The 225,909-nt window shown below is 66.9% G+C and carries 209 protein-coding genes, 3 tRNA genes, 1 pseudogene and 2 riboswitches (2 of these 215 cut by a window edge); of the genes and pseudogenes, 92 read left to right on the top strand and 121 right to left on the bottom strand.

Annotated elements, in window-relative coordinates; all coding sequences use genetic code 11:
- Both AC5P7S_RS02350 and AC5P7S_RS02345 read right to left on the bottom strand, forming a co-directional pair.
- Positions 1-299, bottom strand: partial view of a YbaN family protein gene (locus AC5P7S_RS02350; RefSeq protein WP_095378274.1) — the 5' portion only. 127 nt of this gene lie to the left of the window's left edge; 299 of the gene's 426 nt are visible here — the first part of the coding sequence; it begins with the start codon at positions 297-299; its stop codon lies beyond the left edge, outside the window.
- 54 nt (positions 300-353) lie between these two features.
- Positions 354-2,465, bottom strand: a complete 2,112-nt coding sequence (locus tag AC5P7S_RS02345; RefSeq protein ID WP_095378299.1) for a S9 family peptidase — start codon at positions 2,463-2,465, stop codon at positions 354-356.
- Between the two features lie 143 nt (positions 2,466-2,608).
- Here AC5P7S_RS02345 and AC5P7S_RS02340 point away from each other — a divergent pair, with 143 nt between their 5' ends.
- The gene (locus tag AC5P7S_RS02340; RefSeq protein ID WP_005419455.1) at positions 2,609-3,802 is read left to right on the top strand and encodes a pyridoxal phosphate-dependent aminotransferase; all 1,194 of its coding nucleotides are present in this window, start codon (positions 2,609-2,611) and stop codon (positions 3,800-3,802) included.
- Positions 3,803-3,872: 70 nt separating this feature from the next.
- Here AC5P7S_RS02340 and AC5P7S_RS02335 read toward each other — a convergent pair whose 3' ends face one another.
- Together AC5P7S_RS02335 and AC5P7S_RS02330 are read right to left on the bottom strand one after the other, a co-directional pair.
- Positions 3,873-5,969: a prolyl oligopeptidase family serine peptidase gene (locus tag AC5P7S_RS02335; protein WP_095378273.1), complete on the bottom strand. Its 2,097-nt coding sequence runs from the start codon at positions 5,967-5,969 to the stop codon at positions 3,873-3,875.
- A 69-nt stretch (positions 5,970-6,038) separates the two neighbouring features.
- Positions 6,039-6,338: a hypothetical protein gene (locus tag AC5P7S_RS02330; protein WP_095378272.1), complete on the bottom strand. Its 300-nt coding sequence runs from the start codon at positions 6,336-6,338 to the stop codon at positions 6,039-6,041.
- Between the two features lie 128 nt (positions 6,339-6,466).
- Between AC5P7S_RS02330 and AC5P7S_RS02325 the strand changes: the two genes are divergently transcribed.
- Positions 6,467-7,066, top strand: coding sequence for a lipocalin family protein (locus tag AC5P7S_RS02325; protein WP_005419460.1), 600 nt, complete (start codon positions 6,467-6,469; stop codon positions 7,064-7,066).
- A gap of 93 nt (positions 7,067-7,159) precedes the next feature.
- Here the strand turns inward: AC5P7S_RS02325 and AC5P7S_RS02320 are convergent, their stop codons facing one another.
- The 3 genes from AC5P7S_RS02320 to AC5P7S_RS02310 all read right to left on the bottom strand — a co-directional run bounded on the left by AC5P7S_RS02320 (position 7,160) and on the right by AC5P7S_RS02310 (position 9,929).
- Positions 7,160-7,849 (bottom strand): methionine ABC transporter permease, encoded by a 690-nt coding sequence (locus AC5P7S_RS02320; protein WP_005419463.1) that lies wholly within the window; start codon positions 7,847-7,849, stop codon positions 7,160-7,162.
- Complete coding sequence (locus AC5P7S_RS02315; protein ID WP_033834529.1) at positions 7,846-8,853, bottom strand: methionine ABC transporter ATP-binding protein; 1,008 nt, start codon at positions 8,851-8,853, stop codon at positions 7,846-7,848. The genes AC5P7S_RS02320 and AC5P7S_RS02315 overlap by 4 nt, the downstream gene beginning before the upstream one ends.
- Positions 8,854-9,032: 179 nt before the next feature.
- Entirely contained in the window at positions 9,033-9,929 is an 897-nt protein-coding gene (locus tag AC5P7S_RS02310) for a DMT family transporter (protein WP_005419466.1), read from the bottom strand.
- 143 nt (positions 9,930-10,072) lie between these two features.
- Here AC5P7S_RS02310 and AC5P7S_RS02305 point away from each other — a divergent pair, with 143 nt between their 5' ends.
- The 3 genes from AC5P7S_RS02305 (at position 10,073) to AC5P7S_RS02295 (ending at position 12,022) form a co-directional block, all read left to right on the top strand.
- Positions 10,073-10,555 carry a YajQ family cyclic di-GMP-binding protein gene (locus tag AC5P7S_RS02305; RefSeq protein ID WP_005419468.1) on the top strand — a complete coding sequence of 161 codons (483 nt, stop codon included), beginning with the start codon at positions 10,073-10,075 and terminating at the stop codon, positions 10,553-10,555.
- A 100-nt stretch (positions 10,556-10,655) separates the two neighbouring features.
- Entirely contained in the window at positions 10,656-11,222 is a 567-nt protein-coding gene (locus AC5P7S_RS02300) for a DUF1415 domain-containing protein (RefSeq protein ID WP_061479870.1), read from the top strand.
- Positions 11,219-12,022, top strand: a complete 804-nt coding sequence (locus AC5P7S_RS02295) for an SDR family oxidoreductase (RefSeq protein ID WP_005419471.1) — start codon at positions 11,219-11,221, stop codon at positions 12,020-12,022. The genes AC5P7S_RS02300 and AC5P7S_RS02295 overlap by 4 nt, the downstream gene beginning before the upstream one ends.
- A gap of 103 nt (positions 12,023-12,125) precedes the next feature.
- On the opposite strand, the gene AC5P7S_RS02290 is transcribed toward AC5P7S_RS02295, so the two are convergent.
- Positions 12,126-14,156: a M3 family metallopeptidase gene (locus AC5P7S_RS02290; protein ID WP_033835682.1), complete on the bottom strand. Its 2,031-nt coding sequence runs from the start codon at positions 14,154-14,156 to the stop codon at positions 12,126-12,128.
- Between the two features lie 165 nt (positions 14,157-14,321).
- On the opposite strand from AC5P7S_RS02290, the gene AC5P7S_RS02285 reads away from it, so the two are divergent.
- Positions 14,322-14,726 (top strand): hypothetical protein, encoded by a 405-nt coding sequence (locus AC5P7S_RS02285; protein ID WP_005419475.1) that lies wholly within the window; start codon positions 14,322-14,324, stop codon positions 14,724-14,726.
- 161 nt (positions 14,727-14,887) lie between these two features.
- Here the strand turns inward: AC5P7S_RS02285 and AC5P7S_RS02280 are convergent, their stop codons facing one another.
- Positions 14,888-16,000 carry a PLP-dependent cysteine synthase family protein gene (locus tag AC5P7S_RS02280; RefSeq protein ID WP_095378271.1) on the bottom strand — a complete coding sequence of 371 codons (1,113 nt, stop codon included), beginning with the start codon at positions 15,998-16,000 and terminating at the stop codon, positions 14,888-14,890.
- Positions 16,001-16,125: 125 nt separating this feature from the next.
- Between AC5P7S_RS02280 and gloA the strand changes: the two genes are divergently transcribed.
- Positions 16,126-16,644, top strand: a complete 519-nt coding sequence (gene gloA, locus AC5P7S_RS02275; RefSeq protein ID WP_053497569.1) for a lactoylglutathione lyase — start codon at positions 16,126-16,128, stop codon at positions 16,642-16,644.
- Between the two features lie 95 nt (positions 16,645-16,739).
- Complete coding sequence (locus tag AC5P7S_RS02270) at positions 16,740-17,168, top strand: VOC family protein (protein WP_095378270.1); 429 nt, start codon at positions 16,740-16,742, stop codon at positions 17,166-17,168.
- A gap of 67 nt (positions 17,169-17,235) precedes the next feature.
- Here the strand turns inward: AC5P7S_RS02270 and AC5P7S_RS02265 are convergent, their stop codons facing one another.
- Positions 17,236-17,667 carry a CBS domain-containing protein gene (locus AC5P7S_RS02265; RefSeq protein WP_033834978.1) on the bottom strand — a complete coding sequence of 144 codons (432 nt, stop codon included), beginning with the start codon at positions 17,665-17,667 and terminating at the stop codon, positions 17,236-17,238.
- Between the two features lie 447 nt (positions 17,668-18,114).
- Positions 18,115-19,953: a glutamine--fructose-6-phosphate transaminase (isomerizing) gene (gene glmS / locus AC5P7S_RS02260; protein WP_069139708.1), complete on the bottom strand. Its 1,839-nt coding sequence runs from the start codon at positions 19,951-19,953 to the stop codon at positions 18,115-18,117.
- A gap of 203 nt (positions 19,954-20,156) precedes the next feature.
- On the opposite strand from glmS, the gene AC5P7S_RS02255 reads away from it, so the two are divergent.
- From AC5P7S_RS02255 to AC5P7S_RS02225, 7 genes are all read left to right on the top strand, one after another.
- Entirely contained in the window at positions 20,157-21,434 is a 1,278-nt protein-coding gene (locus AC5P7S_RS02255; RefSeq protein ID WP_005419485.1) for an efflux RND transporter periplasmic adaptor subunit, read from the top strand.
- A 28-nt stretch (positions 21,435-21,462) separates the two neighbouring features.
- The gene (locus AC5P7S_RS02250; protein ID WP_005419487.1) at positions 21,463-22,185 is read left to right on the top strand and encodes an ABC transporter ATP-binding protein; all 723 of its coding nucleotides are present in this window, start codon (positions 21,463-21,465) and stop codon (positions 22,183-22,185) included.
- A gap of 10 nt (positions 22,186-22,195) precedes the next feature.
- Entirely contained in the window at positions 22,196-23,494 is a 1,299-nt protein-coding gene (locus AC5P7S_RS02245) for an ABC transporter permease (protein WP_005419489.1), read from the top strand.
- Between the two features lie 20 nt (positions 23,495-23,514).
- On the top strand, positions 23,515-24,732 hold the full coding sequence (locus AC5P7S_RS02240) for an ABC transporter permease (RefSeq protein WP_005419491.1): 1,218 nt from the start codon (positions 23,515-23,517) through the stop codon (positions 24,730-24,732).
- Between the two features lie 16 nt (positions 24,733-24,748).
- Positions 24,749-25,120, top strand: a complete 372-nt coding sequence (locus AC5P7S_RS02235) for a PDZ domain-containing protein (protein WP_095378269.1) — start codon at positions 24,749-24,751, stop codon at positions 25,118-25,120.
- Positions 25,121-25,243: 123 nt separating this feature from the next.
- Entirely contained in the window at positions 25,244-26,590 is a 1,347-nt protein-coding gene (locus tag AC5P7S_RS02230) for a sigma-54-dependent transcriptional regulator (RefSeq protein WP_065178012.1), read from the top strand.
- Positions 26,587-27,939 (top strand): sensor histidine kinase, encoded by a 1,353-nt coding sequence (locus AC5P7S_RS02225; RefSeq protein WP_095378268.1) that lies wholly within the window; start codon positions 26,587-26,589, stop codon positions 27,937-27,939. Before AC5P7S_RS02230 ends, AC5P7S_RS02225 begins: the two co-directional genes overlap by 4 nt.
- A 56-nt stretch (positions 27,940-27,995) precedes the next feature.
- Here the strand turns inward: AC5P7S_RS02225 and AC5P7S_RS02220 are convergent, their stop codons facing one another.
- Complete coding sequence (locus AC5P7S_RS02220; protein ID WP_095378267.1) at positions 27,996-28,529, bottom strand: GNAT family N-acetyltransferase; 534 nt, start codon at positions 28,527-28,529, stop codon at positions 27,996-27,998.
- Positions 28,498-29,865, bottom strand: coding sequence for a bifunctional UDP-N-acetylglucosamine diphosphorylase/glucosamine-1-phosphate N-acetyltransferase GlmU (gene glmU, locus AC5P7S_RS02215; RefSeq protein ID WP_065186211.1), 1,368 nt, complete (start codon positions 29,863-29,865; stop codon positions 28,498-28,500). The genes AC5P7S_RS02220 and glmU overlap by 32 nt, the downstream gene beginning before the upstream one ends.
- 86 nt (positions 29,866-29,951) lie before the next feature.
- On the opposite strand from glmU, the gene AC5P7S_RS02210 reads away from it, so the two are divergent.
- Positions 29,952-30,335 carry a GtrA family protein gene (locus tag AC5P7S_RS02210; RefSeq protein ID WP_057496520.1) on the top strand — a complete coding sequence of 128 codons (384 nt, stop codon included), beginning with the start codon at positions 29,952-29,954 and terminating at the stop codon, positions 30,333-30,335.
- 101 nt (positions 30,336-30,436) lie between these two features.
- Here the strand turns inward: AC5P7S_RS02210 and AC5P7S_RS02205 are convergent, their stop codons facing one another.
- The 9 genes from AC5P7S_RS02205 to AC5P7S_RS02165 form a co-directional block, all read right to left on the bottom strand.
- On the bottom strand, positions 30,437-30,859 hold the full coding sequence (locus AC5P7S_RS02205; protein ID WP_005419509.1) for a F0F1 ATP synthase subunit epsilon: 423 nt from the start codon (positions 30,857-30,859) through the stop codon (positions 30,437-30,439).
- A gap of 113 nt (positions 30,860-30,972) precedes the next feature.
- Entirely contained in the window at positions 30,973-32,379 is a 1,407-nt protein-coding gene (gene atpD, locus AC5P7S_RS02200; RefSeq protein WP_005419510.1) for a F0F1 ATP synthase subunit beta, read from the bottom strand.
- 37 nt (positions 32,380-32,416) lie between these two features.
- Positions 32,417-33,280, bottom strand: a complete 864-nt coding sequence (atpG, locus tag AC5P7S_RS02195) for a F0F1 ATP synthase subunit gamma (protein WP_005411129.1) — start codon at positions 33,278-33,280, stop codon at positions 32,417-32,419.
- 97 nt (positions 33,281-33,377) lie between these two features.
- Positions 33,378-34,925 carry a F0F1 ATP synthase subunit alpha gene (gene atpA, locus AC5P7S_RS02190; protein WP_005419511.1) on the bottom strand — a complete coding sequence of 516 codons (1,548 nt, stop codon included), beginning with the start codon at positions 34,923-34,925 and terminating at the stop codon, positions 33,378-33,380.
- A gap of 44 nt (positions 34,926-34,969) precedes the next feature.
- Positions 34,970-35,497, bottom strand: coding sequence for a F0F1 ATP synthase subunit delta (locus tag AC5P7S_RS02185; protein ID WP_005411131.1), 528 nt, complete (start codon positions 35,495-35,497; stop codon positions 34,970-34,972).
- Positions 35,498-35,499: 2 nt separating this feature from the next.
- Complete coding sequence (locus AC5P7S_RS02180) at positions 35,500-35,970, bottom strand: F0F1 ATP synthase subunit B (RefSeq protein WP_005419512.1); 471 nt, start codon at positions 35,968-35,970, stop codon at positions 35,500-35,502.
- Between the two features lie 106 nt (positions 35,971-36,076).
- Positions 36,077-36,382 (bottom strand): F0F1 ATP synthase subunit C, encoded by a 306-nt coding sequence (gene atpE, locus AC5P7S_RS02175; RefSeq protein WP_005411133.1) that lies wholly within the window; start codon positions 36,380-36,382, stop codon positions 36,077-36,079.
- A gap of 73 nt (positions 36,383-36,455) precedes the next feature.
- On the bottom strand, positions 36,456-37,256 hold the full coding sequence (atpB, locus tag AC5P7S_RS02170) for a F0F1 ATP synthase subunit A (RefSeq protein ID WP_095378266.1): 801 nt from the start codon (positions 37,254-37,256) through the stop codon (positions 36,456-36,458).
- A 31-nt stretch (positions 37,257-37,287) separates the two neighbouring features.
- On the bottom strand, positions 37,288-37,653 hold the full coding sequence (locus AC5P7S_RS02165; protein ID WP_014648497.1) for a hypothetical protein: 366 nt from the start codon (positions 37,651-37,653) through the stop codon (positions 37,288-37,290).
- Between the two features lie 456 nt (positions 37,654-38,109).
- On the opposite strand from AC5P7S_RS02165, the gene AC5P7S_RS02160 reads away from it, so the two are divergent.
- The gene (locus AC5P7S_RS02160) at positions 38,110-38,928 is read left to right on the top strand and encodes a hypothetical protein (RefSeq protein ID WP_005419516.1); all 819 of its coding nucleotides are present in this window, start codon (positions 38,110-38,112) and stop codon (positions 38,926-38,928) included.
- 644 nt (positions 38,929-39,572) lie between these two features.
- Here AC5P7S_RS02160 and lpdA read toward each other — a convergent pair.
- From lpdA to AC5P7S_RS02145, 3 genes are all read right to left on the bottom strand, one after another.
- Entirely contained in the window at positions 39,573-41,381 is a 1,809-nt protein-coding gene (gene lpdA / locus AC5P7S_RS02155) for a dihydrolipoyl dehydrogenase (RefSeq protein ID WP_111127537.1), read from the bottom strand.
- 106 nt (positions 41,382-41,487) lie between these two features.
- Positions 41,488-43,209 (bottom strand): dihydrolipoyllysine-residue acetyltransferase, encoded by a 1,722-nt coding sequence (aceF, locus tag AC5P7S_RS02150; RefSeq protein WP_095378263.1) that lies wholly within the window; start codon positions 43,207-43,209, stop codon positions 41,488-41,490.
- A gap of 167 nt (positions 43,210-43,376) precedes the next feature.
- On the bottom strand, positions 43,377-43,892 hold the full coding sequence (locus AC5P7S_RS02145; RefSeq protein ID WP_095378262.1) for a DNA-deoxyinosine glycosylase: 516 nt from the start codon (positions 43,890-43,892) through the stop codon (positions 43,377-43,379).
- 186 nt (positions 43,893-44,078) lie between these two features.
- Here AC5P7S_RS02145 and AC5P7S_RS02140 point away from each other — a divergent pair, with 186 nt between their 5' ends.
- The 3 genes from AC5P7S_RS02140 (at position 44,079) to glpK (ending at position 48,043) form a co-directional block, all read left to right on the top strand.
- Positions 44,079-44,714: an OmpW/AlkL family protein gene (locus AC5P7S_RS02140; protein WP_005419535.1), complete on the top strand. Its 636-nt coding sequence runs from the start codon at positions 44,079-44,081 to the stop codon at positions 44,712-44,714.
- Between the two features lie 242 nt (positions 44,715-44,956).
- The gene (gene glpD / locus AC5P7S_RS02135; protein ID WP_095378261.1) at positions 44,957-46,441 is read left to right on the top strand and encodes a glycerol-3-phosphate dehydrogenase; all 1,485 of its coding nucleotides are present in this window, start codon (positions 44,957-44,959) and stop codon (positions 46,439-46,441) included.
- 102 nt (positions 46,442-46,543) lie between these two features.
- Entirely contained in the window at positions 46,544-48,043 is a 1,500-nt protein-coding gene (gene glpK / locus AC5P7S_RS02130; protein WP_005419537.1) for a glycerol kinase GlpK, read from the top strand.
- A gap of 177 nt (positions 48,044-48,220) precedes the next feature.
- Here the strand turns inward: glpK and AC5P7S_RS02125 are convergent, their stop codons facing one another.
- Positions 48,221-49,015 (bottom strand): MetQ/NlpA family ABC transporter substrate-binding protein, encoded by a 795-nt coding sequence (locus AC5P7S_RS02125; RefSeq protein ID WP_095378260.1) that lies wholly within the window; start codon positions 49,013-49,015, stop codon positions 48,221-48,223.
- 27 nt (positions 49,016-49,042) lie between these two features.
- The gene (locus AC5P7S_RS02120; RefSeq protein ID WP_005419539.1) at positions 49,043-50,014 is read right to left on the bottom strand and encodes a helix-turn-helix transcriptional regulator; all 972 of its coding nucleotides are present in this window, start codon (positions 50,012-50,014) and stop codon (positions 49,043-49,045) included.
- Positions 50,015-50,094: 80 nt separating this feature from the next.
- On the opposite strand from AC5P7S_RS02120, the gene AC5P7S_RS02115 reads away from it, so the two are divergent.
- Positions 50,095-50,697, top strand: coding sequence for a LolA-like protein (locus tag AC5P7S_RS02115; protein WP_005419540.1), 603 nt, complete (start codon positions 50,095-50,097; stop codon positions 50,695-50,697).
- A 106-nt stretch (positions 50,698-50,803) separates the two neighbouring features.
- Complete coding sequence (locus tag AC5P7S_RS02110; protein WP_005419541.1) at positions 50,804-51,580, top strand: DUF481 domain-containing protein; 777 nt, start codon at positions 50,804-50,806, stop codon at positions 51,578-51,580.
- Between the two features lie 42 nt (positions 51,581-51,622).
- Here AC5P7S_RS02110 and hemC read toward each other — a convergent pair whose 3' ends face one another.
- The 5 genes from hemC to mdoH all read right to left on the bottom strand — a co-directional run bounded on the left by hemC (position 51,623) and on the right by mdoH (position 57,529).
- Positions 51,623-52,534, bottom strand: a complete 912-nt coding sequence (gene hemC / locus AC5P7S_RS02105) for a hydroxymethylbilane synthase (protein WP_095378259.1) — start codon at positions 52,532-52,534, stop codon at positions 51,623-51,625.
- A 570-nt stretch (positions 52,535-53,104) separates the two neighbouring features.
- Positions 53,105-53,836: a LytR/AlgR family response regulator transcription factor gene (locus AC5P7S_RS02100; protein ID WP_053497027.1), complete on the bottom strand. Its 732-nt coding sequence runs from the start codon at positions 53,834-53,836 to the stop codon at positions 53,105-53,107.
- Between the two features lie 10 nt (positions 53,837-53,846).
- Positions 53,847-54,890 carry a sensor histidine kinase gene (locus AC5P7S_RS02095; protein WP_170944936.1) on the bottom strand — a complete coding sequence of 348 codons (1,044 nt, stop codon included), beginning with the start codon at positions 54,888-54,890 and terminating at the stop codon, positions 53,847-53,849.
- A 3-nt stretch (positions 54,891-54,893) separates the two neighbouring features.
- On the bottom strand, positions 54,894-55,553 hold the full coding sequence (locus tag AC5P7S_RS02090) for an alpha/beta hydrolase (RefSeq protein ID WP_005419549.1): 660 nt from the start codon (positions 55,551-55,553) through the stop codon (positions 54,894-54,896).
- A 50-nt stretch (positions 55,554-55,603) separates the two neighbouring features.
- Positions 55,604-57,529, bottom strand: coding sequence for a glucans biosynthesis glucosyltransferase MdoH (gene mdoH, locus AC5P7S_RS02085; RefSeq protein WP_095378145.1), 1,926 nt, complete (start codon positions 57,527-57,529; stop codon positions 55,604-55,606).
- A gap of 496 nt (positions 57,530-58,025) precedes the next feature.
- Between mdoH and AC5P7S_RS02080 the strand changes: the two genes are divergently transcribed.
- Positions 58,026-60,059 carry a TonB-dependent receptor domain-containing protein gene (locus AC5P7S_RS02080; protein ID WP_095378146.1) on the top strand — a complete coding sequence of 678 codons (2,034 nt, stop codon included), beginning with the start codon at positions 58,026-58,028 and terminating at the stop codon, positions 60,057-60,059.
- Between the two features lie 60 nt (positions 60,060-60,119).
- Here AC5P7S_RS02080 and AC5P7S_RS02075 read toward each other — a convergent pair whose 3' ends face one another.
- Positions 60,120-60,290 (bottom strand): hypothetical protein, encoded by a 171-nt coding sequence (locus tag AC5P7S_RS02075; RefSeq protein WP_170944937.1) that lies wholly within the window; start codon positions 60,288-60,290, stop codon positions 60,120-60,122.
- Positions 60,291-60,504: 214 nt separating this feature from the next.
- Here AC5P7S_RS02075 and AC5P7S_RS02070 point away from each other — a divergent pair, with 214 nt between their 5' ends.
- Entirely contained in the window at positions 60,505-60,891 is a 387-nt protein-coding gene (locus AC5P7S_RS02070) for a DUF2628 domain-containing protein (protein ID WP_005419554.1), read from the top strand.
- A gap of 77 nt (positions 60,892-60,968) precedes the next feature.
- Here the strand turns inward: AC5P7S_RS02070 and AC5P7S_RS02065 are convergent, their stop codons facing one another.
- The 3 genes from AC5P7S_RS02065 to AC5P7S_RS02055 form a co-directional block, all read right to left on the bottom strand.
- Positions 60,969-63,500: a methyl-accepting chemotaxis protein gene (locus tag AC5P7S_RS02065; protein WP_095378147.1), complete on the bottom strand. Its 2,532-nt coding sequence runs from the start codon at positions 63,498-63,500 to the stop codon at positions 60,969-60,971.
- A 208-nt stretch (positions 63,501-63,708) separates the two neighbouring features.
- Complete coding sequence (locus tag AC5P7S_RS02060) at positions 63,709-64,602, bottom strand: NAD-dependent epimerase/dehydratase family protein (protein ID WP_005419556.1); 894 nt, start codon at positions 64,600-64,602, stop codon at positions 63,709-63,711.
- Positions 64,603-64,700: 98 nt separating this feature from the next.
- Positions 64,701-65,612: a S41 family peptidase gene (locus tag AC5P7S_RS02055; RefSeq protein ID WP_262233465.1), complete on the bottom strand. Its 912-nt coding sequence runs from the start codon at positions 65,610-65,612 to the stop codon at positions 64,701-64,703.
- 50 nt (positions 65,613-65,662) lie between these two features.
- On the opposite strand from AC5P7S_RS02055, the gene AC5P7S_RS02050 reads away from it, so the two are divergent.
- Both AC5P7S_RS02050 and AC5P7S_RS02045 read left to right on the top strand, forming a co-directional pair.
- A complete protein-coding gene (locus AC5P7S_RS02050) occupies positions 65,663-66,127 on the top strand; it encodes a MarR family winged helix-turn-helix transcriptional regulator (protein WP_095378149.1) in 465 nt (154 codons plus the stop codon).
- A 273-nt stretch (positions 66,128-66,400) separates the two neighbouring features.
- The gene (locus tag AC5P7S_RS02045) at positions 66,401-66,703 is read left to right on the top strand and encodes a KGG domain-containing protein (protein ID WP_095378150.1); all 303 of its coding nucleotides are present in this window, start codon (positions 66,401-66,403) and stop codon (positions 66,701-66,703) included.
- Between the two features lie 126 nt (positions 66,704-66,829).
- Here the strand turns inward: AC5P7S_RS02045 and AC5P7S_RS02040 are convergent, their stop codons facing one another.
- The 3 genes from AC5P7S_RS02040 to AC5P7S_RS02030 form a co-directional block, all read right to left on the bottom strand.
- On the bottom strand, positions 66,830-67,180 hold the full coding sequence (locus tag AC5P7S_RS02040; RefSeq protein WP_005419560.1) for a VOC family protein: 351 nt from the start codon (positions 67,178-67,180) through the stop codon (positions 66,830-66,832).
- Positions 67,181-67,284: 104 nt separating this feature from the next.
- Positions 67,285-67,485, bottom strand: coding sequence for a hypothetical protein (locus AC5P7S_RS02035; protein ID WP_005419561.1), 201 nt, complete (start codon positions 67,483-67,485; stop codon positions 67,285-67,287).
- 91 nt (positions 67,486-67,576) lie between these two features.
- On the bottom strand, positions 67,577-68,095 hold the full coding sequence (locus AC5P7S_RS02030) for an SLOG cluster 4 domain-containing protein (RefSeq protein WP_032954557.1): 519 nt from the start codon (positions 68,093-68,095) through the stop codon (positions 67,577-67,579).
- Between the two features lie 174 nt (positions 68,096-68,269).
- Here AC5P7S_RS02030 and AC5P7S_RS02025 point away from each other — a divergent pair, with 174 nt between their 5' ends.
- Positions 68,270-71,620 carry an autotransporter domain-containing protein gene (locus AC5P7S_RS02025; protein WP_095378151.1) on the top strand — a complete coding sequence of 1,117 codons (3,351 nt, stop codon included), beginning with the start codon at positions 68,270-68,272 and terminating at the stop codon, positions 71,618-71,620.
- 70 nt (positions 71,621-71,690) lie between these two features.
- Here the strand turns inward: AC5P7S_RS02025 and cml are convergent, their stop codons facing one another.
- On the bottom strand, positions 71,691-72,878 hold the full coding sequence (gene cml, locus AC5P7S_RS02020) for a CmlA/FloR family chloramphenicol efflux MFS transporter (RefSeq protein WP_005419566.1): 1,188 nt from the start codon (positions 72,876-72,878) through the stop codon (positions 71,691-71,693).
- 253 nt (positions 72,879-73,131) lie between these two features.
- Positions 73,132-73,584 (bottom strand): PA2169 family four-helix-bundle protein, encoded by a 453-nt coding sequence (locus AC5P7S_RS02015; protein WP_005419568.1) that lies wholly within the window; start codon positions 73,582-73,584, stop codon positions 73,132-73,134.
- A gap of 464 nt (positions 73,585-74,048) precedes the next feature.
- On the opposite strand from AC5P7S_RS02015, the gene AC5P7S_RS02010 reads away from it, so the two are divergent.
- Positions 74,049-74,690 (top strand): glutathione S-transferase family protein, encoded by a 642-nt coding sequence (locus tag AC5P7S_RS02010; RefSeq protein WP_095378152.1) that lies wholly within the window; start codon positions 74,049-74,051, stop codon positions 74,688-74,690.
- A gap of 22 nt (positions 74,691-74,712) precedes the next feature.
- Here the strand turns inward: AC5P7S_RS02010 and AC5P7S_RS02005 are convergent, their stop codons facing one another.
- Together AC5P7S_RS02005 and AC5P7S_RS02000 are read right to left on the bottom strand one after the other, a co-directional pair.
- Positions 74,713-75,120, bottom strand: coding sequence for a hypothetical protein (locus tag AC5P7S_RS02005; protein WP_005419572.1), 408 nt, complete (start codon positions 75,118-75,120; stop codon positions 74,713-74,715).
- A gap of 49 nt (positions 75,121-75,169) precedes the next feature.
- Positions 75,170-75,589, bottom strand: a complete 420-nt coding sequence (locus tag AC5P7S_RS02000; protein ID WP_069139687.1) for an H-NS histone family protein — start codon at positions 75,587-75,589, stop codon at positions 75,170-75,172.
- A gap of 118 nt (positions 75,590-75,707) precedes the next feature.
- Between AC5P7S_RS02000 and AC5P7S_RS01995 the strand changes: the two genes are divergently transcribed.
- Positions 75,708-76,100 carry a DoxX family protein gene (locus tag AC5P7S_RS01995; RefSeq protein ID WP_019660763.1) on the top strand — a complete coding sequence of 131 codons (393 nt, stop codon included), beginning with the start codon at positions 75,708-75,710 and terminating at the stop codon, positions 76,098-76,100.
- Positions 76,101-76,118: 18 nt separating this feature from the next.
- On the opposite strand, the gene AC5P7S_RS01990 is transcribed toward AC5P7S_RS01995, so the two are convergent.
- Together AC5P7S_RS01990 and AC5P7S_RS01985 are read right to left on the bottom strand one after the other, a co-directional pair.
- Entirely contained in the window at positions 76,119-77,837 is a 1,719-nt protein-coding gene (locus AC5P7S_RS01990) for a serine hydrolase domain-containing protein (RefSeq protein WP_095378153.1), read from the bottom strand.
- Between the two features lie 117 nt (positions 77,838-77,954).
- The gene (locus AC5P7S_RS01985; protein WP_111128059.1) at positions 77,955-78,596 is read right to left on the bottom strand and encodes a hypothetical protein; all 642 of its coding nucleotides are present in this window, start codon (positions 78,594-78,596) and stop codon (positions 77,955-77,957) included.
- Positions 78,597-79,494: 898 nt separating this feature from the next.
- Here AC5P7S_RS01985 and AC5P7S_RS01980 point away from each other — a divergent pair.
- The 3 genes from AC5P7S_RS01980 to AC5P7S_RS01970 all read left to right on the top strand — a co-directional run bounded on the left by AC5P7S_RS01980 (position 79,495) and on the right by AC5P7S_RS01970 (position 82,297).
- The gene (locus AC5P7S_RS01980; protein WP_139727723.1) at positions 79,495-80,277 is read left to right on the top strand and encodes a hypothetical protein; all 783 of its coding nucleotides are present in this window, start codon (positions 79,495-79,497) and stop codon (positions 80,275-80,277) included.
- Between the two features lie 451 nt (positions 80,278-80,728).
- Positions 80,729-81,133, top strand: coding sequence for a hypothetical protein (locus AC5P7S_RS01975; RefSeq protein ID WP_005419578.1), 405 nt, complete (start codon positions 80,729-80,731; stop codon positions 81,131-81,133).
- A gap of 27 nt (positions 81,134-81,160) precedes the next feature.
- Positions 81,161-82,297, top strand: a complete 1,137-nt coding sequence (locus AC5P7S_RS01970; protein ID WP_095378155.1) for an XVIPCD domain-containing protein — start codon at positions 81,161-81,163, stop codon at positions 82,295-82,297.
- An 88-nt stretch (positions 82,298-82,385) separates the two neighbouring features.
- Here AC5P7S_RS01970 and AC5P7S_RS01965 read toward each other — a convergent pair.
- From AC5P7S_RS01965 to dtd, 6 genes and pseudogenes are all read right to left on the bottom strand, one after another.
- Positions 82,386-83,396 (bottom strand): annotated as a pseudogene (locus AC5P7S_RS01965) (phage portal protein).
- Positions 83,396-84,193: a phage terminase large subunit family protein gene (locus tag AC5P7S_RS01960; protein ID WP_235646748.1), complete on the bottom strand. Its 798-nt coding sequence runs from the start codon at positions 84,191-84,193 to the stop codon at positions 83,396-83,398. The pseudogene AC5P7S_RS01965 and the gene AC5P7S_RS01960 overlap by 1 nt, the downstream one beginning before the upstream one ends.
- Before the next feature lie 187 nt (positions 84,194-84,380).
- A tRNA-Ile gene (locus AC5P7S_RS01955) sits at positions 84,381-84,456 on the bottom strand.
- 40 nt (positions 84,457-84,496) lie between these two features.
- Positions 84,497-84,808: a hypothetical protein gene (locus AC5P7S_RS01950; RefSeq protein WP_065196861.1), complete on the bottom strand. Its 312-nt coding sequence runs from the start codon at positions 84,806-84,808 to the stop codon at positions 84,497-84,499.
- A 264-nt stretch (positions 84,809-85,072) separates the two neighbouring features.
- Positions 85,073-86,926: an RNA polymerase sigma factor RpoD gene (rpoD, locus tag AC5P7S_RS01945; RefSeq protein ID WP_005419586.1), complete on the bottom strand. Its 1,854-nt coding sequence runs from the start codon at positions 86,924-86,926 to the stop codon at positions 85,073-85,075.
- Positions 86,927-87,016: 90 nt separating this feature from the next.
- Positions 87,017-87,457 (bottom strand): D-aminoacyl-tRNA deacylase, encoded by a 441-nt coding sequence (gene dtd / locus AC5P7S_RS01940; protein ID WP_005419588.1) that lies wholly within the window; start codon positions 87,455-87,457, stop codon positions 87,017-87,019.
- A gap of 61 nt (positions 87,458-87,518) precedes the next feature.
- Between dtd and AC5P7S_RS01935 the strand changes: the two genes are divergently transcribed.
- The 4 genes from AC5P7S_RS01935 (at position 87,519) to AC5P7S_RS01920 (ending at position 91,771) form a co-directional block, all read left to right on the top strand.
- On the top strand, positions 87,519-88,439 hold the full coding sequence (locus AC5P7S_RS01935) for a lauroyl acyltransferase (protein WP_095378158.1): 921 nt from the start codon (positions 87,519-87,521) through the stop codon (positions 88,437-88,439).
- 87 nt (positions 88,440-88,526) lie between these two features.
- The gene (gene ribA, locus AC5P7S_RS01930; protein ID WP_095378159.1) at positions 88,527-89,663 is read left to right on the top strand and encodes a GTP cyclohydrolase II RibA; all 1,137 of its coding nucleotides are present in this window, start codon (positions 88,527-88,529) and stop codon (positions 89,661-89,663) included.
- Positions 89,664-89,735: 72 nt separating this feature from the next.
- Positions 89,736-90,236 carry a PH domain-containing protein gene (locus tag AC5P7S_RS01925; RefSeq protein ID WP_095378160.1) on the top strand — a complete coding sequence of 167 codons (501 nt, stop codon included), beginning with the start codon at positions 89,736-89,738 and terminating at the stop codon, positions 90,234-90,236.
- A complete protein-coding gene (locus AC5P7S_RS01920; RefSeq protein ID WP_095378161.1) occupies positions 90,233-91,771 on the top strand; it encodes a PH domain-containing protein in 1,539 nt (512 codons plus the stop codon). The genes AC5P7S_RS01925 and AC5P7S_RS01920 overlap by 4 nt, the downstream gene beginning before the upstream one ends.
- A 92-nt stretch (positions 91,772-91,863) precedes the next feature.
- On the opposite strand, the gene AC5P7S_RS01915 is transcribed toward AC5P7S_RS01920, so the two are convergent.
- Positions 91,864-92,922, bottom strand: a complete 1,059-nt coding sequence (locus AC5P7S_RS01915; RefSeq protein WP_095378162.1) for a CDP-glycerol glycerophosphotransferase family protein — start codon at positions 92,920-92,922, stop codon at positions 91,864-91,866.
- Between AC5P7S_RS01915 and AC5P7S_RS01910 the strand changes: the two genes are divergently transcribed.
- The gene (locus tag AC5P7S_RS01910; RefSeq protein ID WP_065178794.1) at positions 92,921-93,727 is read left to right on the top strand and encodes a glycosyltransferase family 2 protein; all 807 of its coding nucleotides are present in this window, start codon (positions 92,921-92,923) and stop codon (positions 93,725-93,727) included. The two genes, AC5P7S_RS01915 and AC5P7S_RS01910, sit on opposite strands and share 2 nt — an antisense overlap.
- A 30-nt stretch (positions 93,728-93,757) precedes the next feature.
- Here the strand turns inward: AC5P7S_RS01910 and AC5P7S_RS01905 are convergent, their stop codons facing one another.
- The 5 genes from AC5P7S_RS01905 to def all read right to left on the bottom strand — a co-directional run bounded on the left by AC5P7S_RS01905 (position 93,758) and on the right by def (position 99,790).
- Entirely contained in the window at positions 93,758-95,014 is a 1,257-nt protein-coding gene (locus AC5P7S_RS01905; protein WP_095378163.1) for an O-antigen ligase family protein, read from the bottom strand.
- Positions 95,015-95,166: 152 nt separating this feature from the next.
- Positions 95,167-96,876, bottom strand: a complete 1,710-nt coding sequence (locus AC5P7S_RS01900) for an ArnT family glycosyltransferase (protein ID WP_095378164.1) — start codon at positions 96,874-96,876, stop codon at positions 95,167-95,169.
- Between the two features lie 22 nt (positions 96,877-96,898).
- Positions 96,899-98,230 carry a 16S rRNA (cytosine(967)-C(5))-methyltransferase RsmB gene (rsmB, locus tag AC5P7S_RS01895; protein ID WP_053496983.1) on the bottom strand — a complete coding sequence of 444 codons (1,332 nt, stop codon included), beginning with the start codon at positions 98,228-98,230 and terminating at the stop codon, positions 96,899-96,901.
- 3 nt (positions 98,231-98,233) lie between these two features.
- Entirely contained in the window at positions 98,234-99,157 is a 924-nt protein-coding gene (gene fmt, locus AC5P7S_RS01890) for a methionyl-tRNA formyltransferase (protein ID WP_005419618.1), read from the bottom strand.
- A 120-nt stretch (positions 99,158-99,277) separates the two neighbouring features.
- The gene (def, locus tag AC5P7S_RS01885; RefSeq protein ID WP_005419619.1) at positions 99,278-99,790 is read right to left on the bottom strand and encodes a peptide deformylase; all 513 of its coding nucleotides are present in this window, start codon (positions 99,788-99,790) and stop codon (positions 99,278-99,280) included.
- Between the two features lie 126 nt (positions 99,791-99,916).
- Between def and AC5P7S_RS01880 the strand changes: the two genes are divergently transcribed.
- The 9 genes from AC5P7S_RS01880 (at position 99,917) to AC5P7S_RS01840 (ending at position 109,456) form a co-directional block, all read left to right on the top strand.
- Positions 99,917-101,047 carry a LysM peptidoglycan-binding domain-containing protein gene (locus AC5P7S_RS01880; RefSeq protein WP_095378165.1) on the top strand — a complete coding sequence of 377 codons (1,131 nt, stop codon included), beginning with the start codon at positions 99,917-99,919 and terminating at the stop codon, positions 101,045-101,047.
- A gap of 110 nt (positions 101,048-101,157) precedes the next feature.
- The gene (gene dprA, locus AC5P7S_RS01875) at positions 101,158-102,285 is read left to right on the top strand and encodes a DNA-processing protein DprA (protein ID WP_095378166.1); all 1,128 of its coding nucleotides are present in this window, start codon (positions 101,158-101,160) and stop codon (positions 102,283-102,285) included.
- Positions 102,286-102,328: 43 nt separating this feature from the next.
- Positions 102,329-102,802 (top strand): DUF494 family protein, encoded by a 474-nt coding sequence (locus AC5P7S_RS01870; protein ID WP_005419622.1) that lies wholly within the window; start codon positions 102,329-102,331, stop codon positions 102,800-102,802.
- Positions 102,803-102,841: 39 nt separating this feature from the next.
- The gene (locus AC5P7S_RS01865) at positions 102,842-103,600 is read left to right on the top strand and encodes a pilin (protein WP_095378167.1); all 759 of its coding nucleotides are present in this window, start codon (positions 102,842-102,844) and stop codon (positions 103,598-103,600) included.
- A 49-nt stretch (positions 103,601-103,649) separates the two neighbouring features.
- Positions 103,650-104,579 carry an RDD family protein gene (locus AC5P7S_RS01860; protein ID WP_095378168.1) on the top strand — a complete coding sequence of 310 codons (930 nt, stop codon included), beginning with the start codon at positions 103,650-103,652 and terminating at the stop codon, positions 104,577-104,579.
- Positions 104,580-104,772: 193 nt separating this feature from the next.
- A complete protein-coding gene (locus AC5P7S_RS01855) occupies positions 104,773-107,256 on the top strand; it encodes a DNA topoisomerase I (RefSeq protein WP_005419627.1) in 2,484 nt (827 codons plus the stop codon).
- A 131-nt stretch (positions 107,257-107,387) separates the two neighbouring features.
- Complete coding sequence (gene tsaC, locus AC5P7S_RS01850) at positions 107,388-107,978, top strand: L-threonylcarbamoyladenylate synthase type 1 TsaC (protein WP_081275815.1); 591 nt, start codon at positions 107,388-107,390, stop codon at positions 107,976-107,978.
- Positions 107,979-108,021: 43 nt separating this feature from the next.
- Positions 108,022-108,711 (top strand): hypothetical protein, encoded by a 690-nt coding sequence (locus AC5P7S_RS01845; protein WP_095378169.1) that lies wholly within the window; start codon positions 108,022-108,024, stop codon positions 108,709-108,711.
- Between the two features lie 34 nt (positions 108,712-108,745).
- Positions 108,746-109,456: a hypothetical protein gene (locus tag AC5P7S_RS01840; RefSeq protein ID WP_095378209.1), complete on the top strand. Its 711-nt coding sequence runs from the start codon at positions 108,746-108,748 to the stop codon at positions 109,454-109,456.
- A gap of 94 nt (positions 109,457-109,550) precedes the next feature.
- Here AC5P7S_RS01840 and AC5P7S_RS01835 read toward each other — a convergent pair whose 3' ends face one another.
- Positions 109,551-110,327 carry an SDR family oxidoreductase gene (locus AC5P7S_RS01835; RefSeq protein WP_005419635.1) on the bottom strand — a complete coding sequence of 259 codons (777 nt, stop codon included), beginning with the start codon at positions 110,325-110,327 and terminating at the stop codon, positions 109,551-109,553.
- Between the two features lie 111 nt (positions 110,328-110,438).
- Between AC5P7S_RS01835 and AC5P7S_RS01830 the strand changes: the two genes are divergently transcribed.
- Positions 110,439-110,651, top strand: coding sequence for a hypothetical protein (locus tag AC5P7S_RS01830; RefSeq protein ID WP_005419638.1), 213 nt, complete (start codon positions 110,439-110,441; stop codon positions 110,649-110,651).
- Positions 110,652-110,776: 125 nt separating this feature from the next.
- Here the strand turns inward: AC5P7S_RS01830 and sppA are convergent, their stop codons facing one another.
- From sppA to AC5P7S_RS01810, 4 genes are all read right to left on the bottom strand, one after another.
- Complete coding sequence (gene sppA / locus AC5P7S_RS01825) at positions 110,777-112,699, bottom strand: signal peptide peptidase SppA (protein WP_061478137.1); 1,923 nt, start codon at positions 112,697-112,699, stop codon at positions 110,777-110,779.
- 115 nt (positions 112,700-112,814) lie between these two features.
- Positions 112,815-114,179: an MATE family efflux transporter gene (locus AC5P7S_RS01820; RefSeq protein ID WP_005419642.1), complete on the bottom strand. Its 1,365-nt coding sequence runs from the start codon at positions 114,177-114,179 to the stop codon at positions 112,815-112,817.
- A 206-nt stretch (positions 114,180-114,385) separates the two neighbouring features.
- Positions 114,386-114,967 carry a DUF3106 domain-containing protein gene (locus AC5P7S_RS01815; protein ID WP_095378170.1) on the bottom strand — a complete coding sequence of 194 codons (582 nt, stop codon included), beginning with the start codon at positions 114,965-114,967 and terminating at the stop codon, positions 114,386-114,388.
- Positions 114,960-115,964 (bottom strand): hypothetical protein, encoded by a 1,005-nt coding sequence (locus AC5P7S_RS01810; protein WP_095378171.1) that lies wholly within the window; start codon positions 115,962-115,964, stop codon positions 114,960-114,962. The genes AC5P7S_RS01815 and AC5P7S_RS01810 overlap by 8 nt, the downstream gene beginning before the upstream one ends.
- Before the next feature lie 412 nt (positions 115,965-116,376).
- On the opposite strand from AC5P7S_RS01810, the gene AC5P7S_RS01805 reads away from it, so the two are divergent.
- Complete coding sequence (locus AC5P7S_RS01805) at positions 116,377-118,554, top strand: primosomal protein N' (protein ID WP_069139712.1); 2,178 nt, start codon at positions 116,377-116,379, stop codon at positions 118,552-118,554.
- Between the two features lie 97 nt (positions 118,555-118,651).
- Here the strand turns inward: AC5P7S_RS01805 and AC5P7S_RS01800 are convergent, their stop codons facing one another.
- Complete coding sequence (locus tag AC5P7S_RS01800; protein ID WP_095378172.1) at positions 118,652-119,272, bottom strand: glutathione S-transferase family protein; 621 nt, start codon at positions 119,270-119,272, stop codon at positions 118,652-118,654.
- Positions 119,273-119,383: 111 nt separating this feature from the next.
- A complete protein-coding gene (locus AC5P7S_RS01795; RefSeq protein WP_005419652.1) occupies positions 119,384-120,163 on the bottom strand; it encodes an NYN domain-containing protein in 780 nt (259 codons plus the stop codon).
- Positions 120,164-120,286: 123 nt separating this feature from the next.
- Between AC5P7S_RS01795 and AC5P7S_RS01790 the strand changes: the two genes are divergently transcribed.
- Positions 120,287-121,567 carry an NAD(P)/FAD-dependent oxidoreductase gene (locus AC5P7S_RS01790; protein ID WP_095378173.1) on the top strand — a complete coding sequence of 427 codons (1,281 nt, stop codon included), beginning with the start codon at positions 120,287-120,289 and terminating at the stop codon, positions 121,565-121,567.
- 180 nt (positions 121,568-121,747) lie between these two features.
- Here the strand turns inward: AC5P7S_RS01790 and imm9 are convergent, their stop codons facing one another.
- From imm9 to AC5P7S_RS01770, 4 genes are all read right to left on the bottom strand, one after another.
- Positions 121,748-122,224: an Imm9 family immunity protein gene (gene imm9 / locus AC5P7S_RS01785; RefSeq protein WP_095378174.1), complete on the bottom strand. Its 477-nt coding sequence runs from the start codon at positions 122,222-122,224 to the stop codon at positions 121,748-121,750.
- A gap of 251 nt (positions 122,225-122,475) precedes the next feature.
- Positions 122,476-122,931 carry a hypothetical protein gene (locus AC5P7S_RS01780; protein WP_095378175.1) on the bottom strand — a complete coding sequence of 152 codons (456 nt, stop codon included), beginning with the start codon at positions 122,929-122,931 and terminating at the stop codon, positions 122,476-122,478.
- Between the two features lie 3 nt (positions 122,932-122,934).
- Entirely contained in the window at positions 122,935-123,366 is a 432-nt protein-coding gene (locus AC5P7S_RS01775; protein ID WP_032954574.1) for a nuclear transport factor 2 family protein, read from the bottom strand.
- A gap of 71 nt (positions 123,367-123,437) precedes the next feature.
- Positions 123,438-123,704 carry a GIY-YIG nuclease family protein gene (locus AC5P7S_RS01770; protein ID WP_005419660.1) on the bottom strand — a complete coding sequence of 89 codons (267 nt, stop codon included), beginning with the start codon at positions 123,702-123,704 and terminating at the stop codon, positions 123,438-123,440.
- Positions 123,705-123,744: 40 nt separating this feature from the next.
- A riboswitch (glycine riboswitch) is annotated at positions 123,745-123,834 on the top strand.
- 13 nt (positions 123,835-123,847) lie between these two features.
- Positions 123,848-123,951: riboswitch (glycine riboswitch) on the top strand.
- Between the two features lie 84 nt (positions 123,952-124,035).
- Here AC5P7S_RS01770 and AC5P7S_RS01765 point away from each other — a divergent pair.
- Complete coding sequence (locus tag AC5P7S_RS01765; protein ID WP_005419661.1) at positions 124,036-124,653, top strand: trimeric intracellular cation channel family protein; 618 nt, start codon at positions 124,036-124,038, stop codon at positions 124,651-124,653.
- A gap of 248 nt (positions 124,654-124,901) precedes the next feature.
- On the opposite strand, the gene AC5P7S_RS01760 is transcribed toward AC5P7S_RS01765, so the two are convergent.
- The 7 genes from AC5P7S_RS01760 to AC5P7S_RS01730 all read right to left on the bottom strand — a co-directional run bounded on the left by AC5P7S_RS01760 (position 124,902) and on the right by AC5P7S_RS01730 (position 130,352).
- Complete coding sequence (locus tag AC5P7S_RS01760) at positions 124,902-125,975, bottom strand: 3-deoxy-7-phosphoheptulonate synthase (RefSeq protein WP_095378176.1); 1,074 nt, start codon at positions 125,973-125,975, stop codon at positions 124,902-124,904.
- 295 nt (positions 125,976-126,270) lie between these two features.
- The gene (locus AC5P7S_RS01755) at positions 126,271-126,528 is read right to left on the bottom strand and encodes a hypothetical protein (protein WP_005419663.1); all 258 of its coding nucleotides are present in this window, start codon (positions 126,526-126,528) and stop codon (positions 126,271-126,273) included.
- Positions 126,529-126,618: 90 nt separating this feature from the next.
- Positions 126,619-126,957, bottom strand: coding sequence for a DUF6616 family protein (locus tag AC5P7S_RS01750; protein ID WP_095378177.1), 339 nt, complete (start codon positions 126,955-126,957; stop codon positions 126,619-126,621).
- 47 nt (positions 126,958-127,004) lie between these two features.
- Positions 127,005-127,745 carry a DNA alkylation repair protein gene (locus tag AC5P7S_RS01745; protein ID WP_095378178.1) on the bottom strand — a complete coding sequence of 247 codons (741 nt, stop codon included), beginning with the start codon at positions 127,743-127,745 and terminating at the stop codon, positions 127,005-127,007.
- Entirely contained in the window at positions 127,742-128,242 is a 501-nt protein-coding gene (locus AC5P7S_RS01740; RefSeq protein ID WP_005419666.1) for a MarR family winged helix-turn-helix transcriptional regulator, read from the bottom strand. The genes AC5P7S_RS01745 and AC5P7S_RS01740 overlap by 4 nt, the downstream gene beginning before the upstream one ends.
- Positions 128,243-128,313: 71 nt before the next feature.
- Positions 128,314-129,612: a sensor histidine kinase gene (locus AC5P7S_RS01735; protein WP_095378210.1), complete on the bottom strand. Its 1,299-nt coding sequence runs from the start codon at positions 129,610-129,612 to the stop codon at positions 128,314-128,316.
- 32 nt (positions 129,613-129,644) lie between these two features.
- On the bottom strand, positions 129,645-130,352 hold the full coding sequence (locus AC5P7S_RS01730) for a response regulator (protein WP_095378179.1): 708 nt from the start codon (positions 130,350-130,352) through the stop codon (positions 129,645-129,647).
- Between the two features lie 106 nt (positions 130,353-130,458).
- Between AC5P7S_RS01730 and AC5P7S_RS01725 the strand changes: the two genes are divergently transcribed.
- The gene (locus AC5P7S_RS01725) at positions 130,459-131,382 is read left to right on the top strand and encodes an aspartyl protease family protein (protein ID WP_095378180.1); all 924 of its coding nucleotides are present in this window, start codon (positions 130,459-130,461) and stop codon (positions 131,380-131,382) included.
- A gap of 68 nt (positions 131,383-131,450) precedes the next feature.
- The gene (locus AC5P7S_RS01720) at positions 131,451-132,611 is read left to right on the top strand and encodes a serine hydrolase domain-containing protein (RefSeq protein ID WP_095378181.1); all 1,161 of its coding nucleotides are present in this window, start codon (positions 131,451-131,453) and stop codon (positions 132,609-132,611) included.
- A gap of 71 nt (positions 132,612-132,682) precedes the next feature.
- Here the strand turns inward: AC5P7S_RS01720 and AC5P7S_RS01715 are convergent, their stop codons facing one another.
- From AC5P7S_RS01715 to AC5P7S_RS01705, 3 genes are all read right to left on the bottom strand, one after another.
- Entirely contained in the window at positions 132,683-133,294 is a 612-nt protein-coding gene (locus tag AC5P7S_RS01715; RefSeq protein WP_005419673.1) for a DUF6445 family protein, read from the bottom strand.
- A 137-nt stretch (positions 133,295-133,431) separates the two neighbouring features.
- A complete protein-coding gene (groL, locus tag AC5P7S_RS01710; RefSeq protein ID WP_005411226.1) occupies positions 133,432-135,081 on the bottom strand; it encodes a chaperonin GroEL in 1,650 nt (549 codons plus the stop codon).
- A gap of 81 nt (positions 135,082-135,162) precedes the next feature.
- Complete coding sequence (locus tag AC5P7S_RS01705) at positions 135,163-135,450, bottom strand: co-chaperone GroES (protein WP_005411227.1); 288 nt, start codon at positions 135,448-135,450, stop codon at positions 135,163-135,165.
- A 312-nt stretch (positions 135,451-135,762) separates the two neighbouring features.
- Between AC5P7S_RS01705 and AC5P7S_RS01700 the strand changes: the two genes are divergently transcribed.
- The 5 genes from AC5P7S_RS01700 (at position 135,763) to AC5P7S_RS01680 (ending at position 144,083) form a co-directional block, all read left to right on the top strand.
- Complete coding sequence (locus AC5P7S_RS01700) at positions 135,763-137,553, top strand: endonuclease (protein ID WP_053496937.1); 1,791 nt, start codon at positions 135,763-135,765, stop codon at positions 137,551-137,553.
- A 68-nt stretch (positions 137,554-137,621) separates the two neighbouring features.
- Complete coding sequence (cutA, locus tag AC5P7S_RS01695; protein ID WP_095378182.1) at positions 137,622-137,960, top strand: divalent-cation tolerance protein CutA; 339 nt, start codon at positions 137,622-137,624, stop codon at positions 137,958-137,960.
- Positions 137,957-140,338 (top strand): protein-disulfide reductase DsbD family protein, encoded by a 2,382-nt coding sequence (locus tag AC5P7S_RS01690; protein ID WP_095378183.1) that lies wholly within the window; start codon positions 137,957-137,959, stop codon positions 140,336-140,338. The genes cutA and AC5P7S_RS01690 overlap by 4 nt, the downstream gene beginning before the upstream one ends.
- Positions 140,335-140,898, top strand: coding sequence for a TlpA family protein disulfide reductase (locus AC5P7S_RS01685; RefSeq protein ID WP_095378184.1), 564 nt, complete (start codon positions 140,335-140,337; stop codon positions 140,896-140,898). Before AC5P7S_RS01690 ends, AC5P7S_RS01685 begins: the two co-directional genes overlap by 4 nt.
- Positions 140,899-141,560: 662 nt before the next feature.
- A complete protein-coding gene (locus AC5P7S_RS01680) occupies positions 141,561-144,083 on the top strand; it encodes a PepSY domain-containing protein (protein ID WP_095378186.1) in 2,523 nt (840 codons plus the stop codon).
- Between the two features lie 92 nt (positions 144,084-144,175).
- On the opposite strand, the gene AC5P7S_RS01675 is transcribed toward AC5P7S_RS01680, so the two are convergent.
- On the bottom strand, positions 144,176-146,716 hold the full coding sequence (locus AC5P7S_RS01675; RefSeq protein ID WP_095378187.1) for a methyl-accepting chemotaxis protein: 2,541 nt from the start codon (positions 146,714-146,716) through the stop codon (positions 144,176-144,178).
- 202 nt (positions 146,717-146,918) lie between these two features.
- Here AC5P7S_RS01675 and AC5P7S_RS01670 point away from each other — a divergent pair, with 202 nt between their 5' ends.
- Complete coding sequence (locus AC5P7S_RS01670; RefSeq protein ID WP_095378188.1) at positions 146,919-147,758, top strand: arylamine N-acetyltransferase family protein; 840 nt, start codon at positions 146,919-146,921, stop codon at positions 147,756-147,758.
- Between the two features lie 270 nt (positions 147,759-148,028).
- Positions 148,029-148,745: an ABC transporter substrate-binding protein gene (locus AC5P7S_RS01665; protein ID WP_065178847.1), complete on the top strand. Its 717-nt coding sequence runs from the start codon at positions 148,029-148,031 to the stop codon at positions 148,743-148,745.
- Here AC5P7S_RS01665 and AC5P7S_RS01660 read toward each other — a convergent pair.
- Entirely contained in the window at positions 148,729-149,640 is a 912-nt protein-coding gene (locus AC5P7S_RS01660; RefSeq protein WP_095378189.1) for a LysR substrate-binding domain-containing protein, read from the bottom strand. The two genes, AC5P7S_RS01665 and AC5P7S_RS01660, sit on opposite strands and share 17 nt — an antisense overlap.
- 98 nt (positions 149,641-149,738) lie before the next feature.
- Between AC5P7S_RS01660 and AC5P7S_RS01655 the strand changes: the two genes are divergently transcribed.
- Entirely contained in the window at positions 149,739-149,882 is a 144-nt protein-coding gene (locus AC5P7S_RS01655; protein WP_162911598.1) for a hypothetical protein, read from the top strand.
- Between the two features lie 7 nt (positions 149,883-149,889).
- Here the strand turns inward: AC5P7S_RS01655 and AC5P7S_RS01650 are convergent, their stop codons facing one another.
- Positions 149,890-150,456, bottom strand: a complete 567-nt coding sequence (locus tag AC5P7S_RS01650; RefSeq protein ID WP_095378190.1) for a GIY-YIG nuclease family protein — start codon at positions 150,454-150,456, stop codon at positions 149,890-149,892.
- A gap of 133 nt (positions 150,457-150,589) precedes the next feature.
- On the opposite strand from AC5P7S_RS01650, the gene AC5P7S_RS01645 reads away from it, so the two are divergent.
- A complete protein-coding gene (locus tag AC5P7S_RS01645) occupies positions 150,590-151,372 on the top strand; it encodes a D-alanyl-D-alanine carboxypeptidase family protein (protein ID WP_065196838.1) in 783 nt (260 codons plus the stop codon).
- Positions 151,373-151,385: 13 nt separating this feature from the next.
- Here AC5P7S_RS01645 and AC5P7S_RS01640 read toward each other — a convergent pair whose 3' ends face one another.
- Positions 151,386-151,979, bottom strand: coding sequence for a TetR/AcrR family transcriptional regulator (locus AC5P7S_RS01640; RefSeq protein ID WP_095378191.1), 594 nt, complete (start codon positions 151,977-151,979; stop codon positions 151,386-151,388).
- Between the two features lie 16 nt (positions 151,980-151,995).
- Positions 151,996-152,592, bottom strand: a complete 597-nt coding sequence (locus AC5P7S_RS01635) for an NAD(P)H-dependent oxidoreductase (protein ID WP_095378192.1) — start codon at positions 152,590-152,592, stop codon at positions 151,996-151,998.
- Between the two features lie 125 nt (positions 152,593-152,717).
- Here AC5P7S_RS01635 and AC5P7S_RS01630 point away from each other — a divergent pair, with 125 nt between their 5' ends.
- Complete coding sequence (locus tag AC5P7S_RS01630) at positions 152,718-153,251, top strand: hypothetical protein (RefSeq protein ID WP_095378193.1); 534 nt, start codon at positions 152,718-152,720, stop codon at positions 153,249-153,251.
- A gap of 33 nt (positions 153,252-153,284) precedes the next feature.
- Here the strand turns inward: AC5P7S_RS01630 and AC5P7S_RS01625 are convergent, their stop codons facing one another.
- The gene (locus AC5P7S_RS01625; protein WP_053498264.1) at positions 153,285-154,112 is read right to left on the bottom strand and encodes an isocitrate lyase/PEP mutase family protein; all 828 of its coding nucleotides are present in this window, start codon (positions 154,110-154,112) and stop codon (positions 153,285-153,287) included.
- Positions 154,113-154,277: 165 nt separating this feature from the next.
- On the opposite strand from AC5P7S_RS01625, the gene AC5P7S_RS01620 reads away from it, so the two are divergent.
- The 4 genes from AC5P7S_RS01620 (at position 154,278) to accC (ending at position 157,718) form a co-directional block, all read left to right on the top strand.
- A complete protein-coding gene (locus tag AC5P7S_RS01620; protein ID WP_053498265.1) occupies positions 154,278-155,006 on the top strand; it encodes a DOPA 4,5-dioxygenase family protein in 729 nt (242 codons plus the stop codon).
- A 351-nt stretch (positions 155,007-155,357) separates the two neighbouring features.
- Entirely contained in the window at positions 155,358-155,801 is a 444-nt protein-coding gene (aroQ, locus tag AC5P7S_RS01615; protein ID WP_005419695.1) for a type II 3-dehydroquinate dehydratase, read from the top strand.
- Positions 155,802-155,860: 59 nt separating this feature from the next.
- On the top strand, positions 155,861-156,340 hold the full coding sequence (gene accB / locus AC5P7S_RS01610; RefSeq protein ID WP_019660824.1) for an acetyl-CoA carboxylase biotin carboxyl carrier protein: 480 nt from the start codon (positions 155,861-155,863) through the stop codon (positions 156,338-156,340).
- 10 nt (positions 156,341-156,350) lie between these two features.
- Complete coding sequence (gene accC, locus AC5P7S_RS01605; RefSeq protein ID WP_005419697.1) at positions 156,351-157,718, top strand: acetyl-CoA carboxylase biotin carboxylase subunit; 1,368 nt, start codon at positions 156,351-156,353, stop codon at positions 157,716-157,718.
- 133 nt (positions 157,719-157,851) lie between these two features.
- Here the strand turns inward: accC and AC5P7S_RS01600 are convergent, their stop codons facing one another.
- The gene (locus AC5P7S_RS01600; protein ID WP_072167288.1) at positions 157,852-158,226 is read right to left on the bottom strand and encodes a hypothetical protein; all 375 of its coding nucleotides are present in this window, start codon (positions 158,224-158,226) and stop codon (positions 157,852-157,854) included.
- Positions 158,223-159,188: a hypothetical protein gene (locus AC5P7S_RS01595; protein ID WP_072167289.1), complete on the bottom strand. Its 966-nt coding sequence runs from the start codon at positions 159,186-159,188 to the stop codon at positions 158,223-158,225. The genes AC5P7S_RS01600 and AC5P7S_RS01595 overlap by 4 nt, the downstream gene beginning before the upstream one ends.
- Before the next feature lie 164 nt (positions 159,189-159,352).
- Here AC5P7S_RS01595 and prmA point away from each other — a divergent pair, with 164 nt between their 5' ends.
- The 3 genes from prmA (at position 159,353) to fis (ending at position 161,474) form a co-directional block, all read left to right on the top strand.
- Positions 159,353-160,273, top strand: coding sequence for a 50S ribosomal protein L11 methyltransferase (gene prmA, locus AC5P7S_RS01590; RefSeq protein ID WP_061478211.1), 921 nt, complete (start codon positions 159,353-159,355; stop codon positions 160,271-160,273).
- Between the two features lie 42 nt (positions 160,274-160,315).
- Entirely contained in the window at positions 160,316-161,083 is a 768-nt protein-coding gene (locus AC5P7S_RS01585) for a DUF3426 domain-containing protein (RefSeq protein ID WP_095378194.1), read from the top strand.
- A 115-nt stretch (positions 161,084-161,198) separates the two neighbouring features.
- Complete coding sequence (gene fis, locus AC5P7S_RS01580; RefSeq protein WP_005419706.1) at positions 161,199-161,474, top strand: DNA-binding transcriptional regulator Fis; 276 nt, start codon at positions 161,199-161,201, stop codon at positions 161,472-161,474.
- 95 nt (positions 161,475-161,569) lie between these two features.
- Here the strand turns inward: fis and AC5P7S_RS01575 are convergent, their stop codons facing one another.
- Genes AC5P7S_RS01575 through AC5P7S_RS01550 form a run of 6 tightly spaced genes read right to left on the bottom strand, consistent with a single transcriptional unit; the run spans position 161,570 to position 167,379 of the window.
- Positions 161,570-162,565, bottom strand: coding sequence for a phosphatidate cytidylyltransferase (locus tag AC5P7S_RS01575; protein ID WP_088497430.1), 996 nt, complete (start codon positions 162,563-162,565; stop codon positions 161,570-161,572).
- Positions 162,562-163,191, bottom strand: coding sequence for a lysophospholipid acyltransferase family protein (locus AC5P7S_RS01570; protein ID WP_005419712.1), 630 nt, complete (start codon positions 163,189-163,191; stop codon positions 162,562-162,564). The genes AC5P7S_RS01575 and AC5P7S_RS01570 overlap by 4 nt, the downstream gene beginning before the upstream one ends.
- Positions 163,192-163,204: 13 nt before the next feature.
- Positions 163,205-163,642: a hypothetical protein gene (locus AC5P7S_RS01565; protein ID WP_095378195.1), complete on the bottom strand. Its 438-nt coding sequence runs from the start codon at positions 163,640-163,642 to the stop codon at positions 163,205-163,207.
- Complete coding sequence (locus AC5P7S_RS01560; protein WP_095378196.1) at positions 163,639-164,967, bottom strand: phosphatase PAP2/dual specificity phosphatase family protein; 1,329 nt, start codon at positions 164,965-164,967, stop codon at positions 163,639-163,641. Before AC5P7S_RS01560 ends, AC5P7S_RS01565 begins: the two co-directional genes overlap by 4 nt.
- Entirely contained in the window at positions 164,967-166,727 is a 1,761-nt protein-coding gene (locus AC5P7S_RS01555) for a bifunctional alpha/beta hydrolase/class I SAM-dependent methyltransferase (protein WP_095378197.1), read from the bottom strand. The genes AC5P7S_RS01560 and AC5P7S_RS01555 overlap by 1 nt, the downstream gene beginning before the upstream one ends.
- A 34-nt stretch (positions 166,728-166,761) precedes the next feature.
- Complete coding sequence (locus AC5P7S_RS01550; protein ID WP_088497434.1) at positions 166,762-167,379, bottom strand: CDP-alcohol phosphatidyltransferase family protein; 618 nt, start codon at positions 167,377-167,379, stop codon at positions 166,762-166,764.
- Between the two features lie 207 nt (positions 167,380-167,586).
- Here AC5P7S_RS01550 and purH point away from each other — a divergent pair, with 207 nt between their 5' ends.
- On the top strand, positions 167,587-169,170 hold the full coding sequence (gene purH, locus AC5P7S_RS01545) for a bifunctional phosphoribosylaminoimidazolecarboxamide formyltransferase/IMP cyclohydrolase (protein WP_095378198.1): 1,584 nt from the start codon (positions 167,587-167,589) through the stop codon (positions 169,168-169,170).
- A gap of 61 nt (positions 169,171-169,231) precedes the next feature.
- Positions 169,232-170,515, top strand: coding sequence for a phosphoribosylamine--glycine ligase (gene purD / locus AC5P7S_RS01540; protein ID WP_095378199.1), 1,284 nt, complete (start codon positions 169,232-169,234; stop codon positions 170,513-170,515).
- Between the two features lie 134 nt (positions 170,516-170,649).
- Here the strand turns inward: purD and rpoH are convergent, their stop codons facing one another.
- From rpoH to rhlB, 6 genes are all read right to left on the bottom strand, one after another.
- The gene (gene rpoH / locus AC5P7S_RS01535) at positions 170,650-171,525 is read right to left on the bottom strand and encodes an RNA polymerase sigma factor RpoH (protein WP_005411269.1); all 876 of its coding nucleotides are present in this window, start codon (positions 171,523-171,525) and stop codon (positions 170,650-170,652) included.
- A 278-nt stretch (positions 171,526-171,803) separates the two neighbouring features.
- The gene (gene ung, locus AC5P7S_RS01530; protein ID WP_095378200.1) at positions 171,804-172,517 is read right to left on the bottom strand and encodes a uracil-DNA glycosylase; all 714 of its coding nucleotides are present in this window, start codon (positions 172,515-172,517) and stop codon (positions 171,804-171,806) included.
- Complete coding sequence (locus AC5P7S_RS01525; RefSeq protein WP_049424094.1) at positions 172,514-173,356, bottom strand: response regulator; 843 nt, start codon at positions 173,354-173,356, stop codon at positions 172,514-172,516. The genes ung and AC5P7S_RS01525 overlap by 4 nt, the downstream gene beginning before the upstream one ends.
- Before the next feature lie 7 nt (positions 173,357-173,363).
- Positions 173,364-174,311, bottom strand: a complete 948-nt coding sequence (gene ftsX, locus AC5P7S_RS01520; protein WP_032961674.1) for a permease-like cell division protein FtsX — start codon at positions 174,309-174,311, stop codon at positions 173,364-173,366.
- 3 nt (positions 174,312-174,314) lie between these two features.
- A complete protein-coding gene (gene ftsE, locus AC5P7S_RS01515; RefSeq protein WP_014648630.1) occupies positions 174,315-175,001 on the bottom strand; it encodes a cell division ATP-binding protein FtsE in 687 nt (228 codons plus the stop codon).
- Positions 175,002-175,165: 164 nt separating this feature from the next.
- Positions 175,166-176,881: an ATP-dependent RNA helicase RhlB gene (rhlB, locus tag AC5P7S_RS01510; protein ID WP_095378201.1), complete on the bottom strand. Its 1,716-nt coding sequence runs from the start codon at positions 176,879-176,881 to the stop codon at positions 175,166-175,168.
- 509 nt (positions 176,882-177,390) lie between these two features.
- Here rhlB and trxA point away from each other — a divergent pair.
- From trxA to AC5P7S_RS01495, 3 genes are all read left to right on the top strand, one after another.
- A complete protein-coding gene (gene trxA, locus AC5P7S_RS01505) occupies positions 177,391-177,720 on the top strand; it encodes a thioredoxin (RefSeq protein WP_005411275.1) in 330 nt (109 codons plus the stop codon).
- Positions 177,721-177,948: 228 nt separating this feature from the next.
- Positions 177,949-179,697, top strand: a complete 1,749-nt coding sequence (gene rho, locus AC5P7S_RS01500) for a transcription termination factor Rho (protein WP_053498291.1) — start codon at positions 177,949-177,951, stop codon at positions 179,695-179,697.
- Positions 179,698-179,906: 209 nt separating this feature from the next.
- Positions 179,907-181,481 (top strand): sensor domain-containing diguanylate cyclase, encoded by a 1,575-nt coding sequence (locus tag AC5P7S_RS01495; protein WP_095378202.1) that lies wholly within the window; start codon positions 179,907-179,909, stop codon positions 181,479-181,481.
- 39 nt (positions 181,482-181,520) lie between these two features.
- On the opposite strand, the gene AC5P7S_RS01490 is transcribed toward AC5P7S_RS01495, so the two are convergent.
- The 11 genes from AC5P7S_RS01490 to AC5P7S_RS01440 form a co-directional block, all read right to left on the bottom strand.
- Positions 181,521-182,423 carry an energy transducer TonB gene (locus tag AC5P7S_RS01490; protein WP_065196831.1) on the bottom strand — a complete coding sequence of 301 codons (903 nt, stop codon included), beginning with the start codon at positions 182,421-182,423 and terminating at the stop codon, positions 181,521-181,523.
- A gap of 80 nt (positions 182,424-182,503) precedes the next feature.
- Positions 182,504-184,234, bottom strand: coding sequence for a bifunctional isocitrate dehydrogenase kinase/phosphatase (gene aceK, locus AC5P7S_RS01485; protein ID WP_095378203.1), 1,731 nt, complete (start codon positions 184,232-184,234; stop codon positions 182,504-182,506).
- A gap of 146 nt (positions 184,235-184,380) precedes the next feature.
- Positions 184,381-184,740, bottom strand: coding sequence for a hypothetical protein (locus tag AC5P7S_RS01480; RefSeq protein ID WP_005419760.1), 360 nt, complete (start codon positions 184,738-184,740; stop codon positions 184,381-184,383).
- 53 nt (positions 184,741-184,793) lie between these two features.
- A complete protein-coding gene (locus AC5P7S_RS01475) occupies positions 184,794-185,210 on the bottom strand; it encodes a roadblock/LC7 domain-containing protein (RefSeq protein ID WP_005419762.1) in 417 nt (138 codons plus the stop codon).
- Complete coding sequence (locus AC5P7S_RS01470; protein WP_005419763.1) at positions 185,203-185,751, bottom strand: GTP-binding protein; 549 nt, start codon at positions 185,749-185,751, stop codon at positions 185,203-185,205. Before AC5P7S_RS01470 ends, AC5P7S_RS01475 begins: the two co-directional genes overlap by 8 nt.
- The gene (locus AC5P7S_RS01465) at positions 185,744-186,709 is read right to left on the bottom strand and encodes a hypothetical protein (protein ID WP_095378205.1); all 966 of its coding nucleotides are present in this window, start codon (positions 186,707-186,709) and stop codon (positions 185,744-185,746) included. The genes AC5P7S_RS01470 and AC5P7S_RS01465 overlap by 8 nt, the downstream gene beginning before the upstream one ends.
- Before the next feature lie 308 nt (positions 186,710-187,017).
- Complete coding sequence (locus tag AC5P7S_RS01460) at positions 187,018-189,240, bottom strand: NADP-dependent isocitrate dehydrogenase (RefSeq protein ID WP_111128666.1); 2,223 nt, start codon at positions 189,238-189,240, stop codon at positions 187,018-187,020.
- Between the two features lie 357 nt (positions 189,241-189,597).
- Positions 189,598-190,110, bottom strand: coding sequence for a hypothetical protein (locus tag AC5P7S_RS01455; RefSeq protein ID WP_072169182.1), 513 nt, complete (start codon positions 190,108-190,110; stop codon positions 189,598-189,600).
- A gap of 43 nt (positions 190,111-190,153) precedes the next feature.
- Complete coding sequence (locus AC5P7S_RS01450) at positions 190,154-190,447, bottom strand: LysM peptidoglycan-binding domain-containing protein (RefSeq protein WP_049410686.1); 294 nt, start codon at positions 190,445-190,447, stop codon at positions 190,154-190,156.
- Between the two features lie 203 nt (positions 190,448-190,650).
- Positions 190,651-191,469, bottom strand: coding sequence for an NADPH-dependent 7-cyano-7-deazaguanine reductase QueF (queF, locus tag AC5P7S_RS01445; protein WP_095378207.1), 819 nt, complete (start codon positions 191,467-191,469; stop codon positions 190,651-190,653).
- A 491-nt stretch (positions 191,470-191,960) separates the two neighbouring features.
- The gene (locus tag AC5P7S_RS01440) at positions 191,961-193,280 is read right to left on the bottom strand and encodes a M20 family metallopeptidase (protein ID WP_053500212.1); all 1,320 of its coding nucleotides are present in this window, start codon (positions 193,278-193,280) and stop codon (positions 191,961-191,963) included.
- Positions 193,281-193,466: 186 nt separating this feature from the next.
- Between AC5P7S_RS01440 and AC5P7S_RS01435 the strand changes: the two genes are divergently transcribed.
- The 10 genes from AC5P7S_RS01435 (at position 193,467) to AC5P7S_RS01390 (ending at position 210,022) form a co-directional block, all read left to right on the top strand.
- Entirely contained in the window at positions 193,467-194,711 is a 1,245-nt protein-coding gene (locus AC5P7S_RS01435) for an efflux RND transporter periplasmic adaptor subunit (RefSeq protein ID WP_069140039.1), read from the top strand.
- Positions 194,712-194,785: 74 nt separating this feature from the next.
- Positions 194,786-198,019: an efflux RND transporter permease subunit gene (locus tag AC5P7S_RS01430; RefSeq protein ID WP_095378405.1), complete on the top strand. Its 3,234-nt coding sequence runs from the start codon at positions 194,786-194,788 to the stop codon at positions 198,017-198,019.
- 31 nt (positions 198,020-198,050) lie between these two features.
- Complete coding sequence (locus AC5P7S_RS01425) at positions 198,051-201,173, top strand: efflux RND transporter permease subunit (protein ID WP_495213592.1); 3,123 nt, start codon at positions 198,051-198,053, stop codon at positions 201,171-201,173.
- 286 nt (positions 201,174-201,459) lie between these two features.
- Positions 201,460-203,529 carry a TonB-dependent siderophore receptor gene (locus AC5P7S_RS01420; protein ID WP_095378404.1) on the top strand — a complete coding sequence of 690 codons (2,070 nt, stop codon included), beginning with the start codon at positions 201,460-201,462 and terminating at the stop codon, positions 203,527-203,529.
- Between the two features lie 95 nt (positions 203,530-203,624).
- On the top strand, positions 203,625-205,802 hold the full coding sequence (gene yccS, locus AC5P7S_RS01415; RefSeq protein ID WP_095378403.1) for a YccS family putative transporter: 2,178 nt from the start codon (positions 203,625-203,627) through the stop codon (positions 205,800-205,802).
- 138 nt (positions 205,803-205,940) lie between these two features.
- Entirely contained in the window at positions 205,941-206,735 is a 795-nt protein-coding gene (locus AC5P7S_RS01410; protein ID WP_005419782.1) for an SDR family NAD(P)-dependent oxidoreductase, read from the top strand.
- Between the two features lie 98 nt (positions 206,736-206,833).
- Positions 206,834-208,723: an MFS transporter gene (locus AC5P7S_RS01405; protein ID WP_095378402.1), complete on the top strand. Its 1,890-nt coding sequence runs from the start codon at positions 206,834-206,836 to the stop codon at positions 208,721-208,723.
- A gap of 229 nt (positions 208,724-208,952) precedes the next feature.
- On the top strand, positions 208,953-209,240 hold the full coding sequence (locus tag AC5P7S_RS01400; RefSeq protein ID WP_005419784.1) for a CD225/dispanin family protein: 288 nt from the start codon (positions 208,953-208,955) through the stop codon (positions 209,238-209,240).
- Positions 209,241-209,274: 34 nt separating this feature from the next.
- The gene (locus tag AC5P7S_RS01395) at positions 209,275-209,553 is read left to right on the top strand and encodes a CD225/dispanin family protein (RefSeq protein WP_005419785.1); all 279 of its coding nucleotides are present in this window, start codon (positions 209,275-209,277) and stop codon (positions 209,551-209,553) included.
- A 43-nt stretch (positions 209,554-209,596) separates the two neighbouring features.
- On the top strand, positions 209,597-210,022 hold the full coding sequence (locus AC5P7S_RS01390) for a DUF2752 domain-containing protein (protein WP_095378401.1): 426 nt from the start codon (positions 209,597-209,599) through the stop codon (positions 210,020-210,022).
- Between the two features lie 583 nt (positions 210,023-210,605).
- Here AC5P7S_RS01390 and ampE read toward each other — a convergent pair.
- The 5 genes from ampE to AC5P7S_RS01365 all read right to left on the bottom strand — a co-directional run bounded on the left by ampE (position 210,606) and on the right by AC5P7S_RS01365 (position 214,301).
- Positions 210,606-211,493 (bottom strand): regulatory signaling modulator protein AmpE, encoded by an 888-nt coding sequence (gene ampE / locus AC5P7S_RS01385; RefSeq protein WP_072168916.1) that lies wholly within the window; start codon positions 211,491-211,493, stop codon positions 210,606-210,608.
- 146 nt (positions 211,494-211,639) lie between these two features.
- Positions 211,640-212,545 (bottom strand): NAD(+) diphosphatase, encoded by a 906-nt coding sequence (gene nudC / locus AC5P7S_RS01380; protein WP_095378400.1) that lies wholly within the window; start codon positions 212,543-212,545, stop codon positions 211,640-211,642.
- A 119-nt stretch (positions 212,546-212,664) separates the two neighbouring features.
- Entirely contained in the window at positions 212,665-213,057 is a 393-nt protein-coding gene (gene erpA / locus AC5P7S_RS01375) for an iron-sulfur cluster insertion protein ErpA (protein ID WP_005419789.1), read from the bottom strand.
- A 31-nt stretch (positions 213,058-213,088) separates the two neighbouring features.
- Positions 213,089-213,553, bottom strand: coding sequence for a bactofilin family protein (locus tag AC5P7S_RS01370; RefSeq protein WP_053497672.1), 465 nt, complete (start codon positions 213,551-213,553; stop codon positions 213,089-213,091).
- 4 nt (positions 213,554-213,557) lie between these two features.
- The gene (locus AC5P7S_RS01365) at positions 213,558-214,301 is read right to left on the bottom strand and encodes a DUF6776 family protein (protein ID WP_005419791.1); all 744 of its coding nucleotides are present in this window, start codon (positions 214,299-214,301) and stop codon (positions 213,558-213,560) included.
- Positions 214,302-214,480: 179 nt separating this feature from the next.
- On the opposite strand from AC5P7S_RS01365, the gene AC5P7S_RS01360 reads away from it, so the two are divergent.
- From AC5P7S_RS01360 to AC5P7S_RS01350, 3 genes are read left to right on the top strand one after another with little or no spacing between them, the layout of a single operon-like run.
- Positions 214,481-215,098 carry a DUF4126 domain-containing protein gene (locus tag AC5P7S_RS01360; protein WP_005419792.1) on the top strand — a complete coding sequence of 206 codons (618 nt, stop codon included), beginning with the start codon at positions 214,481-214,483 and terminating at the stop codon, positions 215,096-215,098.
- Positions 215,099-215,142: 44 nt separating this feature from the next.
- A complete protein-coding gene (locus tag AC5P7S_RS01355; protein ID WP_032954585.1) occupies positions 215,143-217,032 on the top strand; it encodes an EAL domain-containing protein in 1,890 nt (629 codons plus the stop codon).
- A 1-nt stretch (position 217,033) separates the two neighbouring features.
- Entirely contained in the window at positions 217,034-219,268 is a 2,235-nt protein-coding gene (locus AC5P7S_RS01350; RefSeq protein WP_095378399.1) for an ATP-binding protein, read from the top strand.
- A 1-nt stretch (position 219,269) separates the two neighbouring features.
- Here AC5P7S_RS01350 and bfr read toward each other — a convergent pair whose 3' ends face one another.
- The 3 genes from bfr to AC5P7S_RS01335 all read right to left on the bottom strand — a co-directional run bounded on the left by bfr (position 219,270) and on the right by AC5P7S_RS01335 (position 220,919).
- Entirely contained in the window at positions 219,270-219,740 is a 471-nt protein-coding gene (gene bfr / locus AC5P7S_RS01345) for a bacterioferritin (protein WP_005419804.1), read from the bottom strand.
- Positions 219,741-219,882: 142 nt separating this feature from the next.
- Entirely contained in the window at positions 219,883-220,092 is a 210-nt protein-coding gene (locus AC5P7S_RS01340) for a (2Fe-2S)-binding protein (RefSeq protein WP_005419807.1), read from the bottom strand.
- Positions 220,093-220,295: 203 nt separating this feature from the next.
- Positions 220,296-220,919, bottom strand: a complete 624-nt coding sequence (locus AC5P7S_RS01335) for an RNA pyrophosphohydrolase (RefSeq protein ID WP_005419809.1) — start codon at positions 220,917-220,919, stop codon at positions 220,296-220,298.
- Positions 220,920-221,040: 121 nt separating this feature from the next.
- On the opposite strand from AC5P7S_RS01335, the gene AC5P7S_RS01330 reads away from it, so the two are divergent.
- Both AC5P7S_RS01330 and AC5P7S_RS01325 read left to right on the top strand, forming a co-directional pair.
- Positions 221,041-221,117: transfer RNA gene (locus AC5P7S_RS01330), tRNA-Met, on the top strand.
- Between the two features lie 55 nt (positions 221,118-221,172).
- A tRNA-Gln gene (locus tag AC5P7S_RS01325) sits at positions 221,173-221,247 on the top strand.
- 304 nt (positions 221,248-221,551) lie between these two features.
- Here the strand turns inward: AC5P7S_RS01325 and rpsI are convergent.
- Both rpsI and rplM read right to left on the bottom strand, forming a co-directional pair.
- Entirely contained in the window at positions 221,552-221,944 is a 393-nt protein-coding gene (rpsI, locus tag AC5P7S_RS01320; RefSeq protein WP_005411311.1) for a 30S ribosomal protein S9, read from the bottom strand.
- A 2-nt stretch (positions 221,945-221,946) separates the two neighbouring features.
- Positions 221,947-222,375: a 50S ribosomal protein L13 gene (gene rplM / locus AC5P7S_RS01315; protein ID WP_005414692.1), complete on the bottom strand. Its 429-nt coding sequence runs from the start codon at positions 222,373-222,375 to the stop codon at positions 221,947-221,949.
- Between the two features lie 196 nt (positions 222,376-222,571).
- Between rplM and coq7 the strand changes: the two genes are divergently transcribed.
- Complete coding sequence (coq7, locus tag AC5P7S_RS01310; protein WP_005419813.1) at positions 222,572-223,216, top strand: 2-polyprenyl-3-methyl-6-methoxy-1,4-benzoquinone monooxygenase; 645 nt, start codon at positions 222,572-222,574, stop codon at positions 223,214-223,216.
- Between the two features lie 83 nt (positions 223,217-223,299).
- On the opposite strand, the gene AC5P7S_RS01305 is transcribed toward coq7, so the two are convergent.
- Together AC5P7S_RS01305 and speD are read right to left on the bottom strand one after the other, a co-directional pair.
- The gene (locus tag AC5P7S_RS01305; protein ID WP_005419816.1) at positions 223,300-223,620 is read right to left on the bottom strand and encodes a DMT family transporter; all 321 of its coding nucleotides are present in this window, start codon (positions 223,618-223,620) and stop codon (positions 223,300-223,302) included.
- 168 nt (positions 223,621-223,788) lie between these two features.
- The gene (speD, locus tag AC5P7S_RS01300) at positions 223,789-224,583 is read right to left on the bottom strand and encodes an adenosylmethionine decarboxylase (RefSeq protein ID WP_005411315.1); all 795 of its coding nucleotides are present in this window, start codon (positions 224,581-224,583) and stop codon (positions 223,789-223,791) included.
- A gap of 149 nt (positions 224,584-224,732) precedes the next feature.
- Between speD and crp the strand changes: the two genes are divergently transcribed.
- Both crp and AC5P7S_RS01290 read left to right on the top strand, forming a co-directional pair.
- A complete protein-coding gene (gene crp / locus AC5P7S_RS01295; RefSeq protein ID WP_010482649.1) occupies positions 224,733-225,422 on the top strand; it encodes a cAMP-activated global transcriptional regulator CRP in 690 nt (229 codons plus the stop codon).
- Positions 225,423-225,556: 134 nt separating this feature from the next.
- Positions 225,557-225,909, top strand: partial view of a sulfite exporter TauE/SafE family protein gene (locus tag AC5P7S_RS01290; RefSeq protein WP_095378398.1) — the 5' end (the start) only. The gene runs 409 nt beyond the window's last position; 353 of the gene's 762 nt are visible here — the first part of the coding sequence; its start codon is at positions 225,557-225,559; its stop codon lies beyond the right edge, outside the window.

The following is a 225,909-nucleotide window of genomic DNA, read 5'->3' as shown; positions in this document are numbered from 1 at the left end:
ATGGTGATCGTGGCCATCCACTTGCCGTAGCGGCTGACTGCACCATGCGCCTGCCAGTTGGCGATGGCCGGGCCAAAGCGTGGATGCTGCAGCAGCCAGGTGTGCAGGCGTTCGGACCCACGTGATGCCGCCCACGCCGAGATCAGGATGAATACGGTGGTCGGAAGGCCCGGCACGAAGATGCCGACGATGCCGGTGCCCAGGCTGACATAGGCCAGCAGCCACCACGCCCAGCGGAAACGCACCACGCGCGGTGGCGTGGCGGTATCGCGGGACGCGGAGGGCTCGGGCAGGCTCATGGCCGCAAGGATAACGGTTCGGGGTGCCCGGCGACGCCCGGCACCCCTTCGCCGTTACGGCTGGGCGATGCCCAGCTGCTGCAGCACGAACGCGTACGACTCGGACAGCTCGCGGTAGCGCTGGAAGCGCCCCGACTTGCCGCCGTGGCCGGCTTCCATGTTGGTGCGGAACAGGATCGGGTAGGGGCCGGTGTTGTGATCACGCAGCTTGGCCACCCACTTGGCCGGCTCCCAGTACTGCACCTGCGAATCCCACAGGCCGGTACCCACGAACAGCGCCGGGTACGCCTGCTGCTTCACATTGTCGTAGGGCGAGTAGGACAGCATGTAGTCGTAATACGGCTTCTGCTCCGGGTTGCCCCACTCATCGTATTCGTTGGTGGTCAGCGGAATGGTCGGGTCGAGCATGGTGGTGACCACGTCGACGAACGGGACCTGCGCCACCATCACCCGGTAATCCTGCGGGGCCTGGTTGGCCACCGCGCCCATCAGCAGGCCACCGGCGCTGCCGCCGGACGCAGCGACGCGATCCTTCGCCGCCCAGCCCTGTGCGACCAGGCCGCGGGTGACGTCGATGAAGTCGTTGAAGGTGTTCTGCTTGTGCAGCAGCTTGCCGTTCTCGTACCAGTCGCGGCCCATTTCCTGGCCACCGCGGATATGGGCAATGGCATACACCACGCCGCGGTCGAGCAGGCTCACCGCGGTCTGGTTGAAGTACGGGTCCATCGACATCCCGTAGCTGCCGTAGGCGTACTGGAACAGCGCGCCCTTGCCGTCCTTCTGGTAGCCCTTGCGGTAGACCAGCGACACCGGCACCTTCACGCCATCGCGCGCGGTGATCCAGACGCGGTCGGTTTCGTACTTCGACGCGTCATAGCCGATCACCGGCTGTACCTTCAGCTGGCGACGCTCGCCGGTGGCGGTGTTCAGTTCGAACACGGTGGTCGGGGTGGTCATCGAGGTGTAGACGTAGCGCAGCCACGGCGTATCGGCTTCGGTGTTGTCGCCCAGGCCCATCGAGTACGCCGGCTCGTCGGCCTTCACGTAGTCGCTGCGGCCGTCCTTGTACAGCAGGCGGATGCGCTCCAGACCCTCGGAACGTTCGGCGATGGCGGTGTAGCTGTCGAACAGCTCGAAGCCTTCGATGAACACCGCATCGTCATGCGCAATCCAGTCCTTCCACTGCGCACGCGAGGTGGCATCGGTCGGTGCGGTGACCAGCTTGAAATTCTTCGCACCGTCGTTGGTGCGGATCACCCAGCGGCCGTCGTAGTGGTCGGCGTCGTACTCGACGTCACGCTGGCGCGGGGCCAGCACGGTGAAGGTGGTCGGATCGCTGGCCGGTGCGTAGCGCTCTTCCGAGGACACGGTGCTGTGCACGCCGATGGTGATGAAGCGATCGTCGCGGGTGCGGCCGATGCCCATGTAGAAGCTGTCGTCCTTCTCTTCGTAGACGACGGTGTCGGCGCTGGCTGGAGTGCCCAGCACGTGCTTCTTCACGCGCACGGTGAGCAGCGTTTCCGGATCGTTCTCGACATACAGCACGGTGCGGTTGTCGTCGGCCCAGACCAGGTCGCCGGAGCTGCCGGTGATCACATCGGGCAGCACCTTGCCGGTGGTCAGATCCTTGAAGCGGATCGTGTACTGGCGGCGGCCGACATCATCATCGGCCCAGGCCAGCAACTGGTTGTCCTGGCTGACCTCCATCGAGCCGACGCTGAAGTAGCCCTTGCCGGCAGCCATCGTATTGACGTCCAGCAGGATTTCCTCGGCGGCCTCCATGCCGCCCTTGCGGCGTGCGTGGATTGGGTAGTCCTGGCCGGTCTCGAAACGGCTGTAGTACCAGTAGCCACGCTCGCGCGCAGGCACGCTGGAATCGTCCTGCTTGATGCGGCCGACGATCTCCTTGTACAGGGTGTCTTCCAGTGGCTTCAGCGGTGCCAGCAGCTGGTCGGCGTAGGCATTCTCGGCCTGCAGGTAGGCCAGCATGTCCTTGTTCTCGCGCTTGTCGTCGCGCAGCCAGTAATAGTCATCGTTGCGGGTCGCGCCGAACGGCGCCTCGACCACGTGCGGATGCCTGGCGGCGTCCGGCGGAACGGGCGGAGTGGCGGCGGTAGCAGTCGTGGTCATCAGGCTGGCGAGCAACAGGCAGAGGGTGGACTTCATGAAGTAGGGTTCCTGGCGCATCAATGCAATGGTCTTCGGCGGGGTCAGATCCCTTTTCCCGAAAAGCGATCTGACCCCAATCCCCGCAATGCGGCAACCCTGCGGATCGTCATGGGTCGTGCCGGCCGGCGTACCATGGGCACATGAGTACCCTGCCCCACACGCCGGGCTACAGCCGGCGCAGCCATGAAATCGCCCCGTTCCATGTGATGTCCCTGCTGGCCCGCGCGCAGGCGCTGGAACAGGCCGGCCACGATGTGATCCACCTGGAAATCGGCGAACCGGACTTCACTACGGCCGAACCGGTCGTGCGGGCCGGCCAGGCCGCACTGGCCGCCGGCCATACCCGCTACACCGCCGCACGTGGCCTGCCGGCCCTGCGCCAGGCGATCAGCGGTTTCTATCGCAGCCACTACGGTCTGGACATCGATCCTGAGCGCATCCTGGTCACCCCGGGTGGGTCCGGTGCGCTGCTGCTGGCCAGCAGCCTGCTGGTCGATCCCGGCCGCCACTGGCTGCTGGCCGACCCCGGCTACCCCTGCAACCGCCACTTCCTGCGCCTGGTGGAAGGCGGTGCGCAACTGGTACCGGTCGGGCCGGAGACCACCTATCAGCTGACCCCGTCGCTGGTGGAACAGCACTGGAATGCCGACAGCGTCGGCGCGCTGGTCGCCTCGCCGGCCAACCCGACCGGCACCGTGCTTTCCGCCGCCGAGCTGGCGGCATTGTCGAAGACCCTGCACGCGCGCGGTGGTCACCTGGTGGTGGACGAGATCTACCACGGTCTGACTTATGGCCTGGATGCGCCCAGCGTGCTGCAGGTGGATGACAGCGCGTTCGTGCTGAACAGCTTCTCCAAGTATTTCGGCATGACCGGCTGGCGGCTGGGCTGGCTTGTGGCGCCGCCGTCAGCAGTACCGGATCTGGAGAAGCTGGCGCAGAACCTGTACATCAGCGCCTCGAGCATCGCCCAGCATGCCGCCCTCGCCTGTTTCAGCGAGGAATCGATGGCGATCTTCGAACAGCGCCGCGACGCGTTCCGCCAGCGTCGCGACTTCCTGCTGCCCGCACTGCGTGAGCTGGGCTTCCGTATCGAAGTCGAGCCACAGGGCGCGTTCTACCTGTACGCCGACGTCAGCGCGTTCACCGACGACGCGCAGGCATTCTGCGCGCATTTCCTGGAAACCGAGCACGTGGCGTTCACCCCGGGCCTGGATTTCGGCTTCCATCGTGCCAACCAGCACGTGCGCCTGGCCTATACCCAGGAGGTACCGCGATTGCAGGAGGCGGTGGCGCGGATTGCGCGCGGATTGAAGCGTTGGCAGGGACCACGTTGACGGTAGTGCCGGCCGTTGGCCCTACCGGATAAGGAAAAACGCCGCCCTGGGGCGGCGTTTTCCGTTCTGCTTACTTGCCGCCCAACCGCTCCCACAGGAAGCTGTAGGCCAGTGCCGACATGTGCGCGGCCTGCGCGTTGTTGGCGGCGCCGCCGTGACCCCCTTCGATGTTCTCGTAGTAGGTCACGTCCTTGCCGGCGTCGATCATCTTCGCCGCCATCTTGCGGGCATGGCCCGGGTGCACGCGGTCGTCGCGGGTCGAGGTGGTGAACAGCACCGGCGGGTAGTTCTTCTTCGCGTTGAACAGGTGGTACGGCGAGAAGGTCTTGATGAACTCCCAGTCACTGGTATCCGGGTTGCCGTACTCGGCCATCCACGAGGCACCCGCCAACAGGTGGCTGTAGCGCTTCATGTCCAGCAACGGCACCTGCACCACCACCGCACCGAACAGCTCCGGGTACTGGGTCAGCATGTTGCCGGTCAGCAGGCCACCGTTGCTGCCGCCCTGCACGCCCAGGTGCTTGGCGCTGGTGATCTTGCGCTTGACCAGGTCCCGCGCCACCGCGGCCATGTCTTCGTAGGCCTTGTGGCGGTTCTGCTTCAGCGCCGCCTGGTGCCAGCGCGGGCCGTACTCGCCGCCACCACGGATGTTGGCCACCACGTACACGCCGCCCTTCTCCAGCCAGGCGCGGCCCATGCCACCGGAATAGCTCGGGGTCAGCGAGATCTCGAAGCCACCGTAGCCGTACAGCAGCGTCGGATTGGAGCCATCGAGCTTCATCGCCCTGTCGTGCACCACGAAGTACGGCACGCGGGTGCCGTCCTTGCTGGTGGCGAAGTGCTGCTCGATCACCTTGCCCTTGGCGTCGAAGAAGGCCGGCATGGTCTTCAGTGTTTCCGGGGCCTGGCCGATCTCGGCCAGCGCCAGCGTGGTCGGGGTCAGGTAGTCGGTGGCGGTCAGCCACACCGCGTCGCTGTCATTGCTGTCCACTGCAGCCACGCCCAGTGTGCCGAAGGCCGGGGCGCCGACGAAGCGGCTCGTCTGCCAGCCGTTGGCGCCCGGGGTCAGCACCGACAGGCGGTTCTTGACGTCGTCCAGCACGTTCAGCACCAGGTGGCTTTTGGTCCAGGTGGCGCTGGCCAGCGAGGTGGTCGCGGTCGGGGTGAACAGCACCTCGAAGTCGCGCTTGCCGGCCAGGAAGTCGTCCAGCTTCGTCGCCAGCAGCGAACCGGACGCATAGGTCTTGCCGCCCACGGTCCACGGATCGCGCAGTTCCAGGGTCAGCCACTGCTTGTGCAGGCCCTTCTCGGCCGAGTTCGGCGCGTCGATCTTGGTCAGCGTGCCGTCGTCGCCACGCAGGTAGAGCTCGTTGTTGTAGAACGCCAGCGTGCGGCTGACCAGGTTGCGCTCGAAGCCCGGGGTGTCATCGTGCATCGCCGCGATGTACATGTCTTCCGGCTTGCCTTCGTACACCGTCGTGGCCGAGGCCATCGGCGTGCCGCGCTTCCACAGCTTGGCCACGCGCGGATAGCCGGACGTGGTCATCGTGCCGGCACCGAAATCGGTGTAGACGAACACGGTGTCGCGATCGACCCAGTTGAGGCCCCCCTTCGACTCCGGGCGGAAGAAGCCGTCCTTGATCCAGGTCTTGTTGGCCAGGTCGAACTCGCGGGTGACGTCGGCGTCGGCGCCGCCGCGCGACAGCGCGATCAGGCAACGGCTGTAGTCCGGGCGCAGGCAATCGGCGCCGTGCCAGACCCAGTTCTCACCCTCGGCCTTGTTCAGTGCATCCAGGTCGAGCACGGTCTCCCACTGCGGCGACGCCTTGCGGTACTCGGCCAGCGTGGTGCGCCGCCACAGGCCGCGCTCGTGCTGCTGGTCCTTCCAGAAGTTGTAGTAGTAGTCGCCGATCTTCTGCACGCCCGGAATCTTGGCATCGGAGTCGAGCACCTCGCGGATGCGGGTCTCCATCTGCTTGAAGGCCGGGGTCTGCGCCAGGCGCGCCTCGGACTTGGCATTCTGTTCCTTGACCCAGGACAGCGGCTTGTCGCCGGTGACGTCCTCCAGCCAGGCGTAGCGGTCGGTATCCTCAGCGGCCACGGCGGTCCCCACCGAGGCAGCGGTCATCATGCCGGCCAACAGGCAGGCGGAAGCGAGTCGTGACATTGCAGCTCCAGGCAGTCATAAGCCGTGGAACGCTAGCACGGAATGCCGCGGCCTCCCCCGTGTCGAAGGTCAGGCCGTGGCCGCCGGGCCGCGCCGGCGACGCGCCTGTCCACCGGTACGCCGCACCTTTGCCGGCCCCGACAGGCGCGGCAGCGGGAAGCGCAGCAGCGCCCACCAGGCCGCGAGCGGCATGCCGATCAGCCACATCGGCAGCCAGCCCAACCACGCGCTGCTGCCACGTGCCGCTGGCCAGACCAGTACCAGCGCCAGTCCGGCCAGCGCCAGTTGCCGCACGCCACGCAGCAGGCGCGGGTCGGCGCGTTCGATGATGCGTTCAGTTGCAGGGTGACGGACGGAACGTGTGTTCATGGGCCTTCTCCGGTAGACAATGCAACACAGCTTGGGCAAGCCCCTTCTCACAGATTGCGACACCATTGACGGATCGCGCACGCTCAGTCGACCATGCTCAGGCAAAGCCCTCCTGAGCCCGCTCCCGCATGACTTCGATCCGCCCGCTCTGCGCCGTGTTGCTGGCCCTGTCCCTGGCGGGCCCCGCCATGGCGGTCGGTGAGCCGCCATCACCCCGTGCCAGCGTCCCGCGCGCCGATCCGGATGCCCCGATCGACCTCAAGCGCTTCATGGGCACCTGGTACGTGATCGGCCGCGTGCCGAACTTCATCGAACGCGGGCACGTCGCCAGCGTCAACGAGTACGAGTTGCGCGACGAGCACAAGGTCGGCATCACCTACCGCTACCGCGACGGCTTCGGCGAACCCCTGCAGGAGATCCGTGCACGCGCCAGCGTCGACCCGGACAGCGGCAACCACGGCTGGCGCACCTGGTTCTACCGCGTGGTGCCGACCCACTCCCGGGTGCTGGACGTCGCCCCGGATTATTCGTGGGCACTGATCGGCTACCCGGGCCGCGAGATGGCCTGGATCTTCTCGCGCACGCCGGACATGGACAAAGCGCTGTACAAGGAGCTGGCCGAGCGCCTGCGCGACGAGTACGGCGTGAACACCGACAAGCTCAAGCGCGTGCCGCAGCATCCGGAACAGGTCGGCAAGCTGGGCTACGAAGTACCGAACGCGCGTTGACCGCACGTGGAATTGCCGGCCAGCGGCCGGCACTACCGTTTCCAGGCATTGGGGTAGAGCCGGCCGCTGGCCGGCTACCAGCAGGCGTAGCGGTTACTTGCGGCTGTAATGCGCGACCAGGCGGTCGCCGAGCATCTGCAGCAGCTGCACCAGGACCAGCAACACCACCACGGTGACCAGGGCCACGTCGGTGCGGTTGCGCTGGTAGCCTTCGCGCAGCGCCAGGTCGCCCAGGCCGCCGGAACCGATCGCGCCGCCCATGGCGGTGAAGCCGACCAGGGCAACGGTGGTGACCGTGGCGGCGGCAATCAGGCCCGGCCGCGCTTCGGGCAGCAGCACCCGGGTGACCAGCTGCCAGGTCGTCGCGCCCATCGACTGCGCGGCCTCGACCACGCCGCGGTCCACTTCGCGCAGCGCGGTCTCGACCAGGCGCGCATAGAACGGCGCGGCACCGATCACCAGCGCCGGCAGCGTGCCAAGCACGCCGATCGACTGGCCCATCAGCCACAGCGAGACCGGAATCAGCACCACCATCAGGATGATGAAGGGCACCGAACGCAGCAGGTTCACCACGATCGCCAGTACGCCATAGGCAAACGGCCGGCGCTTCATCTGCGGCGCACCGAACACGTACAGCAGCACGCCCATCGGCAGGCCGATGGCCAGGGTCAGCGGCAGCGAGCCGGCCATCATCAGCAGCGTCTCGATGGTGGCCTTGCCGATATCCACCCACTTATCCGCATCCAGGTGGCGGAAGAAGCCTTCAGCAGTAGCGACGATCATCGACGAAGTTCCTCAACGTGCACGCCGGCGGCCACGAACGCGGCCTGCGCGGCGGACTGGTCGCCGCCCACCAGGGCGACCACCAGCTGGCCATACGGGGTGTCCTTGATCCGGTCGATGCGGCCGGACAGGATGTTGTAGTCGACCCCGGTCTGCCGCGCGACACTGCCGAGCAGGGGTTCGTAGGTGTCGCCACCGAGGAAGGTCAGGCGCACGATACGGCCGCCAACGGCATCGAAATCACGGTGCAGCGCCCCCTCGTCCACATGCTCCGACTCACTGACGAAACGGCGGGTGGTCGGATGCTGCGGGTGCAGGAACACCCGGGTGACCGGACCGGTTTCGACCATCTGGCCGGCATCGAGCACCGCAACGCGGTCGCAGACACGGCGGATCACGTCCATCTCGTGGGTGATCAGCACAATGGTCAGGCCGAGCTCGCGATTGATCTTTGACAGCAGCGACAGCACCGAAGCGGTGGTCTGCGGATCGAGCGCACTGGTGGCCTCGTCGCACAGCAGGATCTGTGGACGGGTCGCCAGGGCGCGGGCGATACCGACGCGCTGCTTCTGGCCACCGGACAGCTGCGCCGGATACTTCTGCGCATGCGCTTCCAGGCCCACGGTCTGCAGCAGCTCGGCCACGCGCGCGTCGATTTCCGTCTTCGGCGTGCCGGCCAGTTCCAGCGGAAAGGCGACATTGCCCGCCACCGTGCGCGACGACAGCAGATTGAAATGCTGGAAGATCATGCCGATGCGCCGGCGCAGCGCGCGCAGGCCGTCCGCGTCCAGCGCGGTGACATCCTCACCACCAATCAGCAGCCGGCCACCGCTGGGTTCTTCCAGGCGGTTGATCATGCGGATCAGGGTCGACTTGCCGGCGCCGGAATGGCCGATGATGCCGAAAACCTCACCGGCCTCGATGGTCAGGTCCAACGGTTGCAGCGCGCTGATCTCGCGGCCGGCAACGGCATAGGATTTGTGCAGGCGCTGGAACTCGATCACGGGCGTGGCTCACCGGCTGGGTGACGGAAGGGGGCGTGCAGCCTACCAGCGCAGGCGGTCGCGCGCCCGCGCCATGGGCCAGAATGTTATTCCTTTTGGTTCTAACGTACCTGCTCCGGCGCGGGTTCCGGGGTCGGATCCCCGCAGGGGCTCTGACCCCGCTTCCCGGCCAAACCGGTTCAGGGATGATCCAGCGGCTTCGGTGGTTCCTGCCGGTTGACCCGCTCGCGGTGCAGCAGGTAAAGCCCCGAAGCCACGATGATCGCCGCGCCCACCCAGGTATAGCCATCGGGCAGCTGGCCCCAGAAGGCCAGGTCCCAACCGATCACCCAGACCAGCCCGCTGTACTCCAACGGCGCGATCATCGAGGCCTCGCCCAGCTGGAAGGCCCTGGTCAGGGCGATCTGGCCCAGCGCCCCGGCCAGGCCCATGCCACCGATCAGCGGCGCATGTGCCAGCTGCAGCGGCACCCAGCCGGGTAGGGCCAGCAGGCCGGCACCGATGGCCATGATCACCAGGAACCAGACCACCATCGACTGCGAGGTATCGGTGCGGGTCAGCAGGCTGACCGTGATCGCCGCAATGGCATAGGCGGTGGCCGCGGCCAGCACCATCAGCCCCGGCACCGAGATGAAGCCATCGACGCCCGGCCGCAGCACCACCAGCACGCCGACCAGGCCAATCCCGATGGCGACCCAGCGCCGTGGCCCGACCCGCTCGCCCAGCAGCGGCACCGACAATGCGGCGATCAGCAGCGGGGCCACGAAATAGATGGTGTAGGCAGTGGACAACGGCAGGTCGCGCAGGGCGAACACGAAGCAGCCGATCATCGCCATGCCCAGCGCACCACGCAGCAGGTGCAGCCCCCAGCGGCGCGGCACCAGCGAACGCGGCCCGGCGCTGGCCAGCACCCAGACCAGCACGAACGGCAACGAGGCCGCGCCGCGCAGGAAGGTTACTTCCAGGGTGGGGTAGCTGGCCGACAGCTGCTTCATGCCAGCATCCATCAGCGAGAAGCAGGCGACCGCAGCGACCATCCAGGCCACCGCGCGAGAGGGGGAGCGTTGCACGTTCATGGCCCATTATCGCCCGGTCGTCGCATTCTGTAGAGCTCGGCCGCTCTTCAAAAAGCAGCCGAGCGTGGGCTCGGTTCTACAAACGGCGGGCATGGGGCCCTCGCGATAGAATGGCTGCCACTGAATCCTGCGGAGCATCGCCCATGCCTTCCTTCGACGTCGTGTCCGAAGTCGACACCCACGAACTGACCAACGCCATCGACCAGGCCAACCGCGAACTGGCCACCCGCTTCGATTTCAAGGGCGTGGATGCCAAGTTCGAACGCGATGGCGATGTGATCAACCAGTTCGCGCCGACCGAATTCCAGCTCAAGCAGATGAACGACATCCTGCGTGCACGCCTGGCCGCGCGCGGCATCGACGTGCTCAGCCTGGAGTTCGGCGACATCGAGACCAACCTGGCCCAGGCCCGGCAGAAGATCACCGTCAAGCAGGGCATCGAGCAGAAGATCGCCAAGAAGATCGCCGCTGCGCTGAAGGAAGCCAAGCTGAAGGTTGAAAGCCAGATCAATGGCGACAAGCTGCGCGTGCAGGGCAAGAAGCGCGACGACCTGCAGGACGCCATCGCCGTGCTCAAGGCCGGCAAGTTCGAGTTGCCGCTGCAGTTCAACAATTTCCGCGATTGATCTGGCCGCCGGGCATGGCCCGGCGCCGGCACCTGCTGTACGACGGCGCGTTGCCAGCGACGCGCCTACAATGTCCGCCCCGCCAGCCGACGTGTCCGCCATGACCGACGCCCAACTGCCCACCGAGGACCCGATCGCCGCCACCCGCCTGTGGCTGGAACGCATCGTCATCGGCCTGAACCTGTGCCCGTTCGCCAAGGCGGTCTACGTGAAGGACCAGGTCCGCATCGTGCTCAGCGATGCGACCACGACGGAAGCCCTGGTTGAGCAGCTGGCCGAGGAACTGGTCCTGCTGCGTGATACGCCGGCCGAGCAGATCGATACCACGCTGATCGTGCATCCGCAGGTGCTGACCGATTTCCTCGACTACAACGACTTCCTCGACAACGCCGACGCGGCGATCGAGGCGCTGGACCTGCAGGGCATCCTGCAGGTGGCCAGCTTCCACCCCGACTACCAGTTCGACGGCGTGGCCGCAGACGACGCCAGCAACTACACCAATCGCGCGCCCTTCCCCACCCTGCACCTGCTGCGCGAAGACAGCGTGGCGCGCGCGGTGGACGTCTATCCGGATCCGGACGTGATCGTCGAGCGCAACATCCAGACCCTGGACCGCATCGGCGTGGACGGCTGGCATCGCCGCCTGCGTGGCGAAGACCTGTCGTGAGCACGGTACCGCCGATTGCCGCTTGGCCGGCCGCGCCGCTGTCGGGCAAGGTGGTGCTGGTCACCGGCGGTGCCAACGGCATCGGCCGTGGCATCGCGCAGGCCGTGCTCGGCGCCGGTGGCCGCGTGCTGATCGGCGACCTCGACATGGAGGCCGGCGAGGCGTGCCTGGCGGAATGGCAGCGTGGTGAGGATGCCGTGTTCCAGCGCCTGGATATCACCGACGAAGCCAGCGTGCGCGCCTTCATCGCCGTGGCCCTGCAGCGTTTCGGCCGCATCGACGGGCTGGTCAACAACGCGGGGATTGCCAGCCCGCACGGCACGCTGCTGCAGGACATGGACTGGGACGAGTGGCAGCGCCGGCTGTCTTCGCTGCACGGCGCGTTCCTGTGCAGCAAGCATGCGTTGCCGGCACTGACCGCCAGCGCCGCCGGTGCGATCATCAACATCGCCTCGACCCGCGCCTGGCAATCCGAAGCACACAGCGAAGCCTATGCCGCAGCCAAGGGCGGGCTGGTGGGCTTCACCCATGCGCTGGCGATCAGCAGCGGCCCGGCGGTGCGGGTGAACAGCATCAGTCCCGGCTGGATCGGCACCTGCGAGTGGCAGGCACCCTCACGGCGACACGCACCGGAGTATTCGGCCACCGACCATGCGCAACACCCGGTCGGCCGCGTCGGCCAGCCGGAGGACATCGGTGCGTTGGCCGTTTACCTGCTGTCATCACTGTCCGGTTTCAGCACCGGCCAGGATTTCATCGTCGACGGCGGCATGACCCGGAAGATGATCTACGCCGAATGACCCGCCACCGGTAGTGCCGGCCGCTGGCCGGCATTCCGGTAGATCCACGCCATGCGTGGATGGCAGTGAAGTGCCAACCAAGGTTGGCACCCACCACCATGGATTACGCCATGCCCGAGTGGCGAAGCAGCGCATCGATCTGCGGAGCACGGCCGCGGAAGGCCTTGAAGTTGTCCGCCGCCGGGCGGCTGCCACCGCGCGACAGGATCTCATCACGGAAGCGTGCACCGGTTTCAGCCAGTGCCTGCGGCGCTTCCTCGAAAGCGGCATAGGCGTCGGCGCTGAGTACCTCGGCCCACTTGTAGCTGTAGTAACCCGCGGCGTAACCGCCCGCAAAGATGTGGCTGAACTGGTGCGGGAAGCGGTTCCAGGCCGGCGGGTGGTTCACCGCCACTTCCGCGCGCACGCGGTCCAACAGTGCCAGCACGCTGTCCTGCGCTGGTTCGAACTGGCTGTGCAGCAGCATGTCGAACAGGCCGAACTCCAGCTGGCGGACGGTGGCCATGCCGCTGTGGAAGTTGCGCGCGGCCAGCATGCGCTCGTACAGCGCGCGCGGCAGCGGCTCGCCGCTGTCCACGTGCGCGGTCATCGCCTGCAAGTGATCCCATTCCCAGCAGAAGTTCTCCATGAACTGGCTGGGCAGCTCCACCGCATCCCATTCCACGCCGTTGATGCCGGCGACGCCCAGTTCGCCGATGCGGGTCAGCAGCTGGTGCAGGCCGTGGCCCATCTCATGGAACAGCGTGGTCACTTCGTTGTGGCTGAAGGTGGCCGGCTTGCCGTTGGCACCGCGGCCGAAGTTGCACACCAGGTAGACCAGCGGCGTCTGCACGCTGCCGTCGGTGCGCACGCGACGGTTGCGGCAATCATCCATCCACGCCCCGCCGCGCTTGCCCTCGCGGGCGTACAGGTCCAGGTAGAACTGGCCAACCAGCGCACCCTGCGCATCGACCAACCGGAAGAAGCGCACATCCTCGTGCCACACCGGCGCGCTGTCCTCCTGCACGCGCAGGCCGTACAGCTGCTCGATCACCGAGAACAGGCCGCCCAGTACCTTCGGCTCGGTGAAATACTGCTTCACCTCCTGCTCGGAATAGCTGTAACGCGCCTGCTTCAGGCGGTCGGCGGCGAAGGCCAGGTCCCAGGCCTGCAGGCTGTCGATGCCGAGCTGTTCGCGCGCGAACTGCTCCAGCTCGGCGCGGTCCCTGGCGGCGAACGGCTTGGCGCGCGCGGCCAGGTCACGCAGGAAACCGAGCACTTCGGCCGGGTCCTGCGCCATCTTGGTCGCCACCGAGTAATGGCCGTACGAATCGAAGCCGAGCAACGCAGCCAGTTCGGCGCGCAGGGCAAGGATGCGGTCGATGTTGCCGCTGTTGTCCAGTGCGTCATCGCCGAATTCGGACGCACGCTGGGCGCTGGCGCGGTACAGGATCTCGCGCAGGTCGCGGTCCTCGCCCCAGGTCTGCACCGGCAGGTAGCACGGCATCTGCAGGGTCAGTTTCCAGCCGGCCTTGCCGTCCTTCTGTGCTGCGGCATGCGCGGCGGCCTTCACGTCTTCCGGCAGGCCCTTCAGCCGCGCTTCGTCTTCGATGATCAGCGACCAGGCATCGGTAGCGTCGAGCACGTTCTGCGAGAACTTCGCCGACAGCGCCGACAGTTCTTCCTTGATCGCAGCAAAACGCTGCTGCGCCTCGGGCGCCAGCTCGGCGCCGCCCAGGCGGAAGTCGCGCAGGGTGTTGTCCAGCACCTTGCGCTGGGCTTCATCGAAATGCGCCGCCTCCGGGCTGGCGGCCAGCGCCTGGTACTGGCGGTAAAGCGCCAGGTTCTGCCCCAGCACACTGGCGAAGCGGGTCACCCGCGGCAGGTTGCTGTTGTAGGCCTCGCGCAGCTCCGGGGTGTTGACCACGCCCTGCAGGTGGCCGACCAGGCCCCAGGCGCGCCACAGGCGCTCGGTGGCATCGTCCAGCGGGGTCACGAAGGTCTGCCAGGTGACCGGCTGCACCTGCTCGGCTGCGCTGACGGCGGCTTCGGCCTCGGCCAGCAGCACATCCAGCGCCGGCGCCACGTGCTCGGGGCGGATCGCCTCGAAGCGCGGCAGGCCGGAAAAATCGAGCAGGGGGTTGGCAACGGTCACGGCAGGTCTCCAGGGTACGGGCCCGGCAGGCGGGCAGCCCGGTAGATATGGCGCTGCCAGGCATCGCTGACAAGGGGGCACGGCATTCACATCGGCCTTACGCGCGCCCCCCGAAGCTCTGGGTGCGGGGGAGTCCGCAGCGGCACGTACCGAACGAGGCCCCACATGGAAGGTCTGGCTGCAGTTGCATCCGCCTCACCGGCGCGGTCGCTGGCACTGTCTGCCAGCGCGGCCGAACTGGCCTGGATCGCCGCGCTGTGCGATGCCGGCGACGACGCCCCGCGCCACCTGCAGCAATTGCAGGCGGTGCTGCAGCAGGGCGGCACGTTCAATGAAAGCCAGGAGTGGTACCCGTTCGAAGTAGTCGAGCGCGGCGCCAGCCAGCTGCAGCTGGGCCATGAGCGCGAGTTCGTGATCTGCGTGTTGCTGTGGTTGCAGGCATTGGCCCAGGGCCGCGCCAGCATCCTGGATCCCACCCTGCACCTGGATGACCGTGCGATGGACATCGAGGCGTTGCCTGATGCGCTTCGCGACGCGGTGCTCGATGCCTTCACCGCGGCGGGATATTGAGACGCCCCGGCGACCGGGTGGAGTCGACTTTCGCGCGCAGCGCGGGATTTTCGCGACCTGAACGTAGAGCAGTCGACTAACAGTCGACTCTACCAATCGACGCACGCCTCTGCGGTGCCCCCTGGCATCGCCGGCATGGCCCGGCGAGAGCGTCGTCCATGCTACAGCGCTTCCAGGCTGCACCACGGCAGCTCGGGCAACCCCTGCCCGGCCACCGCCGCGGCCAGCTGTGCATCGGCGCCGTCGACATCGATGCCCTGGCGCAGGTACCACGCCGGGTCGTAATAGCTCTGCGCGTAGCGTTCGCCGCTGTCGCACAGGATGCTGACGATGCTGCCCTGGTGGCCCGCCTCGCGCATCCATTGCGCGGCCTGCAGCACGCCGATGAAGTTGGTGCCGGTGGAGCCACCGACGCGGCGGCCGAGCTGGCGGCTGACATGGCGCATCGCGGCCAGGCTCAGCGCGTCGGGTACCTTGACCATCGCATCGACGCTGGTCGGGATGAAGCTCGGCTCCACCCGTGGCCGGCCGATGCCCTCCACGCGCGAACCACCACTGCAGGTCAGGTCGCGCCAGTCCTGTCCACCGGCCACAGCGGCCCGGTAGCCGTCGAAGAACACCGACACTTCCGGGTCCGCGCACAGGATGCGGGTATCGTGGCGGCGGTAGCTGACATAGCGGCCCAGGGTGGCGGCGGTACCGCCGGTGCCGGGGCTGCACACGATCCATTCCGGAACCGGGCTGGGCTCTTCGGCCATCTGCTTGAAGATGGACTCGGCGATGTTGTTGTTGGCACGCCAGTCGGTCGCGCGCTCAGCGTAGGTGAATTGGTCCATGAAGTGGCCACCGGTTTCACGGGCCAGCTTTTCCGAATCACAGTTGAGGTCGCAGGCACGTTCGACCAGGTGGCAGCGGCCACCGTGGAACTCGATCGCGGCGATCTTCTCCGGCGAGGTGGTGGCCGGGATCACCGCAATGAACGGCAGGCCGAGCAGGCGCGCGAAATAGGCTTCGGACACCGCCGTCGAGCCGCTGGACGCTTCGATCACCGGCCGCCCTTCGCGCAGCCAGCCATTGGCCAGCGCATACAGGAACAGCGAGCGCGCCAGCCGGTGCTTGAGGCTGCCGGTGGGATGGCTCGACTCATCCTTCAGGTACACATCGATGCCCTCGAACCCGGGCAGCGCCAGCGGGATCAGGTGGGTATCGGCGGAGCGGTTGAAATCGGCTTCAATCTTGCGGATGGCGGCGGCCACCCATTCACGCTGCGACATGGCGGGCAATCGTTGTCAGGACGGAACGGTGCGATCCGGCCATTGTACGTCGCGGTACCGTCAGGTGCTGGCCGGTAGAATGCCCCCATCCGGCCGGCAACGGCCCTGTCTGAAGGACCTCCCCCATGACCATTCCCGCCCTGCGCGATGTCCCCGGCGTCGCCGCCCAGGCCCCGGCCGAAACCACCGGCTTCGTGTTCAACCACACCATGCTGCGGGTGAAGGACATCACCGCCTCGCTGGACTTCTACACCCGCGTGCTCGGCTACCAGCTGATCGACAAGCGCGACTTCCCGGAGGCCCAGTTCAGCCTGTACTTCCTGGCCTACGTCCCTGCCGGCGTGGTGGTACCGGAAGACGACAGCCAGCGCCGCGTGTGGATGGCCGGCCTGCCGGGCGTGCTGGAACTGACCCATAACCACGGCACCGAAACCCAGGACGGTGCGGTCTATCACGACGGCAACAGCGACCCGCGCGGCTTCGGCCACATCTGCGTGTCGGTGCCGGACATCGAGGCGGCCTGCCGGCGCTTCGAGGACCTCGGGGTCACCTTCCAGAAGCGACTTACCGACGGCCGCATGAAGAACCTGGCCTTCATCAAGGACCCGGACGGCTACTGGGTCGAGATCATCGCCAACGTCTGACCCCGAAAAGGGGACGGAGGGGATTAAGCCGTTTCTGGCACTATTGTGCTGGAAGCGACTTAATCCCCTCCGTCCCCTTTTTCTGTGAGGTTCGTATGGAAACGATGGAACTGCACCGTGGCCGCCTGATCGACCACATCCAGCTGGTGGTGCGTGACCTGCCCGCCAGCCGCCGCTTCTACCAGGCAGTGTTCGACACGATCGGCATCCCACTGGGCGGCGAAGGGCCAGACTTCTTCTGGGCCGACGAGCTGTTCATTTCCAGTGCCAGCAGCCGTGCCGCCGCCGGCCAGCTGACCGGCCGCCACCATCTCGCCTTCCAGGCCCGCGACAGCGCCACCGTTGATGCCTTCCACACTGCCGCGATCGCCGCCGGCGGTACCGACAATGGCGCGCCAGGCGAACGCCCCTACCACCCGGGCTACTACGGCGCCTTCGTGCTCGACCCCGATGGCAACAACATCGAAGTGGTCTATCACGGGCCGGCGAACTACAGCGCCGATTCGGTGAAGGTCACGTTCTGATATCACCGGCGCCGTGAACGAAGAAGCCGGGCAATGCCCGGCTTCTCTGCTTCCAGCGCTGCGGCCCTCAGTGGGCGGCCATGTAGATGTCCTGCAGCACCGCCTTTTCCAGTTCCAGCTCGCCCAGCAGGTTCTTCACGATATCGCCCAGGCTGAGGATGCCGACCAGGCGAGTGCCTTCGGTGACCATCAGATGACGGCGCCGCGAGTACGTCATCAATGACATGGCCTGTTTCAGCGTGGCGTCCGGCGCAATGCCCTCCAGACCGGTGGACGGCAGGCTGGAAATCACCCGGCGGCCGGCCTGCGGGCCGTCGTCGGCCAGGGTGCGCACGATGTCCTTCTCGGAAATGATGCCGACCGGGGCATCGTCCTTCATCACCACCAGCGCAGCGATCCTGTTCGCGCTCATCTTGTGGGCGGCGGCACCGATCGTGTCTTCGGCATCGATGGTGATGACAGCTTCTTTCTTGGATTGCAGGAGTTCGCGGACGTTCATTCTTGTTTCCTGGTGCAGGTCACTGAAGTCAAAAAAGTGTGCTCTTCCGATACGCCCCCTCCCCGGGAACAGACCTTTCAGCGCACGTCTGGCGCACCCGTCTGCCGCTTGGAATCACTCGACAGACGATGTGCTGCAACGCGAACGAGGCGGGTTCAATCGCTCAACCCTAACCTCGGCCAGATCGATTCTACGACTGCGACCCTCGGTCACTACCGGCATCGATAGGACAGTTCGTCGTGGGAACCAACTGACGATCCAGAGAATGGCACCGTGGCTGAAACCGCCGCTGAATACAGGCGGCTTCGCGCATTAAAGAATGATTGCCTGCTGCCGACGACGGACAGAACGCCCGGAGGCTGTCCCACTTCGTACTGCGTCCGGCACAAACGAAAGGGGCCTCGCAGGCCCCTTTCGCATGCAGCATCCCACAGCTCCGGGAATGCCTTACTCCACCGTCACGCTCTTGGCCAGGTTGCGCGGCTTGTCCACGTCGGTGCCGCGTGCCAGCGCGGTGTGGTAGGCCAGCAGCTGCACCGGGATGGTGTGCACGATCGGGCTGAGCACGCCCGCATGGCGCGGCGTGCGGATCACATGTACGCCTTCGGACTCATTGAAGTTGCTGTCCTGGTCGGCGAACACGAACAGCTCGCCACCACGCGCACGCACTTCCTGCATGTTCGACTTCACCTTCTCCAGCAGGCTGTCGTTCGGCGCGATCACCACCACCGGCATGTCCTCGTCCACCAGCGCCAGCGGACCATGCTTCAGCTCACCGGCCGGGTAGGCCTCGGCGTGGATGTAGGAGATTTCCTTGAGCTTGAGCGCGCCTTCCAGCGCGATCGGGTAATGCAGGCCGCGGCCCAGGAACAATGCGCTGCTCTTGCGCGCGAAACGCTCGGCCCAGGCGGCGATCTGTGGCTCCATGTTCAACGCGTGCTGCACGCTGCCCGGCAGGAAGCGCAGCTGCTCCAGGTAGTCCGCTTCCTGCGCCGCGTCGATGCGGCCATGCAGCTTGCCCAGCACCATGGTCAACTGGAACAGTGCGGCCAGCTGGGTGGTGAAGGCCTTGGTCGAGGCCACGCCGATCTCGGCGCCGGCGCGGGTGTAGCAGACCAGTTCGCTGGCGCGCGGAATCGCACTTTCCGGCACGTTGCAGATCGACAGCGTGTGCTTGTGGCCCAGCGATTTGGCGTACTTCAGCGCTTCCATCGTATCCAGCGTTTCGCCGGACTGCGAGATGGTCACGATCAGATGCTTGGGGTTCGCGTAGGCCGCGCGATAGCGGTACTCGCTGGCGATTTCCACGCTGCACGGCAGGCCGGCGATGGCCTCGATCCAGTAGCGCGCGGTCAGGCCCGAGTAGTAGCTGGTGCCGCAGGCGATGATCTGCACGCCTTCGATGCCCGACAGCACCGCTTCGGCGTTCTTGCCGAACAGCCCGGCCGGGAAACCACCGGCATCGATCGCCGCCTCGATGGTGTCGCCCAGCGCGCGCGGCTGCTCGTGGATTTCCTTCTGCATGAAGTGGCGGTACGGGCCCAGCTCCAGCGATGCCAGCGACACGTCGGACAGGTGCACATCGCGCTCGACCGGCTGGTCGTGCTCGTCGAAGATGCGCACGCCATCACGCCGGATCTCGGCGGTGTCGCCCTCTTCCAGGAAGATCACCTTGCGCGTGGCCGAGATCACGGCCGAGACGTCGGAGGCGACGAAGTTCTCTCCCTCGCCCAGGCCGACCAGCAGCGGGCAGCCCATGCGCGCGCAGACGAAGCGCTCCGGCTCGGCGCGGCTGACCACGGCCAGCGCGTAGGCACCGGTCAGCTCCTTCACCGTGTGCTGCAGCGCCACCAGCAGGTCGTCGCCGCCCTTCAGATGATGGTGGATCAGGTGCGCGATGACCTCGGTGTCGGTCTGCGATTCAAACGTGTAGCCCAGCGCGCGCAGCTTCTCGCGCTGCTCTTCGTGGTTCTCGATGATGCCGTTGTGCACCAGCGCCACACCGTGGCTGATGTGCGGATGTGCATTGGCCTCGGTGACACCGCCGTGGGTGGCCCAGCGGGTGTGGCCGATGCCCAGCACCGCATTGAAGCCCTCGGCCTCGGCCGCCGTGGCCATTTCCGACACTCGACCGGTACGACGGACGCGACGGACTTCGGGGCGCTCGGCGTGGTCGATCACTGCGATGCCCGAGGAGTCGTAACCACGGTACTCGAGCCGCTTCAGGCCTTCGATCAGTACCGGCACCACATCGCGATCAGCGATTGCACCCACGATTCCACACATGTCACGCGATTCCTTGGAGACGATCGGCGCATTCTAGCCCGCCTGCCTGGCTTCCCCCTCCTGTCCGCTTAATGAAAGTGTCCGGAAAGGTGTCCGCGGACACCCGGACACTCCCCCGAAATCCCCAACCCCTTGACCTGAAAGGAAATAAGGTTGGCACGCTACGTGCTTGGTATTGGCTACCACCGTCAGGCACGCACCCGATGATCCGCGACACTTCCGCACAGGACCAGATCGTTTCCTCCGCCCCGGCCGGCACCACCCGCGCCAGCTGGCATCGCTACCGCTGGCCGGCGCTGGGCGCCATTGCGCTGCTCGCCGGCATCGGCTGGGCGGTCCATGCCTGGTCCAATGCCAGCCGCTCCTTCGACAGCAGCCGCGTGCGCATCGCCGAGGTGAAGCGGGGCGACCTGGTCCGTGACATCGCCGCCGACGGCCGCGTGATCGCCGCCAACAGCCCGATCCTGTACGCGATCTCGGCCGGTACCGTGGACCTGAAGGTCGTCGCCGGTGACGTGGTCAAGAAGGGCCAGGAGCTGGCGATCATCGACAGCCCGGAACTGCGCAGCAAGCTGGCCCAGGAACAGGCAACGCTGGCCGGCCTGGAAGCCGAGGCCAGCCGCGCCGCGCTGGACGCGACCCTGGCCCGTGCCAAGTCACGCAAGGAAACCGACCAGGCCACCATCGAACGCCAGGCCGCCGACCGCGACCTGCAGCGCTACCAGCGCGGCTACGACGGCGGTGCGGTGCCGCAGATCGACCTGGCCAAGGCGAAGGACTCACTGAAGAAGGCCGACATCACCCTGGCCAACGCCACCACCGACGCGCGCCTGCAGAGCCAGGGCGCCGACCTGGATGCCCGCAACAAGCGCCTGCTGGCCGACCGCCAGAAGGCCGTGGTGGCCGAAGTGCAACGCCAGGTCGATGCACTGACCCTGCGGGCCCCGTTCGATGGCCAGGTCGGCCAGGTCCAGGCGGTGCAGTCCACCAACCTGGCCGCCAACGCGCCGGTGCTGGGCGTGGTCGACCTGTCCAAGTTCGAGGTCGAGATCAAGGTGCCGGAGAGCTTCGCCCGCGACCTGGCGATCGGCATGCCGGCCCAGCTGACCGGCGGCAACGGCCAGCCGTTCCCGGGCGAGATCAGCGCGGTATCACCGGAAGTCGTCAACGGCGAGGTCAACGCCCGCGTGCGCTTCGCCAGCGCGCAGCCGGAAGGCCTGCGCCAGAGCCAGCGGATGTCGGTGCGCGTGCTGCTCGATACCCGCAAGAACGTGCTGAAGGTCGAGCGCGGCCCGTTCGTCGAACAGGGCAACGGCATGGCCTACGTGATGGATGGCCGCACCGCCGTGCGCCGCCCGGTGGAACTGGGCGTCAGCAGCCTGGGCGAAGTGGAAATCAAGTCGGGTGTGCAGCCGGGCGACCGCATCGTGGTCTCCGGCAGCGACCTGTTCAAGGACGCCGAACGCGTCTCCGTCAACTGATACCTGAATCCTGGAGAGAGGACACCCCATGTACATGCTCGAAATGCGTTCGGTCGCCAAGGTCTTCCGCACCGAACAGGTGGAAACCCACGCGTTGCGCTCCCTGGAACTGCAGGTCAAGGAAGGCGAGTTCGTCGCCGTCACCGGCCCGTCCGGTTCCGGCAAGACCACCTTCCTCAACATCGCCGGCCTGCTGGAAACCTTCACCAGCGGCACCTACATGCTCGACGGCCAGGACGTGAGCACGCTGGGCGATGATGCGCGCAGCCGCCTGCGCAACCAGAAGATCGGCTTCATCTTCCAGGGCTTCAACCTGATCCCCGACCTCAACCTGTTCGACAACGTCGACGTGCCGCTGCGCTATCGGAAGATGAGCGCCAACGAACGCCGCGAACGCATCGAGAAGGCGCTGACCCAGGTCGGCCTGGGCTCGCGCATGAAGCACTACCCGAATGAGCTGTCCGGCGGTCAGCAGCAGCGTGCGGCGATCGCGCGTGCACTGGCCGGCAGCCCGCGCCTGCTGCTGGCCGACGAACCGACCGGCAACCTGGATACGCAGATGGCGCGCGGCGTGATGGAACTGCTGGAGGAGATCAACGCTGCCGGCACCACCATCGTGATGGTCACCCACGATCCGGAACTGGCCGCGCGCGCGCAGCGCAACGTGCACATCGTCGACGGCCAGGTCACCGACCTGGTGCGCGAGCCGGTGCTGGCCACGCCGCGCCACATCGTCGCCGTCAACGAGTGAGGGCATTCCCATGTTCGCCTACTACGCCCGATTGGCGGTACGCAGTTTCCGCCGCAACAAGGTCCTGACTGCGCTGATGGTGGTGGCCATCGCCCTCGGCATCGGTGCCTCGATGACCACCCTGACCGTGTTCCACGTGCTGTCCGGCGACCCGATCCCCGGCAAGAGTGACCGGCTGTTCTATGTGCAGCTCGATGCCGCGACCGGCGCCTATGTCGCGGGCGAGGAGCCGGAAACACAGTTGACCCGCTTCGACGGTGAAGCCCTGCTGCGCGAAGCCAAGGGCGAGCGCCAGGCGCTGATGAGCGGCGGCGGCGGCACCATCGAACCGGACAACAGCACCCTCAAGCCCTTCAGCATCGACACCCGCTGGACCTCGGCCGATTTCTTCCCGATGTTCGAGGTGCCCATGCAGTACGGCCGCCCGTGGACGCGCGAGGACGACGAAGGCCGCGCACGCGTGGTGGTCATCTCCAAGGCGCTCAACGACAAGCTTTACCAGGGCGCCAACAGCGTAGGCCGCGACCTGCGCATGGAAGGCCAGAGCTACCGCATCGTCGGCGTGATGAAGGAGTGGAGCCCGGAGCCGCACTTCTACGACCTGACCACCGGCAGCTACGGCAAGAACGAGGACCTGCTGCTGCCGATTTCCACGTCCTTCGACCTGAAACTGGGCAGCAACGGCAACATGAACTGCTTCGGCGAAAATCCCGACGGCAACAGCTACTCGCTCAATGCGCCGTGCGCGTGGCTGCAGTACTGGGTGGAGATGGACCCGGCCAAGGCCGCCGACTACCGCCGCTACCTGGAGAACTATTCGAGCCAGCAGCGCCAGGCCGGCCGCTTCAAGCACCCGCCGAACGTGCGCCTACGCACCGTGATGGAATGGCTGGACTTCAACGGCGCGGTGCCCAGCGATGTGCGCCTGCAGCTGTGGCTGGCACTGGGTTTCCTGGGGGTCTGCCTGGTCAACACGGTGGGCCTGCTGCTGGCCAAGTTCCTGCGCCGCAGTGGTGAGATCGGCGTGCGCCGCGCACTCGGTGCCAGCCGTGGCCAGATCTTCCTGCAGTGCCTGGTGGAAGCCGGCGCGGTCGGCGTCGTCGGGGGCGTGCTGGGCATCGGCCTGGCCCTGCTGGGCCTGTTCGCGGTGCGCCAGCAACCGGTGGAGTACGCAAAGCTGGCCCACCTGGACGGCAACATGCTGCTGCTTGCGCTGGGCTTGACCCTGTTCGCCAGCCTTGCCGCCGGTTTCCTGCCTGCCTGGCGCGCCATGCAGGTCACTCCGGCCATCCAGCTCAAGTCGCAGTAAGCACCCGAACGAGGACTCCCATGGACATCCGCCCCATCCTCAGCACGCTGCGCCGGCACAAGACTGCCGCTGCCCTGATCGTGCTGGAAGTCGCACTGACCTGCGCCATCGTCTGCAACGCGCTGTTCCTGGTCAGCCAGCGCGTGGAGAAGATCAGCATGCCCAGCGGCATCGCCGAGAACGAACTGGTGATGCTCCGCGTCAGCGGCATCGGCAAGCAGACCGATGCCATGGCCCGCACCCGTGAGGACCTGGCGTCATTGCGTGCGCTTCCCGGCGTCAGCAACGTCACCATCATCAACCAGGTGCCTTTCCGCAACGGCTCGTCCAGCAGCAGCATCTCGCGGGAGATCGACCAGGAACGGCCGACCACCAACGCCTCGATGTACACCCTGTCCGAGAACGGGCTGGCCACGATGGGCATCAACCTGATCGCCGGCCGCGATTTCCTGCCCGGTGAGTACCAGAACTTCGAAGACGCCAGCAAGGGGGGCGCCAAGGAAAACGCCATCCCGGTCATCCTCACCCAGGCCACCGCCGCCAAGATGGAACCCAACGGCAGCGCGCTGGGCAAGACCTACTACATGGGCAAGCAGCCGCTGCATGTGGTCGGCATCGTCGACACGCTGAGCACGCCCAACGGCTGGAATGACAACTGGACGAACTCCATGCTGCTGCCCATGCGGCGCACCTTCGACGAGGGTGGCACCTATGTGCTGCGCACTTCGCCGGAACGCCGCCAGGAGGTGCTTGATGCGGGGGCTGCTGTACTGGAGCGCAATGACCCCAACCGGCTGATGCGCGACAAGCTGACCTATGAAGACCAGCGCAAGGACTTCTTCAAGAACGACCGCGCGATGGTTGGCCTGCTGATCACCGTCAGCGTCTCGCTGCTGGTGGTGACCGCACTGGGCATCATCGGCCTGGCCAGCTTCTGGGTGCAGCAGCGCAGCAAGCAGATCGGCATCCGCCGCGCACTCGGTGCCACCCGCGGCCAGATCCTGCGCTACTTCCAGACCGAGAACTTCCTGCTGGCCTCGCTGGGCATCGTGCTGGGCATGCTGGCGGCCTACGCGATCAACCTGGCACTGATGAACCTCTACGAGCTGCCACGCATGCCCCTGTACTACCTGCCGCTGGGCGCGCTTCTGCTGTGGGTGCTGGGCCAGATCGCGGTGTTCGGGCCGGCCCGGCGCGCGGCAGCGGTCCCGCCCGCAGTCGCCACGCGGGGCGCGTGAGGTGCGTGCCTGCCGAATGCTGTTGATGGCACTGCTGCCACTGCCGGCGCTGGCCGGCGGTGGCAGCTCGCAGACGCTGGAATGGCGCCAGGATGATGCCCGCCTGGCGCTCCGTTCGACCGAGGGCCAGGTACGGGTGGAAGCCGTGCGTCCGGAAGCCCGCTTCGGCGTGCGCAGCGGCGACCGCATCCTGCGCTTGGACGATACGGCCGTGCGGCGGATCGAGCATCTTGCCGATGCACTGCGGCATTCCAGTGCCCCGACTGCGTACCTGTTGCTGCGCCGCGACAAACGCGAGCTCACCGTCCCGGTGGACGCCACTTCGTGGCGGCTGGCGCTGGCCGCTCCGCCACCGCCGGCACCACCGCCTCCACCAGCGCGGCGCTGAAACCAGCCCGCCCTCGTCGCCACGGCTTTGGCTATGCTTGATGGGTGGCGCCGGGCTCTCCCGGCGTATGGATACGAACACGGCTCCATCGGCGCCGCCCATCCCTTTCTGCAGAACTGCTTGATGCCTTCGATCCTGATCATCGACGACAACGCCAGCGTGGGCACCGCGCTGGACGTGCTGTTCTCCCTGCATGACATCGACACCCTGCAGGCGCAGACCCCGGCTGAAGGGCTGGCCCTGCTCGAGTCGCAGCCGGTCGACCTGGTGATCCAGGACATGAATTTCAGCGAGGACACCACCTCCGGCGAAGAAGGCGAAGACCTGTTCGCACAGATCCGCGCACGCCACCCGGACCTGCCGGTGATCCTGCTCACCGCCTGGACCCACCTGAGCAGTGCGGTGGACCTGGTCAAGGCCGGTGCCGCCGACTACCTGGCCAAGCCCTGGGACGACCGCAAGCTGCTGACCACGGTCAACAACCTGCTCGAGCTGTCCGAGGCGCGGCGCGAGCTGGACCGCCGCCGCAGCCGTGAGCTGCGCCAGCGCAATGCGCTGGAAGAAAAGTACGAGCTGTGTGGTGCGGTCTTCGCCGATCCGGCCAGCGAGCGCGTCATTGCCCTGGCCTGCCAGGTCGCGCGCTCCGACCTGCCGGTGCTGATCACCGGTCCCAATGGTGCCGGCAAGGAGAAGATCGCGCAGATCATCCAGGCCAACTCGCTGGTGGCCAAGGGCCCGTTCATCACGGTCAACTGCGGCGCCCTGCCCTCGGAACTGATCGAGGCCGAACTGTTCGGTGCCGAAGCCGGCGCATATACCGGCGCCAACAAGGCACGCGAGGGCAAGTTCGAAGCCGCCGACGGCGGCACGCTGTTCCTGGATGAGATCGGCAACCTGTCGCTGGGCGGCCAGATGAAGCTCCTGCGTGTGCTGGAAACAGGGCGCTTCGAGCGTCTTGGCTCCAATCGCGAGCGCCAGGTCAAAGTCCGCGTGGTCAGCGCGACCAATGCCGACCTGCCGGCGATGATCCGCGACGGCACCTTCCGCGAAGACCTGTACTACCGCCTCAATACGGTGGAACTGGTACTGCCACCATTGGCCGAGCGCCCGGGCGACATCGTGCCCCTGGCCGAGCGCTTCCTGACCGCCGGCAAGCCACTTTCCAGCGCCGCCACCGCGGCCTTGCAACGGCATCCCTGGCCCGGCAACGTGCGCGAACTGCGCAACGTGATCCAGCGGGCCGAGCTGCTGGCGACCGGCAACCGCATCGAAGTGGCCGACCTGAACCTGCCGCGTGCCGCACCTGCACCGCGACCGGCAGCCAGTGCCGGCAATGATCCTGACCGTGCGCGCATCGAGGATGTGCTGGCGCGCAACCACGGCGTCATCGCCCAGGCCGCCGCCGAACTCGGCCTGAGCCGCCAGGCACTGTACCGGCGCATGGACCGGCACGGCATCCCACGCGAATGAAACGGCGCTCGTTCACCTTCCGCCTGTTCCTGCGCCTGCTGCCGGTGCTGGCGCTGGCCGCCGCGTTGCCGTGGCTGCTGGCCTACTGGATGGACCATGGCTGGGTGGTGACCACGGTGTCGGCGCTGATCCTGCTGTCGCTGATGTGGTGGACCCTGCGCCGTGCAACCGCGCCGGTACGTTCATTGATGCGCGCCTTGGCCGGCACCACCAGCAGCTACCGCGACGGTGAGTACAACTTCGGTGTGTACTGGCCAGGCAACGACGAACTGGGTGACCTGGTGCAGGCGCACCGCGAACTGGGCGACGTGCTGCGCGAGCAGCGGCAAGGCCTGGTGCAGCGCGAACTGCTGCTGGACACCATGGTACAGAACACCCCGGTGGCGATGCTGCTGATTGCTTCCGGCGGCGATGGCATCGCCCGCGTGGTGTTCTCCAACCTGGCCGCGCGCAAGCTGCTGCATGGCGGCTGGAAGCTGGAAGGCCAGCGCCTGGAAGAGGTGCTGGAACAGGTGCCGGTGGAGCTGCGCGATGCCATCGCCCGTGGCGGCGACAGCCTGTTCGCGGTGCGTGCGGAAGGCGAAGACGGCGATGAGGACGACGAACAGGTCTATCACCTCTCACGCCGATCTTTCCAGCTCAACGGCCGCCCGCACGACCTGCTGCTGGTACGCCTGCTCACCGCCGAACTGCGCCGCCAGGAAGTGCAGACGTGGAAGAAGGTGATCCGGGTGATCAGCCACGAGCTCAACAACTCGCTGGCGCCGATCGCCTCGCTGGCCCATTCCGGCGGCGTGCTGGTACAGCGCGAGCGCTTCGATCGGCTGCCGGAGATCTTCACCACCATCGAAGACCGCGCGCGCCACCTGGAAGGCTTCATCCGTGGCTATGCGCGCTTCGCCAAGCTGCCGCAACCGCAACTGCAGACCGTGCACTGGGCGCCCTTCCTGTCCAGCCTGCGCCAGCAGATTCCGTTCGGCATGGAACGTGAACCGGACGAGGAACTGAGCAGCCGGATCGACATCGCGCAGTTCGGGCAGGCGCTGTTGAACCTGCTGAAGAACGCGCATGAAGCCTGTGCCGAAGCCGATCCGCCCAATGATGACGTGCAGGTGCAGCTGACGCGGTTGCCGCAATGGCTGCGCCTGGATGTGCTGGACCGTGGCAAGGGCATGAACGAGCAGGTGCTGCAGAACGCGCTGATGCCGTTCTATTCGACCAAGCGCAACGGTACCGGGTTGGGACTGGCACTGACCCGCGAGATCGTGGAGGCACACGGTGGGCGGGTGTCGCTGCAGAACCGCGGTGATGGCGGGCTGTGCGTGTCGATCCTGTTGCCGGTGGGGTGAGCGGGCCAATCGGGTAGATCCACGCCATGCGTGGATGTGCCGACCAAGGTCGACACCTACCAGACCCGCCGCATCGCCACCCGCAGGTGCATCGGAAACCCGAGCGCAGCCTCTTCGGCCATGACGGCGCGCAGGCCATCGTTCCACTCCGCCTCCGGCACTTCAACGAACCCTTCGCTGGCGTAGAAGGCTGCATTCCACGGCACATCGCTCAAGGTGGTCAGCACCGCTGCAGCAAAGCCAGTGGCCCTGGCCTGCGCCAAGGCATGCCGCAGCAATGCACGGCCATGGCCACGACGCGCGTGCGCTGGATCCACATCCATCTGCAGGACATGGAACTCGCCTGCCAGGTCGCCGGCCAGCAGGTAGCCGGCAACACCGCCGGCGGCGCCATCCACCACCCACAGCTGCCCACGCTCAAGGCCTTCCTGCAGCGTCGGCAGGTCCAGGCCGTGGCTGGCAAACACCGGATAGGCCTCGTGACCCCTCAGCAGTTCGCCGGCACGTTGTTCGATCGCCGGCAGCACACCCAGCTCATCGGTGCGCGGAACCCGTGGCTCAGGACTTCTTGACCGGGCGCTTCCAGCCATCGATGGTTTCCTGTCGTGCACGTGCCAGCGTCAGCTTGCCGTCCGGCGCGGTGCGGGTGATGACCGACCCGGCAGCGATGGTCGCGCCCTCGCCGATGGTGATCGGTGCCACCAGCGAGCTGTTGGAGCCGATGAAGGCGTTGTCGCCGATGGTGGTGGTCGACTTGTTCACGCCATCGTAGTTGCAGGTGATGGTGCCGGCACCGATGTTCACCCTGCTGCCGATCACCGCGTCACCCAGGTAGGTGAGATGGTTGGCCTTGCTGCCGACGCCGAGGGTGACCTTCTTGGTTTCGACGAAGTTGCCGACGTGTACGCCATCGGCCAGCACGGTACCCGGCCGCAAGCGTGCGAACGGGCCGATCTGCGCGGCACCTTCGGTCACCACGCCTTCCAGGTCGCAATGCGCGCGCACTTCGGTGCCGGGCCCCAGGTTGACGTCCTTCAGCCGGTTGAACGGGCCTACGGTAACGCCGTCACCGAGCACGACGTTGCCTTCAAGAACAACGTCGACATCGATCAGTACATCGCTGCCCACGGTGACGGTGCCACGGATATCCAGTCGTGCCGGGTCACGCACGCGCGCGCCCTGAGCGCACAGTGCACGCACCGCACGGCGCTGCCAGGCGCGCTCCAGCTGCGACAGCTGCCATGGATCATTCGCCCCCTCGGCCTCCTGTGCATCGGCGACCAGGGCCATCTCGGCCGGGGTGTACTCATGCGCGGCGAACGCGAACACATCGGTAAGGTAGTACTCGCCCTGCGCATTGCTGTTGGACAGCTGCGACAACCAGCGGCGCAGCGCGGTCGACTCTGCGGCGATGATGCCGGTGTTGATCGTGCGCACGCGCAGCTGGTCGTCGGTGGCGTCCTTCTGCTCGACGATGGAGCCCACCTTGCCCTCTGCATCGCGCAGCACCCGGCCGTACCCGGTCGGGTCATCGACATCGGCCACCAGCACTGCCAGCCGGCCCGGCTGCGCCAGCAGGTCGCGCAGGGTCTGCGCGCGGATCAGCGGCACATCGCCGTACAACACCAGCACCTGCGCAGCGTCGGGAACCTGCGGCATTGCCTGCGCCACTGCGTGGCCGGTACCGAGCTGCTGGACCTGTTCGGCCCACTGCAGGTCGGGCTGGCCGGCGAAGTACTGACGCACCGCCTCGCCACCATGGCCGTAAACCACGTGGATGGCCGCCGGCTGCAGCTCGCGGGCCGTATCGATCACGTGCGCCAGCATCGGCTGGCCGGCGATCGGCTGCAGCACCTTCGGCAGCACCGACTTCATGCGCTTGCCGGCGCCGGCGGCGAGGATGATGACGTGCAGGGCTTGGGTCATGGGAGCAGCAGTCCGTAGTTCGTTGCCGGTGATTCTAGAGCGTGGGCCGTTAACATGGGCATCCCTCCTCCTCTTCCGGCCTGCCGATGAGCCTCGTCCGCCAGGGAAGCGCCTACCTCGTCATCGGGCTCGTGCAGCTGCTGGTGGACTGGCTGGTGTTCGTGCTCGCCACCGCGCTGGGCATGCCGGTGGCACCGGCCAACATCACCGGGCGCCTGGCCGGCATGCTGCTGGGCTTCTGGCTCAACGGCCGCTACACCTTTGCCGAAGCCGGCAGCCATCGGCTGGGCTGGAAGCGTTTTGCCCGCTTCTTCGTGCTCTGGCTGCTGATGACCGCGGCAAGCACGCTGCTGGTGAGCCTGGTCGATCACGCCCTCGGGCTGCAGTACACCTGGCTGGCCAAGCCGCTGGTGGAAGGCGGGCTGGCCTGCGTGTCGTTCCTGCTGATGCGCTATGTGGTGTATCGCTGATACGAGGCGGGATCCGGATCGGCATGCAAGTCGGGGCTGCCCCGCCAGACAAACAAAAACGCCGGCACAGGGCCGGCGTTCTCGTGGATGCAGCGCGAACCTCAGTGCTTGAGATTCTTGCGCAGGCGTTCCAGTGCCTGCAGCTGGACGACGGCTTCAGCCAGCTTCTGCTGGGCTTCGGCCACTTCCATCGCTTCGCCGCGGTTGGCCAGGATGCGTTCGGCTTCTTCCTTGGCCTTGCGGACCGAGGCTTCGTCGATGTCCTGCGCGCGGATCGCGGTGTCGGCCAGCACGGTCACCACCTGCGGCTGCACTTCCAGGATACCGCCGGAGATGGCGAAATCCAGCTGCTCGCCGTTCGGCGTGGTGACCACCACCTTGCCCGGCTTCAGGCGGGTGATCAGCGGCGCGTGCTTGGGCGCGATGCCCAGTTCACCCAGCTCACCGGTGGCCACGACCAGGGTCGCTTCGCCACGGAAGATTTCCTGCTCGGCGCTGACGATGTCGCAACGGATCGTGCTCATGCAAATCTCTTCGCTGTTCGCGGCGGCGCAATGCCACCGTGGGGGTCCACCGGCGCGGGCGGTTGCCCGGCGCCGGCGTCAGGTCGGGCAGGATCGCTCCCGCCCGTCCCGGATCAGGCCTTCTCGGCCATCTTCTTGGCCTTCTCGACCGCTTCTTCGATGCCGCCGACCATGTAGAACGCCTGCTCCGGCAGGTGGTCGTACTCGCCATCGACGATGGCCTTGAAGCCACGGATGGTGTCCTTCAGCGGCACGTACTTGCCCGGCGAACCGGTGAACACTTCGGCCACGTGGAACGGCTGGCTGAAGAAGCGCTCGATCTTACGGGCGCGCGACACGGCCTGCTTGTCCTCTTCGGACAGTTCGTCCATGCCCAGGATCGCGATGATGTCCTTCAGTTCCTTGTACTTCTGCAGGGTCTGCTGGACGCGCTGGGCGGTGTCGTAGTGCTCGTGGCCGATCACCAGCGGATCCATCTGGCGGCTGGTGGAGTCCAGCGGATCGACGGCCGGGTAGATACCCAGCGAGGCGATCGAACGCGACAGGGTGACGGTCGAGTCCAGGTGGGCGAAGGTGGTCGCCGGCGACGGGTCGGTCAGGTCGTCCGCGGGAACGTAGACGGCCTGGATCGAGGTGATCGAGCCGTTCTTGGTCGAGGTGATGCGCTCCTGCAGGACGCCCATTTCCTCGGCCAGGGTCGGCTGGTAACCCACCGCGGACGGCATACGGCCCAGCAGTGCCGACACTTCGGTACCGGCCAGGGTGTAGCGGTAGATGTTGTCGACGAACAACAGGACGTCCTTGCCCTTGCCGTTTTCGTCCTTCTCGTCGCGGAAGTACTCGGCCATGGTCAGGCCGGTCAGCGCGACGCGCAGGCGGTTGCCCGGCGGCTCGTTCATCTGGCCGTACACCATCGCCACCTTGTCCAGGACGTTGGAGTCCTTCATTTCGTGGTAGAAGTCGTTGCCCTCACGGGTACGCTCACCCACGCCGGCGAACACGGACAGGCCGCTGTGCGCCTTGGCGATGTTGTTGATCAGCTCCATCATGTTGACGGTCTTGCCGACGCCGGCGCCGCCGAACAGGCCGACCTTGCCGCCCTTGGCGAACGGGCACATCAGGTCGATGACCTTGATGCCGGTTTCCAGCAGCTCGGTGGCCGGGGACTGGTCTTCATACGACGGCGCAGCGCGGTGGATTTCCCAGTTGTCGCTGGCAGCGACCGGGCCGGCTTCGTCGATCGGACGGCCCAGCACGTCCATGATGCGGCCCAGGGTGCCGGCGCCGACCGGCACCGAGATGCCGCGGCCGGTGTTGACGGCAACCAGGTTGCGCTTCAGGCCGTCGGTGGAACCGAGGGCGATGGTACGCACCACGCCGTCGCCCAGCTGCTGCTGGACTTCGAGGGTGATCTCGGTGTTTTCGACCTTCAGTGCGTCGTACACCTTCGGCACCGATTCACGCGGGAATTCGACGTCGACGACCGCGCCGATGATCTGAACGATCTTGCCCTGACTCATTGCTGCATCCTCTAATGTGTGCTTTGAACGAACGCGGTCAGACTGCTGCCGCGCCGCCGACGATTTCGGAGATTTCCTGGGTGATCGCTGCCTGGCGCGCCTTGTTGTAGACGAGCTGCAGGGTGCCGATCAGCTTGTTGGCGTTGTCGCTCGCCGCCTTCATCGCGACCATGCGTGCGGCATGCTCGGAGGCGACGTTTTCCAGCAGTGCCTGGTACACCAGCGACTCGATGTAACGCGTCATCACGTGCTCGAGCACGGTCGCGGCATCGGGTTCGTACAGGTAATCCCAGTCGTGGTGAGCGACCTGCTTCTCGGCTGGCGGCAGCGGCAGCAGCTGATCGAAGCTGGCCTTCTGCACCATGGTGTTCACGAAGCGGTTATAGACCAGGTACACGCGGTCGATCTTGCCTTCGGTGAAGGCGTCGAGCATGACCTTGATCACACCGATCAGCGATTCCAGCTTCGGCACGTCGCCGATGTGGGTCACGCTGCCGACCATGTTGACCTTCACGCGGCGGAAGAAGGTCGATGCCTTCTGGCCGATGGTCACCAGGTCCACTTCGGCACCCTTGTCCTGCCATGCCTTGGCTTCGCCCAGCATCTTGCGGAACAGGTTGTTGTTCAGGCCGCCGGCCAGACCGCGATCGGAGGAGATCACGATGAAACCGACCCGCTTGACCTGCTCGCGCTCGACCAGGAACGGATGCTGGTAGTCGGTGCTGGCCTGGGCCAGGTGACCGATCACCTGCTTCATCGCCTGCGCGTACGGACGCGAGGTCTTCATCCGATCCTGCGCCTTGCGGATCTTGGAGGCCGAGACCATTTCCAGGGCGCGCGTCACCTTGCGGGTGTTCTGCACGCTCTTGATCTTGGTTTTGATTTCGCGTCCGCTTGCCATCTCTTGTTTCCCGTGGCGCGGGGCTGATGCCCCGCGTTGTTCAACCGTTTGTCATCTGGTCCAGCGGAGCCTGGGGCTCCGCTCTACAGGACCGCGATTACCAGCTGCCGGTGGTCTTGAACTCGGCGATGCCCTTCTTGAAGGCACCTTCGATGTCGTTGTCCCAACCGCCGGTAGCGTTGACCTTGCTGATCAGCTCGCCCTGGGTATTGGCGAAGTGGGCGTGCAGGCCTTCTTCGAACGCCAGCAGCTTGTTGACCGGCACGTCATCGAGGTAGCCCTCGTTGACGGCGTAGATCGACAGCGCCTGGTTGGCGATCGACATGGGCGCGTACTGCTTCTGCTTCATCAGCTCGGTGACGCGCTGGCCACGCTCCAGCTGCTTGCGGGTCGCTTCGTCCAGGTCCGAGGCGAACTGCGCGAACGCAGCCAGCTCACGGTACTGGGCCAGCGAGATACGGATACCGCCCGACAGCTTCTTGATGATCTTGGTCTGGGCCGAGCCACCGACGCGCGACACCGAGATACCGGCGTTCACGGCCGGGCGGATGCCGGCGTTGAACAGGTCGGTTTCCAGGAAGATCTGGCCGTCGGTGATCGAGATCACGTTGGTCGGAACGAAGGCGGACACGTCGCCGGCCTGGGTTTCGATGATCGGCAGCGCGGTCAGCGAGCCGGTCTTGCCGGTGACCTTGCCTTCGGTGAACTTCTCGACGTATTCCTCGGACACGCGGGCAGCGCGTTCCAGCAGGCGCGAGTGCAGGTAGAACACGTCACCCGGGTAGGCTTCGCGGCCCGGCGGACGCTTCAGCAGCAGGGAGATCTGGCGGTAGGCGACGGCCTGCTTGGACAGATCGTCATACACGATCAGCGCGTCTTCGCCGCGGTCCATGAAGTACTCACCCATGGTGCAGCCCGAGTAGGCGCTGATGTACTGCATGGCAGCCGATTCGGAAGCGGTCGCGGCCACCACGATGGTGTGGGCCAGCGCGCCGTTCTCTTCCAGCTTGCGCACGATGTTGGCGATGGTCGACGCCTTCTGGCCGATCGCAACGTACACGCACTTGATGCCGGTGCCCTTCTGGTTGATCACCGCATCGATCGCCATGGCGGTCTTGCCGGTCTGGCGGTCACCGATGATCAGCTCGCGCTGGCCACGGCCGATCGGGATCATCGAGTCGACCGACTTGTAACCGGTCTGCACCGGCTGGTCGACCGACTTGCGCCAGATCACGCCCGGAGCAACGCGCTCCACCGGAGCGGTCAGGTCGGTGCCCAGCGGGCCCTTGCCGTCGATCGGCTCGCCCAGCGCGTTCACGACGCGGCCCAGCAGTTCCGGACCGACCGGCACTTCCAGGATGCGACCGGTGGTCTTGGCGACGTCGCCTTCGCGCAGGTGCTCGTAGTCACCCAGGACCACGGCGCCGACCGAGTCGCGCTCCAGGTTCAGGGCCAGGGCGAAGGTGTTGTTCGGCAGTTCGATCATTTCGCCCTGCATCACGTCGGCCAGACCGAAGATGCGCACGATGCCGTCGGACACGCTGGTCACGGTGCCTTCGTTGCGCGATTCCGCGGCCAGCTTGACCTTCTCGATGCGGTTCTTGATCAGTTCGCTGATTTCGGAGGGGTTGAGCGTGGTTGCCATCGTCAAGTCCTAGTGCCGGCAGCGGGGCCGGACGTTAAATGAATTCAGTTAGCGAGCGCGGTCTGCAGACGGGCCAGCTTGCCCTTCAGCGAACCATCGATGACCACGTCGCCGGCGTCGATCACGGCGCCGCCGATCAGCGAAGCATCGACCGCAGTGGTCACGTCGACCTCGCGGTTGAAGCGCTTGCGCAGCGCGACCTTGATCGCGTCCAGCTCGCCGGCCGACAGCTCGGCAGCCGAGGTGACGGTGGCCTTGACCACGTGCTCGGCTTCGGCGCGCAGGGCGTCGAACATGCCGGAGATTTCCGGCAGCAGCGGCAGGCGATGCGATTCGGCCAGGATGGCCAGGAAGCGCGAGTAGGTCTCGCCGTGGGACACCGGCGCCAGCAGGGCGACGGCGTCGTCACGACCCAGCTCCGGGTTGGCGAGCAGGGCCGCCACGCGCGGGTCGGCGGCGACGTGGGCGGAGAACGCCAGGGCGTCCGACCACGGCGCGAACGCGCCTTCGTCGCGCGCGGTCGCGAACGCGGCGCGGGCGTACGGGCGGGCAAGCGTGAGGGCCTGGCTCATCCTTAGATCTCCGAGGCCAGCTCGTCGAGCAGCGCCTTGTGGGCGTTGGCGTCGATTTCGCGCTTGAGCAGCTTTTCGGCACCGGTCACGGCCAGCGCGGACACCTGCTTGCGCAGATCTTCACGGGCACGGTTGGCGGCGGCGTCGATTTCAGCCTGGGCCAGTTCCTTCTGACGGGTGGCTTCGGTGATCGCTTCGTTGCGGGCAGCATCAACGATCTGGTTGGCACGCGCATGGGCCTGATCGATGATCTCGTTGGCCTTGGTGCGGGCTTCCTTCAGCGCTTCGTTGACCTTCTCCTGCGCCTGGGCCAGATCTTTCTGGCTGCGGTCGGCAGCAGCGAGGCCTTCAGCAATCTTCTGCTGGCGCTCTTCGATCGCGTTCATCAGCGGCGGCCAGATCTTGGTCGCGATGATCCAGATCAGACCAGCGAAGGCCAGCGCCTGCGCAAGAAGGGTGAAATTGATATTCATGGTTAGCTCGATCGCTGGTTTCGGGGTGGACGCGCCGCCGAAGCGGCACATCCGGCCTTCATCCGAAACCGGGTGCATCAGCACCCGGTCGTCTCAAACCGCTGTATCAGCCGGCCAGAGCCTTGGTGACGGCGCCAGCGAAGGCAGCCGACAGCGGGTTGGCGAAGGCCAGCAGCAGGCCAACGGCGACCGAGATGATGAACGCGGCGTCGATCAGGCCGGCGGTGATGAACATGCGGACCTGCAGGACCGGGATCAGTTCCGGCTGGCGGGCGGCCGACTCCAGGAACTTACCAGCCATGATGGCCAGACCCAGACCGGCGCCCAGCGCGGCCAGGCCGATCATGATGCCGACGGCAAGGGCGGTGGAGCTCTGAATCTGCGCGAAGTTGGTCAGGACGGCGAAGTACATGGTTATCTCCAGGAACTTAAGTTGCTAAGGGTGATGAAACGGATGAAGGTTGAAACGCGTTGAAGCTTGAAACTCAGTGAGCGTCTTCCGACAGGCTCAGGTACACGATCGACAGCATCATGAAGATGAAGGCCTGCAGCGGGATCACCAGCAGGTGGAACAGCATCCAGCCGAGGCCGAACACACCACCGGCAATGGCACCGAAGAAACCGGCACCACCCAGCACCCAGATCAGCAGGAACACGATTTCGCCGCCGAACATGTTGCCGAACAGTCGCATCGCCAGCGAGATCGGCTTGCTCAGCCACTCGACGATGTTGAGGATCAGGTTGAACGGCATCATCCACTTGCCGAACGGCGCCGTCAGGAATTCCTTGATGAAGCCGCCCAGGCCCTTCGACTTCAGTGCGAAGAACAGCATCAGGAAGAACACGCTGATGGCCATGCCCAGGGTGGCATTGACGTCAGCGGTCGGCACCGGCTTCCAGTAGTGCACGCCCGCCCATTCCAGCGGCTTGGCGATGAAATCGGCCGGGATCATCTTCAGCAGATTCATCAGCAGAATCCAGAAGAAGATGGTGATGGCGATCGGCGTGACCAGCTTGCTCTTGCCGTGGTAGGTGTCCTTGGCCTGGCGGTCGACGAACTCCAGGCAGATCTCGACGAAGGTCTGCCACTTGCCCGGCACGCCGGCGGTGGCCTTGCGGGTGCCCAGCCAGAACGCGACAACGATCACCAGGCCCATCAGGACCGCGGTGAGGAAGGTATCGACGTGGATATGCCAGAACATACCCTCACCCTTGCCGACCGGCGCGGTCAGGTTGTGCAGGTGATGCTGGATGTAGCTGGTAGGGGTTAGAGCCTCGCCCGCCATGTGTCCGGAACCTTCAGTTAATTGAATTCTGTCAACGCCTGGCCATCGCCAGGACCTGGAACATCAAGCCGACGGCGATACCGGCCAACAGCGCCAATGCAGGCAGCTTGAAGACCAGGAACCCCACCAGCAGGACGCCGAAAACCACGACCCACTTGGCCACGATCGCAATGATCAGGCGAGCCATCGCCGATCCTGCGGCCACCGCACCGCCCCCCAGCGCCATCCTTGCCGCCACCCAGCCACCGGCCGAAATGGCCACACCGGACGCCAGCGCGCCGAGGGCATATTTCGGACCGACCAGCAGGAAGGCCAGGGCCAGGACAGCGACCGCGGCCAGCGGGTAGACCGCGGCGCGCAGCATCAGTCGCCGACCCGCATCAACGGAGTTCAGCACAGGACGTCCCGCGTGGTTGCAAGTGGAAGGCTGAGGCGGCTACAGCAGGGGGGCCTCATCGAGCCGCCAAATTATAGCAATGGGACAATTTGCGAGACAACCGCTGCCTGTTCATCCCGGGAAGCCGCAAGTTGCGGTAACGGTTACATTTTTGCGTACCACCCGGGGGACAATGACGTCCGCATGATGCTGCACCGCAGTATTGAACTTTGGTCGCAGGCGAGGAACTTTCGCCGGATGCGCGGGTCCGATCTTTCGACCTGCCTGCAGCATCCTCGTCGGCTCCACCCCGCAGGTCCCACGATGGCCCCGAAGCCCGTCTCCGGGGCCATCTTTTTGCATCGTCGCGACAGCACTGAACCGTGCACATGCCGTGGACCATACGTTCACGGATGGTGGACGGGCCTGTCCGGCACAGTGGTCTTCATTCTGATGAACCACTGCAAGGACTCTTCGATGCGCCCCGTACCCACCCTGCTCGCTCTCTCCCTGATCGCCGCCGGCGCCTCGTTCGCCACCGCTGCCCACGCCGCCGAAGGCGACGACCGCTTTGCCCTGCGCCTGGGTGCGATGAACATCGACTCGGACAACACGCTCCGCGGCAAGACCAATGTCGCCGGGCAGGACATCGGTTTCTCCGAGGACTTCAAGCTGGGTGGCAAGGAGTGGGAGCCGCGCATTGACGGCATGTTCCGCATCAGCAACCGCCAGCGCCTGCTGTTCAACTATTTCAAGTACGACAAGGACCGCCGCGAGACCCTCGGCCAGGACATCTCCTTCGGTGACGTCAACGTGCCGTCCGGCAGCTTCGTCAAGGGCGAACTGAAGTACCAGGTGGCCAGCCTGGTCTATGACTACTCGGTGGTGGACACCGATACGTTCGACCTCGGCCTGCAGCTGGGTGCCGAGTACGCCAAGGTCAGCACCAAGGCCTACGCCGACCTCGGCACCGTGTACGAAGGCCAGTTCCTCAACGAGAAGACCGACGGCGTGGCGCCGGTGGTCGGTGCGCGATTGAGCTTCACCCCGTCCGAGAAGTGGATGATCACCCTGCAGGGCCAGTACCTCAACACGCGCTGGGGCAGCTTCGATGACTACAAGGGCGATCTGAGCCGCGCCAACGCCATCGTCGATTACCGCTTCACCAGGAACTTCGGTGTGTTCGCCGGCTACGACTGGTTCAAGCTCGATGCGGACAAGAAGGGCAGCGACGGCACCATCGGCCTGAAGCAGGAGTTCAAGGGCCCGGTGGCCGGCGTCAGCTTCGTGTTCTGACACCCGCCCCTTCCACGGCACTCTCTCTCCTGGCGCGGCCTCCGGAACATCGGGGCCGCGCTTTTTTGATTGCACGGTCAAGCAGAAGCGGGTTGGTCGAGCGCGGGGGGCAGAGGGGCTTGCGTGCGAATGTCCCCCGGCGCCGGCCTGCGGCCGTCACCTCCTCCTTTACTTCGCACGCAAGCCCCTCTGCCCCCCGCGTGTCAGGCATCCAGGCGGCCCAGGCAGTGGCTCTGGACTGTCCGCAAGCCGAGCCGCAGCGCCGGTGGCCGGCGTTTGGACAAAGTAAAGGAGGAGGCGACCGCCGCAGGCGGACGACGGGGGACATTTGTCCAGACGCCTGCCACCTGCGCTGCGGCCCAGACCTTCGCGGTGGCAGTTGCCGTAGACGCAGGCGTGGTCGAGCGCTGGAGGGAGCGGGGGCTGGCTGCGAATGTCCCCCGGCGCCGGCCTGCGGCCGTCACCTCCTCCTTTACTTCGCACCCAGCCCCCGCTCCCTCCGCGTGTCAGGCATCCAGGCGGCCCAGGCAGTGGCTCTCGACTACCCGCGCTGCGGCCCGAACGCTCGCAATGAGAGTGATCGAGGCTCAACAAAAAAACCCCGGCAAATGCCGGGGCTTTTCATTTGGAACGGCGCAGGCGCCTTACTTCTTCTTCGGCATGTACAGATCGGTGATCGTGCCGTCGTAGATTTCCGAGGCCATCGCCACCGATTCGCTCAGTGTCGGGTGCGCATGGATGGTGTGGCCGATGTCTTCGGCTTCGGCACCCATCTCGATCGCCAGGCCGATCTCGGCCAGCAGGTCACCGGCATGCACGCCGACGATCGCGCCGCCGATGATGCGGTGGGTCTCCTCATCGAAGATCAGCTTGGTGAAGCCCTCGGTGCGACCGATGCCGATCGCGCGGCCGCTGGCGGCCCACGGGAACTTGGCCACGCCGACCTTCAGGCCCTTGGCCTTGGCTTCGGTCTCGGTCACGCCCACCCAGGCGATTTCCGGGTTGGTGTAGGCCACCGACGGAATCACACGGGCGACCCATTCCTTCTTGTGGCCAGCAGCCACTTCAGCAGCCAGCTTGCCTTCGTGCGTTGCCTTGTGCGCCAGCATCGGGTTGCCGACGATGTCGCCGATGGCAAAGATGTGCGGCACGTTGGTGCGCATCTGGCGATCAACCGGGATGAAGCCACGCTCGGTGACCTGCACACCGGCCTTCTCGGCATCGATCTTCTTGCCGTTCGGCGAACGCCCGACGGCCACCAGAACACGGTCGAAAGTGCCCTGCGCCAGCGCCGGTGCCTGGCCTTCCTCGGCCGCCTCGAAGGTCACGGTGATGCCCTTGGCATCGGCGGTGACGCCCGAGGCCTTGGTCTTCAGGTGCACTTCGATGCCCTGCTTCTTCAGGCGGTCGGCCAGCGGCTTGACCAGGTCCTTGTCGGCGCCCGGCATCAGCTGGTCCATGAACTCGACCACGGTGACCTTGCTGCCCAGTGCGCTGTACACAGTGGCCATTTCCAGGCCGATGATGCCGCCGCCGACGACCAGCAGCGAGCCCGGCACTTCGGCCAGCTCCAGCGCGTCGGTGGAATCCATCACGCGCTTGTCGTCCCACGGGAAGTTCGGCAGCTTCACCGCCTGCGAACCAGCGGCAATGATGCACTTCTGGAAGCGCAGCAGCTGGGTGCTGCCGTCTGCGGCGGTGATCTCCAGTTCGTTGGCCGAGAGGAACCTGCCGACGCCCTGCACGTTGCGGACCTTGCGCTGCTTGGCCATGCCGGCCAGGCCCTTGGTCAGCTGGTTGACGACCTTTTCCTTGTACTGGCGCAGCTTGTCCAGGGTGATGGTCGGCTTGCCGAACTCGACGCCGAAATCGCCGGCGTGGGCCACTTCGTCGATCACCGCGGCAGCGTGCAGCAGCGCCTTGGACGGAATGCAACCGACGTTGAGGCAGACGCCGCCGAGGCTGGCGTAGCGCTCGACCAGCACCGTATCCAGGCCGACGTCGGCGGCGCGGAAGGCGGCGGTGTAGCCGCCCGGGCCGGAGCCCAGCACGACCATTTCGCACTCGATGTCGGCCGGCTTGCCACTGGACAGCGCCGGCTTCGGTGCAACCGGCTCGGCCGGGGCGCGGTGCGAGGGGGTCACCGGCGGCTTGCTGGCCGGAGCGGCCGCAGCCGGAGCCGGCGCAGCGGCCTTGGCCGGGGCATCGGCGGCGCCTTCAGCGTCCAGCACCACGACCACGGCGCCTTCGGACAGGGTATCGCCCAGCTTGACCTTGATCTCCTTGACCACGCCGGCCGCCGAGGACGGCACTTCCAGGGTGGCCTTGTCCGACTCCAGGGTCACCAGGCCCTGGTCCTTCTTCACCGTGTCGCCGACGGCGACCAACACTTCGATCACCGGAACATCGCTGTAATCGCCGATGTCGGGAACCTTGACTTCAATCGTGGCCATGGTGGTTTTCCTTGTGCCCGGCCGGCATGGCCGGCGGGCTGTCACTGCATCTGTTCACGCGGCCGCGCCAGGGGCAGCGGCCGCACGGTGGGGGCAAAGCGATGCCTTACAGCAGCACGCGGCGCATGTCGGCCAGCACCTGCGACAGGTACGTGGTGAAGCGTGCGGCCAGGGCGCCGTCGATGACGCGGTGGTCGTAGCTCAGCGACAGCGGCAGCATCAACTTCGGCGCGAACTCCTTGCCATTCCAGACCGGCTGGATGGAGGACTTGGACACGCCCAGGATGGCCACTTCCGGTGCATTGACGATCGGAGTGAACGCGGTGCCGCCAATGCCGCCCAGCGAGCTGATCGAGAAGCAGCCGCCGCTCATGTCGGCCGGGCCCAGCTTGCCGTCGCGCGCCTTCTTGGCCAGCTCGCCGGTTTCCTGCGCGATCTGCACCACGCCCTTCTTGTCCACATCGCGGATGACCGGCACGACCAGGCCGTTCGGCGTATCGGCGGCAAAACCGATGTGGAAGTACTTCTTCAGGGTCAGGTTTTCACCGCTGGCGTCGAGCGAGGCGTTGAATTCCGGGAACTTCTTCAGCGCCGCGGCGCTGGCCTTGATCAGGAAGGCGAGCATGGTCAGCTTGATGCCGGCCTTCTCGTTTTCCTTGTTCAGCGCCACGCGCAGGCCTTCCAGGTCGGTGATGTCGGCCTGTTCGAACTGGGTGACGTGCGGGATCATCGCCCAGTTGCGGGCCAGGTTCGCGCCGGAGATCTTCTTGATGCGCGACAGCGGCTGGACTTCGGTCTCGCCGAACTTGCTGAAGTCGACCTTCGGCCACGGCAGCAGGTTCAGGCCACCACCGGCGGCGACGGCGCCACCGGCAGCTGCTGGCACACCACCACTGAGTGCGGCCTTGACGAACTTCTGCACGTCAGCCTTGGTGATGCGGCCCCCCTTCTCGGTGCCGTTGATCTGCAGCAGGTCCACGCCCAGCTCGCGGGCGAACACGCGCACCGCCGGGGTGGCGTACGGCACCTTGGCCGGCAGCACGCCATCGGCGTTGAACTGTACCGGCGGGCTGGACGGGGTGCCGGCCGAGGCAATCTCACGGGCCGCCAGCTTGTCCGGCTGCGCCGGCACAGCGACCGGCTCGACCTTGGTGGCGGTTTCGGCGGCGGCCGGGGCAGCAGCAGCGGCGGCCTTGCTCGGGGCCGGCGCGGCAGCGCCTTCGGCATCAATGATGGCAACCACGTCGCCCTGCGACAGGTTGTCGCCCACCTTGACCTTGATCTCCTTGACCACACCGGTCACTGACGACGGCACCTCCATCGTGGCCTTGTCGCTTTCCAGCGTGACCAGGCCCTGGTCCTTCTTGACCGTGTCGCCGACGGCGACCAGCACTTCGATGACCGGGATGCCGGCGTAGTCGCCGATGTCCGGCACCAGCGCTTCCACTGCGCCACCGCTGGCGGCCGGAGCGGCCGGAGCGGCCGCCGCAGCGGCGGCCGGGGCCGGCGCGCTCTGGGTGGCGGCAGCCGGGGCAGCGGACTTGGCCGGTGCCGGTGCGGCGGCGGCCGGCGCGGCGGCTTCGCCTTCGGCCACTTCGATCAGCGCCACGACCTTGCCTTCGGACAGGCTGTCGCCCACCTTGACCTTCAGTTCCTTGACCACGCCTGCCACCGAGGACGGCACTTCCATCGTCGCCTTGTCGCTTTCCAGCGTCACCAGGCCCTGGTCCTTCTTGACCGTGTCGCCGACGGCGACAAGCACCTCGATTACCGGGATATCGCTGTAGTCACCGATATCGGGGACAAGTGCTTCCTTGATTTCGGCCATGGGGATAACTCCGGCAATCTGGTGTAGGGAAACGTCTATTGTGCGGCCAGCGGGGTCCAGCGCCAACCGTTACAGGTGTTTTCAGTACGCACGCAGCCGGGACAGGCTGTTGCCCACGGGTCCCGGCCGCGACCAGTCGGTAGCGTATTGTCCGTACGATGTCCGCTTCATGTCGCCAGTGCGTCTGCAACCGGCTGCCAGGCCTGGCGCAGGCGCGGCAACGACCACGCCGCATTGGCCGGGCTGGTCGAGGGCAATGCAACCACCTGTGGCGGGGCCTCCAGCCGCGGCAGCACCCAGCGCTGGAACGCCTGCCACGATGCACCGCCATTGCAGCCGATCAGCGTCAGCTCAGGCAACGTGGCGATCAGTTCCGGCAGTGCATTGGCCACTTCCGTGCCACGCACGATGTCCGCGTCCAGGCTGCCTCGGCGCTCGCAGCGACCGATCACATCCCACAGACCGATGCCCGCGGCATTCAATGCCTGCAGCCGCGCGGCGTAGGCCAGATCCGCCTCGAAACCACAGATGTCGGCCATCAGCGGCCAGAAGCGGTTGCGCGGATGGGCGTAATAGCGCTGCTCCTGCAGGGACGCCACGCCCGGCATCGAGCCCAGCAGCAGCACCCTGCACTCCACGTTCACCTGCGCTTGCAGGCCAATGCACAACGTTGCTGTGCTCACATCTTCTCCAACTGCATGAATGTCCCCGAGCGCCAGAAACCCCATGAATACAGGCGTTCCGTACCCGTCGCTGAACAAGGAAAACTATTTTTTAACGTGCGTCGGATTCGATTCATGTTGGGGCGACTACGGTGTGCTCGCCCCGCAACCGGGGGCCCAAAACAAGAAACATTAGGAGATACCCCCATGCGCTCCATCCGTATCCTGAGTCTCGCCCTGCTGACCTCCGCCGCCTTCGCGCCGGCCGCTTTCGCCCAGGACAGCAGCAGCACCGACACCGCGTCGGGCAAGCATTTTGCCGTTGTTGGCGGCATCTCGCTGCTGGAACCGAAGAACGACCCGATCTCCGGCGTGAAGAAGACCGATGGTGGCCCGGCGCCGACCGTCAGCTTCAGCTACTACATCAACGACAACTGGGCCGTTGAACTGTGGGGCGCCGCTGACAAGTTCGACAACAAGTTCAAGGGCCCGAACAACGCCCGCCTCGGCTCGGTCGAGCAGCAGCCGGTCGCGCTGAGCGGCCAGTACCACTTCGGCCAGGCTGACAACGTGTTCCGTCCGTTCGTGGGCGTCGGCTACTACCAGTCGAGCTTCAGCAACGAGAAGCTGGGCAACGGCGCTGACACCGACATCCGCTTCAAGGATGCCAAGGGCGTGATCGGCACCGTCGGCGTCGACATGAACATCAACTCCACCTGGTTCGCCCGTGCTGACGCCCGCTACATGCGCGCCCGCCCGGACATCAAGGTTGGCGGCGAGAAGATCGGCGAAGCCAAGATGGATCCGTGGACCGTCGGCTTCGGCATCGGCGCCCGCTTCTGATCCAGGCTGCACCTGCTTCACTGATGCAACGCGACGGGCCCTTCGGGGCCCGTCGTCGTTTCCGTCACCGGCGTTCTGTAGAGTCGAGCCCATGCTCGACTGCCTTTTTGTAGAGTCGAGCCAAGCCCCCTATCCCGAGTCGAGCGGCGGGCTCCGCGCGCATTGCGATGCGTTACGTTCAATGGCGCCCACGGTCAATGGTGGCGCGGCTCGGCTCTACAGACACAGGACGCGGAGACACGATGGACGACGTCGACCTGCTGGTGATCGGTGGCGGCATCAACGGTGCCGGCATCGCCCGTGACGCCAGCGGCCGCGGCCTGCGCGTGCTGCTGTGCGAGCAGCACGACCTTGCCGCGCATACTTCCAGCGCCAGCAGCAAGCTGATCCACGGCGGCCTGCGCTACCTGGAACAGGGCGAGCTCGGGCTGGTGCGCAAGGCGCTGGGCGAACGCGAGGTGGTACGCCGGCAGGCGCCCCATCTGGTCCATCCATTGCGCTTCGTGCTGCCGTGGGAACCCCATCTGCGCCCACGCTGGATGCTACGCGCGGGACTGTGGCTGTATGACCACCTGGGCCGTCGCAGCCCGGCATTTCCCGCCTCGCGCGCCCTGGACCTTCAGCGCGATCCGCTCGGCCCCTGGCTTTCCCCGGATCTGCGGCAGGCCTTCAGCTACGCCGACGCGCAGGTCGATGACGCGCGACTGGTGCTGCTCAACGCCCTGGATGCCGCGCAGCGGGGCGCACAGGTGCGTGTGCGCAGCCGCTGCATCGACCTGCAGCCCTTGCAGGGCCGGTGGCAGGCGGTGCTGGAATCCGCTGATGGCCAGCAGCAGGTGACCGCGCGCGCCGTCGCCAATGCGGCAGGGCCGTGGGCCGGCGGCCTGCTGGAACGGATGGAGGCACGCAGTGGCGGCCCCGCGCTGCGGCTGGTACAAGGCAGCCACATCGTCCTGCGCCGGCCCTGGCCCGATGACAGCGCGTGCCTGCTGCAGCAACCCGATGGACGCGTGGTGTTCCTGCTGCCCTTCGCCCACGACCACCTGCTGGTTGGCACCACCGACACCGACTATCGCGGCGACCCGGCGCGCTGCGGCGTGCTGCCTTCAGAGGTGGCGTACCTGTGCGAAGCGGCCAACCGCTACCTGCATGAACCCATCGCGCCGGAAGATGTGGTCTGGCAGTTCGCCGGTGTCCGCCCGCTGCTGGCTGATCCCGATCCGCGCGCGGCAAGACTCAGCCGCGATTACCGCCTGCAGCTGCAGGTGGACCCGGCACCGGCGCTGCATGTGCTGGGCGGCAAGCTGACCACCTACCGGGTCCTGGCCGAGGAAGCGCTGGAGCTGCTGCGGTCCGCCCTGCCGCAGATGGGAGCGGCGTGGACAGCAAACGGAGACCCGCTGCCAGGCAGCGACTGGGGCGACGCCGCGCAGGCGGGCGCGCATCTGCAGGTATCGGCACCCTGGTTGCCCGCAGGTATCGCGCGACGCTGGGCCGGGGCCTATGGCAGTCGCAGCGCGGAACTGCTGCAGGGTGTACGGGGCCTGCACGATCTTGGCGAGGCGTTTGGCGGCGGCCTGCATGCCCGGGAAGTGGCCTTTCTGCGCGAGCAAGAGTGGGCGCGCACTGCCGAGGACGTGCTGTGGCGAAGGAGCAAGCTGGGGTTGCGGCTGGACGCTGCGCAGGTGACACGGCTGCAGGCGTGGATCGAACACTCCACTCTGTAGAGCCGAGCCATGCTCGGCTGCGTTGTGCAAATGCAGCCGAGCATGGCTCGGCTCTACAGAGAGAAAGGTAAGTTACCCTGACTGCTCTACCGGAGACGCTGCATGACGCCCCGCTACGTGCTGGCCATCGACCAGGGCACCACCAGTTCGCGCGCGATCCTGTTCGACCGTGCCGGCGACATCATCGGCAGCGCGCAACGCGAGTTCGCGCAGATCTTCCCGCAACCCGGCTGGGTCGAGCATGACCCGCGCGAGATCCTCACCAGCGTCTATGCCACGCTGACCGAACTGCTCAGTCGCGGGCAGATCGACCCGCGCCATATCGCCGCACTGGGCATCACCAACCAGCGCGAAACCACCGTGGTCTGGGACCGTGCCACCGGCCAGCCGATCCACAACGCCATCGTCTGGCAATCGCGGCAGAGCCACGCCATCTGTGAACGACTGAAGTCCGAAGGCCATGAAGCGCTGATCCGCGAGCGGACCGGCCTGCTGATCGATGCCTATTTTTCTGCGACCAAGGTGCGCTGGATCCTCGACCACGTGGAAGGTGCGCAGCAGCGCGCCGAACGTGGCGAGCTGCTGTTTGGCACCATCGACAGCTGGCTGGTGTGGAACCTCAGCGGCGGCCAGGCGCATGTGACCGACTACAGCAACGCGGCGCGCACGCTGTTGTTCAACATCCACACGCTGGACTGGGATGACGATCTGCTGGACCTGCTCGACATCCCGCGCGCGATGCTGCCGCAGGTGCGCGACTCCAGTGCGGTATACGCACACACCCGGCCGCAGTTCTTCTTCGACCACCCGATCCCGATCGCCGGCATCGCCGGTGACCAGCAGGCGGCACTGTTCGGCCAGGCCTGTTTCCAGCCGGGCATGGTCAAGAACACCTATGGCACCGGTTGCTTCATGTTGATGCATACCGGTGCGCAGGCGGTGCGGTCGCGCAACGGCCTGCTGACCACCATTGCCTGGGGCCTGGACGGGCGCGTGGAGTATGCGCTGGAAGGGTCGATATTCATCGCCGGCTCGGTGGTGCAGTGGCTGCGCGACGGACTGCGCATGATCGAACGCGCCAGCGACAGCCAGGCACTGGCCGCGCAGGTGCCCGACAGCGGCGGCGCCTATCTGGTGCCGGCGTTTGTCGGCCTGGGTGCGCCCTATTGGCGCAGTGATGTGCGCGGTGCGATGTTTGGCTTGACCCGTGGCACGGGCAAGGCGCATTTCGTGCGCGCCGCGCTGGAAGCGATGGCCTACCAGACCCGCGACGTGCTCGATGCCATGCAGTCCGATGCGGGCATCGCACTGACCGAGCTGCGCGCTGATGGCGGTGCGATCGGCAACGACTTCCTGGCCGGCTTCCAGGCAGACATCCTCGGTGTGCCGCTGCTGCGGCCGCGGTTGACCGAAACCACCGCGCTCGGTGCGGCCTATCTGGCCGGCCTGGCCGTCGGGTTCTGGTCAAGCCGCGAACAGATCGCTGCACAGTGGGGCCTGGACCGGCGCTTCGAGCCACAGATGGAGGTGTCGCGGCGCGAGAAGCTGTATGCGGGATGGCAGCAGGCGGTTGCCGCCACCCTCGCCTTCCACGTCGATTGAAACTGCAATGCCCTGCCCTGCTGCGGCACGTGGAGTGACACGGAAGAGCCGAGCGATGCTCGGCTGCCGTTGGTGAAATGCCGGAAACAGCAGAGCCGAGCGTGGGCTCGGCTCTACAGGGCAGGCAGTGTCGACCAAGGTCGACACCCACCATTCAAATCAACAGATCAGCCGCAATCAGAACGCCGGCAGCACCGCGCCCTTGTACTTGCTCTCGATGAAGGCCTTCACCTGCGGGCTGGTCAGGGCCTTGGCCAGCTTCTGCACACGGGCGTCGTCCTTGTTGTCCGGGCGCGCGACCAGGAAGTTCACGTACGGCGAATCCTTGCTCTCGATCGCCAGCGCATCCTTGGTCGGGTTGAGGCCGGCGTCCAGCGCATAGTTGGTGTTGATCAGGGCCAGATCGACCTGGTCCAGCACGCGCGGCAGCATCGCCGAGTCCAGCTCGCGGAACTTCAGGTTCTTCGGGTTGGCGGTGATGTCACGCTGGGTCGACAGCGCGTTGGCCGGGTCCTTCAGCTCGATCACGCCGGCCTTGTGCAGCAGGATCAGCGCGCGGCTGTTGTTGCTCGGATCGTTCGGGATCACCACGTCGGCACCGTCGCGCAGCTCGGCCAGCGACTTGACCTTGCGCGAGTACGCACCGAACGGCTCGATGTGCACGCCGATCACCTTCACCAGGTCGGTCTTGCGGTCGCGGTTGTAGGCATCCAGGTACGGCTCGGTCTGGAAGTAGTTGGCGTCCACCTGCTTCTGCACCAGCTGGTCGTTGGGCTGCACGTAGTCGTTGAATACGCGCACGTCCAGGTCCACGCCCTCCTGCTTGAGGATCGGCTTGACCACCTCAAGGATCTCGGCATGCGGCACGGCCGTGGCGGCCACCACCAGCTTCTGCGAGGGCTCGCCGGACTTGCCGCAGGCGGCCAGGGCCAGCGCAGCGGCGAGCAGGGACAGCAACAGGGTCTTCTTCATGGGGGACGGGGTTCTCGGGGGGGAGTGTCAGGATTTTTCGTAGTTGCTCAGGGCCAGCTCAAGCAGCGCCTTGGCCTGCTCGCGCAGCATGATCGGCTCGATGATCTCGGCATCCGAACCATAGTGCAGCACGTCCATCAGCAACTCTCGCGAGACGCTGTACGGCACCTTCAGTTCGTAGCGGCCATCGGCCAGGAAACGACCCTGCTGCTTGGAATGCCAGTGCTCGTCGGCCACCCAGCGCGCAGCCTTGGCGCTGAACAGGATGGTCGCCCAGCCCTTCGGCGCACCCGAAAAAATGCCATAGCTGGCGCCGAGCTGCTCGTCCAGCTCGCTGTCGGCGACATCGCGGGCGGCACTGTCGATTACCCGTGCCTTGTGGATGCGGTCCACCGCGAAACTGCGCAGCGCCTCGCGGTCATGGTCCCAGGCATCCAGGTACCAGTTGTCGCGATAATGGGTCAGGCGCTGCGGCGAGACGGTGCGCTTGGTCGGCTCGTCGGTGGAGCGGGCGCGGTACTCGAACGCCAGCTGACGGCGCTCCAGCACCGCCGAGGCCACGCTGCGGAAGCTGCCTTCATCGAACTTGCGGCCACGGTGCGGAATCACCCGCACGCGGTCGACCGGCCAGCTGGAGACACCGGCCTGGGCTGCCAACAGGCTCTCGATGCGCTGCTGCAGCGGGGCCAGCACCGACGACAGCACGCCACCGCCGGTGCGCGCCAGCAGGTGCTGCGAGGCCAGCAGGGCATGCAGCTCCTCCGAGCTGAGCCAAAGGCCGGGCAGCTCGAAGCGATCGCTCTCGTCGGCCTGGTAGCGGAAGCCGGCCTCGCCGTCGCCCTCGATCGGTGCCATCAGCGCATCGCGCAGGAAGGCCAGGTCGCGGTAGACGGTGGCACGGGAACAACCGAGCTTGTCCTGCAGGGTCGCCACCGTCACCGGATAGCGCGCGGACTTGAGCAGACGATGCAGGGCGGTGATGCGTTCGTATCGGTCCATACCCCCGATTATGTCCGAGTCGCGGGTCTTGTGTGGGACGTTTGGGCTATCGTGGTCGCCCCCACCCCATGGAATGCCCGATGCGCCGGTTGCCTGCCCTGTCCCTGCTGGCCTGCCTGCTGCTGGCCGCCTGCGATCGCGCGCCGGCGCCGGCGGGCACCGAGGCCCCGGTACCTGCCGCCGATCCGGCACAGGCGGTGCTGGGCGCCAGCCAGCGTTTCGCCGCCCTGCGCAGCTTCCACGCCGAACTGGAAGTGCTGGGCGCGCCGCAGCGGATACGCAGCGCAATGGACTTCGTTGCACCCGACCGTTTCCGGGTGGAGACCCCGGCCGGGCCGCAGACCATCATCGGCGACACCCTGTTCCTGCAGGCCGACGGTGCGATCCGCCAGGTGCCGGCCCCGCCCGGCCTGCTCGAGCAGTGGCGCAACCCGCTGCCGGCCGACGCCCTGCCCGCCGACCTGAAGGCCGAAGATCTCGGCAGCCAGGCGCTGGACGGGGTCGAGACCCGTCACTACCGGCTGCGCGGCAACCAGCCCGGCGAACGCCTGGAGTACTGGGTGGATGCCCAGGGCCTGCCACGCCAGATCGTGCGCAGCGGCAGCAGCAATGGCCGCAGCTTCCAGCTGCGCCTGCGCTATTCGCGCTTCAACGACCCCGCATTGCGTGTCGATCTGCCCTGAATAGGCGATCGCGGCAACGTTCGCTGAAGCACGCTTTGGATCGATTCGGACCGCCATCACGCTTCCAGTATCATCACCGGCTGTTAACCGTTCCGGAGAAGCCTCGATGTCCCTGCGCGTGTCCCTGCTGATCCCCCTGCTGCTGTGTGCGCCGCTCGCATACGCGCAGGATGCCTCCGAACTGGCGGCGATGTCCTCGCCGTGGAGCGGCAGCGGCGGCGAGCTCGGCTTTGCCTCGGCACGCGGCAACAGCAGCACCGAGAGCTTCAACGGCCGCCTGCGCCTGCGCTACACCGACGGCGACTGGGTGCACAGCATGGACCTGTTCGGCCTGCGCTCCAGCTCCAAGGTGACCGAGACCAACGACGACGGCACCACCACCCGCCGCAGCAACACCACTGCCAACCGCTACACCGGCAGTGCGGGCAGCGCGCTGCAGCTGGGCGAGCACCGCCAGCTGACGGCCACGGTGCGTACCGAGCGCGACGACTTCGCCACCTACGACCGCCAGAGCTCGTTCGGTCTGGGTTACGGCACCCGCCTGTGGAACACCGAGCGCTTCTATTTCGACGCGCAGATCGGCCCCGGCGTGCGCCGTACCCACAGCACCGAGGATGACCGCACCCGTACCGGCATGATCGGCCGCGGCCAGTTCGACCTGAAATACTCGCTGACCGACAACACCGACCTGGTGAACACGCTGCTGGTCGAATCCGGTTCGTACAACACCTTCGGCCAGAACGACTTCGGCGTCTCGGTGAGCATGAACGAGCACCTGGCGCTGAAGGCCGGCTGGCAGGCGCGTTACAACAGCGACGTCGCTGTCGACAAGCGCAAGACCGATACGCTGACCACGATGAACGTGGTCTACAAGTTCAAATAAGAAACGGGCGCCAAGGCGCCCGTTCTTCATTTCGGTAGTGCCTCAGACGTTCAGCAGTTCGCCAGCACCACCGTCCAGCAGCAGCTTCGCCACCCGCTGGCCCAGCGCTTCCGGATCACGGGCCGGGCCCACCGCTTCGGCACGCACGGCGCGGCCATCACTGGCGCTGCCGACCAGGCCCTGCAGGTGCAGGTCGTCGCCCTGCCACTGCGCGATCGCCGCCACCGGCACGTGGCAGCTGCCATGCAGCGCGCGGTTCATGGCCCGCTCGGCTTCCACGCAGGCGCGCGTGGCGGCGTCATCAAGCGTGGCGAACAGCGCCATCAGGCGCGTGTTGCCTCCGTCGCACTCTACCGCCACCGCGCCCTGCGCTGGCGCCGGCAGCCACTGCGGCGGTTGCAGGCGCGCGACGATGCGCTCGCCCAGGCCCAGGCGCTCGAGGCCGGCCACCGCCAGCACGATGGCGTCGTAGCCGCCGTTGTCGAGCTTGGCCAGGCGGGTGTTAACGTTGCCACGCAGGTCCAGCAGCTCCAGGTCCGGGCGCAGCGCGCGCAGCTGGGCCTGGCGGCGCAGCGACGAGGTGCCGACCCGCGCGCCGATCGGCAGCGCGTCCAGCGAGGCGTACAGGTTGGAGACGAAACCATCGGCCGGGTCGTGCCGGGTCAGCATCGCCGGCAGCGCGAAGGGCGCGTCCAGTTCCATCGGCACATCCTTCAGCGAGTGCACGGCGCAGTCGGCCTCACCCCGCAGCATGGCCAGCTCCAGTTCCTTCAGGAACAGGCCCTTGCCACCGATGGCGGCCAGCGAGCGGTCCAGCACCTCGTCACCGCGGGTGGTCATCGGCACCAGTTCCACGTGCAGGCCGGGGTGGGCCTGGCGCAGGCGGTCGGCGACGTGTTCGCTCTGCCAGAGGGCGAGCGGGCTCTTGCGGGTAGCGATGCGGACAGTTTCCATACGGTCATTATCGCGCCTTCGGCGCGGATACGGCCAACGGCGGAGCCCCTCGTGGCTGGCTGGGGGGCGTGAAAGCAACAGCCGTGCTTGGCCGGGCGGGATGGACTGCGCAGGGGCCGCTGCAAGTACGTCCATGTAAGCTCGGTCGCCGCATCCATGCGGCTCACGCCCCTGCGCAGCCCATCCCGCCCGGCCTCTGACAGTTTCCGTGTGCGCCAGCCACGGAAGATCAAAAAAAAAGAGTGCAGAAACAAAGGCAACAGCCGGCGGCTTCCGGGGTCAGATCCCTTTTCCGCAGGAAAAGGGATCTGACCCCTCTTCCCCCCTCGATAACAACAATGCCTTTGCCGTCCGTCACCGGGAAATTCGCGAGGGTGAGGCGGGATGGGCGGGCGGGACCGTTGGCGCCATGGATGGCGCCATCGAGCCCCCATGGATGGGTTTACGGCGTGTCCCGCCCGCCCATCCCGCCTCACCCAACACGCAACAACACAGAGCCGACAACCCGCTGTTGCTGTTGCTGTTGCTGTTGATTTCACAGCAGTCGCGGCCGCAGGCCGCGCGGACCACTCACAGATGCCGCAGTTCCTGCTTCAGCGTCGCCACGCACCGGCGGCTGACTTCCAGCGGCTGCTTGCCATGCCGCAACACCGCCTGCACCTGCCCGCCCGAGCCTCGACGCAGCTCCACCAGCTCGTGGCGTGCCACCAGGCAGTTGCGATGGATGCGGATGAAACGGCTGGCGAACTCTTCTTCCAGCGACTTCAGCGATTCCTCGATCAGGTCCTCGCCGCGCGCGTGGTGCACCACCACGTACTTCTCCTCGGCCTGCAGGTAGTGGATATCGTCCAGCGGAATCAGGCGCAGGCTGCCGCGCAGGCGTGCGCACAGCACGCTGCGTGCCTGCTGCCCGCTGTGCTCCTGCGGCCGGCCATCGCGGCCGGCCAGGAACGTGCGCGCACGTGCGATCGCCGCCGCCAACCGTTCGGCACGCACTGGCTTCATCAGGTAGTCGATCGCTGCAGCCTCGAACGCCGACAGCGCATGCGCATCGTAGGCGGTGCAGAACACCACCGCAGGCCGAGGTTCGAAGCTGGCGAGGTGGCGGGCCGCTTCCAGGCCATCCAGCCCGGGCATCGCGATATCCAGCAGGACCAGGTCCGGCTGCAGCTCCGCGCACGCGTGCAGGGCCTGCTCACCGTTGCCGGCCTCGGCCACCACGTCCACGCCGTCCTGTGCCGCCAACAGGCTGCGCAGGCGCTCGCGCGCCAGCGGTTCGTCGTCGGCGATGACTACCCTCACGATCGTTCCCTCACTGGATCGGCACTGTCACCTGGCAGGCATAGTAGCCCTCGCTCCAGCCAGCCGTCATCCGCGCGGTGCTGCCGAAGCGCCAGGCCAGCCGATGGCCGATGCTGTGCTGGGCATGGCCGGCGCCGCGTGCCAGCGCCAGCCCCGGCGCCTGCGGATCGGGTGCCGGGTTGCGTACGCGGATCTGCAGTTCATTGCCCTCGCGCGCCAGCTGCAGTTCGATGGTGCCGCCGTCGGGCAGGCGCGAGATGCCATGCAGCACGGCATTTTCCACCAGCGGCTGCAGTACCAGCCTTGGCAAGGGCAGGTCCCATGGCAGCGGCTCGTCGCGCTGCCAACGCACCTGCAGGCGTTCACCCAGGCGCAGCGATTCGATCGACAGGTAGCGCTCGGCCAGCTCGCATTCGTCGCGAAGGGTGGAATCGCCCTCGCCCGCCCCCAGCGCGGCACGGAACAGATCGGACAGGTCCAGCACCGCGCGCTCGGCGACTGCCGGGTCACGATGCAGCAGGCTGGCGATCAGGTTCATGCTGTTGAACAGGAAATGCGGGCGGATACGCGCCTGCAGCGCGTCGGCCTGCGCGCGCGCGTTGGCCTGCACCTGCGCGGCCCAGCGATCGCTTACGTAGAAGTAGCGCAGCGCCAGCGCGGCGATCAGCGCCGTGGTTGCCGCGCTGCCGAGGGTGAAACGCCAGAAGCTGATGCCACTGGCGAAGTTGTCGCCCAGCACCGCGTACAGCGCGTGCACGATGCCGGCGCAGACCACCGCGATCAGGGTGGCCAGCACGGTCGCCGCAATGGCGCCCATCACCGGCGGCAGCCGCGACAGGGTCGGCCGCAGCAGGCACAGGCTGGCGGTCACCGCCAGCGCCAGCCACAGCGCGAATCCGCTGGCCGACAGCAGTTCGCCGAAGGTCCAGTGACGGCTGCCGTCCGGCGCCAGCGCCAGTACCACCACCACCAGCTCGGCCAGGCCGAGCATCGCCGCCAGCCGTGGCAGGCGGCACAGTTCCGGCATCCACGGCGGTGTGCTGGCCGGCGACATGGCTCAGGCGGCGCCCAGGCGTTCCTGCAGCCAGTCACCCAGTGCCTGGATCTCCTCGGCACAGACCTGGTGGGCCATCGGGTAACTGTGCCACGCCACATCCAGGCCCAGCGTACGCAATGCCTGCGCGCTGTGCGCGGCGACGGCCTGCGGGATCACCGGGTCGCCACTGCCATGGGCCATGAACACCGGCACCTGCACCGCGCCGTCAACACGCGTGGCGCTGTCGGCTTCGGGCAGATAGGTGGACAGCGCGATCAGGCCGGCCAGCGGCGCGGTACGCGAGAGCGCGGCCGTCAGGATGATCGCCCCACCCTGCGAGAAGCCTGCCAGGAAGATCTTCTCCGGCGCGATGCCGCGCTCGATCTCGCGCGCGATCAGTGCGTCCAGCTGCACCACCGATTCCTGCACGCCGGCCATGTCGGCGCGCGAACGGAAGTCCATGCCCACGATGTCGTACCAGCCGCGCATCGGCACGCCGTTGTTGATCGTGATCGGCCGCACGGGTGCGTGCGGGAACACGAAGCGCAGCGCCGGCCAGTGCGGCCGCACCAGTTCCGGCACGATCGGCGCGAAATCATGGCCGTCGGCGCCGAGGCCGTGCAACCAGATCACCGACCACTGCGGCGAGGCGCCGGTTTCCTGTTCCACCGTTTGCAGCATGATGCGGCTCCTTCAAGTTCGAGCCGCATTATGCCGCTGGCGCGGGGCAATCAGTACAGCGGCGGTTGCTCGGCCGCTTCCCGCCGCAGCTGCGCGGCGCGTACCAGCACCGGTGGCGGGATGTTCTCTTCGGGGATATCGAGCAGGCCGAGGCGATGCAGGAAAGCACCGGGGCCGCGCGAGGAGGTCAGCGCCACCACCGGAACGGCCAGAACCATGCCGATCACCACCGGCGCCATCCAGGCCGCCAGCGACGGCGATACCGCCCAGGCCAGCACGCCCATGAAGGCGCCGAACACACCCAGGCCACCGTAGCCACGGATCAACGCCATCCATGAGATGCCGCCGTCGTCACGCTGCTGCGCGTCCCAGCCGGAATCGCGCCCGGACAACACTTCGGCCACGCCGCGTGACTGCACGTACATCACCACCGGCGCCATCAGCGCGGCGAGCACGGTTTCCACCAGCATCGATACGAAGGCACGGATCGGACCGCCACAACCGCGGCGGTCGACCGGGTCCAGCAGCATTGCCAGGTAGCCGAGCACCTTGGGCAGCAGCAGCACCGCCATGGTGGCGGCGAACAGGCGCACCACCTGCTCTTCATCCTGTGCGCGCCAGTACACGCTGGGCGACAGGTGCAGCAGGGCGTTGAAATCGATGCCTTCCTGGAACAGCGGGATGGCGATGCCGATCAGCATCAGCATCGCCCACATCGGTGCGGTGAAATAGTGGCCGATGCCGATCAGCATGTGCGTGCGGCTGATCCAGTGCAGCCCGCGGCTGCCGACCACCTTGCCATGCTGCAGGTTGCCCTGGCACCAGCGACGGTCGCGCACCAGCAGGTCGGTCAGCGTCGGCGGGCCTTCCTCGTAACTGCCACCGAGGTAGGGCACCATGTGCGCGGCCCAGCCGCCACGACGCATCAGCGCCGCTTCGACGAAATCGTGGCTGAGCACGTGGCCGCCGAACGGCTTGCGCCCCGGCAGCGCCGGCAGGCCGGCGTGGTCGGCGAAGGCGCGGGTGCGAATGATGGCGTTGTGGCCCCAGTAGTTGCTCTCGGCGCCGTGCCACCAGGCCACGCCGCGGGCGATCACCGGCCCGTACACGCGGCCACCGAACTGCTGCATGCGCGCGAACAGGGTGCGGCCGCCGATCACCGACGGCAGGGTCTGGATCAGTCCGACGTCGGCGTTGTGTTCCATGCCGGCCACCAGGCGCACGATGCTGTCGCCGGTCATCAGGCTGTCGGCGTCAAGGATCAGCATCTGCGGGTAGGCACCGCCGAAGCGGCGGACCCAGTCGGCGATGTTGCCGGCCTTGCGCCCGCTGTTGTCACCACGGCGACGATAGAACAGGCGCGTCTGCCCCTCCGGCACACGCTCGCGCAGCTCGGCGAACACCTGTTCCTCGGCAGCGGCGATGTCCTCGCGGCGGGTGTCGCTGAGCACGAAGAAGTCGAAGCGGTCGAGCTGGCCGGTGGCCGCCACCGACTCGTAGATCGCCTGCAGGCCCGCCTGCAGGCGGCGCGGGTCTTCGTTGTAGGTCGGCATCAACAGCGCAGTACGGCTGTGCACGGCCGGCAACGGCTTGTCCGGGTCGATGCCGAGCCGATAGCCCCGGTCGAACACAGCGGTCAGGAAGCCGGCCAAGGCGCTGGCAAAGGAGAGCGCGATCCAGGCAAACAGGCCGACGAACAGCACCAGCAGGCAGGCTTCGAGCACGCTGATGCCATTGGCCGACAGCACCCGCCACATCATCCGCGTAGCCACGGCGGTCATGCCGAGCGTGCCACCAAACAGGTACAGCCGGCGCAGGCCGATCAGGCGCGGCGAGGTGCGGTGCCGCCGGACCTTCAGTGCGCCTTCGCGCAGGGTCTGTTCGGGCATCGGCAATGGCGATTCAGCGGGTAGCAGCGCCCAGCCGGCATCGAGCCGGGGCGTTCCTGCTTCCGCATGGATGGTCTGCACCCCCATCGTCGCTTACTCCGCGCCGTCGGCACGGCCGGCCATCCCGGCCGGGCTGCATGCACCAAGGTTCCCGGCGCGCTTTCCCGGCGCCCGCACTTGTCCTGGCTGTGTCGGCCTCACGCCGCACAGTCGATGTCTGTCACTACCGGAACCCACACGATCTCCAACGGGGCGGAATCGAAAATGCGGCCCAGTCTAGGGCCCAGAATGTAAGCCGGGTGCGAAGGTCTACACCGGGATTTGTCCCCATTCAGCAAATAGCAGGCGATCACGCCAGGGCGTGGCCAGATGTCACTGCATCGCCCCCGGTACTGGATCGTAACAAACGCGAACGGTTATCATTTAATCAACCAGGCAGGTCACCGTCTTCCGCGCGGCCGCGACCCACCCAGCTGCGCCGGTCCAGACCGCGCACCCGACGACCCACGGAAGGGGGGGCTGCCTGCTGTCTGCCTGCGCCTGCTGCTTCCACCGGGTCACCCCACCTCCCATGGAAGCCGTCATGTCCCTGTCGTCCCGTTCCCGTTCCGCGCGCCTGCCGCGCACCCGCCTGGCCACCGTCTGCCTGCTGGCCCTGCCCGGCCTGGCCGCCGCAGAGGCCGCCGCCGATGCCTCCACCAAGGACCTGGATACCGTGGTGGTCACGGCTTCAGGCAGCCAGCAGTGGATCAAGGATGCCCCGGCCAGCATCAGCGTGATCAGTCGTGAGGACATCGAGCGCCAGCCGGTACCGGACCTGGCCGCCCTGCTCAGCCGCGTACCGGGCGTGACCGGCGGCCTCAGCGCCGTCGGCGAGCAGTCCAAGATCAAGCTGCGTGGCATGCCGTCCAACTACACGCTGGTGCTGGTGGACGGCAAGCGCATGGGCAGCTCGGCCTCGACCAACTATCGCCCCGACCTCGGCCGCCAGGACCTGAACTGGATCTCGCCGGACCAGATCGAGCGCATCGAAGTGGTGCGCGGGCCGATGTCGTCGCTGTATGGCTCCGATGCGATGGGCGGGGTGATCAACATCATCACCCGGCGCATCGGCGACGAATGGAACGGCAGCGCCACCCACAGCTACACCCGCCCGGCTGACGGCAAGCGCGGCGATACCCAGCAGATCGGCGCCACGTTCTCCGGGCCGCTGGGCGAACGCTTCGGCCTGCGCATCGGTGCCAACAGCATGCGCCGCGATTCGGACCGCTCCAACGGCGGTGTCTCCGGCAATGCCTACGCGGGCGAAAAGGACCGCAATGTCGATGCGCTGCTGCAGTGGAAGCTGAGCGACGCACAGGAACTGTCGCTGGAAGCCGGGCACGGCGTGCAGCAGGCCTTCATCGATGCGTCGCTGGAAAAGCAGGACGAAGGTGCCTGGGGTGCCAGTGAGCTCAAGCGCAGCTCGCTGGCGCTCAACCACAATGGCAAGTGGCGCTTCGGCAATTCGAAGATCAGTGCGTACTGGACCGAGTACAGGAACGACATCGGTGCTGCCGGCCGTTCCGAAGCCACCGATACGATCATCGAGGGCAGGCTGACCACGCCGTTCACCCTCGGCCTTGAACACCAGTTCGCCGTAGGCGGCCAATGGAAGCGGCAGGAGCTGACCAACACCGACACCATCGGCCGCGCGCCGATCGACTATGCCGGCAACGCGGTCAGCGGCTCCACTCTGGACGTGGACACCTGGGCGCTGTTTGCCGAGGACGAGCTGAAACTGCACCGCACCCTGGCCCTGACCGTGGGCGCGCGCCTGGACCATCACGAGCAGTTTGGCGGCCACGTCAGCCCGCGTGCGTACCTGGTCTGGCACCCTGCCGAACAGTGGACGATCCGCGGTGGCGTCTCCAAGGGCTTCCGTGCGCCCAGCCTGACCGAGAACTCGGCCAGTGCCGCTACCCAGTCCGGGGGCCGCGGCTGCACCTCGCTGATTCCGCTGGGCTACACCCGTGGCGGGTGCTACATGGCCGGCAACCCGGACCTGGATCCGGAGACCAGCACCAACCGCGAGATCGGCATCAGCTTCGACAATGACCTGATCGATGTCGGCGTGACCTATTTCCACACCGACTTCCGGAACAAGATCGAGTACGCACCGCTGGGCCGGTTCAACGGCATCTGGTGGACGCGCATGAACAACGTACAGCGCGCGCGCACCCGCGGCATGGAAGGCAACCTCAACGTCCGCTTCGGCGAGCAGTGGCGCTGGCGCACCTCGGCGACCTGGATGAAGGAAGCCAGGAACCTGACCACCGGCCGCAACCTGATCGATACGCCGGAGTTCTCCGGCTATTCGTCGCTGGACTGGGCGCCCAGCACGGTGTTTTCCGGCAGCCTGTCGGCGCAGTACACCGGCAGGCAGACCGGCACCGCCACGACCTTCCTCAAGGCCTATACGCTGTATGACCTGACCGCGGCATGGAACGTCAACGAAGTGCTGACCCTGCGCGGTGGCGTCAGCAACCTGGCCGACAAGAAGCTGTATGCGGAAGGCTCCACCGACTACTTCGTCGCCGGGCGCAGCTACTTCCTGAGCATGACCGCGCGGTTCTGACCGGCGGCACGCGCCGTGATCGCGCTGGCGACATGCCAGCGCGATCGACGGTGTTGCGGGTTACTCGCTTTCCAGCGCGGCCGCTGCCGCATCCCGCGTGGCGGCCGTGCGCGCACGGTCCATCGCCACCGCCAGTTGCTGGCGTGCGAGCAGTTGTTGTGCCTGCACCACTTCAGGTGTCGGCAGGAGCACCGGTCCCGGTGCGTTTTCCGGTGTAGCAGGTGTGGTCATGCAACCTCCATGGACATCCCGCCGCCGCACGGGTTCAGCCGGTGCGGCAGCGGAACTGCGCACCCTATCCTAAAAACAAGGCGGGCGGGTGACGGCGCGGCGCTTGGCCGCAGGCGCGCGAACAAGCCAAGCGTCACATTCTTGACGCTAGCCCTTGGATCCTGAATAGGACTTGTCCTATCATGAAAACGTTTTCTCACAGGGATGTATCCCAATGAATACCACTGACCTGTCCCAGTTCAGCCCGAAGTGGCAGTTCCGCTTCAACTTCTTCCGCCAGCACGGCGCCCCCAAGAACCCCGGCTTCAAGCAGGCCTGGAAGGCACTGTCCTTTGGTGACCGCCTGAAGATCAACCTGAACTTCTTCGCGTTGTTCTTCGGTGCCATCTACCTGCTGATTCTCGGCATGTGGCGCAAGGCACTGGTGGTGATCGGCATCAACATCGCGCTGGCCATCGTCACCATGTTCCTGCCGGATGTCGTCGGGCGCATGCTGTTCATCGCCATGAACCTGCTGGTCGCCTCCAGCACCAACTACAGCTACTACCTGGAGAAGGTGGAAGGACGCGCCAGCTGGAACCCGTTTGAAGGAATGTTCTGAGCCATCAGACCTGCGCAGGATGCGCGGCAAGGATGCAACCGACGCCCGGCACCCGCCGGGCGTCTTCGTTTCCGGCATCAGGCCGCGCGGCGGGCCATGCCCTCCGGCTCGGCCTGCAGGCGGAAGCGCGACACCGCCACCGCCAGCTGCTCGGCCTGCTCCTCCATCGCACGGGCGGCGGCACTGGCTTCCTCCACCAGCGCGGCGTTCTGCTGAGTGGTTTCGTCCATCTGCACTACGGTCTGGTTGACCTGCTCGATGCCGGCCGACTGTTCGCGCGACGCGGCCGAGATCTCGGCCATGATTTCGTTGACCCGGCCGACCTGACCGACGATGTCCTGCATGGTGCGCCCCGCACCGTGCACCAGCTGCGCACCGGCACCGACCTGGGCCACCGAGGCGTCGATCAGCTCCTTGATCTCCTTTGCAGCACCCGCCGAGCGCTGCGCCAGCGCCCGCACTTCACTGGCCACCACTGCGAAGCCACGGCCCTGTTCACCGGCGCGCGCAGCTTCCACTGCCGCGTTCAGCGCCAGGATGTTGGTCTGGAACGCGATGCCATCGATCACCGAGATGATCTCGGCGATACGCTGCGAAGACGCCTCGATCTGCTCCATGGTGTGCACCACCTGGCTGACCACCTGGCCGCCTTCGCTGGCCACGCCCGCTGCGGAACCGGCCAGCGTGTTTGCCTGCAGCGCATGGTCGGCATTCTGGCGCACGGTGGAGGTCAGTTCTTCCATCGACGCGGCGGTTTCTTCCAGGTTGGCGGCCTGCTGTTCGGTGCGGCGCGACAGGTCGCTGTTGCCAGCGGCGATCTCACCGGCGGCCAGGCGGATGCTGGCCGCCGACTGCTGGATCTGGCCGACGATCTGGATCAGCTGCTGCACGGTGCTGTTGGCATCGTCGCGCATCACCGCAAACACGCCGTGGAAGTCGCCCTGCATGCGGGCACTGAGGTCACCGGCGGCGATCGCGCGCAGCAGCGTCGACAGTGCCGCCAGGTTGTGGTCGCTGACCTGCATCATTGTGTTCAGCGTCTCCACCATGCGGCGGAAATCATGGTCGAAGCGCAGTGCATCACCGCGCACGGCGAAGTCACCGGCGGCGGCGGCGGCGGCCAGCTGCTGGATCTGCTCGTTGATCGCAGCCAGGTTGCGCTTGGTGGTCGCCATTGCGGCAGTGAACGCCGCCTTCTCGCCCGGCAGCGCTTCCATGTCCACGCTGAGGTCGCCAACGGCATAGCGCTGCATCACTTCAACCAGGCGCTGGGTGACCGCATTGCTGGAGGCCACCAGCTGGTTGCTGTCGGCCACCATGCGGCCGTACTCGCCCGGGAAGGCCGCAGCATCCATGCGATAGCTGAGTTCACCGGCATCGTGGCGGCGCGCCATTTCGGCCTGCGCAGCCATCACCGACTGCAACTGCCCACGCATGCCCTGCATCGCGTCCAGCAGGCGCCCCACTTCGTCGTTGCTGCGCGCCGGCAGCGTGCTGTCCAGCTTGCCGGCGGCGACATCACCGGCCACGCGCACCGCTTCGGCCAACGGGCGGATCGCCAAGCGGCGCAGCAGCACGTAGACACCGGCGCTGAGGGTCAGCGCGGCGATCACGCCGACCAGCAGGGTCAGCCACAGCAGCTGGCGTGCCTCAGACACGATCACCGCATGCGGCATCACCACGCCCAGCGCGAAGCGTTGCGGGGCGTCGCCCACGCGCAGCGGCACATACACGCGTACATTGCCGGCCGCATCGGGGCTGAAGGCCTCGAACGGACGGTCGGCGGCGATGTCGGCCAGCATGGTGCGGGTCAGGGCATCGTTGCGCGGCTTGCCGATCTCGGCGGCATTGGCCGAGGCCAGCACCACGCCCTTCGGCGACAGCAGTTCGACGCGGCCAGCCCCCATCGGCTTCAGCGTTGCCAGGTGCTTCTGCAGCGCTGCCAGCGAGAAGTCGACGGTGAATACACCGAGGAACCTGTCGTGCTCGATGATCGGCGTGCTCAGGGTGCTCATGAGCACCTTCTGGCCGGCGATGTCATAGGCGTAAGGTTCGCTGACCTTGGGCAGCTTGTCGCGGCTGGGCACCATGTACCAGTCACCGGAACCGCTGGCAGTCTCGGTGTAGTCCGTCATCACCGATTGCTGCGGTTTGCCGTCTTGCCAGGCCCAGTAGCTCATGTAGCGGCCGGTGGCATCGTGTGCTTCGGTATTGACGAACTCCGCATCCTTGCCGTCAAAGGCATCGGCCTCCCACATGGTGCTCTTGCCCAGCCATTGAGGATGAGCACGCAGCTGTTCGCCGAGCACCGCCGCCAGGCTGGCGCGGTCGGGTATGTCACCACGGGCACGCTGGGCCAGCACGGCCTCGACCATGGCGTCATTGCTGGCGAAAGCGGTGCCCAGATCAGCCGCCACCTGGCGCGCCTCGGCGTTGGCCTCGCTGGTCATGGTCTGGCGCGAGGCGCTGATCAGACTGGCGCTGGCCTGTCGGTAGATCAGGAAGGCGGTCAGGCCGAAGCACAGCAGCGCGATCACGGCAGTGCCCAGCATCAACTTGTGGGCGATGCTGCCCGGGCGTTGGGCAGTGGCAGAGCGGGAAGAAGACATGGGAGGGTCCGCAAGCAGTTCAGGACGACCGGCACCACGAGGGCACCGCGCAGGCGCGCGATCCGTCGCGCAGGCCACCGGCAGCCGGGGCGCGCCCGGCGCTGGAAGCGCACTGGGTTAGCGGCCGCCCGCCAACGAGGTTGAGGCGGGCGGCCTGCACATTCCTGAATCCGCTCAGGCTCGGCTCAGCGCCCCCCTCGCGATGCCCTCACTCGGCCACGCGGTCCTTGATCCACTGTGCCCGCGGCAGTACCTCGATGCTGCCGACGGCATACTGCTGCAGCACGTCGTCCGGCCCGAAGCACGGCTGCCAGCCCAGCTCGCTGCGCAGGCGGGCACTGTCGTAGACACGGTCGATGCTCAATGGCAGCGGCCAACCACGGCGTTCGAACTCGGCCAGCAGCTGCGGCGCGCGACGGGCCAGCACGCTGCGCGGGTGCGTGGCCAGCTCCAGGCAGTCCTCGCGCCGGAACGGCGTCGGCGCACAGGCGAGGTAGCGCGCGAACGGGGCGCCTTCGTCGAGCAGCAGTGCAGCATGTGCGCTGGCCACATCGCGGGCGTCGATGCCGCGATGCAGGCGGAACATCGCCATCCGTTCGGGCGGTTCCGGGAAACACCGGCCCATGCGCAGCACGCGAACGCTGAAGCCCGGCGTGGCGGCGGCTTCGGCCAGGGTCTCTGCCTGCAGCTTGGTACGGTGGTAGATCGTGCGCGGCAGCGGCTCGGTGTCTTCGTCGATCCAACGGCAGCCACCGGCCACCACGGCATGGCCATACAACGCAGTGGTGCTGGTCAGCACGAAGCGCCGTGCTCCTGCTTCGCGTGCAGCCTGCAGCAGGTGTGCGGTGGCCTCCACGTTGATCTGCTGGAACACCGCATCCGGCACCAGGCCGACATGCGGGGCATGCAGGGCCGCGGTATGGATGACTGCATCCATGCCCTGCACCGCGCGCGCGACGGCCTGCCGATCGCTAACATCGGCAATGATGCGCGTGGTGGCAAACGGACTGCGGTCCAGCCCCACCACTTCGTGGGCGGCCGCCAACGCACCGAAGATCGCGCGCCCGATGCGGCCGGAACTGCCGGTCAACAGAATCTTCATTGAGTCCATTCACTCGAAGCGCCCGGGAACTACCGGGATGCTTCGATTCTAGGCATGCAATCGCGCATCCGCGATAGGACAGCCATGCAATCGTGCGTTCATCTTGACGACTTCGCAGGCGCCAGCAGTTGCCGCGCGATGAACAGCGGATCGTCGCCGCCGGCCACATCAGGCCTCACGCCATTACGTTCCCAGTTTCCACCGGTACGCAGATTGATGGGTTGCCGGTCGGGAATACTGATCTGATAGCCATCGGGCAGCAGCACAGGATCACCAAACATATGCGCGGCACCGCCACTGCGCGTGCCGACAATCCGCGCGCGGCCCAGTGCCTGCAGCGAATAGGCGACGAACTCGGCCGCCGAACCGGTGCGGCGGTCGATCAGCACCACCAGCGGTTTCAGGTACGCAGGCAGGCTGGCAGGCGGCAGCGGTACCGGCGTGCGCCGGCCGCGCTGGTCCAGCTGCTGCACCGCGTCGATCTTCGCGTCCAGCAGCGTGCGTACCAGCAGGTCGGCACTTGCATCGTCGCCGCCCCCGTTCTGGCGCAGATCCAGCACCAGGCCATCGGTGTCGGCCAGCAGGGAAAGGGCCGCAGCGAACTTCGGGCGCGCCAGATCCAGCGGATAGAAGGTACTCAGGCGCAGGTAGCCAATGTTGCCCTCCATCACCCGCACCTCGCGCACGCCGGCACCATTGCTGCGGGCATCGGCGCGCCAGGCCATCAACCAATCGTCCTGGCCGGCCGCTGCGTCCACGCGTTCAACGTGGAAGTGGCCATCGAACATGTCCAGGTCCTGGTTCAGGCGTGCGCTGAACGCAACCGGATCCGAACAGCTGTCCGCATAGCGCTGCTGCACCGACCAGGTGCGCAGGGCATCGGCGATACGGGCGCCGGCCGCCTCGTCAAGGTACTGCGCCTGCACGGCGGTGGCCGCCGCGCGCAGCACTCCGTCCTGCGCCGGGCAGGCCGCTGCCAGCAACGCAGCGAGCATCCAGGACACGGCCATCAACCACCTCCGCGTTGAAGATATATAAGCGCTTATATATCATCCTGGTCATGGATCTCCAACACGCCACGCTCGGCACATTGCTGCGCGCCCTGCTCGACCAGCTGGACCCGGCGGTCGAGCACGCCTACCGGGACCTGCAACTGGACTACCGGCCCCGCTACACGCCGGTGCTGCGCACGCTGATGGCGCAGGGCCCCTGCCGGATCAAGGACCTGGCATCGGCCTGCGGGCTCAGCCATTCGGCGCTCAGCCAGACCGCGGCGGCGATGGTGCGTGATGGTTGGCTGCACGCGTCCAGCGGCGACGACGGACGTGAACGCATCCTGCAGTTGAGCCCCCGCGCACAGCGCGCGATGCCTGCGCTGCAGGCGCAGTGGCAGGCCACTGCCGTAGCGGCGCGCAGCCTCGATGCCGATCTCGGGCAGCCGCTGGAGCAGGTACTGCGCGACGCCCTTGCAGCGCTCGCACAGCGGCCCTTCGCGCAGCGGCTGCAGGACGCCCGCCGGCCCTGAAGCCTTCTGCTCTGCTGCCATTTCGATTTCGCTGAGGAAGGTCCAGCCGCCGTTGCCCAGGCGCAGCTCCAGCGTGCGCACTGCGCGGCCGGCTGTCCGGCCTAGGTGAAGGGTGCAGTTCGTCCTGGCCACGCAGGGCGGCGCGGGCAGCAGCGTACCTGCGCCGTGAAAAGCAGTACGGTGCGGCGTGAAGGCAGCCGCACCGATGCGGACACTCCGTTAGCCGGGCACCGGCAAGGATGAGCTTCCCTTCCATGCAACGGGAGCCTTCCCATGGCCGGCCAGCACCACGGCACTTCCCATCGTGGCTTCGCCTCGATGGACCAGGACAAGCAGCGCGTGATCGCCGCAAAGGGAGGACGCGCCGCGCATGCGTCCGGCAATGCACATGAGTTCAGCCCGGCCGAGGCACGCGTGGCCGGCCGCAAGGGCGGCGAGGCGATCAGCCGCAACCGCCAGCACATGGCAGCGATCGGCCGCGAAGGCGGGCACGCTCGCCACGCCAATGCACGGCAGCAGCGGCAAGCGGCCGAAGCGACGCCAACGAGGGACGGTCCACAACGCCAGCAGGGCTGACCGCGGCGCGTTCAGGCGCGCCTGTGCTACCGGAGCAGCCCGAATGCCGCGAGCAGGGCCAGCACGCCGTTAGACGGTCATCGTCCCGCGCGCACCGTCAGGCGTGGCTGAGGCACCATCCACCGCTCAGGCGTGGGCGAGGATGTTCAACAGCCGACCGAACGGATCGCGGACGAAGAAGCGCCGCACGCCCCAGGGTTCGTCGGCCGGGCCATATTCCAGCGCGATGCCGGCCGCGCGCATGCGCTGCAGCACGTCCTGCAGATTGTCCACTTCGATCGACAGGTCCGGCACCGGCGTGCCCGAGCCTCCTTCACTGGCGAAGCTGACCTGGGCCAGCGCACTGCTCTGCCCGCCATGGGTGACGATCCAGCCATGGTCCATCACCACCGGCATGCCGAGCAGCTCGCCATAGAACGCAGCGGCACGTGAGGGATCGGACGTGGCGATGTTGGCGACGACACGCTTGACGGCCATGTTCCACTCCACCAGGAAGAATGTGTCGAGACTGCCCGACCTTGCGCACGAACAGAAGAGCCCCGCCACGGACGAGGCCCGTCTTCAGCCGAGCATGGCTGGGCTTACACCGCGCCGCAGCGCTCCATGACACATCGATCGTATTCGTACTGGCATTCCATGGCATCACCACCACCGGACACACATGCCTGGTAAGCCTTCCAGCAGGGCAGATCGCAGGGCTGGACCGGTCCGGCCACGGCCACCGAGCCGCTGCAGGCCAACGCGAACACAACACCGGCGATCACTTTCCTGAAAGTACGCATCGACATCGCTCCTTGATAAGCCTGGTGAGCCCAGGCCGGGCCACCTTAGCGCTGCACACGGGACGCTGGGTGAAGGCCGATGCCGCTCGACTCAGCGGTGCAGCAACCCCAGCACACGCAGCTGTCCGGCCAGCTCATCAATGTTGCGCCACGGCAGGATCGGCGAATTGCCGCGCTCGTCCGGCGGGTTGTCCGGCAGCGCATCGGACCAGCCACCGGCCCCCACCAGCGGCAGCAGCGGCCGCTTGTGCAGCCAGGCCAGGCAAACCTCCGAGATCGTACCGGCGCGCCCGCCGATCACGATGCAGGCATCACCGGCCAGGGCCATGATCAGGTTGCGCGCATCGCCCATGCCACAGGGCACCACCACCGTGGCGGGCCAATCGGCTGCCGGCATGCCGCTTTCCGGGATCACGCTGAGCACCTGGCCACCGGCGGCTACTGCCTGCTCGGCAGCTACCCGCGTAGCGGCACTGCCACAGCCGCTGACCAGCGTGATGCCCTGCACGGCCAGGAAACGCCCTGCTTCAGCTGCGCGCTCGAACGCGTCGCTGCCAGGATCGGCACTACCCAATATCGCCAACTGTGGTTTACGCAATGCGTTACGCATGGACGGCTCCAAGGCCTCGGCAAGAAAGGTCGCGGTGCCCGGCCCGGCGGACCCACGTCGTGCACCGATCACAGAACATTAACACGTTCATAAAAATCCCTTCACATTACTGGGGGATATCGCCATGCCTTTGCGTTAACGGCCTTGATGTCCGTCAACCAAGGAAGTTGTCCGATGAATCACCCGCTGTACGGCCGTTCGTCCCGCTCCCTGTCGCACCGCCCGCTGGCGCTTGCCGTCGCCAGCTCGCTGCTGCTGGCCGCTGCACTGCCGGCCATGGCCAGCGAATCACTCGAGGCCTGGCAGCAGCAGCGCCAGATGCAGGCTGCATGGGCACAGCCTGCTGCCAACGCTGCACCCGCAGCGACGGCCGCTGCACCTGCCGCCAGCAGCACCGCCGTTCTTGGCAACCCGGGCGATCCGGCCAGCTGGCGCAGCGATGAGTTCAACGCCGATTGGGGCCTGGGTGCGATGGGCGCGGACTACGCCTATGCACGCGGCCTGACCGGCAAGGGTGTGCGCCTGGCGCTGTTCGACTCGGGGTCCGCACTGGCGCATCCGGAGTTTGCAGGACGCCATACCTCCAGCATCACCATCGGTGCCGACTGCGCGATGCCGGGTGTGGTCGCGGGGACCGGTGCCTGCGGGCAGACCCGCGGCGAACAGCCCGGCTACAACTACTATGGCCTCGGTGCCGGCGTTCCGGCCGCACTCGCGGCACGCCTGATCGCGGCCGGCCAGCCCTATGGCTTCAGCTACGCCGACCACGGAACGCATGTGCTTGGCACCATCGGCGCAAACCGCAATGGCACCGGCATGCATGGCGTGGCCTTTGGTGCGGATCTCACCGCCGCCCGCGTGTTCGGCGACACCTACTATGAGTGGCGCCTGGACCCGGACAACTACTATCGCCCGCGCGCGGTGTACCGCACCGATCCGGATGACGCCGCCACGCTGGACATGTATGCACAGATCCAGGCGCAGGGCGTGCGTGCCATCAACCACAGCTGGGGCATCTCCACGCGCAACATGACCGCCGCCGCGCTGGACCAGCAGTACGCCAACATCGGTGCCGACTATGGCGTGTACGGCAGCATCTACGCCAGCAATGGCGATACACCGGGCTCCACCCTCATCCAGGTCTGGTCGGCTGGCAACGGCAGCGGCGCCGTCGCCGGCATCACGGCCGCGATGCCGCGCTGGAAGCCCGAACTGGAACCGTACTGGCTGGCCGTGGCCAACGTCCGCCGGCCCAACGCCGCTGCGGGCGAAACGGACTACGTGATCGATGGAAGTTCCAGCATCTGTGGCGTTGCCGCCAACTGGTGCATCTCGGCACCCGGCACCGACATCGTCAGCACCATCGTTTCCGGGGATATCCAGGGCCGCATCGAAAACACCTCCGCCTACGTGCGGCTGATCATCGACAGCGAGAACACCCAGTATGTCTATGGCACCAAGACGGGCACATCGATGGCGGCGCCGCACATCACCGGCGCGCTCGGCCTGCTGATGGAGCGCTTCCCCTATCTGGACAACGCCCAGGTCCGCGACGTGCTGCTGACCACCGCACGCGACCTGGGTGCAGCGGGCATCGATCCGATCTACGGCTGGGGCATGGTGGATCTGAAGAAGGCCATCGAAGGCTATGGCTCGCTGCGCGTGGACACCAACGTGGTGATGAACCAGAAAGCCGGCGGCCTGAAAGTCTGGGAAGGCGATGCCTGGGACAACTGGACCAACGACATCGGTGGCCCTGGCAAGCTGACCAAATCCGGTATCGGCTGGCTGCGCCTGAGCGGCAACAACAGCTTCAACGGCGCGGTACTGCAGGACGGTACGCTGGAATTGAACGGCACCAACACCCTCACCTCGGCAGTCGAAGTACAGGGTGGCCAGTTGCTGCTCAACGGCAGCCTGGTCTCCACCGCACTGACCACTACCGGTGGCGTGAGCACGGTCAGCGCCAGCGGCGTGCTGAACAACAGCAACCTGGTGATCAACGGCGGCGTGGTGTCCTTCAACGGCACGCAGACCGGCGGCACCACCACGGTCGGCGCCAATGGCCTGCTGAAGGGCGTCGGCACGCTCGGCAATACCCGCGTGGACGGCATCATCGCGCCGGGCAACTCGATCGGCACGCTGACCATCAACGGCAACTACGTGCAGGGCGCCACTGGCGTCTATGCCGCCGAGCTGGCCCCGGGTGGCCGCAGTGACCAGTTGCACGTGACCGGCACCGCCACCCTTGGCGGCACGCTGGTCGCGCTGCCGGAGCCGGGCGTGTACTACCTCGGCGAGCAGTTCAACTTCCTGCGTGCCGACGGAGGCGTCAACGGCCAGTTCGCCAAGACCGACTTCAGCGCGTTTTCCCCGTTCCTGCAGTTCAGCCTGGCCTACGGTACCAACGGCACGCGCATCGACGTCGCCCGTGGCGCTTCACTGACCACGGCTGCCAACACGCCCAACCAGCGTGCAGTGGCAGCGGCCGCCGACCTGCTGCCGATCGCCCAGGGCCTGCCCAAACCACTGACGCAGCTGTTCCCGCAGCAGGTCGGAGGCGTGCTCGACGGCCTCAGCGGCGAGCTGCATCCGGCCACGGCCATCGCCCTGGTTGAGGGCAGCCGCTACGTGCGCGATGCCGCGTTGTCACGCCGTGCCGGCGCCGCCGCACCCGGTAGCGACGTGGGTGACGCGACGGGTGCATGGGTGCAGGCCATCGGTGGCAACAGCAAGCTGGACGGTGACGTCAACACTGCCCGCACCGAAGCCAACAGCAACGGCCTGCTGGTCGGCATCGATCGCGAGTTCTCCGGCTGGCAGGTCGGCGTGTTGGCCGGCACCGGCCGCACCGACGTGAAGCAGCAGGAGCGTCGCGCCAAGTCGAAGATCGACAACACCCACTTCGGTGCCTACGCCAGCCACAACTGGGGCGGTTTCGGCCTGCGCGGTGGTGTGGCGTGGAGCAAGCACGAGGTGAAGAGTACGCGTGATGTCGCCTTCGCAGGCTTCAGCGACAGCCTGAGCGCGCGCTACGACGCCCGCACCCGCCAAGCCTTCATCGAAGCCGGCTACCGCTTCGGTGGCCCGGAAGCCGGGCTGGAGCCCTACCTGCAGGTCGCACGTGTCGAAGTGGACCTCAAGCGCGTCAACGAACGCGGTGGAGCAGCGGCACTGCAGGGCAAGGTGGACGATACCGGAACCACGATTGCCACTGCCGGCCTGCGCTTCGACAAGGGACTGAAGGCTTCGTTCCAGCAGGAGAGCTGGCTGCACCTGCGCGGTGGCGTCGGCTATCGCCGCGCTTCCGGTGATCGCAGCCAGGTCGCCAACCTGGCCTTCGCCAACGGAAGCACGACGTTTGCGGTCAACGGCGCGCCGATCGCCGACAACGCGGTGGTGGCCGAACTGGGCCTGTCGGCCTGGCTGACCGAGCGCCAGCAGCTGGAACTGGGCTACAGCGGCCAGTACGGCAGTGAAAGCCGCGACCACAGTGCGAATGTGCGCTGGTCGGTGCGCTTCTAGTTCCCGTCACGTGTTCTCATGAAGGATTGGGGCGGCCTGATGGCCGCCCTTTTTTTATCACCGGCCGAGGCTAGCGGCAGCCGCGCAACATCGCCGCGGCGACCAGGCTGGCCACTGGCAGCAACAGCCCATAGGCCACCAGCGGCCATACCGTATCGCCCGGCAGCAGCACCGTAGCCAGTGTTCCGAAGCAGGCCACGATCAGGCTCTGCATCGCGTAGTAGAGCGCCACCGCCATACCCGACGCATCGGCAAACTCACTCAACGCGCCGTTGGCAGCCACCGAAACCACCATCACCAGCCCCACCGCGATGCCCCACATGGGCAGCACGACGCTGGCGAATGACAGTGGCAACTCCGCAGCGAGCGCCATCAACAACACACCCGCCACCATCACGCACAGGCCACGCACGAATGTGCCAGGCACCGCCCAGCGCGCGATGAACGTCTTCGCCATGCGCGACATGAGTATCATCACTAGTGCCACCGTCGCGAACGCCAGGCTGAAGGTGATCTGGGAGTACTGCATGCGCTCGACCAGCACGCGCGGTGCGATCGAGAAGAACACGAAGAACGTGCCCATCGCGGCACTGAATCCCAGCGTGTAGACCCAGAAGGCACCACTGCGAAGAATTTTCTGCAGTGCCGGTCCAGCGTCCCTGCGCCCTGCGGGTCGGGTTTCCTGCCACAGGCGTTGCGCACGCAGGCCGGCGACCAGGCCAAGCACACCCAGCAGCACGAAGATCGCACGCCAGCCCGCTGCCGCAGCCACCAGTGCACCCAGCATCGGCCCCAGTGCCGGCACGAAGGCCAGCATCGAAGCGAACAGTCCATACAAGGACGCCCCCTGCGGTGTATCCGCGTATACGTCGCGGACGGTGGCAAACGTCGCTACCAGCGCTGCCGACGCGCCAATCGCCTGCACTGTGCGCCAGGCCAGGAAGAACCCGCTATTGCTGGACAGCGCCAGCGCAAACGAGGCAACGGTGAACAGCAGCGCCCCCAGCAACAGCACCGGGCGGCGCCCGATCCGGTCGGACAACGGGCCGAACAGCAGTTGGCCGACGCCGAGCACCAGCAGGTAGATGCTCAGCGTCAATTGCACCCGCGCAGGCGATGTTCCCAACGCGCCGGGCATCAAGGGCACTACAGGTAGATAGATATCCATGGCCAGCGAGGCCAGGAGGTCGAACGGCGCCATCAGCGCAATGGCCGATGGCAGGGTATGGGCCCAACGCGGGGCCTGTCGATTGAACATGGGGAGTCTCCGCCCAGAGTGAGTCCGGCGGTGATCCATCCACTTCGCATGCATCGCAGGGATGTTCACCGCAACAACGTCTGCGTCGTTGTTGCGGCGCAGCGAACTGTCTGCGGACCGTTCCCGTTGTTCATGGTGCTCATTGTTGGCAGTGCGGAACCGGCAAGAGTGTAGCAGCGACCGATTCAGGGTGGCCGGGGCAGCGGTGCCGCCCCGGCCGCGGCGTCCCTGGGGAGTGGGACGCCGCTGATCGTCAGGCCGCCTTCATCGCATGCTTGCGCGCGCGCATCACGTTGTGGCATTCCTGCACTTCCGGCAACAGCTGGGTGACTTCCTGGCGTACCGCCGGCGGCAGCTCGTTGTCCTTCAGCACGTCCTTGAACGCGCCCAGCAGGCGGTCCTCCGACTCTTCCAGCTCGGCCACATAGCCATAGTTGGTGTCACCGAAGGCTGCACGCACCTTGCCGTAGAACTGCTGCATCGAACCCACCACGGTGCCATGCTCGGCCGGCTTGCCGCCGCTGGCAGCCACCGAACCACTCAGCGCCGCGACGATGCGGCCCTTGACGCCGGCGATGCGGGTGAACAAGGCCGACAGCTCGGCATCCTTCACCTTGGTCGCCGCTTCTTCATAGAACGACTTGCCGTCACGAGCGATCTCGATCAGGTCGTTGAGGCGATGTTCGATGGTGGACTGGGTGCTCATGGCGTTGCTCCTGTATCTTCGTTTCAGGGGAGAAAAGCAGCTTCGACTGCGCTGCCTGCGTATCCACTGTGGACATGCTCGTGTGGTTCCCGGGTGAGCAGCGATTGATACGCACATCACGTCACCCAACCCGCACTGACTGCTTCACGCCACAGTGGCGCGTGGATCACATCGAGCGAGCCCGGGCAGGCTCACCAAGGTACGAAAAGGATGATCAGCACGATCACCAGGACCGCGGCGAGCGCTCCCATCAGCACGTTTCTCTGGCGCCAACTGGGTTTCGGTTTTCCGGGAGTATTCATGCCTGCTACCTGTCTCTGCGGTTGACCCCGGCAGACTGATGGATCGGCGACGGTGCGTGCGTGCAGGACACGTGCAGGCGACGTGCAGAGCACCGACACCCATGTCGATTTCCGGCACACTCGCTCGTCAGATCATCAAAGCCCTCCTTGATTGCGGACCCCATGCCTCCCATCCTCACCGCCTTCGCCACCTCCCCCGACCGTGGCCAGGGCCTGGCCCGTGACATGCGCGTGCGCTGGGCACTGGAGGAACTGTCGGTAGCCTATGACGTACAACTGCTCACCTTCACCGAGATGAAGCAGCCCGTACACCTAGCACGCAATCCGTTCGGGCAGATTCCCACCTGGCAGGAGGGCGACCGGACCCTGTTCGAATCCGGCGCCATCGTCCTGCATCTGGCCGAACAGCACCCCGGCCTGCTGCCGCGCGATCCGGACGCCCGCATGCGCGCGATCATGTGGATGTTCGCTGCGCTGAACACGGTGGAACCCCCCATCGTTGAGCGCTCCATGGCCTGGGTGCTGGAGCGCGAGCAGCCGTGGTACGCACAGCGGCTGCCGCTGCTGGATGAGCGGGTTCGGGCGCGACTGGCGCAACTGTCGACATGGCTGGCCAAGGCGCCGTGGCTGGACGGCGATTTCAGCGTGGGCGACCTGATGATGGTCTCGGTGCTGCTGCGCCTGAAGAGCAGCGGGCTGCTCGACGAGTATCCGACGGTGGCCGCCTATGTGGCCCGCGCGACGCAGCGGCCCGCCTACCAGCGCGCCTTCGCCGCGCAGCTGGCGGTATTCCAGAACGCCTAGCGCTGCGCCCCGCGCGGGGTCTTCAGCGTAACTTCCGCCGGCAGGCGGCCTGCACCAGCATCAGCTGCGCCACCAGGATCAGCATTGCGCAGCCTGACAGCAGCCACGGGTCGATGTACCACTGCCCATTGAAACTGAAGTCGCCTGCGGAAATGCGTTTCCAACCGTTGAAGTGCTGCATCGCTGCCACCACGAACGCGAAGCCACCCGCGGTGTACGACAACCAGGGCACGATGAGGCTCCCCGGGCGCGCGAACAGCGTCAGCAGGCCGAGCACGCCGATGACCGTGCGCTGCACGCGGCAGTACGGGCAGACATAGGCCATCCCGCTCCATTCCACCGCCCAGGCCAGCAGGCTGACCAACATGCCCGCCACTGCGGCGGCGTGCAGGACTTTCGGCGTGATCGTCATGCCACTCTCGTGTGCCATCCCGTGCTCCTTGGTTGAAAGACCCGGGCAGGGTAGCAGTGCTGCAGCGTCATCCCTTCTTGATGACGGTCCGCTTGCCGATGGTGCTGGTCTTGCCAGCGGTCGGCCTGGCCAAGCCAGGAATCAGGAAATCGGTGACCTTGTGGCCCATCGACACCTTGGACGCCAACCAGCGCGGCATGCGCCCGCGACCGGTCCAGGTCAGGCGCTTGTATTCCGGGTCGCGATACTTGGGCGCGACTTTGCCGGATTTACGGCGGACGGCTTTTCGGGCGGGCGCAGGTGTTTCCGAGGCTTGGCCGCCAAAGAGTTCTTCAAGGGTGTAGCCGGCTTCGGCGGCGGCGGCCTTCAGCATCCGCCGCACCGCACTGGCCGGACGGCGGCTGGAAATCAGCTGTTTCCGCTGTTCAGCGGCAACCACCAGGGCACCCAGCTCGCGAAGGCTGAGCGATTCAATATCGATCGTCATGCGGGAAAGGTCTACTGCAGCGCGGCAGCTGTCAAGGCGCCCTGCCCGGCGCGTAGACGCGGGCTTCACCGCCGGTGGGCTCCGATCGCCTGCGTCGGCCATCTCCGAGGACCTCGACGTGAGCACTTCATCGCATTCGCTCGCCTACCTGCTTGCACGCATCCTGCTGATGGCCCTGTTCCTGGTCTCCGGGCTGGGCAAGCTCGGCGATCTCAGTGGTACCCAGGGCTACATGGAGGCAATGGGAGTTCCCGGCATCCTGCTCTGGCCGACCATCGCCTTCGAAATCGGCAGCGGCCTGTGCATCCTGCTCGGCTTCCAGACCCGGCTGGTGGCGGTCGTGCTCGCAGGCTTCAGCCTGGTCACCGCTTTCATCTTCCACCACAACTTCGCCGATCAGACCCAGCAGATCATGTTCCTGAAGAACCTGGGCCTCGCCGGCGGCTTCCTGCTGCTGGCGTGCACCGGGGCGGGACGTTACAGCATCGATGGGCGTGGGCGGCGCGGATGAGCGCGCGGCATGCCGCCATCACCCCTGGCCCATGGGCGCGACGCGCCGCAGGCGCAGGTTGCGCCATGTCGGCTGGGAGCCGCGAAAATCCACCGCTTCGCCATCGCTGGTGAACAACAATCCTGGCTCCACCTCAGCAACCAGGCGGATGCCATCGATGTACAGCCAGCCGTGTCGTTGCTCCAGCACAACGAACATCGATGGTTTGCCCCATTGGTCAACGCGATAGCGTCCCAGCCAGGGTTGCCAATGGGGCGCCTGCGGCCCGGTGGGCCCATCGATGGGATCGTTCTGGTCCAGGCCATCCTCGCCGTTGCTGCATTCCAGGTACGCCGGCAGCATGTCCGTCGCCGCATGGTAACGGTACGTCGCAACCTCTCCATCGGTGTCCACAGTGAAAAGTTGATCGCCGTCGATGGCCGCAAAGCGGGTACCCTCGGCGTGCGCCCCTCGATGCAGTTGCAGCTCCCCGTTTCCGGCAACCCCGATCTTCGCCTTGCCGCTGCGCCCGATCCAGCTTCCCGCCATCTGCTGCATCTGGTCCTGGTTCAACCTGATCGGCGCCAGGCTTGATAGGGGCACACGCGGCTGACGGGGCCCGAAACGCGCCGACAACAGCTGATCGAGCAGACGCTCGCCGATGCCGTACCCCGCAGACGTCGCGCGATTGAACATCGCGGCAAATCCAGCGTTTGCCTGCCTGCAGTAGGTGAACACGCACCCGAATCCGAAGCCCCCGCCGCGGTGGTGCAGCAGCCGCACCGGTGTACTGCCGTAGAGGCGTTCGCTGCGCATGACACCGAGCCCGTAGTCGCCGCCCAGGCCGAAACCATGCATCTCGTCCCAGAGACGGGGCTCAAGCAGTTGCTGCGCACCGGATCGGCCGCCACCGAGCAGGAAGCCAAGATACTTCGCCATGTCGGCGGCACTGGTCCACACGCCTCCCGACACCACCAGCGGCGTCACCGGCGGTACCTGCGTATGGCCTTCCTGGGTTCCCAGTGCCCGCACCTTGCTTGCCAGGTAGACCGACGCATCGGCCGTACTGTCGTGCATTCCCAGCGGCTCGAAGATCCGGCGCTGCAGCCAGGCCGGATAGCTGATGCCCGCAACCTGCTCAAGGACATGACCGGCAAGGTCGAAGCCCAGGTTGGAGTAGCGATAGCGCGTACCCACCGGAAAGCGCAGCCATGTCTGCGAGATGCTGCGGACGTGCGCATCAAAGCCCGGCGACGCCGGTTCGTAGTTGTTGCCCAGGGGCGCCTCGTGCGTGAATCCCGCGCGATTGGCAAGCAGCAGGCGCAGGCTGATGCGCTCCTGTGGAGCATGCTCGAAGCGGCTGCGCACCGTGAACGACGGCAGATAGCGGGTAATGGGCGCGTCCAGATCAAGGATGCCGTCCTGCACGGCCAACAGCACCGCCACCGCCGCGAAGTTCTTCGAGGTGGACTGGATGCTGAACATCGTGCTGGCGTCTACGGGCACGCTGCCCTGGCCTGATACGTGACCGAAGCCTTCAGTCCAGCGCACCTGCCCGCCTTCGACCAGGCAGACGGCAGCGGCACCGATGCCGCTGCCGTCCATGGCCGAGCGGATCACGCCGCGTTCCGCGTCGATCAGGCTCGCGGTGGTGACGCTTGGCCGCGCTGGGGTGGCAACACCGGTGGGAATGAGCGTGGCCGCCGGAACAGCCGCGGCATTGGCCAGGAAGGTGCGACGACTGAGCGTAACAGGCATCAGATCACTCCACTTCAGGATGCGCCATCTTCCCGCCAGCAGAAATGGCAGGGCATGTGTCATTCGGCACAGAGTGCGGTGATCGATGGCGCTGCGCCTTCGCTGGCTGAGCAGGCCTCAGCCCGGAGGGTCCGGCAAGCGGATTCCCTGCGCCGAAACAAAGGCGCGGGACTCGCTCCAATAGGCCTGTGGCGGTTCCCGCAGCTCTGGTCGCGCCCAGTAGTCGTTGCCATGCAATGCGCTCATCACATGGCACCAGCCCTCACGCGGATCGTGAACCTGAAATCGCCCGCGATGATGGCGCGGATGATACGCGTAGTGACCAAGCGCCTCCTGGCGCGCTTCATCCGGCGAACGACCCGCCTGATGGACCAGCGTCCATGCACGCATGTGGCGTGCATGCGCGAGCGCGCCCAGGTACTCGTCCTCATCCAGCAGTGGCACCTGCTCACCACGGGCCAGGCACAGTGCGTCCGATTCGGCTTCGTAGTCCAGCGACGGCTCCGCCAGTTCCGGGTGCTGCTGCCAATACCTTTCGCCCTTCATGTGCAGCATCGCCCAGTGCCAGGGCTCGTCGTGGAAGATCAGCGCGTGTTCGTATTCGCGGCCGGGGCTCTGGTCGGGATAGCGCTTCCGTGCCTGTTCGAGCGCCTGCGCCTCGGGCACCTGGCCATAGTGAACCAGGCACCAGGCGAACAGGTGCCGGCTGTCTTCGATTTCGGTGGTGAAGTCTTCCACCGGTGTATCGGTGTTGGGCATGGTCGATCCCTGTGTGCGGATCAGATGGTACCGACGCTGCAGGGCGCGCGGGGCGCGGGGGCAATGAGATCTGCAACAGGTCGTGCGAGGTCGCGTGGGGGCCCATCACGATTCGAATCTGGAATCGACGGATTATGGGGCCTCCACAGCGCTTCCACGCGCCTCCACAGACCTTCCAGCCGTAAACCACGCGGCTGATTCCCAGGCCCCGCGACCATCTTCGCTCATCTTTGTGCACCTCCTTCCGCTGACATAAGGTCGCCGAGCGGTCGCCAATGGGCGCAATGAAGGGAATGCTCGGAGAGAACGGACTGGCCACCTTGCCGATCGGCCAACGGGCCTCGGATCCAGCGTCGCATGGTGTGGGCTGCCCGGATGTGCGGAAGCTCGCCGGCGGTGGGCCCAGGTTCCGCTACAGATACACCAAGGCCAACGGTCAACGCGATCGCGTCGCGGCCGCACCAGGAGGGAGGGCGCAACCTTCGCGATGAGATCGCAACTGCGGCGGCCGCCGTCGGGCTAGCGAGAGAACAAGCCAATTGCTACCGCGGCACGGAATGGCCATTTTGCCACTCATGCGCTCGCCTTCCGAGGAAGGGTATTTGTCGCTTTACGTCCACCGATGCGTGACTGAGAACACGCAAGAGCAAAGCGTAGCCCGCTGCAACGAATTTCTGGTTGAAAGTGAATATCACCCCGCAATATGAAATCCCGGGAATCGAGAGGCAGGGGATCAGCGCCGAAATCAGCTATCACCACGGCCCGAGGTCAGTCCATCGCAAAGCTCCGCGACGACAAGGGAAAAGGAATCAAGTGAAGATCAGTAGAATTCTCATATATGGAATGTTCGTCATCGGCGTAGTCGCAACCATTTCCTGGTTGGCCTGCAGACCATCCGATGTCAGAAAGCAAAGGAGATGAGGTTCCTCTCAGTGAAAAAAGCACTTCGTCAACGGATATCGCATCTGAATCAAGCATTCATCAATCCTTGCGTTCGCCACACCAATCCATCGAATCAACAGTGGCTTTGGGTGGCAAGGCATTTCTGCTCAAGATCGAAACACCTCACTACGAAGGCGACGCCTCGGAATACATTGACAGGCGCATCGCGGCTGCACGGGCCGGCGATGCCCAGTCGAGCTATGAGATCCATAACCGCATTGCCAGTTGCAAGCGGGCGCTTAACTCAGGTGATGCCGATGAGTACAAGGCCTACGCATCAGTGGAAATCGGCCAGGAGATTGGCCACTGCCAAGGGCTGATAGGGCGAACGGAACTCGGAGATGAGAATTGGCTCTCTCTTGCTGCCGCCCAAGGGTCGGTCGAAGCGAGACTGATTTTCGCCAAAGACCCGAAAGCCATCATTGGAAACTTGACTGAAGCGCTCAAGGATCCGGAACGGATAGCCAATTATCGAAGGGATGCGATTGATTATCTAAATGAGTCGGTATCACAGGGAAGCGTCGACTCGATTGAAGCCCTTGCTGACATCCATGACCGAGGGATCATTGCCGACAAATCCCCTGAAAAGAGCCTTGCATACTGGCTCGCATATCAGCGCGCGCACCCCAATAGCCAATCAGCGGCATCCATTGCGAGACTCTCCAAACTGTTGCAGCCCAACCAGATAGAGCGATCCAACGAGATGTCTGAGGCCATATACAGATCCTGCTGCTTGTAACCCAACAGAAGTTTCCTACTCACCCAACATGGCGCACGATGAAAGCAGTGATTTCGAAGAAATGCTTGATTGCAACCTCCCTGGTTGTCGCGATTGCTTCCTCTTGCCCACCCATAGCTCGCCCCTTCCAACTAAACGAATAATCTAACACTGCGCGAAATCTCCCAAAATCGCTATCCAGTGGGGGTTCCGACCCGTGCATCACAAGACGTTGTGCTAGATTCGGGACAGTGTTCCTGGCGCGAGAGGTACCTTCATGGATGCATGGCTCGACAAATGCGCTACTTCATCAAGGCGCGGAGATCGGAGTCACCTCCGGCTTGCAGCGTATCGCTGCCTCTCAATAGCCGTTTCAGCGTTGATACTGTCAGCGTGTTCGAGCGGTGCCTCACCAACCCCATCGCATAAATCTAATCAAAGACAGTCCGTCAAATCAGGGAGTGAAATTGGTATGGAGCGATTCAAGAACGACATCGAGCGCCTGTCTAGTGTACGTTTTGATGATGTCGACGCGTTAAATGAACAGCTCCACACGCATCTGGGAGAGCCGACACGCCAGGACGTGATTGACGAACGGATCGCAGAACACGGAATGTTGGGCGACCTTGAGGTCCGGAACATCAGGCTGAGAAGTGCTGCTGACGATCCTGCGCTCGCGAACCTGATCTTTGAGATCGCACCACCAAGCATTGCGCTCGAGGAAATCATCTGGGAAAACTCGACCAAACATCCATCTCGGCCTGACGCGCCTGGCTCTCGCCCTTACTGGTCTGCGCAGGTGAACGATGCAAAGGTCGTGCTCGGACTCGATTCCGATAACGTGACGCTGACCTACATATCGATCAGTCAGCGCTGATCCCTGTTATTGCGAAGGAGCCGGAGCATGGAGCGTACTGAAGAATCTGGACTGCCGCAGCCGCAGGAGGGAGGCCGCCCAGGAGCCACACGGCGTCCTGCATCGCCATTGGACGACCCCTCCTTGGCGCCGCTTCTAGCAAAATCCCCAACACTTCAGGCGGGCCTCACCCAGGCGAGGCGTGAAGGTATCGTTATCCAATGGGGGGCAGCCGGTGAAGGCACTTATCTTATACCCGGCGTCAAGATCGTTATTGACGAGAATGCGATTGGGCAAGGCTCAAGGATCGCAAGTTCTCTTGCTCACGAAGTTGGGCACCATCTCTTCACCGAACCCGAAAATCGAACTTCTAAGCAAGCCTATGTGAACAGCGAGCTGCGAGGAGAAGCCGCCGCGACTCTCAGCAATGTCCAGGTCCAGCGTGAGATCGTTGCAGCTGGCGGTCCAGATATTGGCGTTTCCGGCACAGGTAATCGTCCACAACAATACGGAACCATTGCGGCGGAACTCCAGGCCGGACGGATCAACCGTAACCAAGCACTTGGGCAGATCGCTGAGGTGTTCAAGACAGAGGCTCCGTCTGTTGGTCCTCATGCGACATACGAACTCTACTATGGCGACTACTACGACCGGGAAATAGCACCCACGCAACGGCGGCGTAGGCCAGATCCAGAATTTGACGCCGAGCGCATTGCGGTTGCGGAAAGAGTCGGTTCGGACAGCGACGACTCGCCCTCACGGCAGCGAGCATCCTCCTCAGCCCCTGAACTCGGCGATGCTGACCGCTCTCTCTACATGCAGATTAGGGCAGGTGTGGAACGCCTGGACGCAGAGCATGGGAAACCCTGGGACGAGTCGAGTCAGCGCATGTCTGCAAGCTTGCTGGTACTGGCGAAGGAGCAGAGCCTTTCACGGGTTGACCATGTTGTCTTGAACAATCCGACAGAGAACCTAGCTCGAGGTGAGAGGGTCTTCATCGTCGAGGGAGCAATGGACGATCCCGCCCATCGTCGAGGCCATATGAATACGATGGATGCGCTTCGCGCACCGGAGGCGGAATCGCTCCATCGCGCTGATGCGTTGAGCCAATCACAAGCAGCGAGCCTTGAACAACAACCGGCACAGCAGGCGCATACGCAAGACGGGCCATCGTTCTCGAGATAAAGCCGTCACTGTGCTATCGGCGCCATTCATTCCACCGCCTTGGCCCACAAGTGAGCGCCCACGCTGCAGCTCGGGCGCTCTCGAATCATCATGCGGTCGCCTCCAGTTCGAAGGGTTCGAAGCGGATCACGTCCTGGCCCAGCCACTCGTTAATAGCTGCCATGCGCGTCTGCAGCGGCGCCAGTTCCATCGCCGCCCACACGCCTGCCGCGTCGCGGATCGACCCAAACCCGCCACTGTTCTGCGGCACGATACCCAGAAGCTGCGGTGGCACCCGGAGCACCGCCAACATGTCATCGCGGGTCACACTCTTGATCCCGGTGAACTCATCTCGGACCGCCACCTCACTGACCGGGGTCACCTGCAAGCCGTCCTTCTTCCCATTGGGCGAGTGCACGAACAGGTTCTTGAAATTGCCCGGCCCGCGCGACTGCCGCAGCGCGTCGCGCAACGCGTCCACGTCCAAGCCCTCGGGTTGGGGGTCGGTCATGTAGAGAATGTAGCCGGCGTGCGAACCGTTGTTGTAATACTTCCGGCGGAACAGCGTGGCCGACTCGTTCAGCAGCGCGGCCTGTACGGCTGGCATCCACTCCGGCAGGCCGTAGATCTCCTGATCAGCATCTGCCTCTCGCAGCTGGAACACCTCACCGGCGGGAAACTCATGCTCTACCCGTGCGGCACGCACCGGGAAGAACTCACCGGGCTGCACGCCACGGCGCACGTACTGCCCCAGCGGCACAGCCAGACTGTGCACGGCTCCTGACATGGGCCGGCGACGCTCGACCTACCCCATGCCGAAGGTGGTGTAGTCCAGCGCCAGCTGCGAGAACGCCTCACGGCTCAGCAGCCGGTGCGGTCGGAACGTGCGCACCAGCATGTTGCGTTTGAATGTCAGGCCGCTGTGCAGGTACGGGTTGGAGCGCGTTGTGCGCGACAGCCCTTGCAGATCCACCGGTGGCTCGAAGTAGCGGCCATTGCGCCAGCATTCGAGGTAGTCGAGGAAGCCGCGTGATTCCAGCACAGGGCTGGCCTCGCCAAAGGTGAAGGCTTCGATACTCACCGGCGGCGCGGCGATGGCGCTCTGGTCGGTGTCGGTCATCAGAAAATCTCCATGGTGCCGCGCGCAGCCCGTCCGCCTTCCAGCGGCTCGCTCTGCAGCGCGTGCGTGAGTGCCCAAGCCAAGTCAGCATGGCCGGTGGTACGCGAGCGCCCGGCGGTGTAGGTCACCTGGCGCCCGCTCGGGGTGATGGTTTTCTGGATCGCCAGCAGCGATTGCGTGAGGTCGGTCCAGCCGGCGTCGTATTCCAGCCGTTCGTCATTGATTACGTCGTAGGCTTTCAGCACCAGCCGCGTTTTCACCTCGGGCGAGTAGTTGAAGACAGTCACACCGGGGAAGAACTGGCGCACCAGCTGAGCAACGCCGGTGCCCATGCCGGTCGCATCCACGCCGATGTAGGTCACCCAATAGCGTTTGGTGATCTGCTCGATGAACGCCGCCTGGTCTTTGAACTCCATGCCCTTGAACTGGTGGCGTTCCAGCACGCGGAACTTGCCCCCAGGCACCAGCGGCGGGGCCACAACCACGATGCCCGCGCTGTCGCCGGTCTCAGCCGGGTCGTAGCCGATCCACACGGCGCGGTCGCCGTAGGGCCGGACGGCAAACGGCTTGTAATCGACCTGGCAGGGCTGCAGCATCGTGAGCGGGAACACACTGGCGCTGTCGTCCACGAACTCGCACATCAGCAGGTTGGCGAACTCCTCGGCGCTGTAGTCACGGCGCAGTTCCTCGATATCGAACAGGTCACAGCCACGGTCCGCCGCGTCCAGCACGGTCACGATCTGGCGCCAGATGGCGTCCTCGCAGGGCCTGCCACCCATCAGGCGCGCATGGCTCACGTCCAACACCGAGGGCAACCGTGGCGACAAGCAGGATGCGGCCGGGCACAATCGCCCACCACTACGGGCCGCTACGACCACGACTTGCCAGTCGTGAAACCACCTCGCAAGCGTTGAGTTTTCCCGCGAATTTTCCCACCGGCACAAAAAAGGCACTCGGGCGTAAGCCTAAGTGCCTGTTTTTTTATGGTGGGCCCACCAGGATTCGAACCTGGAACCAAGGGATTATGAGTCCCCTGCTCTAACCGTTGAGCTATAGGCCCTGCGCAGCGCCACAGTGTAGTGGAGGCCACGCTCGATCGGCTACCCGGCAGCAGCAAGAGCCTCAGCAACACGCCCCAACCGCTTCTCCGCCAAGTCCGCGAACCACATCTGCCGCCGCAGATGTGCCTGGAACAGCGCCACCGTCCTTCTGGCCTCTTCCAGTGCCTTGTGGTTGCCGCCGTCAAAGCCCTCGACCAGTTCCGCACCAGACAGCGTCAGCAACGCATACGTCGTGCGGCGGGCAAACCCCAGCCGATCTTCACGCTCATCCTGCATCACCTCATCCCAATCAAGCAGCGACGGAAAATCAGTCTGCCGGGAATCAGACAGATCGTGCTCCACATCATTCATGGCCTCACTCCAAATGCATGACGAATCAGTGCAGCGGGCCGTATGTGATGTACGTGACCTGCTGCGCGCTTGCATCAGCGCCGATGGAGACCGGCCTGCCTACGCGATGTGTTGAGCATCTGCACGGTCAGCGTGCGGCTACCGCAGGAAGTAATCAAATGGCAGACGTGACATCGTCAGGATCCGACCGGCATGGCCGGGACGACCAAAGAAAAACCCCGCACCAGGCGGGGTTTCTCTCAACGCTTCAACAGCCGCTGGCTATCAATCGATATCCAGGAAGCTGCGCAGCTGCTCCGAACGGCTCGGGTGACGCAGCTTGCGCAGGGCCTTCGCTTCGATCTGGCGGATGCGCTCGCGGGTCACGTCGAACTGCTTGCCGACCTCTTCCAGCGTGTGGTCGGTGTTCATGTCGATGCCGAAGCGCATGCGCAGCACCTTGGCTTCCCTCGGGGTGAGGCCGGCCAGCACGTCGCGAACGGTTTCGGACAAGTTGATGTTGGTGGTGTTCTCGATCGGGGACTCCACGTTGGTGTCCTCGATGAAGTCGCCCAGATGGGAATCCTCGTCGTCGCCGATCGGGGTTTCCATCGAGATCGGCTCCTTGGCGATCTTCATCACCTTGCGGATCTTGTCTTCCGGCATGTCCATTTCCTTGGCCAGCTCCTCCGGCGTAGCCTCGCGGCCGTACTGCTGGAGCATCTGGCGGGAAATGCGGTTCAACTTGTTGATCGTCTCGATCATGTGCACCGGGATACGGATGGTGCGCGCCTGGTCGGCGATCGAGCGGGTGATCGCCTGGCGGATCCACCAGGTGGCGTAGGTCGAGAACTTGTAGCCGCGGCGGTACTCGAACTTGTCCACGGCCTTCATCAGGCCGATGTTGCCTTCCTGGATCAGGTCGAGGAACTGCAGGCCACGGTTGGTGTACTTCTTGGCAATCGAGATCACCAGGCGCAGGTTGGCCTCGACCATTTCCTTCTTGGCCTTGCGCGCCTTGGCTTCACCGTAGGCCATGGCACGGCTGATTTCCTTCAGCTCTTCCAGGTCCAGCTGGGTCAGCTTCTCGATGTCGATCGTCGCCTGCTGTTCGGCGATGATCTGGTCCTTCACTTCGCGCAGGGCCGACGACCACTTCTGCTTGCGCTTCAGTGCGTCTTCCACCCACTCCAGGTTGGTCTGGTTGCCTTCCCAGGAACGGATGAAGTCCTTGCGCGGCATGCGCGCGGTGACGGTGGCCAGGTTCAGCACACGGCGCTCATGCGACTTGATGTCGGCCATGGTGTCGCGCAGCTGCTTGGTCAGCACGTCGGTCAGCGGCAGCGGCAGCTTCAGGGTGACGAACACCGCCGACATCTCTTCGCGCAGGCGCGGCAGGTTCTTCTTGTCGCCCTTGGTTGCGGCCTTCTTGAAAGCGTTGAAGGCATCGCTCAGTGCCTGCATGCGCGCGGCGACTTCCTCCGGATCCGGACCGGTCGGTGCGGCTTCTTCATCGCCACCGTCGACATCGTCGTCCTCGTCCTCGTCGCCTTCGGCGTCCGCATCGGCGCTGTCATCGGCAACGACCGCCGGCGGTGCCGGCTCTTCGTCGACCAGGTCGTTGAAGCCGACGATCACTTCGGCCAGGCGCTTCTTGCCTTCCTTGTGGGCTTCGTAGTCGTTCAGCAGCGACTCGACCGAAACCGGGAACTGGCCCAGGGCCGCCTGGACCTGCGAAAGGCCTTCCTCGATGCGCTTGGCGATGGCGATTTCGCCTTCGCGGGTCAGCAGCTCGACGGTGCCCATTTCGCGCATGTACATGCGCACCGGGTCGGTGGTACGGCCACCTTCGGTGTCGAGCGCGCTCAGCGCGGCGGCAGCTTCTTCAGCCGCGGTGTCATCGACTTCGCGGTTGCCGGTGTTGCCATCGTTGAGAAGCAGGGTTTCCACATCCGGCGCAACTTCATGGACATCAATGCCCATGCCGTTGATCATGCCGATGATGTCTTCGATCTGTTCCGGGTCGACCATGTCGTCCGGCAGATGGTCATTGACTTCGGCGTAGGTCAGGTAGCCCTGTTCCAGGCCCTTGCTGATCAGTTGCTTGATTTCGGATTGGGCAGGACGTTCGTTGGCCATGTAGTGCTCGCGCCACCGGCTAGGGAGAAATAGGGAACGTAGCATTATACCAGCCCGGGGCCCCGCCTGCCGGGCGGTGGTCCCGCAGGCTCAGGGCCTGAGAAGGAAGGTCACGGGACCGTCATTGACCAGGCTGACGACCATATGGGCACCAAATCGGCCCGTTTCCACCCCGGGCGCGTGATTTTCACGGCAGATCTCGACAAATCGATTGAACCCGCGTTCAGCCTCGTCCGGCGGTGCCGCGGTCGTGAAACTGGGGCGCATGCCCGAACGGGTATCGGCGGCCAGGGTGAACTGGCTGACCAGCAGCAGGCCGCCGCCGGTGTCGCGCAGCGACCGGTTCATCTTCCCGGCCTCGTCGGCGAACACCCGGTAGCCCAGCAGGCGCTCGGCCATCCGTCGCAGCTGGGCCTCGGTATCGCCCGGTTCCATGCCGACCAGGGCCAGCAGGCCGGGGCCGATCTGCCCCACCACTTCCTGGTCGACATGGACGGCGGCCTGGCTGACGCGCTGGATCAGGACGAGCATCGTGGGCTTCCAATGAACAGGGCCGGCCACGATAGCAGCGCCCTTGGCTAAACTGGCGCCGATGAATCCGCAACGCAAAGCCCGGCTGGTCTACCGCGCCACCACCCTGTTCGCCCGCCTGCCCTGGCCAGTGTTGCGGGCGTTCGCGCATGCCCTGGCGTGGACGTGGGTCCGTCTCAACGCTCGCGAGAGCCGCGTCACCCGGCGCAACCTGGAACTGGCCTACCCGGAACTGGACGGTCCGGCGCGCGACCGCCTGCACCGCGAGCTGCTGCGCTCCACCGCCCTGCAGGCCATCGAGACGCTGCGGCTGTGGAGCCAGAGGCCGGCCGACAACCTGCGCCTGCACCTGAAGCAGCGCCACGGCGAATCCCTGTACGACGCGGCGCTGGCCAGCGGCAAGGGCGTGATCGTGGCCGCACCCCACTTCGGCAACTGGGAGCTGCTGAACCAGTGGCTGGCCTCGCGCGGGCACATCGCCATCGTCTACAAGCCACCGGAGGACGAGGCCAGCGACGCCTTCCTGCAGCTGGTGCGGGGCGGCCAGAACGTGCAGCAGGTACGCGCCGAGGGCCCCGCCGTGCGCCAGCTGTTCAAGGTGCTCAAGGACGGCGGTGCCACCGGCATCCTGCCCGACCAGCAACCCAAGGCCGGCGACGGCGTGTTCGTGCCGTTCTTCGGCGTGCAGGCACTGACCATGACCCTGGTCAACCGGCTGGCCGAGCGCACCGGCGCCACCGTGCTGTATGGCTGGTGCGAGCGCGTCGGGCCGGACATGGAATTCGCCCTGCACATCGAGCCGACCGATCCCGCCGTGGCCGACCCGGACCCGCAGGTGGCGGCCACCGCGCTCAACGCCGGCATCGAGCGCATCGCCCGCCGCGACCCGACGCAGTACCAGTGGACCTACAAGCGCTATACGCTGCGGCCACCGGGCAGCGGCGAGGAAGACCCGTACGCGACCGAAGAGCATCCGCACTGACGGTCGCACCACGCGGGCCCGTCCGGCCCCTGCGACCGGCGGCCGCACCACGTTGAATACGACGCCGTCGCCCCCATAGAGACTGCGATGTCCGCCTCCCCCGGTCCTGCCATGCCTGCTGCCTCTCCCCTGTTCGGCGATCCCGCCGCGATCCGCTGCGAACGCGCGGTGGCCGAACTGCGTGCCGGTCGCCCGGTACTGCTCCACGATGGCCAGGGCCAGCGCCTGGCGGTGATTGCACTGGACAGCGCCACTGCCAGCAGCTTTGCCACGTTCGCCGGTGCCGCGCGCGAGCGCCACTACCTGTTCCTGACCGCGACCCGCGCCCGCGTGCTCGGCGTGGAAGCACCGGAAGGCGCGCGCCTGCCGCTGGCTGGCATTGCCTTCGATACCCTGCCCTCGCTGGGTTACCTGCGCGAGCCCGGCCCCATGCCCGACGGCTGGGCGGCCGGCGACGCCTTCGATGCCGGCGCGGTGGAGCTGGCCCGCCTGGGCCTGCTGCTGCCGGCGATGGTCGCGGTGCGCCTGGACGTGGATGACCACACTTTCGACGGTGCCGCCGAGGTGGCCCTGTGCGACCTGGCCGAAGGCGCAGCACATGCGGCCCACGACTACGAACTGGTGGCGCGTTCGCCGGTACCGCTGCGCGACGTCGGCATGACCACCTTCGCGGTGTTCCGCGGCGGCGTGGCCCAGCGCGACCAGGTCGCGATCATCGTCGGCGAACCGGACCTGTCGTCGGTGGTACCGGTACGCGTGCACTCCTCGTGCCTGACCGGCGACCTGTTCGGCTCGCTCAAGTGCGACTGCGGCGACCAGCTGCGGCGCGGGCTGCGCAAGCTGAAGGAACTGGGCGGCGGCGTGCTGCTGTACCTGGACCAGGAAGGCCGCGGCACTGGTATCGCCGCCAAGATGCGCGCCTATGGCTACCAGCACGACGGCCTGGATACCATCGACGCCGATGCACAGCTGGGCTTCGGTGCCGACGAACGCCGCTACGGCAGTGCGGTGGCGATGCTGCATGGCCTGGGCATCTCGCGCGTGGCTCTGCTCAGCAACAACCCGACCAAGGCACAGCGCCTGCGCAATGCCGGCATCGAGGTGCTGGACTGCATTCCGGTCACCGGCGAGATCACCGCGGAAAACGAACACTACCTGCGCACCAAGGCCGATCGTGCTGGCCACCTGCTGGATGTCGATGCGCTGATCCAGGCTGCCCAGTAACGCAGCCGACCTGCTACCGTCTGCGCGGTGCGGCCACCGCCGCCGCTCGCCCTGCCACCTGACGGAGCCCGCGTGACCGACGTCGCCCCCATCGCCCCGACCACCGAAGCCTGGCAATCGCTACCGCAACGTGCCGCCCGCCTGGCCGCACTGGAAGGCGCCTTCGGCGGACTGTTCGTGCCGGGTCTGCCACTGGCCGCAGCTGCCTGGTTCTTCGATCTGCCCGGCGGCCTGGGGACTGCCGCCCTGGGGCTGCTGATCGGCATCCTCTTCGGCGCCTGGCTCGGCCGCCGGCGACTGACCCGCACCCGCTGGCGCCTGGATGACCAGGGCCTGGGCCTGCGCCGCGACCTGATGTGGCAGCTGGAAACCCGCATTCCCATATCGCGCGTACAACACCTGGACCTGCGCCGGGGCCCGTTGGAGCGCCGCGCCGGCCTGGCCACGCTGATCGTGCACACTGCCGGTACCCGCATGAGCGCGGTCACCGTCAACGGCCTGGATGAAGCCGACGCCGAGCGCCTGCGCGACACCCTCTCGCACCAGCTCGACCAGGACGCCGACGCCCTGTGAGCCTGCCGCCGCCCCTGCCCGCATCGCTGCCTGCCGGTGGCGAGGACCATCGCCTGCACCCGTGGTCGTGGCTGTTCGTACTGCTGCTGCAGCTGCGCCACTACTTCCTGCCGCTGGTCGCGCTGCTGGTGTTCGGCCAGCGTGGCGAGCGCGACCCGATGTGGGCGCAGTTGATTCCACTGTCGGCGATCGCGGCACTGGTGCTGGTCTCGGTGCTGCAGTACCTCAGCTACCGCTACCGCATCGGCAGCGATGCCATCACCGTGCGCAGCGGGCTGCTTGCGCGCAACCGCCGCGAGATCCCGTTCGCCCGCATCCACAACGTGGAAGTGCGGCAGAACCCGCTGCACCGGCTGTTCGGTGTGGCCGAGCTGCGCCTGGAATCGGCCGGCGGCGTGCGGCCGGAAGCCGAGATGCGGGTACTGAGGCTGGACCAGGCGCTGGCGCTGGAACGGCTGGTGCGCCAGCGTGGGCAGGCACCGCAGCCCGCCGACGTCGTCGCCACGCCCTCGATCACCGGGACCGACACCGAACAGGTGCTGCTGCGCCTGTCGAGCTGGGACGTGGTGCGCATGGGCCTGCTCTCCAACCGCGGATGGGCACTGGCGATCGCCGCCTTCGGCGTGCTGTTCCAGACCGTGCCGCGGCCGGTGATGGACGCGGCCATCCAGCGTGGTGGCAGGGAGGTCTTCGGCTACGCAAGCCACCTGCATCCCGGCGTGGCCGGCGCCTTCCTGCTGCTGGCCGCAGCCCTGCTGCTGGGCTGGCTGGCGCTGCGGGCGTTGTCGGTGGTGCTGACCCTGCTGCGCTATCACGGCTTCACTCTCAGCGAGCAGGATCGCCGGCTGACCGTCTCGGCTGGCCTGGTCAGCCGAACCCGCAGCAGTGTCGCGCGTCGCCGCATCCAGGCCTGGACGCTGCACGAAACCACCCTGCATCGCTGGTTCGGCCTGCGCCAGCTGCGCATCGACAGCGCCGCCGGCGGCCCTTCGCGGGACCAGGACCGCGCCCTGCGCGAGCTGGCACCGCTGGCCCCGGCAATGCGCTGCGAGCAGTTGGTGCAGCACCTGCTGCCACAACTGCAGTGGCCACCGGCGCAGTGGCAGTCCATTCCGCAGCGTGGCTGGTGGCGGCTGTGCCTGGGTGCGCTGCTGCTGGTCCCCGTGCTGGCCGCAGCCGCGTACTGGCGCTGGGGATCATGGGGCCTGATCGTGCTGGCCTGGTTGCCGCTGGCGCTGCTGGTGGCACATCTGCAGATGGCGCGCATGGGCTGGTATCTGGATGACCACTATGTTGCCGTGCGCGGCGGTTGGTGGAAGCGCTGGTGGCGCTGGGCCGAGCTGGACAAGGTGCAGGGCCTGCGCCAGCTGCGCTCGCCACTGGACAAGCTGTTGGGCACCAGCAGCCTGCAGCTGGATACCGCCGGCGCGCATGGTGATGTGGCGTTGATCCTGCACTACCTGCCGCAGGCGCAGGCGCAACAGGTGATGGATCAACTGGCGGCCGCGCTGGCGCGGCGCAAGCTGCGCTGGTAGGTAGTGCCGGCCGCTGGCCGGCACTACCGCGGCCTGGGGTCGCGCATCCACGCATGGCGTGGATCTACTGTAGAGCCGAGCCCACGCTCGGCTTACCGCTGCGACGGCCCCCAATACCCCAGGTCCTTGCGGATCTGCAGGTCGCGCACCCAGCTCCCGAACGGCTTGCGCCGCAGCGCGCCCATCTCGCCGGACAGGAAATCCTCGGTGGCCGCAATCACGCGCTCGCTGGACAGGCCATCGCGGTACGGATGGATGGCATCGGCGTAGCGCACGATCTCCGCCTGCAGCGCGGCGTCGGGATGCAGCGCGCGCTGCAGCATCGCCGGCAGCTGCACCGGGTCGTCGAAGTCGATCATGTGCGGCTTGGGCACCCGGTTGCGGAAGGTCACCACCGGCTTGTGCTGGACGATGAACTCCGAAACGATCGAGGACGTATCGGACACCAGCACATCGGCGGCGCGCTGTGCGGCCATCACCTGCTCCGGCTCGATGAAGCGCGCATTGGCACCGGCCAGCGCGCGGTAGCGTTCGAACAATTCCGGTGGGCACTTCGGGTGCAGGGTCAGCAGCCAGTAGCGCTTGCCCTCGGCGATGTCGGCAGCAATCTGCGCATGCAGGTGCGGGGCTGCGCTCAGGCGTTCGGTGAAGGTCGAACCGAACAGGATCACCGGGCGTCCTCCAGCGGCGGCGCGCAGCGCGGCGCTCTCGCCACCATCGTCGCGGAACAGCGGATCCAGCTTCGGCCAGCCGGTCTCGGCCACCGCGAAGTGGCCCTGCAGGGCCGCGATCTCGCGGAACGGCCCGGTGGTGGCCGGCCCCTGCGTGCAGTACAGGTCGAACATGCCGCGCACCCGGAAGTGGCCGCGCGCACTGTCCCGCTTCTCCACGTTGAAGCCATGGAACAGCTGCACCTTGGCTCCCGAAAGGAAGGTCGGCACCCAGTTGGCGGCGCTGAACACCGCCCGCGGCCGCATTGCCAGCGCCTGCTTGAGGCCGATGTTGGGCACTCCCGGCAGCTGGCTGCCGGCCGCGCCGCCCTCGAACCAGGCTGCCACCTCCTGCCCGGAGGCGTGCAAGGCCTGCGCCAACGGGGCGAGAATAGGCAGCGCATAGCGCTCCGTCGCAAACAACAGGTACCCGGCCATCATGTCCTCCACGACCGCTCCCATCGAACGGCCTCGCATCTCGGCCTGCATTATCGCGTTCAACGAGGCCGGCCGCATCGGCGACTGCCTGGCCTCACTGGCCTTCTGCGATGAGATCGTCGTCGTGGACTCCTACTCCACCGATGCCACCGTGGCCATCGCCGAGGCCGCAGGCGCCCGCGTGCTGCAGCGCCCGTTTGACGGCTTCCGCAGCCAGAAGGCGTACTGCGTCGAGCAGGCCCGCCACGACTGGGTGCTGTGCCTGGACGCCGATGAGCGGATCAGCCCGGAACTGCGTGCGGCCATCGAACAGGCCCGCGACGGTGGCTTCGCTGGCCATGCCGGCTATCGCTTCGCACGCCTGTCGGAGTACTTCGGCAAGTTCCTGCGCCATGGCAATGCCTACCCGGACCGGGTGATGCGCCTGTTCGACCGCCGCCGTGGCGGCTGGCGCGGCAAGCGCGAGATCCACGAGGCCGCCAGCGTCGATGGCAGTGTGGGTACCCTGCGCGGCGACCTGGTCCACTATCCCTACCGCTCCTTGCAGCAGCAGCTGGCCAAGACCGAGAAGTACGCGCGGATGATGGCCGAGCACGAGTTCGCGCGCGGTAAACGGGCCACGCTGGGCAAGCTGGTGCTGGCACCGGCCTGGCGGTTCTGGCGCGGCTTCGTGTTCCGTGGCGGCTTCCGCGACGGCTGGCATGGCCTGGTCTACGCCTATGTGCGCGCCAACTACGTGCGCCAGAAGACCATCATGCTGTGGATGCTGGGCAACGGCCAGGCCGTGGCCGACCCGCCGAACCCCTGATCGCCGGGCCCTGCCCGGCAAGCCGATGCGTCACGCCCCGGTGACTGCCCGGTGGCGCGCGCCTTCGACGATCGACAGGCCGGTCAGCAGGCCGACCAGGGTCACGTAGAAACTGGCCGTCATCTGGTGCGCGAACATCGACTGGGTCAGGCCGCACAGCGCATAGGTGATCACCAGCATGATGCCGGCTGCGGCCGGCCCCCGGAAGGTCGACCGTCCGCTGCGGCGATGAAGCCGCACGAACAACCCTAGCGGGATGCCATACACCGCCAGCAACAGCAGCAGGCCCGGTACGCCCTGGGTCGCTGCCCATTCGGCAACATCGTTGTGTGCATGCCCCAGGTGGCAACGCAACTCTTCCGGATTCTCCCGGCAGGCCGGCACGCGCAGCATCGCGCTGTCGAAATGACCGATGCCAACACCCACCAGCGGGTGATCGAGGAAGGTCTCCCAAGCCACCTGCAGGCGTTCCACGCGGGCACCGGCGGAAGAATCACTGTCGCCCAGTTCCATCCGCTGCACGTCACTGTGCAGCTCGCTCAGGCGCACCTGGTGACGCAGCTCCGGCACCGACAGCACCAGGGTCGCGCCGATCGCCAGCATGCCGGCCAGCACCGACAGGCGCGCCGCACCGGTGCGCCAGCGCAGGCTCAGTGCCAGCACCACCAGCAGCGCCAGCAGGGCGGCGAACACGCCGCGGCTGCCGGTCAGCACGATGGTGCCGCAGCCGGCGGCCGTGCCGAGGATCACCAGCGACCAGCGCCGCGACGGGCGACAGAACACCAGCAGCACCATCAACACCATCACGATGTCGGCCAGCACGATGGCGTTGGTGAACAACTCTGCGCGCGGGGCGCCACCCAGCACCTGCCACAGCGACATCGCGAAGGTGGCGAGCAGGCCGGTCAATGATCCGTACCAGAGCCACCGCAGGTTGGGACGCAGCGCGCAGACCCAGAGCGCGATCCACGGGATCACCACGAATCGCGAGCGGTTGTCGACGTCACGCAGGCCCTGCTCGAACAACACCACCGACAGTACACCGAGCGCCAGCACCGCCAGCATCAGCCAGGCCAGCACTTTCACCGGCTGACCGGCCATGCCGCGCGCGCGCCACAGCAGCTCCGGCGCAAGCAGCGTGCTGAGCAGCAGCAGCAGGCCATACGGCAGCAGGTTGATCGGCACGGTCAGCACCAGTGCCGGCAGGCAGAACAGGCCCAGCTGGGCCAGCGCATGCGCGGCCCCATGGCGCCCACCGGCGGGAACGCCCAGCGGGTCGTCGGCCATGGGGTTCAGGTTGTCCGATGAAGCTGGCACGTCGGGAAGTATCACTGCAATCTGCGGGAAGAACGGGAAGGACCAACGGAGGCCGTCCCAGCCTGCTGTTTTACTGCCTTTGGGCCCGCTTGGGCAGACTGGACAAGCCGGAATCGTGGTGGCTAGTCATGTTCCTGCAAACGCCGTTCACGTTCGCGCTCCTCTGCAGTGACCACGCAGGGCACCTTCACCGCTGCTGCCGGCACCAGCCACCAGCGCCGCCGGTTGGCCACGCCGGCCAGTTCAGAACGGTTGCGGTCGACGCACGACAGCATCGCGTATTCGTGCACCAGCAACCAGCGGCGTCCGGGCGCCAGCCGCTGCCAGCCCGTGGCCGCAATCAGCTGCTCGTCCCAGTCCGTCTCGAAACCGAAGGTCGCTGCGGGGCGGTCGGCCAACAGCAGATGCTGCTCCTTCCAGGCCACCAGCCCCAATTCGGCATCCGGTCCCAGACGGTCACCAACCGTGCGCATCAGGCCGCGGGCGGAACTGGAATCGTTCAGCAGCGGATAGCCGACCAGGCTGTACAGCACCCAGACCATCGCCAGGGTCGACACCAGCGCCAGATGCCGGCGACGGCCGCAGGCCAGCAGGCTCAATCCGCCCCACACGCCCATCGCCAGGATCGTCCAGGCCAGTGCGTCGACGGCGCCGGGCGCCAGCCCGCGGCTGTGGGTCAGGCGCAGCTCGAAGGCCGGCTCGCCCAGCACCGCCATCGCACCGGCCAGGGCCAGGCCCAGTGACAGCAGGCCGGTGAACACCCCCACCACGGCCTGCACATCGCGCCGCCTCAGCAATCCAGGCAACAGCGGCGCCAGCACCAGGCAGAACATCGGCAGTGCCGGCAGGATGTACACATCGCGCTTGCCGGCGGGAATCGAGAAGAACAGCACCACCACCAGCCACCAGGCCAGCGGCAGCAGGTAGCGCGGGTCGCGGCGGCGCAGCCGGCGGCGCCACGCCGGAATCGCCCAGGGCAGGGCCAGGAACGCCGGGATCCACATCAGCGGCATCGTCGCCAGGAAGTACCAGGCGGGCTGGTGATGGTCCCAGGAATGGGCGTAGCGCCGCGCCGTCTGCTGGAACAGGATGTCGTCCATGTAGGCCAGGTACTCGTCCGAGCCGGTGGCAAAGCCGGCCAGCAGCATCGGCGCCAGCCACAACGACACCGCCAGCAGGAAGGCCAGCGGCGCCAGCCAGAAACGCGCGTCGCGCGCATGCAGTCCCACCCGTGGCCACTGCAACGCCGCGGCGATGGCCGCAGGCACGAGCATCAGCAGCGCCAGCATCCCCACGCCCTTGGTGATCACGCCGATGCCAGCAAAGAACCAGCCCAGCCACCACCAGCGCCAGCTTGGTCCCAGCAAAAGGTGGCGCAGCAGGCCGTAGTTGGCCAGGGTGATGAACAGCAGCAGCAGTGGGTCGATCTGCGCCTTCTTCGCCTGGAAGGTGAACTGCAGCGCGAACAGCAGCGCCCAGCCGGCGTACAGCCCCACCCGCCGCGTCCACAGGCGTCGCCCCAGGTCGACCACGCACCACAGCGTGCCGAGGGCCGCCAGCAGCGACGGCAGCAGGAAGGCCACGCGCCACTGCCCGACCAGGCTGTACAGCGTGGCCTGCCACCACATCAGCATCGGCGGCTTGTCCGAGTACAGCTCGGTGCCGCGATGCGGGAACAGCCACTGCCCGCTGTCGAACATCTGCTTGGCCACCAGCGCGAAGCGCGGTTCGTCCGACGGCCACGGATCACGAAGGCCCAGCCCGGCCCCCAGCACCAGCAGGGCCATCACCACGAACAACCACGTCTCGCGCGACGCGCGGGATTTCAGCATGGGACTCGGAACGTCAGCGGGGTCAGGCTGTTTTTAGCAGACGCGCGTAAAAGAAACCGTCAGCATCGTTGTCACCCGGCAGGCGCTGGCGCGCAATCCCCTCGCAATCGAGGCCGAATGTGTCATCCAGAGGCTGTGCCGCTGCGTCCGGATGCCACTTCAGGAAGGCTCGCACCTGATCGACGTTCTCGGCGCGCAGGATCGAACAGGTGGCGTACAGCAGCACGCCTCCCGGGCGCAGCATCGACCAGCAGGCCTCCAGCAGGCGGGCCTGCACGCCGACCAGCGCATCGATGTCCTCGGCGCGGCGGTGGAACATCACGTCCGGCTGGCGGCGGATCACGCCGGTGGCCGAGCACGGGGCATCCAGCAGGATGGCGTCGAACGGCGTGCCATCCCACCAGGCCCCGGGATCGCTGGCATCGGCCACCCGGGTCTGCGCGCCCTCACCCACACCGGTGCGGGTGTAGGTATCGCGGGCGCGCGCGAGTCGACGCGCATCGATATCGAGCGCCAGCAGGCGCAGACTGGGGTCACGTTCCAGCAGGTGCGCCGACTTGCCACCGGGTGCCGCACAGGCGTCCAGCACGCGGGCGCCGGTCGCGGGCGCCAGCGCGTCGGCTGCGCATTGCGCCGACAGGTCCTGTACCGACAGTGCACCGTCGGCAAAACCCGGCAGCTGGTTCACCGCAACGGGGGCCGCCAGGCGCAGTGCATCGGCGCAGAGCGCGCTGGGTTCGGCGGCAATGCCCGCCTCGGCCAGTGCCGCCAGTGCCTTGTCACGGCCGCCGTGCTGGCGGTTGGCACGCAGCCACAACGGTGCCGGTTGCAGGCTGGCGCTGAAGATCGCGTCGGCCTGTACCGGCCAATCGCGTTCCACCGCATCGGCCAGCCATTCCGGGAAGGCATCGCGCGCCGGCTGCTCCGGGAAACCCTCGCGTTGCGCGCGGCGCAGGATCGCATTGACCAGGCCGGCCTGGCGCTCACGGCCCAGCGCACGCGCGGCATCGACCGTGGCCGACAGCGCCGCATGCGCCGGCAGTTCCAGCACGTCCAGCTGGGCGAAGCCCACCATCAACAGGGTGCGCAGGTCGGCGTCGCGCGCCGACAGCGGCTTCTGCATCCACGACTGCAAGGCAGCGTCATAGGTACTGCGGCGACGCAGCACCGCAAAGCACAGCGCTTCCAGCAAGGCACGATCGCGGCTGTCGGCCAGCTTCGGCAGCGCCCAGGCCAGTTCGGCCTTCAATGAACGGCCACGGGTGAACACCTGTGCCAGCACACGCGCGGCCAGCATGCGCGTGGCCGCGCCCGGCGCCGCCTTGGCCACGGAGAAATCGTTCTGCTTCGACACCGCTTATGCTCCCACGCGCAGATCACGGCGGGCGTTGAGGTAGTCGGCGGCGGTGATCGCCTTGCCGCCTTCGCGCTGCAGCGTACGCAAGCGCAGTGCACCCTGGCCACAGGCGATGTCGATGCCATCGCGGCTGGCCGCCAGCACCGTGCCCGGCGCTTGGCTGTGGGCCTCATCCAGCGCCACCGCGCCATGGATGCGCACGCGTTCGCCAGCCAGCGTCGCTTCGGCGATCGGCCACGGATTGAAGGCACGCACGGTACGCGCCAGCACATCGGCGCCCTGCGCCCAGTCCAGACGGGCTTCGGCCTTGTCCAGCTTGTGCGCATAGGTCACGCCCTGCTCCGGCTGCGGCCGCGCGATCGGCTTGATGCCGGCCCGCAGCAGGCCCAGGCCGTCGGACAGGACCTGTGCACCCAGCTCGGCCAGCTTGTCATGCAGCTGGCCACCGGTATCGGTGGCAGCGATCGGCAGTTCCTGGTGCAGCAGCACCGGGCCGGTATCCAGGCCCGCTTCCATCTGCATCAGGCACACACCGGTCTTTGCGTCACCGGCCTGGATCGCGCGCTGGATCGGCGCAGCACCGCGCCAGCGTGGCAGCAGCGAGGCATGCACGTTCCAGCAGCCGTGGGTCGGGATCGCCAGTACCGCCTTGGGCAGGATCAGGCCGTAGGCCACCACCACCATCAGGTCCGGCTGCAGGTCGCGCAGCTGCTGCTGTGCAGCCTCGTCCTTCAGTGATTCGGGCTGGTAGACCGGAATGCCACGGGCCACGGCCTCGAGCTTGACCGGCGACGGTGCCAGGCCACGGCCACGCCCGGCCGGCCGGTCAGGCTGGGTATAGACGGCCACGACCTCGTGGTGGCGCGCCGCGGCGCGCAGCGACGACACCGCGAATTCCGGCGTACCGGCAAAGACAATCCTCATGGCTACCCCACTTGCAGGATGGATTCGTGCAGGAAAGAAAACGGCGCCGTCGGCCGGCGCCGTGCAGCCCGCGCGCGTCGCGCAGGCACGGGCCACCCGAAGGGCGGCCCGGATGGGCGATCACGCCACGTGCTTGCGCTGCTTGGCCAGCTTCTTGCGGACCATCTCGCGCTTGAGCGGCGACAGGTAGTCGATGAACAGCTTGCCGTCCAGGTGGTCCATCTCGTGCTGGATGCAGGTGGCCAGTACTTCACCCGCCTCCAGCTGCTGTTCCTGGCCGTTGCGGTCCAGGTACTTCACGGTGATGGTGTCGGCGCGGGTGACGTCGGCGAAGATGCCCGGGACCGACAGGCAGCCCTCCTGGTACACCCGGCCCCCGTCCCTGGCGACGATTTCCGGGTTGATGAACACATGCGGTTCATTCTTTTCTTCGCTGACATCGATGACCATGAAGCGCTTGTGCACGTCCACCTGGGTGGCCGCCAGGCCGATGCCCGGGGCGTCGTACATGGTCTGGAACATGTTGTCGATCAGTTCCTGGAAGGCCGGCGTGGTGACTTCGGCGGCGTCGATCAACGCAGCCTTGGTACGCAGGCGCGGATCGGGGAACTCGAGAATGGGGAGAAGGGCCATGGCTGTTTCCGGATAGGGGGCCGGCACGCCGGCATACGTCGCAGATTCTAGCTCCAACGCTTGCCTTGCGCCCCGGTTTCTGGACTATAGTGCGTGGACCTGTTGGGGAATCAGGGCTTCACACCTATGTTGCTTCGTTTTCGTACGGTCGTCGCCGCGGCGATGCTGACCGTGGCTGCCTATGCTACCGCCGTGGAAGTGAATGGCGGGCACCCGGACACCTATGTGGTCCGAAAAGGGGATACGTTGTGGGATATCGCCGCACGTTTCCTGCAGAAGCCTTGGCTGTGGCCGGAGATCTGGCAAGCCAATCCGCAGATCGCCAACCCGCACCTGATCTATCCAGGTGACGTGCTGAGCCTTGCCTACCTGGACCGGGTGACCGTGTCCCAGGCCGGCCCGCGCCAGGAGGCCCCGATCGACGCCATTCCGCTGGCCCAGGTCGAGCCGTTCCTGAAGCAGCTGAGCGTTGTCGACAGCATCAAGCAGCTGCCCTACGTGGTCGGCCTGGAGGACAGCCGCCTGCGCGTGTCCGGCGGTGACACCGTCTACGTGCGCCTGGCCGATGCCCAGGTGGGCCAGCGCTGGGCCGTGGTACGCCCGACCGTGCGGTACGCCCAGCCCAAGCCGACCGAAGACCTGACCGCCAATGGCGACGTGATCCCGGGCAGCGGCAACCTGTGGAAGGCCTACAACGCGCCCAACGCCCGCCGTGGCGTGCTCGGCTACGAGCTGGCCCAGGTCGCTACCGGCACCATCACCCAGATTGCCGGCGGCAAGGTCGAGGCCTCCACGCTGGTGCTGGACAAGAACGACGGCGGCCGCGAAGTGCGCGCCGGTGACCGCCTGGTACCGGTCGAAGCCAAGCCGTACGACCTGCAGTTCATCCCTCATGTACCCGCTGCCGGTGTCGAGGGTGTGGACGTGCGCGTGCTGGCCGTCACCGACATGTTCAATGCCGGTGGCCCGCGCGACGTGATCGCGATCTCGGCCGGCCGTGCCCAGGGCGTGGACAACGGCACCGTGTTCTCGCTGTGGCGCCCGGGCCGCCATGTGGCGCACCGCATGAAGTACCCGAACTCCTCGCGCATGGACGACTCGCTCAGCACCGGCGCGGGCCGGGTCTCGCTGCCGGATGAGTATGCCGCACACGCGATGGTGTTCCGTACCTTCGACAACGTCAGCTACGCGCTGGTGATGCAGGGCGTGAAGCCGGTGCAGGTCGGTTACAACGCGCTGCACCCGGACGCGAAGTAACCGTTGCCGGGCGTGCCGACCGCTGCCCGGCAGGCGTCTGCGGGAAAACCTGACGATCACGTGCGAAGGCGCCCTAGGGCGCCTTTGTTGTGTGCGGCCGATAGTGGGGGATGACCACGCATGCATATGAGGCGCTGCTGCGCCTGTTGATGGCGGGAGGCGCACTGGCGCCACGACGGGCCCTGCTGCAGGCCGCGGGCGGTGCGCAAGCCGCCATCGCGCAAGGCCCGGCGAACTGGCGCGCGCACGGCTGCACGCCGGAGCAATGCGCCGCGCTGGAACGTCCCGAGGCCCGGGCGCGTGCAGCCGCCCTGCGCTGGCTGGAACAGGACAATCATCACCTGCTGCCCTGCACCGATCCGGCCTTTCCACCCTCGTTGCTGGAGGTGCCCAACCCGCCGCTGGCGCTGTTCGTCGCCGGCGACCCCAGCCTGGCCTGGCGCCCGTCGGTGGCGCTGGTCGGCAGCCGTTCCCCCACCCCGGGCGGGCGCGCACTGGCCGCGCGTTTTGCCGGCTGTTTCGTCGAAGCGGGCCTGGCGGTGACCAGCGGCCTGGCCGCAGGCATCGATGCGGCTGCGCACCAGGCCACGCTCGAGGCCGGTGGCTGCACCGTGGCGGTGATCGGCACGGGCCCTGACCGCGCCTATCCGGACAGCCACGCCCAGCTGCAGGCGCGCATCGCCGCCGAGGGCGTGGTGCTCAGCGAGTACCTGCCGGGTACGGCGGCCCGCCCAGGTCACTTCCCCGCGCGCAACCGGCTGGTGGCCGGGCTGGCGCTGGCCACCGTGGTGGTCGAGGCCGCGCAGCGTTCGGGCGCGCTGATCACCGCGCGCCTGGCCGCCGAGGCAGGCCGCGAGGTCTGTGCCCTGCCCGGGTCGGTGCTCAACCCGCGCGCGGCTGGTTGCCACCGCCTGATCCGCGAGGGCGCGGCGCTGGTCGAGCGCCCCGAGGAGGTTCTGGAACTGCTCGCCCCTGCCCTTCGCCTGCAGCTGCCGGGCTTGCAATCGCGGCTGTCCACCCCCACTGAACAGGCACTGCCGGCCCTCCTGCCGGCGCGCTGGGCCGACGACCCTGACTACCAGTGCTTGTGGCGAGCCCTGGACCACAACCCAAGCGGTATGGATTCACTGATCACGCGCTGTGGATTGACGGCGCCCCAGGTGTCCTCCATGCTGCTGGCCATGGAACTGGCGGGAATCGTGGTGTGCGTACACGGCCGCTACTGTCGAACTCCCTAGTTTCTTCACCTCCACAGCGTCGCGCGACGCAGGCCGAGGGGCAATGAAAGAGAGCATCCTGGATGTACTGCTGTACCTGTTTGAACACTATTTCAGCGAAGATGCGGACCTGATCCGTGACCGCGATTCGCTGCAGAACGGCCTGATCCAGGCCGGTTTCAGCCCCACCGAGATCAACAAGGCGTTCGACTGGCTCGATGCCCTGGCCGCGCAGCGGCCGAGCGTGGCCCAGGCGCGGGTCGATGGCCCCGTGCGCATCTACCATGGCCCCGAGCTGGACAAGCTGGATGTGGAATGCCGCGGCTTCCTGCTGTACCTGGAACAGCACGGCATCCTCGACGCCGACCAGCGCGAGCTGGTGCTGGACCGGGCGATGGCCCTGGACCAGGACGAACTGGACCTGGACGACCTGAAATGGGTCGTGCTGATGGTGCTGTTCAACCAGCCCGGCTCCGAAGCGGCCTATGCCTGGATGGAGACGCAGATGTTCATGGACGAGCCAGAACCCCTTCACTGACCGTACACTTGGGGGCATAGCGCATTCAGGAGCGTCCCCGTGAGCGAGTGGTTCCATGCAGAAGGCAACCGGCAGCAAGGCCCGCTGCCGGCGGAACAGTTGGTCGAATTGTTCCGAAACAACCAGATCTCCCTGGACACCCTGGTCTGGCGCGACGGCCTGCCGCAATGGCAGCCGTTGCGCACCGTTGTCGACGAGCTGGGCCTGATCGTGCCGGCGCTGGACGTTGCTGCGCCGGCCCAGCAACCCGAGCCGGAACCGGAACCGGTGGCCCCCCCTCCGCCGCAGCCGCCTGTGCTGCCGCCGTCCACGCCCTATGCCACCCAAGCGGCAGCCGGGGTTCTGCCACCGCCGAAGAAGAAGCTCTCCGGTTGCGCCCTGACCGCGATCATCGGCGGCGGCCTGCTGCTGGTACTGGTACCGATCATGGCCATCCTCGCGGCGATCGCCCTGCCCGCATACAACGACTACACCGTGCGTGCCAGGATCGCGACCGCGGTCAATGCCCTGCAGCCGCTGAAACAGCAGGTGCAGCACTTCGCCGACGATGAAGGCCGCTGCCCCGGCGCCAACGATGCCGGTTTCCCGGCCCCGGGTGACTTCACCCAGGCCGGCCTGTCGGCGGTGAACATCGGCCGCTTCAACAACGGTCACTGTGGCATCGAAGCAACGCTGGCCGTGCCCGGCAAGAGCCTCGATGGCGACCTGCTGTGGCTGGAATATGATCGGGACAGCGGCCGCTGGGAATGCAGCGGTGAAAGCGACGACAACTACCTGCCGACGTCGTGCCGCGGCTGAGCCACGCGCACGGCAGCACCTCCAAGGACGATCCAACAGGGAACATGCAATGACTGAGTGGTACTACGCCGTAGGACAGCAACGCCAGGGCCCGCTGTCGGTCCAGGAGATCCGCCAGCGCTTCCAGCGCGGCGAACTGAACCTGGACACCCTGGTCTGGCGCGAAGGCATGGCCCAGTGGTCTGCACTGCGCCAGGTGGTCGATGAACTGGGCCTGCAGACGCTGGCCGACGCCAGCACCGCCACTGCCAGTGGCGGCTTCGACCTGCGCAGCGACTACGCCGCCATCGACAACGGCACTGCGCCGCTGCCTGGCACGGGCGCGCTCAGCAGCTCACCCTACAACGCACCGGCCGCCGCCGCTGCCGGTGGCGCGCGGCCGGTGATCGGCGGCGAGGTGGTCTACGCCGGCTTCTGGAAGCGCGTCGCGGCCTACATGATCGACTACTTCGTGCTGGCCGTGCCGGGCGGCATCATCGGCGCCATCATCGGCGTGGTGCTTGGCGCCAGCATGGGCGCGGTGGGCAGTGGCGAGACCTCCATCGAAATCGTCGCGCAGCTGGCCAGCGCGCTGATCAACATGGCCATCGGCGTGGCCTACTACACCTGGTTCCATTCCTCGCAGGGCGGCGCCACGCTGGGCAAGATGGCGGTCGGCATCAAGGTCGTGCGCAGCAATGGTGACCGCCTGACCCGTGGCCGCGCCTTCGGTCGCTACTGGGCCATGCTGCTGAGCAGCTTCACCCTGGGCATCGGCTTCCTGATGGCCGCCTTCACCGAGCGCAAGCAGGGCCTGCACGACATGATCTGCGACACCCTGGTGGTCGACCGCTGGGCCTACACCGACCAGCCGCAGCTGCAGCGCCATGAGCTGGGTACGGTCACCATCGTGATCCTGGTACTGACCGGCCTGCTGACGGTGGCGGGCCTGGTGCTGCTGGTGGCTGCGGTCGGCTTCATCGCCAAGATGGCCTCATGAACGGCCATCCTCACGTCTGGCTGCTTGACAGGGGCTGGCCGGGCGTGATTCCTCTAATAAGGTGAAACCTGAACGCCCGGCACACTACCGGGCGTTCAGCGTATTGATTTGTCCGTGGCCGCTTCACTAATGCGGCCGTTTGCTCCACCCTAGCGGCCCCTTCCCTGCGGCTCGCCCCACAGACACTGCTGCCATGCCCAAGCACCTGCTCATCGTCGAATCGCCGGCCAAGGCCAAGACGATCAACAAATACCTCGGCAAGGACTACACCGTCCTGGCCTCGTATGGGCATGTGCGTGACCTGATTCCGAAGGAAGGCGCGGTCGACCCGGACAACGGGTTCGCCATGCACTACGACGTGATCGACAAGAACGAAAAGCATGTCGATGCGATCGCCAAGGCCGCCAAGGGCGCCGACGACATCCTGCTGGCAACTGACCCGGATCGCGAGGGTGAAGCGATCAGCTGGCATATCGCCGAGATCCTGAAGGAACGCGGGCTGGTCAAGGACAAGCCGATGCAGCGCGTGGTGTTCACCGAGATCACCCCGCGCGCCATCAAGGAAGCGATCAGCCAGCCGCGTGCGATCGCCAGCGACCTCGTCGACGCCCAGCAGGCCCGCCGCGCACTTGACTACCTGGTCGGCTTCAACCTGTCGCCGGTGCTGTGGCGCAAGGTGCAGCGCGGCCTGTCTGCCGGCCGCGTGCAGAGCCCGGCGCTGCGCATGATCGTCGAGCGCGAGGAAGAGATCGAAGCCTTCATCGCCCGCGAGTACTGGTCGATAGCTGCCGAGTGCGCGCACCCGTCCCAGCACTTCAATGCCAAGCTGGTCAAACTGGACGGGCAGAAGTTCGAGCAGTTCACCGTCACCGATGGCGACACCGCTGAAGCGGCGCGCATGCGCATCCAGCAGGCCGCGCAGGGCTCGCTGCACGTCACCGACGTCGCCAGCAAGGAGCGCAAGCGCCGCCCGGCGCCGCCGTTCACCACCTCCACCCTGCAGCAGGAAGCCTCGCGCAAGCTCGGCTTCACCACCCGCAAGACCATGCAGGTGGCGCAGAAGCTGTATGAAGGCGTGGCCATCGGCGACGAAGGCACCGTCGGCCTGATTTCGTACATGCGTACCGACTCGGTGAACCTGTCGCAGGACGCGCTGGCGGAAATCCGCGACGTGATCGCCCGCGACTACGGCATCGCCTCGCTGCCGGACCAGCCCAACACCTACCAGACCAAGTCGAAGAACGCCCAGGAAGCGCACGAAGCCGTACGCCCGACCTCGGCCCTGCGCACCCCGTCGCAGGTCGCCCGGTTCCTTACCGACGACGAGCGGCGCCTGTACGAGCTGATCTGGAAGCGTGCGGTGGCCTGCCAGATGATCCCGGCCACGCTCAACACGGTAAGCGTCGACCTGTCGGCCGGCAGCGAGCACGTGTTCCGCGCCAGCGGCACCACCGTGGTCGTGCCCGGCTTCCTGGCCGTGTACGAGGAAGGCAAGGACAACAAGAGCGCCGAGGACGAGGATGAGGGCCGCAAGCTGCCCGCGATGAAGCCGGGCGACCGCATCCCGCTGGAACGCATCCTGGCCGAACAGCATTTCACCCAGCCACCGCCGCGCTACACCGAAGCGGCGCTGGTGAAGGCGCTGGAAGAGTACGGCATCGGCCGTCCCTCGACCTACGCCTCGATCATCCAGACCCTGCTGTTCCGCAAGTATGTGGAAATGGAAGGCCGCAGCTTCCGCCCGTCCGACGTGGGCCGCGCGGTGTCCAAGTTCCTGTCCAGCCACTTCACCCAGTACGTGGATTACGACTTCACTGCCAGGCTTGAGGACGAGCTCGATGCCGTCTCGCGCGGTGAGGAAGAATGGATCCCGCTGATGGCCCGTTTCTGGGAGCCGTTCAAGGAACTGGTCGAAGACAAGAAGGAATCGGTCGACCGCGCCGAGGCCAGTGGCGCGCGCGAGCTCGGCACCGACCCCAAGACCGGCAAGCCGGTCAGCGTGCGGCTGGGTCGCTTCGGGCCGTATGCCGCCATCGGCAGCACCGCCGAGGACGCCGAGGAAAAGCCGAAGTTCGCCTCATTGCGCCCCGGCCAGTCGATGCACACCATCTCGTTGGAAGACGCGCTGGAACTGTTCCTGATGCCGCGCGCACTGGGCGAGGACAATGGTGAGCCGGTCAGCGTCGGCATCGGCCGCTTCGGCCCGTTCGCCAAGCGCGGCAGCACCTACGCCTCGCTGAAGAAGGAAGACGACCCGTACACCATCGACCTGGCCCGCGCCGTATTCCTGATCGAAGAGAAGGAAGAGATCGCGCGCAACCGGATCATCAAGGAGTTCGAGGGCAGCGACATCCAGGTACTGAACGGCCGCTTCGGCCCGTACATCAGCGATGGCAGGATGAACGGCAAGATCCCCAAGGATCGCGAGCCGTCATCGCTGACCCTGGCTGAAGTGCAGCAGCTGATGGAAGAAACCGGCAAGCCGGTGCGCAAGGGCTTCGGCGCCAAGAAGGCCGCTGCGAAGAAGGCACCGGCCAAGAAGGCTGCAGTGAAGAAGGAAGCAGCGCCGAAGAAGGCCGCGGCCAAGAAAGCGCCGGCCAAGAAGGCGGTGAAGAAAGCTGCCGCAAAGAAGGCACCGGCGAAGAAGGCCGTCAAGAAGACCGCTGCAAAGAAGTAGATCCACGCCATGCGCGGATGAGGGGTAGTGCCGGCCGCTGGCCGGCAACACCTGGAAGCCTCGGATGCCGGCCAGCGGCCGGCACTACCGAGCGGGCGCGTTCCACCCCTTCTGCACGCAGCGGGGGGATAATGGAGGCCCACGCCGGGCCGGTCGCCGTCATGAAAGAACTCACCCTGAACTCTGCTGTCGCCACGCTCCGCGCCGGTGGCGTGATCGCCTATCCGACCGAAGCGGTCTGGGGCCTGGGCTGCGATCCGTCACATGAAGCCGCGGTGCACGCGGTGCTGCGGCTGAAACAGCGCCCGATCGAGAAGGGCATGATCCTGGTCGCCGCCGAACTGTCGCAGCTGGAGGGCTGGGTCCGCCTGCAGGCGCTGCCCGACGCCCGCCAGCGCGCGGTGCTGGCCAGCTGGCCGGGCGCCAACACCTGGATCCTGCCGGCCGGTCCGCGCGCCCAACCGTGGGTCACCGGTGAACACAGCGGCATCGCCGTACGCATCAGCGCCCACCCACTGGTCGCCGCCCTGTGCCGCGCCTGGGGTGGCCCGCTGGTCTCCACCAGCGCCAACCTGGCCGGTGAACCACCGGCCCGCAGCCGTGCCGAGCTCGATCCGCGCCTGCTGCGCCTGCTCGATGGCCTGCTCGATGGCGAGACCGGTGGCCTGGCCCAACCGACCCCGATCCGCGACGCGCTCAGCGGCAACGTGCTGCGCTCCTGAGCGGACGATTGCACTGCCACGCACAATCACGCACCCTGCCGCCATGAATCTGCTGCGCACCGCCTTGGGCCTGTGCCTGCTGCTGCCATGGACCGCACCGGCCGCAGAGGACGTGCGCGTCTATCGCTGCGTCGCCAGCAATGGCGCCGTGGCCCTGCAGGACAGGCCCTGCAGCAGCGGCCGGCAGGAAGTGCGCGACCTGCAGCGCCCGCGCGACCCGACGCCACGGGTGGTGCGCAGCGATGCGACGCCCGCGCCTCCCGACGAGGTTCCGGTGATGCGCGATCTCGAAGTCCGCCACGTCTACATCCAGCCGCCACAGCCGTTGTACGAATGCGTGAGCGACGACGGTCGCCGCTATACCAGCGACAACAACGAGGGCAATCCGCGCTGGGTACCGTTGTGGACCAGCGTCTGGCTTCCGCACGGGCACCACGGCCCGGTCCATCCCGGCCCACGCCCGGCCTTCGGCACGCCGGTCGGCACCCCCATCGGTGAAGGAACCGGCTACCGGCCGCCCGCGGTGGGTGTCGGTGTGCAGGTTCCGGCCGGCAGCGTGCTGGTCCGCGACAGCTGCCATGCGCTGCCGCCGCAGGAAGTCTGCGCGCGCCTGCGCGACCGCCGCTGGGAACTGGACCGCCGCTACAACAGTGCGCTGCAGAGCGAGCGTACTGCCATCAGCAACGAACAGCGTGGCATCGACGCACGCCTGTCGCGGGACTGCGACCGCTGAGCGCAGCACCTGCCGTGGCATGTACGCTGTGCGCATGAAGAACCTGATCTGGCTGGCCCTTGGCCTGTTCGCCGGCAACGCAGTGGCCGACGACGGGGTGATCTACCGCTGCACCTCCAGCAACAGCGATGTGCCCACCCTGCAACGTACGCCCTGCCCTGCCGGCAGCAAGCAGCAGGTGGTGCGGATTCCGGCCGCTGCCAGTGCGTCGCCCACGCCGGCCCCTGTGCCGTCGCCACCCGAACCGGCGGCGGCGGGTATGCCGCCGGCTTCCGCGCCCAGCCCCCGCCGCCCCGGCGAAGGACGCACGATCATGGAAGCCGGCATGGTCGAACGCGAAGGCGGCGATCTGATACTCGACAGTGCATCGCTGCCACGCCAGGCCGATGCCGCGCCGGACAGCAATGCGCCGCCGAAGCCGCCGCTGCCGCCCATCTTCCAGTGCACCGACAGCCAGGGCGGTGGCTACCTGCACGAATACGAGGCTGCCCCCGGCCGCTGCGAACTGATGACCGTGCAGGGCCTGGGCGGCGCCACACCGGTCAACGCTGCAGGCTGCGAAGTGGTGCGCGACCGCTGCGAGGAACTGCCGGAAGCGCAGCGCTGCAGCAGCTGGCAGCAACGCTTCCGCGACGCACGTGGCCGCGAGCGGTTCGCCTCGCCGGAGAACCGCGACAAGGCCCGCGGGGAACGCGAACGGTTGCAGGGCGTGCTGGAGGCCAGCAACTGCCCGGTACCGGGGTGACTGCCATGCGGTAGTGCCGGCCGCCGGCCGGCAATCGCAGGATCTTCAGATGTCTGCAGTTGCCGGCCAGCGGCCGGCACTACCCGCTGAGAGATCAGAACCCGTAGCGCAGGAAACCGCCATCCACTGCGATGCATTCGCCGGTGACATAGCTGGCCGCCGGCAGGCACAGGAAGCCCACGGCTGCGGCCACTTCCTCCGGTTCACCGATGCGGCGCATCGGCGTGCGGTTGACCACTTCCTCGTAGTAGTCCGGGTCCGACAATGGACCGGACGTGCGCCGCGTGCGGATGTACCAGGGCGCCACCGCGTTGACCCGGATGCCATCCTCGGCCCACTCGACGGCCAGGTTGCGGGTCATCTGGTGCATCGCGGCCTTGGTCATGCCATAGACCACGCCACTGCGCACGTGGGTCAGGCCGGACACGCTGCCGACGTTGACGATGGACGACGACGCATGCCGCGCCAACAGCGGATGCGCGTAGCGCGACAGCTCGAAGGCCGAGAACAGGTTGGTCTCGAAGATCTTGCGCCACTCGTCCTCGGAATACTCCGTGGCTGCCTTGGTGACGTTGCCACCAGCGTTGTTGACCAGGATGTGCAGGCCATCACTGTGGTCTTCCACCCAGTCCAGGATCTGCCGGCGGTCCTCGTCATCGGAGACGTCCGCGGCCAGCGCATGCACCTGGTGCTGCGGATACACATCCAGCAGTTCGTCGCGCGCGGTCTCCAGCATGTCGATATCGCGGCCGACGATCATCAGATCGGCGCCGAGCCCCGCCAGTTCATGCGCGATGGCCAGGCCGATGCCGGCGCTGGCGCCGGTGATCAGGGCCGTCTGGCCGTCCAGGCGCCACCGTTGCTGGGTCATGTGTCCTCCGGGGCCGCGCCCACTGCATTTCGATGCCGCAAGGATACGCGCTCACGGCAGGGCGTTGCCGGAGATGCGACACTGCGCGAACGCCCACCGCGGAGTACCGCCATGCGCATCCTGATCCTGTTCTTGTCCCTGCTGGCCATCGTGCAGCTGGTGGCCTGCCAGCGTCCGCCGACGCCGAACCCGGAGAAGCCACCGGTACCCAAAGCGATGTCGCATGCGATGCAGGAGCCGCTGGACCGCGCCAAGGGCGCGCAGAAGGCCGTGGATGAAGCCGCCGCACGCGAGCGCAAGGCCGAGGCCGACGCGGCGCGATGACGAGTGGCCTATGGGGTCAGAGCCCTTTGCGAAGCCAAGGGATCAGACCCCATGAACGAGAACGCCCGGCCAAGGCCGGGCGTTTCGCTGTCCAGTAGTTCCACGCCCTGCGTGGATGGCTTCCGTCAGAACCCGCAGAAGCAGTACGCCAGCGCCTTCACCGGTGCGCCGTTGCCCTTTTCGCGGGCCGCGTTCTCGACAAAGCGCAGCTGCGTGTCCACTTCCGGCATCGTGCGTGCCAGCATCATCCGCGCCATGCCCGAATCGGACAGCATCCAGGCACCGGCGCGGCTGCCGGCGAAACCGCTGACGAACTGTGCGAACGGCGTGGCCGCCTTCTCGATGTAGCGCACGCGATAAGCGTCGGCCTTGCCCAGCTTGGCACGGCTGGCAGCGTCGGCCACGGCATCCTTCAGGCCACCGAAGGCATCGACCAGGCCGCGTTCCTTGGCCTGCGCACCGCTCCACACGCGGCCGCGAGCCACCTCGTCCACCGCCTCGACCGGCTTCTTGCGGGCGTCGGCGACGCGGCCGGTGAAGTCGGCGTAGCCCTTGTTGATCACCGACTGGATGACCTGGCCCACGGCCGGATCCATCGGGCGGGTGACATCGAATGCACCGGCGAAACGGGTGGTGCCGACACCATCGGTGTGCACGCCGATCTTGTCCAGCGCGCGGCTGAAGTTCGGCACCATGCCGAAGATGCCGATCGAACCGGTGATGGTCGACGGATCGGCGTAGATGCGATCGGCATTCATGCTGATCCAGTAGCCACCGGAGGCAGCCAGGTCGCCCATCGACACCACCACCGGCTTGCCGGCAGCCTGCAGCGCCACAACTTCACGGCGAATCTGCTCGGAGGCGAATACCTCACCGCCCGGCGAATCGACGCGCAGCACCACGGCCTTCACGTTGTCGTCGTCGCGCGCGGCGCGCAACAGCGCTGAGGTCGACTCGCCGCCGATGCGGCCGGCCGGCAGGTCGCCACCGCTGATCTCGCCGGCAGCCACCACCACGGCCACCTGCGGACGCGAGTCCACCGGGTTGCGACGGGCGTCGAGCAGGGCCAGATAGCGGCCGAAGTCGACGTTGCGGAAACCACCGTCGGCATCTTCGTCGGCCACGCCGCGCTCGATCATCAGATCCTCGAATTCCTCCCGGGTCTTCAGCGCGGTCACCAGCTTCTGCTGCAGGGCGAACTTGGCCAGGTCACCACCGGCGGCGGCGATGCCTTCCGGCAGCGTGTCGATGCCGGCAGCCAGCTGCGCCGGATCCAGGCGGCGCGCCTTGGCGATGTCGCCCAGATAGCGCTGCCACACATCGTTCATCCAGAACAGGTCGGCTTCCTTGGAGGCCGGCGACGCGGCGTCGAGCACGTACGGTTCGGCCGCGGACTTGTACTCGCCCACCTTGAACAGGTGCACGTCCACGCCCAGCTTGTCCTGCAGGCCGGTGCGGAAGTACTGGCGGTAGCGGCCGAGGCCTTCGAGCACGACCGAACCCATCGGGTCCAGGTAGACCTCGTCGGCCTGCGCGGCCAGCAGGTACTGCGACTGGCCCATGCTCTCGCTGTAGGCCACCAGCTGCTTGCCGGAGGCACGCAGATCCTGCAGCGCGGCGGCCACTTCGCGCAGCGAAGCGAAGCCGGACGGCTGCAGCTTGTCCAGCTCCAGCACCACGCGCTCGATCTTCTTGTCGTCCTTGGCCGACTCGATCACCCGCAGCAGATCGCGCAGCTGGATCTCTTCGGCACCGTTGTCACCCACCGCCTTGGCCAGTGCGCGGCTGACCGGATCGGCACTGAACTGCTCGACCAGGCGGCCCTCCGGCGCGATCACCAGGGTGGTGCGGTCCTGCAGTGACTTGCTGGCACCGGCGCCCATGCCGGCGGCGATGACGAACATCACCAGCAGCAGGAACAGCAGGCCGAAGAACACCAGGTTGAGAATCAACCGGCGGGTGAAGTTCATGACGTCCCACAGCCCGATGAAGAAACTGGCGACGGGGTTGCGACGCGCCGGGGGCAGCGGGGGCACGGGTTGATTCATGGAACGCTCCGGATGGCTTCTTGCCGTGGTACCAGCATAGCCGGTGCCGCGTGATGCGGCATCGGACACAAGTCAGGGGATCGCCCGCCATGGGTCGGCATGGCGGGCAGAAAGATCAGGACAGCGCGGACTGCCCGATGCGCTGGCTGCTGCGGCGCAGGCGCCAGCCCATCAGGATGGCAGCGGCGGTCAGGCCGACGATCAGGCCGATCCACATGCCCTGCGGGCCCATGCCCAGCCCCAGGCCGAGTCCGGCGCCGAGCGGCATGCCCAGGCCCCAGTACGCGAACATGGCGATGAACATCGGCACGCGGGTGTCCTTGAGGCCGCGCAGCGCACCCGCCGACAGCACCTGGATGCCGTCCGGGAACTGGAAGGTGGCCGCGTACAGCAGCAGGGTCGAGGCCAGGCCGGCCACTGCCAGGTCGTTGGTGTACACACCGACGATGGCATCGTGGCCGAACAGCAGCACCGCCGCTGACAACGTCTGCGTGCCCATGATGATCGCGTAACCGGCCCACGCCGCACGCCGCACGCCGAAGCCGTCACCACGGCCGACCGCATGGCCGACGCGCACGGTGGTGGCCTCGGCCACGCCCATCGGGATCATGAAGCACAGCTGCGCGACGTTGATCGCGATCTGGTGTGCCGCCGCTTCATTGGCGCCCAGGCGGCCGATCAGCAAGGCGGTGACGATGAACAGGCCACCTTCCATCAACACGGTGATGCCGATCGGCAGGCCGGTGCGCAGCAGCTCCCAGATCGCCTTCCAGCGCGGTCCCTCGAAGTGCGAGAACAGCTGCAGATGGGCGAAGCGCTTGGTCCGCCACAGATACAGGGCGAATGCGGTTGCCTGCAGCCACATCATCACCGCCGAAGCGATGCCCAGGCCCTCGGCCCCCAACTCCGGGAAGCCGAGCTTGCCATTGGCCAGCACGTAGCCCATCGGTGCCAGCACCAGCAGGCCACCGAAGCCGAGCAGCATGGTCGGCAGCGTCCAGTGCATGCCCTCGCTGAGATAACGCATGCAGAAGTACAGGGTCAGCGCCGGGCCACCCCAGCGCACTGCATGCAGGAACGCGGTCGCCCCCGGCACGATGTCCGGCGCGATGCCGAAGGCCGGCAGCAGCGGCGGCACCACGGTGAGGAAGGTGAACATGATCAGCCCCAGCCCCAGCGCCAGCCACAGTGCCTGGCGGAACAGCGGGCCGATCTCGCGCTCGCGGCCGGCGCCATGCAGCTGCGACACCGAGGCGGTGAGCGAGATCAGGGTGCCGATCGGAATCAGCATCGGCAGCCACAACAGCGCCGTACCGATGGTGACTGCGGCAAGGGTCGCCGTAGCGTGGTGGCCGGCAATCACGTTGTCGACGAAGGAGATCAGACCGGTGGACACATGGCCCAGCACGAGCGGCAGGGCGAGCAGACCGGTGGCGCCGACTTCCTTGCTGAAGCGCGGCGTGGAGGTTGCAGTAGACATAAGGTGCTTGACGCGAACTGCGGTTGCGCGCGAAGGGCACAGGCACCGGGTTGCGGGCGCCCATCTTACGCGGGCGGCGCCTGCATTCCCATGACATGGCGTGAATGCTGGGTTTCAACCGCCCCAAGCAAAAAGGGGACGGAGGGGATTAAGTCGCATTCGGCACTGACTGGCCTGATACGACTTAATCCCCTCCGTCCCCTTTTCTACTGGCCGGCCTGGCGCTTTAGCCAGCTGTCGCGCTCGGCGGCGGGCACGGCGAGGAAGGCGCTGCGTACCGTGTCGCGTTCCTGCGGCGGCGTGCGCTGCGCGACCAGGGCCAGCTGGGCCAGCTGCGCCGGGTTGAGCTGGCGCAGCACGGCCAGCGCGGTCTCGCGTTGCTCCGGTGGCACGAATCCGAACAGTCCGTGCAGCTTGGGGAATTCCAGGCCCAGCTGCGGGCCCAGCCGCCATCCGTCGCGGAACGCCTGATCCTGCGCCTGGAATTGCTGCCGCATGCGCTGCTGTTGATCGGCCGGCAGCGAATTGAAGCGCGCAGCCGCCTGACGGATGCGCTCGCGCTCTGCTTCCGGCAATGCGCGCCAGGCGGCGTAGTCGGCACGGCGCTGTCGCTGCTGCTGCGCATCCAGCTGGACGAATTCGGCAGGTGCTGTTGCAGCGGCCGACGCCGGCGTGGCCGGCGAACTGCCCGGAACCGGTGGCGGCAACGGCACGCTCAACGGCTGCGGTGCGGCGGACAGCGACAGCGGCAGGGCCAGCAGCAGGCTGGCGAGCACGTACTTATTCATCGGCGGCAGCCGTTTCCAGCGTGGCACTGGCCGGCTCCGGCCGGCTCGGCTTGGCTTGCGATTCATCCACCGGCAGCGGGCCGCCCGCGGCAGTCCACGCGTACAGGTCGGCATCGGCGACCAGCGGGTAGTCGCGATCTGCCAGCATCGCTGCGTCATCATTGGCTTGCGCCTGGCCCGCGTCCGGTGTGGCGTCCACCTTGCTCGGTGGCAGGGCCTCCACGGTCACCGGACCGGCTTCGCCCACCACGCCCTCCGGCAAGGGTGCATCGCTGCCGAACGAATGTCCCTGCAGGTGGCGCCACCCCAGCGCGGCGGCCAGCAGTACCGCCACCGTCACCAGCAGGATCAGCGGACCGCGCCAGCGCGGCCTGGCATTCGCGCGGCGGCGCTTGCCGTTGGCGGCCGCACGCTCGTCCCGCTGCGGTGCGCGCCAGCTGGAGGCCGGTGCTTCATTGTGGGTGGTGGGTGCGGCCGGCTGCTGCAGTTGCTGCAGGCGTGCGGCCGGCAGGTCACGGACACGGGTCTGTACCTGCTCGGCCAACTGGCGCCAGGCCACGGCATCGGGCCGGCCCTGGGCATCACGCGGGCAGGCATCGGCCAGCAGGTGCTGGTAACCGGCCTCGTCCTGGTCGAGCACGCGCATGGCGATGCCCTCGTCCAGGCTGCCGCCCACCCGCAGCAGCAGCGCCAGTCGTGGAAGTGGCGGCATCGCGCCCAACGCGGCCAACGACGGCGCCCACTGCCCGCCCGCCGGCTCGCGCAGCGCCTGGCGCTGGCCCAGCAGGGTCCAGAAGCGGGTCGGCCATTGCGCCATCGGCAGGTCGCTGGCGACCGCTGCAAACGCGCGCATCACTGCCACCAGGGTCTGCTCGGCACGCGCGGCATCGCCGCACTGCAGTTCAGCCACCACCAGGGCGCGGCGTTCGACGCCACGCAGGAACGCCGACAGCGCGCCGGCCGCGGTCGAGGAAACAGGGGCGGGCACAGCCGTCATCGGTCACTCCAAAGGTCTGCCGGCATGATAGCGGCAGCCCATCGGCACCCGTAGGACTTGCGCCCACAGGCACTTCGTGCTGCAGGTTGTGCACAGCACCACGCTCCCCGCGCGGGAAATTGCGGCATGCAGCTGAATTCACTCTGTTTCAGCAATGTTTCACACTCAAGTTGTTGATTTTGAATGCCTTTTAAGTGTGGCGATTTTTTGACCAACCCAAGCGTGAGCTCGTCGCCATCGGCCTCCTGGGTTGCCGTCGACCGGTAACGCACAACGTTATCCACAGAACATGTGGATAAGCCTGAATCTCCAATGGACACCGATATTTAGGTGACATTTATGATTCAACGGCCGTGCCCGGGCACGTCTGCCCCCTGCCATTCGCGCGCGCATGGCCCGTTACACTGGCCCGATGCTTTCGCCCATTCCGACCCTGCAGGTCGCCCTGCCCGTCCCCCTGCCCCGCCTGTTCGACTACCTGTCGCCGGAGGGCGATGGCCCCACGGCCGCGGTCGGCTGCCGCCTGAAGGTGCCGTTCGGCAACCGCGAGCTGGTCGGCGTGGTGGCCGGCCACGGCCAGACCGACGACGGCCAGGGACTGCGCCAGGCGCTGGCCTGGTGCGACCGGCAGCCGCTGCTGCAGGGCGAACTCTGGCAGAGCCTGCAGTGGCTGGCGCGCTACACCCATGCGCCACTGGGCGAGGTGCTGAGCACCGCCCTGCCCGGCCCGCTGCGCCATGGCGAGGCCCTGCCCGACACCCACCACTGGGGTTGGCAGCTGACCACCGAAGGCCACGCCCAGCGCGAAAAGCTGCGCGCCGGAAGCCGTCCGCGGCAGCTGGCCGAGCTGCTGGCAGGAGCGATCGTGGATGAGGACGTGCTCGGCGAACGCATGGCCGACTGGCGCACCGCTGCACGCAGCCTGACCAAGCGCGAGCTGGCCGAGCGCGTGGCGATGACGGTGGCACCGCAGCATGCGCAGCCGCTGCCCGGCCCCACGCTCAACCCGGACCAGGCCGGGGCGGTGGCTGCGATCAACGCTGCCGACGGCTTCCAGCCGTTCCTGCTGGACGGCGTGACCGGCAGCGGCAAGACAGAGGTCTACCTGCAGGCGATCATCCATTGCCTGGCGCAGGGCAGGCAGGCGCTGGTGCTGGTACCGGAAATCGGCCTGACCCCGCAGACCCTGGCACGTTTCCGCGGCCGCCTGGGCATCGCCGTGCACGCCTTGCATTCGGGGTTGAACGACAACGAGCGCGCGCGCGTCTGGGCGGCCGCCTCCCGAGGCGAAGCGCGGGTCATCGTCGGCACCCGCTCGGCGGTTTTCACGCCATTGCCGCAGGCCGGCCTGCTGATCGTCGACGAGGAACACGACGGCAGCTACAAGCAGCAGGACGGCATCCGTTACCACGCGCGCGATTTCGCTCTGGTGCGCGCCAAGGCGCTGGGCATTCCGGTGCTGCTCGGCAGTGCCACCCCTTCGCTGGAAACGCTGCACAACGCCTACGCCGGGCGCTACACGCACCTGCGCCTGAAGCAGCGCGCCGGCGATGCGCGGCCACCGCGCGTGCGCATCCTCGATGTACGCAAGCGGCCGCTGCACGATGGCCTCTCGGCCGATGTGCTGGCCGGCATCGGCGAGCACCTGCAGCGTGGCCAGCAGGTGCTGGTGTTCAAGAACCGCCGTGGCTACGCACCGGTGCTGCTGTGCCACGACTGCGGGTGGACCGCGCCTTGCCAGCGCTGCGATGCGCCGATGACCGTGCATGGCGGCGGCCGACGCCTGCAGTGCCACCACTGTGGCGCGCGCCAACCGGCGCCGTTGGCATGCCCGGCCTGCGGCAGCCTGGCGCTGCAGCCGCAGGGCATCGGCACCGAACGCCTGGAAGAACACCTCACCGCCGCCTTCGCCGATTTCCCGGTGGTGCGCATCGACCGTGGCACCACCTCACGCCGCGATGCGCTGGAGCAGCAGCTGGCGAAACTGGGCGACCAGCCCGGCATCCTGGTCGGCACGCAGATCCTGGCCAAGGGCCACGACCTGCCGAAGCTGACCCTGGTGGTGGTGGTCGGCATCGACGAAGGCCTGTTCTCCGCCGACTTCCGCGCCAGCGAGAAGCTGGCGCAGCAGCTGATCCAGGTGGCCGGTCGTGCAGGACGTGCGCGTGACCCCGGCGAGGTCTGGCTGCAGACCCATCACCCGGGTCACCCGCTGCTGGAAACCCTGGTGAGCGGTGGCTACCACCCGTTCGCGCAGGCCGAGTTGAACCAGCGGCAAGCCGCAGGGTTCCCCCCGTTCGCGCACCTGGCGCTGATGCGCGCCGAAGCGCAGCAGGTCGAGCACGCCAATGCGTTCCTGCTGGCTGCGCGGCAGTTGCTGGGCGAGCAGAACGTGGTGGAGGCGTACGGCCCGATGCCGGCGCCGATGCCGCGGCGCGCGGGCTACCAGCGCACACAGCTGCTGCTGTCGGCGCCGCAGCGGCCACCCTTGCATGGCGTGCTCGCGCAGCTGGTTCCGCAGCTGTATGCGCTGCCGGAAGCACGCAAGGTGCGCTGGTCGCTGGATGTGGATCCAACGGACCTGTATTGAGGGGTCAGAGCCCACCCGTCGGGTGGGATCCGACCCCGATGCCCAGGGGGTCGGATCCCTTTTCGCAGAAAAGGGCTCTGACCCCGGACGCCTTCGCTTACGTCAGCGGCGACATCACGCCGCGCTGGTAGGCCGGGCGCTCACGCAGCCGCGCATACCAGTCAGCCAGATGCGGCAGCTCCGGTCGCTGGATCGGCAGCTCGTACCAGGCGTAGACCAGCGAGCCCAGCGGGATGTCGCCCATCGCGAACTTCTCGCCCGACAGCCACGGCTGCCTGGCCAGGGTAGCGTCGGCCATCGCCAGGTAGTCACCGGCGCGCACGATGGCGGCATTGATCCGCGCTTCATCGCGGTCGGCCGGCGCGGTGCGCATGATGCCCCAGACCAGGTCGCTGTACAGCGGCGCCATCCGCGACGTGCTCCAGTCCATCCACTTCTCGGCCTGGGCGCGTTCCATCGGGTCCTCAGCGTACAGGGTGCCCAGTGCGTAGCGGGCGCTCAGGTAGCGCACGATGGCGTTCGATTCCCACAGCGGCAAGCCGTGGTCTTCGATCACCGGCACCAGGCCGTTGGGATTCATCGCCTGGTACTGCGGCGTCTGCGTACCACCATGGCTGCCACCGACTTCGATGGATTCGTACGGCAGGCCGATTTCCTCGGCGCACCACAGTACCTTGCGGACGTTGCTGGAATTGCGGCGGCCCCAGATCTTCAACATGCGGGTTTTCCTTGCTGGCAATGCGAGCGGCAACGATACGCCTGATCGGGCGGAGATGTCCGTGCCGGATGCGGGATCTGGCATCCGGGCATTGCCGGCCAGCGGCAGGCACTACCTGTTCTTTTTTGGCAGCGCGCGCACGTAGGACGACTTGCCATCCTTCTTCAGTTCGAACAGACCGATCGCCGCCAGCAGATCGCTGAGCTTGCCGTAGCCATAGTTGCGCGGATCGAACGAGGCCTGGTTGCCGATCTGGCTGCCGACCGGTCCGAGGTGCGACCAGCCATCCTCACCCTCGGCCGCGGACACCGCACGGCGCAGCATCTTCACCAGCCGGGTGTCACTGCGCATTTCCGCACCGCTCTTGCGCGGACGCGCATCGTCGTTGGTCACCGGCTCGTTCGAGGCCTGCTCGCTGGACGCCTGTTCGGCATCCGGCACGCTGGCATGGGTCTGGCCCAGTGCCTCCAGGTAGGTGAACTTCGAGCACGCATTGACGAATGGCTCGGGCGTCTTCTTCTCACCGAAGCCATATACCTTCACGCCATCGGTCAGAAGGCGCATCACCATCGGGGTGAAGTCCGCATCGCTGGAGACGATGGCGAAGCCATCAAGGTTGCGCGCGTACAGCAGGTCCATGGCATCGATCACCATCGCCATGTCCGAAGCGTTCTTGCCCTTGCTGTAGGCGAACTGCTGGATCGGGCGGATCGCATACTCATGCAGCACCGCTTCCCACCCCTTCAGTCGCGGGCTCTTCCAGTTGCCGTAGGCACGGCGCACGTTGGCCACGCCGTAGCGGGCGACTTCCGCCAGGACCTCGTCGATCTTCGAGGCCGGCGCATTGTCGGCGTCGATCAACAGGGCGATGCGCTTTTCCGGTTCGCTCATGGGCTCCTCACGGGCCGTTGCCTGAACCCGAGTATCGCCGATCCGGGCAGGCGCTGACGTGACAGGTGGCCGCCGTGCGAAGATGCCAGGCGCTTCCCCCGATGCCCCCACTGGAGTGAGTCGATGAGTCGCGAGCGCGTTCCCCACCTGGTCGTTGTCGGCGGCGGTTTTGCCGGTCTCTGGGCCACCCGTGCCCTGGCCCGCGAGCGCATACGCATCACCCTGGTCGATCGCCGCAACCATCACCTGTTCCAGCCGCTGCTGTACCAGGTGGCCACCGCCGGCCTGTCCGCGCCGGATATCGCCGCACCGCTGCGCCACATCCTCGGCCACCAGCGCAATGTGGAAGTCCGCCTCGGCGAAGTGGTGGCCATCGACAAGCGGGCGCGGCAGATCCGCATGGCCGATGGCAGCACGCTGGATTACGACAGCCTGCTGCTGGCCACCGGCGCCACCCACGCCTACTTCGGCAACGATCAATGGGCCGATGATGCGCCCGGCCTGAAGACGCTGGACGATGCCATCGCGCTGCGCCGCAAGCTGCTGCTGGCGTTCGAACGCGCCGAGGCCGAACCGGACCCGGCGAAGAAGGCGGCGTGGCTGAGTTTCGCCATCGTCGGTGGTGGTCCGACCGGCGTCGAACTGGCCGGCACCCTGGCCGAGATCGCGCGCCACACGCTGCGCAACGAATTCCGCCACATCGACCCGGCCAGCGCCAGGGTGCGGCTGGTCGAGGCTGGGCCGCGCGTGCTGTCCTCGTTCCCGGATGCGCTTTCGCTGAAGGCGCGCCGCCAACTGGAAAAGCTGGGCGTGGAAGTGCTGACCGGTACCCCGGTAAGCGACATCGACAGCCAGGGCTTCAAGCTCGGCGAACAGTTCGTACCGGCGCGCACCGTGGTCTGGGCCGCCGGCGTGGCCGCTTCACCGCTGGCGCGCACGCTGGACGTGCCACTGGACCGCGCCGGACGCGTGCCGGTGCAACCGGACCTTACCCTGCCCGGTCACCCGGAGCTGTTCGTGGCCGGCGACCTGGCCGCACTGAGCCAGGCCGACGGCAAGCCGGTACCCGGGGTGGCACCGGCCGCCAAGCAGATGGGCAAATACGTGGCCGAGGTGATCCGCGCGCGCCTGCACGGCAAGCCCGAGCCCGGCCCGTTCAAGTACGCCGACTACGGCAACCTGGCCACCATCGGCCGCATGGCCGCGATCGTGCACCTGGGCCGGCTGCAGCTTTCCGGCGTGCTGGCCTGGTGGTTCTGGCTGGCCGCGCACGTGTTCTTCCTGATCGGCTTCCGCAACCGCATCGTGGTGCTGCTGAACTGGGCGGTCGCGTATTGGAGCTACCAGCGCAGTGCGCGAATCATCTTCGGTGATGACCGCGACGACCGGCGGCCGAAGCGGTAGGGCTGCATGCAACGGGGGGTCGGATCCTTTTCCGCAGGAAAGGGCTCTGACCCCTTGCAGTAGATCCACGCCATGCGTGGATGAGTACCCGCACATCCCCCATCTTCATCCATGCGTCAGCTTCCTGCATTTTTGAGAAGCCGTAGTCAGGAATGGTTGCTGTGCTTCCCGCCGCTCTCGTCAAGCAACGTATCGAATCACTTTCCCGTTGCACTTGAAGCCCAAATCAAATGCCATGTCGATAGCACGCTCAGCGCTACCCACGAAGTACTCCTGCAGCCCTGCGTAGTCTGCAAACTGCGGATTGATGACGTGGGACTTCGCTTCATTCACGGGATGGAAGAAGCCTAGTCCATACATGGCATGGTCGGGCAGGCCGTACCCCACGACCTTGATGCTGGGAACCGGAATCGAAATACTGACCAAGAACTCCATGTCGGAGGGGTATCGCCTCGTGCGTTTGAAAACTCCAATGGAATCGGTGTTCCGGATGACGACGAACATCTGCAATCGCCAACCTCCCAGATCCGCAACGTTCACCTGATCGATCTTCGTCTGCAGGTAGCAGTCCAACATACGGTTAATTTCAAAGATATCGAGCGTTCTGCTGACACCCGGAGATTCGCTCGAAACAATGCATCTGATCTGCTTTCTCATGAGTGTGCTGTCTGTCTGATGGCATCAGCCTTCCGCAATTCAACTTTCGTGGCAACTATTCCACCCACTGTGCCTGGCCACAGACCGGGATGAAATCAAGCCGGGCGTCTGGGATAAGGTGATTTTTCGCGGTCGCGACTTCCAGACAAGTTGCTCAGCGGCAAACGAGAGGTTTCGTGCTACGAATTCACTTTAGTGCCGTATACGACACAGCGTAGCGGAGAGTAGGACCATTCGCACACCGCGTGGCTCTACTTCCTCATCGGGCCACCGGGCACCCGCCGTTTCGACCAGGTCCGGCAGAAGTCCTCCTTCCTCGCGGTGTCGGCAATCTGCGCAGTACTCCAATGCCGGGTGATCCAGATCGTCAATGCGGTACTGCTGAGATGCCAGCGCGGCATGCCGCGCTGTGGTTGCCGCCACAGGTGGCGTCGGGCAATCCAGAAGGCCTCCCGCTCCACTTCCGGCACCTTCTTCTTCATCACGTCCTTGTCGAAGAACTGCGCGGCGAAACGCCAGGGATTCATCGGCTGGTATCCCGCGCGTGGTTCACTGCTGCACGCTGCCACACCACTGGGCGCGCGTTCGGCCGGCGTCGGCCGACCGCCTGCCAATGCCAGCCCGAGCAGGTACAGCAGGCCAGGCAGCAGCGCGATGCCGGCGACCAGCACGACGACGGAGATCCATGCTTTGCCGGCGGCACGCATCGCTCACTGTGCCTTCGGCTTTGGATACCACAACGCGTTGACGATGACCCAGCGCTGGTCGAAGCGCCCCATGTGGAAGTAATCGACGAACCACGGGGTCTCCAGCCGCACCGAGGCCGCGTTGCCGGTCACGTCCAGCACCGTGCAGCGACGATCCCATTGATCCTTCGGGGTCTTCAACGCGCCCTGCTTCGTCAGCGAGACCAGTTCTTCCTTCGACATCCGGCGCAGGCCCAGGCGTTCGTCGGGTGTATCGCCGAGCACAGCGCGCTTGGCCAGGTCCGGATGCAGGGAGCGGGCGACGCGCTGCGGGTCGGCCTCCAGCTGGCCATCGACGTAGTCGTGGCAGGTGGCTTCGATGGCCGCGATGGTGGCCGGGTCGGGGGCAGGGCTCGTTGCTGCGGAAAGAGCGAACAGCAGGGCGATCGTGGACATCCGGGTCTCCAGCTCTGGGCGCGGGGCGATCATCGCATGGGCCGGGTAGCCCATCCACGCGTGGCGTGGATCTACAGGACCGGCGCCTGCAGCCAGGCCAGCTTGCGTTCGCGGGGCTGCTGCTTGAGTTGCCACTCGGCGCGTGAGGCGGCGGCCCGGTCCGGGTATTCGCGCACGGCCAGCACTCGCAGCGGTGGCCGGGCCCGGGTGTAGCGCGCGCCCTTGCCGGCCTGGTGGGCGGCGAAACGCGCATCCACGTCGGTGCTGATGCCGGCGTAATAGCTGCCATCGCGGCATTCGAGCAGGTACAGGAACCAGGGGCGGAGGGACGGGGCCATGCCCGGATTATGCCGTGCTGCACTGCAGCGGATATACTGGCGGCCGAATGCAGGAGAGAGGCGCCGCGCTGGCGCCCGCCGAAGGCGCAGGCTCCCATGATCGCTCAGGCCGGTGGGCTGGAATCCCACCAACCATGCATTCGACTCGCCGAGCTGGAGAGAGGTCACCGGGCACGCCCGGGACGATCCGCCGAAGGGGCACGCGGCCCATGCCGCTGAACTCTCAGGCAAAAGGACAGCGGGAGCGGCACCGGTCATCGTCATCCCGTCATTGCGCAGGCAGTGGTGGCAGTTGCGCATGGCCGGCCCCACCGCGCCCGGAGCCTGTTCCATGCTGCTGTCCATCATCTACCTGGTTGCCATTTCCGCCGAAGCCATGACCGGCGCACTGTCTGCCGGCCGCCGCCGCATGGACCTGTTCGGTGTGGTCATGATCGCCTGTGTCACTGCCCTCGGTGGTGGATCACTGCGCGACATCCTGCTCGGCCACTATCCGCTGGGCTGGGTGAAGCATCCCGAGTACCTGGGGTTCACCGTATGCGCGGCGCTGATCGCCACCTGGGTGGCGCGCTGGATGCACCACTTCCGGCGCACCTTCCTGGTGCTCGATGGCCTGGGTCTGATCGCCTTCACCCTGATCGGCTGCTCGATCGCGCGCGAGGCCGGCCATGCGATGCCGATCGTGCTGATCGCCGGCATGCTGACCGGCGCGTTCGGCGGCGTGCTGCGCGACATCCTCTGCAACGAGGTGCCGCTGATCTTCCAGAAGGAGCTGTACGCGATCATCGCGCTGCTGACCGGCGCGGCGTATCTGTTGCTGCTGCACTGGGGCGTGGCCGACGCCACCGCGATCCTGTGCTGCCTGGGCGGCGGCTTCGCGCTGCGCCTGCTGGCGATCCACTATCGCTGGGAAATGCCGAAGTTCGTGTACCACGACGAAGTGCATTGAGCCTCTTCGTAGCGTCGAGCCATGCTCGACTGCGCTTTGCAGGAAGCCAACGCGCGTCGCGCGCACGTCGAGCATGGCTCGACGCTACAAATATCGGCATCACCACCCCGGCGATGTACCTGGCGCTGTCGCTCATGCGCAGCGCCAGGCGCATCGCCGGTGCAGATGGGCCGGTCTCCAACTCCGGCCGGCCCTGATCGCGGCCGCACCCCCGCAGGCGCTGGCCGCCATCCACACACGTGCCGCACTCAGGCGGCTTGGGACACCTTCACGTCGCGACGGGCGCGCACGGCCGCAGCCAGTCGCTCCAGCACCGTCACGGTGGTGTCCCAGTCGATGCAGCCATCGGTGATGCTCTGCCCGTAGACCAGCGGCTGGCCTTCCACCAGTTCCTGGCGGCCACCAACCAGATGGCTCTCGATCATCACGCCCACGATGCGCTGTTCGCCGTCTTCCAACTGAACGACGATGTCGTCGATCACCTTCGGCTGGTTCTCGGGGTTCTTCAGGCTGTTGGCATGGCTGGCATCGATCATCAGTCGCGCCGGCAGCTTGGCCTTGGCCAGCACCTGGCAGGCCTCAGCCACGCTGCCAGCGTCGTAGTTCGGTTGCTTGCCACCGCGCAGGATCACATGGCAATCCGGGTTGCCGGTGGTCGACACGATGGCAGTGCCCCCCTGCTTGGTGACCGACAGGAAATGATGCGGGTTGGATGCCGCACCCACCGCGTCGGCGGCGATCTTCACGTTGCCATCGGTGCCATTCTTGAAGCCGACGGGGCACGACAGCCCCGAAGCCAGCTCGCGATGCACCTGGCTTTCGGTGGTGCGTGCGCCGATCGCGCCCCATGCCACCAGGTCGGCGATGTACTGCGGCGAGATCACATCGAGGAATTCAACACCGGCCGGCAGGCCGAGCTTGTTGATGTCGCGCAGGAGGCCACGGGCGATGCGCAGGCCCTTGTCGATCCTGAAGCTGCCGTCCAGGTCCGGGTCGTTGATCAGGCCCTTCCAGCCCACCGTGGTGCGCGGCTTCTCGAAGTACACGCGCATGACGATTTCCAACTCGCCAGCCAGCGCGTCGCGCAGCGGCTTCAGGCGCTGGGCGTACTCGATGGCGGCGTTGGGGTCATGGATCGAGCACGGGCCCACCACCACCGCCAGGCGGTCGTCACGGCCGTGCAGGATCTGGTGCAGGGCCGCGCGCGAGGCGCTGACGGTGTCGGAAGCTTCATCGTCACAGGGCAGCATCGCCAGCAGCTGGGCTGGCGGTGTCAGCGGTTCGATGGTGCGGATACGCAGGTCGTCGGTGTGCGGGGGCATTGCAGGAGATCTCCGGAACGTTGGGGGTCCCCAGCGTGGCGGCATGAAAAAAGCCGCCAGGTTCGCTGGCGGCTTTCGGGAATGCGTCTGAAGCTTTCTTCAGGGTGAGCGCAGTCCTTCCTCCGCCAGTGGCTTCGGAAAGTAATACCAGTAAAAGCGGGTAGCGGCTGCGTTCATGGGATCTATTGATAGCACAGCTTTTGCGCAGTGCAAAATGTTTCATCCGCAACTGGGGGCGCGGTTCAGTGATGCGCCTGACTGCGCAGTGCAGGCGGTGGCCGCTGTGCAACGTCGCTCATCTGCCATGCACTTCCACGTCCAGCAGCAGGCCTTCGTGGATGTCGGCCCAGCGCTCCAGCACGCGGTCCAGCTCCTGCCGGGCCTCGTCCAGCTGCTCGGGATTGAGCAGGGAACGGGTTGTGTAGAGATCGGACACCAGCCGGCGCAGTACCGCTTCCGGGATGGCCACCGAGGGCCCTTCCATCTGCGGCAGCTGCAGAGCCGGCGTATCGCCCTGCGGGCCGTACAGCGTTACCTGGAGCGTGCTCTGCATGATCAACTTCCCTGCGGATGGACATGGGCAATGTCCTGTTTACCGCGTCCGGGTGACAGGCGCATGTGCCATGCGCGTCCGGAGGCGCTGCTACAAGGCGGCCAGGTCGGCAAGGTGCTGCCCCATCCCATCGTCTGCGCCGACGGCATTGGTGGTGGCGAAGTACTGATGCCAACCGGTGGCGGCAATGCCTTCCAGCAGGGCGTCGGCGTCTTCCCGGCTCGCGCACCTCCATACAGCGTAGAACTGCTCGCTGCCACCGTGCGCTGCGCCCCCCGCGACACGACCCATCGCCACCGGTGCGATGCGAACCGGATCGAACTGCTGCATGCCTGCGCCGATGCGGGTGAAGAAGGCGGCGCGTTGGTCAGGCGGGAGAGCGGTCCAGGCCGGGGTGGCGGTGTAGAGCTCGATGAGGGTGTAGGACATGGAAGGTCTTCCTTGAGGTTGATGAGATTGCCGGCGGGCAGCCGGTACTACCGCAACGAGCGCAGGGCGCGTTTGCGGATGTAGGCATTGGCATCGCCAGGGTGCTGCTGTTGCCACCGCGCGCACAGCTCACGCAGCCACTGCGGTTGAGTCTTGCCGGCATCGTTGAGCCAGTTCCCGACCGAGTCCTGCACGTAGCGCGCCGGGTCGTTGGCCATTGCTTCCAGCATCGGCAATGCGAGTTCTGGATGCTGCTTGAACAGCACGATATGCGTGGACCACACGCCTCGTGGGCGCAGCGCTTCGCAGGCGAAGCGGCGCAGGTAAGGCGATGCTTCCTGCGCCCACACTTGCAGGTACTCAAGCGCCTGCAACGGTGCGGCAACGATGTCGCTGCGCAGCGCCAGCCATGCCCATTCGCGCACGCCGAAGTGCGGGTCGTCAGCCAGCGAACGCATCGCCCGCAGCTTGGCCGGCAGCGTCGCGCCGGCATCGCTGCCAATCAGGTAACAGGCCCAGCCACGCACGGTGTCTGATGCGTGTGCCTGCCAGCGCGCGGGATCACCCTGCCCGGCTTCGCGCAGCAACCGCGCCGCCAGCGCCATGCGCTGGGTGATGCCCTTGCCGGAGGCGTTGCGCATACGTTGCAGCGCTTCCGGCTCGAGCACAGGTGCCACCCCCTGTAGCAGTGCGGCGAAATCCACTGCCAGGCATTCGTCCAGATGCGTGGCAGCGGCATCACCGCTGTTGAGTGCACGCAGCCGTTGCGCGGGAATGGGCGTGCTCATGCGGAGGCTTCCCGCCCGGTGTCCGTGTGCTGCCAGACCTTGCGCAGCAGCTGTGACAGCTGCTGCCGTTCATCAGCATCCAGGCCGTTGAACAGGCCGCTGATCCATTGTGTGTGCTGCTCGAACAGCGACTCGGCCAAACGCTTGCCCGGTGCGGTCAACACGATCTGCAGACGACGGCCATCCTCGCCATCGCTGCGACGCTGCAGCAGGCCTTCGCGCTGCAGGCCATCGAGCAGGCCGCTGATGGTGGCCCGGGTCACGCCAGCGCGCTCGGCCAGCGCGTGCGGCGCCAGTGCGCCGCCGGCCCCGTGCAGCAGGAACAGCACGATGAAGCGACCCTCGCTGAGCCCGTGCGGTGCCAACCGTGCAGCGCAGTCGCGATCGATCGACGAGGACAACGAGAGCAGCTGGAAGCACAGGCGCAGCTGCGCGATGTTGGCGTGGCCGCGCCGCTGCGCTTCCTCCAGCAACGCCTGATGCTTGGCTTCGATCATCCTTTATTCACTGCATGATTAGGCACCTAATCATATGGAGGAATAGCCAGTGGAAGCAAATCGGAGTTGACTCAGGAAGTGCGTCCCAGCAGCAGCCGCGCGATCAGTCCCCCGCCCTCGCGGTGCAGCAGCTGGAGTTCGCCCGCGTGGCGCTTTGCCACGTTGGCAGCCACGGCCAGTCCAAGTCCGGCACCCCCGGTGGCGCGGCTACGCGAGCCCTCGCTACGCTGGAACGGTTGCAGCAGGCGTGCGCGATCGATCTCGGCGATGCCAGGGCCGCGGTCCATCACGTCCAGCTGAACCCCGTCACCCGCCATGGCGACCCACAGCTCCACGGCACCCGCGTAGCGCTCGGCGTTGTCGATGAGATTGTCGACCGCGCGCCGGAGCAGCAGCGCATCGCCATGCCACGGCAACGTATCCGGGCCCTGAAGGGAAATGTCGACCCCGCGCAGCAGCGCCGCCTGCACGCACTCCTCCAGCAGCGCTGAAAGATCCAGCATGCGCATCTGCAACGGCTGCAGCTCACCGCGTGCGTAGTCGAGCACCTGCTCGATCATCGTATCCATGCGCTCGATGTCTGCCACCATCCTGGCGGCCTGTGGCGCGGGAGCGAACTCCGCGCGCAGGCGCAGGCCGGTCAGGGGCGTGCGCAGGTCATGCGCCACGGCCGCCAGCATATGCGTCATGTCCCTTGCCTGGGCGCGCAGACGTTCGCGACCGGTGCTGATCGCTGTGGCCAGTACCTGCACTTCGCGTGGACCGTCATCAGGCAATGGCGTTTCAGCCTGCAGGTCGACCCGTGCGCTGGCTTCAGCCAGGCGTCGCAGCGGGCGCCCCAACCGGATCGCCGCCCACGCCGCCAGAGGTGCCAGCAGGATCGCACCGCCCAGCAGGGCGAGCATCACCTGGCGGCGCCAGGCCGCCAGGTCACTGTGGTCGCTGCCGACCACCCGCCATCGGCCATCGGCCTGCCGCATCCCCAGTTCGAATGGCGGCCACTGCATGGCGGTCAGCAACGCGGCCTGCGATTTCAGCACGCCAGCACGAGCGGAGGCGTCCAGTACCGCGCCACCCTCGATGACCTGCACATCGGGCGCCCTGCCCCGCCCCGTCCACACCAGGCGTACATTCCTGGCCGGCAGGTCCATCTGCACCGCCGCCAACTGGGTGAGCCAGTCACTGGCGCTGCCCCGGGGTGGCGCGTCCTGCGTCGACATATGCAATCCCAGTGGCGCCGGCGCCTGTTCCCCACGCAGCACCTGCATCGCATGGTCCAGCCGCATCGGTGGCGGCGCGGGCCGGGGCATCCACCCCACTACCGCAACGCTGACCAGGGTTGCCAGCAGCAGGCTGGCCAAGGCCAGCATCGCGATCCAGCGGGTGGTCGACCACCGGCTGCTCACAACACCCCTACCTCCGCGTTGAAGCGGTACCCTTCACCGCGCAGTGTCTGCACAAGGGCTTCAGCGCCGGACGCGGCCTGCCCGAGCTTGCGGCGCAGGCGGCTGATCGCAAGGTCGACGGCACGGTCCACGCTGTCACTGGCTTCTCCGCGACTCAACTGCAGCAGCTGCTCGCGCGCCAGCACCCGCCCGGGACGTTCAGCCAGTGCCAGCAGCAGGGAGAATTCACCGCGGCTCAGCGCCAGTTCGGCACCATCCGGCGCGAACAGGCGACGCTGTTCAGGCAGCAATCGCCAGCCATCAAACCGCAGCTCGCTGGCCACCTGTGCGCGCAGCTTGTCCTGCCTGCGCAGCAGCGCGCGTACCCGCGCCAACAGCTCGCGCGGGTCAAACGGCTTGGCCAGGTAGTCGTCCGCGCCCATCTCCAGGCCGATCACGCGATCCGGCGCCGCCCCCATCGCCGACAGCATCAGGATCGGGATCGCCCGCGCCTGCAGCCGGCGGCATACCGACAGGCCATCCTCACCAGGCATCATCCAGTCGAGGATGATCAGGTCAGGTCGTTCAACCTGCAGCAACACGTCCAGCGCTGTTGCATCCGCCGCCACACGCACCTGGTAGCCGTGCAGCAGCAGGTGGTCGGCGATGGCGTCACGAATGCTGGCATCGTCATCGACGACGATGACGCGGATGGGAGTGTTCATTGCCCCAGTATCCCGCACCTGTGTATCAGGACGGTATCAATGCAGATATCGCGGTGATACGCCGCTGCGCGCCAATGGTCGCCCACGATCACTGCGGAGTCTCCCCTTGCGCCTGTTCCTGCTGCCCCTGTTCGCCATCCCCTTGCCGGCGCTCGCCTCCGATGCCGCCGAGCACGTCCTGCCGATGTGGATGCAGGGCGGTCATCCGGCAGTGGCCGTCTCGCTGGACGGGCGTTCAGAGCCGCTGCGCTTCGTGGTCGACAGTGCCGCCGGGACAACCCTGGTCGATGCACGCGTAGTGCGGCGCTACGGTTTGCAGGATGCGGAAGCGGCAGTGTCGCAGGCCCAGGGCGCGAGCGCGAAGGCGGCGCGGTTGCAGCGCATGCGCAGCACAGCGTGGCAGCTGGGCAGCTGGCAATTGAAGGCCAGCGGCATGCAGGTCGACCTGTCATCGCTGGCGAAGGGCGATGATCCGGCCATTGACGGCCTGATCGGCAACGACCTGACCGGGCGCTGGGACACCCGTTGGGACTTCGGCCGCAATCAACTGGCGCTGTGGACACCCGGCGGCTTGGACCTGGAAGGGCCGGGTTGCCAACCCAATGCGCTGCCCGGCCGCGATGACGGCCTGCGCCAGTTCGGCTTCATCACGCTTGCCTTGGGTACGCCCGGCGTGGACGCCATCGCCGTGGTCGACACTGGTGCCGCGCAGACCGTCCTCAACGCCGAAGCAGCCCGCGCACTGGGCCTGCGCACCGACGGCAGCGATGCTCGGGTGCGTGCACGTGAAGAGGGCACCGAGGGGCTGGGTGGCGGTGCACAGGCAACCTGGCTGTACACCCTGCCCGGCATGACCGGCGGCAACTGGCAGCACCCGCCGATGGAGGTCCGGATCAGCGAACTGCCGGTGTTCAGGGCGATCGGCCTGGAGGCGCGACCGGCCTTGATCCTCGGTGCCGACGCGATGCGCGGTGGCCAGGTGGACATCGGTGCGGGTGCCGCGCGGATCTGCCTGCGCCGACCCGGCTGACGTCCGGCGCATGACGGCGGGAGCTGGCAGGCGTAGCATCGCGCCACGTCCCGCCAGGAGTTCCACGCATGCGCCGTGCTGTCCTGCTGTTGCTGACGCTGCTGCCGCCGGCCGCGCTGGCCGCGCCGCCGCTACCCTCGCCCGCGCGCATCGATGCCGAAGCACAGCGGCTGATGCAGGCGGCGCATGCGCGCGGGATGGCGCTGGCGGTGATCGATGGCGGCAAGGTGGTACACGTGGCCGCCTACGGCGAACGCAACGCCGTAGGCGAGCCGCTGCGCACCGATACCGTGATGTACGCCGCCTCGCTGACCAAGATGGCGTTCGGCCACCTGGTCGCACAGCTTGCCCAGGACGCACGGATCGAGCTGGACGCCAGCATCGCTACGGCGCTGGACAAGCCGCTGCCGGACTACCCGCCGGAGCCGAAGAAGTACGCCGACTACAGCGTACTGGCCGATGATGCGCGCTGGCGCCAGCTCACCCCGCGCCTGCTGCTCAACCATTCCAGTGGCTTTGCCAACTTCGGGTTCCTGGAACCCGATGGCCGCCTGAAGTTCCACTTCGATCCGGGCAGTCGTTATGGGTATTCCGGCGAAGGGCTGATCCTGTTGCAGTTCGTGATCGAGCGTGGACGGCTTGGCCAGGACGTGGGTGCATTGATGCAGCGGCAGGTATTCGACCGCTTCGGCATGGTCCGCACCAGCATGATGTGGCGTGAGGATTTCGCCGCCAACCTGGCCGATGGCTGGACGGCGGAAGGCACGGCCGAGCCGCACGATGAACGCAGCCGCGTGCGTGCGGCCGGTTCGATGGATACCACCATCGCCGACATGGCGCGCTTCGCTGCCGGCTATGTCCGCGGCGATGGGCTGTCGCCTGCAATGCGCAGGGAACTGGTGCGGCCGCAGCTGCCGATCACCACCGCCAGCCAGTTCCCCACGTTGCAGCCAGAGCTGCCCGTGGCGCAGCAACGCAAGGATCTGGCTGCGGGCCTGGGCGTGGTGACGTTCCGCGGCCCGCAGGGCGCAGGCTTCTACAAGGGTGGCCACGACGATGCGGTCGGCAACACGCTGGTGTGCATCGAACGGTACAGACGCTGCGTGGTGATCCTGGGCAACGATGTACGGGCGGAAGCTGCGTTCCCGGCACTGGTGGCATTCGTACTGGGCGATACCGGCGTGCCGTGGCAGTGGGAGTATGGCGCGGCGAAGGTATTCGTCGAATGAGGGTGCGATGACGCCTGCATGGCGAACGCGGCTGGGAGGGGAGCATCCACGCCATGCGTGGATGGCACTCCTCAGCGCGCCTGCTCGAAGAACATCAGGTACACCAGCCGGCCATTCTCCGGTCGATCACCGAACGCTGGCCCGGCGGTGTGCCAGAACCAGGGCCGCAGCAGCACCAGCCGGTTGAAGCGCATCGGAATGCGCATGGTCATTTCCCACTGGCTGTCGTCGTTGCTGTCGCGCTCGATGATGTCGCGATGCATGTCGCCGCCGTTGGCGTAGCCCAATGCGGCCAGCTCCGCCGCATCCAGGGCCATGCGTTCGGTGCCGGTACGACGGTGGCGGAAGAACTCGGTGCCGCCCTCGCAGTGCTCCGGTGCACTCAGGTAGAGAATGCCCGACCAGTGCGAGTGGTCGGCGTGTACCTTGGCGCGGCCGATGTCGCCGGCAAAGGTAAGGCGGAACTTGCCGTGCGACTGCAGCGGGTTGACCGGCCGCAGCGGTTCGTTGACCAGTCGCGAGACCGCGCCGGACAGTCCATCCAGCTCCAGCCGCTGCTGTGAATTGCGGCCGGGGAATGCGCCCTCCTGGACGGGATAGTCCAGGCCCAGTGCCGCCTGGCGCAACCCCTGCGCATCGGCGGGAGAAAGGAAGTCGTCAACGACGATGAACGAGGTAGGCATGGTCACCGAGCGTAGCGATGCACTACGGCGACGGCAACCGGGCAACAAAAAACCCCGCCTTGCGGCGGGGTTCTTCCTTACATCACATCGGGAAGGCGTGCCGACCGAGGCCGGCGACGACCGCCGGAGGCGTGGACTTAGAAGTCCATGCCGCCCATGCCGCCCATGCCACCCATGCCACCAGCGCCGCCCATGGCCGGCTCGTCCTTCTTCGGAGCTTCGGCAACCATGGCTTCGGTGGTGATCATCAGGCCGGCGATCGAGGCCGCGTTCTGCAGCGCCGAACGGGTCACCTTGGTCGGGTCCAGAATGCCGAACTGCAGCATGTCGCCGAACTCGCCGGTGGCCGCGTTGTAGCCGAAGCTGCCGGTGCCTTCCTTGACCTTGTTGATGATGACCGACGGCTCGTCGCCAGCGTTGGCCACGATCTCGCGCAGCGGGGCTTCCATCGCACGCAGGGCGATCTGGATGCCGTGGTTCTGGTCTTCGTTGGCACCCTTCAGGCCGGCCAGCGCGGTGATCGCGCGGACCAGGGCAACGCCGCCGCCCGGGACCACGCCTTCTTCAACGGCTGCACGGGTAGCGTGCAGGGCGTCGTCGACGCGATCCTTCTTTTCCTTCATTTCGATTTCGGTCGAGGCGCCGACCTTGATCACGGCAACACCGCCGGCCAGCTTGGCCACGCGTTCCTGCAGCTTCTCGCGATCGTAATCCGAGGAGGTGTCCTGGATCTGGGTCTTGATCTGCGCCACGCGTGCATCAACGTTGGCCTTGTCGCCGACGCCGTCGATGATGGTGGTGTTCTCCTTGGAGACCTGCACCTTCTTGGCGCGGCCCAGGTCCTTGATGGTGGCCTTTTCCAGCGACAGGCCGACTTCCTCGGAGATCACGGTGCCACCGGTCAGCACGGCCATGTCTTCCAGCATCGCCTTGCGGCGGTCGCCGAAGCCCGGGGCCTTGACGGCCACGACCTTGACGATGCCACGGATGGTGTTGACCACCAGGGTCGCCAGCGCTTCGCCTTCGACTTCTTCAGCGACGATCAGCAGCGGCTTGCCGGCCTTGGCGACGCCTTCCAGCACCGGCAGCAGGTCACGGACGTTGGAGATCTTCTTGTCGTGCAGCAGGATGAACGGATCATCCAGGTCAGCGGTCTGCGACTGCTGGTTGTTGATGAAGTACGGCGACAGGTAGCCGCGGTCGAACTGCATGCCCTTGACCACGTCCAGCTCGTTGTCCAGGCCCGAGCCTTCTTCAACGGTGATGACGCCTTCCTTGCCGACTTCCTTCATCGCGTCAGCAATGATCTGGCCGATCGACTCATCCGAGTTGGCCGAGATGGTACCGACCTGGGCAATCGCCTTGTCGTCGGCGGTCGGCTTGGAGATGTTCTTCAGCTCGGCGACGGCAGCCGAAACGGCCTTGTCGATACCGCGCTTGAGGTCCATCGGGTTCATGCCGGCGGCAACGGCCTTGGCGCCTTCGCGGATCAGGGCCTGGGCCAGCACGGTGGCGGTGGTGGTGCCGTCGCCGGCATCGTCGTTGGTGCGCGACGCAACTTCCTTCACCATCTGCGCGCCCATGTTCTCGAACTTGTCAGCCAGTTCGATTTCCTTGGCGACGGAGACGCCGTCCTTGGTGATGGTCGGGGCGCCGAAGCTCTTTTCCAGCACGACGTTGCGGCCCTTCGGGCCCAGGGTGGCCTTGACGGCATTGGCGAGAACATTGACGCCGCGCACCATGCGCGAACGGGCGTCTTCACCGAAACGAATATCCTTGGCAGCCATTGCATTTACCTCATTGGTAGCGCCGGACGATGCCCGGCGGCTGGGAGTTTGGGATCAGGTTGAAACAGGTCGCGCCGAGGCTCAGCCGATGACGGCGAGCACGTCGTCTTCGCGCAGGACCTTGTATTCGACGCCTTCGCTCTTGTACGAGCTGCCGGCGTACTGGCCGTAGATGACCTTGTCGCCGACCTTCAGCGACGGCGCGCGCACGTTGCCGTTGTCCAGCGGCTTACCCGGGCCGACGGCCACGACCTCACCCTTGGTGGACTTTTCCTTGGCCGAGTCGGGGATGACGATGCCACCGGCGGAGATTTCGTCGGCTTCGATCGGCTTGACCACAACGCGGTCGTGCAGCGGCTTGATGCTCATAGGAGACCTCTTAAGTGATTGATTGGTCTAAAAAAGTCCGGCGATGTTAGCACTCACCCCGGGCGAGTGCCAGAACCGCACGTGAAGAAACCCGACAACGTCGGGAGCAGGGCAGAGATGGAGCCCCGCCGTCCCCTTTCAAGGGCGGAATGAAAAAAATTTTTCCGCCCGCGCGCGTCGGCCAAGGCGTCGGTCCTGGACAATTTCGGTGACAAGCGTCGCACTGTCAGATATCTGACGTTCATTTACGACAAAGTGTCACTGGATCGGCCTTAGGCTCGGTCAGGCATTCCCAATCACAAGGAGTAGTCGATGCGATTGCTGTCCCCGCTTGCCGCCGCCTGCCTGCTGGCGCTGGCCGCCGCGCCGGCCCAGGCCGAGGTCTTCATCAATGAACTGCACTACGACGACAGCACCGCCGCCGGTGACGTCGGCGAAGCGATCGAGGTCGTAGCCACTGCCGGTGAGGACCTGTCCGGCTACCGCCTGTACCTCTACAACGGCAGCAATCCGTCGGCCGCCACCGTCTATGCCAACACCCCGGTCCCGGCCGGCACCGCCGCCGGCTGCGGCAGCGCCAGTATCGCTGTGGTCAACTATCCGACCAACGGCATCCAGAACGGACCGAACGACGGCATCGCGCTGGTCGATGCCAGCGGCAAGGTGGTCCAGTTCCTCAGCTACGAGGGTGCCATCACCGCCTCCGGTGGCCCTGCTGCCGGCATGACCAGCCAGAACATCCCGGTGGCCGAAAGCAACAGCACCGCGCCGGGCACCTCGCTGCAGCTGACTGGCAGCGGCAGCCAGTACGCCCACTTCACCTGGGCCGAATCTGCCGGCCAGACGTTCGGCAGCTGCAACAACGGCCAGACCTTCAGCGGCGGTGGCACGCCAGGCCCCAACACGCCGCCGTCAGTCTCCACCACCACCCCGGCGCAGGGCAGCAGCACCTTCCCCGCTGCCGCCGACCTGGAAGTGGTGTTCAGCGAGACGGTGAACCTGGCCAGTGGCGCCTTCGCCCTGAGCTGCGGCACCTCCGGCAGCGTGCCGCTGACCTTCCCGGCCAGCGGCCGCAGCGTGAAGCTGTCCACCAATACCGCGCTGGTGGCCGGTGAAGCCTGCCGCTTCGACATCCGCGCCGCGCGCATCACCGACCTGCAGGGCGCGCATCCGGCCGCCGACAGCCGCATCGCCTTCACCGTGGCCAGCACCGGCGGCAATCCGGACCCGGGCAACCCGGGCGTGCCGGCCGGCTACTACTCCAGGGTCAACACCAGCAGCCCCAGCCAGCTGCGCTGCTCGCTGCACGCCACCATCAAGGGCCACACCGCCTACCCGTACAGCGGCTCGGGCACCAGCACCTGGACCATCCTGGAAATCGCCGACGAGGATCCGAACAACCCGAACCGCATCCTCGATGCCTACCGCAACCGCAGCTACGCCAAGGTCAGTGATCGTGCGGGCACCGGCAGCGGCCTGACCTACAACCGCGAGCACACCTGGCCGAACTCGCTGGGCTTTGCCACCACCACCGGTGACAAGGGCCTGCCCTACGCGCCGTACACCGACACCCACATGCTGTACCTGACCGACGCGCAGTGGAACGCCGACCGTGGCAACAAGCCGTTCGCCAAGTGCGATGCCAGCTGCGGCGAGCGTGCCACCGAAGCCAATAATGGGCAGGGCGGCGGCAGCGGTGGCTACCCGGGCAATTCCAACTGGGTGCGCACGCCGGACGGCAACACCGGCACCTTCGAGGTGTGGGGCAAGCGCAAGGGCGACATGGCGCGTGCGGTGATGTACATGGCGATCCGCTATGAGGGTGGCAAGGATGCGGCCACCGGTCAGTCCGAGCCGGACCTGGAGCTGACCGACGACCGCAGCAAGATCGTCAAGACCAGCAGTTCGCCGGCCTACATGGGCCTGCTGTCGACGCTGATCGACTGGCACCTGTCCGATCCGCCGGATGATGCCGAGCGTGCCCGCAATGACGTGGTCTACAGCTTCCAGGGCAATCGCAACCCGTTCATCGATCACCCCGAGTGGGCCACCCCGGCCCTGTTCACCTCGGCCAAGCCAGCCACCTGCCAGCTGGCCAACTGACCGCGCAACGCTGCGGTCCACTGCCGCCGCCGGGCCCAGACCCGGCGGCGGCCCTATACTCGACGGTCATGCCGACCGTCGATCCCGTCCTGCTGCTGTTGACCACCTGCCCGGACCGGGCCAGTGCCGAGCGCATCGCGCACGCGCTGGTCGGCGAGCGCCTGGCCGCGTGCGTGACCCGCCTTGATGGCGCGCAGTCCACCTACCGCTGGCAGGGCGAGGTGACCACCGATGCCGAGCTGCAGCTGCTGGTAAAGACCACCGCGAGCCGCGTCGATGACGCAATCGCCCGGATCGTCGAACTGCATCCGTATGAACTCCCGGAGTGCATCGCGGTCGAAACCCGGGCCGGCCTGCCGGCATATCTGGACTGGATCCGGGCACAGACCTGGGAGGACACTGATTGAAGACTCTGTTTGCGCGTGGCGCTGCCTTGTGCGCCCTTTTGTGGCTCTCGCTGCCCGCCTTGGCCCTGGATGAGAAGGACCTGCTGCCGGTGGACCAGGCGTTCGCGCTGACCGCCACTGCCCCCGAACGGGGCCAGGTGCAGCTGCAGTTCAAGATCGCACCGGGCTACTACCTGTATCGCCACCGCACCAGCGTCAAGGCGGATCCGGCCTTCAATGCCGGCACGCTGCAGATGCCCAAGGGTGACAGGCACCACGATGATTTCTTCGGCGAGGTCGAAACCTATCGCGAGCGCCTGCAGGCCACCCTGCCCGGCACGCCGACCGACGCCGCCGGCACCATCAGCCTGGAAGTCCGCTACCAGGGCTGCGCCGATGCCGGCGTCTGCTACCCGCCGCAGAAGCGCGTGGTGCAGGTCACCCTGCCGGGTGCCGGTGCGGCGGCCGCGGTGCCTGCCGCGCGTACCAGTGCCGCCAGTCCGTTCAACAACCCGCTGGCCGGTGCCGGCAATAGCGGTGGCCTGCGCCTGCCGGGCGCGGCCAACAACAGCCAGGCGCTGCCGCTGCCGTCGGAACAGGCGTTCGGCTTCGATGCCATCGCCAGCGACGGCAACACCCTGCTGCTGCGCTTCAGCCCTGCACCCGGCTACTACCTGTACCGCGACCGCACTTCGCTGAAGCTGGAAGGCAGCGCCGGCGTGCTCGCCGACAAGCCGCGCTGGCCTGCCGCGCAATCGCATCGCGACGAGCACTTCGGCGATGTCTCGGTGTACTTCAACCAGGTGGAAGTGCCGCTGCCGCTGCGCCGCACCGTTACTGATGCCGTCGACAGCACCCTGGTGGTGACTTTCCAGGGCTGCCAGACCGATGGTATCTGCTACCCGCCGATGACCCGTCGGGTGAAGCTGTCGATTCCGGCCGGCAAGCTCAACGCCGGCACCGGCCAGGCGCCAGTGCGCGAGGAAGCAGTCAATGCGCTGGGCGCTGCCGGTGCGCCGCGTGAATCCGCCAATGGCGTACCGCTGCGCCTGCTGCCGACCGTACCCAACGACGGCAACGCCGCTCCCGCCGCCAGCGGCAGTGAGGGCGCGCGCAATGAGTTCGCCGCCGATGCGCGCGATGGCAACGCCCTGCGCACGCGTCCGCCGGCGACCACCCCGAACCCGGACCGATCGTTCGTCTGGGTGCTGCTGCTGGCGCTGGCCGGTGGCCTGGTACTGAACCTGATGCCCTGCGTGCTGCCGATCCTGTCGCTGAAGGTGCTGAGCCTGGCGCAGAGCGGCGAGAGCCCCGAGCGCGCGCGCAGCCATGCCCTCTGGTACACGTTGGGCGTGCTGGTCGCGTTCGCGGGGATCGGCGCGCTGATGGTGGGCCTGCGTGCGATCGGCAACGCCGTCGGCATCGGCTTCCAGCTGCAGCACCCTGGCGTGGTGGCGGCACTGGCCTACATCATGTTCGCGGTGGGCCTGAGCCTGTCCGGCGTATTCACCCTCGGCGGCGGCATCGGCAATCTTGGCCAGTCGCTGGCCAGCCGCAGCGGCCCGGCCGGTGACTTCTTCACCGGTGCGCTGGCCTGCGTGGTCGGCAGTGCCTGCGTCGGCCCGTTCATGGGCGGTGCGATCGCCTACGCCTTCATTGCCCCGCCGCTGAAGGCGATGACCGTGTTCCTGTTCCTTGGCCTGGGCCTGGCGCTGCCGTTCCTGCTGATCGGCTTCGTGCCAGCGCTGGCACGCCGCCTGCCCAAGCCCGGCCCGTGGATGGAAACGCTCAAGCACGTGCTGGCCTTCCCGATGTACGCCACTGCGCTGTGGCTGCTGTGGGTGCTGGGCAAGCAGCGCGGCGTGGACGGCATGGCGCTGGTGCTGGGTGGCCTGCTGCTGCTCGCGTTCGGCCTGTGGCTGTTTGAACGCAACCGCTGGACCGGCTCGCGTGCGGTGACCCTGCTCGGCGTGCTGCTGGCGATCGGTGCGCTGGTTCCGGCCTGGGGCGTGACCCAGCTTGCAGCGCCGGCGAGGGCAGCACAGGCCGCCAGCGACAACGTGGTCGAGTATTCGCCGCAGCTGCTGGACCGCCTGCGCGCCGACAACCGCGTGGTGTTCGTCAACATGACCGCCGACTGGTGCGTGAGCTGCAAGGCCAACGAACGTGCGGTGCTGTCACGGCCGGAGTTCAAGGAACTGCTCAAGCGCACCAATGCGGTGTACATGCGCGGTGACTACACCAATGTCGACCCGCAGATCACCACGTTCCTGGAAGAGCACAAGGCGGTTGGCGTTCCACTGTACGTGGTGTACGGCCCCGGCGCGCCGCCGACCGTGCTGCCGACCCTGCTGACCCAGGCGGTGGTCGAGGAAGCGCTGCTGCGCACCGCACGATGAAGTGGCAACGGCCAGCGCTGCTGTGGACAGCGGTGATGGCCGCCGGCCTCGGCCTGTGGGCCGGGCATCGTCTGTCACCCGGCACATCAGCACCTGCCGCGCCAGCAACGGCTTCCAGGGCGACGGCCGTGAAGCCCACGCTGCAGGTGGGCGATCAGTTGCCCGCGCTGACACTGCCGGACCTGGCGGGTCAGCCATTGGTCCTGCGCGATCACTTCGCCGGCCGGCCGCTGCTGATCAACGTCTGGGCCAGCTGGTGTGCGCCCTGCGTGGAAGAGATGCCCGAACTGGCGCGCTTCGCCGATGCCCAGGGCGACTACGGTGTGCAGGTGCTGGGCCTGGCGCTGGACACCACGGACGACGTGCGCGGTTTCCTGCAGCAGGTGCCGGTGGACTACCCGATCGTGATCGAGACACCGGGCCCGCGCGATGCCAGCGTGCAGCTGGGCAATACACAGGGGCTGCTGCCCTACAGCGTGCTGTTCGATGCGCAGGGGCGGCTGGTGAAGGCAAAGCTGGGACCGTTCGCCCACGGCGAGATCGACAGCTGGGTGAAGTGAGGGTTCGGCAGGGCTGCGCCCTGCACCTGCCGAGGCCACCGCAACGGCCAGAGCCAAAGCGGATTTCCGTGGGATGGCGGGGCGGTGCGGCTGGGCAGGACACGCCGTAAACCCATCCATGGGGGCTCGATGGCGCCATCCATGGCGCCAACGGTCCTGCCCAGCCACACCGCCCCGCCTCCGACAGATTCCGGCGGCTGTTGGGTATGAATCTCCATCGAAATCAAACATTTCGAAAATTGAACGAAAAGCATCCACGCATGGCGTGGATCTACGGCAGGTCGCGAGAATCTGTCGAAGGCGGGGTGGGTCCGGTTGAGGAGACGCGAGCCGCATGGGCCCGAGGCATGCCTCGGGCGGGTTGGGCAGGACACCCAACCCCGGTCTTGCCGTGTGCGCAGGACAGCGCACACGAGCAGGCGGCGACCGAGCTACATGGACGTACTTGCAGCGTCCCTCTCAGCCGGACCCGCCCCCCCAACCCACGGAAAGCCAGCTTTTGAGGTTGACGTTGCTCCGGCTTGCAGCGGGTGCAGGGCTGCAAAGCCCTGCAACAAAACCCTCCTTGACCGTAGCCCGTCCGCCACGGAGAATTCCGCGACTAATTCTCATTTGCTGTTGCGCAGGATGCGGGCGGCAGCCTCCCGGGCCCCTCTCCTTCGATGTTCAAGAACGTCCTGTTCCAACTGCATTGGCTGCTGGGCATTACCGCCGGTGCCATCCTGGCCGTGATGGGCCTCAGCGGCGCCGTGCTGTCCTTCGAGGACGAGCTGCTGCGCGCCGCCAATCCCGGCTTTGCCGAGATCGCCGAGCACCATGCCGACGGACAGCATCCCCTTGCACTCAGTGAACTGGTGCCGCTGCTCCAGGCCGGTAGCGAACGCCCCCTGCAACGCCTGCGTATCGATGCCACCGGACAGCGGCCGTCGGTCGCGCGCTTTGCCGGCGGCAAGGACCACTGGGTGTACTTCGACCCGTACAGCGGTGAGCGCTTCAGCGCCCTGCGCGGCCAGGCGTTCTTCGACTTCGTCGAGGACCTGCATCGCCACCTTGCCGCGGGCGAACGCGGCAAGTGGATCACCGGCAGCTGTGCCATCGCCCTGCTGTTCTTCACCCTGTCCGGCCTCTACCTGCGCTGGCCACGACGCTGGTGGCACTGGCGCAGCTGGCTGGCAGTGGAGTGGAAACGCAGCGGGCGCGGCTTCCTGTGGAGCCTGCACTCGGTCGTCGGCACCTGGGTGCTGCTGATCTACCTGATGAGTGCGCTGACCGGCCTGTGGTGGTCGTTCGACGGGTATCGCAGCGCGGCCAGCACGCTGCTGGGCGTCCCACCGGCGGCCAAGCACCAGGTTGCCACCGATGCATCGCTGGACCTGCACCGCATTGAAGCCACGCTGTACGCGCTGCCGGGCGTGCGCGCCGGCTTCATTGACCTGCGCCTGCCGGAGAAGCCCGGGCAGGCGCTGAACGTGCGGGTGATGGCCGGTGATCCGTCGCAGCGCGGCGGCCACCACGATCGTGCGCATGACCTGCTGCAGCTCGATCCGGCCAGCGGTGCGGTTCTCGATGCCCGCCCGTACGCACGCCAGGGCGCGGGCGGACAGCTGGCCACCAGCGTGTTCGCACTGCATTCGGGCAGCTACTTCGGTGTACCCGGACGCGTGGTGGTGATGCTCAGCAGCCTGGGCATGAGCCTGTTCTTCATCACCGGCTGGATGCTGTACCTGGACCGCCGCCGCAGCCAGCGTGCCGCGCGCGGGCTGCGCCAGGCGCTACCGATGCCGGCCAGCGACGCCGGCAACGCAGCGTGGCTGGTGGTGCATGCCAGCCAGAGCGGACTGGGCGAACAGCTGGCGTGGCGCGCGGCGGCCCAGCTGCAGGCGGCCGGCCATGCGGTGCAGGTGCTGCCGCTGGCGCGCATCGATGCCGCGCTCCTGCTGCGTGCATCGAGCGCGCTGTTCGTGCTGAGCACCTTCGGCGACGGCGAGCCGCCCGACGCCGCACGGCGCGCAGCGCGGCAGTTGCTTGCACAAGCGCTGGACCTTTCGGGCCTGCAGTTCGGCCTGCTCGCGCTGGGTGACCGCCAGTACCCGCACTACTGCGGCTTCGGCCGCCGGGTCGATGGCTGGTTGATCGGAAACGGCGCGCGTGCACTGTTCGAGCGCGTCGACGTCGATGCCGCCTCGGTCCCCACGCTGCGCCGGTGGCAGCAGGAGCTGGGTGCGCTCACCGGCATCGTCACCGATGACAGCGTGCTGCCTGCGGCTACGCAGATGCATGAGTGGCGCCTGCTCGGTCGCGACCGCCTCAACCCTGGCAGCGTCGGCGGAGCGATCTGGCGTATCCGTCTTGCCGCACCGGCCGACGTGCAGTGGCAGGCCGGTGACATCCTGCACATCGCGCCCCGCCACAATGCGCAGCATGCCGCTGCCGTGTTGAAGGCGCATGGGCTGGATCCGCTGCAGCCCTTGCTGGTCGATGGCCATCCGCGCACGCTGCTGGCGCTGGCCAGCGAACGCGAGCTGCCCGAGGCCGATGCCGCGCTGGCAGTGCAGGATGCCTGCCTGTGGCTGGCCGGGCTGCCGCTGCTGCCCAGCCGCGAGTATTCGATCGCCTCCTGCACGGATGATGGCGTGGTGGAGCTGGTGGTGCGGCTGGTGCATGACGCCTCCGGTCGAGCCGGGCTGGGCTCGGGCTGGCTGTCGTTGCATGCGCCGATCGGTGCCGGCATCGTCGCCCGCGTGCATCGCAACCCCGGTTTCCATCGTGTCATTGGCGCGCCGATGGTGCTGATCGGCAACGGCACCGGCATCGCCGGCCTGCGCAGCCTGTTGCGCGAAGCCGCCCGTGCAGGCGAACACGGGCACTGGCTGTTGTTCGGCGAGCGCCAGCGTGCACACGATTTCCTGTTCGCCGACGAGATCGAAGCGTGGCAGGCCGATGGCCATCTCGCGCGGGTGGACCTGGCGTTCTCGCGCGATGGCGACGGCGGTTATGTGCAGGATCGCCTGCAGGCGGCCACCGGAACGCTGCGCGACTGGATGCGGCGCGGTGCGGTGATCCATGTCTGTGGGTCGTTGCAGGGCATGGCCGAAGGCGTGGACCGGGTGCTGCGAACGGCGCTGGGCGATGAAGCGGTGGAAATGCTGCTGGAAAACGGGCGCTACCGCCGCGACGTGTATTGATTCCTGCCGCCGAACGCTGGTGTGAGCCGAGCATGGGCTCGGCTCTACAGTGTTCCTGCAGCCGATGTAGCGCCGAGCCTACGCTCGGCTGACTAGGCCGCGGCGGCGCGCGCCTGCGGCATCGACTGCAACCGGAACGCGCCCACCGCGTCGGTCAGGGCACGCACCTGGACCTGCATCTGCGCCGTGGAGGCACCGGCCTCTTCCACCAGGCTGGCGTTGCGTTGGGTACTGGCTTCCATCTGCACGATGGTCTGGTTCACCTGTGCGATGCCGGCATGCTGGTCCTGCGACGCACTGCGGATACCCGCCAGCAGCTCGGCCAGCTGCTGCACGCTGCCGACGATCTCGCCCATCGTGGTGCCGGCCTGTTCGGCCTGCTGGTTGCCCTCTCCCACACGCGCCACCGAATCCTCAATCAGGCCCTTGATCTGCTTGGCCGCCTCTGCGCTGCGTTGTGCAAGCAGGCGCACTTCCGCGGCTACCACGGCGAAACTGCGGCCCTGCTCACCGGCACGCGCCGCTTCCACCGCCGCATTCAGCGCGAGGATGTTGGTCTGGAAGGCGATGCCGTCGATCAGCTGGGTAATGTCGCCGATCCGCCGCGATGCCTCGCTGATGCCCTGCATGGTCGCCACCACCTGGCCGACAGCCTCGCCGCCGCGCTGCGCCACTGCAGCCGCACCCTTGACCAGCGCGTCGGCACGGCCTGCGGCATCAGCATTGCGACCGACCGTATCGGTCAGTTCGTGCATGGAAGCGGCGGTCTCTTCCAGGTTGGCGGCCTGCTGCTCGGTGCGCTGAGACAGATCATGATGGCCGGCAACGATCTCGCCAACGCCGGTATCGAGACTGGAGGTGGCGTGCTGGATGCGGGTGACGATGCGGCCCAGCTGCGCGACCGTCGCGTTGGCATCATCGCGCATGCGCGCGAACACGCCCTGCAGCTCACCCTCCATGCGCACGCTGAGGTCACCACGGGCCAGCGCAGCCAGCAATGCCTGCAGGTCGCCGAGGTTGGTTTCAAACGTCGCCAGCAGGCGGTTGATGCTGGTCGACAACGTGCGCACGAAGCCCTGCTTGCCCTCCAGCGCGATGCGACCGTGCAGGTCGCCGTGTGCTGCAGCATCGACCAGGGCAGCGACCTCGGTTTCCAGCAGGGTCTCCAGCGCACGACTGCGCCATTCCACCGCTACGCCGAGGAATTGCCCTTCATCGATGACGGGGTTGGCAATCAGCTGGTAACGCGTGCCGGCATGGCCGATCTCGCGCTCTTCGCGCTGGCGCACGCCGGCCAGGCTGGCCAACGCCGGATGCAGGCGTACCGCGTCGCTGCCCACCAGCGCTTCGTTCCGCAGGTCAAGCAGCTGCAGCAATGCCGGGTTGGCGTAGGCGACCTGCCCTTCCGCATCGATCACCATCAAACCGGTCTGTGCACTGTCCAATGCCTGGCGCACCCGGGTGTTGCCGCGCGCCACGGCACGCTCGGTCTCGATACGCGCGCGCAGGCGCTGCTGCATGTCGACCAGGCGCTGCGCCAGCTGGCCGATCTCGTCGTTGGCGTTGTAGACGCGCAGGGTGGTGTCCAAGCGGTCGTCAGCGATGTCGCTGGCGAAGCGCAGGGTGTCCTGGATCGGCTGGCGCACCGCACGCAGCACCAGAACCAGGCTGGTGATCAGCACGCCGGCCACCAGCAGCAGGGTCAGTGCGAACAGCACGCTCATGGTGCGCGCGCCGGCCTGCTGGCGTGCCTGCGCCCCGGCCAGCGCCGCCACCTGTGCCTGCTGGAATGCGGCCAGCGCAGGCGCTACGCCCGCGGCGGTATCCAGCAGCGACTGCGCTTCCACATCCAGGCCGACGCGGGCCGCGGTATACCCCAGCAATGCGGCCTGATACGCATCCATCCCGGTGCGCAGGGTGACCTGCGCATCCGCGGGCAGGCCCGCCAGCGCGAGATCGAACGGCAGCTTTTCTTCGCTGGCGCGGTCGGCGTGGGTGGAATCACCGTCGAGCAGCAGCAGTGCCTCCTGCCGCCGCATCTTCTGCAGGGACAACGCCAGCGCATCCCGCTGCTGCGCATCCACCTGCCCCTGCAGCGTGTGTGCAGCCTGTTGCAGCTGCGCGGCGAGGCCGGCCTCACCACGGCCCATCTCGTCGACCCGTTCGAACAGGGCGGCAACACCCTGCGAGAACGCGTCTGCAGCTTCGGTCAGCGCCTGCAGGGCCTTGCGCCGGCCGGCATCCATCGGCATCGTGCGCAGGGCCTGCAGATCGTCCTGCAGCGCCTTTTGCGTGGCCAGCAGCTGCGCGCGGTCGGCATCATCGAAACTGCGTGCATACTGGATCTGCAGGCGGCGCGCTTCGGCCACCCGCGTGGCCAGGCGCGCGGCCAGATCACTGCCGCGCTGGTAGCTGGCCTGGCTGCGCGCAGCCTGCGTGCTGGCATGCCCGGTCCAGGCATAGACGGCGGCGATTGCGACCAGTCCCAGGCCACAGACCCACAAGGTCGCCTTGAGCTTGTTGGCTACGCTCAGCCGATGCGGTTGCAGCCACAGCAGCAGGCCGGAAGACGCCGGGCGCAGCGCCGCAAGCCGCGTGCGCAGGGACCGGAGGTGGGGGACAACGGCCGACATGACAGACTCCAGGCAAAAGGACGCACCTGTATCGGCCGGATTCAAGGCAACTTTAGAACTTTCGTCGTCCTGGCCCAGCGGTGACGGGCGGACGCGGCCTTTGTACCGGGTGCAGGCGACGCTGGCGTGACACGACCAGCGCCCTTGACCTCAACCCCGGTTGGGGGAGCACAGTGGACCTCCCCTCCCGCCCGGTGCCGCCATGACGACGCTCGATGTCCCCCGCTACCTGCAGCGCCTGCAGCTGGATGCCCCGCCACCGCTGACGCTGGCCGGCCTGACCCTGCTGGAGCAGCGCCACAACGCAGTGCTGCCGTTCGAGACCCTCAGCTGCCTGCTGCGCGATGCAGTACCGATCGACCTGGACAGCGTGCAGCGCAAGCTGCTCGACGACCGTCGTGGCGGCTACTGCTTCGAACTCAACGGCGGCCTGCTGGCGCTGCTGCAGGCGCTGGGCTTCGATGCACAGCCATTGAGCGCGCGCGTGCTGCTGGCTGCCCAGGACGGCGAACTGACCGCGCGGACCCACCTGCTGCTGCGCGTGCAGGTGGACGGCGATGACTGGCTGGTGGATGCCGGTTTCGGCAGCCTGACCCCGACCGTGCCGCTGCGGCTGCATGATCCGCAACCGCAGGCCACCCCGCACGAACGCTATCTGCTGCAGCGGCTGCCCGGCGAGGGGGATTTCGTGCTGTCCGCCGAATCCGGTGACGGCTGGCGGGCGATGTACCGTTTCGACCTGCACGTGCCGGCACCGATCGACAACGTGGTGGGCAACTGGTACGTGTGCACCCATCCCGACTCCAGCTTCCCTGGCCAGCTGCGCGCGTCGCTGACCGGGCCGGACTGGCGACGCACCATCGGCAGCGGCAACTACACCGAGTACCGCCCCGGCCAGGCACCGGACAAGCGTCCGCTGCAGGATGTTGCCGACGTGCGCGACGTGCTGCAGCAAGGCTTCGGCATGCAGCTGCCGGACGACCCGCGGCTCGATCCGGCGATCAACGACTGGCTGCAGCGCTCACGCGCCGCGACCTTGTAGAGCCGAGCCCATGCTCGGCTGAGCTTGGGCGGCTGGGCCAACAGCAGCCGAGCGTGGACTCGGCCACGCGCCAGTTGCCCGCGTCGAACGGTCCGAAGCGCAGCTCAGCTCCCGCTCGCAGTGCACGCTCCAGGCTCACCTCCAAGTCCATGCCCACACCTGCGGCCTCGTCGGCAAACGGAAGGTAGGCCATCCTGCAGTCGTGCAGCATGACGCCCCTTGCAGGGCAGTGCTGGCATGCTGGGTGCCCCTTTCCTCGCGGAGTCCTGCATGTCCCTGGCCGATCACCAAAGTGCGCTGGCACCGCAGGGTTTCCTGCGCGTGGCGATCAACCTGGGCAACCCGGTGCTGGCGCAGGGCGATGCGCACTCACCGCGCGGACCGTCGGTGGAGCTGGCCACGACATTGGCGCAGCGCCTGGGTGTGCAGGCACGCTTCACCTGTCACGATGCCGCAGCCTCGGTGGTCGCTGCGGCAGGCGAAGACAGCTGGGATCTGGCCTTCCTGGCCATCGATCCGGCACGCGCCGACCGCATCGCCTTCAGTGCTCCGTACGTGGAGATCGAAGGCACCTATCTGGTGCGCGAGGACAGTCCCGCGCAGCAGGTGACCGACCTCGACCGCGAGGGGCTGCGCATCGCGGTGGGCCGCGGTGCAGCCTACGACCTGTTTCTCAGCCGCGAACTGCGCCACGCCACGATCGAACGGGCCGAGACGTCGGCGGCTGCGATCACCCTGTTCGATCTGCAGCGCCTGGATGCCGCCGCCGGCGTGCGCCAGCCGCTGCAAGCATGGGCGCGGGCGCATCCCGGCCACCGCGTGCTGGCCGACCGTTTCACCGCGATCCAGCAGGCGGTGGCGGCGCCGGCATCGCGCCCCGCCGACGCGCTGCAGGCGCTGTTCAAGGAAGTGCAGGCGATCAAGGCCGGCTCGCTGCTGGAGGAGGCGTTCGCGCGTGGCGGGCAGGCGGTCACGCTGGTGCGATGAGTGTAGCGTCCGCCATGTGCCGCACGTGTTCGGCAGCCTGCGCGTGCAGCCAGTCGCGGAAGGCAAGAAAGCCGCGGTGGCGGGCCGAACGCTGAGGGTAGACCAGCCAATGCGGCCAGGCGGTTTTCAGGCGCAGGTTGGACAGCGCAACCAGTTGGCCGGAATCCAGCAACAAGCGCGCCCGCGTCACCCGCCCCAGCGCCACGCCCACCCCGTCCAGCGCCGCACGGTGGTGTGCCTCCGAATCATCCAGCACCGCTACGAAGCGCGACGGCGGGGTCTGCCCGCTCAACGCGAACCAGGCCCCCCACGCACCATCGGGGTCCCCCAGCAGTGGCCACTGGTTCAGTGGCACCCGGTCGATCCCTCCCATGCGTTCGATCAGCGCCGGGCTCGCCATCGGCAGCAGCCACTCGTCGAACAGCGGCTCAATCACCAGGCCCGGCCACTGCCCGCTGCCCAGCCGCAGCGCGGCGTCGAACTGGCGCTGCCGCTCGAAATCAATCAGGCGCTCACTCGACTGCAGGTTGATCTCGATCTGTGGGTGCTCAGCCACGAAGTGACCCAAGCGCGGCACCAGCCACGCCGACGCCATCGACGGCACCGCACTGATCGTCAGCACGTGCTCGGCGCGGGCCGCATAGGGCTGGAAAGCTTCGTTGATCGCATCCAGATGCGGGCCGACCTGGTCGAGCAGGCGCTGCCCCTCCAGGGTGAGGGCGACGCCACGCGGTTGGCGGACCAGCAGTGGCTGCCCGAGCCGCTCTTCCAGCTGGCGCATCTGATGGCTGAGCGCACTGACGGTCAGATTCATCGACGCCGCTGCCCGTGACAGGTTGCCCAGCCGCGCGGCGGCCACGAATCCCTGCAGGGCATGAAGGGGCGGACGGGACATCAGGCTTGAATTCCTCTCAAGGCATGCTTGCGGAAATGTCGCTTTTTGCGCTTCCATGCTGCCCGTATCGTGCAATCCACTCAAGTGGAGGCACGCTCATGAACATCTTCGGCAGCCTGTTGTTCCTGCACGGCCATGTGGCCAACGCCGAGCTGGCACGCCAGCTGGCCAGCCCGTCCACCGCCTCCCCTGCGTGCGCGGCGCAACCGGCCGCGCCGGTTCAGCAGCCGAGGACCCGTTGAACGCGGCTCAACCTGTGTACCAGCGTTGGACGTATTCAGGCAGCCAGGGCATTGGATCGATATCCAGTGCCCGGCAACCGTCGAGCGTGTCACGCAGCACGCCCTCACCGGGGCCACCGGGAATCCGCAGGCCTTCTTCTTCCGGAAGCTGCACCACAGTCCAGTCGTGCAGCCGGTCCATGCGCAGGCGCAGCGCCGCCTGCAGCCATGCCTTCAGCGGGTAACAGCGATAGCCTTGTTCACCCAACGCAGCAATTGCCAGCGACAAGGCCTGGTTGGCACCACGTACCCATTCAGTACGCCCCCCAGCCTTGTGCTGGATCGTCATCGGTGCCGGTGCGCGGTGCGCCTTGAACGGCGAACGCAGCTGCAGCTCCAGATCACGTGCATCGCGCTCGCCCTCCGCTTCCACCAGCGCACCGGCATCGAGATCGAAGAACTCGAACCATCGCCGATGCAATGCGCTGATGCGTCCGAGCGGATCACGTGAAAAGCCGATCTTCGCGTAGTCCTCCCACGCACACGGGAAGACGTAGGTGAAGACACGACCGTCGATGCGGATATCCGATTGCATGTGCGCAGGCTGCCTCGACCTCAGCCCGGGCGCAACCGGGCGTTGCCGTGGACGCTGCAGCGCTCCGGCAGTGCGGCTTCGTGCAGCCGGCACGAACTATTCTTGCTGACCGTCGCTGCCATCTCCGCCCGCCATGCCGTCTGCTGCGCCCGCCCCCCTACCGATTTCGTCCATCACCCTGGAAGCGGCAACCTCCGCGGTGATCCACCAGCACAACGCTGAAGCCGCGCGGCAACCGGCATCGCTGACCAAGCTGATGACCGCCTACGCCGCCTATGCGTGCGTCGAAGAGAACGGACGCTCGTGGGACGACCCGGTCACCATCGCCGCCGACGATGTGCATGCCGTGGCCGATGATGAAACGCGCATGGGCCTGGTGCCCGGCGAGACAATCACCCTGGCGCGCCTGCTGGAAGGGTTGATGGTGGTGTCCGGCAATGACGCTGCATTGGCGATCGCGCGCCACCTGGACGGATCGCAGGCCGCATTCCTGGAACGCATGAACCGTCACGCACGCCAGCTCGGGCTGCGCAGCACCTGGTTTGCCAGCGTGTCCGGCATCACCACACCGCACCATGTCTCCAGCGCGCGCGACATGGCGGTGCTGGCCGCCCGCCTGTTGAACGACCATCCGCAGATCCTGGCGATCACCGCGCAGCGCGCGTTCGCCCATGGCAGCTTCAACCGCAGCAACCAGAACGCCCTGCTCGGCGAAGACGGCGTGGACGGCTTGAAGACCGGCTACACCCAGGCCGCAGGCTTCTGCCTGGCCGCCACCGCGTGCCGGCCAGTATCCGGGCGGGACCAGCCGGTACGGCTGATCACCGTGGTGCTGGGCTCTGCAAGCCGCGACGCGCGCGACGCACTGGTGCGCGACCAGCTGGCCGCGGGATTCGCCGCCCTGGCCGGCGGCTGACCGCTCGTGCGGCTCAGCGCCGCTTGACCGTCGCCACGATCAGCCGCTGCAGCTCGGCCACGGCACCGGCCTTGTCCAGCGCGCCGGCAGCCACGCCCTCTGAAAGGGCTTCAGCCGCACCGAGAATGGCCCAGCGCCCCGCCAGCGACACCGTGCCGTCGGCGGCGAACGGACCCAGCCAGACCTGGCAGTTGTCGATGAAATCCTGCTGGTAGCGCCGTCGCACCTCATGCAGTTCCGGCGCCCCCACCAGCGCGGCGAGGATGCCTTGCACTTCACTGCCCTGGCTGAGGACGCAGTCGATGTAGCCGGAGGCGATGGCCGCCGCCCGATCGACCAGTTGCGCCCGGGCGCGGCCGATGCGCTCGTGGAAGACCACGGTCTGGCGTCCGTCATAGTCATCGTAGAGCGCCGCCAGCAAGCCATTGCGGGTCACGAAGTGATCGTAGGCCACAGGCTTGGTCACGCCCGCCGCCTCGGCCAGCCGCCCCAGCGTCAACGCTCCGGTACCTTCTCCGCGGACCAGTGCCCAGGCCACATCCAGCAACTGGCGGGTGCGTTGCTCCCGGGTCATTCGGCGGCGCGTGGGGATGGCGTTGGCGGGCATCGGCGGAGCACGGCGATCAGCGCATTGGAACACCAATTTTACGGCCGATCGCCAGCGCGGTCTGCAGATGCGCGTCAGCGCCACCGGTATCGGCGTCCAGCAGCAGGTGGGACGACAGCACGCGTGCGCCGCAATAGTCGAAGATGCCCATGTCGATCTGCGTCCTCATTGCCGCGTCGTAGCCACGACGTTCGACCATGGCTGCGTCGGCGCCGCCCAAGCCGACCAGATGCACATTCAGGCGCTGCAGCTTCTTCACCAGCCTGCCCTGCGCATCCTGTGCGTAGGCCCAGTCGTTGGTGAACACACGGTCGATCCAGCCTTTCAGCAGCGCCGGGAACGACCACCAGTACAACGGGAACACCAGCACCAGCGTATCGGTGGCATCCAGCCGCGCGTGCTCGGCAGCGACATCGGCCGGTACCGCGCCGGTGCTGCGGAACAAGGCCTGGTCCTGCGGGTTGAAGCGCGGATCGAAGCCTTCGGCCATCAGGTCGGCATAGGCCACGGTGTTGCCGGTGTCGGCCGCGACAATGGCATCACCGATGCGACGCGCCATCGCGTGGGTCAGCGAACCGGGCTCAGGGTGGGCGATGACAATGAGGCTGTGCATGGGGATCTCCAGGAATCGATACCTACTAATGGTAAGTAGCGATTCCTGGGAAACCAGCGCCACCGGTGGGACGCTGTTTTCGCGTCCAACGTATAGTGCAACGATGCCCTGTGGGACATCCGGACATGGATCGACGCCTGCCCCTGACGATACTGACGCTGCTGCTGTCGCTGTTGCTGCCATCCGCCTTCGCGGGTGAACTCAGTCCCAGTGACGCGAAGGCCCTGCGCGAAGATGTGCGCGCCCTGATGACTGCCTACGCCCGCGGCGACGCGGACTTCCTCATCGAGCGCACGCATCCCAGCCTCAAGCGGCTGGCCGGCGGCGATGAGGCCTTCCAGGCGATCACCCGCGATGCGTTGAAGAAGCAGCACAGCGGCGGCGTGGTGGTCATCAGCGAAGACGTCGGTGTGCCGACCCGGACCTATGCGGCCGGGGAGGAAGAAGTCTGCTTCGTGCCACGCCAATCCCTGGTACGGGTGCGTGAATCCCCGATGCGCAGCACCACGTTCATGGTGGCCGTGCGCCGCATTGGCGGTTCCGGGTGGACGTATCTGGACGGCACGGGGCTGCAGGACAATCCGCGCCTGCTTCGCCAACTGCTGCCAGCGCTGGAACCCGGCGTGATCCTGCCCAAGCGGGAGATCGAGGCGTTGTAGTCGCCGGCCCTTCCCGTCATGCAGGGCGCGGGGCTACTGGAACAACGCGTTCAAGGCAGCCCCGGACGCCGCCTGCTGCAGGCCATCGAAGCGTCCGTCCTGCACGATCGGCTGGGTCGCCTGCATCAGTCCAGCCCACGCGGCACGCGCCAGCGCACCGCCCAGGCTGACCCGGCGAACGCCAAGTGCGGCGATGTCCTGCAGGCTCAGTGCTGTGGGGCCAGCGACCAGCAGGTTCACCGGCTTCGAGCCCGCGGCGGCGACCACCGCACTGATCTGCTCGCGCGTACTGATGCCCGGTGCGTACAGCACATCGGCTCCGGCCTCGGCGTAGGCACGCAGGCGCCGCAGGGTATCCTGCAGATCCGGTACGCCCACGAAGAAGTTCTCCGCTCGCCCGACCAGCAGCACGTCGCCGCCCGCGCGGTCGATGGCCGCACGCGCCGCGCGCAATCGCTCGACCGCCTGCTCGATGGGCCTCAGTGGTGCATCGGCCAGGCCGCTGGCGTCCTCGATCGACAACGCCGCAATGCCGGTAGCGAGCGCCGCGGCCACCGCCTCCTCCACCGCCTGTGGCGTAGCGCCGAAACCATCACCGAAGTCGGCATTCAACGGCAACGGGGTCGCCGCCGCCATCAGTCGCAGGTGCTCCAGCGTGGCCTGCAGCGATACCGCGCCGTCCGGCCGCCCCTCACTCCAGGCGCAGCCGGCACTGGTCGTGGCCAGGGCCTGGAAGCCCTGCCGCTGCAGATAGCGCGCACTGCCCACGTCCCACGGATTGGGCAGCACGAAGCATCCTGCTGCATGCAACTGGCGGAAGCTGGCGCGCTTGCGCAGGGTGTCGGCATCAGGCGAGGCCATGGCGGGCTCCGGGGCGGCAGACCTGCACCCTAGCCCGCCGTTCGGTCGCGCTCAAGGCGACGAAGGCAGCCGTGCATGAAGTGATGCCGGCTGCTTATTGGACGCCACCGGCAGCCCTGCCCGAGCGTGGACGCCTGCCCCCACAATGCCGCCACGGAGCCCCTCATGCACCCGGACCCGCAGCCCCTCACCGACGCAGGCGACGATGACGCCCACTGGGCCGACCTGCTCTCGCCCACCCGCCGGCGCCTGATCGCGTCGGCCGGCCTGGCCGCCGGCGGCCTGGCCAGCGCGTCCACCGCCACCGCCGCCGCGCGCGTCGGCAGCGCCGTGAACACCACCGAACCCGGGCGACCTGGCTTCCGCGCCATCGTTCCGCCAGCGCCCAAGGGCCGCAGCCCCTGGGGCCAGGCCACGGCCAGCGAACCGACCCCGCGCCCGGCCAGCGTGCGCCCCGGCGAGGCCACGTTGCCCACCGCCCCGCGCGCCTACACCGACATCAAGAGCTACCACGCCCATATCTATTTCGATGAGGACAGCTTCGAGAAGGCAGCCCTGCTGCGGCGCTGGGCCGCCGAGCGCTTCCCGGTCGAGCTGGGCAACTGGAACCTGGAGCCGCGTGGCCCGCACGTCACGCCCTCTTTCTACTTCGGCTTCACCAACGACCTGCTGCCGGTGCTGGTGCCGTGGCTGCAGCTCAACAGCCTGGGGCTGACCATCCTGATCCACCCCAATACCGGCGACGGTCGCGCCGATCACCTGTATTACGCCTTGTGGGTGAACCGCGCGCAGCCGGTGAACGCCTACAACTGGCCGGCGCCACAACCGGGGGAACAGGAGCCGTTGGAGGAGGTATTCCCGAACGTGGTGCCGACGGTGCCGCTGGAAACCTGAGCGGATGTCCGATTGGGGCGCTGGGGGTGTGCAGCGCACCTTGGGCAGCCCCCTCGGTGGCTGCGTAGCTTGCTGCGCACCGCACTTCCTTCATCCACGCATGGCGTGGATATACCGCATCATGGGCCGTTGCGGCATCGCCCCTCGCCCGGCCCTGCCGTGATCGTCGGCCTATGTGCTCGCATCCACCGCCTGCACGACGTTCAGCGCGCCTTGATCCGGCGTCCGCCATACAGCCACAGGCCCTTCGGCACGTTTCAAACATACGATTGAAACGCTGCAAACTTCGCCGAACTGGACAGCATCCACCGGTTCCGCCAGACTGCCGCCCTTTCCCGTCTTCCGGATCCCATGGCGAAGCTGCTGGTCCTGCACGGCCCCAACCTCAACCTGCTCGGCACCCGCGAGCCGGAGGTGTACGGCCACACCACGCTGGCCGACATCGACCAGGCCCTGGCCGCGCAGGCATCGGCTGCCGGGCACGCCGTGGAGAGCCTGCAGTCCAACGCCGAGCATGTGCTGGTCGACCGCGTGCAGGCTGCGCGCAACGACGGAACCGCTTTCATCCTGATCAACCCCGCCGCCTTCACCCACACCTCGGTGGCCCTGCGCGATGCGCTGGCGGCGGTGGCGGTGCCGTTCATCGAAATCCACCTGTCCAACCCGCATACCCGCGAACCCTTCCGCCAGCACAGCTTCTTCAGCGACAAGGCGGTGGGCGTGGTGTGTGGCTTCGGTGCCGACAGCTACCGCTACGCGATGGACGCGGCGCTGCTGCGCGTATCCGCCACCTGATTGTCGACCCGGGCGCCCACGGCGCTCTCCTCACCTAGATAGAAACCAAAGAGGCCCTCATGGATCTGCGCAAAATCAAGAAGCTGATCGACCTGCTGGAAGAGTCGAACCTGGCTGAAATCGAAATCAAGGAAGGCGAAGAGTCGGTGCGCCTGTCGCGCGCTCCGGTCGCTGGTTATGCCGCACCGGTCGCTGCTCCGGTGTACGCCGCCCCGGCGGCGCCGGCGGCGCAGGCCATGCCGATGCAGTCGCCGACCGAAGCGTCCACCGGCGGCACCGCCAAGCCGGGCCCGGCGCTGCCGGAAGGCCACGTGCTGCGCTCGCCGATGGTCGGCACCTTCTATGCCTCGTCCGCCCCGGACAAGCCGGCCTTCGTCACCGTGGGCCAGCAGGTCAAGGAAGGCGAAACCCTGGCCATCATCGAAGCGATGAAGATGTTCAATCCGATCGAAGCCGACACGTCCGGCACCATCGTCGCCATCCTCGGCGAGAACGGCCAGCCGGTGGAGTTCGACCAGCCGCTGTTCGTGATCGGCTGAGGGGCGCGCCATGCTCGACAAAGTCGTCATCGCCAACCGAGGGGAGATCGCGCTGCGCATCCTGCGCGCGTGCCACACCCTCGGCATCCGCACGGTGGCCGTGCATTCCACGGTCGACCGCAACCTCAAGCACGTGGCCATGGCCGACGAGTCGGTCTGCATCGGTCCGGCGCCGTCGCCGCAGAGCTACCTCAACATCCCGGCACTGATCGCCGCTGCTGAAGTCACCGACGCCCAGGCCATCCACCCGGGCTACGGCTTCCTGTCGGAGAACGCCGACTTCGCCGAGCGCGTGGAAGAGTCGGGCTTCATCTTCATCGGCCCCAAGGCTGACACCATCCGCATGATGGGTGACAAGGTCGAAGCCATCCGCGCGATGAAGGCCGCCGGCGTGCCGTGCGTGCCCGGTTCGGGCGGCCCGCTGGGCGATGACATCGTCGCCAACACCAAGATCGCCCGTGAGATCGGTTATCCGGTCATCATCAAGGCGGCCGGCGGTGGCGGTGGCCGTGGCATGCGCGTCGTGCACGCCGAAGCCTCGCTGAAGACCTCGATCGAAACCACCAAGAGCGAGGCCAAGGCCGCGTTCGGCAATGGCGAGGTCTACATGGAGAAGTTCCTGGAGAACCCGCGCCACGTGGAGATCCAGGTGCTGGCCGACGGCCAGGGCAACGCCATCCACCTCGGCGAACGCGACTGCTCGATGCAGCGCCGCCACCAGAAGGTGGTGGAAGAAGCACCGGCACCGGGCATCACCGCCGAACAGCGCGAGCAGATCGGCAAGGTATGCACCGAAGCCTGCATCCGCATCGGCTACCGCGGCGCGGGCACGTTCGAGTTCCTGTACGAGGACGGCCGCTTCTACTTCATCGAAATGAACACCCGCATCCAGGTGGAACATCCGGTCACCGAAATGGTCACCGGCATCGACCTGGTGGCCGAGCAGCTGAAGATCGCCGCTGGCCAGAAGCTGTCGATCAAGCAGAGCGACGTGGTACTGACCGGCCATGCCATCGAGTGCCGCATCAACGCCGAAGATGCTGAGACCTTCGTGCCGAGCCCGGGCACCATCACCGGCTTCCATCCGCCGGGGGGCCCCGGCGTGCGCGTGGATACCCATATCTACAGTGGCTATCGCGTGCCGTCCAACTACGACTCGATGATCGGCAAGCTGATCGTGCACGGCCCGGACCGCGAAACCGCCATCGCCCGCATGCGGGTGGCGCTGAGCGAGATGGTGGTCGATGGCATCAAGACCAACATCGCCCTGCAGCAGCGGATCATGCGCGACAAGGGCTTCCAGGCCGGTGGACAGAACATCCACTACCTGGAAAAGCGCCTTGCCGAGCGCAAGAACAAGCCGATCGCGCTGACCTGATCGTCAGCCGATGCTGGACAAGGAAAGGGCGGGGATATCCCCGCCCTTTTCTGTTTTCCTTCCGGCAGCGCCGAGCCGTTCCCGGCTTGCGGGCGAGTGCAGCCGAGCATGGCTCGGCTCTACTGATGCTGCTTCAGCGCGCGTCCGCCGCCGTCGCCGGAATCTGCGAATTGGCCAGCGGCCGCACGCCATTGGGCGAGGCTGGATCGACGATCACCATGGTCTCGGTCGAGCCATCCGGCCACACTACCTGGAAGGTGCTGCCAGCCGGCAGTGAAGCGAACGGCATGCCCGTCTGCGCGCGATAGACCGCAGCGACCTGGCTGGCGCCGGCGCGGCGCACGTCTTCCTGCGCCTTCACCGTGGTCAGTTCCACCTTCGACAGATGCCGGTACCGATCCTCGTAGGTATCGATCATCAGCAGGCCGACCGCACCGGCAGAGTAGGCCACGAACAGCGCCACCCAGAACCAGAACTTGGCCCCATGCAGGAATCGACGGTAATTCATCGCCCGTCCCTCTTTCCAATCAATCGCTTGATCCATTCCTTCATTTTCCCAGCACCTTGCCGCGATACCGCAGCGTCATACACGAAATCCCGGAAATCCTGCGCTCCATCCTGCGAACAGATCCCTCCGTTCGCACAAAAACTGTTGACCAGCACGCTGTCCGCTCCACACGGTAGACCGAGTTCGCAGGCCGCAAGCCGCCATGCAAGCTCACTGAGCTGTTCGCCCGCCACCAGGCCGTCGAGTGCGCTGTCACCGGCGGCACGCACGCCCATGCCCGGCGCGATCGCCATATAGGCCTCCGGATCACGCGAAGTGCGCACGCGCTCGACCAGGTCGCGGCGGTACTCGGCACTGTCATGCAACGGCTCACCCTCGGCGAACAGCGATGCTTCTGCGGCCAGATTGCCCTGCGCGGCCGCCTTGCGGCGTTCGGCCAGCACCAGCGCAGCGCCCAGCTTGTCGCCCGGAACGAAGCCGCCACACCGCTGCGCCACGCGCTCGCGGGCCTCGATCATCGCCGGCGCCGCGGTCAGGCCCAACCCGCTCAACACGTTGTTGTCCAAGCGGTAGCCACCCGGATCGAGCGCGTACTGCGCGCAATAGTCATACACGCGGCTGAGCATCCAGCGCGCTTCATGGTTGCCGGTATCGGCCTGTACGCGCAGGCGCTGGGCGAAGGCATACAGATCGCTGGCGTCTTCGATGTCGGCGCGGAGGTCCAGCGGCAGGCCCGACGGCAGCGTGTTGCCGCGCTCGACGGTGGCCAGCCGGCGCGCCAGGGCTTCCGGCACCACCGGCAACGCCGCTCCGCTGTCGCGGCTGGGCACGACGGTCGGCAGGTCCGGCGACGGTGATGCCACGCCCGCCGCATGGCCGCTGGCCCGGTACCCGGCCACGCCCAGCACGGCCACCGCCGGCAGCACGAGCAACCAGGTTTTCAGGGTCGGGGCGAAGGCCATCGGCGGCGGTGAGCGTTCACGGCGCACAGGAAAGTGTCGAGTTTAGCAAGGCCCGGCAGGCCTGTCTGAACTGCCCCCGTTCATCTCAAGATGGCATCTCACGCGATACGGAGACGCTCCGATGGTCTAGCATGGCCCCCTTTCCCGTGATTGCCCCCACCGCCATGCCGTTCCTGGAACTGACCCTGCGCTGCACCGAAGCCACCCAGCCCCGCTATGAAAATGCGCTGGAGGACGTCGGCGCACTGGCTGTGACCCTGCTCGATGCCGAAGCCGACACCAGCAACGAACAGGCCATCCTCGAACCCGGCGTGGGTGAAACGCCGCTGTGGGACACCCTGGTGCTGAGCGCACTGTTCCCCGCCGACAGCAATGCGCTTTTGCTGCTGGCCGCGCTGGAATCGTTCGATCCGGAACTGGACTGGAGCAACGGCAGCTTCCGCGCCGTCGAGGATGAAGACTGGGAACGCGCCTGGCTGGACCAGTTCCAGCCGATGGATTTCGGCAGCCGTACCTGGATCGTGCCGTGGAACCATGAACTGCCGGACGCCGCGCAGGCCGCCGATGCCGCCGTGGTGCGGCTGGACCCGGGCCTGGCCTTCGGCTCGGGCACCCACCCGACCACCGCCCTGTGCCTGCGCTGGCTGGACCAGCTGGCCGTGGACGGCCAGTTGCAGGGCCAGCGCGTGCTCGACTTCGGCTGCGGCTCGGGCATCCTCGCCCTGGCCGCGCTGAAGCTGGGTGCCGCCGAAGCGGTCGGCGTGGACAACGATCCACAGGCGCTGGTCGCCACCGCCGACAATGCCGAGCGCAACGGCGAGCAGGCGCGCATGCACGTGTACCTGCCGCAGGACGAACCGGTCGCCACCTACCCGATCGTGGTCGCCAACATCCTTGCCTCGGCACTGGACGCGTTGGCCGAGCTGCTGGCCGCGCGCGTCGCTGCCGGCGGCCGCATCGCCCTGTCCGGCATCCTGCATGGCCAGGAAGGCGAACTGCTGCAGCGCTACGCCGCGTGGTTCGACGACCTGCAGGCGACCCAGGATGGCGACTGGATGCGCATCACCGGCGTACGCCGCGCCTGATCGTGATTGAATGACCGCTGGATCCGAGCCCGCACCCTGAGCATGTCCGAGCCGAACCCGCCGCGCCGCCCCTTGGCCACCTTCCTGCGCCCCGCGTCGGAAGGCGAGGCTGCACCTGCGACCGATTCACGCACGCCCGACCCGGCGATGCAGGACATCCCGCCAGCTCAAGCCCGCGCCCCCCTCGAAGCGGCGCTGCCACCGATGGCGGAAACGCGACCGAGCGATGACATCGTCAACCCCGACGAAGCGGCCGTGATCGAACCCGTCCTTGCCGCTCCGGCCCCGCAGGCCGTGGCTGGGGATGCACCCAGTTTCCTGGGCACCTCGCGGCCACGCGCACTGCCGACGCCACGCTGGCACTGGGGGCTGGTCGCCGGACTGGCACTGCTGCTGGTCCTGCAGAGCGTGCTGGCCGATCGAGCGCGACTGGCCGCCGACGCCGGCAACCGCGCCTGGCTGGGCGCACTGTGCGGCGTATTGCGCTGCAACCTGCCGGCCTGGCATGAACCCACCGCGTTCACCATGACCAGCCGCGAGATCCGCCCCCTGCCGGGCCAGGCCGGCGTACTGCAGGTGCAGGCCAGCATCCGCAACGATGCACGCTGGGCACAGGCCTGGCCGGATCTGCGCCTGTCGCTGTCCGATGCCGATGGCCGGGTGATCGGCAGTGGCGTGTTCGCACCGGCGCAGTACCTTGGCGAAAACCCCGGCGCGGCCGTGCTGGAACCGGGCCAGAGTGCACGCATTGCGTTCCGCGTGCAGGAACCCGCCGCATCCACCGTCGCATTCACCTTCGACTTCCTCTGAGCAGGATAGAGGCGACCAGCCGTGGCAGGTCGGGCACGCTCGCGCTAGACTGGCCGCCACCACCTCGTCCGGCCGCGCGCTCCGCGCGCACGGGCCAACCGAATCGGGAATCCCCTTGAACGCTGTCCTCTCTCGTCCTGACAACAGTCGTGGCGCTCCCCGGCCACCGCTGCGTGAACACGTCGCCCAGTCCGTGCGCCGCTACCTGCGTGACCTTGATGGCTGCGACGCGGACGATGTCTACGAGATCGTGCTGCGCGAGATGGAAATCCCGCTGTTCGTGGAAGTGCTCAACCACTGCGAAGGCAACCAGAGCCGTGCCGCGGCGATGCTGGGCATCCACCGCGCCACCCTGCGCAAGAAGCTGAAGGAATACGGCATCAGCGCGTAAGCGCGCGTGGGTAGTGCCGGCCGCTGGCCGGCAATCCCATGAACGATGGCAGGACCGGTGGATCCACGCCATGCGTGGATCGAAGCCCGGCAGAATCAGCTGCCTCCGCCCGCCTTCCAGTAGTACCTCACCACATGGAAGAACACGGGCGCGGCGAAGCACACCGAATCCAGCCGGTCGAGCATGCCGCCATGGCCCTCGATCATGTGGCCCCAGTCCTTGATGCCACGGTCGCGCTTGATCGCCGACATCACCAGGCCGCCCCAGAACCCCATCAGGTTGATCAGCAGCGACAGGCCGAACGCCTGCAGCGGCGTGAACGGGGTGATCCACCACAGCGCCGCTCCCAGCGCGCTGGCACTCAGCACGCCGCCCACGAAGCCCTCCACCGTCTTCGACGGCGACAGCTTCGGCGCGATCAGGTGCCGGCCCAGCAGCTTGCCCCAGATGTACTGCAGCACATCCGAGGACTGCACCACGATCACCAGGAAGGCAAACAGCAGCACGTTGCGCGCCGGATCATGCCCGGGCACATGCAGGTTGAGCAGCAGCGGCACATGCGAGATGCAGAACACGCAGATCATCAGCCCCCACTGCACCTTCGCCGTCCGCTCCAGGTAGTGCGTGGTATCGCCACCGATGGTGGACAGGATCGGCAGGAACAGGAACGCGTAGACCGGAATCAGCAGCGTGTACATGCCGTACCAGTCGATCCACACCAGGTAGTACTGCCACGGCAGCACGATGTAGAACGCGGCCAGCAGCGCGTAGTAGTCGCCCGAGCGGGTCGGTGCCAGAGTGATGAACTCGCGCAGCGCGAACAGCGAGATGATCGCAAACAGTACGATCACCCCCGCGCGACCGAAGAACAGCGCCAGCCCGACCACGATCGCCATCACCCACCAGGCGCGGATGCGCGACACCAGGTTGGCGATCACTGCACTGGGCTGCCCACGCTGCCGCCAGCGCAGGGTCTCGGCCACCAGCGTGGCCAGCACCAGCACCGCGCCGACGCCGGCAAACAGCAGGCCGGTCTGCTGGCCCACGCTGCGCGCGGCCAGGTCACCGGACACGTCCATCAGATAGCTCATGCGCGCCCTCCATTCGGCGCCAGGTCCAGCAGCGCCTGTCGGCTGCGGGCCAGGAATGCGGCCTTGTCCTCGTCGGCCTGCAGCCGCAGCGGCGTGCCGAACGTAGCCGTGCACAGCAGCGGCAGCGGCAGGAACCGGCCCTTCGGCATCACCCGCTTCAGGTTGTCGATCCACACCGGCACGAACTCCAGCTCCGGCCGTTGCCGCGCCAGGTGGTAGATGCCGCTCTTGAACGGCAGCAGCGGCTCATCGCCCACATTGCGCGTGCCTTCCGGGAACAGGATCAGCGAGCACTCTTCGTCGACCGCATCGCGCAGCACCTGCAACGGGTCCTGCTGGCGATGCCCGGCCTCACGCTCTACCAGTACACCGTTGAACACGGCATCGATCAGGTAGCGGCGCAGGCCGTCGCGCTGCCAGTATTCGGCGGCGGCCACCGGGCGTACCTGTCGCCGCAGCGCGGGCGGCATCGACGACCAGATCAGCACGAAGTCACCATGGCTGGCGTGGTTGCCGTAGTACACGCGGCGCTCGCTGGACGGCGCACAGCCGATCCACAGCGCACGGGCGCCGGTCACCACGTGGATCGCGCCACTGCAGGCGCGTGCAATCAGTTCGGCGAACATCGGCCCCTCCCGTTCACGTCTGCGGCCACACTACGGCCAGCACCAGTAGTGCGGCCTGCACTGCTGTCAGCAGGTACTGGCGCAGCAGCAGCCGGCGCATGCCGGCCCAACGCACGTCCCAGCCGCGCAGCGGCGCATCGGCCGGTGTGCGGCGCAGGCCACTGTCCTGCAGCAGCTGGTCGGTACGGCGTGCAGCGGCTTCGCCATCCAGGCCTTCATCGCGCAACAGCTGCAGCAGGCTCGCGTCCAGCCCGACCCGCCATGCATGGTAGGCCTGCATGAGCCCAGCGCCCACACTGAGCAGCAACAGCCCGGCGGCGATCATCGCCAGCCCCGGTTCGATGCCCAGCAGCAGCAGCGCCACCAGCAGCAGCCCCAGTGACAGCAGTGCGGGCCAGCGTCCCTGGCGCAGCAGCAACTGCATGGTCGCCAGATCGGGAACGGCACTCATGCGCGCCCTCCAGCCGCTGCGGTGATGGCTTGCAGATGCTCCGGGCCCAGCACGATGCCGGGGCGTGCCGCACGCACGATGGCGACCGCCGCCTCGACTTCCACGGCACGGCCCGTGCGCAGCAGCCACGTCGCCACGCTGGCGGCACTGCGTGAGTAACCCAATGCGCAGCACACCAGCAGCGGTCCCTGTACCCGCAGCCGTTCGATGGCCTCGGCGGCCTCGCGCAACTGGTGCGGCGTGGGCACCACCAGATCCAGCATCGGCACGCTGGCATACGCCGCGCCCGGCGCGCGGCAGGACAGCTCGGCGCAGGCATCGATCACGCCCACCAAAGGTGCCGGCAATACCGTGCAGGGAATCCGGCCCAGCCACACGCCGTCCAGCACCGGCACCGGCTGCGGCGCACGCCGTGTCCACAGCCGCGAGTTGATCCAGGCGGCGCCCAGGTACGGTGCCAGCAGCCAGCGTGCCGCCATGGTCAGGCGACCATCGGCGCGCTTCTGGAACACCGCCGTACCCAGACCGGCATAGGCCAGCGCCACCAGCAGCAGCGACACCACCGGCCACAGCAGCCACAACGCCGTACCCCGCAGCAGGACCACCGGCACCAGCAGCACAGCGGCCCCCAGCAGGTACAGCGCAGCCAATCGCCACCGCTTGGCATGCCGCACGATGCGCCAGGCACGCAGCGGTGGCGTGCCCTGCTCCGGCCACAACCACACGCACAGCCAGCCGGCCAGCAGGCCGGTCGGGATGTCGATGAAATGATGCTGGAACGTGGTCAGCACCGAGACGCCGATCAGCAGCGCCCACACATGCAGTACCCAGCGCCAGGCACCGTGCAGGTACTGCGCGAACTTCACCCACAGCACGATCAGCAGCACGATGTGCAGCGATGGCGCCTGGTTGAACGGCTTGTCGAAACCCAGCAGCACATCGAACAGCCAGCCGAACACACCGCCGATCTCCGGCCGCTCGAAACTGAAGCGCAGCGGCCACAGCAGGAAGCAGCTCACGGCGATCAGCTGTGCACTGAACAGCCGCAATGCGTGCCGGTCCAGTTCGAGGCGCTGCCGGCACAGGAAGAAGGAGACCGCGTAGAACAGGTCGATCGACCAGTACGGCACGATCGTCCATGGCACGAACGGAATCTGCGTTTCCCAGCCGAACGCCATCACCGGCAGTTCGGCGTGGCGGCCGGCCATCCAGTTGGCGAAGCCGTAGCTGGCAAAGAAGAACGGGCCCAGCAGGGCCAGCCACAGCAGCGCGCGCCGCCAGGGGCGCCCCGCCGTGGCAAGCGGAGTTGCAGCCAGCGTCGCCATCACGCGGTCCGGCGTGCCAGCGACACAGTGAAGATGCCGAAGTCATCGATGCGCTGCGTCACTTTCTCGAACCCGGCCAGGCGCACCAGTTCATCCATTTCCTGCTGGGTGCGGCGGCGCATCACCCAAGCAGCGCCACCACGATGACTGGTCAGCGCGCGGGCGATGAACTCCAGCTGCGGGTGCCAGGGCTGGCCGGTGTAGGCCAGGTAGCCACCCATCGGCACCGTTGCGGCGATGCCCTGCAGCGAGCGCAGCACGGCGTCGTTGTCGGGGAACAGTTCGTACAGGCCCGATACCACCGCCAGCGTCGGCGCCGGGTCGACCTGCGCCAGCTGCACCGGATCGAACGCATCGCCCTGTTCGAAACGGGCGATGTCGGACGCACCGAGGCGCTCGATCAACGCCTGGCCCTGGGTCACGTTCAGACCGCTGAAGTCGCGCAGCACGATGCGCTCGGCGCGTTGCTCGCCCTGGCCCAGCGCTTCCAGTACATAACGGCCATGGCCAGCGGCCACGTCCAGCACGCGCACCGGCATGCCCTGCCCACGCAGGCGCTGGGCGGCATCGCGCAGCAGTTCCTGCAGGTGCCGACCGCGAATGCGGATGCCGCGCCAGCCGATCGCATCCAGGTAGTTGCGGTCGACCAGGCGACCCAACGGGCCTTTGCCACGTGCTTCGTCGCGATAGATGTAGTCCAGCGTGCTGCCCGAATCGAAACCGGTCTGCAGGCCCAGTGCAATGCCTTCGGACAGTCTGCCGCCAAAGCGCAGGCCACCGCGCACCACGCGCCAGCGAAGATCGGCCAGGCTGTTGCGCTCGGGCGGCCAGGCCAGGATTTCAGACTCTTCAAATGTCGGCCCATGGCGGTGCGCATCGCGGCGCGACAGCTCGCGCAACGGCTCGGCGAAACGCGCCTGGATGAAGCTGCGGATGCGCGCCAGTGCCGGTGCCCGATCACGCTCGCCCAGCGTGTCGTGGAAGAAGCCCGGCAGATGCACGCGCTCCTTGATCGGGCTGGACAGGCGCTCGTAGAAGCGGTCCTGCGGGCCACGGTGCACGACGAAGTCCGAGCCGGACACCAGCAGCTGCACCGGCACGCTGATCGCCTGCGCATCGGCGACGATGCGATCGGCCGCCTCGTACAGGCCCAGCAGCACCCGCACCGAGATTGGCCGGGTGATCAGTGGATCGGTGCGGTAGCTTTCCACCCGCGCCGGATCGTGGGTCAGCCATTGCGGCTTGACGTAACTGTTGACGAAGAAGTTGCCGCGCAGCTTCTGCATCAAGGCCAGGCCCGGGCGTGCGAACGGCACGTACAGCTTCACCTTGAACGCCGGCGAGGCCATCACCAGCGCGCGCAGGCGTGGCGCGTAGTCGTGCACCCAGGTGGCGGCGACCACGGCACCCACGCTCTGCGCGATCACCACGATGTCTTCCACCGCGATGCCATGCTCGGCGCCGATGTGGGCGATGAAGCTGTCCAGGTCGCGCACCAGCGCCGGAAAGCCCGGTGCATCGCCACGCGCGCCCGGCGAACGGCCATTGCCGCGCGCATCCCAGGCGAAGAAGGCGGTGTCAGGCAGGTCCAGCTCATCGACCAGATGGGTAACACGCCCGGAGTGCTCGTGCCCGCGGTGCAGCAGCACGATGGCCCGGGTGGCCCGGGTGGCCGGGGTGGCGGTGGTGCCGGCCCAGTACCGGTAGAACAGCGGTACCTGGTCGAAGCTGTGGAATTCCCGTTCCTGCGCCTGACGCATGCAATCTCCTGATTGTCTTTCTCTATCTGCTTGATTAATTTGGCGAAACTGCGGTTTCCCGCAGTCCGCGACGGACCCGGTTGATCATCGTCAGCACGCACAGCACCGCCATGGCGGCGGCCACGCCCGTGACCGTCAACGCGCCAACCCACTCAAACGCCAGCAGCAGGCCCAGCGCACCGATCACGAAGGCGCGGTCGCTCTTGCCCATCGGGCCGTCATAGCGGCGGCTGGCGCCGACCATCAGCCCCAGCACGCCGGCGTATTCGCTCAGCGCCGCGGTCCAGGCCAGCAGCCACAGCGCCTCCGGGCGCACGCCCGGCACGCTGAGCAGGCTCAGGTACAGCGCCGCATCGGCGATCACATCGCATAATTCGTTCAGATAGGCACCCAGCCGCGACTGCTGGCCGAATTCGCGGGCCAGCATGCCGTCCACGGCGTTGAGCGCCATGCGCAGCAGCATCCACAGCGGCAGCAACAGGTACAGCCATGGCTGGGCCGGCGCGCAGCACCAGACGGCGCCGGCCACCAGCAGCGAGACCACGGCAGCGGCCACGGTCACCGCATTGGCGGTGATCCCCACGCGGTACAGGCCGCGTACGGCCGGACGCAGGAGGTCCTGAAAACGTCCTTTCAATGCATAGATCGACACGATCCGAACCCGCTGATCCTTGGCAGTTCCCGCACAGCCTACCCGATTGGGGCAGCGCGCCCCATCGAATTGATTGCGGCCCCCCCCGGCCAGACGGTGCTGAAGGCGGCCACAGGCCATCGGTGCGGGTTGATTACCACCACCAGCGCCCGCCACCGGCCCCCACCGCCTACAATATCGGCCCCGCTCCGCTGCCGATTCCGTCCCATGACTGCTGATCTGTTGCCCGTCCGCCGGGCCCTCCTCTCCGTTTCCGACAAGACCGGTCTGGTCGAGCTGGCCACTGCGCTGGCGGCACGCGGCGTGGAGCTGCTGTCCACCGGCGGCACCGCCAAGGCGATCCGCGAGGCGGGCCTGGCGGTGAAGGACGTGGCCGAGGTCACCGGTTTCCCGGAAATGATGGACGGCAGGGTGAAGACCCTGCACCCGATGGTGCACGGCGGCCTGCTGGGCCGCTCCGGCCTGGATGACGCGGTGATGGCCGAGCACGGCATCGGCGCCATCGACCTGCTGGTGCTGAACCTGTATCCGTTCGAATCGGTCACCGCCAAGGCCGACTGCACCCTGGCCGACGCGGTCGAGAACATCGACATCGGCGGCCCGGCCATGCTGCGTTCGGCGGCCAAGAACTTCGCCCGCGTGGCAGTGGCCACCGACCCGTCGCAGTACCCCGAGCTGCTGGCCTCGCTGGAGGCCAACAACGGCCAGCTGACGGCTGCCACCCGCTTCGCGTTCTCGGTGGCCGCGTTCAACCGCGTCGCCCAGTACGATGCGGCGATCAGCAACTACCTGTCGGCGGTCACCGCCACCGACGCCGCCGTGCCGGCCCGTGCCGAATACCCGGCGCAGATGAACTCCACCTTCGTGAAGGTGATGGACCTGCGCTACGGCGAGAACCCGCACCAGAGCGGCGCGTTCTACCGCGACCTGTACCCGGTCCCGGGCACGCTGGCCACCTTCCAGCAGCTGCAGGGCAAGGAGCTGAGCTACAACAACCTGGCCGATGCCGATGCGGCGTGGGAATGCGTGCGCCAGTTCGATGCGCCGGCCTGCGTCATCGTCAAGCACGCCAACCCGTGCGGCGTGGCCGTCGGCGCCGGCAACGGCGATGCCTACGAGCTGGCCTACGCCACCGACCCGACCAGCGCCTTCGGCGGCATCATCGCCTTCAACACGCCGCTGGACGCCGCCACCGCCAAGGTGATCCTGGACCGCCAGTTCGTGGAAGTGCTGATTGCCCCGGACTACGAACCGGCCGCGCTGGAGTACGCGCAGAAGAAGGCCAACGTACGCGTGCTGCGCATCCCGCATGGCGACGGCCTGAACAACTTCGACAGCAAGCGCGTCGGCTCGGGCCTGCTGCTGCAGTCGTCAGACAACCGCGGCATGACCCGCGACGAGCTGAAGGTGGTCAGCAAGCTGGCGCCGACCGACAAGCAGTTCACCGACCTGCTGTTTGCCTGGAAGGTAGCCAAGTTCGTGAAGTCCAACGCGATCGTCTATGCCAAGGACAACCGCACCATCGGTGTCGGCGCCGGCCAGATGAGCCGCGTGTACTCGGCCCGCATCGCCGGCATCAAGGCCGCCGACGCGAACCTGGTGGTCGAGGGTTCGGTGATGGCCTCCGATGCGTTCTTCCCGTTCCGCGACGGCATCGATGCCGCCGCTGCCGCCGGCATCAAGGCGGTTATCCAGCCGGGCGGTTCGATGCGCGATGCCGAAGTGATCGCCGCCGCCGACGAACATGGCCTGGCCATGGTGTTCACCGGCGTGCGCCACTTCCGCCACTGATCCGCATCACCAAGCCGGGCCCTGCCCGGCTTTTCTTTTCCGTATCCGAGAACCCTGTCCCATGAAGATCCTCGTCATCGGCTCCGGCGGCCGCGAACACGCCCTGGCATGGAAGCTGGCCCAGTCCTCCCGTGTCACCGACGTGATCGTGGCGCCCGGCAACGCCGGTACCGCCAGCGAAGACAAGTGCCGCAACGTGGCGGTGAAGGTGACCGATATCGACGGCCTGCTGGCGCTGGCCCAGGCTGAAGGCGTGGCGTTGACCGTGGTCGGCCCGGAAGTACCGCTGGTGGCCGGTGTGGTCGACCGCTTCTGCGCCGCCGGCCTGCGCATCTTCGGGCCGACCGCCGCCGCCGCGCAGCTGGAAGGCAGCAAGGCCTACGCCAAGGACTTCCTGGCCCGCCACAACATCCCCACCGCGTTCTATGCCGTGCACACCGACGTGGACGCTGCCCTGGCCTACATCCGCGAGAAGGGTGCACCGATCGTGGTCAAGGCCGATGGCCTGGCCGCCGGCAAGGGCGTGATCGTCGCAATGACGTTGGCCGAGGCCGAAGACGCGGTGCGTGACATGCTCTCCGGCAACGCGTTCGGCGATGCCGGCGCCCGCGTGGTGATCGAGGAATTCCTCGATGGCGAGGAAGCCAGCTTCATTTCGATGGTGGACGGCGTGCATGCGCTGCCGATGGCCACCTCGCAGGACCACAAGCGCGTCGGCGACGGCGACACCGGCCCCAACACGGGTGGCATGGGCGCGTACTCGCCAGCGCCGGTAGTGACGCCGGAGGTGCATGCACGCGTGATGCGCGAAGTGGTGAACCCGACCGTGCAGGGCATGATCGCCGACGGCATCCCGTTCACCGGTTTCCTCTACGCCGGCCTGATGATCGATGCCAGCGGCGCGCCGAAGGTAATTGAATTCAACGTGCGCTTCGGCGATCCGGAAACCCAGCCGGTGATGCTGCGCCTGCAGTCGGACCTGGTCGAGCTGGTGGAAGCGGCGATTGATGGCCGCCTGGACCAGGTAGAAGCGCAGTGGGATGCGCGCCCGTCACTGGGCGTGGTGCTGGCCGCGAAGCCCTACCCGGAAGCGCCGATCACCGGTGACGTGATTTCCGGCCTGGGCGACGTGCCGGCCAGCGCCAAGGTGTTCCATGCCGGTACGGCATTGGATGCGCAGGGCCAGGTGGTCAGTGCCGGTGGCCGCGTGCTGTGCGTGGCGGCACTGGGCGACAGCGTGCGCGACGCGCAGGCCAATGCCTATGCCGGCGTCGCCAAGGTGACCTGGGCCAACGCGTTCCACCGCACCGACATCGGCTGGCGCGCGATCGCACGCGAGGGGTGAGGCCGCGCCGCGGCCACGCATGGCGTGGCTCTACTGACACTGGGTAGATCCACGCCATGCGTGGATGGGAACGCCACCAAAAAGAAAAGGCCCGGCAATGCCGGGCCTTTTCCTGGCTTCAACGCCATCCCGCCTTACGCGGTGAACAGCGCCTTCATCTTCTTCAGCGCGTTCGCTTCAACCTGGCGGATGCGCTCGGCCGACACGCCGTACTCGTCGGCCAGTTCCTGCAGCGTCACCTTGCTGTCCGCGTCCAGCCAGCGGCGGCGGATGATGTCGCGCGAGCGAGCATCCAGTTCCGCCAGGCCTTCGCGCAGCAGCTGCATCTGGTTGTCTTCGCTGTCCTCGCGCTCGTAGGCCATCGACGGGTCTTCGTCATCGGCAACCAGGAACGCAGCCGGCGACGGCGGCGCGTGCTCGTTGTCCTCGTCGGTCGGCGCATCGAACCCGATATCGCGACCCGACAGGCGCGACTCCATTTCCATGACCTCGCGCTCGGACACGTTCAGGTCCTTGGCCACCGCGCTCACCTCAGCCGCGTTCATCCAGCCCAGGCGCGTCTTCGACTTGCGCAGGTTGAAGAACAGCTTGCGCTGCGCCTTGGTGGTAGCGACCTTCACGATGCGCCAGTTCTTCAGGATGAACTCGTGCATCTCGGCACGGATCCAGTGCACCGCGAAGGAGACCAGGCGCACGCCCATGTCCGGGTCGAAGCGCTTGACCGCCTTCATCAGGCCGATGTTGCCTTCCTGGATCAGGTCGCCCAGGGCAAGGCCGTAGCCGTTGTAGCCGCGGGCCACGTGCACCACGAAGCGCAGGTGCGAATGCACCAGCTCGCGGGCAGCGTCCAGATCGTTGCCGTCGCGGAAGCGACGGGCCAGGTCCTGTTCGTCATCGACCGACAGCACCGGGATCTGGTGCACGGCACCGATGTAGGCGTCCAGCGAACCGAGCGCACTGGGAATCGGGAGATTGTTTGCCACAAGGGCAGTAGAGGTGTTCTGGCTCATAGGCACCCATCTTAGCAGTCCGGGATTTGGACTGCTAAAGGAGGAAAAAGTTCCAGCGTCCCATTGATGCAACACTGGTCCCAAACAGAGCCCTACCGTAGCGCGATTTGATGACAGTGGCGAGCATGCTTTTCGGGATTCACAATCCCTTGGAATTCAAGCAATTACCTGCCGTAAAGCGGCCGATTCCGGTCAAGCGGAGCTGAACGGGCCGTTCTGAAGGCCCATTCAGGCCCGGGAACGTTGCCCGGTGTTCAGGCCCAGCGGCCCGCCGGCCCTCAGAGTGCCGAGCGCGGCGGCAGCGACCAGTCGATCGGGGCCTGGCCGCGGCGCTGCAGGTACTCGTTGGCCATCGAGAAATGACGACAGCCGAGGAAGCCCCGATGGGCCGAAAGCGGCGACGGATGCGGCGACTTCAGCACGCGATGGCGGCGGGTGTCGATCACCTTGCCCTTCTGCTGCGCATAGGCGCCCCAGAGCATGAACACCAGCCCTTCGCGCTCGCGGTTGAGCACATCCACCACGTGGTCGGTGAAGCCTTCCCAGCCACGCCCCTGGTGCGCACCGGCCTTGCCCTCTTCCACCGTCAGTACCGCATTGAGCAGCAGCACGCCACGCTGCGCCCACGGAATCAGGCAGCCGTGGTCCGGACGCGGGATACCGAGATCGCTCTCGATCTCCTTGTAGATGTTCAGCAGCGACGGCGGCACCGGCACGCCCGGCGGCACCGAGAAACTCAGGCCATGTGCCTGGCCGCGACCGTGGTACGGGTCCTGCCCGAGGATCACCACCTTCACCTGCTCGAACGGCGTGGCGTCGAACGCGGCGAAGATCTGCGGGCCGGGCGGGAACACCGCCGCGCCACTGGCCTTGCGCTGGCGCAGGAAGGCCGACAGCTCGCGCATCTGCGGCTGCAACAGGTAATCGCCGACATGCTGCTTCCAGCTCGGTTCCAGCTGGATCGTCGGGGTGTCGGCTACTTCATCCATCATCGCAACAGAGGTCCATCGTTCAATCGGGCCAGCCTCAGCTGGAACAGCACCTTGGTGACCAGCAGCCGTTCTTCGATCGGCTTGAGCACCAGGTCGTTGGCACCGGACTGCAGCAGCCCGGTCTGGTTGTGCGGGTTGCCGTCACCGGTCATCACCAGCACCGGCAGGCGGCGCTTGCCGTAACCGAAGTCCACGCGCACGCGCTGCACCACGTCGCGCCCGCTCAGTTCGCCCTTCAGGGTGACATCGGTCAGCACCAGGTCGATGCGGTGGCGGCTGCGGCCCAGCGACTCGGCAGTGAGCAGGGTGAATGCCTCTTCGGCGCTGACCACGTGCAGTACGTTCAGCTGCTGCCGCTCAAGCATGCGCTTGGTGGCCTCGGCCACCACGCGGCTGTCCTCGATGTAGAGGATGGTGGCACCGGGGATGGTCTGCGGCTGCACATAGCCACGGATGAAGGTCGCCAGTGCCTCATGGCCCAGCGCCTTGTCGAAATAGTCGGTGACGTACTCGGTGAAGCGACGCTGCTCCAGGTGCTGCTGGGCATCGCCGGACACAACGATCACCGGCACATAGGCCTGGCCGGCGGCTTCGCGCACCATCCGCGCCAGCGCCAGGCCGTCGCCATCGCGCAGGGTCAGCGAGGTCGTCACCAGGTCCACCGGGCCTTGCGCCAGCGCCTGCTGCGCATCCTCGATGCTGTCGCAGCCGATCACCTCCACGCCCGGCAGGTCACGCTGCAGGACATCGGCGATCAGCTTGCGGACCAGCTTCGAACCATCGACCACCATCACCCGCGTCGCGGGCCCTTCAAGGTGCTTCAGCGCTTGCGGTTGCATGCCGGTCTCAGGTGTCGGTCGGACGGGTCTGGCGGAGGAAGTGGCCGGTCACCAGCCAGGCGCCCAGCCAACCCAGCAGCAGCGTGCCGAGCAGGACCAGGCCGCCGTGCAGCAGGTCCAGGCCGTGCAGTACGAACGGGCTGCCGTAGCTGCGCGAGAGTTCGGCCAGCGGCATGCGCAGGGCGGCACCCGCAGCGCCGATCAGGGCCAGCGCCACCGCGCCGGCGCCCAGGCCGTACCACGCGCCCAGGTACAGGAACGGGCGGCGGATGAAGCCATCGCTGGCGCCGAGCAGCTGCAGCACGCCGATCTCTTCGCGGCGGGCCTGGATGTCCAGGCGCACCGTGTTGCCGACCACCAGCGCGGCACCCGCGCCGAGCAGGACCGACAGCACCTGCACCAGCCGCGCACCGAAGGCAAGCCAGGCATCCAGGCGCTGGCGCCACAGCGCATCGTGCTGCACCAGATCGGCCTCCGGCAGGCTTTCCAGCGCGCGCGCCAGGCGTGCGTCGTCCTTGCCCTGGCCGGGAGTGATCACCAGCAGCGAAGGCAGCGGATTGTCGTTGAGTGCGTCGATCGCCTCACCCAGGCCGGCATCGCGCAGTTCCTGCAGGCCCTGCTCGGGCGTGCGCACGTTCACTTCGGCCACGTCGTCGCGGTCGCGCAGCTGGCCGGCCAGGCGCAGCGCGCCGGGTGCATCGACGTTGCCCTTCAGGAACACGTTGATGTCGCGCGACTGCTGCACGCTGCCGGCGAACTGCTTGAGGTTGTCCAGCGCGATCGACAGGCCCAGCGGCAGCGCCAGCGCCAGCGCCATGACCATCACCGTCAGCAGGGTCGCCCATGGCTTGCGGCAGGCGCGGCCCAGGCTGAACACCACGCTGTGCACGTGGTGCTGGAACCAGACGCCCACGCGCGAGGGGGCGGCGGCTTCGCTGTTTTCGTTCTTCGCCATCGGTTACTCCGCCAGGTCCTGCGGCGAGATGTCATCCACCAGCCGGCCATGGTCGAGGATCAGCACGCGCTTGCGCATGCGGCGCAGCAGCGGCAGGTCGTGGCTGACCACCAGTACGCTGGTGCCGCGCGAGGGCAGCTCGGCGAACAGGGCCATGATCTCCGCCGCCAGGGTCGGGTCGAGGTTGCCGGTCGGCTCATCGGCCACCAGCAGCTTGGGCTCGCCGACGATGGCGCGGGCGATGCCCACGCGCTGCTGCTCGCCGGCCGACAGCTGCGAGGGCAGCGCCTTCTCGCGATGGCCCAGGCCCATCCGCTCCAGCACCGAGCGCACGCGCTTGCTGATGTCGCCACGGCGGGTGCCGCGCAGGATCAGCGGCAGCGCCACGTTCTCGGCGATCGAGCGGTCCATCAGCAGCCGGTGGTCCTGGTAGACCGCGCCCACCGCGCGTCGGTGGCGGGGCACGTCGCCGCCGCGCACCTTCAGCAGGTTGCGCTCGTCGAACACCACCGCGCCGCGGCTGGGCCGCTCGTCGAGGTGGATCAACTTGAGCAGGGTGCTCTTGCCCGCACCGGAATGGCCGGTGACGAACAGCATCTCGCCCGGCGCGACCTCGAAGCTGACATCGATCAGCGCCTCGTGGCCACCGGCGTACTGTTTGCTGACATTGTCGAAGCGCAGGACACTCATGCCCCGATTATGCAGGAGCGGCGCGACCTCGTGGAGACGGGCGCGCCGAGCGGTAGTGCCGGCCGCTGGCGGGCAGCCATGTGGGTTGCCGGCCAGCGGCCGGCACTACCGTTCAAAGCCACCCGACCAACGGTCGGGTGCTACCCGCTGATCGGCAGCGCCGATCAGCTGCCCGACAGCATCCGGCGGATCTTGCGGCCGATGCGGGTCAGGAACGAATCGCCGCTGTCGGCCGCCGTGCGCACCGGCTTGGCCACCACCTGCACCGGGGTCACCGGGCTCGCGCCGTTGCCGGCGTTGGCCTGCACGCCCTCGGCACCCTCGACCGGACGGCCATGGCGACGACGACGGCGCTTGCGCGGCTTGTGCTCACCATCCACGGCACCTTCCGGTGCGCCTTCGGCGCGCGGCGGGCGCGGGGCCTGGGCAGCGGCGCCTTCAGCACCCGCGACCGGGGCGGCAGCGCCCTGCTCGCCTTCCACGCGCGGCTTGCGCGGGCCGCGCGAACGGCGTTCGCCGCTGCGCTCGCCGTCACGGCCACCACGACCACCACCACTGCCGGAACGACCGCCACTGCGGCCACCACCCCGACGCTCTTCCTCGGCGGCGCGGGCTTCGCGCGCTTCACGGAAGATCTGGCCGACGCTTTCGTTGTCCTCGCCTTCCTCGCCTGCAGCCGGGGCCGGGCGCTCCGGGCGCGGCAGCGGGGTCAGCAGTTCCTTGGTGACCGGCTCGGAGGGAATCTTCTGCTCGATGTAGGCCTCGATGTCCGGCAGGCCCATCGCGTAGCGTTCGCAGGCGAAGCTGATCGCATCACCTTCTTCACCCAGGCGCGCGGTACGGCCGATGCGGTGCACGTAGTCTTCGGCATCGAACGGCAGGTCGTAGTTGTAGACGTACTTGATGCCATCGATGTGCAGGCCACGGGCGGCGACGTCGGTGGCCACCAGGATTTCCAGCTGGCCCTTCTGGAAGCGGTTGAGCAGGCTTTCGCGCTTCTTCTGCGGCACATCGCCGGACAGCACGCCGACACGATAGCCGGCCTTCTCCAGCGAGCGGGCGACGCGCTCGACGAACACCTTGGTGTTGACGAACACCATGGTCCGCGCGCCTTCGCTGCGCGACAGCAGGCCCAGCAGCAGCGGGATCTTCTCGTCGTCGGCCGGGAAGTAGATGCGCTGGCGCACGCGGGCAGCGGTGATGGTCTCGGCTTCGACCACCAGCTTCTGCGGCTCGTTCATGTGCTCGTAGGCCAGCTCCAGCACGCGATGGCTGAGGGTGGCGCTGAACAGCAGGGTCTGGCGGATGGTGCGTTCCGGCATGCGGCGCAGCAGGAAGCGGATGTCCTTGATGAAGCCCAGATCGAACATGCGGTCGGCTTCGTCCAGCACGCAGATCTCGCAGGCATGCAGCGAAACCACCTTGTGCTGCTTGACGTAGTCGATCAGGCGGCCTGGGGTGGCGATGATCACGTCCACGCCCTGCTGCAGCAGCTCGCGCTGCTTGTCGTAATCCACGCCACCGTAGACCAGCGCGAAACGCAGGCCCAGGTCGGAACCGAACTTCACCGCATCCTTGTGGATCTGGATGGCCAGTTCGCGGGTCGGGGCGAGGATCAGGGCGCGGGGGTCTTCCGGCTTGCGGTCGGCCAGCGCCGGACGGGTCAGCAGGCGGTTCACGACAGCGACCAGGAAGGCCAGGGTCTTGCCGGTACCGGTCTGGGCCTGGCCGGCAACATCACCACCGGGCAGCGCGACCGGCAGGGTCAGCGCCTGGATCGGGGTGCAGCGGGTGAATCCGGCTCCTTCAAGGCCGGCCTGCAGGGCCGGATGCAGCTCGAAGGAGGAAAAGGTCAAATCGGTCAGCGGTTTGTCGCTCATGAGTCCGTCTTGGTATGGCCGCCGGCCCTTGGGGCGGCTGGCACTTCAGCGTCTAGGGGAACCGTCGCAAACTGCGGCCCCTGCGGCGGGTTGGCAGGCCGGGACCCCTCGGTCCGTGCGCCGCACAATGTCCCAGTTTAACGCACTCGGGCAGGCAAACCGGAATGCGGTGTCTCACGGCACCCGGAGACGCCACCTTCACCCAGCCACACTGGACTTGAACGGCCCGGTCTGGGGCGCTGGTGTCGCGCACTGCCAGCCCCATGTACAGGAGGACAGTGAAATCCGACACATACCGGCCATCGAAGCGATCACGATACGCTGGGTTCCAGACGGCGCCTGTCCCTGCCCCGCGATAGGGGTACACTGCCGGCCGTGAGCGTCCAGGCATCCCGCCGAACGCACCGCGGCAGTGCGCCGCGAGGCAACGACGAGGGTCGCGCCACCGGGCAAGGCCCAGTTCACCCACCTCCGGCATGGCCGGGTGCAATCCAAGACGAGAAACCAAGATGAGCGACAAGGTTGTACATGTCGGCGACGCCGACTTTGATAGCGCAGTACTGAATTCCAAGGAACCGGTGCTGGTCGATTTCTGGGCCGAGTGGTGTGGCCCCTGCAAGATGATCGCCCCGGCGCTGGACGAGCTGGCCGATGCCTACCAGGGCCGCGCCAAGATCGCCAAGGTCAACGTTGACCACAACCGTGCGCTGGCCGCGAAGTACCACGTGCGTTCGATTCCGTACCTGGTCGTGTTCAAGGATGGCGAAAAGGTCGGCGAGCAGATCGGTGCAGTGGGCAAGGCCCAGCTGGCCGGCCTGCTGGACAAGGCCCTGGCCTGATCCTGCCGGTCTCCGGCAGCCGCCGAGCGCGGCTGCCGGCGGGCGCACCACGCCCATGATGAATGCTGTTCCCGGCGACCCTTGCATGGCGCCGCAGGCCGATGATAGTGTCGGCATATCCGGCCGCGTTCGCGTGCCGCACCCTCTGGACGCAGTTTCTCCCAGACCCATTCCCAACGTTCGCCGCCCCAGCCGGGCGCTCGCACCGTCAAGCGAGGAATAACGCTCTTGTCCGATAACACTTCCGAAACCGGCAGCGCTGATGCGCCCGCCGAAAAGCGCGTGCGCAAGCCCCGCGTGAGCAAGGCCGCCGCCCCGGCAGCCGCAGAAACCAGCGCCGCTCCGGCGCAGCCGACCCTGCCGCTGGCCGCCGCGCCCGAAGCACCGGCGCCGGCCGCAGCACCTGCGCCGAGCGCGCCCGCCGCCGAGGCCCCTGCCAGCAGTGGCGGTGGCGAGGGTGGCGAGGGCCGCGAATCCGGCCAGCCGCGGCAGCAGAATCACCAGGGGGGTGGCCAGAACCAGGGCCAGAACCCGTACAACCAGAACGGCCAGCAGGGCCAGGGGCAAGGTCAGGGCAACCGACGCGACCGCTTCCGCAACCGCCGCGACCGTGACCGCAACAATCGCTTCCGCGACGACGGCATGTCCAATGACGGCGGCGAGCAGCAGCCGTTCGTGCCGCGCCCGCACGCCAACGTGCCCGAGGGCTTCCCGGTGTACTCGCTGAGCGACCTCAAGCGCATGCCGGCACAGAAGCTGCTGGAAATCGCCGAGCAGCTGCAGATCTCCGAAGGCGTGGCCCGTGCCCGCAAGCAGGACGTGATCTTCGCCCTGCTGAAGGTGCTGACCCGCCACGGTGACGGCGTCGCCGCCGATGGTGTGCTGGAAATCCTGCCGGATGGCTTCGGTTTCCTGCGCGCGGCCGAAGCCAGCTACCTGGCCGGCCCTGACGACACCTACATCTCGCCCAGCCAGATCCGCCGCTTCAACCTGCGCACCGGCGACCACATCTCCGGCCGCATCCGCTTCCCGAAGGACGGCGAGCGCTACTTCGCGCTGAACATCGTCGACACCATCAACGGCGAGCCGATCGAAGCGTCGAAGAACAAGGTGCTGTTCGAGAACCTGACCGCACTGTTCCCGCGCCGCCGCTTCACCCTCGAGCGTGGCAACGGTTCGTCGGAAGACATCACCGGCCGCATCCTCGATCTGATGGCGCCGCAGGGCAAGGGCCAGCGCTCGCTCATCGTGTCGCAGCCGAAGGCCGGCAAGACGATGATGATGCAGCAGGTCGCCACCGCCATCACCACCAACCATCCGGACGTGCACCTGATCGTGCTGCTGATCGACGAGCGCCCGGAAGAAGTGACCGAAATGCAGCGCACCGTGCGCGGCGAGGTCATCAGCTCGACCTTCGACGAGCCGGCCGCGCGCCACGTGCAGGTGGCCGAAATGGTCATCGAGCGCGCCAAGCGCCTGGTCGAGCACAAGAAGGATGTGGTGATCCTGCTCGACTCGATCACCCGCCTGGCCCGCGCCTACAACAACGTGGTGCCGAGCTCGGGCAAGGTGCTGACCGGTGGTGTGGACGCCAACGCCCTGCACCGCCCGAAGCGCTTCTTCGGTGCGGCGCGCAACGTGGAAGAAGGCGGCAGCCTGACCATCATCGCCACCGCGCTGGTCGACACCGGCTCGAAGATGGACGAGGTGATCTACGAAGAGTTCAAGGGCACCGGCAACAGCGAAGTGCACCTGAGCCGTCGTATCGCTGAAAAGCGCGTGTTCCCGGCCATCGACATCAACCGTTCCGGTACCCGCCGCGAAGACCTGCTGATCGAACCGGAGCTGCTGCAGAAGATCTGGATCCTGCGCAAGCTGCTGCATCCGATGGATGAAATGGCCGCGATGGAATTCCTGCTGGACAAGATGAAGAACACCAAGTCCAACGACGAGTTCTTCGGTTCGATGAAGCGCTGATCCACGCCATTGCATTGAAGAGAACCTGCCGCCCGCTGCGGCAGGTTTTTTTTTGCCTGCAGGGCGACCTGTTTCACTTTGCCGCCGCTGACTTTTGGCGATAATTCGCCCCATACCCTGCCCGGCCCCAAGGGCGTGGCCACCGATTCCCGCTGTCGCCCCTTCCGGAGAACCGGTCGGGTCCAGCCTCCTGCCGGATCCGTCGACGCATGCGAACGCTGTCCCCCCGCCTCAACCTGGGCAAGCTGATCCTCGCCCTGGCCCTGCTCAGCGCCATCATCGCCCTGGCCAATACCCTGCTGGCCAGTTACCGCGTGCAGCGCGACCAGCTGGTCGGCAACACCCTGGAAGCCAACCGCGTCTATGCCACCAAGCTGGCCGAGACCACCCAGAATTTCCTGCTGGCCGCGCAGCAGGAGCTGGCCTACGCCGCCACCCGGCTTGGCCAGAATGATCTCGATCCGGCACAGGCCCAGGATGAAGCCAGCCGGCTCCAGCTGCAGACCAACAGCTTCAACTCCTCGCTGGTGGTCGACGCCGACGGCCTGGTGATCGCCACCTCGCCGCAGACCCTGCAGCTGCAGGGCGAGATCCTGCACAGCGCCGGCAACAACGCCGCACTGGCCGCGCGCCAGCCGATGATCAGCGATCCCTACCAGTCGACCACCGGCAAGCTGCTGGTCTCGCTGTCGCACCCGATCTTCGATCGCCAGGGCCGCTATCGCGGCTACGTCAGCGGCACCCTCTACCTGCGCCAGCGCAGTGCGCTGCACACGCTGCTGGGCAAGCACTACTACCGCGACGGCTCGTACCTGTACGTGGTGGACCGCAATGGCCGCCTGCTGTACCACGCCGATGGCAAGCGGGTCGGCGACTACGTGGTCGGCAACCCGGCGGTGAAGGCAGTCGTGCGCGGTGAACGCGGTGCGCAGCAGGTCCGCAACAACCTGGGCGTATCGATGCTGGCCGGCTATGCACCGGTGCCGACCACCGGCTGGGGCATCATCGCCCAGCGGCCGACCGAGGCCACGCTGCAGCCATTGTCACGGTTGATGACCGCGGTGATCTGGAATGCGATCCCGCTCGGCCTGCTGTCACTGCTGGTCACCTGGTGGTTCGCCCGTCGCATCTCGATGCCGCTGTGGCAGCTGGCGCGAAACGTGCAGGGTGGCGAGGACACCGGCAACGCGATCAGCCACGTCAGCGGCATCCGCGCCTGGTACTTCGAGGTGGCCCAGCTCAAGCAGGCCGTGCTGCACAGCTTCAACGCGCTGCAGGACCGCATCGGCACGCTCAGCCGCGCCAACTGTACCGATCCGCTGACCGGCCTGCTCAATCGCCGCGGCCTGCAGCAGGCGCTGGATGCGCTGCAGGTGCAGGGCATTCCGTTCGCGATCCTGGCGCTGGACATCGATCGCTTCAAATCGATCAACGACAGCCATGGCCATGACGTCGGCGACGCGGCCATCGTCCATATCGCCGACCAGATGCGCCGCTACTCGCGCGACAGCGACATCCTCTGCCGTGCCGGCGGCGAGGAATTCCTGCTGCTGTTGCCGGGCATCAGCACCGACTCTGCGCGCCAGGCCGGCGAGCGCCTGCGCCAGCACATCGCCGATCACCCGTTCGAGCCGGTCGGCACCATCACCGTGTCACTGGGCGTGGCCCACTTCCCCAGCTTCCATGTCGATGCCGAGCAGGCGCTGCGGCTGGCCGACAAGGCCCTGTACATGGCCAAGGAACAGGGCCGCAACCGGGTGGTGGTCTACCCGTACGCGGACTGAAAAGCGGCCGGCCTGGCCGACCGCTTCACCGCGCCGGGCTCAGCGCTGCGCCAACGGTGTCAGCAGGCGCAGGCCGCGCTGGGTGCCATCGACCATGTACACGCCCCCGGCAGGCAGCAGATCACTGCCCACCTGTTCGACGGCATCCGGCTTGCGCCACGGTGCGGCCTGGCGCGGGCCGGGGATGTAGGCACGCCAGCGGCCATAGCGCTCCGGCTGGGCATTGCCGTTGCTGCCGGTGTCGCTGTTCAGGGCGAAGTTCACCGGCACGCGTACGGTCCAGAAGTCGCGCGTGCTGTTCTCGCCGGTCGTGGGCGGGACGAAGGTCCACTTGCGCGCGCCGCTGATGCTGGCCTTGGCGAGCAGGTCGCGCATCTTGGCCAGGGTCCGCTCCGGCGCGACCACGGTCATGTTCACCTGTTCGGCAATGACGTCGGCCACGGTCCCGTCGCGGGCCACTTTGACCAGCAGCAGCACATCACCCTGCCCGCCACTGCGGAAGACATCCTCGGGGTAGCGCGGTGGCGGCATGTTCTTCCGGGTCACCGAATCGGTAGCCTTCGGGTCATACTCACTGAAGTCGACACTGGTCATGCTGACCTGGTAGCTGCCGTCGTCCTGCTGCTTGCCACGCAGGCGCACCCGCAGTGGTGCGTGGACCGCCACCGGCTTGCCATCGCGCAGCGTCGGCTCGAACTGCCATCCACGGATGGTGCCCTCCACGAACGATGCAATACCCGGTGCGAGCATCGCCTGCTGGTCCAGGACCAGCGCGCTGACCGAGCCGTCGGCCGCCACATCGATACTGCCCGACAGCGCCATGCTCATCTCGGCGGTGGCGCGCACGGCGCGCGCGTTCTGGGCGACGGCCTCGGATGGCAGCAGCGGGGCACCTGCGGAGAACGCCAGGGCCAGCGCAAGGAACAGGGGGGAACGCATCATTGCCGGATCCGTGGTGATGAAGTGAGCACCGAGCGTACCGCAATCCTGACCGGACCGGCACGTGCTTCACGCCACGCCGTTCAGGCCAGGCGATGGGCCGCCGCGTAGGGCGGCGTATCCGGATAGTTCCCCTCGGCGAAGCGCGCCTGCAGGTCCTGCCACCACGCCGGATCGAACAGGTGCCGGTAGTGCTCCCTCACCGCCGCCAGTTCGCTGGCGGGCAGCCCCATGAACGGGCCGAAGCGCTCGGGAAACACGTCGCGTGGACCGACATGGAACCAGGGTTCATCGGCCATGGCTTCCTCCGGCGTACGCGGCTGCGGCCATGCGCGGAACACGCAGTCGCTGACCAGGCACAGCTCGTCGTAGTCGTAGAACACGGCCCGGCCATGCCGCGATACGCCGAAGTTCTTCGGCAGCATGTCGCCGGGGAAGATGTTGTTGCGCGCCATGTCGGTGATCGCCTGCGCATAGTCGAGTACCGCTGCGCGCACCGCCTCGCCACCCTGCTCGCGCAGGTACAGGTTCAATGGCCGGAAACGGCGCTGCACGTAGCACAGTGCGACTTCCACATGGTTGCCATCGACCCGCACGGTCTGCGCGCATTGCTGCAGCAACTCCTCCAGCAAGGCCGGTGCGAAGCGATCGCGCGGGAAGCGCAGGTGGCGATACGGCTGCGCATCGAGCAGGCGGCCGACACGGTCGAGGTTGAACACCAGCGCGTACTTCTCTTCCACCTGCCGCCGCGACATCGCCTTGGGCCAGGCGAAGCGGTCGCGGATCAGCTTGAACACCAGCGGATAGCTGGGCAGGGTGAACACCGCCATGACCATGCCCGGCGTGCCTTCGGCGGGCACCAGCCGCTCCTGCGGATGTTCGTTGAAGTGGCGGAAGAAGGTGCGGTAGCGCTCGGTCTTGCCTTGCTTGGCACGGCCCAGCACGGTGTAGATCTCATCGATGGGCTTGCCCGGCAGCAGGCTGCGCAGGAACACCACCGCATCGCCCACCGTGGCAAGGTCGGCCTGGAAATAACTGCGAGACACGCCGAACAGATGGGCGACGTCGCGGCGCCGGGTCAGCACCGCGTCGGCACGCAGTCCACGCTCATCGTTGACCAGTGCGATCACGCAGGGTGAGAAGCGGTGCTCGCCGAACACGCGGCCCACCAGATAGGCGCGGCGCTCGCGATAGAACACGGTGTCGAGCAGCTCGATGCTGCGCACCGGCGTATCGCCCCAGTGGACCAGATCGTCCTGCAGGCGCACGGCGATGGCCGCCGCGCAGCGCAGCTGGTGCGCATACGGAATGTCGAAGCGGTAATCGGCCAACACGCGCTGCAGGGCCTCCACCGGCCGCGTGGGTGAAACCGCGTAGGTATGCCGCGCAACCGGATGGGTGATCGCATCGGACGGCTCGACGTCAAAGGCGATGAACTCCAGCGCCGGGTCCACGCCACGGGTGGAGAACAAGCGCCGCGACAGCGTGTTGTAGAAGGTCTTGTACAGTTCGGCATCGATCAGCCCCCGCAGCAATGCGCTGTAGCGTGCATGCACCTGCAGCCACAATGCGCGCTCCCCGATTGCTTCGCCGGCAAGGCGCCGCAGTGCATCCATCTGTTCGGCAATGCACAGGTCGTACAGCGCGATGCGCTCGACTGCATCCTGGCGCGCAGCCGCCCAGTCGCGCTGCTCGAAACGCTGCCGCGCACGAGCGGTGATCGCCGCAAAGCGGGCGTGGTACTGCTCGAAGCCAGCGTGGATGGCGCCAGCGATGCGCGACGCCAGCTCGGCATCGATATCAGGCTCGGACATGCAGGACTCATCCGGGAGGACCGGCTTCACCATACGCTGGCGTGTGCAATGGCGTCGAGTGCGAAGGTAGTGCCGGCCGCTGGCCGGCAGCACCTGGACCGTCGATGGATCGATGCAGACGCCGGCCAGCGGCCGGCACTACCGGCTCAGATCGCCAGTTCGGCCTCCACGTCCTGCACCTTGCGTCGGGCCAGTGCAAGGTTGGACTTGGTCCGGTCCAGCACGATGTAGAAGAACAGTCCCTTCTTCTTCGCGACCGGTCGCATGATGTGGTACGCCTTGCCCAGCGAGATCAGGATATCCTCGATGCTGTCATTGAGGTTCAACGAGGCGGCGGTCTTCATCTTGGCCCGGATCACTTCGGTGTTGCCGGCGGCGGCCACCTCCATGTCCATGCCGGCACCGGCCTCGCCCAGCAGCATGCCGCTTTCGTAGTCGACCAGCGCCACTGCCTGCGCGCCGTCGATGCCCATCAGTGCGTTCAACGATTCATTCAATCCAGCCACGTCGCACCCCTTGTCGATGTTGGTTCGAGCCCCTCGTTCCCCTGCGGCCGGGCTCACGATCCGCCGAGTTCGGCCAGGATCGCCTGGCCACATTCCCTGCTCTGCCACAGCACCTGCCCGATCACGCTGCGCTGGTCGCAGGCCGCCATCAGCAGCAGCGGCGCACGCCCTTCGGCCTGGATTGCCAGCATCAGCACCTTCCCGCCCATCGCTTCCAGCATCAGCGTCTGCAGATCGCCCAGCACCAGTTCGCGCCCCACCGCTGCGGCCAACGCCAGCATCGCGCTGGTCATCGCCGCCAGCCGTTCGCCGCGCCCTTCGGCACCGGCGCTGACCAGGGCAAAACCATCGACGCTGGCCAGCACCACCGTGCGGACGCCTTCCACCCGCTGCTGCAGGTCCTGCAGCAGCGGCTGCAGGCGCTCACGCTGGCCCGCATCGGGCAGTACCGCCATCTGCCCGTCACCCATACGCGGCCACCAATGCGTGCGCTTCCATTTCGCTCATCAGTACATCCATCAGCAGCAGTCCCTGTTCGCGGTCACGGGCATCGACGGCCAGCAACGGCAGCGGCTGGTCGTCGAGGCAGGCGTGCGTGGCCCAGTCATCCAGCGCCGCCTGTGGTGCCTGGTCCAGGTGGGTGACGGCCACGACCAGTGCCAGGGATGATGCGAACGGCTGCAGCACCTGCAGGTAGTCCTGCAGCTCGCTGGCAATGCCGGCGCGACGTGCGTCCAGCAGCAGCACCGCGCCCCGTGCACCCTGCAGCAGGATCGGCCACAGGAAATCGAAACGCTGCTGGCCGGGCGTTCCGTACAGACGCAGGCGTTCTCCGTTGGGCAGGTCGATGTCTGCATAGTCCAGCGCGACGGTGGTGGAGGCCTTGTCGGCACCGAGGCGATCACTGTTGGCCACATCGGTGTCGACTACCGCGCCGGCCGCGATGCTGCGCACCAGCGTCGACTTGCCGCTGCCCATGCCGCCCAGCACCACCACCTTGTGCTCACGCATTGCGCTCACTCCCGCGCAGGTGCCGCCACAGGCGGGCAAGCAATCCGTTGTCGGTGCGGGTGCCACCGGTCGCCATCATCGGCGTCGCCGGGGCGGCCTGCAGCTGCGCGTAGCCACACAGGTAGGCCGCGTGGATGAAATCGCGAACGGCCGCCGCCGGCAGCTCAAGCAGCATCGCGCATTCTTCAACCGTGCACGCGCGCTTGAGCAGCAACGAGCACAGGCGGAATCCATCGTGGTCGTGCCCCAGTACGCGGAAATCCGGCCAGCGCAGCAGCTTCACCGAAGCGCCGCGCAGGCGTTCGTCCAGTGCCTGCCAGTGGCGGCTGCGTTGCGCCCATTGCCACAACAGCGGCCGCAGCGGCTGGCGTGGTCGCTCACCAGCCAGCGCCTGCAGGCGCGCTGGCGTCAGTGCATCCAGCTGCAGGCGTTCGAAGGCATCGGCCAGGCGCTCCACCAGCGCGCTCGCGGGTTCCTGCAACAGCACGGCCTGGTCGTGCTCCAGATCCATCAGCAGCAAAGGCTCGCCCGCATCACTCAACAGTGCCTGGCCATGGCGCAGCGGCAACCGCTCGCGCAGCAGGCGGGTAATGGCGTGTGCGCCATCGGCCAGACGTATCAGTGCGGGTGCGGGCATGGCCAGGGGCTCCGGTGCCAACTGCATGCGACGCAGCGCGCGGCCGATGGCACCGTCGTCGAGCACATCCTGCTGTCCGTCGCCGTCGCGCAGTTGGCCGCCGTTGTCCTCTATCCAGCATTGCAGGCGCGGTCGTTGCTGGCGCATGCGCTGGGCCGCGTTGCGCAGTGCCGGGGTATCGCGGATGACCAGCAGGTCGCAGTCGTCCAGGTCCTGGCTGCGGCGGACCTGGCCGTCCGGCAGTGCCGACGCCAGGCGCAGCCGTTGCAGCAGGGCCTGCTCGCCCTGGATGTCGGTTCCCACTACCAGCACGCGTGCCATCTGTGTTCCCCGAGCGACCACCTCCCCGGTGGTCTCGCGTCGCCAAGGCTAGGGCATCGCCAGCGGCAGCCGTCGTGATCAACTGCTCAGATCGGGAGCGGTTGCAGGCGGTGTCCGATCGGTTCTGCGACGGCTATCGCGGGCAAGTTTCATGCCCCGTTGACGGCATTCCGACAGCCGACGGAAGTCACGGTTTAATCGCCTGGGGTCAGATCCCTTTTGCGTGGCAAAAGGGATCTGACCCCAGAGCCAAAAAAGAAACCCGCGCCGAAGCGCGGGTTCCGGGGTCACGGCCGAACGGCGACGGATCAGCCGCGCAGCAGCTCCAGCGCGGCGTTGAAGGTCGCGCTCGGGCGCATCGCCTTGCTGGCCTTGGCCACGTCCGGACGGTAGTAGCCGCCGATGTCCACGGCCTTGCCCTGCACTGCGATCAGCTCGTCGACGATCTTCTGCTCGTTGTCGGTCAGTGCCTTGGCCAGCGGGGCGAAGCGTGCCTTCAGCGCGGCATCCTCGTCCTGCGCGGCCAGGGCCTGCGCCCAGTACAGGGCGATGTAGAAGTGGCTGCCACGGTTGTCGATGCCGCCGAGCTTGCGCGACGGCGACTTGTCGTTGTCCAGGAACTGGCCGTTGGCTTCGTCCAGCGCCTTGGCCAGCACGCGGGCGGCGGCGTTGTCATAGCGGTTACCCAGGTGTTCCAGCGACGCAGCCAGGGCCAGGAACTCGCCCAGCGAATCCCAGCGCAGGTAGTCCTCTTCGACGAACTGCTGCACGTGCTTCGGGGCCGAACCACCGGCGCCGGTCTCGAACAGGCCACCACCGGCCATCAGCGGCACGATCGACAGCATCTTGGCGCTGGTGCCCAGCTCCATGATCGGGAACAGATCGGTCAGGTAGTCGCGCAGCACGTTGCCGGTCACCGAGATGGTGTCCTCGCCCTTGCGGATGCGGTCCAGCGAGAACGCGGTGGCTTCCACCGGCGGCAGGATGCGGATGTCCAGGCCGTTGGTGTCGTGGTCCTTCAGATACTGCTCGACCTTGGCGATGACCTGCGCGTCGTGGGCGCGGGCGGCATCCAGCCAGAACACGGCCGGGGTGCTGCTCAGGCGGGCACGCTCGACGGCCAGCTTGACCCAGTCCTGGATCGGCGCGTCCTTGGTCTGGCACATGCGCCAGATGTCACCGGCTTCCACGGCGTGCTCGAACACCACGGTGCCGGCATCGTCGGTGACCTTGACCACGCCATCGGCAGCGATCTGGAAGGTCTTGTCGTGCGAGCCGTACTCCTCGGCCTTCTGTGCCATCAGGCCGACGTTGGGCACCGAACCCATGGTGGCCGGGTCGAAGGCGCCGTGCGCCTTGCAGTCGTCGATGACGGCCTGGTACACGCCGGCGTAGCAGCGGTCCGGAATGACCGCCTTGGTGTCCTGCAGCTTGCCTTCGGCGTTCCACATCTTGCCGGAGTCGCGGATCATCGCCGGCATCGAGGCGTCGACGATGACGTCGCTCGGCACGTGCAGGTTGGTGATGCCCTTGTCCGAGTTGACCATGGCCACGCCCGGGCGCTGTGCGTACTCGGCAGCCAGGTCGGCTTCGATCGCAGCACGGGTGGCTTCCGGCAGCGACGGCAGGCGCGCAGCCAGGTCACCGATGCCGTTGTTGGCGTCGAAACCGGCCTGCTTGAGCACGTCGGCGTGCTTGGCCAGCACGTCCTTGTAGAACTCATTGACCGCCACGCCGAACATGATCGGGTCGGAGACCTTCATCATGGTCGCCTTCAGGTGCAGCGAGAACAGCACGCCCTGGGCCTTGGCATCGGCGATCTGCTCACCGAGGAACGCGGCCAGCGCCTTGCGGCTCATCACGGCGGCGTCGACGATCTCGCCGGCCTTGACCGCGGTCTTTTCCTTCAGCACGACGGTGCTGCCGTCGTTGCCATGGAAGGTGATCTTCAGCGAACCGGCGTTGCCCAGGGTGGCCGACTTCTCGCTGCCGTAGAAATCACCGGCGGCCATGTGCGCGACGTGCGACTTCGAATCGGCCGACCAGGCGCCCATGCGGTGCGGGTGCTTACGCGCGTAGTTCTTCACCGACAGCGGTGCACGGCGGTCGGAGTTGCCTTCGCGCAGCACCGGGTTCACCGCGCTGCCCTTGACCTTGTCGTAGCGCGCCTTGTAGTCGCGCTGCTGGTCGTCGGCCGGGGTTTCCGGGTAATCCGGCAGCGGATAGCCCTGGTCCTGCAGTTCCTTGATGGCCGCCTTCAGCTGCGGCACCGAGGCGGAGATGTTCGGCAGCTTGATGATGTTGGCGTCCGGGGTGGTTGCCAGCTGGCCCAGTTCGGCAAGGTCGTCGCTGACCTTCTGTGCATCGGACAGCAGTTCCGGGAACTGCGACAGGATGCGGCCGGACAGCGAGATGTCACGGGTTTCCACCACGATGCCGGCCGTGGCGGTGTAGGCGTCAACGATCGGCAGCAGCGACTGGGTGGCCAGGAACGGTGCTTCGTCGGTCAGCGTGTAGAGGATCTTGGACATGGGGGACTTGGACTCTGTAGCAATGCTCAGGGGAAGGCCGGCGCCAGCGCCGGGCCACGTGCAACCGTGTCGCGCGCGGGGCGGAGCCCCACGCTTTCCCCGTCGCCGTCAGGGTGGGCGCGCGGCGGGGAAACCCCTGCATTGTCGCGTTTTCAGCCGCGCGGGGCAAAGCCACGCCATACGCGACGGTACTGCATGCCGGCAACGCTGTGATCCATCCACGCCTGGATGAAGCCCGCCCACAGCACCAGTGGATCCACGGCATGCGTGGATGAAGCCGACCATCGCACAACAAAAAAGGACGCAGCCTCGCGGCTGCGTCCATCGTGAGCCCTGCCGGGAGAGAGTCGGCTGGACTTACTTGACCTCGAACTCCTGCGGCGTTCCGGCCGCCTTGCCATCGACGGTGACTTCGGCGCGGTACTTGCCGGCCGGCCAGCCCTTTGCATTCTTGAACGTGACGTTGGTGGTTTCGGCACCGCTGGTGTTCAGCGTGGCATTCTGTTCGCCGGCCACCTGGCCGTCCTGGTAGGTCAGCTTCGCGCCCACGGCGACGTTGTTGGCAGCACCGTCGGTCTTGACCGAGACGATGATGTCGTCCTTCGGCGCGAACAAAGCCGTCGTCGCAACCGACTTGTCGGCGGCTGCGGTCTTGCCGACCGTGACCGACGAGACGCTGACAGCAGCGGCTTCGGCCATCGGCGGCGGCGCGCCGGTCATCGGGGCCGGTGCTGCCGGTTCGGCCGGAGCAGTCGCTGCCGGAGCGGCATTGTTGTCGGTCGACTCTTCTTTCTTCTTGCAACCGACCAGGGCGACGCTGCCCAGCAGGGCGGCGATCAGGGCGGTCTGGAGCGGGGTGGTCTTGATCATTCGGGGTTCCTCCCAGGGATTGTCGGACGGCGTTCTGGCCGGCTTACTTCGGCGGCAGTTTCAGGGTCTGGCCCGGGAAGATCTTGTCCGGGTCATCAAGCACATCGCGGTTGGCTTCGAAGATCTTCTTCCAGGCATTGGCGTCGCCCAGATGCTGCTTGGCGATCTTCGACAGCGAGTCACCCTTCTGCACGGTATAGGTGCCGCCGCTGACAACGTCCGCGGTGCTGTCCACCGAAGCGCTGACGCCGGAGAAGTCCGCCTTCGGTGCCTGTTCGGCGGTACTGTCGACGCTGCTGCTGACGCCGGAGAAATCGGCTTTCTTCTCGGTACTCATCCACAACTCCCGTCTGCATGACTACGTGACTGGCACGGTGCCATGGCGGTTGTTAAATGGGGATGGTGCAGATGTGAAGCCGCCCCCGGGGGCGGCTGAACAATCGGGAGAGACGATGTCCGGTCGTGCCGGCCGCTGGCCGGCTTTCCCTTGCCCTGGACGCGGGTTCCTTGCGGTTGCCGGCCAGCGGCCGGCACTACCGGTTACTGCCGCAGTTCGCGGTAGGTCGCAGCCGGGGCGGTGATGCCGGGGCTGGCGCGCCAGGGGTTGATGTCCAGGCCACCACGGCGGGTATAGCGGGCCTCCACTTCCAGCCATTGTGGCTGGCAGCGCGCAGATACCTCGCTGAAGATCCGCTCAACGCACTGCTCGTGGAACTCGGCGTGTTCACGGTAGCTGACCAAGTAGCGCAGCAGGCCCGCGCGATCGATCTTCGGCCCGCGGTAACGCAGGCTGACCGTGGCCCAGTCCGGCTGGCCGGTGACCGGGCAGTTGGACTTCAGCAGCGACGAGACCAGGGTTTCTTCCACCACCTCACCCGCATCGGCGGCGAGGAAGTCCGCCTGCGGCGGGCCGTAGCAGTCGATCTCCAGTTCCAGCCCGTCGATGGACTCGCCGAGCGGCGTCTCGCGCAGGCCTGGCAGGCCGAACTCGACCTGGACCGGCACACCGGCGCAGGCCGACAGATCCGCCACCAGGCGCGCGCGCAGTGCCTCGGCGCTGTCGATGCGGGTGCTGTTGAGGGAGTTGAGGTACAGCTTGAACGACTTCGATTCGATCAGCCGCGGCGAGGTGCATGGCACCTGCACCGTGGCGACGGCGACCTGCGGCTTGCCACGCGGGTCGAGCCAGCTCAGCTCGAAGGCGTGCCAGCGGTCGTGGCCGACGAACGGCAGCGCGGCCTCATCGAGGCCGATCTCGGCGCGGGCGCCGCTGCGGGGGATGGGGAACAGCAGGCCGGGATCGTACTGCGACGGGTAACTGACCTCGCGACCGAGGCTGGAATCCTGTGGGGTGTTCATGGAGGTCATTGTATCGCGCGGAGGGCGGGCGTTCGGCCGGGCCGGCCAGCGGCGAAGCCCCTCCGTGGTGGGTGGGTTGGTCGCGGGAAGCCCCGACTCCCGGATGCGGGCCGGGCGGGTGGGGCTGGCGGGGACGCCGTGAATCCGTCCCTGGAGGCTTAGCCGCGCCGTCCATGGCGCGGATACCCCGCCATCCCCACCCGCCCGGCCCCCGGACACATTTCTGCCGCCGATCCACCACGGGAAAGATCAGAAAATCAAAATCCGATCCTTCGGACATTTTCGATGTCTGCCATCCACGCATGGCGTGGATCTACCGGCAAGCCACGGGATCGGGTCTGGAGGAAAGCCCCCTGAGTCAGGGGGCGGCCGCGAAGCGGCAGGGGTCTGGAAGCTGGTAAGGGGGGCCCACCGTTCGCGCAGCGAACTGTGGGAGCGACAGCGCGCATGCGATTTCGCGTACCCAGGGCTGCAAGCCCTGCCGGAAACCCTCACCCCGCCGGGGTGCCGGCACCGTGCAGGTAATCCAGGCTCACCTGCAGCAACGCCCGCAGTCCCACATCCAGTGCCTTCTCATCCAGCAGGAACTTCGGCGAATGGTTGGCCGGCGCCGTCGCTGGGTCGATGCCCACGCTGGTGGAGCCGACGAAGAAGAACATGCCCGGCACTTCCTTCGCGTACAGCGAGAAATCCTCCGCGCCCATCTGCAGCGGCGGCTCGTACACGTTGTCCTTGCCCACCACCGCCTGCAGGCTCGGCAGCATCTTCGCGGTCAGCGCCGGGTCGTTCACCGTGGCCGGGTTGCCCTCCGACTCGTAGATGTCGGTCACCGCCTTCGCACCGTGCGCGGCGGCCGTGTGCTCGGCCACGTTGCGCAGGTCGGCAAAGATCTGCTGGCGCATGCCTTCGTCAAAGGTGCGGATGGTGCCGACCATCTCCACTTCATCGGGAATGATGTTGTAGCGGATGCCGCCGTTGATCGCGCCGAAGGTCAGCACCGCCGGTTGCTTGGACAGGTTGGCGCGGCGGCTGACGATGGTCTGCGCGGTGCCGACCAGATCGGCGGTGGCGACGATCGGGTCAACACCGTTCCACGGTGCCGAGCCATGCGTCTGGCGACCGATCACCTTGATCCCGAAGCGATCCGAGGCGGCCATCAATGGGCCGCCGCGCACAGCGATCTGGCCGGCCTGCACGCTGGAGAACACATGCAGGCCGAACACTGCCTCCGGCTTGAAGTCGGCAAACAGCCCTTCCTTCAGCATCAGTGCGGCACCGCCCTCTTCCGGCGGCGGCGCGCCTTCCTCGGCCGGCTGGAAGATCAGCATCACCTGGCCCGGCAGGTCCTTCTTCATTGATACCAGCGCTTCGGCCACGCCGAGCAGGGTGGCGGTATGCGCGTCGTGGCCACAGGCATGCATCACGCCCACGGTCTGCCCGCGGTACTGGTCGGTGGCCTTGGAGGCGAACGGCAGGCCGGTCTGCTCGGTCACCGGCAACGCGTCCATGTCTGCACGCAATGCGATCTTCGGACCCGGCTTGCCGCCTTCGATGATCGCCACCACGCCGTGGTGGGCGATGCCGGTCTTCGGCTTCAGGCCCATCGCACGCAGGCGCTTGGCGACCTCGGCCGAGGTGCGCGCCTCGCGGTTGGACAGCTCCGGGTGCTGGTGGAAATCACGACGCCATTCGACCACCTGGGCCTGCAGCCGCTGCGCGGCGGCGGTCACTTCCGGGCGTTGCCCGTCCTGGGCATGGGCAAGCGCCGGCAGGGCCAGCAGCAGGGCGGACAGCAGCAGCGAACGGCGCATCGCAATCTCCACAGCAAGAGGGTTCCAGCTGAATGTAGGGCAACACCGGCGCCACGGGAACCTCCGGTGCCGCATCCGGTCTTAGCGCCCGTCCCATCCGTCATGCAGGAAACGTGATGTGGCACAGGTATGCTTTGCGCATTGTCCCGGCGTCCCGTCCGGTCCAGCCCTCTCGGAGTCCTCGTAATGTCACGTGTTTGGAAGATCGTGCTGCTGGTCGTGGCGATCCTGGTGCTGGCCGTGGTCGGCCTGCGCGTCATTGGCGGGGGCAAGGACAAGGCTGGAAAACCTGCTGCGGGCGCGCGCCAGGGCGGCGAAGATCCGAATGCCGGTCCAGTGCCGGTGACCGTGGTGGAGGCCACGCGCCAGGACGTGCCGGTGTATGCCAGCGCGCTGGGTACGGTGACCGCGATGAACACCGTCACCGTCAGCCCGCAGGTCGGCGGCCAGCTTATGAGCCTGAATTTCCGTGAAGGCCAGGAAGTGAAGCAGGGTGATGTGCTGGCGGTGATCGACCCGCGCACCGCCCAGGCCAGCTACGACCAGGCCGCTGCAGCCAAGCGCCAGAACGAGGCCCTGCTGGCCACCGCGCGCTCCAACTACCAGCGCTCGAACGCGCCGGAGTATCGCCAGTACGTCGCCAAGACCGATCTGGATACACAGCGAAACCAAGTGGCACAGTACGAAAGCGCCGTGGCCGCCAACGAGGCCAGCATGCGCTCGGCGCAGGTGCAGCTGCAGTACACCCGGGTCACCGCGCCGATCTCAGGCATCGCCGGCATCCGTGCGGTCGACGCCGGCAACGTGGTCAGCGCCGGTACCGCGCTGGTCACGCTGACCCAGATCCATCCGATCCACGTGCTGTTCAACCTGCCCGAGCGCCAGCTCGGCGATGTGCGCCAGGCGCAGGCCGCCGGCACGGTACCGGTGGCGGCGCTGGACCGCGCCGATTCGCACGTGCTGTCCGGCGACGGCAAGCTCGATGTGGTCGACAACCTGATCAGTGCCGACAGCGGCACGTTCAAGGCGCGCGCCGTATTCGACAACACCGACAACGGCCTGTGGCCGGGCCAGTTCGTCAACGTGCGCATGCAGCTGCGCACCATCGGCGGCGGCGTGGTCATTCCGACCCAGGCGGTGCTGCGTGGCCCGGACGGCGAGTACGTCTATGTCGTGCAGGGCGACAACACGGTGAAGATGCAGACCGTGCGCAGCGGCGTGGAAGTGGGCGACAGCCAGGTGCAGATCGCCGAAGGCCTCAAGGGTGGCGAGCGGGTGGTCAGCGAAGGCCAGTTCCGCCTGAAGCCGGGCAGCAAGGTCACCGCGCTGAAGCCGGGCGAGACCCCGGCCGCGCCGACCGAGGCCGAGCTGAAGGCGGCCGAACAGAAGAACGCAGGCGGCGGTGGCCGTCGCGGTGGTGGCCCGCGCTGAGCGCAGGCCACTGATCTCCCTCGCGCCGGCGGACCTGCCGGCGCCGACATTGAAGTGCCAGCAAGGATCAGTCCGTGGGCTTTTCGACGATCTTCATCCGCCGCCCGATCGCCACCTCGCTGTTGATGGCGGGCCTGTTGCTGCTGGGCATCCTCGGTTACCGCAAGCTGCCGGTGTCGGCGCTGCCGGAAATCGATGCGCCCAGCCTGGTGGTCACCACCCAGTACCCCGGTGCGAACGCCACCACCATGGCCTCGCTGGTCACCACCCCGCTGGAGCGCCAGTTCGGGCAGATTTCCGGGCTGGAGCTGATGACCTCCGACTCGTCGGCCGGGTTGTCGACGATCATCCTGCAGTTCTCGATGGACCGCGACATCGACATCGCCGCGCAGGACGTGCAGGCGGCGATCCGCCAGGCCACCCTGCCCTCGTCGCTGCCCTACCAGCCGGTCTACAACCGGGTGAACCCGGCCGACGCGGCCATCGTCACCCTGAAACTGACCTCTGACACGCGCCCGCTGCGCGACGTCAACAATTACGCCGATTCCATCCTGGCCCAGCGCCTGTCGCAGGTGCAGGGCGTGGGCCTGGTCTCGATCGCCGGCAATGTGCGCCCGGCCGTGCGCATCCAGGTCAATCCGGCGCAGCTGTCGAACATGGGCCTGACCCTGGAGCAGCTGCGCAGCGCGCTGACCCAGGCCAACGTCAATGCGCCCAAGGGCTCGTTGAACGGCAAGACCCAGTCCTACAGCATCGGCACCAACGACCAGCTGGCCAGCGCCGCCGAGTACCGCGACACCATCATCAGCTACAAGAACGGCCGCCCGGTGCGGCTGTCGGACGTGGCCGAGGTGATCGATGGCGTGGAGAACGACCAGCTTGCCGCCTGGGCCGACGGCAAGCCGGCGGTACTGCTGGAAGTGCGCCGCCAGCCCGGTGCCAACATCGTGCAGACCGTCGAGCGCATCCGTGCCATCCTGCCGCAGCTGCAGGGCGTGCTGCCAGCCGACGTGCACCTGGAGATCTTCAACGACCGCACCGAGACCATCCGCGCCTCGGTGCATGAAGTGCAGTTCACCCTGATCCTGACCATCGGGCTGGTGGTGGCGGTGATCTTCGTGTTCCTGCGCCGGTTGTGGGCCACGATCATTCCCTCGGTGGCGGTGCCGTTGTCGCTGGCCGGCACCTTCGCGGTGATGGCCTTCGCCGGCATGTCGCTGGACAACCTCTCGCTGATGGCGCTGGTGGTGGCCACCGGCTTCGTGGTCGACGATGCGATCGTGATGATCGAGAACATCGTGCGCTACATCGAGCAGGGCAAGAGTGGCAAGGAAGCGGCCGAGATCGGCGCACGCCAGATCGGCTTCACCGTGCTGTCGCTGACGGTCTCGCTGGTGGCGGTGTTCCTGCCGCTGCTGCTGATGCCCGGCGTCACCGGCCGCCTGTTCCACGAGTTCGCGTGGGTGCTGAGCATCGCCGTGGTGCTGTCGATGCTGATCTCGCTGACGCTGACCCCGATGATGTGCGCCTACCTGCTCAAGCCCGATGCCCTGCCCGAGGGCGAGGACGCGCATGAGCGGGCGGCGGCGGCCGGCAAGCAGAACCTGTGGACGCGCACCGTCGGCCTCTACGAGCACAGCCTGGACTGGGTGCTTGGCCACCAGCGGCTGACCCTGGCCGTGGCCGGTGGCGCGCTGGTGCTGACCGTGCTGCTGTACGTGCTGATCCCCAAGGGCCTGCTGCCCGAACAGGACACCGGCCTGATCACCGGCGTGGTGCAGGCCGACCAGAACATCGCCTTCCCGCAGATGGAGCAGCGCACCAGGCAGGTGGCCGAAGCGCTGCGCCAGGATCCAGACGTGACCGGCGTGTCGGCCTTCATCGGCGCCGGCAGCATGAACCCCACCCTCAACCAGGGCCAGCTGTCGATCGTGCTGAAGGAGCGCAGCCAGCGCGATGGGCTGGAGGAGATCCTGCCGCGCCTGCAGAAGGCGGTGGCCGGCATTCCGGGCGTGGCGCTGTACCTGAAACCGGTGCAGGACGTGACCCTGGATACCCGCGTGGCCGCCACCGAGTACCAGTACTCGCTGTCGGACGTGGATTCGGCGACGGTGGCGACCCAGGCCACGCGCCTGACCGAAGCGCTGCGCAAGCGCCCGGAACTGGCCGACGTCGACAACAACCTGTCCAACCAGGGCCGCGCCCTGGAGCTGAACATCGACCGCGACAAGGCCAGCGTGCTGGGCGTGCCGATGCAGACCATCGACGACACGCTCTACGATGCGTTCGGCCAGCGCCAGATTTCGACCATCTTCACCGAGCTCAACCAGTATCGCGTGGTGCTGGAAGTGGCACCGGAGTTCCGCACCAGCACAGCGCTGATGGAACAGCTGGCCGTCGCCTCCAACGGCGCCGGCGCATTGACCGGCACCAATGCCACCAGCTTCGGCCAGGTCACCTCCTCCAACTCGTCCACCGCCACCGGCATCGGCGCGCAGAACACCGGCATCACCGTCGGCGCCGGCAACATCATCCCGCTGTCGGCGCTGGCCGAAGGCAAGGTCAGCAGCGCCCCGCTGGTGGTCAGCCACCAGCAGCAGCTGCCGGCGGTGACCGTGTCGTTCAACGTGGCGCCGGGCTATTCGCTGTCCGAAGCGGTGCGTGCGATCCAGGAGACCAAGGACAGCCTGGACATGCCGGCACACCTGCATGCCGAATTCATCGGCAAGGCCGCTGAATTCACCGGCAGCCAGACCGATGTGGTGTGGCTGCTGCTGGCGTCGCTGGTGGTGATCTACATCGTGCTGGGCGTGCTCTACGAGAGCTACATCCACCCGATCACGATCATCTCCACCCTGCCGCCGGCCGGTGTCGGCGCGCTGCTGGCGCTGATGCTGTGCGGGCTGAGCCTGTCGGTGGATGGCATCGTCGGCATCGTGCTGCTGATCGGCATCGTCAAGAAGAACGGCATCATGATGGTGGACTTCGCCATCGAAGCCCGCCGCGCCGGCGCCAACGCGCACGAAGCGATCCGCCGCGCCTGCCTGCTGCGCTTCCGCCCGATCATGATGACCACCGCCGCGGCCATGCTCGGCGCGCTGCCGCTGGCACTGGGCACCGGCATCGGCTCGGAGCTGCGCCGCCCGCTCGGCATCGCCATCGTCGGTGGCCTGCTGCTGTCGCAGCTGGTCACGCTGTACACCACGCCGGTGATCTACCTGTACATGGAGCGCTTCTCCGAGTGGCTGGCGCGCCGCCGCGAACAGCGTGCGCTGCGCGAGGGTTCGCTGCAGGAGCCGCAGGCATGATCCACGCCCCGCTGCCGTGGGCGGCCGCACGATGAACCTGTCCGGCCCCTTCATCCGCCGCCCGATCGGCACCGCGCTGCTGGCCATCGGCTTGTTCATGGTCGGCCTGATCTGCTACCTGCGCCTGGGCGTATCGGCGCTGCCGAACATCGAGATCCCCGTGATCTTCGTGCATGCCAGCCAGTCCGGCGCCGACGCGGCGACCATGGCCTCGACGGTCAACGCGCCGCTGGAACGCCATCTCGGCCAGCTGCCAGGCATCGATCGCATGCGCTCGTCGAGCTCGGAAGGCAGCTCGCTGGTGTTCATGATCTTCCAGAGCGGCCACAACATCGATTCGGCGGCACTGGATGTACAAACGGCGATCAACTCGGCTCAGGCCGACCTGCCCTCGGGCATGGGCTCGCCGATGTACCAGAAGGCGAATCCGAACGACGACCCGGTGATCGCCATCGCGCTGACCTCGCAGACGCAGTCGGCCGACGAGCTCTACAACGTGGCCGACTCGCTGCTGGCGCAGCGCATCCGCCAGATCAGCGGCGTCGCCTCGGTCGACATCGCTGGCGCGTCGACGCCGGCGGTGCGCGTGGATGTCAACCTGCGCCTGATGAACGCGTTGGGCCTGACCGCCGATGACCTGCGCAACGCGGTGCGCGCGGCCAACGTAACCTCGCCCACCGGCTTCCTCAGCGATGGCAACACCACCACGGCGATCATCGCCAACGACTCGGTGGCACGCGCCGCCGACTTCGCCGACCTGGTGGTCAAGACCCAGGGCGACGGCCGGGTGATCCGCCTGAAGGACATCGCCAACGTCTACGACGGCCAGCAGGATGCCTACCAGGCGGCGTGGTTCGACCACAAGCCGGCGGTGGTGATGTACGTGTTCACCCGCGCCGGCGCCAACATCGTGGAGACCGTAGACCGGGTCAAGGCGCAGATCCCGACCCTGCGCGACTACCTGCAGCCGGGCACCACGATGACGCCGTACTTCGACCGTACGCCGACCATCCGTTCGTCGCTGCATGAAGTGCAGATCACCCTGCTGATCAGCCTGGCGATGGTGGTGCTGACCATGGCGCTGTTCCTGCGCCGGCTGGCACCCACCCTGATCGCGGCGGTGACCGTGCCGCTGTCGCTGGCCGGCGCCGCGCTGGTCATGTACGTGATGGGCTTCACCCTGAACAACCTGAGCCTGCTGGCGCTGGTGATCGCGATCGGCTTCGTGGTCGACGATGCGATCGTGGTGATCGAGAACATCATGCGCCACCTCGACGAGGGCATGCCGCGCATGCAGGCGGCGTTGACCGGTGCGCGCGAGATCGGCTTCACCATCGTCTCGATCACCGCCTCGCTGGTGGCGGTGTTCATCCCGCTGCTGTTCGCCAGCGGCATGATGGGCGCGTTCTTCCGCGAGTTCACCGTCACCCTGGTGGCGGCCATCGTGGTCTCGATGATCGTCTCGCTGACGCTGACCCCGGCGCTGTGCAGCCGCTTCCTCAGCGCGCACGACCACAGCGCGCCGCCGTCGCGTTTCGGCCGCTGGCTGGACGCCGGCCACGAGCGCATGCTGCGCATCTACACCGTATTCCTCGACTTCTCGCTGCGCCACGCGCTGCTGCTGTCGCTGACGCCGCTGATCCTGATCGGCGTCACCATCTTCCTGTTCGGCGCGGTGAAGAAGGGCGCGTTCCCGCCGCAGGACACCGGCCTGATCTGGGGCCGCGCCAACTCCAGTGCCACCGTGTCGTTCGAGGACATGGTCGCGCGCCAGCGCCGCATCACCGACATGCTGATGGCCGACCCGGCGGTGAAGACGGTGGGTGTACGCCTGGGCAGCGGCCGCCAGGGCTCCAGTGCACAGTTCAACATCGAGCTGAAATCTCGCAGTGACGGCCGCCGCGAAACCACCGCGCATGCGTTGGCGCGCCTCAGCGCCAAGGCCGATCGCTATCCCGACCTGCAGCTGCGCCTGCGCGCGATCCAGGACCTGCCCAGCAACGATGGCGGCGGTTCCAGCCAGGGCGCGCAGTACCGCATTTCGCTGCAGGGCAACGACCTGGCCGCACTGCAGGAATGGCTGCCCAAGCTGCAGGCGGAACTGAAGAAGAACCCGAAGCTGCGCGACGTCGGGACCGACGTGGACAATGCCGGCCTGCGCCAGAACATCCAGATCGACCGCGCAAAGGCCGCGCGCCTGGGCATCACAGTGGGCGCCATCGACGGCGCGCTGTATGGTGCGTTCGGCCAGCGCCAGATCTCCACCATCTATTCGGACATCAACCAGTACAGCGTCGTGGTCAATGCCCTGCCCTCGCAGACCGCCACCCCGGCGGCGCTGGATGAGGTGTACGTGCGTGCGCGCAACGGCGACATGGTGCCGATCACCGCGGTGGCCACGCAGATGCCTGGCCTGGCCCCATCGCAGATCACCCACGAGAACCAGTACACGACGATGGACCTCAGCTACAACCTGGCTCCCAACGTGAGCATGGGCGAGGCCAAGGCGATCATCGACGCGACCGTGGCCGGCATGCGCATGCCCGGCGACATCCGCCTGGCCGACGATGCGGGCTTCGGCTTCAACTCCGATCCCAGCGACATGCTGATCCTGGTGTTCGCCGCAATCCTGACCGTGTACCTGGTACTGGGCATGCTCTACGAGAGCCTGATCCATCCGGTCACCATCCTGTCCACGCTGCCGGCGGCGGGTGTCGGTGCGCTGCTGGCCCTGTTCGGCACCAACACCGAGCTGTCGGTGATCTCGATGATCGCGCTGGTGCTGCTGATCGGCATCGTCAAGAAGAACGCGATCATGATGATCGACTTCGCACTGGTGGCGCAGCGCGAGCATGGGCTGGCGCCGCGCGATGCCGCACGCGAGGCCAGCATCGTGCGCTTCCGCCCGATCATGATGACCACGATGGTCGCGATCCTGGCCGCAGTGCCGCTGGCGATCGGCCTGGGTGAAGGGTCCGAGCTGCGCCGCCCGCTGGGCATCGCGATGATCGGCGGCCTGCTGTTCTCGCAGAGCCTGACCCTGCTCAGTACGCCGGCACTGTACGTGATCTTCTCCTGCCTGGCCGAGCGCTGGCGCGCCCGTCGCGCGCGCAGGCGCGAAGCGAAGCTGCTCAAGCGCGCGCAGCGGGCGTAGTAGAGCCCATCCACGCATGGCGTGGATCTAGTTCTCGGTACTGCGAATCTGCTGGCCAGCGGCCGGCACTACCACCGGCGCGGAGGGTGGGTGCGGACCGTTGGTCCGCACGCCTCCCGGTTTGACGTGCTGTAACGAAAAGAGAACAATTCCCCTCCAGCCATGGTCCTGCGCCCCTTCGCGGCGCCCCGCTGCCCTCTCCGGCAAGCCTGCGTGATCCCAGCCATCAACCTTTCCCCCCATGCGGGCGGATGGCGCGTGGCCGTTCGCCGAGGATGACTGAACCATGCTCCTGCACCCACTCTGCCGCCCGGCCCTGCTTGCCGTTTCCCTGTCACTGGCCTGTGCCGCGCATGCCCAGTCCGTACCCGAGCGCACCAATCGGAACCGCAGTGCCAGCGATCTGGATGCGGTGAAGGTCACAGCCGAACGCACCCACGCCGATACCGGCGCCCTTGGTGATCGCGTGCTGCGTGATACCCCGTTCGCGATCACCGCCGTGGGCCGCGAGCAGATCGAGCAGCGCCAAGTGGTCTCGCTGGGCGAAGCGTTCCTGCTCGACCCTTCGGTCACCACCCAGGTCAGCGCCTATGCCAGTGGCTGGAGTTCGCCGATCCGCAACCGTGGCATCGACCTGAACTTCGACAGCTATCGCGTCAATGGCCTGCAGGTTTCCTCGTGGGGTACCGAGTGGCCGCTGGAAGTGATGGAACAGGTCGATCTGCTGAAAGGCCCGGGTGGATTCCTTTATGGTTTCGGTGCCCCCGGTGGCATCGTCAACTACATCACCAAGAAGCCGACCGATACGCCCACCTTCTCCGCCCAGCTGGGCTGGCGCGAGCAGGGCATCGTCAGTGCCGGGATGGACGTCGGCGGCCGCTTCGGCAACGAGCAGATGTTCGGTTATCGCTTCAATGCTTTCGAGGAAAAGGGTGAGACCTTCAATGGTGGCCACGTCGATCGCAAGGTGGGCGCACTGTCGCTGGACGCGCGCCTGAGCGACGCACTGATCTGGACCTTCGACGGCGTGTTCCAGTCACGCGACCTGCGCGAGGAATCGCCGCAGTACTACTTCCGCGGACTGACCTCGTTGCCGCGACCGATCGCCGGGAATACCGGCAACAGTGTCCCCGGCACCTACTACGACACTCGTTCCAGCCTGTTGTCGACCCGCTTGGACTGGCAGATCAACAGCGACTGGAAAACCAGCCTGAGTTACGGCGTCACCACCTCGTGGAATGACGTCAACAAGATCTTCGCCTACATCGATTCGCCCAATGGCGACTATGACGTCAACGTCTATGAACTGGGTGGCAAGAGCGAGTGGAGGCTGGCCCAGGCGATGCTGCAGGGCAGCTTCCGCACCGGTCCGCTGCAGCATCAGGTGGTGGCAGGCATCAGTCACCAGACCGGGCTGGGCTGGGACCGTCCCTACGAATGGAGCCTGATCGGCCGCGCCAACCTGTACCAGCGCCATGACATCCGCCATGACGCCGTCGGTTCACGGATGATGACCCGTGGCGACGAGACCGTGCAGCAGGCCGTGTTCGCAAGCGATACCGTCGATCTCGGCAGCGGATGGTCGGTGCTGGCGGGCTGGCGCTACAACGATTACGAGACCAAGGGTCGCTACCACACCTATCCGGTCACACCGACCTATGCCGTGATGTTCAAGCCCAGCGAGGCGGTCACCCTCTACGCCAGCTACATCGAATCGCTGGAAGCGGGCAGCCGCGTAGGCAACAACTACGTCAACGCCGGTGATGTGCTCGACCCGACCCTCAGCAAGCAGTATGAGATCGGCGCGAAGGCCGAGGCCGCGCGCTGGAACGCGAACGTGGCGGCGTTCCGGCTGGAACGTGGCGCCAACATCGATGAACTCACACCGGCCGGCAAGCGCCTGGTGCAGGACGGCATCACGCTGTACGAAGGCATCGAGGCCAGTGCCGACCTGCACCTCAGCGATGTCCTCACGGTTGGCGGAGGCGTCACCTGGCTGGACCCGACCTACGACAGGCTGTCCCCGGCCAGCGCTGCACAGGAGGGCAACCGTACCGCCGGTGCGGCGCGCTGGAGCGGGGTCGTGCACGCCACCTACCAGCTGCCGTGGGTGGATGGCCTGGAAACATACGCCGCGGTGCGCTACTACGGCGATGTCTGGTACGACGCCGACAACACCTTGAAGCTGCCCGATTACACGCTGGTCAATGCAGGCATCGGCTACCGCCTGCTCGCCTCCGGTCATCCGCTGACCGTGCGCGCCAGCGTCGAGAACCTGGCCAACCGGAAGTACTGGTCCAACGCCGGCACAGGCCTGCCACGCACGTTCGCTGTGAGCGTGCGGTTCGACATGTAGGGTCCGGCAGCACCGTGGGTGCGGACCGTTGGTCCGCACTCCATATTTCACGCGCAGCCCGCAATAATGGTGGAAGACCCTTCCACCGAGCCTGCATGTCCGCCCGCCAATCCCGCCTCAGCCGACTGTGGGCCCACGAAAAGGCCAGCTACGGCCTGCGCGTGTTCATCGCGCTGACCGCGGCCGTGGCCGTGTGCTGGCAGTTCGAGGCGCTGACCGCCCTGCCCGGCGTGTTCCTCGGCATCATCGCAAGCGCCATCGCAGAAACCGACGACAACTGGTGGGGCCGGACCAAGGCCGTGGTGTTGTCCCTGTTGTGCTTCTGCATTGCGGCGGCTTCGGTGATCTGGCTGTTTCCGTGGCCGTGGATCTTCATCGGCGCGCTGGCACTGTCCACCTTCGGCCTGACCCTGCTTGGCGCGCTCGGCGAGCGCTACGCATCCATTGCCCAGGCCACGGTGACGCTGGCGATCTACACCATGATCGGCCTGGAGCAACATGGTGCCAGCGACCTGCACAGCGCACTGGAAGCGGTCAGCCATCTGCTGGCCGGTGCGGTCTGGTACGGGCTGTTGTCGATCCTGTGGGCCGCGTTGTTCGCCAACCGGCCGGTGCGCGAACGCGTGGCGCAGCTGTACCTTGAGCTGGGCCGCTACCTGCAGCTGAAGGCTGCGCTGTTCGAGCCGGTGCGCGAAGCCGACCTGCAACGTCGCCAGCTCGACCTGGCCGAACAGAACCGCCGTGTGGTGGGTGCACTGAACGAGGCCAAGACAGCGATCCTTGCCCGCTTCGGCCGCTCCGGCCGGCCCGGGGTGAACTCCGGCCTGTACCTGCGCCTGTACTACATGGCGCAGGATTTCCACGAGCGCGCCAGTTCCTCGCACTACCCGTATGGCGCGCTGGTGGACGCCTTCTTCCACAGCGATGTGCTTTACCGCTGCCAGCGCCTGCTCGACCTGCAGGGCCAGGCCTGTGCCCGCCTGGGCGAGGCGATCCGGCTGCGTCGTCCGTTCGTATACGGTGAAAGCAACCAGCAGGCCGGGCGCGACCTGGCAGACGCGCTGGCCTACCTGCGTGACCAGCAGCGCCCGCAGTGGCAGCGCCTGCTCGGCTCGCTGGACCTGCTGGTTCACAACCTGCGCAGCATCGAGCGCCGCCTGCTGGATGCCGAACGTTCCGAAGCCAGCCTGGACAACGTCGACACCCGCCTGCGCGACAGCAACCCGCATACCCTGCGCGAGATGGGCGTGCGCATCCGCCAGCAGTTCACGCCCGGCTCGGTGCTGTTCCGCCATGGCCTGCGCATGGCACTGGCGCTGATCGCCGGCTTTGCAGCGATCCGGCTGTTCAATGCGCAGAACGGTTCATGGGTGCTGCTGACCATCGTGTTCGTGTGCCGGCCCAACTTCGGCGCCACCCGCCAGCGCCTGGCACAGCGCATCGTCGGCACCGTCGCCGGACTGGTGCTGACCTGGGCACTGCTGCAGCTGTTCCCGCAGCTGCACGTGCAGTTGCTGATCGCCCTGCTCTCTGCGCTGCTGTTCTTCTTCACCCGCACCGACCGCTACCTGGTGGCATCAGCCGCGATCACCGTGATGGCACTGACCTGCTTCAACCTGATCGGTGATGGCTTCGTGCTGATCGTACCGCGCATGGTCGATACGCTGCTGGGCTGCGCGATCGCAGCAGCGGCAGCATTCCTGATCCTGCCTGACTGGCAGGGCCGGCAGCTGCATCTCGTCCTGGCACGCGTGCTGGACACTGCGGCTCGCTACCTGGATTCGGTGCTGGGCCAGTACCGCAGCGGCATGCGCGACGACCTGGCCTACCGCATCGCCCGCCGCGACATGCACAACGCCGACGCCGCGCTGTCCACCGCACTGTCGAACATGCTGCGCGAACCCGGCCACGTGCGCCGCAACCTGGATGCCGGCTTCCGCTTCCTGGCGCTGTCCAACACGCTGCTGGGGCATCTGTCGGCGCTGGGTGCGCACCGCGACCAGGTGGACAGCTACGCTGGCGATCTACTGGCGCTGGCCGCGGGCGATCGCGTGCGCAAGGCACTTCAGCAGCTGGCGACGGCGCTGACCGCGCGGCAACCGGTCGCGGACGATGACAACGACGCCGACCGCGCGGTGGCCGCCGAGCTGGAGCAGATCGACGAGGCGATGCCGCCGAAACTGCAGTTGATCCGTACCCAGATGGCGCTGGTACTGCGCATGCTGCCGAAGGTGCGTGCCGCGGCCAATGAGGCGGTGACCAACCTGACCTGATCCGTCATCGCTGCGGGCATCCCATCCACGCAGGGCGTGGATCTGCTGCGCCGCGTGCAACGGCGCGCTGCCCCTGGCGATGCAGTTCGATCACGCCGCCACGCGGATACTGGGCAGCTCCCGCCCCGGATCATCACCATGAAAATCGAACTCAGCGGCCGCACCGCGCTGGTGACCGCCTCCACCGCCGGCATCGGCCTGGCCATCGCCCAGGGCCTGGCCAGCGCTGGTGCGCGGGTCGTTCTCAATGGCCGCAGCACCAACAGCGTCGAGCGCGCCCGCCAGCATCTGCTCGCGGCCGTCCCGGGAGCCGACGTATTCGGTGTCGCCGCCGACCTCTCCGATGCGGCCGGTGTCGATATGCTGCTGGCTGGGCTGCCGAAGATCGACATCCTGGTCAACAACGCCGGCATCTTCGGCCCGCAGGACTTCTTCGAGACCGATGACGCCACCTGGGAGCGCTACTGGCAGACCAACGTGATGTCCGGCGTACGCCTGTCGCGTGCGCTGCTGCCAGCGATGGTCGATGCCGGCTGGGGCCGCGTGCTGTTCATCTCGTCCGAATCGGCGCGCAACATTCCGTCCGATATGATCCATTACGGGGTCAGCAAGACCGCGCAGCTGTCACTGTCACGCGGCCTGGCCAAGCGCGTGGCCGGCAGTGGCGTCACCGTCAACGCAGTGCTGCCTGGCCCGACCCTGTCCGATGGCTTCGCCGCGATGTTCGAGGATGAACGCCAGCGCAGCGGCAAGCCGCTGGAACAGATCGGCCGCGAGTTCGTGATGGCGCACCGGCCGTCTTCGGTGATCCAGCGCACCGCTACGGTCGAGGAAGTGGCCAACATGGTGGTGTACCTGGCCTCGCCACAGGCCTCGGCGACTTCCGGGGCAGCGCTGCGCGTGGACGGCGGCGTGGTCGACGATATCGTCTGAGGGTGCTGGCAGGTGTGCGGACCAGCGGTCCGCACCCACAGGTCCGCACCCACAGCGGATGGGCAGGAATGCTAGGCTGCGCCGGTCAAGGAGGTTCCATGTCCGGTCACAACCAGTTTGCCCTGCTCCGCCAGCGCCGTTTCCTGCCGTTCTTCGTCGTACAGGCGCTCGGTGCTTTCAACGACAACGTGTACCGGCAAGCGATCATCAGCATGTTGCTGTTCATGGCCGTGCCAGAGGAGGAACTCGGGCTGTACGCCACGTTGGCACCGGCCATCTTCATCCTGCCGTATTTCCTGTTCTCGGCGCTGGCCGGACAGATCGCCGACAAACTGGAAAAATCGCGGCTGATCGTGATCACCACCACCATGGAGATCGTGATCATGTCGCTGGCGGCCACCGGCTTCCTCACCCAGAGCCTGCCGGTGCTGCTGGTCGCGCTGTTCTGTACCGGCATGCAGTCCACCCTGTTCGGCCCGGTGAAGTATTCGGTGCTGCCGTCGGTGCTCAGGCCCGAGGAACTGACCGGCGGCAACGGCCTGGTCGAGATGGGCACTTCAATGTCGATTCTCTCCGGCATGATCGTTGGCGGCCTGGTGTTCACCGTGGCCGGCAGCCACGGTACGGTGGTGGCTGCGTGCGCGATCATCGCCCTGGCGATCTGCGGCAACATCGCCGCGCGCCTGATTCCCAGGGTCGATGCAGGCGACCCGACCCTGAAGATCAACTGGAACCCGTTGCCGGAATCGCTGGCGGTACTGCGCATGGCGCGCCAGCAGAAGGCCGTGCGCAACTCGATCCTGGGCGTGTCCTGGTTCTGGTTCGTTGGCACCGTGCTGACCTCGCAGCTACCGGCCTACGCGGTGACCAACCTGGGCGGCGAGCCGACCCTGTACATCTTTGCGCTGGCCCTGTTCTCGGTCGGCACCGGCGTCGGCTCGCTGCTGTGCGAGAAGCTGTCGGCACGCACGGTGGAAATCGGCCTGGTGCCGCTGGGTGCGTTCGGCATGACCGCGTTCCTGCTGGACCTGTACTTCGCCCGCAGCGGCGAAGCGGCCGTGCACGGGCTGACCATTGGTCCGTTCCTGCAGCAGCCCGGCAGCATCCGCATCGTCATCGACCTGATCGGCATCGGCCTGTTCACCGGCATCTTCGTGGTGCCGCTGTTCGCGCTGATCCAGAGCCGCACGCCGAAGGCGCAGATGTCGCGCGTGTTCGCCGCACTGAACATCCAGAACTCGGGCTTCATCGTCGCTGCGGCGTTGCTGTCGCTGGCCGCGCACACGCTGCTGCACTGGACCATTCCGCAGCAGTTCCTGGCGCTGGCCATCGCCAACGCGCTGGTGGCGATCTACATCTTCACCATCGTCCCTGAATTCCTGATGCGCTTCCTCAGCTGGCTGATGGTGCGCACCCTGTACCGGCTGCGCCCGCACGGCATCGAGGCCAACGTGCCCGACGAAGGCGCCGCGCTGCTGGTCTGCAACCACGTCAGCTACATGGACGCGCTGATCCTGTCGGCGACGATTCCGCGTCCGGTGCGCTTCGTCATGTACTACAGGATCTTCAACATCCCGGTAATGCGCTGGATCTTCCGGACCGCCAAGGCAATCCCGATCGCCGGTGCGCGCGAAGACCCGGCACTGATGCAGCGGGCGTTCGACGAGATCGACGCTGCGCTGGCCGAAGGCGAACTGGTCTGCATCTTCCCCGAGGGTGCGCTGACCCGCGACGGCGAGATGGCGCCGTTCAAGTCCGGCGTCGAGAAGATCCTCGAGCGGCGGCCGGTGCCGGTGGTGCCGATGGCGCTGCGCGGCATGTGGTCGAGCATGTGGAGTCGCCGCGACAGCCGCCTCGGCCGCATGCGGGTGCCGCGCCGTTTCCGCGCCACGGTCGAGGTGGTGGCGGCACCGGCCGTTGATGGCCACGCCACCCGCGCCCCGGTGCTGGAGGCGCAGGTGCGGGCCCTGCGTGGCGATCACGCCTGATCGGCCCGGCGGCCGTCGGTAGCGCTTCCAGGCGATAGCCCCAATCCCCGGAATGACGGCCTCTGTCTCATGACAGAGGCCCGTCAAATAGCGCCCAGTCAAGGGCCATACACGCCATCATCTGACTGTAAACGCATACATGCAGCGCAGGTTGAGGTAGATTACGCACCCACAGGGGGGAGGTTCGGCCAATGCACCAAGGCCGGCCACCAAGGAATGGAGTCTTGCTTTGAATCAACCGCCACCGCTCAGCCGTCCCGTCTACATCCCCAACCATCTGGTCTGGGCGATCCTGACGACGCTGTTCTGCTGCCTGCCGTTGGGCGTGGTGTCGATCGTCTATGCCTCCCAGGTCGATGGCCGCCGCGCGGCCGGCGACCTGCCGGGGGCCTACAGCGCGTCGCGCAAGGCGGGCTGGTGGGCGGTGGCTTCGGCCGTGGCTCTGCCGGTCCTGTTGCTGTTGTGGTTCGGGCTGTTCGGCGGCTTGGCCGTACTGGGCGCTCTTTCCGACCAATGATTCACCACCACCACCCATCAAGGAGCTTGAACCCGTGAATACCGCCACTCCGCAGGTCCCGAACAATCTGGTCTGGGCCATCCTGAGCACCCTGTTCTGCTGCCTGCCGGCCGGCATCGTGTCGATCGTCTACGCCGCCCAGGTCAACGGCAAGCTGGCCGCTGGCGACATCGCCGGTGCCCAGGAATCCTCGGCCAAGGCCAAGAAGTGGGCCATCTGGTCGGCCATTGCCGCCGTCGTGGTCGGCGTGCTGTACGGCATCCTGATCGTCGCTCTCGGCGGCATGGGTGCGATGAGCAACAGCGGCTACTGATCCGCGTGGACGGATCCGGCGCCTGCGCCGGATCCGTTGCTGCATGTCCGCACTGCCCACCCGATCCCGACTGGCCCGCTGGGCACCGCTGCTGGCCGCCACCGGCCTGGCCGCCGGTGCCGCGCTGGTGCTGCGCAACGTCAATCCGTATGTCGCCGGCAATCCCTTGCCGAGCTGCCCGCTGTACGCGCTGACCGGCCTGTACTGCCCGGGCTGTGGCAGCACCCGCTGCCTGTATTCGCTGGTCCATTTCGACCTGCCCGGCGCGATGGCGATGAACCCGCTGCTGGTCATCAGCCTGCCCTTCCTGCTGCTGATGCTGCTGAACATCGCCGGCATCCGTCCGCGCCTGCTGGACCCGCTGATGCGGGTGCTGGCCAATCCCACGTTCTGGCTCTGGGTACTGCCTGGGTATGCGCTGCTGCGTAACCTGCCGTGGGCACCGTTCACGGCGCTGGCACCGGTCTAGTTTCCAGCCAACGGCGCAGCCCCTCGTGGTGGGCGGCGTTTGTCGGTCATGGGATTGGCCGGGCGGGTGGACTGCGCAGGGGGCGCTGCAAGTACGTCCATGTAAGCTCGGTCGCCGCATCCATGCGGCTCACGCCCCTGCGCAGCCCACCCGCCCGGCCACGGACAGTTTCCGTGTGCGTCCACCACGGAAAAGAAAGAGAAGATCAAAAGCGGAAGCGGATCGCTTCGCTCTGCATCCACGCATGGCGTGGATCTACCGTGTCGACCAAGGTCGACACCCACCGGCAGTCGCAGTTGACCCACCGTCACCGCGAAACTGTCGGGGGTGGGGCGGTGTGGGGCCGCAGGACCGTTGGCGCCATGGATGGCGCCATCGAGCCCCCAGGGGTGAGGGCGCTTTGCTTGCGAAGCACTGCTTCGCAAGCGCCCGAACGCACAGCCGCCAGCGGCTGGGCCGGTTTGGGGGTTTACGGCGTGTCCTGCAGCCCCACACCGCCCCGCCCAACCCTCAGCAACCCAGAGCCGCTTTGGCTTTGGCGTTGGCCTCTGCAGGTGCAGGGCTACAAGCCCTGCAACAGCAACTACGTCACCCAGCCCGCAATCACCAGCAGGGCGAGGATCGCCAGCCACAGCAGCAGCATCCGCCACACCAGGCTCATCGCATCACGCAGGTCCGGCAGCCGCTGCCACACCGGCAACAGCCCCGCCTCGGTGTAATCGTGCGCGTCCTCGCGCAGCTCGGCGTTGACGCTGGCCCGCGCCACCGCGCCCAGGAACCCGATGGTGCCGACCAGGCGTTCGCCATGGGCCTGGCGCCAGGCCTTCCACGCCGTATCGAAGTTGCCGACCAGCGCCATCGAGAACGCCATCAGTTGCGCTACCGGCCACTCGATCCAGCCCAGCAGGCGCTGCGCCAGCGCCAGCGGCTCCACCGGCACGCGTGCACGCATCGGGCTTTCCGCCATCAACGCCAGCAAGCGGTAGCCCAGCGCACCGGCCGGGCCCAGCAGCAGGAACCAGAACAGCACCGCGAACCAGCGACGCAGCGCATTGAGCACGGTCGCCTCGACCAGCGACGGCACGTCTTCGCGCAGGCTGCCACCGGCGGCCTGCAGGTTGCGCACGGCTGCCTGCCGCGTCGCGGCGTCGTCCGCATCAATGATCGCTTCGATATCCCGATCCAGGTCACGCGGCCCCCAGCACCAGGCCAGCACGGCCACACCCAGCAGCAGCGACGGCAGGCCGAACAGCACTCCGCGCAGCAGCCACGCCAGCAGCCCCATCAGCAGCAACGGCGGCAGCAGCGCCAGCGCCACTCCAGCCGGTCCCTGCCAGGCCTTGCCACCACGCGCGTCCAGCCAGCCCAGCCAGCGCCGGAAGCCGTCGAAACGGCGCATCGAGGCGGCAGCGGCCGGGGCAACGTGGCCCAGGGCCAGCGCCACCAGCACGGCGGCCAGAGTGGTGAACATGGCAGGTCTCCCTACGAAACAGAACGCTCGGCGCCGCTACCTTACCTGTCGCAGCGGTGCCCTCGCGGGTGAACCGGACTGTAACCCGGGCCGTGTTCAGGTGGCGGCAATACAGCTGCCACGACCGGCCCGGCCGAAACGCCGACTCAGCCCCGCTGCTGGCGGTACCAGTGTTCGATCAGGCACCGCGAAATCGAGATCGGTGGCGACAGGCGGATGCCCTGGCCGTCGTCCTCCACATCGCGCGCCAACGCGGCGCCGACCTCGTCGGCACTGAACCAGCGCGCGTCTTCCAGCTCGCCATCCACGGTCGGCAGGTCGTCATGCGCCTGTGCACGGAAGCCGACCATCAGCGCGCCGGGGAACGGCCACGGCTGCGAACCGAGGTACTGGCAGGCGGTCACCCGCACCTTGCTCTCCTCATGGACTTCGCGCACCACGGTCTGCTCGAAGGTCTCGCCGGGTTCGACGAAGCCGGCCAGCACCGAGTAACGGCGCGGGGCCCAGTTCGACTGCCGGCCAAGCAGCAGCCGGCCCTGGTTTTCCACGGCGACGATCACCGCCGGATCGACGCGCGGATAGTGTTCGGTGGAACACTGCGCGCAACGGCCGACGAAGCCGCCACGGGCAAACGCCACCGCGCCGCCGCATACGCCGCAGAAGCGGGTGCGCGAGTGCCAGTAGGACATGCCACGGGCATAGCTGAAAGCGGTGGCATCGGCCATCGGCCACAACAACGCAGCCTGGCGCAGATCGAGTCGGCGTGGCGCGCTCGCGGTGACATTGCTGGCTTCAACCGAGAACCATGCCTGATCACCGCGCAGCCCCAGGAAAACTGCGGCGCCCGGGCCACCGCCGACGTCGGCGCCGGTCAGCGCCAGCGGCTGGTCGTCATCGCCGGTGAAGGCGCTGCCATCGTGATCGAGGACGAGGATGCGCGCGCCCGGCCACAGGCGCGCCAGTACATCAGCATCTTCGCGCAGGGCATCGGCGCGCTCCAACGGTTCGCCAACAAAGGCGAAACCGGAAAGCGGCGAAGGAGAATTGGGCATCCGCCAAGCGTGCCGCCAATCGATGCAGGTGGCAAGCCGCAGGCTTTGCGGAAACTGCCTGTGGCTGCGGAGCTTGCTCCACACACCTTGTCGCGCGGGACACAGGCCCCGCGCCCTGCTTACATGCTGAAACTGCTGCCGCAGCCGCAGGTGGTCTTTGCGTTGGGGTTGCGGATCACGAACTGGGCACCGGTCAGGCTCTCGGTGTAATCCACCTCCGCGCCCATCAGGTACTGCAGGCTCAGCGGGTCGACCAGCAGGGTCACCCCGCTGGTCTGTACCGCCAGGTCATCCTCGGCACGGTTCTCGTCGAACTCGAACCCGTACTGGAAGCCCGAACAGCCGCCTCCCTCGATGTACACACGCAGGGCCAGGTCGGGGTTGCCCTCTTCCTGGATCAGGGATTTGACCTTGGCGGCCGCCGACTCGGTGAAGTTCAGCGGGCGCTCCAGCGATTGGTAATCGGGCGCGGCAACCGGGGTGGCGCCGGGCAGGGAGACTAGCGTGCTCATGCTGCCAGCATGGGGGTGCCGACGACGGCTTTCAAGCCATCGCCTCGGCCAGCTTGCGACGCGCGGCGGTATCGCCCTTGCCATCATGGGCGTCTTCGCCCTCCGGCGCCGGCAAGGCTGCCATCGGGGCGCTGGCATGGATCAGGCGGCCGTTCAGCTGCGCGCCCGCGTTCATCTCCACCACCTGGTAATGGACGTTGCCATTGACCCGTGCGCTCGGGGTCAACTCGACCTTCTCGGTGGCGTGTACATCGCCGTCCAGGCGGCCGCTGATGACCACCACCTGGGCCCGGATCTCACCTTCGATCACGCCGTGCTCGGCAACCGTCAGGGTCGCACCACTGGCGCCTTCGGCGGCGATCACCTTGCCGTGGATGCGGCCTTCCACATACAGGCCACCACTGAATTCCACATCCCCGCGGATCACCACCTGGTTGCCGATCAGGGCATCCACCACCAGCTGGCCTTCACGGTTGGATTTGCTGCTTCCGAACATCTGCCTACTCCCCTTTGCTGGCCGGCGCACCGGCCTGTTTCCAGTCGAATACCTGGGTGGTACCCCCCGTACCACTCCCCAATGTCACCCGCACGCGTTGCGGGGTGAAGTCAGCCGGCAGCATCACGCTGCCGGTGAGCTGCTGGAAGTACCGGAACGAGTAGTCCTGTCCCGGCACCTTGCTGCGCTGGTGCAGATCATCCCAGCTGATCGTGGCCAGCTTGCCGTTCTTCACGCCTTCCACGGTGAAGCGCATCTGCCCCTGGCTGATGGCCCCGCGGTTGAGGTTCTGGGTCAGCACGGCGGTGTACTGCCAGGTGCCGGCCGCTTCCGGGCTGAACTCGATCGAATGGGTGTTCAGGCCCTTGCGCTGGCTGGTCGAGCCGACCAGCCGCTCATAGAAGGCAACATCGGCGCGCAGCCCGGCGATTTCCTCATCGCGCTCTGCCAGCGAGGACTGCACCTCGGTATTGGCGGCACGGCTGATGCGGTCAGAGGCTTCCAGCGTGGCCTGCTTCTGGCGCAGCTCGGTCAGCTGTGCCTGCAGCGCCTCGGCACGCTTTTCGGCGGCCTGCAGGCGCTGGCCCTGGGCATCGCGCGGGGTGGCCATCCAGCAGCCGCCAAGCACCGCCAGCACCAGGCTGAGCAGCCAGATGCCGCCGATCACCAGCAGGCGGCGACGGTCGGCAGGCGGTTGCGGCGCGCCGGGCAGGCGGACCTGCACGCGCATGGGAGGACGGTTGGTCATGGGTGGTTTCCGGGGTATCGCAAGGGCGACACCGGTACGGCCCCTTTGGCAAACGACGGGCTAGTGTATGACAGGACGGGTGGGTTTCCTGCGCAGTGGCCGGCCACGGTCGGTGGCGTTCAGGCACGCCATCGTCGATAGTGTGGCCCCCTGCACAGTTCCGTCGCCGGAGCACCGCCATGACCGAAGCCCACCTGTTCGTGATCGGCATCCTGCTGGCCTGGCTGGCCGGTATCCGCGTCTACCTCACCGTGTTCGGTGTCGGCCTGGCCGGGCTGCTTGGCTGGGTCGACCTCCCCCCCGCCCTGCAGGCCACCGAATCCTGGTGGGTGCTGGGCACCTCGGCGGCGCTGGCGGTGGCCGAATTCTTCGCCGACAAGATCCCTGGCGTGGATTCGGTGTGGGACCTGGTGCAGACGCTCGCGCGCGTACCGGCCGGCGCATTCCTTGCGGCGGCCACGCTGTCGCCGGATGGCCAGCTGGGCACCGGTGCGCTCGCCGCCGGCGCCGGCGTCGCCCTGGCCAGCCATGGCCTGAAGGCCGGTACCCGCGCCCTGCTCAACACCTCGCCGGAACCGGCCAGCAACTGGGTCGCCTCTGCGGCCGAAGACACCGTCGTGATCGGTGGCCTGGCCCTCGCCCTGGCACACCCGTGGATCGCGCTGATCGTGGTACTGGCCTGCAGCCTGGCCGGTGCGCTGCTGGTGTGGCTGGTCTGGCGCGCCCTGTGGAAGGGCGTGCGCTGGCTGGCGCGCGGTGCATCGGCAGCACCGCCAGGGCACACCGGTACCGGCTGAGCACCGGGCTTGTCGCATAATGGACGCGAACACCAGGAGCACCGATGGCCGCAAACGAATCCCCCGCGGGCGCCCGCCCGGGACGCGCTGAAACCCCTCCGGCCGACCATTGGCAACGCTGGGCCCCCGAGACGGCACCTCCGGCCGTGGACCCACCGATGGCGGCGACCCCATCCCCTGTCGCGGCCGATGCGTCCACGCCGGCCAACAGCGCGCCGCCGCCGCTGCCCGGCCCGATCGCACTGGCCGACGCCGGCAACAACGATCTGGCCCCGTCGCCATCGGACTCGCCCTACCGCGTGCTGATCGTTGAAGACGATCGGGCGCAGGCCCTGTTCGCGCAGAGCGTGCTGCACGGCGCCGGCATGCAGGCGATCGTCCACAACGATGCCGATGCCGCGCTGCAGGCCATCAAGGAGCATCGCCCCGACCTGATCCTGATGGATCTTCACCTTCCCGGCCTGGACGGCATGCGCCTGACCGCGCTGATCCGCCAGCAGCCCGGCCTGCAGCTGCTTCCGATCGTGTTCCTCAGCGGTGATCCGGATCCGGAGCGCCAGTTCGAAGTCCTCGACAGCGGCGCGGACGACTACCTGAGCAAACCGATCCGGCCCCGCCACCTGATCGCAGCGGTGGCCAACCGCATCCGCCGCGCACGAGCCCAGGCCGCGACCCTGCCCGGCGCCACCGGCGCACCGGCCACCAGCAATCCGGAAACCGGCCTGCCGACGCGCCACCACGTGCTGCAGCAGCTCAACACCGCACTCGCCCACCGCGATCAGGGCGGCGTGTTCTTCATCGAAGTGGCCAGCGCGCTGGGCCTGCGCGAACGCTATGGCTATGCCGCGTTTGAACGGCTGATGGTGCAGGCCGGGCAGCGCCTGGCCGAAGCCGGCCATCCGCACCTGCTGGCACGCCTGAACGACAACAGCTTCCTGCTGCTGGCCCGCAGCGCCGACGAGGACGCCCTTGAAAGCATCGCTGCCAGCCTGCGCGAGCAGCTGTCGGCACGTGCCTTCGTGATCCGCGACGACGAATCCGTGCACCTGCGCGGCGTAGTTGGCTATGCACCGCTGTCACCGGGCTTCGAGGATGCCAACAGTGCGTTGGAAGCCGTCGAGCGCACCACCCTGCAGGCGCGCCTGCTCAGCGCCGGGGTGGCCGGCCATGTGCACCGCCAGGCAGTCACCGAACAGGAACACCTGGCGCTGCTGGAAGGACAGCTGGAACTGGCCTATCAGCCGATCGTCGCTGTTGCCGGCGGCAACACCGCGCAGTACCAGTTGCTGTTGCGCCTTCGCCAGGCCGACGGCACCGTGCTGGCGGCCGGGCAGGTGATCCCGGCCGCGGAAGCCGCGGGCCGCATCGCCGATCTCGACCAGCAGGTGATGGACCACGCGCTGGGGCTGCTGGACCTGTACCGCCACGCGACGCAGCCACTGAACCTGTTCGTCTCGCAGTCGCTGCGCACCCTGCAGCGCGACGCCTTCGCCGACTGGCTGCTGGAATCACTGCAGCAGCGCGACCTGCCGGGCAGTGCACTGGTGATCGACGTGCGCCTGCCGGACGCACTGATCCACACCGTGCCGCTGCAGCAGTTCTGCCAGCGCATGGCCAGTGCCGGGGTGCGCTTCTGCCTGAGCCAGTTCGAACCCAGCGGCGAGGCCGATGCCCTGCTGAACCAGCTGCCGCTGTCGTTCGTGCGCATGGCTGCGCGCTTTTCCAGCAGCCACGCCAATCCGGCCACGCGCGAGGAGCTGCGCAAGGCGATCGATCAGGCCCATGCCGCCGGGCTGCAGATCATCGGCCAGCAGATCGAGGATCCGCAGGCTGCGGCGGCGATGTGGGTCGGCGGCGTCGACTACATCCAGGGCAACATGGTGCAGTCGGCCGGCAGCGACCTGAACTTCGACTTCCACAACGCGGTGCTCTGACGTGCCGCTGTGGGGCGTGCTGCTGGTTGCCCTCGCCGCGGCCACCATCGCGCTGATGGTGCTGGGCCTGCGGCTTCGCGCGCGCGACCGTGCGCTGGCGCAGCTGCAGCGCACGCACGGAGCGCTGGCCGCTGAACGGGACCAGCTACGCCATACCACTGAACGCCAGGGCCAGCTGGAACAACAGCTGCTGCAGGCCAAGCAGGCCGCCGAGGCGGCCGTGCTGGCCAAGGGCGAGTTCCTGGCCACGATGAGCCATGAGATCCGCACCCCGCTCAATGGCATCCTGCCGATGCTGGAGCTGATCGCACGCGGGCCACTGAGCGAGGACCAGCGGCAGATGCTGGCCACCGCCTCGGCCAGCTCGCAGCAGCTGCTGCGCATCGTCGACGACATCCTCGACTACTCCCGGCTGGAAGCACAGGCGCTGGAGCTGGAAATCACCAGCTTCAACCTGCGCGATCTGCTCGATGGCGTGGTGCAGCTGATGCAGCGCGCCGCCGACGCCAAGGGCCTGGCACTGGGACTGCAGCTGGATCCATCGGTGCGCCTGCCGGTGCGCGGCGACCCGGTGCGCCTGCGCCAGGTGCTGAGCAACCTGCTGGCCAATGCGATCAAGTTCACCGCCCGCGGCCAGGTGCAGCTGCGCGTGCTGCGCCTGGGCGAAGGTGCCGCGCAGCACCAGCTGCGCTTCGAGATCATCGATACCGGCATCGGCATCGACGACGCGCTGCAGGCACGCCTGTTCCAGTCTTTCAGCCAGGCCGACGCATCCACCACGCGCATCTACGGCGGCACCGGCCTGGGCCTGGCCATCTGCAAGCGCATCATCGACCTGATGCATGGGCGTATTGGTGTGCAGTCCACGCCCGGCCAGGGTGCTACGTTCTGGTTCGAGATCCCGCTGCTGAAGGTTCCTGGCGACCTGCCGGCGATGACGCGCGCGCCGGCACCGCTGCTGCTGTTCAGTGCCGATGCATCGCTGCAGGCACGCATCGAGCGCATCGCTGCCCACCATGGACTGCAGGTGCAGGTGCTGGCGCAACTGGACAGCGTGGTCGAGCGCCTGCGCGCTCCCGCGCGGCCCGGAAAACCGGCACCCGCCTGGCTGCTGGTCGATGCGCGCGCACGCCGCAACGGCGAGGCCACGCTGCAGCTCGCACTGGGGGAACGCGGCGACGACGATGCACTGCAGGTACTGTGGCTGCAGGAGGATGCGATTGCGCAACGCCCCCGCCAGCGCCAGCTGCCCTCCCACTTCGACGACGCCGCCCTGCATGCACTGCTGGCGGCACCGGTCGCCTCTGCCCGCCCCGCTGCGCTGCTGGCCAGCGCGGAACACGAGCAACCGGCTGCCACGCTGCCGCCGCTGCATCTGCGCGTGCTGGTGGTGGAGGACAATACGGTGAACAGGATGGTGGCCGAGCAGCTGCTGCGGGTGTTCCAGTGCGAGGTGCGCAACGCCGCCGATGGCGAACAGGCCCTGGCCGCCCTCCGCGAAGGCGGGCTGGACATCGTGCTGATGGATTGCCAGATGCCAGTGCTGGACGGCTACGCCGCCACGCGCCGCTGGCGCGCCGAAGAAGCGGAAACCGGGCATGCGCGATTGCCGATCATCGCGATGACCGCCAATGCGATGGCCGGCGACCGCGAGCGCTGCCTGCAGGCCGGCATGGACGATTACCTGTCCAAGCCGATCGCACGCGCCACGCTGCATGCGCTGCTGCAGCGCTGGGGTGGCGGTAAAGCCGCAGCACCTGCACGGCCTTCTGTAGAGCCGGGTGATGCTCGGCTGACGGCCAACAGCAGTCGCGCACCCTCAGCCGAGCACGGCTCGGATCTACAGGACGATGACAGCCGGGTCGGCTCCAAGCCACAACCGGTGCTCGACCGCGATGTGCTGGATGAACTGCACGCGGTGATCGGCGATGCTGCCACCCAGATCGTCACGGTATTTCTTGAAGATGCGCCGGCGATGGTGCAGCAGTTGCAGCTGGCCGCGCGGAACAGCGATGAACCGCGCATGCAGGCCGTCGCGCACAGCCTGAAATCATCAAGCGCGAACGTGGGGGCATTGTCGCTGTCGGCGATCGCGCAGCGGATCGAGCACGAGGCCCGTAGTGGCAGCCTGCAGCGCCCCGCAGTCGCGGTGGCGCTGCTGGTGGCGGAATTCGCCCGGGCGCGCGTTGCACTGACGGGCTACCTGGCACAGCATCGCGCCGGCCAGGACCGCTGATTCACTCTTCCAGCTTGCTCAGCAGGTACTTCGGCTCGCCGATGCGCTCGATCAGGTCGAGCTGGGTTTCCAGCCAGTCGATGTGCTCTTCCTCCGAGTCGAGGATCTTCACGAACAGCTGGCGGCTGACATAGTCGCCAACCGAATCGGAATAGGCCACCGCCTCGCGCAGGGTGACCACGCCATCGCGTTCCAGCGACAGGTCGCACTGCAGGATTTCAGTCGGGTTCTCGCCGATGCGCAGCTTGCCCAGCGCCTGGAAGTTCGGCAGGCCTTCGAGGAACAGGATGCGGTCGGCGAGCATGTCGGCATGCTTCATCTCGTCGATCGATTCCTTGTACTCGTGTTCGGCCAGTTCCTTGATGCCCCAGTTCTTCAGCATCTTGGCGTGCAGGAAGTACTGGTTGATCGCGGTCAGCTCGTTGTAGAGGACCTTGTTGAGGAATTCGATGACCTTGGTGTCGCCCTTCATGGGGATGCTCCTGCACGCTGAAAACGCAGGCACTGTACCGCCTTGCGTGCGGTGGTGAAGGAACGCGAATCGTGCGCATTGGCCTGCGCGACTGCAGGTGAAGGATGCGAAAGCGCGGCGTCAACACGCCGCGAGGAAACGATCAGGCAACCTGGGCCAGGCCCAATACCGGCAGCGGCAGATCCTGCGTCGCGCGTGCCTTGGCCAGCAGGTCGCCGGCCATGTCCAGGCAGGAACCGCAGGTGGCACCGCAACCGGTCCGCATGGTCAGTTCGGCCACCGTGCTGACACCATGGTTGGCGGCTTCGCGGATCTGGTGGTCGGTGACTCCGTTGCAGATGCAGACGTACACAGGCGGGAACCGGGCTGGCAGGCCAGAAGCGGCCTGTTGCCTATTCCAATGGAAACGAGAATGGTTGTCAATCAGAGACCTGAACCATTCTCGATACCGTTCAGAGTCGGATTGACCGGCCCGCCGGACAGCCCGGTCCTGCTGGAAACAGCCGGCGGGGACGCGTTGTGACGGATCGGCCCGCAGCCTGCGTGGGCTCCCATTCAAACCGCCCCGGACTCCCCCTTGGCTTTGCGCGGCCAGTAGCCGCCGCGCTTGGGCGTGCGCTTCCGGGGCCTGTCGTGGCCGGCCGCGTGGCCCGGCATCCAGGCCTCGGCGGCACTCTTGGGCATGGCGCTGACGCCCTGCCCGGCCACCCCACGCGCCAACGGCGCCAGGTGTCGCAGCGCGCGCGCATAGACGCCACGCTTGAACATCACTACGTGCTCCACCGGGTACCAGAAGTCCACCCACCGCCAGTGGTCGAACTCGGGCGAGTCGGTATGGTCCAGCTGCACATGCGATTCATCGCCGGTCAGGCGCAGCAGGAACCAGACCTGCTTCTGCCCGATGCAGACCTGCCGTTCATTGCGGCGGATGGCCCGCGCCGGCAGCTTGTAGCGCAGCCAGCCGGGCGTCGCCCCGAGCACTTCCACGTGCTCAGGCAGCAGGCCGGTCTCTTCCTGCAGTTCACGATACATGGCCTCGACAGGCGTCTCGTCGGTGTTCATGCCGCCCTGCGGGAACTGCCAGCCGTCCCGGCGCACGCGTCGTGCCCAGAACACCTGGCCGTCCTGCCGCATCAGCACGATGCCGACGTTCGGTCGATAGCCGTCCGGATCGATCACGATGCGGACTCCTAAGAAAATCTACTGGTCGGGACTATCCCATGCCCTCTGTCGGCCCACAAGCACGGCACAAAAGTGTTGACAGGGCCGATACACATCCGCAGAATAGCGGGCTCACCAAGGCTATGTAGCTCAGCCGGTTAGAGCACAGCACTCATAATGCTGGGGTCGGTGGTTCGAGTCCACCCATAGCCACCACATTGAAAATCAAGTTGTTTTTCAGTGTGAAAAGTGAGAAAATAGTTGCACGTTTTGCCCCGTCGCCAAGCGGTAAGGCACCTGACTCTGACTCAGGCATTCGGTGGTTCGAATCCATCCGGGGCAGCCAAACAAAAAAGAAAAAAGCCTGATCGAAAGATCAGGCTTTTTTCTTTTTTGTTTTGGTCGCGCATCCCCACCTTATCCCCGCGCCTGTCGGCGCGCCCCCTTGAACATCAAGGGGGCTCTCCTCCAGAGAGGGATCCGGGGTCGGATCCTTTTCCAAAGGAAAAGGCTCTGACCCCACCCCATCGCCGGCCACTGGCCGGCAACCTCGAAATGCACAGCCCCAGAACGACAAAAGCCCGGCCGAAGCCGGGCTTTTGCTTTCCCATCCAGCGGGCTCCCGAAGGAGCCCAACCAGGCGCGGTAGATCAACGCTTGGAGAACTGGGTGGCGCGGCGGGCCTTGTGCAGACCAACCTTCTTACGCTCGACTTCACGGGCGTCACGGGTCATGAAGCCAGCCTTGCGCAGCTCGGACTTCAGGGTTTCGTCGTACTCGACCAGAGCACGGGCGATGCCCAGACGGATCGCACCGGCCTGGCCGGTGGTGCCGCCGCCAGCGGCGGTGACCAGGATGTCAAAGCTTTCGGTGTTCTTGGTCAGCTCGAGCGGCTGGCGCACGATCATGCGCGCGGTCTCACGACCAAAGAACTCGTCCAGCGGACGACCGTTGACGGTGATGTTGCCCGAACCCTTGCGCAGGAACACGCGAGCGGTGGAGGACTTGCGGCGGCCAGTGCCGTAGTTTTGAGTGATAGCCATGATTAGATATCCAGAACCTGCGGCTGCTGTGCGGCGTGCGGATGCTCAGTGCCGGCGTAGACCTTGAGCTTGCGGTACATCTGGCGACCCAGCGGGCCCTTCGGCAGCATGCCCTTGACGGCGATCTCGATCACGCGCTCCGGGTGGCGCTCCAGCGCCTGGGCCAGGGACTCGGTCTTCAGGTTGCCGATGTAACCGGTGAAACGGTGATACATCTTGTCCTGCAGCTTCTTGCCGGTGACGGCAATCTTTTCTGCATTGATGACGACCAGGTAGTCGCCGGTATCAACGTGCGGGGTGTAGACCGGCTTGTGCTTGCCACGCAGACGGCGGGCCAGCTCGGTGGCGAGACGGCCCAGGGTCTTGCCCTCGGCGTCGACGAGGTACCAGTCGCGCTGGACGGTCTCGTTCTTGGCAGTGAAAGTGCTCATGAAGAACTCTATGTTAGGTCGGGCTCATTGCGGCGAACGGCTCGCCGGAACTCTGCCACGCGTTGTGAAAGGTGAAGCGTAAGAGGCGGGATTGTACGCAGGTCAAGCCCCCGGTGCAAGCCGGCCATGTCCCGGGTTGGCAGGGGGCCGGAGCCGGGGGAGAATCGAGGGGTCTTCCGTCCCACCGCGTACCGCCATGACCGTGCTCCGCCAGACCACACCGCTGGACCATCTGCTGACCGAAGCGCAGCGCGCCTTGGACACGGTGTTCGGCAACCCGCCGGCAGCCCGCCCCTACCCGGCCGCGGACACCAGCGAGCCGGGCATGGACAACGCTGAACGCCGCCACGCGGCCGGGCTGATGCGGATCAACCACGTCGGCGAAGTCTGCGCACAGGGCCTGTATTTCGGGCAGGCCGCCGTGGCCCGCGACCCTGCCACGCGTGAACACCTGCTGGAAGCGGCCCAGGAGGAGACCGACCACCTGGCGTGGTGTGCCACCCGGCTGGGCGAGCTGGACAGCCGCCCGAGCCTGTTCAACCCGCTGTGGTACGCCGGCAGCTACACCATCGGCACCCTGGCCGGGCTGCGCGGCGACGGCTGGAACCTCGGCTTCGTGGTCGAAACCGAGCGCCAGGTGGAAGCCCATCTGGACGAACACCTGGTCGATCTGCCGGCCGGCGACCTGCGCAGCCGTGCGGTCATCGAGGTGATGAAGGAAGACGAAGCCCGCCATGCGGAGCACGCCGAGCAGGCCGGCGCACGCCGCCTGCCGTTCCCGATCCCGGGCGTGATGGCGCTGGCCTCCAGGGTGATGAAGACCATCGCCTACCGCATCTGAAGGGTCGCCCGCACCAACGGTGCGGGCCTACCAGGAGGTGCGGGGGGCGACGGTGGGGGCCCGACCGTTGGTCGGGCCATCAATCAGTTGGGCGAGACCAGCTTCAAGCCGATCACGCCGGCCACGATCAGGCCCACGCAGGCCAGGCGGGCCGGCGACGCACTGTCATTGAACAGGTAGATGCCGAGCACAGCCACGCCCATGGCACCGATGCCGGTCCAGATCGCGTAGGCCGTACCGACCGGGATGCTCTTCATCGCCTGGCTCATCAGGTACAGGCTGATCAGGGCCGATACCACCGTGGCAACGGTGGGCAGGGGTTTGCTGAAGCCTTCGGAGTACTTCATTCCGAGGGCGAAACCGATCTCGAACAGGCCGGCCAGCAGCAGGTAGATCCAGGGCATGGGTGGGGGCTCCTTACCTTTTTTGAGAAAAACGAAACGGCCCGGTGTTTTCACACCGGGCCGTGGGTCGGTACATCACCGTGGAACTGTAACGCGTGCGGGGCACTGGTTCCACGGGGCGGGTCGTCCCGCCTGGGTGGCGATGCCTGCGGGCATCGCACATGGGGCTTACTCGGACAGGTTCCGGCCGTGGAACAGCTCTTCGATCTCGCGCTTGAGCAGCGCTTCGATCTTCATGCGTTCCTTGAACGACAGGTTCTTGGCCTTTTCCTCGAACAGGTACTGGTCCAGGTCGAAGTCCTTCAGGTGCATCTTCGTGTGGAAGATGTTCTCCTGGTAGACGTTGACGTCGAACATCTCGTAACGCGACTTGATGTTCTTGGCCAGGAAGTTCTGGATCGAGTTGATCTTGTGGTCGATGAAGTGCTTCTTGCCCTTCACATCGCGGGTGAAGCCACGGACGCGGTAGTCCATGATCACGATGTCCGACTCGAGGCTCTCGATCAGGTAGTTCAGGGCCTTCAGCGGGGAAATGACGCCACAGGTGGCCACGTCGATGTCCGCGCGGAACGTGGCGATACCTTCCTGCGGATGGGTTTCCGGGTAGGTATGGACCGTGATGTGGCTCTTGTCCATGTGCGCGACCACGGCGTCGGAGATCAGCTCCTTGCCGGCCAGCTTCTTGTCGATCACCGGTTCTTCGGAGATCAGGATGGTCACCGAGGCACCCTGCGGATCGTAGTCCTGGCGGGCCACGTTCAGGATGTTGGCGCCGATGATCTCGGCGACATCGGTCAAGATCTGAGTCAGCCTGTCGGCGTTGTACTCTTCATCGATGTATTCAATGTAACGCTGACGCTCCTCTTCGGTGCGCGCGTAACACACGTCATAGATGTTGAAGCTCAGCGCCTTGGTGAGGTTGTTGAAACCCTGCAGCCTCAGGCGAGGCAACGGCTTGACCACGGCGGTCGATTCCTGTGTAAGAAGGGAAAGGGGGAATTATGGGGCAAACTGCCCCCGGGGGGAACGTGAAGACGCAAGAGTTCTGGCACACTGTTTGCCCTTAACAATTGCGCTGGTTAAGCTCCGCTATCGACCCCGTGAATCCGTTCATGCGCAGAGGGAGCGCTCCTATCGTGTCAACCGTGCGCCTAGCTAGCAGTCCACTGGCCCTGGATATCGCCACAATCGATCGTTTCCTGGCGCACAGCCACAGGCGGCGATATCCCACCCGTACCGACGTCTTCCGGCCCGGAGACCCGGCGGGAACCCTGTATTACGTCATCAGCGGCTCGGTTTCGATCATGGCCGAGGAAGATGACGATCGCGAGCTTGTGCTGGGCTACTTCGGTGCCGGCGAGTTCGTCGGCGAGATGGGCCTGTTCGTCGAATCGGACCGCCGGGAGGTGATCCTGCGGACCCGTACCGCCTGCGAGCTGGCTGAAATCAGCTACGAGCGCCTGCATCAGCTGTTCCTCGGCCCGCTGTCGGCCGATGCCCCGCGCCTGCTGTACGCGCTGGGCCAGCAGATTTCCAAGCGCCTGCTCGACACCAGCCGCAAGGCCAGCCGCCTGGCATTCCTGGACGTGACCGACCGGATCGTGCGCACCCTGCACGACCTGGCGCAGGAACCGGAGGCGATGAGCCACCCGCAGGGCAGCCAGCTGCGCGTATCGCGACAGGAACTGGCGCGACTGGTCGGCTGCTCGCGCGAAATGGCCGGCCGCGTGCTGAAGAAACTGCAGACCGACGGCCTGCTGCATGCCCGCGGCAAGACCGTGGTGCTGTACGGCACCCGTTGATTGCAAGGCAACCCAAGGCTGCCGAGCCATCCTGTAGAGCCGAGCCGACGCTCGGCTGCTGTCCGTCGAAGGCAGCCGCGCATGGGTTCAGCTCTACACGGCCCCTGCGCGGCCCGCTGGGCTAGGCTCGGTGCATGGAGCTGAGCAGCGAATTCTGGTGGTTCATCCTCATCGGCCTCGGCGCACAGCTGGTGGACGGTGCATTGGGCATGGCGTTCGGCCTGGTGTCCTCGTCGGTGATGCTGAGCATGGGCCTGCCCCCGGCGCAGGTCAGCGCCAGCATCCACACCGCTGAAGTGTTCACCACGGGCGCCTCGGGGGTGTCGCACCTCGCAGCCGGAAATGTCGATAAACGCCTGTTCCTGCGCCTGGCCCTGCCCGGCGCAGTGGGTGGTGCCGTGGGCGCGTACGTGCTCACGCAGATCCCGGGCGAGATCATCCGGCCACTGATCTACCTGTACCTGCTGGTGCTGGCGATCATCATCCT

This window comes from Stenotrophomonas sp. YJH_SMC_32 (genome assembly GCF_059369975.1).
Note: the sequence above shows the minus strand (reverse complement) of the source record. Positions and strands in the feature narration are given on the sequence as shown.

Excerpts from the sequence above, each read along its gene's own strand:
- AC5P7S_RS02345 (WP_095378299.1), bottom strand. The coding sequence starts at position 2,465 with ATGAAGTCCACCCTCTGCCTGTTGCTCGCCAGCCTGATGACCACGACT.
- AC5P7S_RS02340 (WP_005419455.1), top strand. The coding sequence starts at position 2,609 with ATGAGTACCCTGCCCCACACGCCGGGCTACAGCCGGCGCAGCCATGAA.
- AC5P7S_RS02335 (WP_095378273.1), bottom strand. The coding sequence starts at position 5,969 with ATGTCACGACTCGCTTCCGCCTGCCTGTTGGCCGGCATGATGACCGCT.
- AC5P7S_RS02330 (WP_095378272.1), bottom strand. The coding sequence starts at position 6,338 with ATGAACACACGTTCCGTCCGTCACCCTGCAACTGAACGCATCATCGAA.
- AC5P7S_RS02325 (WP_005419460.1), top strand. The coding sequence starts at position 6,467 with ATGACTTCGATCCGCCCGCTCTGCGCCGTGTTGCTGGCCCTGTCCCTG.
- AC5P7S_RS02320 (WP_005419463.1), bottom strand. The coding sequence starts at position 7,849 with ATGATCGTCGCTACTGCTGAAGGCTTCTTCCGCCACCTGGATGCGGAT.
- AC5P7S_RS02310 (WP_005419466.1), bottom strand. The coding sequence starts at position 9,929 with ATGAACGTGCAACGCTCCCCCTCTCGCGCGGTGGCCTGGATGGTCGCT.
- AC5P7S_RS02305 (WP_005419468.1), top strand. The coding sequence starts at position 10,073 with ATGCCTTCCTTCGACGTCGTGTCCGAAGTCGACACCCACGAACTGACC.
- AC5P7S_RS02300 (WP_061479870.1), top strand. The coding sequence starts at position 10,656 with ATGACCGACGCCCAACTGCCCACCGAGGACCCGATCGCCGCCACCCGC.
- AC5P7S_RS02285 (WP_005419475.1), top strand. The coding sequence starts at position 14,322 with ATGGAAGGTCTGGCTGCAGTTGCATCCGCCTCACCGGCGCGGTCGCTG.
- AC5P7S_RS02280 (WP_095378271.1), bottom strand. The coding sequence starts at position 16,000 with ATGTCGCAGCGTGAATGGGTGGCCGCCGCCATCCGCAAGATTGAAGCC.
- gloA (WP_053497569.1), top strand. The coding sequence starts at position 16,126 with ATGACCATTCCCGCCCTGCGCGATGTCCCCGGCGTCGCCGCCCAGGCC.
- AC5P7S_RS02270 (WP_095378270.1), top strand. The coding sequence starts at position 16,740 with ATGGAAACGATGGAACTGCACCGTGGCCGCCTGATCGACCACATCCAG.
- AC5P7S_RS02265 (WP_033834978.1), bottom strand. The coding sequence starts at position 17,667 with ATGAACGTCCGCGAACTCCTGCAATCCAAGAAAGAAGCTGTCATCACC.
- glmS (WP_069139708.1), bottom strand. The coding sequence starts at position 19,953 with ATGTGTGGAATCGTGGGTGCAATCGCTGATCGCGATGTGGTGCCGGTA.
- AC5P7S_RS02255 (WP_005419485.1), top strand. The coding sequence starts at position 20,157 with ATGATCCGCGACACTTCCGCACAGGACCAGATCGTTTCCTCCGCCCCG.
- AC5P7S_RS02250 (WP_005419487.1), top strand. The coding sequence starts at position 21,463 with ATGTACATGCTCGAAATGCGTTCGGTCGCCAAGGTCTTCCGCACCGAA.
- AC5P7S_RS02245 (WP_005419489.1), top strand. The coding sequence starts at position 22,196 with ATGTTCGCCTACTACGCCCGATTGGCGGTACGCAGTTTCCGCCGCAAC.
- AC5P7S_RS02240 (WP_005419491.1), top strand. The coding sequence starts at position 23,515 with ATGGACATCCGCCCCATCCTCAGCACGCTGCGCCGGCACAAGACTGCC.
- AC5P7S_RS02235 (WP_095378269.1), top strand. The coding sequence starts at position 24,749 with ATGCTGTTGATGGCACTGCTGCCACTGCCGGCGCTGGCCGGCGGTGGC.
- AC5P7S_RS02230 (WP_065178012.1), top strand. The coding sequence starts at position 25,244 with ATGCCTTCGATCCTGATCATCGACGACAACGCCAGCGTGGGCACCGCG.
- AC5P7S_RS02225 (WP_095378268.1), top strand. The coding sequence starts at position 26,587 with ATGAAACGGCGCTCGTTCACCTTCCGCCTGTTCCTGCGCCTGCTGCCG.
- AC5P7S_RS02220 (WP_095378267.1), bottom strand. The coding sequence starts at position 28,529 with ATGGCTGGAAGCGCCCGGTCAAGAAGTCCTGAGCCACGGGTTCCGCGC.
- glmU (WP_065186211.1), bottom strand. The coding sequence starts at position 29,865 with ATGACCCAAGCCCTGCACGTCATCATCCTCGCCGCCGGCGCCGGCAAG.
- AC5P7S_RS02210 (WP_057496520.1), top strand. The coding sequence starts at position 29,952 with ATGAGCCTCGTCCGCCAGGGAAGCGCCTACCTCGTCATCGGGCTCGTG.
- AC5P7S_RS02205 (WP_005419509.1), bottom strand. The coding sequence starts at position 30,859 with ATGAGCACGATCCGTTGCGACATCGTCAGCGCCGAGCAGGAAATCTTC.
- atpD (WP_005419510.1), bottom strand. The coding sequence starts at position 32,379 with ATGAGTCAGGGCAAGATCGTTCAGATCATCGGCGCGGTCGTCGACGTC.
- atpG (WP_005411129.1), bottom strand. The coding sequence starts at position 33,280 with ATGGCAAGCGGACGCGAAATCAAAACCAAGATCAAGAGCGTGCAGAAC.
- atpA (WP_005419511.1), bottom strand. The coding sequence starts at position 34,925 with ATGGCAACCACGCTCAACCCCTCCGAAATCAGCGAACTGATCAAGAAC.
- AC5P7S_RS02185 (WP_005411131.1), bottom strand. The coding sequence starts at position 35,497 with ATGAGCCAGGCCCTCACGCTTGCCCGCCCGTACGCCCGCGCCGCGTTC.
- AC5P7S_RS02180 (WP_005419512.1), bottom strand. The coding sequence starts at position 35,970 with ATGAATATCAATTTCACCCTTCTTGCGCAGGCGCTGGCCTTCGCTGGT.
- atpE (WP_005411133.1), bottom strand. The coding sequence starts at position 36,382 with ATGTACTTCGCCGTCCTGACCAACTTCGCGCAGATTCAGAGCTCCACC.
- atpB (WP_095378266.1), bottom strand. The coding sequence starts at position 37,256 with ATGGCGGGCGAGGCTCTAACCCCTACCAGCTACATCCAGCATCACCTG.
- AC5P7S_RS02160 (WP_005419516.1), top strand. The coding sequence starts at position 38,110 with ATGCGCCCCGTACCCACCCTGCTCGCTCTCTCCCTGATCGCCGCCGGC.
- lpdA (WP_111127537.1), bottom strand. The coding sequence starts at position 41,381 with ATGGCCACGATTGAAGTCAAGGTTCCCGACATCGGCGATTACAGCGAT.
- aceF (WP_095378263.1), bottom strand. The coding sequence starts at position 43,209 with ATGGCCGAAATCAAGGAAGCACTTGTCCCCGATATCGGTGACTACAGC.
- AC5P7S_RS02140 (WP_005419535.1), top strand. The coding sequence starts at position 44,079 with ATGCGCTCCATCCGTATCCTGAGTCTCGCCCTGCTGACCTCCGCCGCC.
- glpD (WP_095378261.1), top strand. The coding sequence starts at position 44,957 with ATGGACGACGTCGACCTGCTGGTGATCGGTGGCGGCATCAACGGTGCC.
- glpK (WP_005419537.1), top strand. The coding sequence starts at position 46,544 with ATGACGCCCCGCTACGTGCTGGCCATCGACCAGGGCACCACCAGTTCG.
- AC5P7S_RS02125 (WP_095378260.1), bottom strand. The coding sequence starts at position 49,015 with ATGAAGAAGACCCTGTTGCTGTCCCTGCTCGCCGCTGCGCTGGCCCTG.
- AC5P7S_RS02120 (WP_005419539.1), bottom strand. The coding sequence starts at position 50,014 with ATGGACCGATACGAACGCATCACCGCCCTGCATCGTCTGCTCAAGTCC.
- AC5P7S_RS02115 (WP_005419540.1), top strand. The coding sequence starts at position 50,095 with ATGCGCCGGTTGCCTGCCCTGTCCCTGCTGGCCTGCCTGCTGCTGGCC.
- AC5P7S_RS02110 (WP_005419541.1), top strand. The coding sequence starts at position 50,804 with ATGTCCCTGCGCGTGTCCCTGCTGATCCCCCTGCTGCTGTGTGCGCCG.
- hemC (WP_095378259.1), bottom strand. The coding sequence starts at position 52,534 with ATGGAAACTGTCCGCATCGCTACCCGCAAGAGCCCGCTCGCCCTCTGG.
- AC5P7S_RS02095 (WP_170944936.1), bottom strand. The coding sequence starts at position 54,890 with ATGTCGCCGGCCAGCACACCGCCGTGGATGCCGGAACTGTGCCGCCTG.
- AC5P7S_RS02090 (WP_005419549.1), bottom strand. The coding sequence starts at position 55,553 with ATGCTGCAAACGGTGGAACAGGAAACCGGCGCCTCGCCGCAGTGGTCG.
- mdoH (WP_095378145.1), bottom strand. The coding sequence starts at position 57,529 with ATGGGGGTGCAGACCATCCATGCGGAAGCAGGAACGCCCCGGCTCGAT.
- AC5P7S_RS02080 (WP_095378146.1), top strand. The coding sequence starts at position 58,026 with ATGTCCCTGTCGTCCCGTTCCCGTTCCGCGCGCCTGCCGCGCACCCGC.
- AC5P7S_RS02075 (WP_170944937.1), bottom strand. The coding sequence starts at position 60,290 with ATGACCACACCTGCTACACCGGAAAACGCACCGGGACCGGTGCTCCTG.
- AC5P7S_RS02070 (WP_005419554.1), top strand. The coding sequence starts at position 60,505 with ATGAATACCACTGACCTGTCCCAGTTCAGCCCGAAGTGGCAGTTCCGC.
- AC5P7S_RS02065 (WP_095378147.1), bottom strand. The coding sequence starts at position 63,500 with ATGTCTTCTTCCCGCTCTGCCACTGCCCAACGCCCGGGCAGCATCGCC.
- AC5P7S_RS02060 (WP_005419556.1), bottom strand. The coding sequence starts at position 64,602 with ATGAAGATTCTGTTGACCGGCAGTTCCGGCCGCATCGGGCGCGCGATC.
- AC5P7S_RS02055 (WP_262233465.1), bottom strand. The coding sequence starts at position 65,612 with ATGGCCGTGTCCTGGATGCTCGCTGCGTTGCTGGCAGCGGCCTGCCCG.
- AC5P7S_RS02050 (WP_095378149.1), top strand. The coding sequence starts at position 65,663 with ATGGATCTCCAACACGCCACGCTCGGCACATTGCTGCGCGCCCTGCTC.
- AC5P7S_RS02045 (WP_095378150.1), top strand. The coding sequence starts at position 66,401 with ATGGCCGGCCAGCACCACGGCACTTCCCATCGTGGCTTCGCCTCGATG.
- AC5P7S_RS02040 (WP_005419560.1), bottom strand. The coding sequence starts at position 67,180 with ATGGCCGTCAAGCGTGTCGTCGCCAACATCGCCACGTCCGATCCCTCA.
- AC5P7S_RS02035 (WP_005419561.1), bottom strand. The coding sequence starts at position 67,485 with ATGCGTACTTTCAGGAAAGTGATCGCCGGTGTTGTGTTCGCGTTGGCC.
- AC5P7S_RS02030 (WP_032954557.1), bottom strand. The coding sequence starts at position 68,095 with ATGCGTAACGCATTGCGTAAACCACAGTTGGCGATATTGGGTAGTGCC.
- AC5P7S_RS02025 (WP_095378151.1), top strand. The coding sequence starts at position 68,270 with ATGAATCACCCGCTGTACGGCCGTTCGTCCCGCTCCCTGTCGCACCGC.
- cml (WP_005419566.1), bottom strand. The coding sequence starts at position 72,878 with ATGTTCAATCGACAGGCCCCGCGTTGGGCCCATACCCTGCCATCGGCC.
- AC5P7S_RS02015 (WP_005419568.1), bottom strand. The coding sequence starts at position 73,584 with ATGAGCACCCAGTCCACCATCGAACATCGCCTCAACGACCTGATCGAG.
- AC5P7S_RS02010 (WP_095378152.1), top strand. The coding sequence starts at position 74,049 with ATGCCTCCCATCCTCACCGCCTTCGCCACCTCCCCCGACCGTGGCCAG.
- AC5P7S_RS02005 (WP_005419572.1), bottom strand. The coding sequence starts at position 75,120 with ATGGCACACGAGAGTGGCATGACGATCACGCCGAAAGTCCTGCACGCC.
- AC5P7S_RS02000 (WP_069139687.1), bottom strand. The coding sequence starts at position 75,589 with ATGACGATCGATATTGAATCGCTCAGCCTTCGCGAGCTGGGTGCCCTG.
- AC5P7S_RS01990 (WP_095378153.1), bottom strand. The coding sequence starts at position 77,837 with ATGCCTGTTACGCTCAGTCGTCGCACCTTCCTGGCCAATGCCGCGGCT.
- AC5P7S_RS01985 (WP_111128059.1), bottom strand. The coding sequence starts at position 78,596 with ATGCCCAACACCGATACACCGGTGGAAGACTTCACCACCGAAATCGAA.
- AC5P7S_RS01980 (WP_139727723.1), top strand. The coding sequence starts at position 79,495 with ATGTCAGAAAGCAAAGGAGATGAGGTTCCTCTCAGTGAAAAAAGCACT.
- AC5P7S_RS01975 (WP_005419578.1), top strand. The coding sequence starts at position 80,729 with ATGGAGCGATTCAAGAACGACATCGAGCGCCTGTCTAGTGTACGTTTT.
- AC5P7S_RS01970 (WP_095378155.1), top strand. The coding sequence starts at position 81,161 with ATGGAGCGTACTGAAGAATCTGGACTGCCGCAGCCGCAGGAGGGAGGC.
- AC5P7S_RS01950 (WP_065196861.1), bottom strand. The coding sequence starts at position 84,808 with ATGAATGATGTGGAGCACGATCTGTCTGATTCCCGGCAGACTGATTTT.
- rpoD (WP_005419586.1), bottom strand. The coding sequence starts at position 86,926 with ATGGCCAACGAACGTCCTGCCCAATCCGAAATCAAGCAACTGATCAGC.
- dtd (WP_005419588.1), bottom strand. The coding sequence starts at position 87,457 with ATGCTCGTCCTGATCCAGCGCGTCAGCCAGGCCGCCGTCCATGTCGAC.
- AC5P7S_RS01935 (WP_095378158.1), top strand. The coding sequence starts at position 87,519 with ATGAATCCGCAACGCAAAGCCCGGCTGGTCTACCGCGCCACCACCCTG.
- ribA (WP_095378159.1), top strand. The coding sequence starts at position 88,527 with ATGTCCGCCTCCCCCGGTCCTGCCATGCCTGCTGCCTCTCCCCTGTTC.
- AC5P7S_RS01910 (WP_065178794.1), top strand. The coding sequence starts at position 92,921 with ATGTCCTCCACGACCGCTCCCATCGAACGGCCTCGCATCTCGGCCTGC.
- AC5P7S_RS01915 (WP_095378162.1), bottom strand. The coding sequence starts at position 92,922 with ATGATGGCCGGGTACCTGTTGTTTGCGACGGAGCGCTATGCGCTGCCT.
- AC5P7S_RS01905 (WP_095378163.1), bottom strand. The coding sequence starts at position 95,014 with ATGGCCGACGACCCGCTGGGCGTTCCCGCCGGTGGGCGCCATGGGGCC.
- AC5P7S_RS01900 (WP_095378164.1), bottom strand. The coding sequence starts at position 96,876 with ATGCTGAAATCCCGCGCGTCGCGCGAGACGTGGTTGTTCGTGGTGATG.
- fmt (WP_005419618.1), bottom strand. The coding sequence starts at position 99,157 with ATGAGGATTGTCTTTGCCGGTACGCCGGAATTCGCGGTGTCGTCGCTG.
- def (WP_005419619.1), bottom strand. The coding sequence starts at position 99,790 with ATGGCCCTTCTCCCCATTCTCGAGTTCCCCGATCCGCGCCTGCGTACC.
- AC5P7S_RS01880 (WP_095378165.1), top strand. The coding sequence starts at position 99,917 with ATGTTGCTTCGTTTTCGTACGGTCGTCGCCGCGGCGATGCTGACCGTG.
- dprA (WP_095378166.1), top strand. The coding sequence starts at position 101,158 with ATGACCACGCATGCATATGAGGCGCTGCTGCGCCTGTTGATGGCGGGA.
- AC5P7S_RS01870 (WP_005419622.1), top strand. The coding sequence starts at position 102,329 with ATGAAAGAGAGCATCCTGGATGTACTGCTGTACCTGTTTGAACACTAT.
- AC5P7S_RS01860 (WP_095378168.1), top strand. The coding sequence starts at position 103,650 with ATGACTGAGTGGTACTACGCCGTAGGACAGCAACGCCAGGGCCCGCTG.
- AC5P7S_RS01855 (WP_005419627.1), top strand. The coding sequence starts at position 104,773 with ATGCCCAAGCACCTGCTCATCGTCGAATCGCCGGCCAAGGCCAAGACG.
- tsaC (WP_081275815.1), top strand. The coding sequence starts at position 107,388 with ATGGAGGCCCACGCCGGGCCGGTCGCCGTCATGAAAGAACTCACCCTG.
- AC5P7S_RS01845 (WP_095378169.1), top strand. The coding sequence starts at position 108,022 with ATGAATCTGCTGCGCACCGCCTTGGGCCTGTGCCTGCTGCTGCCATGG.
- AC5P7S_RS01840 (WP_095378209.1), top strand. The coding sequence starts at position 108,746 with ATGAAGAACCTGATCTGGCTGGCCCTTGGCCTGTTCGCCGGCAACGCA.
- AC5P7S_RS01835 (WP_005419635.1), bottom strand. The coding sequence starts at position 110,327 with ATGACCCAGCAACGGTGGCGCCTGGACGGCCAGACGGCCCTGATCACC.
- AC5P7S_RS01830 (WP_005419638.1), top strand. The coding sequence starts at position 110,439 with ATGCGCATCCTGATCCTGTTCTTGTCCCTGCTGGCCATCGTGCAGCTG.
- sppA (WP_061478137.1), bottom strand. The coding sequence starts at position 112,699 with ATGAATCAACCCGTGCCCCCGCTGCCCCCGGCGCGTCGCAACCCCGTC.
- AC5P7S_RS01820 (WP_005419642.1), bottom strand. The coding sequence starts at position 114,179 with ATGTCTACTGCAACCTCCACGCCGCGCTTCAGCAAGGAAGTCGGCGCC.
- AC5P7S_RS01815 (WP_095378170.1), bottom strand. The coding sequence starts at position 114,967 with ATGAATAAGTACGTGCTCGCCAGCCTGCTGCTGGCCCTGCCGCTGTCG.
- AC5P7S_RS01810 (WP_095378171.1), bottom strand. The coding sequence starts at position 115,964 with ATGACGGCTGTGCCCGCCCCTGTTTCCTCGACCGCGGCCGGCGCGCTG.
- AC5P7S_RS01805 (WP_069139712.1), top strand. The coding sequence starts at position 116,377 with ATGCTTTCGCCCATTCCGACCCTGCAGGTCGCCCTGCCCGTCCCCCTG.
- AC5P7S_RS01800 (WP_095378172.1), bottom strand. The coding sequence starts at position 119,272 with ATGTTGAAGATCTGGGGCCGCCGCAATTCCAGCAACGTCCGCAAGGTA.
- AC5P7S_RS01795 (WP_005419652.1), bottom strand. The coding sequence starts at position 120,163 with ATGAGCGAACCGGAAAAGCGCATCGCCCTGTTGATCGACGCCGACAAT.
- AC5P7S_RS01790 (WP_095378173.1), top strand. The coding sequence starts at position 120,287 with ATGAGTCGCGAGCGCGTTCCCCACCTGGTCGTTGTCGGCGGCGGTTTT.
- imm9 (WP_095378174.1), bottom strand. The coding sequence starts at position 122,224 with ATGAGAAAGCAGATCAGATGCATTGTTTCGAGCGAATCTCCGGGTGTC.
- AC5P7S_RS01780 (WP_095378175.1), bottom strand. The coding sequence starts at position 122,931 with ATGCGTGCCGCCGGCAAAGCATGGATCTCCGTCGTCGTGCTGGTCGCC.
- AC5P7S_RS01775 (WP_032954574.1), bottom strand. The coding sequence starts at position 123,366 with ATGTCCACGATCGCCCTGCTGTTCGCTCTTTCCGCAGCAACGAGCCCT.
- AC5P7S_RS01770 (WP_005419660.1), bottom strand. The coding sequence starts at position 123,704 with ATGGCCCCGTCCCTCCGCCCCTGGTTCCTGTACCTGCTCGAATGCCGC.
- AC5P7S_RS01765 (WP_005419661.1), top strand. The coding sequence starts at position 124,036 with ATGCTGCTGTCCATCATCTACCTGGTTGCCATTTCCGCCGAAGCCATG.
- AC5P7S_RS01760 (WP_095378176.1), bottom strand. The coding sequence starts at position 125,975 with ATGCCCCCGCACACCGACGACCTGCGTATCCGCACCATCGAACCGCTG.
- AC5P7S_RS01755 (WP_005419663.1), bottom strand. The coding sequence starts at position 126,528 with ATGCAGAGCACGCTCCAGGTAACGCTGTACGGCCCGCAGGGCGATACG.
- AC5P7S_RS01750 (WP_095378177.1), bottom strand. The coding sequence starts at position 126,957 with ATGTCCTACACCCTCATCGAGCTCTACACCGCCACCCCGGCCTGGACC.
- AC5P7S_RS01745 (WP_095378178.1), bottom strand. The coding sequence starts at position 127,745 with ATGAGCACGCCCATTCCCGCGCAACGGCTGCGTGCACTCAACAGCGGT.
- AC5P7S_RS01740 (WP_005419666.1), bottom strand. The coding sequence starts at position 128,242 with ATGATCGAAGCCAAGCATCAGGCGTTGCTGGAGGAAGCGCAGCGGCGC.
- AC5P7S_RS01735 (WP_095378210.1), bottom strand. The coding sequence starts at position 129,612 with ATGCTGGCCTTGGCCAGCCTGCTGCTGGCAACCCTGGTCAGCGTTGCG.
- AC5P7S_RS01730 (WP_095378179.1), bottom strand. The coding sequence starts at position 130,352 with ATGAACACTCCCATCCGCGTCATCGTCGTCGATGACGATGCCAGCATT.
- AC5P7S_RS01720 (WP_095378181.1), top strand. The coding sequence starts at position 131,451 with ATGCGCCGTGCTGTCCTGCTGTTGCTGACGCTGCTGCCGCCGGCCGCG.
- AC5P7S_RS01715 (WP_005419673.1), bottom strand. The coding sequence starts at position 133,294 with ATGCCTACCTCGTTCATCGTCGTTGACGACTTCCTTTCTCCCGCCGAT.
- groL (WP_005411226.1), bottom strand. The coding sequence starts at position 135,081 with ATGGCTGCCAAGGATATTCGTTTCGGTGAAGACGCCCGTTCGCGCATG.
- AC5P7S_RS01705 (WP_005411227.1), bottom strand. The coding sequence starts at position 135,450 with ATGAGCATCAAGCCGCTGCACGACCGCGTTGTGGTCAAGCCGATCGAA.
- AC5P7S_RS01700 (WP_053496937.1), top strand. The coding sequence starts at position 135,763 with ATGCGATTGCTGTCCCCGCTTGCCGCCGCCTGCCTGCTGGCGCTGGCC.
- cutA (WP_095378182.1), top strand. The coding sequence starts at position 137,622 with ATGCCGACCGTCGATCCCGTCCTGCTGCTGTTGACCACCTGCCCGGAC.
- AC5P7S_RS01685 (WP_095378184.1), top strand. The coding sequence starts at position 140,335 with ATGAAGTGGCAACGGCCAGCGCTGCTGTGGACAGCGGTGATGGCCGCC.
- AC5P7S_RS01680 (WP_095378186.1), top strand. The coding sequence starts at position 141,561 with ATGTTCAAGAACGTCCTGTTCCAACTGCATTGGCTGCTGGGCATTACC.
- AC5P7S_RS01675 (WP_095378187.1), bottom strand. The coding sequence starts at position 146,716 with ATGTCGGCCGTTGTCCCCCACCTCCGGTCCCTGCGCACGCGGCTTGCG.
- AC5P7S_RS01670 (WP_095378188.1), top strand. The coding sequence starts at position 146,919 with ATGACGACGCTCGATGTCCCCCGCTACCTGCAGCGCCTGCAGCTGGAT.
- AC5P7S_RS01665 (WP_065178847.1), top strand. The coding sequence starts at position 148,029 with ATGTCCCTGGCCGATCACCAAAGTGCGCTGGCACCGCAGGGTTTCCTG.
- AC5P7S_RS01660 (WP_095378189.1), bottom strand. The coding sequence starts at position 149,640 with ATGTCCCGTCCGCCCCTTCATGCCCTGCAGGGATTCGTGGCCGCCGCG.
- AC5P7S_RS01655 (WP_162911598.1), top strand. The coding sequence starts at position 149,739 with ATGAACATCTTCGGCAGCCTGTTGTTCCTGCACGGCCATGTGGCCAAC.
- AC5P7S_RS01650 (WP_095378190.1), bottom strand. The coding sequence starts at position 150,456 with ATGCAATCGGATATCCGCATCGACGGTCGTGTCTTCACCTACGTCTTC.
- AC5P7S_RS01645 (WP_065196838.1), top strand. The coding sequence starts at position 150,590 with ATGCCGTCTGCTGCGCCCGCCCCCCTACCGATTTCGTCCATCACCCTG.
- AC5P7S_RS01640 (WP_095378191.1), bottom strand. The coding sequence starts at position 151,979 with ATGCCCGCCAACGCCATCCCCACGCGCCGCCGAATGACCCGGGAGCAA.
- AC5P7S_RS01635 (WP_095378192.1), bottom strand. The coding sequence starts at position 152,592 with ATGCACAGCCTCATTGTCATCGCCCACCCTGAGCCCGGTTCGCTGACC.
- AC5P7S_RS01630 (WP_095378193.1), top strand. The coding sequence starts at position 152,718 with ATGGATCGACGCCTGCCCCTGACGATACTGACGCTGCTGCTGTCGCTG.
- AC5P7S_RS01625 (WP_053498264.1), bottom strand. The coding sequence starts at position 154,112 with ATGGCCTCGCCTGATGCCGACACCCTGCGCAAGCGCGCCAGCTTCCGC.
- AC5P7S_RS01620 (WP_053498265.1), top strand. The coding sequence starts at position 154,278 with ATGCACCCGGACCCGCAGCCCCTCACCGACGCAGGCGACGATGACGCC.
- aroQ (WP_005419695.1), top strand. The coding sequence starts at position 155,358 with ATGGCGAAGCTGCTGGTCCTGCACGGCCCCAACCTCAACCTGCTCGGC.
- accB (WP_019660824.1), top strand. The coding sequence starts at position 155,861 with ATGGATCTGCGCAAAATCAAGAAGCTGATCGACCTGCTGGAAGAGTCG.
- accC (WP_005419697.1), top strand. The coding sequence starts at position 156,351 with ATGCTCGACAAAGTCGTCATCGCCAACCGAGGGGAGATCGCGCTGCGC.
- AC5P7S_RS01600 (WP_072167288.1), bottom strand. The coding sequence starts at position 158,226 with ATGAATTACCGTCGATTCCTGCATGGGGCCAAGTTCTGGTTCTGGGTG.
- AC5P7S_RS01595 (WP_072167289.1), bottom strand. The coding sequence starts at position 159,188 with ATGGCCTTCGCCCCGACCCTGAAAACCTGGTTGCTCGTGCTGCCGGCG.
- prmA (WP_061478211.1), top strand. The coding sequence starts at position 159,353 with ATGCCGTTCCTGGAACTGACCCTGCGCTGCACCGAAGCCACCCAGCCC.
- AC5P7S_RS01585 (WP_095378194.1), top strand. The coding sequence starts at position 160,316 with ATGTCCGAGCCGAACCCGCCGCGCCGCCCCTTGGCCACCTTCCTGCGC.
- AC5P7S_RS01575 (WP_088497430.1), bottom strand. The coding sequence starts at position 162,565 with ATGAGCTATCTGATGGACGTGTCCGGTGACCTGGCCGCGCGCAGCGTG.
- AC5P7S_RS01570 (WP_005419712.1), bottom strand. The coding sequence starts at position 163,191 with ATGTTCGCCGAACTGATTGCACGCGCCTGCAGTGGCGCGATCCACGTG.
- AC5P7S_RS01565 (WP_095378195.1), bottom strand. The coding sequence starts at position 163,642 with ATGAGTGCCGTTCCCGATCTGGCGACCATGCAGTTGCTGCTGCGCCAG.
- AC5P7S_RS01560 (WP_095378196.1), bottom strand. The coding sequence starts at position 164,967 with ATGGCGACGCTGGCTGCAACTCCGCTTGCCACGGCGGGGCGCCCCTGG.
- AC5P7S_RS01555 (WP_095378197.1), bottom strand. The coding sequence starts at position 166,727 with ATGCGTCAGGCGCAGGAACGGGAATTCCACAGCTTCGACCAGGTACCG.
- purH (WP_095378198.1), top strand. The coding sequence starts at position 167,587 with ATGACTGCTGATCTGTTGCCCGTCCGCCGGGCCCTCCTCTCCGTTTCC.
- purD (WP_095378199.1), top strand. The coding sequence starts at position 169,232 with ATGAAGATCCTCGTCATCGGCTCCGGCGGCCGCGAACACGCCCTGGCA.
- rpoH (WP_005411269.1), bottom strand. The coding sequence starts at position 171,525 with ATGAGCCAGAACACCTCTACTGCCCTTGTGGCAAACAATCTCCCGATT.
- ung (WP_095378200.1), bottom strand. The coding sequence starts at position 172,517 with ATGATGGATGAAGTAGCCGACACCCCGACGATCCAGCTGGAACCGAGC.
- AC5P7S_RS01525 (WP_049424094.1), bottom strand. The coding sequence starts at position 173,356 with ATGCAACCGCAAGCGCTGAAGCACCTTGAAGGGCCCGCGACGCGGGTG.
- ftsX (WP_032961674.1), bottom strand. The coding sequence starts at position 174,311 with ATGGCGAAGAACGAAAACAGCGAAGCCGCCGCCCCCTCGCGCGTGGGC.
- ftsE (WP_014648630.1), bottom strand. The coding sequence starts at position 175,001 with ATGAGTGTCCTGCGCTTCGACAATGTCAGCAAACAGTACGCCGGTGGC.
- rhlB (WP_095378201.1), bottom strand. The coding sequence starts at position 176,881 with ATGAGCGACAAACCGCTGACCGATTTGACCTTTTCCTCCTTCGAGCTG.
- trxA (WP_005411275.1), top strand. The coding sequence starts at position 177,391 with ATGAGCGACAAGGTTGTACATGTCGGCGACGCCGACTTTGATAGCGCA.
- AC5P7S_RS01495 (WP_095378202.1), top strand. The coding sequence starts at position 179,907 with ATGCGAACGCTGTCCCCCCGCCTCAACCTGGGCAAGCTGATCCTCGCC.
- AC5P7S_RS01490 (WP_065196831.1), bottom strand. The coding sequence starts at position 182,423 with ATGATGCGTTCCCCCCTGTTCCTTGCGCTGGCCCTGGCGTTCTCCGCA.
- aceK (WP_095378203.1), bottom strand. The coding sequence starts at position 184,234 with ATGTCCGAGCCTGATATCGATGCCGAGCTGGCGTCGCGCATCGCTGGC.
- AC5P7S_RS01475 (WP_005419762.1), bottom strand. The coding sequence starts at position 185,210 with ATGGGTGACGGGCAGATGGCGGTACTGCCCGATGCGGGCCAGCGTGAG.
- AC5P7S_RS01470 (WP_005419763.1), bottom strand. The coding sequence starts at position 185,751 with ATGCGTGAGCACAAGGTGGTGGTGCTGGGCGGCATGGGCAGCGGCAAG.
- AC5P7S_RS01465 (WP_095378205.1), bottom strand. The coding sequence starts at position 186,709 with ATGGCACGCGTGCTGGTAGTGGGAACCGACATCCAGGGCGAGCAGGCC.
- AC5P7S_RS01460 (WP_111128666.1), bottom strand. The coding sequence starts at position 189,240 with ATGTCCAAGATCCTCTACACGCTGACCGACGAAGCACCGTTCCTGGCC.
- AC5P7S_RS01455 (WP_072169182.1), bottom strand. The coding sequence starts at position 190,110 with ATGATCAAGACCACCCCGCTCCAGACCGCCCTGATCGCCGCCCTGCTG.
- AC5P7S_RS01450 (WP_049410686.1), bottom strand. The coding sequence starts at position 190,447 with ATGAGTACCGAGAAGAAAGCCGATTTCTCCGGCGTCAGCAGCAGCGTC.
- queF (WP_095378207.1), bottom strand. The coding sequence starts at position 191,469 with ATGAACACCCCACAGGATTCCAGCCTCGGTCGCGAGGTCAGTTACCCG.
- AC5P7S_RS01440 (WP_053500212.1), bottom strand. The coding sequence starts at position 193,280 with ATGCGCCGTTCGCTGCTGCTGTCCGCCCTGCTGCTGGCCCTGCCGGCG.
- AC5P7S_RS01435 (WP_069140039.1), top strand. The coding sequence starts at position 193,467 with ATGTCACGTGTTTGGAAGATCGTGCTGCTGGTCGTGGCGATCCTGGTG.
- AC5P7S_RS01425 (WP_495213592.1), top strand. The coding sequence starts at position 198,051 with ATGAACCTGTCCGGCCCCTTCATCCGCCGCCCGATCGGCACCGCGCTG.
- AC5P7S_RS01420 (WP_095378404.1), top strand. The coding sequence starts at position 201,460 with ATGCTCCTGCACCCACTCTGCCGCCCGGCCCTGCTTGCCGTTTCCCTG.
- yccS (WP_095378403.1), top strand. The coding sequence starts at position 203,625 with ATGTCCGCCCGCCAATCCCGCCTCAGCCGACTGTGGGCCCACGAAAAG.
- AC5P7S_RS01410 (WP_005419782.1), top strand. The coding sequence starts at position 205,941 with ATGAAAATCGAACTCAGCGGCCGCACCGCGCTGGTGACCGCCTCCACC.
- AC5P7S_RS01405 (WP_095378402.1), top strand. The coding sequence starts at position 206,834 with ATGTCCGGTCACAACCAGTTTGCCCTGCTCCGCCAGCGCCGTTTCCTG.
- AC5P7S_RS01390 (WP_095378401.1), top strand. The coding sequence starts at position 209,597 with ATGTCCGCACTGCCCACCCGATCCCGACTGGCCCGCTGGGCACCGCTG.
- ampE (WP_072168916.1), bottom strand. The coding sequence starts at position 211,493 with ATGTTCACCACTCTGGCCGCCGTGCTGGTGGCGCTGGCCCTGGGCCAC.
- nudC (WP_095378400.1), bottom strand. The coding sequence starts at position 212,545 with ATGCCCAATTCTCCTTCGCCGCTTTCCGGTTTCGCCTTTGTTGGCGAA.
- erpA (WP_005419789.1), bottom strand. The coding sequence starts at position 213,057 with ATGAGCACGCTAGTCTCCCTGCCCGGCGCCACCCCGGTTGCCGCGCCC.
- AC5P7S_RS01370 (WP_053497672.1), bottom strand. The coding sequence starts at position 213,553 with ATGTTCGGAAGCAGCAAATCCAACCGTGAAGGCCAGCTGGTGGTGGAT.
- AC5P7S_RS01365 (WP_005419791.1), bottom strand. The coding sequence starts at position 214,301 with ATGACCAACCGTCCTCCCATGCGCGTGCAGGTCCGCCTGCCCGGCGCG.
- AC5P7S_RS01360 (WP_005419792.1), top strand. The coding sequence starts at position 214,481 with ATGACCGAAGCCCACCTGTTCGTGATCGGCATCCTGCTGGCCTGGCTG.
- AC5P7S_RS01355 (WP_032954585.1), top strand. The coding sequence starts at position 215,143 with ATGGCCGCAAACGAATCCCCCGCGGGCGCCCGCCCGGGACGCGCTGAA.
- bfr (WP_005419804.1), bottom strand. The coding sequence starts at position 219,740 with ATGAAGGGCGACACCAAGGTCATCGAATTCCTCAACAAGGTCCTCTAC.
- rpsI (WP_005411311.1), bottom strand. The coding sequence starts at position 221,944 with ATGGCTATCACTCAAAACTACGGCACTGGCCGCCGCAAGTCCTCCACC.
- rplM (WP_005414692.1), bottom strand. The coding sequence starts at position 222,375 with ATGAGCACTTTCACTGCCAAGAACGAGACCGTCCAGCGCGACTGGTAC.
- coq7 (WP_005419813.1), top strand. The coding sequence starts at position 222,572 with ATGACCGTGCTCCGCCAGACCACACCGCTGGACCATCTGCTGACCGAA.
- AC5P7S_RS01305 (WP_005419816.1), bottom strand. The coding sequence starts at position 223,620 with ATGCCCTGGATCTACCTGCTGCTGGCCGGCCTGTTCGAGATCGGTTTC.
- crp (WP_010482649.1), top strand. The coding sequence starts at position 224,733 with ATGCGCAGAGGGAGCGCTCCTATCGTGTCAACCGTGCGCCTAGCTAGC.